We start from the raw sequence: 229,293 nt of genomic DNA, 5'->3' as shown, positions 1-229,293 counted from the left end.
ATTTTCGCGCCGCATGGTGGTATTGACGTGCAGCAGCACGAGAAAGACGGCCATGGTGGCGGCAAAGCTTTTTTGCAGCAGGCCCGGTGCCGCACTGTCGCGCCCAGCCTGCCAGCGCAGCAACTGGCGGTCGGCCAGCAACAGCGCCGCCGTCACGAGCACAAACCAGCCCGCCGATTGCGCCAGGGCAATGCTGTTGTGCAGGAAAAATTCTCCCGTTTCGGCTTGATCTGTCGCAAACATGGCCTGTAACACTGCATTCGGATTCGGCCGCATGCCAAAATAGCCACGCAAAAACCCTTTGATGGCGGCGTCGAGGTAAAACACGGGCACCACGATGCGCAGCAGGACGGTGACCGCGCTGGCGCTGCAGCGCCAGGCGTAGAGCACGCCGCCCACGCCCAGCAGGAGCGCCGCCAGCAAGACGCACAATTTCAGGCATTCGTTTGCACTTAACTGATCGAAGAGGAAGAAAAGCAGCAGGCCAGCAATGCTGAACAGGACGCGGCAAAACAGAATCAGCATGGAGGCGATAGAGAGTAAACAATGAACTGGGACAGGCCCGCGCGGACGGGCCAGCGATTGTAGCGTAGTCCCTTGCAAGGTGTGGCAACATTTCACGCGTGCTCCTGACAGAAATTGTCAGTACTTTTTATTATGCTTTCGGCACCAGCAGGCCAGCCAGCCTGTATTAATATTGATATCTCCACCTGCGACAGGACTTTTCCATGACACGTGCCATCACCATACTGACCGAGAACTTTGCCGATTGGGAAACTGCCCTGATCAATTCCACGGCGCGCTTGTATTACGGCTTTTATACGCAGTTCGCCACGCCGGGCGGCCTGCCCGTCACGTCGTCCGGTGGCATGCAGGTCACGCCGCAACTGGCGCTGGAAGAGATTGTGCTCGAGGAACTCGACTTGCTGATGGTGTGTGGCGGCAGCCACTGGCAAAGCGGCAAGGCGCCCGACCTGGGACCGTTGCTGCGCGCCGCCCGCGACAAGGGCGTGTTGCTGGCCGGCATTTGCGACGGCACCCGCGTGCTGGCGCAGGCAGGCGTGCTCGACAACGTGCGCCACACCTCCAATTGCGCCGACAACCTGACGGATGTCGGCTATGCGGGCGCCGCCCTGTACCAGGATGTGCCGTGGGCCGTGGCCGACCAGCGCATCATCACGGCGCCCGGCACGGCGCCTGTCACCTTCACGCAAGAAGTCTTGCGCGCCCTGGGCATCGATGACGACAACCTGGCCGGCTATCTGGCCTTGCATGGGGCCGAGCACGGCAAGGCCACGGCAGCCCAGGCGGAGCGCTAATCGGCAGCCAGCACGCGCAAGCGCGCCACGGCGTGCGTGTTGCCCGGATCCAGTTGCAGCGAACGGCGGTAATGCGTGACGGCCAGCGCCTTCACGCCATCGGCCTCGTACGCTTCGGCCAGACTGTCGTGGGCATTCGCCCCTTGCGGGTAGAGTTGCACGCCCAGCTGGAAAACGGCGACCGCCTGTTTCGGCTGCTGCCGGCCCAGCAAGCGGTAGCCCCAGGCATTCAAGTCGTCTTCGGTGGGATCAGACAGCCCATGCTGGCGCCGGATGGCCGCCAGTTTCTTGTCCAGCCCGTCATATCCCGCTCTGGCCGCGGCCTTGCGCAGCAGGTGCGCGGCATACGCGCCGCCGCGTTGCTGGCGCAGGGCGGGAATGTAGAAGCCGGCGACGGTATCGATCAGCTGTTCCGGCTGGCCGCCGGCCAGGTTGCTGAGGATAATGACGGCCAGGCCATCGTCCGGATACACATAAAAGGCTGAGCGGGCCCCGCCGATGCCGGCCACGGCGCGGTGGCCATCGCGGCCGATGGTGGGCCAGCCCAGCGCCCACGGCGCCGGCTTGCCGTCATTCAAGCTGGTCGGCTGCCACAGCCGTGCCACGCTGGCGGGCGCCAGCAAGCGTCCCGACTGCAGTGCGATGAGCCAGTTCGCCAGTTCACCCGCATTGCTGTTGATGCCGGCCCCGGCGCGCATGAACACGGGGAAATCCTCGTTCACGTTGCGGTAACCGTTGCCCCCCCTGTCCAGCATGTAGGAACTGGCCTTGCCCACGACCACGTCCTTCGCGTCGCCAAAGCCGCTGTGCGGCATGCCCGCCACGTCAAACTGCTGACGCTGGATGAAGGAAACAAAGGGCTGGCCGCTTTGCCGCTCGATCAATTGCGCCAGCAACACGTAATTGGTCTGGTTGTAACGGTAGCGTTCGCCTGGTTTGGCTTCCACCGGCAGTGCCTGTACGGCTTTCCACGCCGCATCGGCGTCGTCCGGCTGCGGCCCCACCAGCTTGCCGCTGCGCTGGTCCAGCACATCGGGCAAACCCGATGTATGGTTGAGCAGTTGGGTCACCGTCACGGCTTGCCAGGCTGAAGGCAAGCCCGTCAGATACTGGCCGATGGGCGCCGCCAGATCGATCTTGCCCTGCTGCACCAGTTGCATCACGGCCACGCCCGCAAACGCCTTCGTCGCCGAATTGATGGAAAACAGGCTGGCGTCCGTCACCGGCACCTGGTATTGCAGGCTGGCCAGGCCGAAATTGCGCGCCAGCACGACCTTGCCACGCTGTATCACTGCCAGTTGCAGTCCTGGAATCTGGCGCTCCTGCATTTCACTGCGCACAAAGGCGGCGATGTCCTGTTCCGCGCGCAATGCCTGCAGCCCGCTGGCGGGCGCGGCAGTGGCGGTGACGGGAGAGGCAACGACGGCAAGCGCCATGACCAGCAGGACAGACGGGAGGTGTGGCTTCAAGATGCGGCTTTCGGCAAGAGAAAACGGAACAGCAGCATCCCATACCTATTTATCAACGTCAACGACAATCTTGCATGTCAGAAAGTCACTCTTCCAGCCACACGTCTTCATAGCCGTCGCGGTCGAGAATGAATTTGGCGCCGCTGGGCAAGGCCAGGTAATCGAGCACTTGCGGCAGCATCTCGTGCAGGTGTTTCGCATGCAGGGGCTGGTAAAAGCCGCTGGCGTCGTCGTGTTCGCCGCAATGGATGAACCAGCTGATGGTGCCGTTTTCCGGCAGCACGATGCGCGTGCCGTAGATGGGTGATTGGTCCAGACTGCCGATGGCCAGTGCCACCATGGGTTCGGGCGCCTGCGCCGGCAAGCCGAATTTGTCGCAGATGCGCTGTTGTGTTTCGCTGATCAGTTTAGTCATGGTGCTCTCAGGATCCGATGTAGTGGTAATGCAGGCGCAGCGCGCCATCGTGGCCGGACATTTCCAGGTGCAAGGTCGCCTCGCCCGGCTTGCCATCGGCCAGCAACAGGCATTCCATACCCAGCGGGCCGGCGTCGGTGGCATACACATCGACGGCGGGACGGCCGCCCTTGCCCGGCACAAAGGCCTGCGCCAGCGGCGTCAGCGACAGGGCCTGGTTCGCCGAAAAATAGCTGTCTAGCATCTCGACGATCTCCTCGGTCACGCCCGGCGACAGGGACCACTCGCGCTGCAGCGCAACACGATCGCGCCGGTCGAGCGTGCGCACGAAGGCTGCCGCCTGCGCATACGCCTGTTGCCGCAAGCTGTCAGTCATGCTCATTTTCATACTGCAACTCCTGTCCCGTCCATTCAACAGCTGTCATTATAGGGTGTGACCTGGTGCATGCCGCTCTCTCGCCATGCCGACAGTTGCATGACAGTCCTGCAACCCTGTACAGTGGGCCACGATGAAAAAAACCTACCATGGCAGTTGCCACTGCGGTGCCGTGCGCTTCGCGGCCGAGATCGACCTGGCGGCCCCCAGTCTGCGCTGCAACTGTTCGTTCTGCCTGAAAGTGCGCTGCTGGGCCAGCCAGGTGCCGCCCACGGCCTTCCACCTGCTGGCCGGAGAAGCGGACTTGAGCGAATACCGCTTCGGCGCTGGCCGCGAACGCCACTATTTTTGCCGTCATTGCGGCGTGCGCCCGTTTGGCCAAGGAGATTCGGCACGCAGCGGTCCGTTTATCGGCATCAGCGTCAGTTGCCTCGATGACGCGTCGGTGGCTGCACTGGCCCAGGTGCCAATCACCTTCATCGATGGCAGGCATGACGAGTGGGACGCGCCGCCGCAGGAAACACGGCATCTGTAAAAATGCAATGCAGAAATGGTTGTCACGCACCACGGAGTTTTCCTACGTGGCGACAGGTAGTGTCCCTATGGTTAAGCCAGCGTCCGGCAGCGAAAATGGCCTCAACGGTGCTGCACGGCGCCGGAGGCCAGGCAGGAGCATCCTTAATCCATTCTCACGCCATCCTTGGTGCGGATGATGGGGCAGACTAACCATAGGGGTAACGATCATGACTTCAAACAGCAACGACAAAAGCGGTAAGCAGTCGAGCAAACAGCCATCGGGCAACCAACAGTCGGACAAACAGCAATCGGCCAACCAACAGTCGGACAAACAGTCCGGCAGCCGCCAGTCATCCGGTGGTACTCAGGGCGGCAAGCAGGAGCAGCATGTCGAGGCGGGCCGCCAACGCCATAAGAATGACGGCGACAAGCAATCCGGTTCGCAACAAATGGGGCCAGGCAGGAGCGCCAGCGAACAAGCGGCTTCCGGCGCCGGTTCGCGCGGTGGCGCGCATGAGCAGCATGTGGAAACGGGCCGGGAAACGGGACGTCAAAGCCACAAGAATGATGACAAATCCTGAGTGCCGGGTCGTCTGATTGCCGACTAATCTGCCGGCGCTCCGCTACAGCATGGGCCGGTGCGGCAGTGCCGTGCCGGCCCATGGGTACCGTAGGGCCAGGCCCACCATTTCATGGACGGTCCGACGGTTGACGTGCGAAAGGCCGTTGTCTGGATCGACATTCTGGGCGATAATTACGCCCATGAACGATACCACCACCTTACCCCCATTGCCCGATCGCCTGTCGATCGACCCTAGCAGCCCTTACCACGTTGCAGCCGTGTTCGAGAACGATGTCGGCATCCGCTTCAACGACAAGGAACGTCTTGACGTGGAAGAATATTGCATCAGCGAACGCTGGATCAAGGTCGCTTCCACCAAGTCGCTGGACCGCCGCGGCCGTCCGCTGCAGATCAAGCTGAAGGGCAAAGTCGAAGCGTTTTACCGCTAAGTAACACATTCAGTTCTCATCGAGGCCGATTTCCATCGGCCTTTTTTACGTCTGCAGGTATTGCTCAGCCGCGTACCATCAAGCGGCCGGCGGTGGCTGGAAGGCGCAAAAGCCCGGCCACTGGTCACGACTGTCGCATACTTTCAGGCATCCCTTGCCATCCTTGAAGGTGGCGCTGACCTGGATAGGGAAACCAAATTTGGGCGTGATGGCATTGAAAGCGGAGGGACAGCTTTTTTCGTTGCTGAAACGGAAAGTGATCTCTTCGCGGCGGCCCTTGCGCTCAAAGCTCAGCATGAAGGTTTCATTGCTGTTCCATTGTGCTTTTCCCGGCACGCGGAAGCGGTAGCGCGGGCTGCCTTGCTGCTGGCCACCGACTTGACGACCATCAACTTGCTGGCCGAAGACGCGGCTGCTGGCCGTGGCCGTCTCGACTTTGGCAACCGGATACGCCACGGCGAACATGTAAGTGCCGGCGAAACCCTGGTCGAAACCGAGGCCCTTCTGGTAGAACGGCACCACGATATGCGGCGCGCCCGCGTATTCCACGCTGTTGTAGGCCGTCATGCGCGACGTCAGCTTGTCATCGGGCGTTTGTGCAAAGACGACGTCCAGTTCCAGCAAGGCTTGTTGCTTGTCAATGTCCTGCGTCAGGTAATCCTTGGGGAATAGCTCGCCATGCACGCAGCCGGCCAGGAGGGCTGCGGCAAGGCAGGCGCCGATGATGTTGTGGTGTTGTGTCATGGCTGTTTTCCCTCCGGCGGCGCGGTAGCGAGGCCCAGCCCCGTCACCTGCCAGCCGTTCTTGCCTTGTTTCCATTGAAATTGCTGGCCGAACCAGGCCAGTTCCAGCTCGCGCTGGATGCGGTTTGAATCCGTGCGGCCCTGGCCCGCCTTGATGGCGACGCGCGCCTGCTCGGATGCCATCTCCGAGAGTGGTTTCAGCCAGCGTTGATAGCTGTCTGGCGGCAAGGCCAGCACGCCGGCCACGCCGTCGTCGCGCGTGGCGACGATGACTTGCAGCTTGGTCAGTTTCCTGGCGAGATAGGCGCCGCGCTGGCGGTCGGGCGAAACGGAAACCAGCATGGGGGATGCATAATCTCCCGTGACGATACCTTGCACGTCAAACCACAGCAGTTCGCCCGTGCCCGTGTCGAGCGCGCGGCCGTCGCGGGCAAACAGCAGCACCTCGCTGCGGCCCGGCTGCGGCACGCCCCATTCGGGGTCGCGCTCCGTGCGTACTATGCTGTCGCGCTGCATGGGACTGATGGGGCGCATCAGCGGTTCGCCATTTTGCACGCCGATGAGGATGGTGCCCTGGCCCGTATAGCCCTTGGTAAACGCCAGCAGCATGGGCTGGCCTTCGCGCGTGGCCTTGATGGGACGCACTTCCACCACTTCGCGCGCGCCGCCGGGCCAATAGCCGTGCTGGCGGAAAGAAAAGGTGACGAGCGGATCGTGGCGGTCGTTGGTGACGACGAAGTCGCCGTACTGTTTGACCACCGGCACGTATGGCGTTTGCGCCTGCGCGGCAGGCAGGACGGCGGCAAGCAGGCTGGCCGCAGCCGCCAGGCGGCGCAGGGGGAAAGAAAGGGACAGCATGGCATCCTGTAAAGGTCGCACGGGGCGAAGGATGCACATCATAGACGATTCCTCGTCAGCAACACTGCCCAATTGGAAACATCAGTGGCGCTGGATTTCGATCAGCTCGATCTCGAACAGCTTGGGCCACAGTTTGCCTGTGACAAACAAGCGCTTGCCGCGCGCATCCCAGGCGATGCCGTTGAGCACGGCGTCGGGATTGGCCGTGCCCCGCTGCGCGGGTGGCAGCAAGCCCGTCAGGTCGATCCAGCCCACGACCTTGCCGCTGGCCGGGTCGATGCGGGCGATCACGTCCGCGCCCCACACATTGGCGTACAGTTCGCCATCGACCATTTCCAGCTCATTCAAGCGCTCGATGGCGCGGCCCTCGGCTTTTACTTCGAAGCGGCGCACCTCGGCCAGGGTTTTCGGATTGAGCACGCGGATGGCGGCAGTGCCGTCGCTCATGTAGACGAATTTGCCATCGCTGGCCAGGCCCCAGCCTTCGCCCTGGTAGCTGAAAGTGCGTTTCAATTTGAAGGTTTTCTGGTCGAACACATAACCGGTCTGCGAAATCCACGTCAGGCCCAGGATCTCATCGCCCACGTCAGTGATGCCTTCGCCGAACACTTTTTTGTCGAGCATGCTTTTCTGTAGCACCTTGCCCGTCGTCAATTCCACCTTGCGCAAGGAGGACTGGCCATTCTGGCCCGTGCTTTCATACAGGTGGCCATCCTTGAACAGCAAGCCCTGGGTGAAGGCCTGGGGGTCGTGTGGATAGGTATTCTTGACGAAATAGCCATACACGGGTAGCGCGGCCTGGGCGTAACCCATTTCGCTCATCAGACCCACGGTGCATAATAATCCCAGCAGCAGCGAGCAGGCGGTGCGTTTGATTTTGGCTGTAGCCTTGGCGTTGACGTTGATGTTCATCTGGTCGGGCGGAAGTTGGCGTACGCCTATTGTAAACGTGCCGCGTCCGCCATGCGCGCCCTGACGAGGTCCAGCCAGGCGCGCGCGGCGAACGACAGCCGCCCGCCACGGCGCCAGGCCAGCATCAGATTCCACTCCACGGGCGGGCCGTCCAGGGGAATCACGGCAAACTGCGCTTGATCCAGTGTGTCGCAATACATCTTCGGCAGCAAACAGATGCCCACGCCGAGCCGCACCAGCGAGGCAATAAAGTCCCACTGGCCGCTGCGGCCCGTGATGTGCGGCGCGAATCCGGCCCGCTGGCAGGCATCCTGCACAATGTCGTTCAGGGCAAACGCAGCACCATAGAAGATGAAGGGACTGTCAGCCAGCTCGGCCAGGGCCACCGAGGCGCGTCCCTGCCACGGCGAGCCGGGCGCGGCAAGCAGGCACAGCGGTGAGCGCACGAGGGGCAAGGCCTCGAAATCCTGCCAGGTGGCCGCATTGCCCGGGTAATCGAGCATGGTGCCCAGTTCCACCGTGCCGGTGCGCAAGTCGCGTTCGATCGCTTGCGTGCCGCTTTCATACATTTTCAGCTCGATCCCCGGATAGCGCTGGTGGTACTCGGCCAGCCATGGCGCCAGGGTGGAATGCGTTTGCGGCGACACGCCAACGCGCAGTTCTCCCCGCTCCAGATGTTGCAGGTCGCGCAATTCCACCTTCAGTTCCGCGTGCAGGGCCAGCAGTTCATGCGCGCGCGACAGCACCACCTTGCCCGCGTCCGTCAGGGTGAACCGCTTGCCGGCGCGGTCGAGCAAGGCCAGGTCCAGAGACTGTTCCAATTGCTGGACCATCTTGCTGACGGTGGGCTGCGTCACGTGCAGCCTGGCGGCCGCCCGCGTAAAGCTGTTTTGTTCGACCACTTCGACGAAGTAGCGCAGGGAACGGATATCCATGATGCATTCCAATATCGAATGATAATCATGATTTTAAGTCATTTTATCTTTTGATGTGGTGTCACTACAATGAAGACTTCCCCCAGCCGTTTGAAAGCCTGCCGTGAAAGCCTTGCACTGTTCCACCGCCGCCCTGCCCTCCGTCCCCGTCTGGCGCCAGCCCGCGCAGACCGTGTGGCAAGTGGGCGTACTGATCGCCGCCTGGTGGCTGGCCGACGAGGCCGCTTCCGCCCTGCACTTGCCGTTTTCCGGCGGCGTGGTGGGACTGTTCGTGCTGGTGGCCCTGCTGCTGTCGGGCTGGGTGCGGCCGGCCGCCATCGAACTGGGCGCGAATTGGCTGCTGGCCAACATGCTGCTGTTCTTCATTCCGCTGGTCGTCTCCGTAGTGCAATTTACGCAACTGTTGAAATCGCAAGGTCTGATGCTGTTCGTGAATATCGGCCTGGGCTTTGCCAGCGTGATGCTGGCCACGGCGTTGACGGTGGAATGGGTGTGCCGCTATGAACGCAAGTTGCGCCTGAATAAGCTGCTGCGCCAGCGCGCAGCCAGGGCGCAAGCATGAGCACCCTGCTCTTGTCCCTGCTGTTCCTGCTGCTGACCCTGGTCTTGTTCTACGCCAACCAGGCCGTGCACCGCCGCCATCCGCATTTTTTGCTCACGCCCGCCATCTGCACCTCGGCGATATTGATCGTCATCGTGCAGGCCACCTCGACGCCGTTCGCCACGTATTTCGGCGAGACGCGCTGGCTGCCGTGGCTGCTGGGGCCGGCCACCATCGCCTTCGCCCTGCCCATCTTCCAGGAGCGCAAGCTGATCCGCAAGCACTGGCTGGCCTTGTCGCTGGGCAGCTGCGCCGGCATCATCGCCTCCGTGGCCGCCACCCTGCTGCTGGACCGGGTATTTGGCGTGCACGGCGACATGGCGCGCAGCCTGCTGGCGCGATCCGTCTCGACGCCATTCGCGCTGGAAGCGTCGCGCCACATGGGCGGCTCAGCCCAGCTGACGGGCATCTTCGTGGTGATGACGGGCTTGTTTGGCTTGATGCTCGGTAAACCGCTGCTGAAACTGCTGCCCTTACGCATGCGCATTGCCCGTGGCGCCCCGTATGGCGCGGCCGCGCACGGCTTTGGCTTGTCCGTGGCGCGCCGCGTGGGCACGGAAGAAGGCGCCGTGGCCAGCCTGACGATGATTTTTTCCGGCATCGTCACGGTGCTGCTGGCGCCGCTGCTGGGGCATCTGCTGGGCTAAACCGCCACGCCAGTGACGTTTATCGGGGATAATACGCCTTTCCCTCTTGCCAGCACCCGCGCCCCGATGAAATACCCTGCAGTCCTGCCTTTCAGCGACATCCTGCCCCGCTTGCATGAGTTCGATGCCATCATCGACGTGCGCAGCCCGTCCGAGTTCGCGGAAGACCATTTGCCGGGCGCCATCAACCTGCCCGTGCTGGACGACGAACAGCGCGTGCGCGTCGGCACCTTATATAAACAGACGAGCGCCTTCGAAGCGAAGAAACTGGGCGCGGCGCTGATTGCGAAAAATATCGCGCGGCACATCGAAGACGGTTTTATCGCTCATCCCCACTCCTGGTCGCCGCTCGTCTACTGCTGGCGCGGCGGCAACCGCAGCGGCGCCATGGCGCACATCCTGGCGCGCATCGGCTGGCCCGTGACGCAACTCGAGGGCGGCTACAAGGATTACCGGCGCCACGTGAATGCCGAACTGGCCACCCTGCCCGAACGCTTCGATTTCATCAATGTGCTGTGCGGCCCCACGGGCAGCGGCAAGAGCCGTTTGCTGCAAGTACTGGACAGGCAAGGCGCGCAAGTGATCGACCTGGAGGATCTGGCGGCCCACCGCGGCTCCGTGCTGGGCGGCTTGCCCGAGGAAGATCAGCCAACGCAAAAAGCGTTTGAAAGCGCGCTGTGGCAGCAGTTGCGCCATTTCGACCCGACGCTGCCCGTCTTTATCGAATCGGAAAGCAAAAAAGTGGGCCGTTTGCGCGTGCCCGATGCGCTGATGGAAAAGATGCGCGCCGCCGCCTGCACGGGCGTGCAACTGGCCACGGAGCAGCGCGTGCAATTGCTGATGCAGGACTATGCGCATTTCGTCGGCGACCCGGCCCGCCTGAACGTGCAACTGGCCCTGTTGACGCAGCTGCATGGCAAGGAGAAAATTGCCCATTGGCAGCAGCTGGCCACGGCTGGCCACATGGCCGAGCTGGTGCAAGAGCTACTGGTACTGCACTACGACCCCGTCTACCGGCAATCGATCGCCCGCAACTTCAGCCGCTACGCCCAGGCGACGCCGCTGGTCTTGCCCGACATTTCAGAACATGCCTTTGAGCAAGCCGCGCGCGCATTATGTGCTATCGTCGGCGAACCCCGTACCGCCAGCGCCGCGTGATGCCTGGCTTGCCACCCAATCACTTATTTCAGCAGGATGACGATCATGTCCGATAGCGCAGCAACACCAGATACCCCCATCCGATTGACCGAATTTGCCCATGGCGGCGGCTGCGGCTGCAAGATTGCGCCCGGCGTGCTGGCCGACATCTTAAAAGGCAGCGGCGGCTTTCCCCTGCCGAAGGAATTGCTGGTCGGCATAGAAACCTCGGATGACGCGGCCGTCTACCAGCTCAACGACGAGCAGGCGCTGATCGCCACGACGGACTTCTTCATGCCCATCGTCGACGATCCGTTCGACTTTGGCCGCATCGCCGCCACCAACGCCATTTCCGACGTGTACGCCATGGGCGGCACGCCCATCATGGCGCTGGCCCTGGTTGGCATGCCGATCAACAAGCTGCCGGTGGAAACCATCGGCCTCATCTTGAAAGGCGGCGAAACCATCTGCGCCCAGGCCGGCATCCCCATCGCGGGCGGCCACACCATCGATTCCGTCGAGCCGATCTATGGCCTGGTCGTGCTGGGCCTGGTCCACCCGTCGCAGGTGAAACGCAACGCTGGCGCGCGCGCCGGCGATAAACTGGTGCTCGGCAAGCCTATCGGCGTGGGCATTTTGTCGGCCGCACTGAAGAAAAATGCGCTGGACGCAGATGGCTACGCCTCGCTGATCGATAACACCACCAAATTGAATACCCCGGGCAAGAAGCTGGCCCTGCTCGATGGCGTGCATGCGCTGACGGATGTGACGGGCTTCGGCTTGCTGGGCCACACACTGGAACTGGCGCGCGGCGCCAAGTTGCAGGCGCGCATCGCCATGGACGACGTGCCACTGCTGCCGCAAGTGCAGCAACTGGCGCAAAATGGCAACATCACGGGTGCGTCAAGCCGTAACTGGCAGGGATATGGCGCGCAAGTGGCGCTGGCCGACAGCCTCAGTGCCATCGACAAGGCGATCCTGACGGACCCGCAAACGGCCGGCCCCCTGCTGGTGGCCTGCGCGCCGGAAGCCGTCGAGCAAGTGCTGGCGATTTTCCGTGCCGAAGGCTTTGCCGACGCCGTCGTCATTGGCGAGATGCAGGAAGGCAGTACCGGGATTTCCGTATTTTAATGAATCAAACACAAGAGGTAATAGCATGAGTACATTCTCGAAATTCCCCGCCATCCTGGCCACCGTCGCCGCCACCCTGGCCATCCACAGCGGCCTGGCGCAGGCGCAGCAAGTGTTGCGCGTGTCCGCCATTCCAGATGAAGCGCCGACGGAATTGCAGCGCAAGTTCAAGCCGCTGGGCAGCTACCTGGAGAAAAAGCTGGGCATGAAGGTGGAATTTACGCCCGTCACCGATTACGCGGCGTCCGTGGAAGGCTTGATCAATAACAAGCTCGACATGGTCTGGTTCGGCGGTTTTACTTTCGTGCAAGCGAACGTGCGCAGCGGCGGGAAGATCGTGCCCCTGGTGCAGCGCGAGGAAGACACGAAGTTCCGCTCCGTGTTCGTCACCACCAGCAAGGACATCCATCAATTATCGGACCTGAAAGGCAAGAATTTCACGTTCGGTTCGGAATCGTCGACGTCCGGCCACTTGATGCCACGCTACTACTTGCTGGCCGCCAAGATCAATCCGGACACGGACATGAAGCGCATCGCGTTTTCCGGCGCACATGACGCCACCGTGGCGGCCGTGGCCGGCGGCAAGGTCGATGCGGGCACCTTGAACATTTCCGTGTGGGAAAAACTGGTCGAAACGAAAAAGGTCGACCCAAGCAAGGTACGCGTGTTCTACACGACACCCGGCTACTACGACTACAACTGGAGCGTGCGCGCCGACATGAATCCCGTCGTGCGCAAGAAGCTGACGGACGCCTTCCTGGCGCTGGACGCTTCCACGCCGGAAGGCAAGGAAATCCTCGAGTTGCAGCGCGCCACCAAATTCATCCCCACCAAGGCGGAGAATTACAAGGATATCGAAGCGGCTGCGCGCGATGCGAAGCTGTTGAAGTAACTGCTGAAACTTGTCGGATGACGTCCTGCGGACGCATCCGACACACTCCCCCTCACCGAAACATCGCATGACATTCCAACTTCACAAGATCTGCGTCCACCACGCGGGCGCCGCCGGCAATGCGCTGGCCCTGCGCGAGCTGGACCTGGACGTGGCCCAGGGTGAACAGATCGCCCTGATCGGTCCTTCCGGCGCCGGCAAGACCAGCTTGCTCCATACGCTGGCCTGCGCGCTGCGCCCCGCATCGGGCACCTTGAGCATCCTTGGCATTTCCCCGTGGCAGAGCGGCAGCACCGAACGCCACGCCTTGCGCGCGCGCCTGTTCCTGGCGCCGCAAACGCCGCCGCTGCCGCCGCGCCAGCGCGTCGTCAACGCCGTGCTGGCGGGCCGTTTGCCGCAATGGAGCTTGTGGACAGCCATCCGTTCGCTGGTCGCGCCCGTCGACCCGCGCGCCGCGTGGGAGGCCCTGGGCAAATTCAATCTGCAGGATAAATTGTATGCGCGTGTCGACCGCCTGTCCGGCGGCGAGCGCCAGCGCTGCGGCATGGCCCGCGCGCTCGTATCGAATGCACAAGTCTTCCTCGTCGACGAACCGCTGTCCGCGCTCGACCCTACACTCGCTTTGCAGACGATCCATGTGCTGCAGGCGGAAGCGACGGCGCGCAACGCCACCCTGATCTGCAGCCTGCACCAGGTGGAAATCGCCCGCGCCTGTTTTACGCGCATCGTCGCCCTGCGCGACGGCAAGATCGTCTTCGACTTGCCTGGCACCGAGGTCAGCGACGCCATGATCGCCGAGCTGTACCGCAACAAGGCCGATCCCTCGCCCCTGATCGAGGTGTTGGAAACGCAGCTGGACGCCGCGAGGCCCCTTTGCTGAAATCCACCAACGCCGCCATGCCGCGCGACCCCGCCTGGCGCGGCCGCCTGACCACCGTTGCCGTCGTGCTGCTGGTGCTGTGGCCGATGCTGGTGCAAGCCGAATTCAAGCCATGGATTTTATTCGATGCGCAAAGCCTGGCGGCCACCTGGCAATTCCTTGCCAGCTTCGTGCCGCCCGCCCACTCGCTGGAATTCCTGCAACTGGTGGCCGTTTCCAGCTGGGAAACCATCGCCATGGCCACGGCCGGCATGGCGCTGGCCATGCTGGGCGCCATTCCCCTGACCTTGCTGGTGACGGAGCGCTTGTCGCTTTCGCGCATCGGCTCTGGCAAAGTGTCACCTCTGGCCGCCGCCCTGCGCCATTGCGTGCGCGCACTGCTGGTGCTGCTGCGCAGCGTGCCGGAACTGGTCTGGGCATTATTGCTGGTGCGCATAGTCGGCCTGGGCCCGACGGCCGGCGTGATCGCCATCGCCCTCACGTATTGCGGCATGTTGGGCAAGGTGTATGCGGAAATCCTCGAATCATCGGACGCTGCCGCCTGCAACGCCCTGCTCCACAACGGCAGCGGCCGCTTGAAAGCCTTGCTGTACGGCGCCTTGCCCGAATCGGCCGCCGAACTGGTCTCTTACACGATTTACCGCTGGGAATGCGCGATCCGCGGCTCCGTCGTCATGGGTTTTGTCGGCGCGGGCGGCCTGGGCCAGCGCATGGATGAATCGATGAAAATGATGGCGGGCAGTGAACTGGCCACCATGCTGATGGTGTTCGTGCTGCTGGTGGCGGGCGCCGATGCCGTGTCCGCCATGCTGCGCCGGAGGCTGGCATGAAGGGCGACACATCCATGCTGCCAGTTTCCCCTCCCGTGCGCTGGTCCACGTGGGCCTTGCTGGCCGGTTTGTTGCTGCTGGTCATCGCCAGCTTCGCCACCCTGCCCCTGAAATGGGGCGAGTTCTTCAGTGCCGACGCCGTGCGCACCAGCGCCGACTTCCTGCACGGCTTCGCGCCGCCCGAACTGGCGCCCGCGTTTCTCACCAAGGTCGGCATGGCCACCTTTGAGACGCTGGCCATGTCGGCCATCGGCACGGTGATTGCGGCCGTTTTGGGCGCGCTGCTGGCCCTGCCCGCCAGCGGCCGTTTTGGCCCCTTGGCGCGCAATGCCACGCGCGCAATCCTGAACGTGCTGCGCTCGATACCCGAATTGGTGTGGGCCTCGATTTTGCTGATCGCCGCCGGCCTGGGCCCGTTCGCGGGCACCCTGGCGCTGGCGCTGCACACGGTCGGCGTGCTGGGCCGATTGTTTGCCGATGCCTTCGAGAATTGCCCGCCCTTGCCGGCCGCCACCTTGCGCATGAATGGCGTGCACCCCGCCGTGGCTTTCCTGTACGCCACCTTGCCGCAATGCAGCCCGCAAATGATGTCGTATACCTTGTACCGCTGGGAAAACAATATCCGCGCCGCCGCCATCCTCGGCGTGGTGGGTGCAGGCGGCCTGGGGCAGATGCTGAAATACCATCTGTCGCTGTTCCAGATGCAGAACGCTGCCACCGTCATCGTCGCCATGCTGCTGATGGTGGCCGCCGTCGATGGCCTCAGCTACCTGCTGCGCCGCGCCATGACCCGCTGATTCGTTTAACTATTTATAAGGAATGCCCATGTCAGGCTGGTGGACCATTATCTCGACAGAAACTCCGGAACAGATGGCCGACCTGACCAAGGTCAATAAAGACGCCATCCTGGCCACCTGGGAAGCGGGCCTGTTCGGCGCGGACTGGATCGCGCAACTGTGCGCACAAGGCAAGGCGACCCAGCTGGCGTTCAACGGCTTTCCCAACCGCTATACGGCCCCGGCTGACATCATCGCGCCCATGCTGCAGGCAGGCATTGCCGAGGCGCACGATGGCGACTTTCCGCAAGATAAACTCACGGGCTGGCCCGGCAGCATCACCGTGCATCCGGAGCGCATCGCCGCGTGCCTGCCAGGACAGTTGCTCAGCATCGAAGTGTGGGACCAGTCATAAGTTGCACGCGACAAACACGAACTGGGAGCTGGAATGGCAGCAATACTGTTAATATTGCCAAATACATCAACGACTGACCTTGTCGCCCAAGGAATCCTGAAGATTTGAACAACATTGTCATCCGCCCCACCACCGCCAGCGACTGGCCATCGCTGAAAGCCACGCGCCTGGCCGCCCTGCTCGACGCCCCCACGGCTTTCGGCGCCAGCCACGCCAGCGCGGCCGGTTTTTCCGATGCCGACTGGCGGCAGCGCGCCGTCAGCACACCGCAGCGCACGTTTTTCCTTGCCTTCGATGGTGAGCAAGCCATCGGCCTGGCCGCGCAAGTGGTGGCCGGCAATGGCGAGTGCCATCTGATCGCCATGTGGGTACAGTCCGACTATCGGGGCATGAGCGTGGCGCAGGGCCTGGTCGATGCCGTGAAGCAATGTGCCGTGAACAACGGCCATGCGCGGCTGGTGCTCGATGTCGCGCCCGAAAATGCCCGCGCGGCCGCCTTTTACCAGAAACAGGGCTTTGTCTTTTTACCGGAATGGGAAGCGCTGGAAAGTCATCCGCATATCCAGGTGCAGAAGATGGAATGGCTGACGGTGGCATGAGCTCAATCCATTGGCACACCCCGAGGATGCACTGTGCTTGACTGGATTTTTGACGGCATCGTCTGGAGCGTTCGCCTGTTGATGTATGGCCTGCTAGGAACAGTCGTCGAAAAGCTGTTCTATTGGCCGGGCTGGGCAATGCTACGGCTGCTCACGCTGGGCCACTACCCTCCGGCGAGGGGGCTTCCTCACAATCGCTTCGCCGTCGCGCTATTTGCTGCAGCAGTCATGGCTTCTGGTTTGCTGATGGCATTGACATAAGTACAAATGCGGATAATGTAGAAAACAGCGCTTTCAAGCACTCCATTCATCGCGATTCGCATCCTGTCTTAAAAACCTGCTCGTATCTCTGTTTTTTTCTACACTCACGTTTTCATTCATGAATAGAAAGATGGATATGCGTGCAATCGCTGGTCTTCTGCTGTGTTTATGCGGCGCTGCGGTGCAGGCCGAGGCGGACACGGCGCAAACCGTGGAGCAAGCCGGCCAGGAGCCTCCGTCCGTCAATGTCAAAGGTATCCGTGACCCGGACTGGAAGCCCTACAGTGCCATGCTCAAGGGCGTCAAACGGTTTGAGGAAAAACATGCTCTGGCGCCTGGCGCGGAGTTGAAATTCATCCTGGAGCCACGCCGTGCCGATGTCGACATGCACGCCATCGCGCTCAGGCTGAAAAGCGATGAGGCGGGCATGCCGATACCGCTGGGGGAGCGCAATATCTTCAGCCTACCCGTCGAGCAGGGGCCGCTGTATGAAAAGGCCGAGCTGACCGTGAACCGCAAGGCGGGGTCGGTCAGGTGGATTCCCTACGTCAGAAGTGCGTCGGCCAGCGACACCATCCGCCGCCTGGGCGACCTGCGACTGGCTTGCGAAGTGCATTGGGCCATCGACAAGGAAACCTTGCCTTTCGCCATGCGCACCACGATGAGCGCACTGGGTGGCCCCTGCAATTTCGTGTTGCAAAAAGGCACCTACAGTTTTTCCGAACCGCAGCGCATCACGGCTGCGACGATCAGTTTCAACGGGAAAAGTGCGCGCGTGCCCTTCAGTGGCACGTCGTTCACGCCACCGTTGCGGGAGCAGGACTGGAGCGACGACAGCGTGCTCGAGCTGACATTCGACAACGATTAGACCGCACTGTAGCTATCGCAGTGCCTATTTCACCCGCTGCTTTTCCAGCTTGCGCGCCAGCGTGCGCCGGTGCATGCCCAGCCTTCTCGCCGTTTCCGAGATATTGAAATCCGTCTCGGCCAGCATTTCGTGGATGCGTTCCCATTCCAGGGTCTTGATGTTGGTGGCGCGGTTGCTCAGTTCGATGTCGGCGCTGCCGGCCACGTGGCCGAAGGCCGCTTCGATGTCGTCCGTGTTGGACGGTTTCGCCAGGTACTGGCAAGCGCCCAGCTTGATCGCTTCGACGGCCGTGCCGATGCTGGCGTAGCCCGTCAGCACGACGATCAGCATGTCCGGGTCGTGCTGGTGCAGCATCTGCACGCAAGCCAGGCCGGACGTATTGCCATTGAGTTTCAGGTCGACGACGGCATAGTCGGGGCAATGCTGCTCGATCAAGGCGCTCGCTTCATCGAAATTGGTGGCCAGGATGACCTGGTAGCCGCGCCGCTCGAACGAGCGGCCCAGCGTGCGGGCAAACGCGGCGTCGTCTTCGATGATCAGTAACAGACGGTCATCCTGCATGGTGGTCGCTTTCTCTTTCCAGTTTGATGGCCGCCAGCGGCAAGGCCAGGTGCACCACCGCCCCACCCTGCACCCGGTTGCGCGCCGTCACCGTACCTCCCAGGGTCCGCGCAACATTCACCACCAGGAACAGGCCCAGGCCGCCGCCGGGTTTACCCTTGCTGCTTTGATACGGCTTGCCCAGGTGCGTCAGCATCGACGGCTCGAAACCGGGGCCCGCATCGGTAATGACCAGGTGCAAGGCATCCGCTTCGCGCGTCGCTTCGAAGCGCAGCCAGTCGGGCGACGCTTCCAGCGCATTGTCGAGCACATTGCAAATGGTTTGTTTCAGGGTCGAATCGAAGACCACGGGCACGTCGTGCTCGATGCGGTTATCGTACTCGAAACCCTGGATCGGGCGGCTGACGCGCCATTCATCAACCAGGTCGTTGAGGAAGGTATTGATCGTCGTTTTCACGGACGATTCGCCGCGCGCCTCGCCCGCCGACAACAAAATGCCGCTGACGATGCTCTTGCAGCGCCGCAACTGCGCCTGCATTTCCGTGATTTCTTCCAGCAACTCGCTATTCTTGCTCAATTCCGGCATGCGGCGCCAGTCGCCGAGGATGACGGACAGCGTCGCCAGCGGAGTACCCAGCTCGTGCGCGGCGCCCGAGGCAAGCAAGCCCATGCGAACGATGTGCTCCTCTTCCGCCGCGCGCTGGCGCAAGTCGGCCACCTTGGCGTCGCCGGCGCGCTGATTGCGGTTGATGCGCGTGATGAACACCACCAGCAAGGCGGCGTTCAGGATAAAACAGATCAGCAAGCCTTGCACGTACAGGCTGGCAAAGCCCCGCTCGGGGTCGATCGGCAGAATCAGGGGGCCGGGCAGCACGGCCAGGCCGGCCAGGCACAGGCTGGTAATGGCCACCATGATCCAGGTCGACCATACTTCCAACAGCACGGCGCTGAGGATGACTTGCAATAAGTACAGGAAGGCAAACGGGTTGCTGATGCCGCCGCTCAGGTAGAGCTGGGCCGTCAGCACGGTGACGTCGACCAGCAGAGCGAGGAACAGGGCCGTGTTGGAAACGGGCTGGCGTTCGTGCCAGCGCAAGAGGCTGGCCAAGTTGAAAGCGATGAGGCACGACAGCACTTCGAGCATGTAGGGCACGGGCAAGGCGATGCCCAACCCTACGCCCACGCCGAAGATCGTGCTGATCTGGCCAATCACGGCCAGCCAGCGCAACTGGATCAGCAGCTTCATGTTCTGGTGGCCGGCCGGATGTTCCATCTCGGCCGCCACCGCACCGCGTTCTAAGACTTCGCGGTTAGGCAGGATCTCAATCCTGCCCGGCATGGTCGCTTTCCTGGCGCTGGGCGCCACGGGCGCGGCGGCGCTTGTCTTCGCGCACAATCCACCAGCTGATGCCGGCCACCATCAAGGCCAGCGCAAACCACGTCAAGGCGTACACGAGGTGGTTGTTGTGGAAGGAAATCACGGTCAGGCCGCCGACGGGAGCGTCAACGGCCGTTTCCGATTTTTCCTTCGCATCGACAAAATATGGCGCCACATTGGTCAGCATGTGCGAGGCGCCGATGGCGGCCACGTCGCGCGAATACCAGTGCTGGGTGGCAGGACTGTTTTCGCGCAGGAAACCGCCGCCCGTCTCGCTGACGCGCAGCAAGCCTTCGACGTTGACGATGCCGGCCGGTGTGCTGGCGGCGATGCTGGCGCGTTTCGGCACGAAGCCGCGGTTGACCAGCACGGTGCTGCCATCGGTCAGGCGCAAGGGCGTCATTAACCAATAGCCGCTGCCCAGTGCCGTCGTTGCCTGCACCAGGGTATTAAAAATGGGGAGATACGTACCGGAGAGTCGCACATGGCGGTATTCATCCGTTTGTGGCGTAATGCTGGCCCAGGCTGCGGGTCCAGGTGCGTCCGTTGCGGGCGCATGTACGCGTTGTTCGACGCGCTCGATCAGGTCAAGCTTCCAGAACAGGCGCTTGACTTGCCAGGTGCCCAGGGCACAGAAACCGGCAAACAAGATCCCCGCCAGCAAGGCTAATGCAATTTTCGAATAGTGCACAGCCATGCCGCGTGGGCCTGGCGCGGCATCTTGCGATGCGGCGCCAGGGGCGCGCCCGGTGTTGCTTGGGCGCTGTTGACTCATCATGGAGCCGTTTTCGTATGCATGTACTCAGGCATCAGATCCGGCATCATGTTGTGGTTCATGTGGTACATGACCCACAGGGAACCGGCCATGGCAATGCCCACGATCATGATGGTGAAGATCAGTGCCATCATGTTCCAGCCGCCTTCGGACTTGGTGTTCATGTGCAGGAAGTACACCATGTGCACCACCACTTGCACCGCCGCGAACGCCAGCAGGACCAGGCCCATGGTACCCGAGTTGGTGATGACTTTCGCCATCACCAGCCAGAAAGGAATGGCCGTCAGGATCACCGACAGGATGAAGCCGATGGTGTAGCTTTTCAGGCTGCCATGATCATGCTGGTCATGGTGGTGGCTATCGCCGTGTGTGTGGTGGTCGCTCATGGCAGCACTCCCATCAGGTAGACAAAGGTGAAGACGCCGATCCAGATGACGTCCAGGAAGTGCCAGAACAGCGACAAACACATCATGCGACGGCCGTTTTCCGGGGTCAGGCCATGCTTGTTCAACTGGAACATCAGGGTCACGAGCCAGATCACGCCGAACGTCACGTGCAAGCCGTGGGTGCCGACCAGGGCGAAGAACGACGACAGGAACGCGCTGCGCTGCGGACCGGCGCCTTCGTGGATCAGATGAATGAATTCATACATTTCCAGCGACAGGAAGGCCAGGCCGAACAGGCCCGTGATGCCCAGCCAGACCAGGGTGCTGCGCAATTGCTTGCGCTGCATGGCCAGCATGGCGAAGCCGTAGGTGATCGACGACAGCAGCAGCATGGCCGTGTTGACGGCCACCAGCGGCAGGTCGAACAGCGCGGCGCCCGTAGGGCCGTCCGCGTAGTTGCGGCCCACCACGGCGTACGTGGCGAACAGACAGGCGAAGATCAGGCAATCGCTCATCAGGTAGAGCCAGAAACCCAGCAGGCTGCCGTTTTCCGGGTGGTGCTCGCGCACAAAGTAGCTGCGCGTGCTTGGTGCGGCGCCAGCGGCGCCGGTGTTATGGGCGATGGTATCAGACATGGCTGCTCAGCAATTTAGTGTAAGCGTCTTCGGTACGGACCACTTCTTCCGCAGGAATGTAGTAATCGCGCTTGTAGTTAAAGGTATGGACGATGATGGCAATCATCATGATCACGAAGCCGATGCTGGCGACGAGCCACATTTGCCAGATCAGGCCAAAACCGACCAGTGCGGACAGTGCGGCGATCACGAAACCAGCCCAGGTGTTCTTCGGCATGTGGATCTTCGTGAAACCGGACGTCGGACGCTGGTAACCGTGTTTCTTCATGTCAGTCCATGCATCGAGTTCGTGCACTTGTGGCGTGAAGGCGAAATTATAGTCTGGCGGAGGCGACGACGTCGACCATTCCAGCGTACGGCCACCCCATGGGTCACCGGTGACGTCGCGCAGGGCGTGACGGTTGCGGTAGCTGACGACGAACTGGATCAGCATGGAGGCAATACCGAGTGCGATCGAGACGGCGCCAAACCAGGCGATGATAGTCCAGATTTGCAAGGATGGATCTTCAAAGTGGTTGACACGACGGGTCACACCCATCAGGCCCAGCACGTACAGCGGCATGAAGGCCAGGTAGAAGCCGACGAACCAGAACCAGAACGAGCACTTGCCCCAGAACGCGTCGAGCTTGTAGCCGAAGGCTTTCGGGTACCAGTAGTTGATCGCAGCGAACACGCCGAACACCACGCCGCCGATAATCACGTTATGGAAGTGGGCAATCAGGAACAGGCTGTTGTGCAACACGAAGTCAGCTGGTGGTACGGCCAGCAATACGCCGGTCATGCCGCCGATGGTGAAGGTGACCATGAAGCCGATCGTCCACAGCATGGGCAACTCAAAACGGATACGGCCGCGGTACATGGTAAACAGCCAGTTGAAGATCTTCGCGCCCGTCGGGATCGAGATGATCATCGTCGTGATGCCGAAGAAGGAGTTGACGCTGGCGCCCGAACCCATGGTGAAGAAGTGATGCAGCCATACCAGGTACGACAGAATCATGATGACGCAGGTGGCGTACACCATCGAGGCGTAGCCGAACAGGCGCTTGCTGCTGAACGTGGCGACGACTTCCGAGAACACGCCGAACAGTGGCAGGATCAGGATGTACACCTCCGGGTGGCCCCAGATCCAGATCAGGTTGACGTACATCATGGCGTTGCCGCCCAGTTCCGTCGTGAAGAAGTTAAAGCCTGCAACGCGGTCCAGCGACAGCATGGCCAGCACCGCCGTCAGTACCGGGAAAGCGGCGACGATCAGGATGTTGGTGCACAGTGCGGTCCATGTGAAGACGGGCATTTTCATCCAGGTCATGCCTGGCGCGCGCATCTTGACGATGGTGGCGATCAGGTTGACACCGGACAATAGCGTCCCGACCCCGGCAATCTGCAAGGACCAGATGTAATAGTCTACCCCCACGTCCGGACTGCCGACGATGCCCGACAGCGGTGGATACGCCAGCCAGCCCGTGCGGGCGAATTCGCCGACGAACAGCGAAGCCATGACCAGGGCGGCGCCCATGGTGGTCATCCAGAAGCTGAAGTTGTTAAGGAAAGGGAAAGCCACGTCGCGCGCGCCGATTTGCAGCGGCACCACGTAGTTCATCAGACCCGTCACGAAAGGCATCGCGACGAAGAAGATCATGATCACGCCGTGAGCGGTGAAAATCTGGTCGTAATGATCGGGTGGAAGGAAGCCGGCATTGTCGCCAAAGGCGATCGCCTGCTGGGTACGCATCATGAGCGCGTCGGCAAAGCCGCGCAGCAGCATGACCAGGCCCAGGATCATGTACATGATACCGATTTTTTTATGGTCGATACTGGTGATCCAGTCGCGCCACAGGGGACCCCAGAGGCGGAAATACGTCAGTGCCGCAACGAGTGCGATACCGCCCAGGGCAACCATCGCAAAGGTCGCCAGCAGGATAGGTTCGTGAAGTGGAATTGCACTCCAATTCAGACGGCCGAAGATAAGCTTCGTCAGATCAATATGGTCTAGCATTGTTACTCTCAGAGAAAAAAGGGAGGCGCCAGGCAAACGGCGCCAGTATCTGCAGCGCAATGCGCTGCAGGATTCATGCAGTCGTTACTTGGCTTGAACACCCTTTTCAACCACTGCATCGCTAGCAACTACTGCCGTTACGGCTGCTACCGGGCTATTTTCCATCGTCAACTTGTATGGCTCGACCGGCGTCACGCACAGGGCGTCGGAAACGATGGTGCGGTTCAGGATTGCCTTGTACAGATCGGTCGGCACATTGCTGTAGCGGCGCACCGGATCGCGCTCGCTAGGCTGGGCCAGCGACAGGTAGTCGTCGCGGTTCAGCGCGCCGCCACCGGCACGTGCCGATGCCACCCATTTGTCAAAGTCCGCATCATTCACGCCGTGGAACTTGAAGCGCATGCCCGAGAAACCGGCACCGCTGTAGTTGGCGGAGAAGCCCTTGTAGACACCAGGCTTGTTGATGACGGCATTCAACTGCGTTTCCATGCCCGGCATGGCATAGATCTGACCTGCCAGTGCGGGGATGAAGAACGAGTTCATGACGGACGAGGCGGTGATCTTGAAGCGGATCGGACGGTCGACTGGCGCATACAGTTCATTCACGGAAGCGATACCTTGCTCCGGGTAGATGAACAGCCATTTCCAGTCCAGCGCCACGACTTCGACGATCATCGGCTTGTGGCTGGCAGGAATCGGACGGTTGGCGTCGATACGGCTCAGCGGACGATACGGATCGAGGGTGTGGGTGCTGATCCAGGTCAGCAGGCCCAGCACGATGATGATCAGCAGGGGCGCGCCCCAGATAATCAGCTCGAGGCGAGTCGAGTGGTCCCAGTCCGGCTCGTATTTGGCCGCGGTGTTGTTTTTTCTATAGCGCCATGCAAACAGCAGGGTCAGGGCGATTACCGGAACGATAATCAACAGCATCAGCAATGTCGAGATGATAATCAGATTGCCTTGCTGAACTGCGATGTCACCGGACGCATTCAGTACTACCGTATTGCAACCAGCCAACAATGCGAGAGGTAAGAGAAGCAGTCCGCGACGAACTTTTAATGAAAACATACAGGAAAGTCCAGTACAGGGGATGAAGATATGGTACTGTATTCTCACTGGAGCGCGTTGGCAATTGGACGTTTTGTCCTACCCCTTGCTCGGACTTTCACTGCGTAGGCGCGGAGTTTTCCTACGACTACCTGATGAATAGTCCTACTCCGGGCGTGAGACACCCGGAGTATGTTACGCGTTGGCCGAACTCGAAACTATATTGGAGACGATCATCATGTCCAGCACGCGCATACCCAGCGGGGATGTACCCGCCGACTTTTCCCCCCACTCCCTGCGTGACGCACGCGGGGCCGGCACGGTCGAATCGCATATCGACCCAGCTGAAATCGCCGTCGGCGTGATCATCGGCCGCGCTTCCGAATACTTTGACTTCTTTGTGTACGCCATCGCTTCGGTGCTGGTATTTCCGCGCGTCTTCTTCCCGTTTGAAGAACGCCTCGAGGGCACATTATATGCCTTCCTGATCTTCTCGTTTGCCTTCATCGCCCGTCCGTTCGGCACCGTGATCTTCATGGAGATCCAGCGCCGCATGGGGCGCAGCGCCAAGCTGACGATCGCCCTCTTCCTGCTGGGCGTGTCGACGGCCGGCATCGCCTTCCTGCCGACCTACTCGCACCTGGGCTTTGCCGCCATCATCTGGCTGTCCGTGCTGCGCATCGGCCAGGGCGTGGCGCTGGGCGGTTCGTGGGATGGCTTGCCATCGCTGCTGGCCTTGAACGCGCCGGAAAACAAGCGCGGCTGGTACGCCATGCTGGGCCAGCTGGGCGCGCCGTTCGGCTTCCTGCTCGCCGCCGGCCTGTTCTGGTTCATGCTGACCACCCTGACGGATGAAGACTTCCTCGACTGGGGCTGGCGCTATCCGTTCTATGTGGCCTTCGCCATCAACGTGGTCGCCCTGTTTGCCCGCCTGCGCCTGGTGTCGACGAATGAATATGCGCGCCTGCTGGACGAACGCGAACTGCAGCCCGTGAGCGTGTTTGAAATGAGCCGCGGCCAGGGCCGCAACGTGCTGATCGGCGCCCTCGCCGCGCTGGCCAGCTACGCCCTGTTCCACCTGGTGACCGTGTTCCCGCTGTCGTGGATTTCCGTCTACCAGACGCGTTCCGCTTCGGACTTCCTGCAAGTGCAGATGCTGGGCGCCGTGCTGGCCGCCGTCGGCGTGGTGATTTCCGGCTTGCTGGCCGATAAGGTGGGCCGCCGCACCACCCTGGGCGTGCTGGCCGTGCTGATTGCCATCTTCAGCGCCTTCGTGCCGACCCTGATGGGCGGCGGCAATGCGGGCCAGGACATCTTCATCCTCGTGGGCTTCAGCCTGCTGGGCCTGTCCTACGGCCAGGCAGCCGGCGCCGTGACGGCCAACTTCCCTGCCCGCTTCCGCTACACGGGCGCGGCCCTGACATCCGACCTGGCCTGGCTGGTGGGTGCCGGCTTCGCCCCGCTGGTAGCGCTGGGCCTGTCCGCCAACTTCGGCCTCGCCTATGTCAGCTTCTACCTGCTGTCGGGCGCCGTCGCCTCACTGGCCGCCCTGAGCTTGAACCGGGCGCTGGAAATCCGCGACTGACATATATATAGTGCGCAGCGCGCACTGCACGGAAAAAACGCCGGCACCGTCCGGCGTTTTTTTATGCCGTCCCCGCATCACTGTATCGCCAATTGCCGCCCGCCCGTGCCCTCCTTCTTCGGCAAGTCCAGCAGCAGCACACCATTCTGGTAGCGCGCCTGCGCACTGGCCTCATCCACCTCATGCGGCAACACGAAGCTGCGGTACTGCTGGCCGTACTCGCGTTCGCTGCGCATGACCTTGCCGCCGCCGTCGCGCGTCACTCTTTCATCCTTGAGCTCGGCGTTGATGGAGACGCGGTTGCCGTCGATGGAGACCTTGATATCGTCCTTGTTGACGCCGGGAATGTCCGCCTGCACCCGATAGGCTTGTTCGGTTTCGGAAATATCGAGGCGCATGCGTGACGAACCGCCATCGCGCAGGCGCAGGGCCGGTGCGAAAAAGTCGTGCATGAATTCTTCCATATCGCTGAACGGGTCGAAACGTGCCAGCGGGTTTTGCGGATCGCGACGGATCAGTTGATTAGCCATGATGTCCTCCTGCATGGGCTGGTTTGCACACGGCGGCCGTCCGCTTGGACGCCACCACCTCCTGCATCTTAGGATGTCGGCAACCAATCTCTTTGACCTGCCTCAATCGTGGGCAGCTTGATTTTTCGGCTACTTTGATCTGTGCATTGCCTCGCTTTGCACGGACTCGCGAGTCGGCAATTGAGCGCAAGGCTGTTATGCTAGCGCACGCTTTGCTTGAGCACCAGAAAACTTGCATTTCAATTAAAATTGTTTTTTCGCGACAGCCTACCACGGACATGATGAATACCAAGACCCCGATCGATTCCTTCAGCTTTCGCCGCATCCTCGCCCGCAACGTGACCTTGCCGCTGGTCATCGGGGTCGCTACAGCCCTCGTGTTTGTCGGCCTGATCGCCTACTTGCTCTCGGCCCTGCGCTCGGTCGAGCATTCAGAACGGGTAATCGGCAATGCAAACGAAGTCATGAAGCTGTCTGTCGACCTGGAAACGGGCATGCGCGGCTACTTGCTGACGGGCGACGAAACGTTTTTGGCGCCGTATAAATCGGGCAAGGCCAAGATCGCCGTGGAAATGACTACCCTGCTGGACCTCGTGTCCGACAGTACCATTCAGACGGACCGCCTGCGCCGCATCCGCGCGCTGCAAGGCCAGTGGATGGAGTATGCGGAAGGCGTGATCGCGCAGCGCCGCAGCAACCAGGAATTCCTCGCGCGCGTGCGCCAGGGTGAAGGCAAGCTGGAATTTGACGAAATCCGCCGCGAATTCCTCGCCTTCCTGTCCATGGAACAACGGCTGCGCCAGGAACGGGCCGACACGGCCGAGGGCCGTACCATACTGGCCGTGGTGGTGTTCCTCATCCTCAGCCTGGGCATGTCCGGATTGCTGGCCTACCTGGGCCGGCGCGAACTGCTGCGCCTGTCCGATATCTACAACGATGCGCTCGAGCAGCGCGGCAAGGATAACGAGGTGCTGCAGGAGCAAGCCTGGCTGCGCACGGGGCAAACGGAGCTGGCGGCCCACACCAGCGGCCAGCTGGGCCTGCCGCAGCTGGGCCGGCACGTGCTGGACTTCCTCGCCCACCGCCTCGACGTGGCCGTGGCCACCCTGTACGTCGTCGACGAGGATGGCAGCCTGCGCCGCACGGCCGTGTACGGCTTCAACGAACAGGGCGTGAAAGAAAAACAGGTCTTCAAGCTGGGCGAAGGCCTGGTGGGCGAAACGGCGCGCGAAAAGCGCCTCAAGCATGTACAGCAAGTGCCCGACAATTATCTGACCGTAACGTCGAGCCTGGGCCGCGGCGCGCCGCTGGAACTGGTCTTGACGCCCGTCAACAATGAAGGCGTCGTCAACGGTGTCATCGAACTGGGCTTTACGCATCCCGTCAGCGCCCGCGCCAAGGAATGGTTGAACTTGATTGCGGCGAATATCGGCACTTCGCTGGAAGCGGCCTTGTACCGCCAGCGCCTGCAAAACGTGCTGGAAGAAACCCAGCAATTGAATGAAGAGCTGGAAGTGCAGCAGGAAGAATTGCGCACGGCCAATGAAGAGCTGGGCGAGCAGTCGCGCGTGCTGGAACAGTCGCAAGCCCATCTGGAAGAGCAAAAGGCGGCGCTGGAGCAGTCGAACGAGCAGCTGGCCGTGCAAGCGCTGTCGCTGGACCAGAAAAACATGGCCATCGGCGAGGCGCACTCCCAGCTGGAAGCGCGCGCCGAAGAACTGCAGCGGGCCAGCCGCTACAAGTCCGAATTCCTGGCGAACATGTCGCATGAGCTGCGCACGCCGTTGAACAGCTCGCTCATCCTGTCCAAGCTGCTGTCGGATAACAGCAGCGGCAACCTGACGCAGGAACAGGTGACGTTTGCGCAAACCATTTACTCGGCCGGCAACGATTTATTGACCCTCATTAACGATATCCTCGACATTTCCAAGGTCGAGGCGGGCAAGCTGGAATTGACGCCGGACGCCGTGCCCTTCGACGAACTGCTCAGCAGCATGAAGATGCTGTTTGGTGCCCAGGCGCAGCAAAAAAAACTCGTCTTTGACGTCAAGGTGGCGCCGGACACCCCGCCGTCCTTCGTCAGCGACCGCCAGCGCCTCGAGCAAATCCTGAAAAACCTGCTGTCGAACGCCATCAAGTTTACCGATGCGGGCACGGTGTCGCTGCACGTGAGCACGGATGCGGCCGGCCAGGTGCGCTTCCGGGTGCAGGATACCGGCATCGGCATCGCCGGCGACCAGCAACAGAAGGTGTTCGACGCCTTCCACCAAGCCGACGGCACCACCAGCCGCCGCTATGGCGGCACGGGCCTGGGCCTGTCGATTTCGCGCGACCTGGCCGCCTTGCTGGGCGGCAGCATCGACCTGGCCAGCACGCCCGGCCAGGGCAGCACGTTTACATTGGTGCTGCCGGCTGTCATGCCGGCACGCGCGGTGGAAGTCACAACGGCACCGGCTGCAGCGCCACGAGCGCCCGCCGCCTCCGCCGCGCCCAAGACGGCGCCCGCCGCCAAGCCCGTGCCGCTGCCCACCTTCCAGGATGACAGGAACAGCGTGCCGGCCGGCAAGACCGGCCAGCGTTCCGTGCTGGTGATCGAGGATGAGCCCTCATTTGCCGGCATCCTGTTCGACCTCGCGCATGAAATGCAATACCGCTGCCTGGTGGCGCACGGCGCCGACGAAGGCTTGCGCCTGGCGGAAGAATTCCTGCCCGACGCCATCCTGCTCGACATGGGCTTGCCGGACCGCCCGGGCTTGCTGGTCTTGCAGCAGCTCAAGGAAAACCCGCTGACGCGCCACATTCCCGTGCACATCGTGTCCGGCAACGACCAGATGCAGGAAGCCATGCAGCTGGGCGCCATCGGCTACGCCACCAAGCCGCGCACGCGCGAGCAGCTGAAGGACGTGTTCCGCAAGCTCGAGTCAAAATTCACGCAAAAAATGAAGCGCATCTTGCTGGTCGAAGACGACGCACGCCAGCGCGAAAGCGTGGTCCACCTGATCAGCGACGACGACGTGGAAATCACGGCCGTGGCGCTGGGCGAACAGGCGCTGGAATTGCTGAAAACGCAGATTTTCGATTGCATGATCATCGACTTGAAGCTGCCCGATATCCAGGGCAACGAATTGCTCGAACGCATGGAACATGAAGAACTGTGCTCGTTCCCGCCCGTCATCGTCTACACGGGCCGCAACCTGAGCCGCGAGGAAGAAGCGGATCTGATGAAGTATTCGCGCTCGATCATCATCAAGGGCGCCCGTTCGCCAGAGCGCCTGCTCGACGAAGTGACCTTGTTCCTGCACAAGGTGGAATCGGAACTGTCGAGCGAGCGCCAGGGCATGCTGCAGCAGGTGCGCAGCCGCGAACGCGTCTTCGAAGGGCGCAAGATTTTGCTGGTGGACGACGACGTGCGCAATATCTTTGCCCTGACGAATGCGCTGGAACAAAAAGGCGTGATGGTGGAAATCGGCCGCAATGGCTTCGAAGCCATCAGCAAGCTCAACAGCGTTGAGGATATCGACCTGGTGTTGATGGATGTGATGATGCCGGGCATGGATGGCCTGGAAGCGACGCGTTTGATCCGCGCCGATGGCCGCTACAACAAGCTGCCCATCATCGCCATTACCGCCAAGGCCATGAAAAATGACCAGGAAGAATGCCTGCAAGCGGGCGCGTCAGACTACTTGGCCAAGCCGATCGACCTGGACCGTCTGTATTCGCTGCTGCGTGTGTGGATGCCGAAGATGGAACGCATGTGATGTCCCAGCGCACCACGGACGCGCAGCTGCATGCGCTGATGGACGCGATCTGTCAGCGCTACAGCTATGATTTTCGCGACTATTCCCTGCCCTCGCAGCGTCGCCGCCTGCATCAGGCGCTCGAACGCTTCCACTGCGCCGACTTGCCCGCCTTGCAGCAGCTGGTGTTGGACGACGCGGCCGCCTTTGGCAAGCTGCTGCAGATTTTGACCGTGCCCGTCACGCAAATGTTCCGCGACCCGGCGTTTTTCCGCGCCTTGCGCGAACAGGTAGTGCCCGTGCTGAAAACCTATCCGTCGCCGACGATCTGGGTCGCCGGCTGCTGCACGGGCGAAGAGGCGCTGTCGATGGCCATCGTGCTGCACGAGGAAGGCTTGCTCGAGCGCAGCACGATTTACGCCACCGACATCAACCCGCAAGCGCTGGCCACGGCCGCGCGCGGCGTATATCCGCTGCACCGCATGGCCGACTACGGCGACAACTACCTGGCCGCAGGCGGCCTGGGCCAGCTGGCCGAGTACTACACGGTCGAACATGCCACCGCGCATTTCCAGCAGCGCCTGCTCGACAGGATCAACTTTGCCGACCACAGCCTGTCCACGGACAGCGTTTTCATTGAAACGCAATTGATTTTGTGCCGTAACGTGCTGATTTACTTCAATAAAACCTTGCAGGAGCGGGCCCTGGGCCTGTTCCACGACTCGCTGTGCCACCGGGGTTTCCTGGGCCTGGGCAGCAAGGAAAGTACGCATTTCACGCGCTTTGCCGCCGACTTCGAGCCATTGCCCGGTCCCGAAAAGCTCTACCGCAAGCGTGCACCGTCGCACGCCGCTTCCCACTACGCTGGACGGCACATGCCAGGAATAAAACATGATGAATGAAACAAGCACCAAATTGCTGATCGTCGACGACTTGCCGGAGAACTTGCGCGCGCTCAATGCGCTGATCCGCGAGAGCGACCGCAGCGTCTACCAGGCGTCGTCGGGCGAAGAAGCGCTGGCCCTGTTGCTGGAACACGATTTCGCGCTGGCCATCCTCGATGTGCAAATGCCGGAAATGGATGGTTTTGAGCTGGCGCAATTGATGCGCGGCACGGAAAAGACGCGCCACATCCCCATCGTCTTCGTTACGGCGGCCGGCAAGGAAATGAATTTCGCCTTCCAGGGCTATGAAAGCGGCGCCGTCGATTTCCTGCATAAGCCGCTCGACATCAATGCCGTGCAAAGCAAGGTCAACGTCTTCGTCGCCCTGCACCAGCAGCGCAGCGAAACGCGGCGCCAGGTGCAGGCGCTCGAGCACAGCCGCCAGCAGCAGGAAGCGCTATTGAAAGAATTACGTGCCACGCAAGCTGAGCTGCAGCGTTCGCTGCGCCTGCGCGACGAATTCATGTCCATGGTGGCGCACGAACTGCGCACGCCCCTGAACACGCTGTTCCTGGAAACGCAGATGCGCACCGTCAACCTGGAGCGGGGCAACCTGGCCGCCTTCGAACCGGATAAGCTGAACAAGATGGTGGCGCGCGACGGGCGGCAAATCCGCAGCATGGTGCGCCTGATCGACGACATGCTCGATGTCTCGCGCATCACCAGCGGCAAGCTGTCGATCCGCCGCGAAGCCGTCGACCTGACCAGCCTGGTGCGCAGGGTGGCCGACGACCTGGGACCGTATGCAGCCGCCACGGGCAGCGTGCTGGAAGTGCTGGCCTTCGAACCCATCCAGGGTTTCTGGGATGCCTTCCGCGTCGAGCAGATCGTTGTCAACCTGATCAGCAATGCCGTGCGCTACGGCCAGGGCCAGCCCGTGGAAATCAGCCTGGCGCACACGCAAAACAGCGCCGTCATCGAAGTGCGCGACCATGGTATCGGCATCAATGCACGCGACCAGGAACGCATCTTCGACGCCTTCGAGCGCGTCATGCACCAGGACCGCACGGGCGGCCTGGGCCTGGGCCTGTTCATCACCAAGCAGCTGGTCGACGCGCATGGCGGCGCCATCACCCTGCAAAGCCAGCCCGGCAATGGCGCCCTGTTCAGCGTCACCCTGCCGCTGGCCGGCAGCTGAGGCCCGCATGAGCAGCCCCCCTGCCCCACGCAGCCAGGCCGGCACCAGCGGCGTGGCCTTTCTGCTGCAACTGGAACGCCGGCTGCGGCTGCTGCAAGACACGGGCGAGATTCTCTCGCTGTCGGCGCAGCTGCTGGGCCAGCGCCTGGGCGCCCAGCAAGTGGCCTGTTTCGATATCGACCAGACCTTGCAATGCCCCACCCTGCAGCATGCGTGGAGCGATGGCCTGGCGCCCGGCGCCGCCGGCGAATATTTCCTCGGCGACTATGCTGCCCGCCTGGCCGATGCGCTGGCCGCAGGCCAGGTGCTGGCTGTCAGCGATGTGGCCAGCGACCCGCGCACGGCCACGCCGGCCGCGCTGGCCACGTTTGCGCGCCTGGGCATCCGCGCCTTCCTGAACATTCCCATTGCCAAGGAGGGCCGGCTGGCGGCCCTGTTCGTCGTGCACAGCCGCGCGGCGCGCCTGTGGCATGCCGACGAGATCGAACTGGCCGTGCAAGTGTCGGAACGGGTCTGGTCGACCATACTGCGGGCACAGGCGGAATCGCGCTTGCGCGCGCTCAGTGCCAGCATGGAAATGCAGGTGGCCGAGCGCACGCGCGAATTTGGCCGTACCTGGAACGTCAGCCCCGATTTGCTGGGCGTGCTCAACCTCGACGGTTACTTCGAACACTCGAACCCCGCCTGGCACGCCACCCTGGGCTGGTCGGTGGAGGAAATCCGCACGACGCGCTTCATGGAACTGGTTCACCCGGACGACTTGCCGCGCACGCATGCGGCCTGGGATGCGGCTCAGCAAGGCCAGCCGGCGCTGCGCTTCGAAAACCGCTACCGCCACAAGCTGGGCGGCTGGCACTGGCTGTCGTGGGTGGCCGTGCCCGAGGGCGAGAAGGTGTATTGCAGCGCGCGCGACATCACCGTGGAAAAGAAACTGGAAGCGGAGCTGGCCGCGCGCAACAGCGAGCGCGAACGGCTGTGGCGCAGCGCGCAAGACTTGATGGTGGCCATCGATGCCGAAGGCTGCTTTGCCGCCGTCAACCCGGCCTCGGCCGCCATTCTGGGCTGGCTGCCCGAGGAATTGCTGGGCCGCAGCCTGTTCGACTTCGTGCTGCCCGAGGATGCCGCCGCCACGCGCCAGGCCTTGCTGCAAGTCGGCAAGGAAGCCATGCCCAGCTTTGAAAACCGCTACCGGCACCGCGAGGGTGGCCACCGCTGGCTGTCCTGGGTGGCAGCAATCGAAGGCGACCTGATTTTTGCCACCGGGCGCCATGTCACGCTGGAAAAGGAAGCGGAAAGCACCTTGCGCGGCATGCAGGAATCGCTGCGCCACAGCGAGATGGCCCTGCTGCAATCGCAAAAACTGGAAGCGCTGGGCAAGCTGACGGGCGGCGTGGCCCATGATTTCAACAATGTGCTGCAAATTATCTCCGGCAATCTGCAGCTACTGCAGCTGACCCTGGACGACGACCCGCTGGCCGCCAAGCGCATCGCCAGCGCCTCGGCCGCCGTGGAACGGGGCGCCAAGCTGTCGGCCCAGCTGCTGGCCTTTGCGCGGCGTCAGCCATTGAAACCGCTGGTAACGGACCTGGCGCATCTGTTGCGCTCAACGGAAGAGCTGCTGCGGCGCGCCACGGGTGAAAGCATCGAGACACGTTTGCTGCTGGCCGACGACTGCTGGCGCGCCCTGGTCGACCCGCACCAGCTGGAAAACGTCATCCTCAACCTGGCCATCAACGCGCGCGACGCCATGGATGGCCAGGGCCAGCTGACCATTAAACTGAGCAACAGCGTGCTGGGCAGCGACTATGCGGCGCGCCAGGCGGACGTGGCGCCCGGCGACTACGTGCAACTGGCCGTCTCCGATACAGGCACGGGCATTCCTGCCGAATTGCTGGACAAGATTTTCGAACCGTTCTTCACGACGAAGAAGGAAGGCGAAGGCACTGGCCTGGGCCTGTCCATGGCGTACGGCTTCCTGCGCCAGAGCGGCGGCCACCTGACGGTGGACAGCCTGCCCGGCCATGGCAGCACCTTCCGCATCTACCTGCCACGCTCGCTCGAAGCGGAAACGGAACTGCCGCTGCAGTTGAATGGCCCCGTGCTCGGTGGCAAGGAAACCATTCTCGTTGTGGAAGATGACGTGCAGGTGCAGACGACGGTGGTGGACATGCTGCGTGGCCTCGGCTATGGCGTGCTGCGCGCCAGCGATGGCGAAAGCGCGCTGGCCATCGTCGGCAGCGGCGTCCCCATCGACCTGCTGTTTACGGATGTGGTGATGCCGGGCAAGGTCGCCAGCACGGAACTGGCGCGCCAGGCCAGGCTGCTGCTGCCGCAGCTGGCCGTATTGTTTACCTCGGGCTATACGCAGGACGCCATCATGCAGGGCGGCCGCCTGGAACCGGGCGTGGAGTTGTTGAGCAAGCCGTACCGGCGCGAAGACCTGGCGCGGCGCATCCGCCACTTGCTGGCGAATGGCCGCCACGTGACGGCGCTGCACCAGTACCGCGCGCAGCTGGCGCCGCAACCTGCGCCGGCGCTGCCGGCAGGACGCCATATCCTTCTGGTGGAAGACAACACCGACGCGCGCGCCATGACGAGCGAACTGCTGGCCATGCTGGGACACACGGTGCTGGCCGTGGGCACGGCCGAGGAAGCCTTGCCCCTGCTGGGCACGCCGGGACTGGAACTGTTGCTGACCGATATCAGCCTGCCGCAGATGTCGGGCGTCGAGCTGGCCGAGCAGGCGGCCCGCGAGCAGCCGCAGCTGGAAGTGGTGTTTTCCACGGGCCATGCACCCGCCAATTCCGGCGTGCTGGACCCGGCCGCGCGCTTCCTCGTGAAACCATTTACCATCGAGCAATTGCAGCACGCCTTGCTGCCGCCAGTTTAGTAGACGTCGAGCCGGCGCGCCTTCAGTGCGCCGGCCAGCTCTTCCAGGCCAAACGGTTTGCGCAGGAAGCGCGCGCTGGCGTCCTGCATCAGGCTGGCGCCCCAGTCGTGCCCGGAAGCAAACACCACGTCCAGCTGCGGCCAGTGTGCGCGCGCATGGCGCGCCAGTTCCAGGCCGGACATGGTGGGCAGGCTGATGTCCGTCACCAGCACGTCCAGGCCCGGCATGGCCAGCAGGGGCAAGGCTGCCTCGGCGCTGGCCACGCCATGCACGGTATGCCCCAGCATATTCAGCATTTCCGTCGTCATTTCGCGCGCATCGTCATTGTCTTCCACCAGCAGGATGCGCCGCCCGGACGGATCGGGTGCGCCCACCAGGCGGCGGTCGGCCAGCAGGTGGCGGATGCGCCGCGCCAGGTCTTCGCGCTGGTAAGGCTTGCTCAACAGTTCCACGCCCGGGTCCAACCGCCCGCCCTGCATGATGGCATTGTGCGTGTAGCCCGAGGTAAACAGCACGGCCAGTTCCGGCAGCAGCAGCCGGGCTTGCTGCGCCAGCTCCTTGCTGCTGACGGGACCCGGCATGACCACGTCCGTAAACAGCAGGTCGATGGCCACGCCCGTGCCCAGCAGGGCCAGCGCCGAGGCGCCGTCGTCCGCATGCAGCACGTCGTAGCCCAGGCCGCGCAGCATGTCGACCACCGTATGTTGCACAGGAGCGTCGTCTTCCACCACGAGGATGGTCTCGCCGCCGCCCAGCACGGGGCCCGTCAGGCCCGCTGGCGGTTCGGCCAGCTTTTCCAGCGAACGGGGCAGGTAAATTTTAAACGTCGTGCCGGCACCGGGCGCGCTGTGCACCTTGATGTGGCCCGCGCTCTGGCGGATGAAGCCGTAGGCCATGGACAGGCCCAGGCCCGTGCCCTCGCCTTCGCGCTTGGTGGTGAAGAACGGTTCGAAAATCTGGTCAATCACGTCGCGCTCCATGCCATGGCCCGTGTCGCTGATGGTCAGCAGCACGTATTGCCCCTCCAGCACGTCGGCATGCAGGCTGGCGTAGGCGGCATCGAGCGTGACATTGCTCAAGCTGAACGTCAGGCGACCGCCCCCTTCCATCGCGTCGCGCGCATTGATGGCCATGTTCAGCAGCACGTTTTCCATCTGGTTCGGGTCGACCAGGGTATGCCACAAGCCGTCGCTGATGAAGGTTTCCTCGGAAATAGCTTCGCCCAGGGCGCGGCGGATCAGCTCATGCATGCGGCGCAGCAAGCGGCCCAGGTCCGTCACCAGCGGCTTCAACGGTTGACGCCGCGCAAAGGCCAGCAGTTGCGACGACAGCTTGGCGCCCCGCTCGACGGCCGAGGCAGCAGAATCGAGGCGTCTGGCCGCCTGCGGATTATCGGCCACCGTCAGTTTCAGCAACTGCAAGTTGCCGGAAATGATTTGCAGCACATTATTGAAATCGTGGGCCACGCCGCCCGTCAGCTTGCCGATCGATTCCAGCTTTTGCGCCTGCAATAACGCTTGCTCGCTGCGCACCAGCGCCAGCCGCGCCTCTTTTTCATCGGTGACGTCGCGGCCGATGGCGTGGATCAGCTTTTGCGCCGGTACGGCCGTCCAGGAAATCCAGCGGTAGCCGCCATCGCGGCGCCGGTAGCGGTTTTCCATGCGCAAGGTGGGCGCGCCATGGGCCAGGCGCGACAAATCCTGCAAGGCCGCCATGCGGTCGTCCGGATGCACGAGGCTGATGAAATCCATGCCCAGCGATTCGATTTCCGGCCGCTCCAGGATCTTGCTCCAGGCGGGATTGACGGCGATGATCATGCCGGCCAGGTCCGCCACCAGCATGATGTCGGTCGACAGGCGCCACATGCGGTCGCGGTCGGCCGTGCGGTTGGCCATTTCCACTTCCAGCGAGGAATTCAGGTAGGCCATCTTTTCCAGCACGTTCTTCTGTTCCTGCACGTCAGTATTCGTGCCCACCCAGCGCAGCACCGTGCCCGCCTCGTCGAACAGGGGCAAGGCGCGCGCCAGGAACCAGCGGTAGGCGCCGTCGCTGGCGCGGCGCATGCGGAACTCGTGCTCGTAGGCGCTGGCCGTGGCGACGGCCCGCTCCCAGCTATTCTGCGTGGCCTGCACGTCGTCCGGATGCACGCAGTGGCGAAAGCCGCTGGTGACCAGCGACTTCAGCGATTGCCCCGTGTATTCACACACCTGTTCGTTGACCCAGTAGGTGGCGCCGCTGCCATGCGCCAGCCAGGCCTGGTTGGGCATGGTCGAGGCGAGCGAACGGAACTGCGCTTCGCTGTCGAGCAAGGCATTGCGCGCCTGCCAGTGCTCGTCGATGTCTTCGCACGAGCCATACCATTTCACGGGTCGGCCCCGCTCGTCGAGCCGGCAATACGCGCGCGAGTGCACCCAGCGGTAGCGGCCGTCCTGGCGGCGCACGCGCATTTCCGCATCGAAAGGCTGGCCGCTGCCCAGCGCTTCGCTCCACGCCGCCAGGGAATGGGGCACGTCATCGGGGTGGATGGCTTCCAGCCAATTGCTGCCCAGGCCGCTGCAGCCCGTCCATTCGCGCCAGCGCTGGGCCACATAGTCGAGCTTGCCGTCGATGTCGGCCGTCCACAGCACTTGCGTGTTCAGTTCGATGGCGTAATGAAAGTGTTCGCGGCTGTCGTGCAGGGCTTTTTCCAGCTGGCCCCGCTCGATGACGTGCGCGGCCACGCGCGCTGCCAGCGCCAGCAGTTCGATTTCGGGTTGCGTGGGATGGCATGGCGACTGGAAAAACAGGCCCTGTACGCCCAGGATATGCCCCTTGGCGCCGAAGACGGGGGCGACCCAGCAGGCGCGGTAGCCGTGCAGCATGGCTTCCTTGCGTCCCGCGCTCCAGTGTACGTCGCGCGTGATGTCGCCGCAATACACGGGCGCGCCGGAAAAGGCGGCCGTGCCGAACGGGGAAGGCTGTTCGCCGCCATGCCGCAAGGCCAGACACAGGTCTTGCGGCAGGCTGGGCCCGGACAAGCCGCAAAAACGGTCGGCCTCGTCGATCAGCACCAGGCAGGCATGCGCGCCGCCCTCGGCCAGGTCTTGCAGCGCCAGCAACAAATGCTCCAATGCATGGGCCAAGTCGGCGCCTGCCGCGATACTGCCCAGCGCACTATGCTCGGCGTCCAGCAAGGAAAGAATGTTGTTTGCGTGCACCGTGTCGATAAGGGGAAAACTGATGCCCGAAATATACCATGGGGCACCCCTCTTCTAGGGGAAAACAGCGCGCCGCTTGATCTCTGCGACTGCGCGGCCCTATGCTACAGTGTTGCTCCCTTCTCAAGCGAAACCCAGCATGCCGACATCCTTGCCATCCTCCCTGATCGCCACTGCCCTGCTCGCCTCCGTCCACGGCGCCGTCGCCGCCCCCATGAACCTGGACGACTACCTGGCCCTGAATGGCCCCGCCCCCACGGCGCAGATCGCGTACGGCCCCGCGCCGTCGCAATACGCGCAGTTGTTCCGCCCCGAAGGCAGCGGACCGTTCCCCGTCGTCGTGCTCGTGCATGGTGGCTGCTGGACGGTAGCCTTCGGCGGCATCGGGCAGATGCGCAACGTGGCCGGCGCCCTGGTGGCGCAAGGCATCGCCGTATGGAATGTCGAGTACCGCAGGGTCGACGAGCCGGGTGGTGGTTATCCCGGCACGTATGAAGACATGCACGCGGCGCTCGGCAGCCTGCAACAGCACGCGCCCCAATACCAGCTCGACACCAGCCGCATCGTGGCCATGGGCCATTCGGCCGGCGGCCAGCTGGTGCAATGGATCGCGGGCAGGGAAAAGCTGCCCAAGACCAGCCCCCTGTACCGCGACAAGTTCCTGCCAGTGAAAAACATTGTCAGCCTGGGCGGCCTGGCCGACCTGCGCCATGAAAAGGACTTGATCAAGACCAGCTGCGAACGTGATATCGCGCAACTGGCAGGCAGCGCCAGCACTGAGCGCCCCGACATCTATAGCGACACCAACGCGGCCGACCTGATGCCCAACGGCAGCCGCACCGTGCTGGCCACGGGCGAGCTCGACACCATCTCCCCGCCCAGAGTCGCGCACGACTATGCGGCCAGGGCCCTCAAGGCCGGCGACCATGCGGAAGTGCTGATCTTGCCCGGCGCCAGCCATTACGACGAGATCGCGGCGACGTCGAATGCGTGGCGGATGATTTTGCCGGTGATCAAACAGATGCTGGCAATGGAGGCGAAATGAAACGCACCATCGCCTTCACCCTGCTTGCCGCCTGCTCGGCCATGGCGTTCGCCGCCGATACCCTTTCACTCGAAAGCGGCTTGCTGCATGCCATGCAGCTCAAAAAGGGCACGACCGAACGCACGGGCACGTCCGGCCAAGCCATCCGCGCCTACCAGCACGCCGGCCTGGTCAGCAAAACGCCCCGCCAGCGCGCCGACTACACCGACTACTACCTGCTGGACAAGCCCGTGCCCTTCATGGGCCACGAACTGGTGCTGATCGAAGAAGAATACATCGACAAATACATAGGCTGCTGCGTCAGCCCCGGCGTCGGGATCACGCTGAAAGTCCATGGCAGCCTCAAGAATCTGCGACAGTTCGCCCGCGCCAACCGCTGCACCCTGACCGACCATGTTGATTTTGCAGATGCACTGCGCGAAGTGGCGATCAAGAACAAGGTGCCCAAGGCGCACTATGCGTCCCTGAGCTGCCGCGAGCGCGATGCCGAGCGCGATGAGACATGACAGCTCCCCGCAAGACAAGCCTCTCTGTACAGATAGAACACTACGTTGAGTTTCAGGGACAACAGTGTTTAACGTACTGGCAGCGCAAGTCAGCAATAGGTGATTACGGAGGGCTATCGCCTGCGGAGTCAACCAGTCAACGTGACAGTTGTTGAGGTTTGAAAAATGGGAATTCAATCCAGGAAGGAAACCAATGTCAGCGAAGACGGAACTCAAGAAGGCTCTCTGTGCAATTGATGATGCGGCGACTGCATTGATGAGAGCGCGTAACGATGCAAATCCAGATGCTGAGTCCCAAATTCGCAAAGCGCTTAGCGAACTTGATGATGCCGAGCGTGATATTAAGCGTGCAATCAGAGAAATTCCTGATGTTTGAGCGCGTGCTGTTGAACGGGCGAAATCGGCCAAGAGCGAACGGCCCTTGGCACGGAATGCATCTGTACTGATGATGGAATCATTGAAATGCAACATAAAATTCGAATTGCAGCCGCTGGAAACACGCTCGCTCCTGCGTTGGGAATCTTGCAAAAACTTGGCTATGCGGTGACTCGAGACAAGTCGGCTGAACAACAATATCAAGCGGACGATGACACTTGTATTTTTGTCGCTGACGACCCATTGACTCTACTGGGCCTAGTAAAGATTTACGAGGAACGTGGCGCTGACTGGCAGCCTAGTGACGAAGAAGTGCAGCGCTTGCTTTTGCTCGACGAATGTGAGGAATGACGGCCAACTTCGGCCACAAGCCGACATTGGCGAGCGCAAGACACATTGCAAGACTAGTGCAAATAAGGCAAACTTAGTAAATCTTTGCGCTTCATGTTTATTTGCTTCAATTGGTTGCCGCGCGAACGTCCCTTCTATCCAATCCCGTGGAACCCGATGAAGAAAATACTGCTGTCCATTGCACTACTGTTCTTTTCCTGCGCCGGCAACACCCAAGAACCTCGTCCTTTGACGATCGGTTTTACCCAAACGATTCCCTCCGCCATCCTGAAGGCCGAGCGCACGATATGGGTTCATCTACCCGAAGGCTACAAGGCCGATGGCGCCGAACGTTATCCGGTGATTTATGTGCTGGATGGGAAGGATCAATTTCAAGCACTGGTAGCGGTGATCGAACACTTGAGCGGCGAAAACCTGATGCCCAAGATGATTGTCGTTGGCATCCTGCAGGACGACAGGCTGGCGGAGCTTACCTTCGGCAAGGATATGGAATTTCCGGACTCCGAAGGCAAGGGGGAGAAATTTCTCGACTATATAGAGAAAGAGCTGATCCCCCATATTGACGCGAAGTTCCGTAGTGCACCGTATCGCACATTTGTCGGGCACTCCGTGGGCGGTTTGACTGTGGTGCATACTCTGGTGCATCGTCCGCAGCTGTTTAACAGCTATATCTCGCTGGAAGGCGCGCTCTGGTGGAACAAACATCATGTTGTTAAAGAGGCAAAAAACGTGCTGGGCCAACCGTCCTACGAAGGCAAGATCCTGTTCATTGCCATGGCCAATCATCTGGAAACCAAACCCAGTCTCCAGCAGGTGCGCAAGGATAAAAGCAGCGACACCGAGCTGATTCGGGCCAATCTCGAACTGATCGATGATTTTGCCAAACACAAAGGCACGGCTTTGCGCCTGGGGCAACAGTATTATCCGGACGATTCACACAGTTCCCTGACGCTACAGGCGGAGTATGATGCGTTGCGATTCATTTTCGACAACTACCGCTTGAAATTCTATAGAAGCCAGGTAGACAATCCTGGCTTTGACGTGGTACAGCGCCACACCGCGCATTATCAGGCGCTGGCGAAAAAGATGGGCTATCGCATCCAACCGAACAGTGCTGAGCTGGTCAAGAACGGATATGCTTTCTTGAATCGCAAACAATATGAGCGAGCCGCCTACTTTTTCCAGCAGCTGGAGCAATACTATCCGAATGATCCCAATACCTATGACTGCCTGGGCGATCTATATTCCGCCATGGGCGACAAGCCAAAAGCCGTTGAAAGCTTCAGGAAAGGGCTGAGCCTGGGTGACATGAAGGAAACTCGGGACAAGCTCGGCGCGCTGCTGAGCGGGAAATAATCGTTTGAGGCGGCATGCCCCCAACAACGTTGATCTGGGGTTGGCAGAGTAACGTGGCCGACTTCGGCCACAAGCGGACCTTCGGGCCATCGCCGGAAAGCGGCCGTTCGTGGCCCCATTTCTCGGGTAACCGTCGCCCGGCCCAGGAAACAATTTAAAAGTGTTCGGCATATTGGAGCGTTATAATGACAGAAATAATTCCAAGTGACTGACAGTCATGGACAAAGAACAGCTTTCCTCGCCTCATCAATATCATCTGTTACACGGACCCCAAGGGCCCTTTAAGCACTGCTGGGCTTTCTGACAAGGAAGTTGGGCCATGACTTCTCGAAGAAAATTCGTTGGTACCGCGCTGGCCGCCGCCGGCGCAATGGCAGGCTTGTCGTCCTGCTCGTCGGGATCCAGTGCAGACAGTTACGAAAGTGTGACGGCTCGCACTTGGCGTCACGGCAAGGTTGCCGTCGGCGACAAGGCCGCTCTTCAACATGAACTTGTGCGCTACGCGACTTTGGCGCCGTCAAGCCATAACACTCAGTGCTGGAAATTCCGCCTTGACGATGGCGCCATTTCGATACTGCCCGACCTGTCGCGCCGGTGCCCCGCGGTCGACCCGGATGATCACCACCTTTTCGTCTCCCTCGGGTGCGCCGCCGAGAACCTGTATCAGGCAGCTTTGGCCAATGGGCTGATGGGACACTCTGGCTTCGACGCCGCAGCGGGCAATGCACTGCGTGTGGCTTTTGAGCCGACAAAACCCGTCGCATCATCGCTGTTTCAGGCGATCCCCGAGCGCCAGAGCACACGCGGCGAGTATGACGGGCACCCCCTCGACCGGTATGAACTTGAGCTGCTGGAGCAGGCAGGTACCGGCAATGGCGTTCAGGTGATTGTCCTGACCGAACGCAAAGCCATGGAGACGGTCCTTGAGTATGTCGTTCAAGGCAACACAGTCCAGATGAACGATCCCGCCTTCGTCGATGAATTGAAGAAATGGATACGCTTCAACGGCGACGAGGCGGTTCGAGCCGGAGATGGGCTATATGCCGCATCATCCGGTAACCCGTCTGCGCCAACATGGCTGGGCAGCCTGCTTTTCAGCTTGTTCTTTAGCCCGAAGAACGAAAACGACAAGTACGCGAAATACGTGCGAAGTTCGGCCGGCATCGCGATATTCGTCTCGGACACCGCAGTTCCTGCCCAGTGGGTTGAAGTGGGACGTTGCTACGAACGTTTCGCGCTGCAGTCGGCTGCGTTGGGTATTCGCAATGCGATGCTTAATCAACCCGTGGAGGTATCGACGCTGCGGCCGCAGTTTGCCGATTTTCTGGGTATCGGAAAGCGCAGGCCCGATCTTGTCGTCAGGTTCGGCCGAGGCCCCAAACTACCGTCGTCACTGCGACGACCGGTACAGGCGGTACTGGTTTGAATTCGCACCGCCCAGCTACCGATGATTGATTGATGGACAATACAATCAAGGCCGGCATCACCTGCTTCGCACTGGTGTTCGGTGCGGGCTTTGCGCTGGGAATGATCCGTGTGCCATTTCTGGTGCCGCGCCTTGGCGAACGTGTCGCGGAACTCATCGAAATGCCGTTCATGTTTGTAGCGATAGTGGTGTCGGCTCGACTCATCATCAGGCGTTTCAGTCTGCCCGCCAATGCCTTGGCTCGCTTGGTGGCTGGATTTCTTGCGCTGAGTCTGCTGGTCGCCGCCGAAGTCTTGTTTGCCGTCGCACTTCAGGATCTGACGTTTGGCGAGTATGTCGCCAGCCGCGATCCAATATCCGGCATTTTCTATCTGGCAATGCTGGCACTATTTGCAGTAATGCCGCTCGTTCTCGCGCGCGCCACATCGGCTCCCCATGGGTAAGCCCAATCTGGCGCTCAACCTCGCTCCCTTCGGTAGCTGTTAGGTGACGTGTTAAGGCTTAGCTCAAGATCACATGGAACCTGAATCGAAGCTGCGTGCCATCAAGGCGATACACACCTTGGTGTGGGCGGTATTTGCGGGCTCCATCGTCGCAATCCCGGTCTATACCTCGGGCGGAAACGTGAAGGTGGCGTGGGGGCTGATCGGGTTCGTCTTCCTTGAGGTTGCCGTCCTCCTGCTCAACCGGATGAAGTGTCCCTTAACCGCCGTGGCTGGCCGCTACGCATCCGAGCGCCAGGACAACTTCGACATCTATTTGCCGCTCTGGCTGGCCCGCCATAACAAGGTGGTCTTTGGTGGGCTCTACGTTGCAGGTATCGTCTACACCGTATGGGGGTCGGTTCACGCCGCTACCTAATCCTTGGCTGCAGGCGCGACGACACTGACTGGACGCGGCCTGAGCTCAAACTTTGAAGGTCCGCTTTTCTAACGTCTGAACTTCCGCTCAGGGGCGCGAGCAGACGTCCCTCAAACGCGAACCGGCAACGACAGCAAGAACACGCCCGCGCCTCAAACCCAGGCTCGCGGCTCTGGCCCGCCGTTCTTAATAGCCAGCGATCAACACAACTCTACTGAACACGCGCCAGGTACTGTGCCAGCTGGGCGAAAGTCGCCTTAAACCCCTGCTTCATCGACTCATGCCCTTCCAGGAAAGTCCGATGCTGCTCATCGGTGGCCTTGTGCGGCGTGGAGCGCAAGGTCATCGTCGTCTTGCCGTTTTCCTCCGTGAGGGTCATGGTATTGAACGATTCCAGCGGCCAAGTGGCGCTGACGGGGTGCTGCACGGCATTGCCCTGCTTGTCGGCAAACGACAGGATCGAGACGATCCTTTCCGGCGCGTCAATGGACTGGTAGGTAAACTTGCCCCACATCTCGTAGCCATTGTCGGCACGCATGCCGTAGTGGAAAACGCCGCCCGGCTGCAAGTCCAGCGCCAGCACGCTCAATTCGAAGCCGACAGGCCCCCACCATTGGGCCAGCCGTTCCGGCTCCACCCACGACTGGAACACCAGTTCGCGCGGCGCGTCGAAGGTTTGCGTGATGACAAAGTCGCTGCTGTCGCGGTGCTGTCCTTCCTGCTTCTGTTTTTCCGTCGTCATGCTGTCTCCCTGTGTTGATGAGGTCAAATTGCAGCGGCAACTGGCGGCAGCCACCAATTTGGTCCATTGAGCCTACTTCGCCTTTCCCGCCGCCACCAGGTCGAGTATATGCTTGGGCACGGCCGCATAGTGCTTGAACTCCATCGTATAGGTGGCCCTGCCCTGGGTCAGCGAACGCAAAGTGGTGGAATAGCCGAACATTTCGGCCAGCGGCACCAGGGCCTTGACGATGCGCCCCGCGCCGCCGGGGATGTCGTCAACACCCTGCACCATGCCCCGGCGCGCCGTCAAATCGCCCATGACGTTGCCCATGAATTCTTCCGGCGTTTCCGCCTCCACCTGCATCATCGGTTCGAGCAACACAGGGTGGGCTTTGCGCATGCCATCCTTGAAGGCGATGGAACCGGCCATGCGAAACGCGTTTTCATTCGAATCGACGTCGTGGTAGGAGCCGAAGGTGAGCGTAGCCTTCACGTCCACCACAGGGTAGCCAGCCAGCACGCCGGCCTTTAACGTTTCGACGATGCCCTTGTCGACGGCGGGAATGAATTCGCGCGGTACCACGCCGCCCTTGACGGCGTCGACGAACTGGTAGCCCGTGCCCGGCGGCAGGGGTTCGAGCTTGAGCACCACGTGGCCATACTGACCCCGTCCGCCCGACTGCTTGACGAACTTGCCCTCGATATCTTCCACCGTGCGCGTGATGGTTTCGCGATACGCCACTTGCGGCTTGCCCACGTTCGCTTCCACGCCAAATTCACGGCGCATGCGGTCGACTAAAATTTCCAGGTGCAACTCGCCCATGCCCGACATGATGGTCTGGCCCGATTCCTCGTCCGTATGCACCTTGAAGGACGGATCTTCCTGCGCCAGGCGGTTCAGGGCGATGCCCATCTTTTCCTGGTCGGGCTTGGTCTTCGGTTCGACCGCCTGCGAAATCACGGGTTCCGGGAAAACCATCTTTTCCAGCACGATGATGTGGTCGATGGCGCACAGGGTGTCGCCCGTGGTCACGGCTTTCAAGCCCACGGCGGCGGCGATGTCGCCCGCATACACTTCCTTGATTTCCTTGCGCTCGTTCGCATGCATCTGCAAGATGCGTCCCAGGCGCTCGCGCGCGCTCTTGGTGGGGTTGTACACCATGTCGCCGGAGTTCACCACGCCCGAATACACGCGGAAGAACGTCAACTGCCCCACGAACGGGTCCGTCATGATCTTGAAGGCCAGCGCGGCAAAGTGCTCCTCGTCCGTCGGGTGGCGCTCTACCTCGTTGTCATGCTCGTCGTGACCCATGATGGGCGGCACTTCCATGGGCGACGGCAGGTATTCGATGACGGCGTCCAGCATCGCCTGCACGCCCTTGTTCTTGAACGCGCTGCCGCACAGCATGGGCACGATTTCATTGCGGATGGTGCGCGCGCGCAAGGCCTGCTTGAGCTCCGCTTCCGTGAACGTGTCGCCATTCAGATAGCGTTCCGTCATGTCGAGGCTGGCTTCGGCCGCGTGCTCGACCATGTGCTCGTGCCACTCCTGCGCCTGTTCCCGCAGTTCGGCGGGAATCTCGCCATAGCTGAACTGCACGCCCTGGCTGGCGTCGTCCCAGGTGATGGCGCGCATTTTCAGCAAGTCGATGACGCCCGTAAAATGCTCTTCGGCGCCGATGGGCAGCTGGATGGGCACGGCCACGCCTTTCAGGCGGGCGGCGATCTGCTTACGCACGCGCAAGAAATCCGCGCCCACCCGGTCCATCTTGTTGATGAAGGCGATGCGCGGCACGTGGTATTTGTTGGCTTGCCGCCAGACGGTTTCCGATTGCGGCTGCACGCCGCCGACGGCATCGTAGACCATCACGGCACCGTCGAGCACGCGCATCGAGCGCTCCACCTCGATCGTGAAGTCCACGTGGCCGGGCGTATCGATGATGTTGATGCGGTGTTCGGGGAAGTTGCCGGCCATGCCTTTCCAGAAGGCGGTGGTAGCAGCCGAGGTGATGGTGATGCCCCGTTCCTGCTCCTGCTCCATCCAGTCCATGGTGGCGGCGCCATTGTGCACTTCGCCGATCTTGTGATTGACCCCCGTATAAAACAGGATGCGCTCGGTAGTGGTGGTCTTGCCGGCGTCGATATGGGCGCTGATGCCGATATTGCGGTAGCGCTCGATAGGTGTTTTGCGGGTCATCACAATCTCCTTGGCTAGCCCCGGCACCCGGTTTTCCAGTGTAGCAGACATCGATTTGGGTGGCACGGCAGCTGGCCGTTTACCAAGCGCACAACACTGTCCGCCGCACACACGTCTGGGACAGAGAATAAACAAGGTATTCCGCTATACTTCCACCTCCATTAATCCAGTAAAGATTAATCAGAATCAAGACGCACGGTAATTTATCGTGCAAGGCGACGCCGCAGGCATGCAGCCCAGGTGCGCACCGAACGAATGCCCCACACAGACTATGACTATCCAACTAAGAAAAATAATCCTCTCCTCCCTGCTGGCGTCGCCAGCGCTGGCCATGGCCGGCGAACTGGAACAGCAAATGCAGCGTTGCGCCGTGCTTGGCGATGCCAGCGCCCGCCTGGGCTGCTTCGACACCCTGGCCAAGGCAGCGGAAAAGGCCACCTTCGCCGCCGGCGGTGATTCCGCCACGGCGGCAGTGACCCTGGCAGCGGCAGCCGAGGCCGCTCCCCTCACGCCAGTCAGCCCGCCGGGCGTGGCCACGCCCGACGCGGTCAACGCCGCCATTCCCGCCATCGCGCAGGCTGGCGCCGCGCCACCGGAAACGCCGATTTCGCGCACGCAACAATCGTGGGAACTCAACGATGCCTCGAAGCGCGGCCTGTTCAACTTCCGCCCGCACCGCGATACCTATCTGCTGCTGGCCAACTACAGCAGCGCCTCGAACGACGAGCCGTTCCAGGATTTCACGCCTGGCGGCGTCAAGAGCCAGCACGTGGAACTGACATTCCAGCTGAGCTTCAAGATGAAGTTGCTGGAAGACATAGCCGGCACGCCCATCGACATGTGGTTCGGCTACACGCAGCAAAGTTTCTGGCAAGCGTATAACCGCAAGGCATCGAGCCCGTTCCGCGAGACCAACTATCAGCCAGAATTGATGCTGGTCTTACCGATCAACAAGCATTTCGCGGGCGTGGAATTCAATTACCTGAACTTCGGCCTGGTGCACCAGTCGAATGGCCAGACGTCGACCCTGTCGCGCAGCTGGAATCGCGTGTATGCCGAGCTGGGCGTGGAAAAAGACAACCTGGCCGTCACGACGCGCATCTGGCACCGCCTCGACAATGGCAAGACGGACAATGACAATATCGACATCACCGATTACATGGGGCATGGCGACTTGCGCGTGAGCTACCGCAACAAGGGGCACGAGTATGCCGTGACGGCCCGCCGCAATTTCAGCAAGAAGCATGGCTCCATGCAGGCAAGCTGGGCTTTCCCATTGAAGGCCAACCTGAAAGGCTATCTGCAACTGTTCTCCGGCTATGGCCAGAGCTTGATCGACTACAACTATTCGCAGAAATCGATCGGTGCCGGTTTCATGGTCGACCTGTAAGCAGTACAGTGACAGAAATGAAAATGGCGCCGAGGGCGCCATTTTTTTATGGGAAACATAGTTTTAGCGCCGGCCGCCACCCAGCACGCGCGCCGGCAGCATGACGATGGCGCGCAGCAGTTCGAACACGCCTTCCACGCCAATGCCGATCAGGCGCAATGGCAGCAACAGCAGCCAGACCAGCGGATACAGCACGAGCGCCAGCAAGGCCAGGGGCCAGCACACCAGCAAGAGCAGCAGCCACAGCACGAATCCCAGCATCGCGTTCCCCTCGAATGAAATGTGCGGAGCAAGCCGTGCTTGCCCCGCTACCGTGACAGCACTATATAAAAGCGCTATCTGGAAGGCAACGGCCATGCGATGAACTGCGTGCTACGGGGATGAACGGTGTAAAAACGGGGATGAACGGGGGCTTATTGGCCGACGCAAATCACTTTCGTGATGTATTCATGCGCGTTCGGCTTCTTGTTGGTGGCCCATTTGATGGCCTGGTTGGCATCTTCGATGGTCATGACGGTGGCCTTTTCCTTCGATTTGATGAAGGACACGCCTTCAAACACGCCTTCCTTGCTGCGCATTACCTTGGCAAACACGGGCGGCTTGGTCTCGCCATCGCTGATTTTGTTCTGTTGCACGAGGTAACGCTGATCGATCTGTTCCATGATAGTAAAGCTGTCCAGTGGGTAAAAGACGAAATATACCCTGAATGGACAAACGCCGCAGGACGAAATGCCTGCGGCGTTGCCTTTACATTAATGAAGCTTACGCGTAGACGGCGTTCTGGGCCACCGGTTGCAGGTTGACATCGTAGATGACTTGCGCGCGGATCGACGCTTCCAGCGAAGGAATCGAGCCGCCCGCGCGGTACTGGAAGCTCACTTGCAGCACGTCGCCCGCCTTCACGGCCACCGGCGTGGCCAACGGCAAACACATGTAGTGGTTCAGCCAGTCGATGGTGCTCGAGCGCTCGGGCACCACGGCCAGGATGTTCTTGGTGACGAAACGCAAGGCATTCAGCGTGCCGCTGCGCTCGACGACAAACTTGCCGTCAAAGCCGAATACGCTGTCCGTCGGCTGGCTGAAGTCGATGATGCTATAGACGGACGGCGGCGCCAGTTCCTGCACGCCCGGGTGGATGGCCGTGGTTTCCTGAAATTGCACGATGGGCGCATGAAAGCCCTCAAAGTCGTATTCCTGCTGCATCGGCTGCACGGCCATGATGACGGCTTCGGGCAGGAAGATGGGCAGCGGGCCGCCAAAACGGGCCAGGTAGCGGCGCTTGAACGATTCGATCACTTCCACCTGCTTTTCGCGCAGCATGCCCACATGGATCATTTCGCAAATGACCACATCGACGGGCTCCGGCGGCAGATATTCGAAGGCGTCCGCGTGCACGACTTCAACTTTTTCACCGTTGGGATTGAGCACCAGCATCTTGCGCGCTTCCTTGACCATGTCCGGATTGAACTCCACGCACCACACCTTGTCGGCGCGCGCGGCTGCAAACCACGACAGCACGCCCGTGCCGCCACCCAGTTCCAGCACCTTCATGCCGGGTTTCACCGCGTAATCGATCGCCGACTTGAAACCGTGCATGCGGTTCTGGTCCATCAACATATTGTGATGGTAATGGACGGGGATAAATTGCCCCAGGTAACAACTCTCGATTTCTCGTTCATTCAGCATGTCTGTCCTCTTGGAGTCTGGCTCCGATGGCCGATCGGTTTTGTCATTCCAGAAAGCAGTGATGTCGCACGGGCTGCGCGCGGGGCGGCGACAGTACAACCGGCGCCTGACGGTGGTGTGATTGCCCATGCGAAAGATCTCCTGATTAATGCGACATGATCATTATCGTTAATCGGCAGGGAGAACAAAGGGCTGAGGTGAGAGGCAATTCCATGCCAGTTTCGACGCTGGCATGGAAAATATTACTAAAAAGATCACTTGCGGGCGGCACGTGCCTTCTGGGCAGCTTCGATGATGGCCACCACGCCCGGCTTGTCACCGGCCTGCGCGAACTGCACGGCCGTCCAGCCATGGTCGCTTTTCAGGCTGGCGTCCGCGCCCCAGGACAGCAGCAGCTTGACGGCGCCTTCCTGCCCTTCGCGGGCGGCAAACATCAGCGGCGTGACGTTGGCGGGGGCGCGCGCATCGACCACGGCATCGCGGTCGAGAAAAATCTTCATGATGGGCAAGTCGCCCGCCGAAGCCGCATAGTGCAGCGCCGTCCAGCCGCTCTGGTTGACCTTGGCGCCCTTGGCCAGCAAGGCTTGCACGGCGTCCTGCTTGTGCTTGTAGGCCGCCATCATCAGTGCCGTGTTGCCATTGGCCGAGCGCGCTTCGATGTCGATGCCGGGCGCATCGAGCAGCAGCTTGAACACCTTGTCCGCATCGTCGCGCAGGGCCAGCACGAGGGGAATGTCACCCCGCTGCGTATCAGGCTGGTTCGGATTCATGCCGTCAAGCAGCATGCTGCGCACGCCGCTGGCGTTGTTGACGGATACGGCGCGGAAGAAGCTGTCCGGATCCGGCGCCGCGTGGCTGGCGGTGGACCAGCACAGCAGCATCGCCAGGGCGAATTTTCTCATCATGTTCGACCTTAAGAAGTTATGGCAACTGATTGAATAACTTGAAGAAATTTTCCGTCGTCTGGCGCGCCACCTGCTCCAGAGGGATGCCCTTCAGGGTCGACAGATACTCGGCCACGTGGGCCACATAGCCAGGCTCGTTCATGCGGCCACGGAACGGCACGGGCGCCAGATACGGCGAATCCGTCTCGATGAGGATGCGCTCGAGCGGCACTTCCAGGGCCACGGCTTGCAAATCTTTTGCACTCTTGAACGTGACGATGCCGGAAAAGGAAATATAGAAGCCCATGTCGATGGCGGCGCGCGCCACTTCCAGCGATTCCGTAAAGCAATGCATGACGCCGGCCACGCCACCGTCGGCGACGCCGGCGCCCTCTTCTCGCATGATGCGTATCGTGTCTGCACTGGCCGCTCTTGTGTGAATAATCAAGGGCTTGCGGGTGATTCTTGACGCTTTGATGTGCGTCCTGAAACGCTCGCGCTGCCACTCGAGGTCGCCCGTCAGGCGGAAATAGTCGAGGCCCGTCTCGCCAATGGCGATGATCTTCGGATGGTCGGCCAGGCGCACCAGGTCTTCCACGGATGGTTCAGGCGTGTCCTCGTAGTCGGGATGCACGCCGACGGAAGCAAAAATATGCGGATACTGCTCGGCCAAGGCCAGCACCTGGGGAAAGTCCGGCAAGTCGACGGACACGCACAGGGCGTGCGTCACCTTGTTCTCGGCCATCTTGGCGAGGATCTCGGGCATGCGAGCAGCCAGCTCGGGAAAATTGATATGGCAATGGGAATCGATATACATAAGGCGGAATTGTACCGGAGGGAGCAAAAACTGGCAGGGGAAGCGCTGGGCGCAGCCCCCCCTGCCGCGGCGGTTCAGATGCTTGCAGCCGATTACAACTGAGAGGACGGGTGTTCGGCGAGCGGAACGAAGTTGCCGGTCGACTCGTCGAGCGCGTCGAGGGAACCGTTCTCGATGTCATACACCCAGCCGTGCAGGGTCAGCCGGTTTTGCGCCATGGCCAGCGCCACCGAGGGATGGGTGCGCAGGTTATTCAATTGCGCCACCACGTTGGCGCGCACCATGCCGTCGATGCGCGACTGTTCCGTCGGATGCGCGACCGACTCGTTGATCATGCGCGCCGCATCGGCATGGTGCAGCCAGGTGCGCACGGCCGGCATGTGGTCCAGGCAGGCACAGGTGGCAATCGCCTTCATCGCGCCGCAATCGGAATGGCCGCAAATGACGATGTCGCTCACGTTCAAGGCCGACACGGCAAATTCGACCGTGGCGCTCACGCCGCCCGGTTCGGGACCATACGACGGCACGATGTTGCCCGCGTTGCGGATCACGAAGAGCTCGCCCGGTTCGCGCTGCGTCACCAGTTCCGGCACCATGCGGCTGTCCGAGCAGGAAATGAACAGTGCCTTGGGGGTTTGCCCCGTGGCCAAGGTCTTGAACAACTCGCGGCGGGTGGGGAAAACCTCTTTTTGGAAGCGTAGAAATCCAGCAATAATGTCGCGCATAAATAAATGGAATGGTTAGCTGAGCCGATATTATCGCTGATCTGGCGCCTGTCCTGCCTATTGCCCTGCTGGTGGCTGCCACAGCTCCACCTTGTTGCCCTCGGGATCGATGACCCAGCCGAACTGGCCATATTCCGAATCGGGCGCCTTGTCCAGCACCGTGCAGCCTTCGTCGCGCAGGGCTTGCAGCAGCGCATCGAGGTCGTCGACCCGGTAATTGATCATGAAGGTAGCCTTGCCGGGCGCGAATTGCTCGCTATCCCGTGCTGCCACGGACCAGATGGTGGTGCCGCCGGTGGGCTGGCCATCGCCGTCCGTCCACGTGAAGGCAGCCCCGCCCCAGGGCTGCACGTCCAGGCCCAGGTGGCGCTGGTACCAGGCACGCAACGTGGCCGGGTCTTGCGCGTGGAAGAAGATGCCGCCGATGCCAGTGACCCGTTTCATGCGCGCCTCCGTTGCTGTCCAGTGCGTCGACTGTAACATCGGGCCCCGGGCGTGGCAAACGGCCATGGCGCTAGGCAAAAATGTTATCAAGATGTATAGTGGAACACCGGTGTGCAGCCAGGCGGTTGCGCGCGGAAACGTGGAGAGTGTTCATGCTGAAAATTGCCAGCCCTTTGATACTGCTGGCCTGCCTGGCCCTGACAGCGCATGCACAAGACAAGCGCGACGCGCCCAAGCCCCCCCCGGAAGCGGGCCTGTGCGCGTCCGTGTGCGCATCGGCACGCCAGGATTGCCGCGCGCAAGTGCAGCAAGCCACGGAAGACGATAGCAGCCCCATCTTGTCGATGAAGCCCAGCAGCAATCCCTACGCTGCCGCGAGCCGGGAAACGGGACCCCAGTCGCAGCAGCTGCAGCCGACGCAAGCCCAGGCCTTCCGCGCCCGGCGCGCCGAACGCTTGCAATCTTGTGAAGTGCACTACCGCAGCTGCACGCGCGCCTGCGGCTAAGTCATTCCAATCGCGCCAAGCATCAAACAATCTGGATTAAATGGACATGGCAAGTGCTTGATTTCATTGACAACTTGACGAGTAGTCGAGCAGCATGTCTTCGAGGAACAGCTTGGGCGACAATGGGTGTTCGGCAATCGCCCGGCGTTCGTTGGCGGCCTTGATGGCGGCCATCAAACGGCTGACGTTGATGCGTGCGGCCAGCGCTTCGAGCTCGCGCCGGTGGCGCGGGTAATAGCGGATGGTGCCCGCCAGCTTGACGGAAAACACGTCGTACAGCCAGCGCTGCAAGGACGCCACCAGCGGCGCCAGCGGCGCCTTCTGCAATTTATCCGCCGCCTTCAGGGCCGCTTCCACGCCGGGATTGGCCAGCACTTGCAGCAACTGTTCCGTTTCTTCGCGGCCACCCGATTCGGACTGGGCCAGCGCGGCCAGCGGCGCGCCGCCCTGCTCGCGCAGCCAACTGTCCGCATCGTTCAAGCCTTGTTGCTTGAGCCAGGTCAAGGCTTGCTCGTGGCTGGGCATGGGCAAGGCAAATTTCCTGCAGCGCGACAGGATCGTCGGCAGCAGCCGGTCCAGGCTGTTCGATGCCAGCAGGAACAAGGTGCCCGGCGGCGGCTCTTCCAGGGTCTTCAGCAAGGCGTTCGAGGCGGGCGTGTTGAGCGCCTCGGCCGGATACAGCACCACCACGCGCAAGCCCTGGCGGTGCGTGGAAATGTTCATGAAGTCCGCCAGATTGCGGATCTGCTCGATCTTGATGTCTTTCGACGGCGTCTTGGTCTTGGCGCTTTTCTTCGCGCCGTCACCGTCTTCGCCATCGTCGGCTACCTCGTCTTCCAGCGCTTCCGGACGGACCCGGCGGTAATCGGGGTGGTTGCCCTGGCTAAACCATCCGCACGAGGCGCACGCGCCGCACGCGTGGCCGTCGGCGCGCACGTCTTCGCACAGCAAGGCCTGCGCAAAATGCTCGATGAAGTCGGCCTTGCCGATGCCTTGCGCGCCATGGAACAGAATGGCGTGCGGCATGCGCGGGCGCAAGGCTTGCAATTGCTGCCAGGCGTCCTGTTGCCACGGATAGAGAGAACTGGTCATTTTATTCTTTGTAAATCAGCGATTTGCGACGCTTTGTTCGAGCAACACATCAAGTAGTTGCGCAAGCTGCACCTGGATATCGGCAATACTTTGCGTGGCATCGATGATGCGGAAACGCTCCGGGAACTGGGCCGCACGGCGCAGATACTCGTTGCGCGTGGCGGCAAAGAAGTCTGCCTGCTCCTGCTCGAACTTGTCGAGCGCGCGCGTGGCGTCCAGGCGGGCTCTGGCCACGGCCAGCGGCACGTCGAACAGGAACGTCAGGTCCGGCTGCAAATGCGGGTGCACCCATGCCTCCAGCGCTTCCATCTTGCGCAAGTCCATGCCGCGGCCGCCGCCCTGGTAGGCGAAACTGGCATCGCTGAAGCGGTCGGAAATGACCCACTCGCCCCGCGCCAGAGCGGGTGCGATGACTTGCGCGATGTGTTCGCGGCGGCTGGCGAACATCAGCAAGGCTTCCGTTTCCAGGTGCATTTTTTCATGCAGCAGCAGTTCGCGCAGCTTTTCACCCAGGCTGGTGCCGCCCGGTTCACGCGACGACACGAGGCTTACGCCCCGCTGCTGCAGATAGTCGGTGACAAAGCCGATATGCGTCGACTTGCCCGCGCCATCGATACCTTCGAAGGTGATGAAACGGGGTTGATAGTGTTGTGTCATGAAACTCTTAATCTGGTGATGATGAATGCTGGCAATTACCGCTGATATTGATTCACGGCGCGGTTATGGTCTGGCAAGTTGGCCGAGAACTGGCTGGTGCCGTCGCCGCGCGCGACGAAATACAGCGCTTGCGTGCGGGCCGGCGCCAGCGCCGCCGTCAGCGATTGCGCGCCAGCCAGGGCGATCGGCGTGGGCGGCAAGCCGCCGCGCGTGTAGGTATTGTAAGGGGTGTCCGCTTCCAGGTCGCGTTTGCGGATCTTGCCCTGGTAGTTGTCTCCCATGCCATAGATCACGGTCGGGTCTGTCTGCAACAGCATGCCGGTTTTCAGGCGGTTGACGAAGACGCCGGCAATCATGGCGCGCTCAGACTTTTGCCCCGTTTCCTTTTCCACGATGGAAGCCATGATCAGCGCCTCGTACGGGTTTTTATAGGGCAGGGCCGGATCGCGCTTGTCCCACGCTTCGGACAGACGGCCTATCATGGCCGTGTGCGCCTGCTTGAAAATCTGCATTTCGCTGGCGCCCTTGGCGAACAGATAGGTATCCGGGAAGAACAGGCCTTCCGGATGCACATATTCAGGGCTGATTTTCGCCATCAGTTCCTTGTCGGACAGGCCTACGGTATCGTGCTTGAGGCCAGCATGGTTGGCCATGGCCAGGCGCATCTGCTTGAAAGTCCAGCCTTCGATGATGGTCAGCGACTCTTGCGCGAATTCACCGCGTGCCAGTTGCGTGATCAGGCGCTGCGGCGTGGTGCCCGGTTTCAACTCGTAGGAACCGGCCTTGATCTTCGAGGTCTTGCCTTCGATGCGCGCCAGCAGGTTGAACAGGATGGGCACGATGGGCACGCCCGCGTCCGCAATCTGCTGGCCGGCCGCATGCGCGCCGCTGCCCGGCGTGATCGTAAACGGGATCGCTTCGCCTTCCGTGGTGATGGGCTGCTGCGCCCAGTACACAAAAGTACCACCGACGCCGATGGCGGCGATGACTGAGCTGACTACAAGTTTTTTAAAGAAAGCCATTGTTCCGATTCTTGTGATGCGGATGCTGGCGGGCAGCACGCGCTTGTTATGATCGTTCATTTGTGAAGCAAGTGCGCGCAAAGCGGCGCCAGCACTGGCAATCTTGCCGCTGCCGACGCGATCTGCGCGACATCACTATAATGAACCCGTAATGATAATGCTTAATCGCTGATCTAATGGAAATTATGAATAACTGGAATCAATTTTTAACAGCACAAGGCGCCCGTCCCGTTGCCACCGGTGGCGCGCCTGACAGCACCGCCCCCATCGCCGCCGCCACTATCCACGATTTCGGCCAGTCCCTGACAGTGTCCCAGCTGCAAGAAGGTTTTGTCGCGGCCATCACGGACCAGGGCTTGATCGGCTTGAATGGCGACGAGGCAGCCAGTTTCCTGCACGGCCAGCTGACCAACGACGTGGAACACCTGGAGCAGCAGCAAGTGCGCCTGGCCGGCTACTGCACGCCGAAAGGCCGGCTGCTGGCCAGTTTCCTGATGTGGCGCAATGCCACCACCATTTATCTGCAATTGCCGCGCACCATACAGCCGGCCATCCAGAAGCGCTTGCAGATGTTCGTGCTGCGCGCCAAGGCCAAGCTGCACGATGCGTCCGTTGATGAGGCCAATCAAGTCATCCTGGGCCTCGGCGGCAAGCAAGCCAGCGCCGCCCTGGCCGCCTGGTTCCCCACCCTGCCTGCCGCGCCGTTCAGCAAGGTCGAGCATGTGCTGGGTACCCTGCTGCGCGTGGCCGATGCGTTCGGCAGCGCCCGCTATGAATGGCTGACCTCCGCCGCCACGGCGCGCGACGTGTGGCCGCCATTGACGCAACAGCTGGCCAAGGGCGGCAACGACGCCTGGCAATTGTCGGAAATCCATGCAGGCATCCCGCAGATCACGGCTACCACGCAAGAACAATTCGTGCCGCAAATGGTCAACTTCGAGCTGCTGGGCGGCGTCAATTTCAAGAAAGGCTGCTACCCAGGCCAGGAAATCGTCGCGCGCAGCCAGTATTTGGGCAAGCTCAAGCGCCGCACCACCCTCGTCAGCATCGCCGATCCTTCGGTAGTGGCCGGCGGCGAACTGTTCGCCGTCAGCGACCCGGACCAGCCTTGCGGCATGGTCGTCAACGCCGCGCCCAACGGCGTGGGCGGCATCGACGCCCTCGTTGAAATGAAGCTGGGGGCGATAGCAGAAGGTTCAAGCGTCGCCGGCACCGTGCGCTACGGCTCGAGCCAGGGCGTTCACGTGCAGTTCCTGCCCATGCCTTACGTGCTCGACGCACTCGACTTGTGAGAATGCCATGAAAGATTTATACATTTACTATCAAGTGAAGGAAGAGCACGCCCAGGCGCTGGAAGCGCGCGTGCGCGCCATGCAAGCGAAACTGGCGGCTGCCTCCGGCGTGGCGCCACAACTGAAGCGCCGCCCGGAAATGAAGGATGGCTTGCAGACGTGGATGGAAATCTATCCCGTCGTCGGCGAAGGCTTTGCCGAACAGCTGGCCGCTGCCGCCGACGAGGCGGGCTTGCTGGCCCTGACGGCCGGCGCGCGGCAAACGGAAGTGTTCATGGATTTGCCTCCATGTGCCTGATCGTTTTTGCCTGGAAAGTCAATCCGCACATCCCGCTGATTGCCGCCGCCAACCGCGACGAATTCTATGAGCGCGCCAGCGCCCCTGCCGGTGCCTGGCCCGAACACCCGCAAGTATATGCGGGCCGCGACCTGCAGGCAGGCGGCAGCTGGATGGGCATCACGCAGGCCGGCAGCGGCAGTTCGCGCTTTGCCGCCATCACGAATATCCGCAGCCCGCAAGACCGCAACCCGGACGCCCCCTCGCGCGGCGCCCTGGTTGCCGACTATCTGGCCGGCAACATGTCGCCACAAGACTACATCGCGCAAATCCGCTCCGGCTGCAAAGCCTACAACGGTTTTAATCTGGTGCTGGGCGATGCGCATACGCTGATCTGGTTTTCCAACCGGGGCGATGGCGATGCGCGCAATGGCCAGCCTCTGGAACCGGGCATCTACGGCTTGTCGAACGCCCTGCTGGACGCGCCGTGGCCGAAAGTCTTGAAGACCAAGGCCCAGTTCGCCAGCCTGCTGTGCCAGGGCGCGCCCGACGATGCCTATTTCGACATGCTGGCCGACACCACGCGCGCGCCCGACTTCCGCTTGCCGGACACGGGCGTGCCGCTCGACCTCGAGCGCGTGCTGTCCGCCGTCTGCATCGAAACGCCGGGCTACGGCACGCGCACGTCCACCGTCGTGAAACTGTTCCCGGACTCGCCCGGCGAACTGCATGAGCTGCTGATACAGTAGGTCGGGTTAGCGCGCAACGCGCAACCCGACAACACCACCACACTCAACCAACATCACCGCCGTCCCCGATGTCGGATTACGCGCGCCTCTGGCGCGCTAATCCGACCTACGCAAGCTCCTCCAATCCTCATCGAAAAACCACCAGCCAGCCATGCGCACAAAAAAGAAAGCGCTTGCGCAAGCGCTTTCTTTTGTTTACGATAGATTCAAACGCGGCGACACAGCCGTACCCAATCGCAGCACATAATAAAAAAAATCATCAGGAGACACCATGGCCACCATGGAAGATGTAGCGCGGGCGGCGGACGTATCGCTGTCGACCGTTTCGCACGTAGTCAACGGCACGCGCAAGGTCAGCCCGAAAACCGTCGCCGCCGTCAATGCGGCCATGCAGCAGATCGGCTATGTGCCGAACATGCTGGCGCGCGCCCTGGCCGGCTCGTCGTCGGGCACCATCGGCGTGGCCATTTCCGCCTTCACCAATCATTACTTCAGCGAAACCGTGCGCGCCATCGAGGCGGCCTGCACGCGCCACGGCTTGATGATGCTGTTTTCCGATACGCATGACGACCCCGAACAGGAACTCAAAGTGGTGCAGAACTTGCACCAGCGACGCGTCGATGGCATCGTACTGGCGCCCTCGGGCGATCCGCACAACCGCGCTCTCGACTATTTGACCAGCAACAAGATCGCTTCCGTGCTGGTGGACCGCATGTCACCGCAACCATTCGACCAGGTGGGCGTGGAAAACACCGAGGCGACGGCGCAACTGGTCAGCCATTTGATCGCGACGCACGGCCACCGCCGCATCGGCTTCATCGCCGGCGCGCCCGGCCTGTCCACGACGCATGAGCGCATCGCAGGCTACCGCCTGGCCTTACAGCGCGCCAACATCGTTTTTGACCCCGAACTGCTGCGCTCGGGCGACTCCAAACTGGAGCGCAGCGGCGCGGCCACGCGTGAATTGCTGGCGCTGGCGCCCGGACAACGTCCGACGGCCATCGTGGCCGGCAATAACCTGATGACCATCGGCACCATGCATGCCTTGCGCGACGCGCACATTGCGGTACCGCAAGATGTGGCGCTGGCAGGCTTCGATGATTTCGACTGGGCCGATTACTTCAGCCCCCGCCTGACCGTGATGGCCCAGCCGCTCGAGGAGCTGGGCGCCAGGGCCGTCGACCTGTTGATCGAACGTATCGCCAACCCGGACCGCACCCAGCATGTGCAGCGCTTGTCGCCAACCTTGCGCGTGCGCAATTCCTGCGGCTGTCCCTGACCTTTTACAGTAAAACAATATGCATCCAGCGATTTCCCTCGGTATCGACCTCGGTACCTCCGAACTGAAAACCGTGCTGATGGACAGTACTGGCAAGGTGCGCGGCCAGGCTTCCGTGCGCCTGGATGTGAGCCGCCCGCAGCCGGGCTGGTCCGAACAGTCGCCGCAGGACTGGTGGGCCGCCTGCGTCAACGCACTGGGCCAGCTGCGCGCCGCCTGGCCGCAGGACTACGCGCAGATCGCCTGCATCGGCCTGTCTGGCCAGATGCATGGTGCCGTGCTGCTCGACGCCAACGATACTGTGATCCGTCCCGCCATCCTGTGGAACGATGCGCGCGCCGAGGCCGAAGCGGCTGCACTGGCGCGCGACTATCCCGCGTATGCGGACGTGACGGGCAGCTTGCCCATGGCAGGCCTGACGGCGCCGAAACTGCTGTGGCTGAAAAAGCATGAGCCTGATGCCTTTGCCGCCATCGCCTGCCTGCTGTCGCCGAAAGACTATCTGCGCCTGCGCTTGACGGGGATCAAACTGACGGACATGTCCGACGCGGCCGGCACCCTGTGGCTCGACGAGGCCAGGCGCGCCTGGTACGCCCCCATGCTGGTCGCCTGCGGCCTGGCACCGGAACAGATGCCGGCACTGGCCGAAGGCGATGCGGCCACGGGCACCGTGCTGGCCGCTATCACCGACCAGCTGGGCTTGCCCATGGACGTGGTAGTGGCGGGCGGCGGCGGCGACAACCCCGTCTCGGCCGTGGGCATCGGCGCCGTCAATGGCGGCGACAGTTTTATTTCGCTGGGCACCAGCGCCGCCATCGTTTCCGTCACCGAAGCGCCTTTGGGCAACCCGGCCGGCGGCGTCCACAGCTTTTGTCACGCCCTGCCCGGGCGCTGGTATGCGATGGGCGCGATTTTGTCGGGCGCCAGCTGCTTGCGCTGGGCGACTGGCGTGCTGGGCCAGCCCGACGAAGCGGCACTGCTGGCGCTGGTGGAAGCGCGCTTGCCGCTCGATGCGCCCATCGCGCCCTCGGCGCCCCTGTTCCTGCCGTATTTGTCGGGCGAGCGCACGCCGCATAACGACCCGCAAGTGCGCGGCGCGTTCTTGCAGCTGGGCCACGACAGCACGCCGGCGCAGCTCGGCTACGCCGTACTCGAAGGCGTGGCCTTCGCCTTGCGCGACGCCATGGCGGCCGTCACCTCAACCGGTGCAGTGGTGCCCCACTGCATGCTGGTGGGCGGCGGCGCGCGCAGCCAATACTGGGCGCAGTTGCTGGCCAATGTGCTGGGACGCGAAATGCGCACCCTGCACAACAGCGAACTGTCGGCCAGCCTGGGCGCAGCCAAGCTGGGCTTTGCCGCTATCGGCGACACCAGCCTGCTGACGCAGGGCTTGCCCATCAAAAACACTTTCCTGCCCGATGCCGCGCACAGCGCAGCCTTGAGCATTCGTTACGGTCGGTACCGTAGCCTGTTTCCCGCCGTGCAAGCCTTGCACCAACTCAGTGATAAGGAATAGTAATGAATCAGTTGCAACAATTAAAACAGCACAGCACCGTCGTCGCCGACACGGGTGACTTCTTGCAACTGGCGCGCTTCGCGCCGCAAGACGCCACCACCAACCCGTCACTGATCCTGAAGGCCGTGCTGCAGCCCGATTACGCGCCCTTGCTGGAAAGCACCGTCGCCGCGCACAAAACCGCGTCGCTGGACGACATCGTCGATGAAGTACTGGTGCGCTTCGGCCTGGAAATTTTGAAGGTCGTGCCGGGCCGCGTGTCGACGGAGGTCGATGCCCGCTTGAGCTTTGACCGCGCCGCCACCGTGGCCCGGGCGCGCCGTTTGATCGCCCTTTACGAGCAAGCAGGCATAGCCCGTGAGCGCGTGCTGATCAAGATCGCCGCCACCTGGGAGGGCATTCAGGCGGCGCGCGAACTGGAAGCCGATGGCATCTTTTGCAACCTGACCCTGCTGTTCGCGTTTTGCCAGGCCGTCGCCTGCGCCGATGCCAAAGTACGCCTGATTTCGCCGTTTGTGGGCCGCATCTACGACTGGCACAAGAAGTCCTTGGGCGCGGCATGGGACGAAGCGGCGCGCAGCCTGTCCAATGATCCAGGTGTACAGTCCGTGACACGCATCTTCAATTACTACAAACAACATGGCATCGCCACGCAAGTGATGGGCGCCAGCTTCCGCAACGTGGGACAGATCACGGCCCTGTCAGGTTGCGACTTGCTGACCATCAGCCCCGACTTGCTGGCGAAGCTGGAAGCATCCAACGCACCATTCGAGCGCGCCCTGGGCGCCGATTTGGGCGCGGCGCAGCCGGCCATCACGTATGACGAGGCCGCTTTCCGCTACGCCTTGAACGACGATGCGATGGCGACCGAAAAGCTGGCCGAAGGCATACGCGGCTTTGCCATCGATGCGGGCAAGCTGGACGCCATGATCGAGCAATTACGCAAGCGCTAGGTTTGCACGCAGTTTTCACCCGTAGCACCGTTTGTTTTTACAATAAAAACCCTTGGAGATCCTCATGAAAAAAGTCATTACCGCCACCCTGCTGCTGTCCGCCGCCTGCGGCGCCTTTGCCGCCGACAAACCGCTGAAATCGATCGGCGTGAGCGTGGGCGACCTGGCCAACCCCTTCTTCGTGGCGATTGGCCGCGGCGCGGAAGAAAGCGCGAAAAAGCTCGGCGGCCCTGGCGTGAAAGTCACCACGGTGTCCAGCAAGTATGACCTGAACACCCAGGTAGACCAGATTGAAAACTTCATCGCCAACAAGACCGACATCATCATCCTGAACGCCGTCGATTCCAAGGGCATCGCACCGGCCATCAAGAAAGCGCGCAATGCGGGCGTGGTCGTGATCGCCGTCGATGTGGGCGCCGTAGGAGCTTCCGCCACCGTAATGTCCGACAACACCATGGCGGGAGACGTTTCGTGCGCCTACCTGGCCAAGCAAATCGGCGGCAAGGGCAATGTGGTGATCCTCAACGGCCCACCGGTCACGTCCGTGATCGACCGCGTGAATGGCTGCAAGAAAACCCTGGCTGCCTTCAAGGATATCAAGATCCTGTCCGACAACCAGAACGCGGGCGGCAGCCGCGACGGCGGCATGACCGTGATGTCGAACTTGCTGACGGCCTATCCGAAGATCGACGCCGTATTCGCCATCAATGACCCGACCGGCATCGGCGCCGAACTGGCGATCAAGCAGTCGAAGCGCACCGATGTGAAACTGATCACGGCCGTCGATGGCGCACCCGATGGCCAGAACGCCCTGAAAAACAAGGCTGGCCTGTTTGCCGCCACCTCGGCGCAAAACCCGTACCGCATGGCCACCGACGCCGTACAGATGGGCTACGACATCATGAATGGCCGTACGCCGAAACAGACCATGGTGCTGTTGCCGACCCCGGCCATCACCAAGGAAAACGTCGCCACCTACACGGGCTGGGTAAAGAACTGATCTGCCTGACCTGAACCACGTGGCGCCGCCGGCCAGTTCGCAGGCGGCGCCAGTTTCACCCGCAAGGAAGGACAGTCATGAGCGACGAAATTATTTTTGAAATGCGCGGCATCGAGAAGCGCTTTGGCGCCACGCGCGCGCTGCGCGGTGTGCACCTGACGGTGCGCAGCGGCGAAATCCATGCCGTGATGGGCGAAAACGGCGCCGGCAAGAGCACCCTGATGAAAATCCTCTCGGGCGTGTACACCCCCGATGCGGGCGAAATCATTCTCGACGGAAAACCGATCAAGATCCGCAACCCGGGCGAGGCGCGCGCGCTGGGCATCAACCTGATTTACCAGGAACTGAGCGTGGCCAAGAACATGACGGTGGCGCAGAACGTCTTCATGGGCAGCGAGCCGCAGGGACCATTCTGGACCGTCAAGGGCGGCGAAATGCGCGCGCGCACCAACGCCATCCTGGACGACCTCGGTTCCCGCTTCGACGCGGACACCATGGTGTCCAGCCTGTCGATCGCCGAGCAGCAGCAGGTGGAAATCGCCCGCGCCCTCGTGCACGAAAGCCGCATCCTGATCATGGACGAGCCCACTGCCGCCCTGTCCGACCGGGAAACCGAACAATTGTTCCGCATCATCGAAGAACAGCGCGACAAGGGCCTGGCCGTGCTGTACATCAGCCACCGCATGGCCGAGGTGGAGCGCCTTGCGCGCCGCATCACGGTGCTGCGCGACGGCGCCTATGTGGGTGAGCTGGGCAAGGATGAACTGGATCAAAAGAAAGTCGTGCAAATGATGGTGGGCCGCCCCGCCGACGACTTTTATGCGCACCAGCGGCGCACCACGCGCGGCGCCGAGCGCCTGCGCGTGGAAAACGTGGGCGGTGGCAAGGTCAAGCCTGCCTCGTTCGCGCTGCATGCGGGCGAAGTCACGGGCCTGGCCGGCCTGGTCGGCGCGGGCCGCACGGAACTGGCGCGGCTGATCTTTGGCGCCGACAAGAAGCAATCGGGGAAAGTGTGGCTCGATGGCCAGGAAGTACATATCCACCGGCCACTGGCGGCCATCCGCCACGGCATCGGCTATTTGCCCGAAGACCGCAAGAGCTTGGGCTTGTTCATGCAATTGTCGGCCATGGAAAACATGTCGATGAATATCCTGTCCAGGCATTCCACGGCGGGCGTGGTCAACCGTGGCGCCCTGACGCAGCTGACGCGTGAGGCGATAGCCAACCTCAACGTCAAGGTCTCGGGGCCGGATGGCATCGTCGGCGGACTCTCTGGCGGCAACCAGCAGAAAGTCTTGCTGGCGCGCTGGCTGGCCATCGCGCCCAAGGTCCTCATCCTCGACGAACCGACGCGGGGCGTGGACGTGGGCGCGAAGAGTGAAATTTACAAGATCATCCACCAGTTGGCGGATGCGGGCACGGCCGTGCTGTGCATTTCCAGCGAACTGGCCGAGCTGGTCGGCATCTGCGACCGCGTGATGGTGATGTGCGAAGGACGCCTGACGGGCGAAGTGACGGGCGACGACATCACGCAGGAAAACATCCTCGCCTATGCCACCCATCTGGACGCCGCTTAAAAAATCAATACAGGGAGAACTATCATGACTACCACTACCACCGGCGGCGCCGCAAGCGCGAGCCAACCCTTCAATGCCTCGAACCTGATGCGCCGCCTGGGCATGCTGCCCGTGCTGGTGGTGCTGTACCTGGCCATGTACGGCCTGACCGTGTATTTCTCGGCCGACGGCACGTCGACCTTCATGACCAGCAATAACACCATGAATATCTTCCGCCAGGTGTCGATCAACATCGTGCTGGCCTCGGGCATGACCTTCGTCATTCTGACCAGCGGCATCGATTTATCCGTCGGTTCCGTGCTGGCCGTCTCGGCCGTGGCGGGAATGCTGATGTCGCTGTCGGCCCAATTCGCCGGCTTCTCGATTCCCACCTTCCTCATCGTCGGCCTGCTGCTGGGCGCATTGAACGGCGTGCTGGTCGCCCTCGTCGGCCTGAACCCGTTCGTCGTCACCCTGGGCACCATGACGGCCCTGCGCGGCGCAGCCTACCTGTTCGCCGACGGCACCAGCGTGCTGAACACGGAAATCCCCAGCTTCGAATGGATGGGCAACGGCAGCTTCCTGGCCATTCCCTGGCTGATCTGGCTGGCCGCGGCCGTCGTCGTGCTGACGTGGTTTATTTTGCGCAAGACGACCCTGGGTCTGCATATCTACGCTGTCGGCGGCAATATCCAGGCGGCCCGTTTGACGGGTATCAAGGTCGGCCTCGTGTTGATGTTTGTCTACACCATCAGCGGCCTGTTCGCGGGTCTGGGCGGCGCCATGTCGGCCAGCCGTTTGTATGCGGCCAACGGCAACTGGGGCACCGGCTATGAACTGGACGCCATCGCCGCCGTCGTGTTGGGCGGCACCAGCCTGATGGGCGGCGTCGGTTCCGTCTGGGGCACCGTCATCGGCGCGCTGATCATCGGCGTGATGAACAATGGCTTGACGATCCTGGGACTGTCATCGTTCTGGCAGTATGTGGCCAAGGGTGTCGTCATCGTGCTGGCGGTGATCCTGGATAAATGGCGCCAGAGCCACGCGCAAAATTAAAATCCGGGGTCAGACCCTCAACTCCGCTAACGCAAAGCTCTGTGCCAACGTTAGGGGGGGTCTGACCCCAGCAGTTAAAACTGCAGCCGCATCTCCACATGCGCAATCCCCGCCTCTTCAAATTGTTCCCCCTGCTGCACGAAACCGTGGCGCGCATAGAATGGCGCGGCCACGGTTTGCGCGTTCAGCACCACCGCTGCATCGCCGCGTGCGCGCGCCTTGTCCATCAGCAAGGTCAAGATGGCGCCGCCCACGCCCGTGCCGCGGCCCGGCTGGCGCACAGCCATGCGGCCGATATGGCCGTCCGGCAATAATCGGCCCGTGCCGATGGCGGCACCAAAGTCGTCATAGGCGACGGCGTGCAGGCAGACCGCGTCCATGTCGTCGAGTTCGATCTCGGCCGGCACTTTCTGTTCATCGACGAAAACTTCAAAACGGATGGCGGTGGCGTCAGGGCCCAGGGTGGCCCAGTCGCCGAGGCGGATGGTGTGCTTGGTCATGGTAGATGGTAGTAAGAGACGGGCCGCAATTGTCGCACGGCCCGCCTTTCATAGGGGGCTAGCCCAGCTTCACCAATTGCTTGCCGAAGTTGCGGCCTTTCAGCAGACCGATGAAGGCTTCCGGTGCGCTGGCCAGGCCGTCGGCCACGGATTCGCGAAATTTCAGCTTGCCCGTCGCCACCAGGGTAGCCAGTTCCGCCAGGCCTTGCGGCCAGAATTCCGGCTGCTCCGAGACGATGAAGCCGCGCACGGTCAGGCGGTTGGTGAGGATGAAGCGCGCATTGTCGAGCGGCGTCGCTTCGCCGTTGTAGCCGGCGATCCAGCCGCACACCGCGACGCGGCCAAACGCATTGGTGCGCGCCAGGGCTGCGTCGAAGATGGCGCCACCCACGTTTTCAAAGATGGCGTCGATGCCGTCCGGCGTGGCCGCTGCCAGGTCGGCCGCCAGGTTGCCCGCCTTGTAATCGACGCAGGCATCGAAACCCAGTTCCTTGACGACATACGCGCATTTCTCGGCGCCGCCGGCGATGCCGACGACACGGCAGCCTTTCAATTTCGCCAACTGGCCCACGACGCTGCCCACGGCGCCGCTGGCGGCCGACACGACCACCGTTTCGCCCGCTTTCGGCGCCATGATCTGGTTCAAGCCATACCACGCCGTCATGCCCGGCATGCCGACGGCACCCAGATAGGCCGAGGCGGGGATGTGCGTCGTGTCGACCTTGCGCAGCATCGTACCGTCCGAGACAGCCACTTCCGTCCAGCCCAACGTCCCCACGACCGTGTCGCCCACGGCGAACTTCGGATGCTTCGATTCCAGCACCACGCCCACCGTGCCGCCGATCATGGTTTCGTCGAGCGCCTGCGGCGCCGCATAGCTTTTACCCGCACTCATGCGCCCGCGCATGTAGGGGTCCAAGGACAGATACTGGTTGCGTACCAGCAATTGACCATCCGTGATGGAGGGAATGTCTTTCGTTTCCAGGCGGAAGTTATCTGGCTGCACTTCGGCCGTGGGACGCGAGGCGAGGACGATGCGTTGGTAGGTGGTCATGATGCTCCTGTCAATAAAGTTGATAGCTTACATTGATATTCACGACACCGAACAAAACCGTAGCGAGCGGAAGGGAGAGGTGGCCGAGAAGCGCAACCGTACTGTAGTACGGTGAGCATCGCAGTCCACCTATACCGACGCGCAGTAGGTTTGGTTCGGTGTCACTACACTTCGTAGTCCATGCATTGCCGTGCTTCCCGCACAGCCCCAAAAAACGGCTTGATTTTCACGTGCTCGGGGTGGTTCTGGTAGGCATCGAGCGCTGCGCGGCTGGCGAACTCGCTGTACAGCACGATGTCGTAGGTCGCTTCCAGGCCAGGCTGGGCCACGGCCGCCTCGAATTTCAGTATGCCGGGCACCAAATCCGAACAGGAATCGAGCAAGGCTTTCAGTTTCAAGGCGTTCGTGGCGCGGTCGGCGCCTTCGGCGTGGTCTAACAGTTTCCAGAAAACAATGTGCTTGATCATGGTGGCAGGCTGCTTGTTTATTAATGAAGCATGACTGTACCCGCTATCGGCGTGTTTTGCAGAGCGCACCGGTGGAATGCAAACGGGCGGCCTGGAAGCCGCCCGCAGACTGAGGTCAATCTACGTCACAGCACCTCGAACAGGCCGGCCGCGCCCTGGCCGCCGCCGATGCACATGGTCACCACCACATATTTGACGCCGCGGCGCTTGCCTTCAATCAAGGCGTGGCCCGTCAGGCGCGCGCCCGACACGCCGTACGGGTGGCCGACGGCAATCGCCCCGCCATTGACGTTCAGGCGCTCCATGGGGATGCCCAGGGTGTCGGCGCAATACAGCACTTGTACGGCGAACGCTTCGTTGAGTTCCCACAGGCCGATGTCGGCCACCGTCAAGCCCGCTTTTTTCAGCAGTTTCGGAATCGCGTAGACCGGGCCGATGCCCATTTCATCGGGTTCGCAGCCGGCCACGGCAAAGCCGCGGAAGATGCCCAGCGGCTGCAAGCCTTTCGCTTCGGCCACTTTCGCGTTCATCACGATGGCCATCGCCGCGCCATCGGAAAACTGGCTGGCATTGCCAGCGCTGATGACGCCGCCCGGCATGGCCGGGCGGATCTTGGCCACGCCGTCATAGGTCGTGTCGGCACGGATGCCTTCATCGGCAGAGATTGTCACTTCGCGCGACACCAGCATGCCGCTGGCCTTGTCGGCCACGCCCATGATGGTGGTCATCGGCACGATTTCCGCATCGAACAGGCCGGCAGCCAGGGCGGCGGCGGCACGCTGCTGGCTTTGCGCGCCATAGGCATCCTGGCGCTCGCGCGAAATCTGGTAGCGCTTGGCCACGGTTTCGGCCGTCTGCAGCATGGGCCAGTACACTTCCGGCTTGTGCTGCTGCAGCCAGACGTCGCGATACATATGCGTATTCATTTCGTTTTGCACGCAGGAAATCGATTCCACGCCGCCCGCCGCATAGATATCGCCTTCGCCGGCGATGATGCGCTGCGCCGCCAGGGCGATCGCCTGCAAGCCCGACGAGCAAAAACGGTTGACGGTCATGCCGGCAGTCGTGACGGGGCAGCCGCTGCGCAAGGCGACCTGGCGCGCGAGATTGCCGCCCGTGGCGCCTTCGGGAAAGGCGCAGCCGACCAGCACGTCTTCCACTTCTTCCGCCTCGATGCGCGCGCGCTCGATGGCGGCCGCCAGCACGTGGCCGCCCAGGGTGGCGCCGTGCGTCATGTTGAACGCGCCCTTCCAGGACTTGGCCAGGCCCGTGCGGGCGGTCGATACGATGACGGCTTCATTCATGCTGTGTCTCCTTGTGGGAATGTTATATGGTGGTGCCTCGGAAGCAGAATAGCACATTTAAGTACGGTCGTTCGCAAAGTTTTGGCAAGCACAACTAGTAAGCTTCATGTAAGTTTCAAGCAAGCATGACGTAAGGTTTAGAGAACACACTCGCCTCCAAGCTGTTGCAAGAATGGTCAAAAAGACCGCGGCAATAGTTCACTATAAAACATAGGGAGACAAACCATGGCAACACCATCCGGCTCGGCCGACGTACGGAAATTTTCCACCAAGGGAACGCCGATCACGCCCGAAGAACGCAAGGTCATTTTTGCGTCTTCACTCGGCACCGTCTTTGAATGGTACGATTTTTACCTGTACGGTTCGCTCGCTTCCATCATCGCCAAGCAATTCTTCATCGGCGACCCCACCACCACCTTCATCTTCGCGCTGCTGGCCTTTGCCGCCGGCTTCATCGTGCGTCCGTTCGGCGCTCTGGTCTTCGGCCGCCTGGGCGACATGATCGGCCGCAAGTACACCTTCCTGATCACCATCCTGATCATGGGCGGCTCCACCTTCATCGTCGGCTTGCTGCCGGGCCATGCCTCCATCGGCATCGCCGCACCGATCATCCTCGTCTTTCTGCGCATCCTGCAAGGCCTGGCGCTGGGCGGCGAATACGGCGGCGCAGCCACCTACGTGGCCGAGCACGCGCCTGAAGGCAAGCGCGGCGCGTTCACGGCGTGGATACAAACCACGGCTACCCTGGGCTTCTTCCTGTCGCTGATGGTCATCTTGGGCACCCGCCTGGCGACCGGCGAAAAAGATTTCGAAGCATGGGGCTGGCGCATTCCCTTCCTGGTCTCCGTCATCCTGCTGGGTATTTCCGTGTGGATCCGCCTGGCCATGAATGAATCGCCAGCGTTTGCCAAGATGAAAGCCGAGGGCAAGACCTCGAAAGCGCCGCTGACGGAAGCATTCGGCAAATGGAAAAACCTGAAGATCGTCATCCTGGCCCTGATCGGCCTGACCGCCGGCCAGGCCGTCGTGTGGTACACGGGCCAGTTCTACGCCCTGTTCTTCATGATCCAGACCCTGAAAGTCGACCTGGCAACGGCCAACGTGCTGATCGCCATCGCCCTGCTGCTGGCCACGCCGTTCTTCCTCTTCTTCGGCAGCCTGTCCGACCGCATCGGCCGCAAGTACATCATCCTCGGCGGCTGCCTGATCGCCGCGGCGACCTACTTTCCGATCTTCAACGGCCTGACCCACTTCGCCAATCCGCAGCTGGAAGCGGCACTGAAGAATTCGCCTGTGGTGGTGGTGGCGGATCCGGCCTCCTGCCACTTCCAGTTCAACCTGACGGGCCAGAAGAAATTCCCATCGTCGTGCGACATCGCCACGGCTTTCCTGTCGAACAGCTCGGTGAACTACACGAAGGAAGACGCGCCCGCCGGCAGCGTGGCAAAAGTGCGCATAGGCGCTAAGGAATTAACCTCGTTTAACGCCGTCATGACGGCCGACGGCTTGAATTTCGATGCGGACAGCAAAGCCAAGGAAGCCGCGTTCAAGAAAGAAATCGGCGCCGGCATCAAGGAAGCGGGCTACCCGGCCAAAGCCGATCCGGAGCAGATCAACAAGCCGATGGTCGTCTTGTTGCTGTTCATCCTGGTACTGTATGTGACCATGGTGTATGGCCCGATCGCCGCCATGCTGGTGGAAATGTTCCCGACGCGTATCCGTTACACCTCGATGTCCCTGCCCTACCACATCGGTAACGGCTGGTTCGGCGGCTTGCTGCCGACCACGGCCTTCGCGCTAGTGGCCTTCAAGGGCGATATCTATTACGGCCTGTGGTATCCGATCGTCATCGCCCTGGCGACTGTCGTGATCGGCACCCTGTTCGTCAAGGAAACCAAGGATAACAATATCTACGCCGACGATTGATCCAACGCCAGCCCCGGCCACAATGCCGGGGTCCGCAAAGCAAAACGCCGCTGACTGCTCAGCGGCGTTTGTTTTTTATACGGCGTATGCGGCGGCGAGCTTACTTGTCGCTCTTGCTCTTTGTCAGCTGGTCGCGCTGCTGCACGTATTCCTGGTAGCTGGTCTGGTTGCGCTTGCGGCAGGCATTGCGGTCGTCAAAATTATTGAGGCTGTTGCAATACTCACCGATCTTGTCCCGGTTCGCGTCATACAAGACTTCACAGCCAGTCATGGCCAGCAAGAAGGGAACGATCAGATATTTCATTGCTACTCTCATGGATAGGGACGAAATTGCGCGTAAAAACACCAGATTGCCCGCTGGATAAGCGGGCAGCTTTATCTTAACGCGATCTTGCCGAAAAGTACAAGCGCTCGGTATTACTGAATGGAAAGGATTCGCCTGCGCACGCGCCCCGCTGCATGCTATGGTGGAAGTTTCTCCTACCAGACTCGTTTCAAACATGCCGACCATTGCACCCGCTCCCTGCGGCCCATTGCAGCCCCATTTCGACGCCTTGCTGCACGACGTCTGCGCCAGCCTGGTTGCGCAAGCCGGTCACTTGCTGGACGGCATATACCTGTACGGCAGCGTTGCCCGCGGCGACGCCACGCCGGGCATATCCGACCTCGACGTGACCCTGGTGCTGCGCCAGCCGCCCACGCCGCCGCTGCGGGAAACGCTGGAAACGCTGCGCCTGGCCTTGCAGGCGCGCCACCGGGAGGTGATCAAGATCGATTTCGATATCGGGTACCGCGCCCAGGCGCTGGCACCCGAGCACCTGTACAGCTGGGGCTATTGGCTCAAGCACCAGTGCCGCTGTCTGTGGGGAGATGACCTGGCGCCGCACTTTGCGCCGTTCGCGCCCTCGCGCGCCATCGCCCTGGCCGTCAATGGCGACTTTGCCCGCGTGCTGGATGACTATGCGCGGCGCCTCGATGACGAGCGCGACCCTGCCGCCATCGTCCGCCTGCAGCGCGAGGCGTCGCGCAAGCTGATACGTTCCTGCAACCTCCTGCGCCAGGATGGCGATCCCGGCTGGCCCGTCAGCCTGGACGAGCATGCCGCGCTATTGCTGCGCCGCTATCCCGCCATGCAGGCGCAAATCGCGTATTTCCTTGCCCAGGCCAGGCCAGGCGCCGTGCCAGCCAGCGGTTTTACGCCGGCGCTGCGCCAATTTACGCGTTGGCTGGCGCAACAACAGGCGAGCTAGACGCCCGACTCCTCGTTCAACAGCGGATTGCCCGCCGCAAACGCCACCAGGTGCTCGGGCAGCATCGTGGCGCGGCTCGCCAGCCGCCATTAACCGGCAGTTGGCCGCCGGCAGTGTCACTCGGTCACTTCGGCCCACGACCGTCCTGATCCGGGCTATGCTATGGCCGTCCTTGTTTTTACAGTGGAATGCCCATGCTTGATCACGTTTCTCTCACCGTTGCCGACCTGGAACGCGCCGAGCGCTTCTACGACGCTATCTTCGCCGCGCTGGAGGTGCCCAAGGTGGGCAGCGACCATGCCAACGCCTGGGTAGGCTACGGCGAGCGCAGCGATGCCGAGCACCCGGAACGCAGCTATTTTTCCGTGCGCCTGGGCCCCAGGCCCGACGACGCGCCGCGCCGCCACTGCTGCTTCAATGCCGCCTCGCGCGCGGCCGTGGAAGCGTTCTGGCACGCCGGGCTGGCGCACGGCGGCATCGACCTGGGCGCGCCCGGCCTGCGCCACTATCACGCCAGCTATTACGCGGCCTTTTTGTTCGATCCGGACGGCAACCGCATCGAAGCCGTCTGCCATCGCACCGAGGCCGGCTGACAGGACGGGAAATCCCGTTCTGTTCAGCATTTTCACTTTCCCATGATTTGCCTATAATGGCTGGCACGCCATACCGGTCCCCGGTCCCTGCACCAAGAAGGAAATTCATGCATCATCTATTCGTCGGCCGCCCCGCGCGCACCATGCTTCTCTCCAGCGCCGGCTTGCTGCTGGCAGGCTGTTTTTCCGGCTGCTCTCTGTTGCCCTCTGCCCCGGTCACGCCGGGCGTGCCCGCCACGGCCGCCCTGCCCGACGCCAGCATCGCCTATACCTTGAGCGGCCAGAGCGGCTTGCCCGTGGTGTTCCAGTCCGCCATGGGCGACGGCAAGGATGTGTGGGCCAAGGTGGTGCCCGAAGTGGCCAGGCAGCACCGCGTGCTCGTCTACGACCGCCCCGGCTACGGCGACAGCAAAAAAACTACCACGCCGCGCGACCCCTGCACCATTGCCGCCCAGCAGCGCGCCCTGCTGGCGCAAGCGGGCTTGAAGCCGCCATATGTGCTGGTCGGCCATGGCTTGGGCGGGCTGTACCAGTATGTATATGCCAGGCTGTACCCGCAGGACGTGGCCGGCCTGGTCTTGCTCGACCCCACGCACCCGCAGCAATGGAACCGGATGCAGGCGGACGCGCCCACCTACGCCATGCTCGTGAAGACACGGCGCAAACTCATGTTCAACAGTACGGAATCGGCCGAATTCGATGCCCAGACGCAATGCCTGCAGCATGTCGACATGCGCAGCGCCCTGCGCGTGCCCGCCATGCTGCTGGTGCGCGACAAGTTCGGCATCGAGGAAATGGGCTCGTTTGAAAACGTGGTGCGGGCCCAGGAAAAGGATTGGCAGCGCCTGTCCGGCGCACCGGCCATCGAGCGCATCACGGGCGCCGGCTACTACATCCAGAAAGACAACCCCGTCATCGTCAACGAGGCGGTCAAGATGGTGGCGAAGAAGAAGTAATACGTATCGCTGGCATTTAACCACAGCAGCAAAATCTGGGGTCGGACCCTGAGGGACTAGGCGTCCCCGTCCGACCCCGGTCTCTGCCGTTGGGTTTTCTAGCTATTAAATCCCTTGCCTTCGCCCGCCAGCTTCACCAGCAGGGGCGCCGGTGTCCACGCCTCGCCGTGGCGGCTTTTCGCGTAACCGGCAATCGTATCGAGCACGTTCGGCAAGCCCACCGTATCGGCATAGAACATGGGGCCGCCACGGAACAGGGGGAAGCCGTAACCCGTCAGATACACCATATCGATATCCGAGGCGCGCAGGGCGATGCCCTCTTCGAGGATGCGCGCGCCTTCATTGACCAGTGCATACACGAGCCTTTCGACGATTTCCTGGTCGCCGATCTTGCGCCGCGCCACGCCGATGTCGGCGCAGTGCTGGATAATCATGGCGTTCACCTGTTCCGACGGATACGCCTTGCGGTCGCCCGCCTTGTAGTCATACCAGCCGGCGCCCGTCTTCTGGCCATAGCGACCCAGTTCGCACAGCAAATCGGCCGTCTTTGAATACGTCACTTCCGGTTTTTCCACAGCGCGGCGCTTGCGGATGGCCCAGCCGATGTCGTTGCCGGCCAGGTCGCCCATGCGGAACGGGCCCATGGCGAAGCCGAATTTCTCCACCGCCTTGTCGACCTGCTCCGGCAAGCAGCCTTCTTCCAGCAGGAAACCGGCCTGGCGGCTGTATTGCTCGATCATGCGGTTGCCGATGAAACCGTCGCACACGCCCGAGACGACGCCCGTCTTTTTCAGCTTTTTCGACAACGCCAGCGCCGTGGCCAGCACATCCTTGCCCGTTTCCTTGCCGCGGACGATTTCCAGCAGCTTCATGACATTCGCGGGGCTGAAGAAATGCGTACCGATCACGTCTTGCGGGCGCTGGGTGAACGCGGCGATCTTGTCCAGGTCCAAAGTGGACGTGTTCGAGGCGAGGATGGCACCCGGTTTCATGACGGCATCGAGCTGCTTGAAGACCGTTTCCTTGACGCCCAGCTCCTCGAAGACGGCTTCGATGACGATGTCGGCTTGTGCGATATCGGCATACGCCAGCGTGCCGGACACGAGCGCGATGCGCTGCTCGGCCCTCTCTTGCGTCAGCTTGCCCTTTTTCACCGTATTTTCGTAATTCTTGCGGATGGTGGCCAAGCCCTTGTCCAGCGCTTCCTGTTTTGTTTCCAGCAGCATCACGGGAATGCCCGCGTTGGCGAAATTCATGGCGATGCCGCCGCCCATGGTGCCGGCGCCCACGATGGCGGCGCTGGCGATGCTGCGCACGGGGGTATCGGCCGGCACGTCGGGCACCTTGCTGGCGATGCGTTCGGCAAAGAAGGCGTGGCGCAAGGCTTTCGATTCGGGCGACTGCACCAGTTGCATGAACAGTTCGCGCTCGTACTTCAAGCCATCGTCAAACTTCATCGTCACGGCGGCCGCCACGGCATCGACGCATTTCAGCGGTGCGGGGAACGGGCCGGACATGGCTTTGACCGTATTGCGCGAAAACTGCAGGAACGCTTCATGGTTCGGGTAATCGACCTTGCGCTCGCGCACCTTCGGCAGCGGGCGCACATCGGCCACTTTCGTGGCGAGGGCCACGGCGGCTTGCAACAAGTCGGCGCCGGGGGCGATGACTTCGTCGAACAGGGCCGTGCCGGCCAACTTTTCAGACGCCACGGGCGTGCCCGAGACGATCATGTTGAGGGCCATTTCCAGACCCAGCACGCGCGGCAGGCGCTGCGTGCCGCCCGCGCCCGGCAAGATGCCGAGTTTGACTTCCGGCAAGGCCATCTGCGCGCCCGGCGCGGCCACGCGGTAGTTGCAGCCCAGCGCCAGCTCCAGGCCGCCGCCCATGCACACGCTGTGGATGGCCGCCACCACCGGTTTGGTGGATTGCTCGACGACATTGATCAGGGTGTGCAGGGTCGGTTCCGTGAGCGCCTTGGGCGAATTGAATTCCTTGATATCGGCGCCGCCCGAAAAGGCCTTGCCGGCGCCCGTGATGACGATGGCTTTGACGGCCTCGTCCGCCAGCGCCTGACGGATGCCGGCCACGGCGGCCGTGCGTGTCGCCAGACCCAGGCCATTGACGGGCGGATTGGCGAGGGTAATGACGGCAACGGCACCGTTCACTTGATATTCAGCACTCATGTCTCTTCCTTACTGGTGTATTGGTTTTTACTTGGCGATGAAGTGGATGCAAGGGATGAAGCTTCACTATACCGCATAAAAGAACGCTCGTATTATTCTTGTCGCGGCGCGCGCAGCGCCGGTGCCGGCCATCATGGTACAACACCGCTCCATCCTTGCGCGCCGCCTCGATTACATGCCGGGCAACCGGTGGCCCTTGAACTGCTCGCGCAGTTTGTTCTTCTGGATCTTCCCCGTCGCGCCCATGGGCAAGGCGTCGATGAACAGCACGTCGTCCGGCGTCCACCACTTGGCGATCTTGCCTTCAAAAAATTGCAGCAAGGCTTCGCGCGTGACCGTCATGCCGGGGCGCAACACCACCACCAGCACGGGCCGCTCATCCCATTTCGGGTGGAACACGCCGATGCAAGCCGCCTGCAGCACGGCCGGATGCGCCATGGCCAGGTTTTCCAGGTCGATGGTGCCGATCCACTCGCCGCCCGACTTGATCACGTCCTTGCTGCGGTCGGTGATCTGCATGTAGCCATCGGCGTCGATGGTGGCCACGTCGCCCGTGGGGAACCAGCCATCCTGCAGCACGTCGCCACCCTCGTTCTTGTAATACGACGAGATGATCCACGGCCCTTTCACCAGCAAATGGCCGTAGGCGACGCCATCCCACGGCAATTCCTTGCCGTCGTCGTCGACAATCTTCATATCCACGCCATAGATGGCATGGCCCTGCTTTTGCAGTATCTTGCGCTGCTCGGCCTTCGGCAAGTCCAGGTGCTTGGTCTGCAAGCCGCCCGCCGTGCCCAGCGGCGACATTTCCGTCATGCCCCAGGCGTGGATGACTTCGATGTCGAACTTGTCGATCAGGGTATCCATCATGGCCGGCGGGCACGCCGCGCCGCCGATCACCGTGCGGCGGAAAGTGGAAAATTTCAGGTTATTCTGCAAGGCGTGATTCAGCAGCCCCAGCCAGACGGTGGGCACGCCGGCCGAGAACGTCACTTTTTCCGCCTCGAACAGTTCATACAGCGACTTGCCATCGAGCGCCGCGCCAGGAAACACCATGCGCGCGCCGGACAGGGGCACGGAATACGGCAAACCCCAGGCATTCACGTGGAACATCGGCACCACGGGCAGCACCGTGTCGGAGGCGCGCACGTTCAGGGCGCTGGGCATGGCCGACGCATACGCGTGCAGCACGGTCGAGCGGTGCGAATACAGGGCGCCCTTGGGGTTGCCCGTCGTGCCCGAGGTGTAGCACAGGGTAGCGGCCGCATTCTCGTCGAACAGGGGCCAGGTGTACTCGTCGGAATGCGTGGCGATCAAGTCTTCATAGCACAGCAGGTCGGGGATCGTGCTGCTGGCGGGCATGCGCTCGCGGTCGCACATCAGCACGAAATGACGCACAAACGTGCAGTCGGCGGCGATTTTTTCCACCACGGGCAAAAAGGTCAGGTCAAACAGCAAGACCTGATCTTCCGCGTGATTCGAGATGTAGGCGATCTGGTCGGGAAACAGGCGCGGATTGATGGTGTGCAGCACGGCACCCGAGCCGGACACGGCATAATAAGCTTCCAGGTGGCGGTAGCCATTCCAGGCCAGCGTGGCAACCCGGTCGCCCATACCGACCCCGAGGCCATGCAGGGCATTGGCCAGGCGGCGCGCGCGCTGGTGGCAATCGCGGTAGGTGTAGCGGTGCATGTCTCCCTCCACCCGCCGCGAAATGATTTCGCTGCCCCCGTAATGACGCGCTGCAAACTCGATAATGCTGGAAATCAGCAGGGGCTGATTCATCATCTGGCCCATCACTGGACTCAAGGGGAATGCCGACATCGTGTCTCCTGGGTTGGATACTCGGTTATTGTAGGAAGCTAAAGATTTTTCCTAGTTTCGTACGGTCGTGCGGAAATCGTCAACGCATTTCGATATTGCATTGCAGCATGGAATTTTTGATTCCGTTTTTTAGCCGCCCGGACATCCGCCACGCGCCTTGGCGCTGTGCGGTAAAATCGCATTCCAGGCTGGCGCACCTCGCCGCTACATCTTATTTGAATGGAATTGCCATCACCGCTCCTACCTTACCACTGGATAACGCCTTTGCGGCCTTGCCGCCCGCGTTCTATACGCGGCTGATGCCCACGCCCCTGCCCGCCCCGTATTTCGTGGCCGCCAGCGCGCCGGCGGCAAGCCTGGTCGGCCTCGATGCGGCGCGCCTGGCCGAAGCTGATTACGTGGCGCTGCTGAGCGGCAATACGGTTGCCGAGCGTTCGCTGCCCCTGTCGGCCGTGTATTCAGGCCACCAATTCGGCGTCTGGGCCGGCCAGCTGGGTGATGGCCGCGCCATTTTGCTCGGTGATATCGCCACCGAACACGGTCCGATGGAACTGCAGCTGAAAGGCGCCGGCGCCACGCCGTATTCTCGCATGGGCGACGGGCGCGCCGTGCTGCGCTCGTCCATCCGGGAATTCCTGTGCTCGGAAGCCATGGCGGCGCTGGGAATTCCCACCTCGCGCGCGCTGTCCATCATGGGGTCGCAGCAAGGCATCATGCGCGAAACAGTCGAGACTGCGGCTGTCGTCACGCGCATGGCGCCCAGTTTCGTGCGCTTCGGCTCGTTCGAGCACTGGTTCTACCGCAAGCAGCCGGACGAACTGAAAATCCTTGCCGACTACGTCATTGACGGTTTTTATCCCCATTTGCGCGCCGCATCCAATCCGTATCAAGCCTTGCTGGCCGAAGTGTGCGTGCGCACGGCGCACATGATTGCGCACTGGCAAGCCGTGGGTTTCATGCATGGCGTGATGAACACGGACAATATGTCGATTTTGGGCTTGACGCTCGATTACGGCCCCTTCGGCTTCATGGAAGCGTTCGATGCCGAGCACATCTGCAACCATACGGACCAGCAGGGCCGCTATTCCTACGCCAACCAGCCGCAGGTGGGCCACTGGAACTGCTACGCGCTGGGCCAGGCGCTGCTGCCGCTGATCGGCGAAGTGGAACTGGCGCAGGCGGCGCTGGACACGTATCAGAGCGCCTTTGCGGAGAAGATGAATGCCTTGCTGCGCGCCAAGCTGGGCTTGCACACGCAACACGCCGACGATACGGCGCTGTTCGACAGCATGTTTGCGCTGATGCAAGCCAATCACGTGGATTTCACCAACTTTTTCCGCGCCCTGGCGACACTGCAGGTGGCCGCCCCCGAGCATGATACGGCGCTGCGCGACCTGTTCATCGACCGCTCCGCCTTCGATACGTGGGCGGCACAATACCGTGCGCGCCTTTCGCAGGAGCACAGCGTCGATGCCGAGCGGCAAGCGGCCATGAACGGCGTCAACCCGAAATACGTGCTGCGCAACTATCTGGCGCAAGTGGCCATCGAGAAAGCCCAGCAGCAGGACTACACGGAAGTGGCGAAATTGCTGGAAATACTGCAAAAGCCATTTGACGAACAGCCCGAACACCAGCACTATGCGGCCCTGCCGCCCGACTGGGCCAGCCACCTTGAAGTCAGTTGCTCATCCTGAGGAGTCATTATGACCACGAATAAAGTCAAGAAAACCGACGCCGAATGGCGCGCCATGCTCGACTCGATGCAATACGAAGTCACGCGCCATGCGGCCACGGAACGTGCCTTCACGGGCAAGTTCTGGGACCACCATGAACACGGCATCTACACCTGCGTCTGCTGCAACACGCCGCTGTTCGCCTCGGACACCAAGTTCGACTCGGGCTGCGGCTGGCCCAGCTATTTCCAGGCCCTCGACCCGGCGAACGTGACGGAGATCGTCGACCGCAGCCACGGCATGCAGCGCACGGAAATCGTCTGCGCCGTCTGCGATGCCCACCTGGGCCACGTCTTCCCGGACGGCCCGCCGCCGACCGGCTTGCGCTATTGCATCAATTCGGCCTCGTTGCGCTTCGATCCGCAGCCTTGATGCCACAGGAATGACCATGGAACACGAATATTGCTCCTAAGTCATTCCTAAGATGTTTACACCACGATCATAGTAAAGTCTCGCCATGAAATTTCTATTCGACCTATTCCCCCTGATCGCCTTCTTCGCCGCCTTCAAACTGGGCGGCATGTATGAAGCGGCCACGCACGATTTCGTGCAGCAATATTTGTCCGGCTTCGTGTCCGGCGGCCTCATCAAGGCCGACCAGGCACCATGGATACTTGCCACGCTGGTCGGCATCGTCGCCACCGCCTGCCAGGTCAGCTATCTGCTGCTGCGCGGGCGCAAGGTCGACGGCATGCTGTGGCTGTCGCTGTTCATCTTTGTCGTGTTCGGCGGTGCCAGCATTTATCTGCATGACGATTTCTTCCTGAAATGGAAGCCGACCCTGATCTACTGGCTGTCCGGCCTGGCCCTCTTGATTGCCTATGTGGGGTTCAAGAAAAACCTGATCCGCAAGACCATGGAAGCGCAAGTGCAATTGCCTGATGCGGTCTGGAACCAGTTGCTGGCGGCGTGGATCATCTTCTTTGGCGTCATCGGCGCGCTGAATTTGTTCGTCGCCTTCGTGCTGTACAAGGGCGACATGGCCGCCTGGGTCAGTTTCAAGGCGTTTGGCGCGACGGGCATTTTCTTTGCCTTCATCGTGGCGCAAACCCTGTTCCTGGCCAAACATATCAAGGAAGACGCATGATGAGCTCCACCACCGAAAACACCTCGCCTGAAACGCGCATGCAGCGCATTCGTAGCCGCCTGGAAACGGCACTTTCCCCTCTGGAATGCGTGCTGGAAGACGACTCGGCGCGCCACCGTGGCCATGCGGGCGCCGCCTCGGGCGGAAGTCATTACAATCTACGCATTATTTCTAGTCAATTTGAGGGGCTCAGGCTCGTCATGCGCCATCGACTGGTGTATGATTCCGTGCACGATATGATGCATAATGAGATCCATGCATTGGCGATTGTGGCCCTGGCGCCGTCCGAAGTAGTGTAAGGATGGCGTTTTGGCGTACCCGAGCCATGTTATCAATTTCTTTCCATGCGTTTTTTACGAAACTTTCCCTAACAGGATTTAATAATGACTTTTAAGCCAGCCCGCTTGCTGATCGCACTACTCGCCGTTGTCGCGGTACCTGTTTTTGCGCAAAATATTGCCGTTGTTAATGGCAAGCCTATCCCATCGTCGCGCGTTGATGCAGTCGTCAAGCAAGTCGTCGCCCAAGGCCAGCAACCGGATTCGCCGCAACTGCGCGAAATGATCAAGAAGGACTTGATCGGCCGTGAAGTGCTGATGCAAGAAGCGGAAAACAAAGGTTTCGGTAAAGATGCAGCCGTCAAGCAGCAAATCGAGAACGCGCGCCAGGCCATCGTCATCAATGCCCTGGTCGGCGACTACCTGAAAAAGAACCCTGTCAACGACGCTGAAATCAAGGCGGAATACGACAAGTTCGTAGCCCAGACCGGCGACAAGGAATACCACGTGCGCCACATCCTGGTGGCCACCGAAGCCGAAGCGAAAGACATCATCGCCAAGCTGAAAGGCGGCGCCAAGTTCGAAGACCTGGCCAAGCAATCGAAAGATGCCGGTTCGGCCGACAATGGCGGCGACCTGGACTGGGCAGCGCCATCGTCCTTCCCGAAAGTGTTCTCCGACGCCTTCGTGAAACTGCAAAAAGGCCAAGTCACCGATACCCCGGTGCAAACGCCTAACGGTTTCCACGTGATCAAGCTGGACGACACCCGCGCGGCCAAGCTGCCGACCCTGGAAGAAGTCAAGCCACAGATCGCCGAAGCGCTGCAGCAAAAGAAATTGCAAGCGTATCAGGAAGAAATGATCAAAAAAGCAAAAGTTCAGTAAGAACTGACCTCCCCGGCGCCCCTTTCGGCGCCGGTCGTGTATTCTGCGCCTGAATGCGCACTGCGCGACAGTCGCGCGTATCGATTTTTAGTATACTTATTAGGAATGAACATGATTTTGAAGCCAGCCCGCCTGATCTTAGCCCTGGTCGCCGTTGTCGCGATCCCTGCATTCGCGCAAAACGTGGCCACCGTGAATGGCAAGGCCATCCCATCGTCGCGCGTCGACCAGGTCGTCAAGCAAGTCGTCGCCCAAGGCAAGCAAGCCGATTCGCCGCAATTGCGCGAAGCCATCAAGAAAGACCTGATCGGCCGTGAAGTGCTGATCCAGGAAGCCGACAAGCAAGGCTACGGCACGCGTCCGGAAGTCAAGTCGCAGATCGACAATGCCCGTCAAAGCATCATCATCAACGCCCTGTTGGCCGACTACGTCAAGAAAAACCCTGTCAAGGACGCTGAGATCAAGGCCGAGTACGACAAGTTCAAGGCGCAGGCCGGCGACAAGGAATACCATGCACGCCACATTCTGGTAGCCACCGAAGCGGAAGCGAAAGACATCATCGCCAAGCTGAAAGGCGGCGCCAAGTTCGAAGAACTGGCGAAAGTATCGAAAGACGGTTCCGCAGCCAATGGCGGCGACCTGGACTGGGCTAGCCCGGCTTCGTACGTGAAGCCATTCTCCGACGCCATGGTGGCCCTGAAACCAGGCCAGGTCACGCAAACGCCGGTGCAATCGCAATTCGGCTTCCACGTGATCAAGCTGGAAGAAACCCGTCCGACGAAACTGCCGGCACTGGAAGAAGTCAAGGGCCAGGTGGCTGAATCGCTGCAACAGAAGAAACTCGCCGCCTACCGCGACGAGTTGATGAAGAAAGCAAAAATCCAGTAATATTGGATGAAGATGAAAAGGCGCTCCACGGAGCGCCTTTTTTACGCCTGGAAAAAGCGAGATGCGATGAATCTACATGAAGAATTAAGGATAGCACTCGAAACAGTCGCCGACCCCACCCGTGCGGCGCCCATGCAAGCCTATATGCGCGACCAGTTCGTGTTCCTGGGCGTGGCGGCACCGCAGCGGCGCCTGGCCGCCAGGGACTTGCTGGCGGGCTTGAAGGGCATCGATGCCGGAACGCTGCTGGAACATGCGCAACTGCTGTGGCAGCAGCCGCAGCGCGAATACCAGCACGTGGCGCTCGACATGCTGGCCCTGCACCGGGGCCAGCTGTGCGTCGAACACCTCCCCTCCCTGCTCGGCCTGGCGCGCCAGCGCGCCTGGTGGGACAGCGTCGACGGCATGGCGGGCATCGTGGGCGACGTGCTGCAGGCGGAACTGCGGCGCGGCGGCGATGGCCATGCGCACATGGACGCGTCCTTGCAGCATGAAGATTTCTGGCTGCGCCGCATCGCCATGCTGCACCAGCTGGGCTGGCGCGGCGACACGGATGCCGCCTGGCTATTCGACGCGGCCCTGGCGCTGGCCCCCGAAGACGAGTTTTTCATCCGCAAGGCCATCGGCTGGGCCCTGCGCGATTACGCGCGCCATGCGCCGGCAGAGGTGCTAGCTTTTGCTACGCAGCACCGCCAGCAACTAACGCCGCTCAGCTACCGCGAAGCGCTGAAACACCAGCCACCTTGAACGACTGGCCGCCCAGCAATTGCAGCGCCGCGTCGATGCGGGAAGCGGCATCCCAGGCGGGCACGGGCGCCAGCAAGCCCAGCGCCATCTGCCGCAGCGGCTCGGCGATCACCATGGCCAGCAGCAAGCCTGCCAGTTCCTGCCCATCCTGCAGCACCAGATGGCCGCGCGCCGCCTGGCGTCCCAGCCACTCGGCCAGCAAGGCCGTGCCCCGCTCGATGCCGTTACGCTGATACACGGCCAGCAAGTCCGTGCGTGCGGGAAACTCCGTGCACAGCAAACGGAACAGGCCCACGGCGTCCTCCGTCAGCACGCGCGCCGCCATTGCCTGCAAGATCTCTTTCAATAAGGGCAGCACTTCGCCAGGCGCGGTCGCCTCGTGCGCCATGGCCGGCAGGAAGGCATCCGTCCAGCCGCGCACCACCAGGGCCACCAGTTCCTCGCGGTTGGCCGCATATTGATACAGCGACTTTTTTGCCATGCCCGCGTGGCGCGCCACCGCTTCCATGGTCGTGGCCGCATAACCTTCGTTCAGCAGCAGCCAGGTGGCCGCCTGCACGGCCGCCTCGCGCGCTTCCTCGGGCGGACGCGCTGGACGGCCCCGTCCACGTACAGCCTTGCTCTCTGTATTGCTCTCTGTATTGCTCTCTTCTTCCTGCATGCCGGCTCCAGGCTTGATCGATGGGCAATTCTACACTGAAACATATTTTGGAAACGTTTTACGTTTCTTTAATATATAATTGTCTCACCCCAACAAAGGAGAACGACATGACGCAGCCTCTTGAATTCCCATGGAATATCACCAACACGGGCGACTTGCTCGACCCGTTTCCCCTGCACCTGGAAACGGGCGTCACGCGCCTGGACGACGGTTGCCTGCTGGTGGCGGCGCGCACGGAACTGCACGGCTGCAGTGGCCGCATGCTGGACTGGTGGTTTACGTTTTTCGAGACGACGCAGCACATCAAGTGGTGGCACCCGCACGACCACGTGGCCCATCACGGCTGGAACAGCGCATGGAAAAAGGGAGAGAGCTATTACGGCGCTTCGATCGAGGCGGTGGAATCCTTGGGCGACATTCCACCCGTGAAAGCCAAGCTGAAGTTCCATGATCCGAAGGAAGTATTTGACCCGGCGCAACTGCAACAGGCCAAGGACAGCGGTGCCCTGTCGGCCGCCATCTGCGCGCGCATCGGCTTTGGCGAGCACGTGCAACTGGACCCGCAGGGCGACCCGCTCGACGGCGAAATGCTGCACCTGACACGCGACACGCCCACGGGTTGCGTGCTGCGCAGCCGCTTCCTGCTGGGACGCAACAGCCTCGATCCCGTGCGCGACGTGCCCGACGTGCTGGGCCTCAATTTGCTGCGCCATTGCTACAGCGAATTTACCTATCTGTCGCGTTTCCTGCCGTCCTTGTACTACGGCGAGCATGCCAATGGAGAGCCGGCGCCGTTGCCCTGGTAAACAGCCTTACAGCCGCTTGTGCATGCGCGCCAGCGGCAGTTTGATGTCATCGGGCAAGTCGAGGTGAAAATCTTCCGTGACGGCAAAACCGCTGGCCAGGTACAGCGGCACGCCGGGCAAGGTGGCAGCCAGTTCCAGTGCCGTAAAACCCGCGGCCAGCGCCTGGCGTTCGCAATGGCGCATCAGCATGCTGCCCAGGCCCTGGCGCGCGGCTGCGGGTTCCACAAAGAAGGCGCGGATGCGTCCCGGCTGGCTGGCCGGGTCAAGCAGCGGGTCCGGTCCGCTCTTGGCGCGGTCGGCGCCATACAGGGTGGCGCGCTGGCTCCAGCCGCCGCACGCCAGCATGACGCCATCGCGTTCGATGACGAAATACGTCCGGTCGGCAACGAGCTGCGTATCGACGCCGAACACGTGGCGCGTCACGGCTGCGGCTTGCTCGGGTGTATAAAACCCCGCGCTCAGTGCCACGCCGGAACGGGCGATCAACGCATTCATTTGCGGCACATCGGCCGGCAGCGCCACGCGCAGGCGCGTCAGGGCGCCAAAGCTGAACCAGGCACGCGCGATGCGCCCCTGTTCCACCTCATAGGTCGCCACCAGTTCCTGCGCCGATACGCCATCATCCGTGTCGCCATGCACGATCTCGTGGTCGATCACCAGCTTGCCGCAAGCGATGCGGTTGAGCAACTGCGCCTGCGGCCGGCTGGCGGCGAAACGCGCCGTGAAACGGGGGCCGATCTGCGCGCCGCCCGTGGCCAGCAAGGTAGCGGGATGCTGGAACTGCTGCGCATCATCGGCGTAGATGGCCAGCAAGGCCGGCACGTCGTGTGCGTTGTAGGCGTCCAGTTGGGCCTGGACGATGGCGGCGGGCGTGGCGTGCAGAAGGTCGGTCATGGCGCGGTTCCGTGGAAGATGGCTGATTTTATAACGTTTTCTTTGCCTCCTGCATTTTCGTCCCACAACGCGCTTGTGTGCGCGTTAGAACGGAAGAGTCTGCGGAGTAGCGCCAGAATGGCCTTTTATAGCGATGAGGCCGGCCCATGTCCCGACAACAATCGTCCGCCGCTCCCCTGGCCGGCCATGTCAGCGTGCGCGGCGCGCGCGAACACAACCTCAAGAACGTGGACGTGGACATCCCGCGCGACGCGCTGGTGGTGTTTACGGGCGTGTCCGGCTCGGGCAAGTCCTCGCTGGCCTTCGGCACGCTGTATGCGGAAGCGCAGCGGCGCTACCTGGAATCGGTCTCGCCATACGCGCGCCGCCTGTTCCACCAGATGGCCGTGCCCGAGGTGGACCGCATCGACGGCTTGCCGCCCGCCGTGGCCTTGCAGCAGCAGCGCGGCGCGCCCAGCACGCGCTCGTCGGTCGGCAGCGTCACCACGGTGTCCAACCTGCTGCGCATGCTGTATTCGCGCGCAGGCGACTATCCGAAGGGTCAGGCGCTGCTGTACGCGGAATCGTTCTCGCCCAATACGGCGGAGGGGGCCTGTCCCGCCTGCCACGGACTGGGCCGCGTGTATGCCGTCACGGAACGCTCGATGGTGCCGGACGACAGCTTGAGCATCCGCGAGCGAGCCGTCGCCGCCTGGCCCACGGCCTGGCATGGCCAGAATTTGCGCGACATCCTCACCTCACTGGGCCATGACGTCGATACGCCATGGCGCGCGCTGCCGCGGCAACTGCGCGACTGGATCCTGTTTACGGACGAGCAGCCGGTGGTGCCCGTGTATGCGGGCCTGACGCCGCAGGAAACCCGCGCGGCGCTCAAGGCCAAGCTGCCGCCCAGCTACATGGGCACGTTCACCGGCGCGCGCAAGTACGTGCTGCAGACGTTCGCCAGCAGCCCCAGCGAGCAAATGAAAAAACGGGTGGCGCGCTACATGCTGGGCGCCGACTGTTCCCTGTGCCACGGCAAGCGCCTGCGCCCTGAGTCGCTGAGCGTGCGGTTCGCCGGCCTCAATATCGCGGACATGTCGCGCCTCAGCCTGGCAGAGCTGGCGGCCCTGATGGCGCCCTACGCGGACGGCAAGGCCAGGCTGCGCGATGGCAAGCGGCACCCGGAAAAGGCCATCGTCGCACAGCGCATCGCGCAAGACCTGGGTGCCCGCCTGGAGGTGCTGCTGGACCTGGGCCTGGGCTACCTGAGCCTCGAGCGCGGCACGCCCACGCTGTCGCCGGGGGAATTGCAGCGCCTGCGGCTGGCCACGCAGGTGCGCTCCAGCCTGTTTGGCGTCGTCTACGTGCTCGACGAGCCGTCGGCGGGCCTGCACCCGGCCGATACGCAGGCGCTGCTGCGCGCGCTGGCGCGCCTGAAGGCGGCCGGCAACTCGCTGTTTGTCGTCGAACACGACCTGGACGTCATCGCCAAAGCGGACTGGATCGTCGACGTGGGCCCGCATGCAGGCGAGCATGGCGGGAAAATCCTCTACAGCGGAGTGCCCGCAGGCTTGCGCGCCGTGGCGCAGTCGCAGACGCGGCGCTACCTGTTCGAGCAGGAAGCGCCGCCGCGACGCACGCCCCGCGCGCCCGCCGGCTGGCTGGAGGTCGCCGGCGTGACGCGCAACAACCTGCGCGGCCTCGATGCGCGCTTTCCCCTGGGCGTGCTGTGCAGCGTCTCGGGCATGTCCGGCTCGGGCAAGTCCACGCTCGTCAGCCAGGCGCTGGTGGAACTGGTGAGCGCCGCCCTGGGCCAGGGCACGGCAACGGACGAGATCGACGAGGCGCCGCTGGCGCAGATGGCGGCGCCCACGGGCGGGCGCATCGCCGGCGGCCTGGAAGCCATCGGCCGCCTCGTGACGGTGGACCAGAAAGCCATCGGCCGCACGCCCCGCTCCAACCTGGCGACCTACACGGGCTTGTTCGACCACGTGCGCAAGCTGTTTGCCGCCACGCCGGCCGCAAGGCGCCGGCATTTCGACGCGGGGCGCTTTTCCTTCAACCTCGGCAAGGGCCGCTGCGCCAACTGCGAAGGCGAAGGACAAGTCATGGTGGAACTGCTGTTCCTGCCCAGCGTCTATACGCCCTGCCCCGTGTGCCACGGCACGCGCTATAACGCGGAAACGTTAACCGTCGATTACCGGGGCAAGGATATCGCGCAAGTGCTGCGACTGACGGTCGACGATGCGCTGGCCTTCTTCGCGGGCGAGGCGGCCCTGGAGCGCCCCTTGTCCGTGCTGGCCGACGTGGGCCTGGGCTATTTGCGGCTGGGCCAGTCGGCCACGGAACTGTCGGGCGGCGAAGCGCAGCGGGTCAAGCTGGCCACGGAGCTGCAGCGCCCCCAGCGGGGCGACACCCTGTACATCCTCGACGAGCCCACGACGGGCCTGCACCCGGCCGACATCGACCGCCTCCTGGCCCAGCTCGATACCCTGGTGGCTGGCGGCAACACCGTCATCACCGTCGAGCACGACATGCGCGTGCTGGCGGCCAGCGACTGGATCATCGACATCGGCCCCGGTGCTGGCGACGACGGCGGCGTCATCGTGGCCAGCGGCACGCCGGCGCAGGTGGCGAAAACACGGGCCAGCCGCACGGCGCCCTTCCTGAAAATAGCCCTGCGATAAGCCTGTGCGCAGCCACGTTTGCTGAGATAATCACGACACATAGTTACAAAAACAGCCGCAGCGTCTTATGCGGCATCAATAAAAATCATTGCAGCAGGAGTAAAGATCATGAAATGGGAAGGCAATCGCGAAAGCGATAATGTGGAAGACCACCGCGGCGAAGGAGGCAGTGGTGGTAGCGGCGGTGGCGGCTTCGGTTTTGGCGGGCGCTCGATCGGCATCGGCACCATCGTCATCGCCCTCGTCGGCTCATATGTGCTGGGCGTCAATCCGCTGACCTTGCTCAATCTGCTCAGCGGTGGCGGCGGCCAGGTCAGCACCCAGCAAAGCCAGTCGCCAGCGCGCCAGCCGCCCGAATCGGACGACATGGCCCGCTTCGTGAAAACCGTGCTGGCCGATACGGAAGACACGTGGGGCGCCCTGTTCAAGGCCGAAGGTGGCACCTATGTGCGACCCAAGTTGGCGCTGTTTTCCGGCAGCATCCCCACAGCCTGCGGCACGGGCCAGAGCGCCAGCGGCCCCTTTTATTGCCCCGGCGACCAGAAAGTCTACCTGGACCTCGACTTTTTCAAGCTGATGCAGCAGCGCTTCAAGGTCTCGGGCGAATTTGCCGAAGCCTACGTGATCGCCCATGAAGTGGGCCACCACGTGCAGAACCTGATGGGCTTGTCCGAGAAGGTCGACAAGGCGCGCCGCACGCAATCGGAACGCCAGGCCAACGCCATGTCCGTGCGCCTGGAATTGCAGGCCGACTGCTTTGCCGGCGTGTGGGCGTATCACGCGAACCAGGATCGCAAGATCCTGGAACAGGGCGACGTGGAAGCGGCCCTGAAAGCGGCCACGGCCATCGGCGACGATGCGCTGCAGCGCCAGTCGCAAGGCCATGTCGTGCCGGACTCGTTTACGCACGGCACCTCGGAACAGCGCGTGCGCTGGTTCAGCAAGGGCATCGAGAGTGGCCAGATTGCACAATGCAATACGTTTGAGGCGCGCCAGCTGTAAATGGAACCACGTATGCCGTCCTGCGGGCCGGCATGCGCATCGATCAAGGCACGCCGACGTCGTAGCGCTTGCCCAGCCTTTTCAGTTCGCCCGTCTCGATCAGGCTATTCAGCTCCTGGTCGAACTGCAGGCGCAGCTTGTCGAAGGCGGGCGAGCGGGGAAAGGCGAAATAGCCGTTTTGTATGTCGATGACTTTGGGCAAGGGTTTTACCTGGCGCCCATAGCCGAGGCGGGCAATCACCGGGTCGGTATTGCGGCGGTTGCTGACGAACACATCGACGTGGTTGTGCGCCAGCATCTTCAAGCCATTTTCCACATTGTTGGCCACGCTGACCTGCAAGCCGGGCCGCATACGTTCCCATTCCGCGCCATACGCCCAGCCATTGAGCAGCACCACCCTGCGGTTCTTCAGCACCGCGTAGTCGCCATCCCAGCCGAAGCTGGCGTCCTGGCGCGTATAAAAGACCATCTGGTCCTGATAAAATGGCTTGTCGGAAAACGCCATGCTGGCGATGCGCTCGGGCGTCTTGTAGGGGCCGATCAAGATATCGGCCTGGCCCTGCACCAGCATGGCTTGCGCGCGCGCCCACGGCACCATGCGAAAACGCACGGTATGGCCCGTGCGCGCCGCCATCAAGCGCAGCAGTTCCGCGCCCAGGCCGCCATACTCACCACTGTTCTGGTACTCGAACACACGCTCGAACTGCGCGCCCACGGCCAGCAACTCGCGCGCCTGCACCGGCACGGCAAACGCTGGCCACAGCAGCGCCAGGGCCAGCAGGCGCCGCCCTGCTCTGCTCATCAGCCGACGATGCGCAGAGAGTAATCGGTGGCCCGCACATCCTTGGTCAGGCTACCGATCGAGATGCGGTCCACGCCTGTTTCGGCAATGGCGCGCACGCTGTCGACATTGATGCCGCCCGACGCTTCCAGCAAGGCGCGGCCATGGGTCAATGCCACGGCTGCGCGCAGCATGTCGTTGCTGAAGTTATCGAGCAGTACCGAGACGGCGCCCGCGTCCAGCGCTTCCTGCAATTGCGCCAGGGTTTCCACCTCGATTTGCACAGGCACGCCCGCGTCGAGGTTGCGCGCATTTTCCAGGGCCTGGCTGACGCCGCCAGCGGCCGCGATATGGTTTTCCTTGATCAGGATGCCGTCGTACAGGGCCAGGCGCTGGTTCTTGCCGCCGCCGACGCGCACCGCATACTTTTGCGCCAGGCGCAGGCCAGGCAAGGTCTTGCGCGTGTCCAGGATGGCTGCCTTGGTGCCGGCGATCACATCGACATACTGGCGCGTGGCCGTGGCGACCGCCGACAGCAGTTGCAGGAAATTGAGGGCGCTGCGCTCGGCAGTGAGCAAGGCGCGCGCTGGCGCCTGAATCGTGCACACGACGCTGTCGGCCGTCATCCTGTCGCCTTCGGCGTAATGCCAGGCAATATCGATGCTGCGGTCCAGGCTTTTCATGATGCCTTCGAACCACGGTGCGCCGCACAGCACGGCTGCTTCGCGCACGATGACGCGGGCCGTGACGATGTAGTCGGGCGGCACCAGTTCGCCCGTCAGGTCGCACTGGCCCACGTCTTCCAGCAAGGCGGCCAGCAGATTACCCTCGAAGGCGCGCGCCAGGGCTGCATCAAAAGGGGCGAAAGAATTAACGAGGGTACTCATGCTGGACCGATTCCTTGGAACAATGTGGTTTCTTTTGCCAGGTCCGCGCCCGGCTTGAGGCCCGCCTTCTTGGCGGCGGCGAAGTCGAGCATGCGCTTGATCGAGCGCACGGCCAGCTGGCCGACGGCAGGATCGACGTGGATTTCGTTATGCATGTTTTCCAGCGTTTGCGCCAGGTTCAGCAAGCCGTTCATGGCCATCCACGGACAGTGCGCGCAGCTCTTGCAGGTGGCGCTGTTGCCGGCCGTGGGCGCTTCAATGAAACGCTTGCCCGGCGCGGCCGCGCGCATCTTGTGCAGGATGCCGTTATCGGTGGCGACGATGAAGGTGTCCGTGTCCATGGTTTGCGCTGCCGCAATCATTTGCGACGTCGAGCCCACCATATCGGCCAGCGCCACCACGTTCGCGGGCGACTCCGGATGCACGAGTACCTTGGCTTGCGGATACTCTTCCTTGAGCAAATCGAGTTCGATGCCCTTGAATTCGTCGTGCACCAGGCAGCTACCCTGCCACAGCAGCATGTCGGCGCCCGTTTGCTTCTGGATGTACGAGCCCAGGTGCTTGTCGGGTGCCCAGAGGATTTTCTTGCCCTGCGCATGCAGGTGGGCAACGATGTCGAGACCAATGGAAGACGTGACCATCCAGTCGGCACGCGCCTTGACGGCGGCGCTGGTGTTGGCGTAGACCACCACCGTGCGGTCCGGATGGGCATCACAGAAGGCCGTGAATTCGTCCACCGGGCAACCGAGGTCGAGCGAACAGGTCGCGTCGAGGTCGGGCATCAGCACGGTTTTCTCGGGACTGAGGATCTTCGCCGTTTCGCCCATGAAGCGCACCCCGGCCACGACCAGGGTCTTGGCCGGATGGTCGCGCCCGAAGCGGGCCATTTCCAGGGAATCGGAGACGCAGCCACCCGTGGCTTCGGCCAGGTCTTGCAGGTCGGCATCAACGTAATAGTGGGCAACGAGCACGGCTTCGCGCTCGATAAGCAGGCGCTTGATGCGCGTGATCAGTTCGGCTTTTTCAGCCGGAGATGGCGTCGCTGGCGTGCGTGCCCAGGCGTGGGCAGTGCAGCTGGCTCCGTCTTGTGGATGTTCATACTCGACGGATTTGATGGCTAAAGTTTGCATGGCTGTGTCAAACAAAAACGGGATAGACCGGCACGAACGCAATGAAGCTGGTGCGCCGGAACGAAAGGACCGCGGCGCGTCGGTATGGTGCTGGGTGGCTGGCGGTTGGCAACGCTGGCTTGCAGTGTCGGATTACGCTACGCCTCGGCGGCCCCGCTAATCCGACCTGCGCGACCTACGCGACCAATCCGGGCAACTCACCCTGACGTAGGTCGGATTAGCGCATAGCGCGTAATCCGACGCAACGTTAGCACACAAATTAATCGATACCCTGGCTCTTCAGGTAGTCTTCATAGTTGCCACGGTAATCGACCACTTCATCTTCCTTGATCTCGATGATGCGGTTGGCCAGCGAGGACACGAATTCGCGGTCATGCGAGACGAAGATCAGGGTGCCCGCGTATTTTTCCAGCGCGATGTTCAGCGATTCGATCGATTCCATGTCCATGTGGTTGGTCGGTTCATCGAGCATCAGCACGTTGTGGCGGCCCAGCATCAGCTTGCCGTACATCATGCGGCCCTTTTCACCACCGGACAGTACCTTGACAGCCTTCTTGACGTCGTCGCCGCCGAACAGCAAGCGACCCAGGATGGAACGCACGGCCTGGTCATCGTCGCCCTCTTTCGTCCACTGGCCGATCCAGTCGGTCAGGTTCGTGTCCTTGGCAAAATCTTCCGTCGGGTCTTGCGGCATGTAGCCGACGTTGGCGTTTTCCGCCCACTTCACGCGGCCCTGATCCGGCTGCAGGCCGGCGATGTCGCCCGCGATGCAACGCAGCATGGTGGTTTTGCCGGCGCCGTTGGCGCCGATGATGGCGATGCGCTCGCCCGCTTCGACCATGATGCTGAAATTCTTGAACAGCTGGCGGTCGAAACCTTTCGAGATATTCTCGACTTCCACGGCCAGGCGGTGCAATTTCTTTTCGCCGTCGAAACGCACGAACGGATAGGCGCGCGACGATGGTTTGATGTCGTCGACCTTGATCTTTTCGATCTGCTTGGCGCGCGATGTGGCCTGGCGGGCCTTGGATTTGTTGGCGGCGAAGCGGCGCACGAATTCCTGCAGCTCGGCAACCTTGTCTTTCGCTTTCGCGTTGTTGGCCAGCTGCTGGTTGCGCGCCTGGGTCGAGGCGAACATGTATTCGTCGTAGTTGCCCGGGTAAATCTTCAGGGTGCCGTAATCCATGTCGGCCACGTGGGTGCAGACCTGGTTCAGGAAGTGGCGATCATGGGAAATGATGATCATGGTGGAATTGCGCTCGTTGAGCACGTCTTCCAGCCAGCGAATCGTGTTGATGTCCAGGTTATTCGTCGGCTCGTCGAGCAGCAGGATGTCCGGGTTCGAGAACAGCGCCTGCGCCAGCAGCACGCGCAGCTTCCAGCCTGGCGAGACATTGCTCATCGGGCCTTGATGCAGCTCAATGGCAACACCGGCGCCCAGCAGCAGTTCGCCCGCGCGCGATTCGGCCGTGTAGCCGTCGTATTCGGACACTTTGCCTTCCAGATCGGCCGCCTGCATGTAGTCGTCGTCGGTCGCTTCCGGGTTCGCGTAGATCGCGTCGCGTTGCTGGATGGCGGCCCACATTTCCGTATGGCCCATCATGACCACGTCGAGCACGCGCATGTCTTCAAACGCGAATTGGTCCTGGCGCAGCTTGCCCAGGCGCTCGTTGGTATCGAGCATGACGTTGCCGCCCGACGGTTCCAGGTCGCCGCCCAGGATCTTCATGAACGTCGACTTGCCGCAGCCGTTCGCGCCGATCAAGCCATAGCGGTTGCCGTCGCCGAACTTGACGGAGATATTCTCAAACAATGGCTTGGCGCCAAACTGCATCGTAATGTTTGCTGTAGATAGCATGTGATATTGGGTCTTTATTCAGTTAAAACAGCTAGTTAAGTACTTTTCTCCCATTATACAGCACCCACCCTATTCCCTCTATAGTGGCCCGGCAAGCGCAGCTGGAGCCAACGCGCAGAAATACAGCACAAAAATAATGACAAGAAAATATGATTGCCGTATTCCCTTTTAGCAGCTACGCTGCGTGGCAATCGTTTTCCACCCTCCACCTCACAGGCTTCACTTGAAAAAAATCACCATCGCGGCCGCTGTGGCCGCCATTGCCATCGCCGCCACCGCCTATGCGTCGCCGTATTACGCCTTGCGCCAGATCAAGGCCGCCTTGGCCGAGCGCGACGCCGACGCGCTGGCCGGGCATGTGGACTTCCCCGCCCTGCGCGCCAGCGTCAAGGCGCAGCTGGAAGCGAGCATGGCCCGCAGCATCGAGGCGACTGCCGGCAGCGGCAACCCGCTGGCCGCCCTGGGCCAGTCGATCGCCAGCGCCATGCTGGGAAAAATGGTCGACACCATGGTCTCGCCCGCCGGCGTGGTGGCACTGGTCAACAAGAGCGCCGTCAGCCCGCAGGCGGGAGCAGAAGGTAATGCGGATGCGCCTGCCGATGGTGCAGCGAAAAAAGCCCGGTATTCCGCAGGCTATGCCGACGTGAACACCTTCGTTGTGCGGGCGCAGGACGGCAATCGCCAGGACGGCGCGCTGGTCCTGCAACGCCACGGCGTGTGGAGCTGGAAGCTGAGTTCGATCGAGATTGCCTCGGCGATGGCTGGCCGCTAGCAACGCGGCAGCGGCAGCCTGCTGGGGCTGCCTTGCCCACCGCCCGCAATCAAAAGGTCATCGGCAACCTGACCGATATGGAAACATCCGGCGTATCGCGCGTCAGACCGGCGCCCACCGACACGTTCAAGCTCCTGTCCTTACCAAGACGATACGAAAAACCCATCAGCAAGGTACCGAGCTGCGTGCGCACGGAACCGGGCACGGTCACGCCATTCTGACGCGTGCGTCCGACGCTGCTGTGATCGTAGCCCAGGCTGAGCGACGCCTTTTCATTCAACGCCAGGCCGATGCCGAAATTCACGCCGAAGATTTTCCCCGGCTCGATGGTGCCCAGCGGTTCGCGCGCGCCATCGAGCACCAGGCGGCTGACGTCGGTGCGCTTGAAGCTGTGCAGGTAGCTGATGCTGCCAAATAACACGGCTGGATCGGAGGGAAACAGCCAGGTCAGGCTGGGCTGCAGGGAATAGAAACCGGAACCGGTGGGCAAGTCCAGCGGCAAGCCCGTACCAGTCGCATTCTCGCCCACGCAACGCTGCGTACAGTCGGTGATGACCTGGAATGGATCGCGTCCGGTGCGCGACTTGAAGCGCAGGCCAGCCACGTAGTATGGTTTGTCGGCGCCGCCATCGTTCAGCTGGTAGCGGGCGGCCAACTCGACATCGCCCAAGGCGCGCCCGCTGGTGTCGAATACCCGCTCCGAGGCCGTGCCAGTAAACAGTTCGCGGCTGACGGTGGCATCCGAGCGATACACATAAGGCACCCTGGCTTCGACTTCCAGACGATTGGTCAAACCCGTACGCACGGCCAGCGCACCGGTCAGGGTATTGCGCTTGACTTCGCGCACATCGATCAGGCCGATCAGCAAGGCGGGAATAATGGTGTAGCCGACCAGCGCCACCCGGTTGCTCGACGAGTAACCGAATTGCATCGACGGTTCCAGCACGTATTTCCCCTTGGGAGTGAGCACGCCAGGCTGCTCGAACAGGGGTGCCACTTCAGGCGGCCGGACGGGACGACTGGGAGCTTGCCCCACCGGCTGGGAAGTCGATGGCGCCGGTGTCTCCGGAGCGGGCGCGCCGTCCTGCAGCTCCGCCAGCGACAGATAAGCACTGCGCAAACCCGTGCCCCGTTGCCTGGCCAAGCGGTTATTGTCGACAGGTTCATTGCCCTGCAGCACATCGATGCGGCGCTGCTGCTCATGCATCGATGCGCGTAGCGCCTCCAGCAGGTGCCGCTGCTCGGCCAGTTGCGCCTTCAAGCTTTCCAGCTGCGCCGCCAGATCGTCCTGCCTGGCGCCGGGCGCTTGCTGGGCCTGAACGGCAGTACACAGCAGCAAAGCCGATACACCCGCCGTACCGAATCGCAATAAGTAAAGATGCCGCATAGTCTCTCCCGATGACAAGCCCTGCCTGTCAGTAGCAGGCCCGGGCATCCCAACAGCAATGGCCCGGCGCTACTGCACCATGCCGCCCAGGAAATCCGGGCGGCTTGCTAACAACTCTATTTGGCACCTGCAACCGTGCCTAGCGCATTTTGCAAGGTGTCCTGGAAGTTCGCCAACTTCAGCAATGCAAGACTATTCACGCTGCTACTAATGATTGTCTGGGTACGCAAGACCTGGTCATTCAAGCTGTTCTGGATCACGGTGGCGGCCATCGTTTGCGCCATCGGGCCTGGCGAAAATACATTGCCAGCGCCATTTTGCAAGACATTCATCGACGCGATAGCCGTACGCGCGAGGCTCGCTTCCTCGACGCTCAGGTGCGTCACGTCGGCAATCGTGAACGCAACGCTCGAGACCACATTGCCATTGATGCTGACCAGGCGCTCTATTCCCAAAGACAGGCTCAAGCCGCCTGGCATGTCGAAGCCGCCCCTTGCCTGCTCCAGCGTTTCCTCGCTGACCGCCGTCCATCCCACTTCCGGCAGGACGGCACCCGCATTTTGCGTGGCAACGAGCAGACACGCCAGGCTGGCGGCGGCCAACCGCGCTCTCTTGTACATATATCCTCCAGCGTGGCGTTTGCCCGCCATTAGAAATTTCCACCGTCATTCTTCGGCATGGTGAGCTGATCGAGGCCGCTGCGGCTGATCGCCAGTCCCAGTGGCGCTTGCGGCGCCGCGCGCCAATCATCGGCATCATTGAAGCGGGCCGCCTGCATTGCCATGTCAGCCACAGGGCCCGGTGCGGACGGCGTCGCACGTCCATGGATAACAAACAGCAAGCGACCCTGCCAGATCGCCTCGAAACCGGCGCGCGGCATGGCCCGCGTGCCGCCGGCAGGATCGCCGATCAACACGCGACTATGGCTCAGCCCCTTGACCACGACAAAATGCCGATAGCCTTTTTCGGCCACCAGCACGATGGCGGGAAAACCCGCCTCAGCCAACTTATCCAACGGCAACTGAAACCCGTCGGCCAGAAAGCCACGGGCGGCAAGAAAATGCTTGATATCGAGCAAGGAGAATCCCTCCTTGCGTATCTTTTGCTGATCACCTTGCTGGTACATTTGCTCAAAAACAAACGCTTCCGTCACAGGGTCGGCGTAATGATGGGTCAGCAAGGTGGCCACCGCGGCGGAGCCACAACTGAAGTCGTATTGCTGATGCAAAGTGCGCTGGAAACGCGCCTCGCGCATGCTGACCAGCGGCACATCAAAGCGCGCGCTGCCGAAGGCTCCGATATCGGCTGCGCCAGCGCCTGGCGATGCCAGGCCGCCAAGCAAAGGCAGGCACAGCATGAGCGGCGTGAATGCGCTAGGCGTGGCCATGCTTAGCGCAACTGCAAATTGATGATGGTGGCGTTCTGGATCAGCACATTGGCGCCCGAATTCTGAATGACGATAGGGATGCCGGAAGCGTTGGCAAACGCGGCACCATCGATCGTGTTGGCCCCCGTACTGACGTAGCTGGCCGAGTTGCCAGTGACAAAGCCACTCAGGCGCGCTTCATTGGTAATCGTGTCGGTGCCGCCACGCGCCTGATCCAGCGCGGATTCTCCAGCGGCCCGGCCAAGCCCCCCGGCGAAGGTCCCATTCGCCGTCAGCGGTATCGGCACGGTCAGCGACCTGGGCGGAGCAGCAACAATCGGCAGACTCAACTCTGGCCCGGCAAGCAAGGGCAGCGCCATTGCTTCCTGTGCAGCCATGGCACCTGTGGCAACACAGGCCAGACTGGCACAGCATATCGAATGAAAAAAAAGGCGCATGCTCATCCCCTTATTCATGTCCTGTGATGCTCCGCCGCAGCATTGCCACGGCGGAGCCTGACACCTAGCAAGCGCTAGCCTACTGTCCCACTGCCAGATTGGCCTGCACCGTGACACTTTGCTGTATCAGCGAAGAAATGCCGCTGTTCTGGCTGATAACCAGCAAGCCTGCCGCCGACTGCGCGGTACCGCTCATGGTGTTGGACATGTCGAACGTGCCGGCATTGACGGCCAGCGCACCGCCGGCACCGCCAGCGCCGCCAGCGCCGGCACCGCCAGTTGCCGCGCCGCCCGTGTTGGTGCCACCGCTACCGGCGGCGCCGCCGGTATTGCTGCCGCCGCCGGCACCGCCAGCGCCGCCAGCACCGGCAATGGCACTGCCGTTCGAAGGCGAGCCGTTTGTCGCGCTACCATTGCTCGAACTGCCGCCAGCCGCACCGGCGCCCCCGGTGTTTTGTGCCATCCCGCTGCTGCCGCCACTGCCGCCAGTCGCACCAGCGGCGCCGCTGCCGCCGGTGCTGGTGCCACCCGCACCGGCGCCACCAGCACCACCGCTACCGCCAGTTGCAGCAGCCCCGGCGCCAGCCGTACTCGTCAATGCAGCGCCAGCACCACCGGCACCGGAGCCACTCGCCCCGCCTGCGGCACCTGCACCCGCCGTATTGGTGCCACCGGCGCCACCGGCGCCGCCCGTCGCGGTACCACCGGTCGAGGTGGACGAGCCGCCCCCCCCATTCCTGGCCATGCTGCCGGCACTACCTCTGCCGCCCGCCCCGCCAGCGGCGCTGCGGCTGTTGCCACCGTCGCCACCAGCACCGCCGATGGATTGGCCGGCATCACCGCCATTGCCGCCTGCCGTGCGGCCAGTATCGCCGCCAGCGCCGCCCGTGGCACTGCCTGCCAAGCCACCCCTGCCGCCGTTGCCGCCAGACACATCGCCACCGGCCGCGCCACGGCCACCTGCGCCGCCTGCTCCGCCAGCACCGCCATCGCCGCTATTGGCATTCTTGGCCAGGCCGCCCGCACCACCTGCCCCGGCCGTGCTGTCCCCCACCATCGCTGCGCCATTGGTGGCGCTGCCATTCCTGGCGCTTCCCCCGCTCGCACCCGATGCGCCAGCGCCGCCGGTGGCAGCACCACCCGCGCCGCCCCTGCCGTTGGCATCGCCACTCTGTGCTCTGCCGCCGACGCCCCCCATGCCTGTGCCACCACTGGTACTACCATTATTGGTGGCGACATTGCCGATGTTACTGACCGTGTTGCCCGACACCGCACCACTCAGGGTGCTCGCCGCAGTTGCCGTCGAGGTATTGAAGGCATTTGCCGCGCTACTGGTGCTGGTGCCGCCATTGTTTGCCGCGGATGCGCCCAGCGCACTGGCATTCGCGTTGCCGCTGCTATTGTTTTGTCCTGTGCTCTTGTCGTTATTCTGGTCCGAGTTATTGTCTTGCGTAGCGGTGGAGTTCGCGTTCGCCCCGGGCCCGGAGCCGGACAGTGTCGTGGTGTTGCTCGCCGTCTGGGTATTGTTACCCGTGACGTCATCGACCCTGGTCGAGCCATTGTTCTGGGCATGGGCGCTGAAGCCGAAGGCCAGCGCTACCGCTGCCGCGATGAGAGTTTTTTTCATTGCAGTTTCCTCTTTAAAAGTTGATCAGGATGCTGGCACCAGACTGACTCGTCGGGTACACAGCTTCACAGCAAATTTGGTGCCAGCGATAAAGAACTCGGCCAAGCCATTGAATTACAAAGCCTTATTCAATGACCTTGGGTTTGCGTGGCATTCCCTTCGGAAACTTGGCAAACAAAACACGGGAAACTGTCACAACAATGCGCCACCCGTTTTTCAGCCACGGCTTGCAAAAGTAGCGATATCGACGCAGAATCAAGCACTTGCAAGACGCCATGCCCGTCCTGCGACTGTCTCAATTCTGTTACAGCGTTACAGCTGCGACTATCCGCATGCAGGGCAAAGGACTTCCCCCGGGACACCAGGTTCAACATTCAATATTGAGCTTTTTGATCATCCGGTACAGCGTCATGCGCGACACGCCCAGGTTGCGTGCGGCCTTGCTGACATTGCTGCCGGCACTGGTCAGGCAGGCCTGCACGGCGTCACGGTCCGCGCGCCAGCGAATACTGCCGAGTTCAACATCGGCGCCTGGCGCGTCCGCAATGGACAAGCCCAGGTCCTGCGGCAGTATCGCCCTGCCTTCCGCCATCACCATGGCACGCCGCACCCGGTTGATCAATTCGCGCACATTGCCAGGCCAGCTATGGTTGCAGATCGCCTCGACGGCGGCGTTGCTGAAGCCGCGCACCAGCGGCGCCCGCTCCGATACATAGGTAGCAAAAAAATGGTTTGCCAGCAACATCAAGTCTTCCTTCCTGTCGCGCAAAGGAGGGACATCGAGCGCCAGCACGTTGAGACGGTAATACAAATCCTCGCGAAATCTCCCCTGCTGCACTGCCTCCAGCAAATTGACATGCGAGGCAGCAACGACGCGCGCGTCAACGGCAGTGCTGTGCGTAGCGCCGACACGGTAAATTGTTTTTTCCTGCAGAAAGCGCAGCAAATTGGTTTGCAAGGAGAGCGGCAAGTCGCCTATCTCGTCGAGAAGTACCGTGCCTCCGGCCGCCGATTCGATCAAGCCCCGCTTGTCGCTGGTGGCCCCCGTGAAAGCGCCCCGTTGATGGCCGAACAGCTCGGATTGCGCCAGACCAGCTGGAATCGCGCCACAATTGATGGGCACGAAGGGACCTGCCGCGCGTGCGGAATGGGCGTGTATGGCTCGCGCCGTCAGTTCCTTGCCACTGCCCGATTCGCCCCAGATCAGCACCGGCGCGTTGGCACCGGCGACCTTGAGGATCTGGCGCCGCAAGCGGCAAATGGCGACGCCACTGCCCATTAGCGACATATCAGGCTGCTCCAGCGCACACAGTGGCGCGTCCGGCATCTCGCGCAAAGTGGCGTAGCCATAAGCATGGCCCAGGGTATGCCGCAGGCGCAGCATGTCGACAGGCAAGGTGTGATAATCATAGCAATGGTCGCGTACCAGGCGCCGGCATGCAGCAGTCTGCAAAGCGCGTGATGGAAAGATGCCCACCCATTGCATATCCCAATGCTGATGCAAGAAACTGTCGATTTCGCCCAGCCCGTCGAGCGGGGAAATCAGTACGCCAACCGGAAACGTCTGCGTGCGCAGCGCACGTGCCGCAGCCGCCAAGCCTGTCACGGTGCAGACTTGCCAGCCATCCCAGGCCACACCAAACTGCTGCATGCCTGCCTCATGCCGCAAACCATTGCCACTCAAATCGATACACAATAACTGTCGTTTCAACATCCAGCCTCCCAATGGACTGTAATCAAAAGATCATATTGCGCCGCTGCGTCCCGCAAGAAGAAGCGCGCTGCGGGGCAGTGAATGAAGCCTTAACAATCAATGACTTAAATAAGGACTGGCAAAGAAACACCGGCGATGGAACAGCTCTCTGGCAGGGTAGCGAGATTTGTGTATATGTGTGACAATCTTCTTGATGTATATCACTGTGGTACAAAAAAATACTTTTCTTTTATAGCGAGTTTGTATTTTCTGCCACACTACGTTTTCCATCGCCATGAAAGGTGCGGGCCAGCCGTTCGACATCTTTTTCTTCACGGAAGACGCAACGCCAGAGATCCCATGCTGACAAAACATGTTTTTACGCTGGCCATCACCGCCTGCCTCGCCAACACGGCCCTGGCGACTGGCCCGATTCATGCAGAACAAGCCGAGCGCAGCCACTCCGTCGCCTCGCGCATGCAGGCGGAAATGTCGAAGGCCACCGATCCCGACACCCCCGCGCTGCTGCCCGTGCCCAGCGACATTTCGCTGGCCGAGCTGGAGCGCCGCTGGGCGCTGGGACAGGCGCAAGCGGCCGAAAAGCACTTTAGCAGCGCGCTCGACCCGGCCGCGCTGACGGCCCTGGCGCAGCAGATGGAGTGCGACGATATCGTCGGCGTGCAAGCGTATGGCTTCCCGCTGGATCGGGCGCATCCTACCGTCCTGAACGGCGCGCACCTGCTGGCGCGCTGCCCGGACAGGGCCTATCTGACGATCACGGCGATGTCGATGGCGGGCAAGACGGGCAAGCGCGTCACGATTTCGCCGCAGTCATTCAACCAGACCGTGGATGGCAGGCCGGCGCGGCGGCTGTATTACAAGGCGCCCAACGGCCGCCAGAAGGAAACGCTGACCATCGTCGACGGCGACTATGTGTATGCGCTTGAATACTGGTCGCTCGATGACAGCCAGCAGAGCGGCATGGTCGGCATGCGCCGCATGGAAACATTGACGTTACCATAACAACAGGGGAAGTTATCTGGCAGGGACGAGCCCGGAGCAAAGCCTTGTCGGCTGTAAACGGCAGTGGCCGGCGGCAAACATGCCGCCGGCCACGTTCAGACACCGCTGCTTACATGCCCAGGGACTTGAGCAAGTCGGCGTTGTCGTCGTCTTCCGGCTCCGCTGCCGGCGCGGGAGCAGCATCGCGTTCGCGGTTCGCGTATTCCGTATCCATCAGCGAGTCGGCATCGACTTCGCGCGAATCGAAATCGTGCAACTTGATGAACTCGGTACGGTCGATCGCCAGTTCCAGATAGAAAATATTGTTCTTTTCCGTGTAGAAGGTGACGCGGCGCATTTCCGGGCGGTCCAGCGGCGTGTCGACGCTGAGCATCACCTGCTTGTTCAGCACCAGCATCTTCGGCTGGCTCTGGGTGATATTCGTTTGCAGTTCGCGCCGCACCTTGCCCGTGAAGTCGCCCACGATCTGGTTCATCAGCTCGCCCATGATGTTCGACACTTCGTCCGACGTGTAGAAATTGGCCAGTTCCGACTTCGGCATGCCCATGTGCAACATGTAGCGCTCGTAGATTTCCATCGCCGTATCGGCAGCGAAATTGAGCACCACCAGGCCCGTGAAGCCACCATCAAACATCACGAAGCAACCAATGTCCGGCTTCAGGCCGGTCTTCGTGATGCGCTGCACCATGCCTGAATAATTGACTCTACTTTGCGTTGCAACGTTGAGCACCCGAACCACCGAGTTGCACAAACTCATCAACAAATCTTCTGTACCGTACACAACATCCTTTTCTGCATCCATGAGCAACCTCTCCTACTATTTTAAAGATGACAGCACTGTTTCCCTGCCCGTCGCGAGCCGAAACACGATAGTTTCGCTCAGCAAGCGGACGACTTCACCTTTGCATGCCTGACCTTGCCTGGCCGTGCAAGCCGCGTTGCCGCTGACACGAACCGCCCTCTTACTTTTTCTGTATAGAAATAAGTACCAGATGCGCAGAATACCCAGATGTAACATTTCCGTCCAGCCATACCTGCATTTACTTGACGATCTGTGCGGAAATGCCATACGTCGCCGTCTGCGGTGCCACAGTGCCGGAGGCTAAGCACCCATGGTCAAGGCCAGGGGCCGCCGCGCGGCAGGCCGTGGTGCGCCGGCCGTCGTGGCCGGCGGCGCATCCTTCAGGCGAAACACTTGCACGGTGTGCGACAGCTGCGCCGCCTGCTCCTGCATGGCATTGGCCGCGGCCGCCGCTTCCTCGACCAGGGCCGCATTTTGCTGCGTCACCTGATCCATCTGGCTGATGGCTTCATTCACCTGCTCGATGCCGAGGCGCTGTTCTTCGCTAGCATCCGTGATGTCGCCGATGATGGCGCTCAGGCGCTGCACACTGTCGACCACCTCCTGCATGGTGGCGCCGGCCTGGTCGACCAGCTTGCTGCCCGCGCCCACCTTGTCGACGGAATCATCGATCAAGCCCTTGATTTCCCTGGCTGCGCTGGCCGAACGCTGGGCCAGGTTGCGCACTTCCGTGGCCACCACGGCAAAACCGCGTCCCTGTTCGCCCGCGCGGGCAGCTTCCACGGCGGCATTCAGGGCCAGGATATTGGTCTGGAAGGCGATGCCGTCGATCACGCCGATGATGTCGGCAATCTTGCGCGAGGAATCATTGATCGAACCCATGGTCTGCACCACTTCGGACACCACCGCTCCGCCCTTGACGGCCACGGCGGACGCCGCCGATGCCAGCGAGCGCGCCGCCAGCGCATTGTCCGCGTTCTGCTGGACGGCCGCCGTCAGCTCTTCCATCGACGACGCCGTCTCTTCCAGCGAACTGGCCTGCTGTTCCGTGCGCGACGACAAGTCCATATTGCCCGCCGCAATCTGGTTCGACGCCGTGGCGATCGTCTCCGTACCGCCGCGCACCTCGCCCACGATGCGCACCAGCGCGGCATTCATGTCGCGCAGGGCGGTCATCAATTCCCCCGTTTCATCCTGCGAACGCACGACGATGTCGCTGCTCAGGTCGCCCTTCGCCACGCGCTGGGCCAGCGCCACGGCTTCTGCCAGCGGCACGGTGATATTCCGCGTCAGCAAGATGGCCAGGACCGCCGCCAGCACGACGGCGGCAGCGCCCCCGCCCAGCAGCACCGCGTTGGTGCGCCATTTCAGCGCAGCCGCCTCGTCGGCACGCTGCGTCAGCAGCATACTTTCCGCCTTGCCTATGTCCGCCAGCAAGATGCGCATCGCATCCATGGCCGCCTTGCCCTTGCCAGTCTGCTCGGCCGCGACGACCGCATCGAGGCTGCCATCGGCCGCCGCCGCGCGGCGCAGGGCGATGACGGGGTCGATGGCGCTCGCTTGCCATTGCCGCTGGGTATGTTCCAGCGCCGCCAGGCGCTCCTGCTGCGCCGGATTATCCGCCGTCAGGGCGCGGATCTTCTGCAAGTGTTCACCAAAACTGCGCTGGCCCAAGGCCATCGGCTCGAGCGAGCCATCCTTGCCCGTCAGGGCAAAGCCGCGCTGGCCCGTCTCGATATTGATCAGGCTTTCCAGCAGGCCACTTGCTTCTCCCAGCACCTCGTAGGTATGCACGTTCAAACCATTGGCGACGCCGAGCCGCGACAAATTCGTCTGTGCGGAGGCGACCAGGATTGCCAGCACGGCGACGACGGCGCCGAAAGCCATGTACAGGCGGGTGCCGATCTTTAAGTTGGACAATGCCATAGTGATTCTCCATTCAGGTGGCGCGAGATGAAAATGCTGTCCAGGACAAACATCGGGACATCATCATAGCGATAAAAATGGAAACATTTGTTGCTTTTAGTCTACAATTTATATCTTTTCGTCTATTTGTTGCCCTATGGATCGTCTGTCTGCCCTGTTGATGCGCCTGGACTTTTCTGCCGACACCTTCTTCGAGGGAGCGTTTTGCGGCCGCAGCCACTTCCCGGCCCAGCCCGGAATTGGCCACTTGCACCTCGTGCGGCAGGGACCGGCAGCCTTCACGCATGACGACGGCACGCGGCTGCAAGTCGAGCAGCCCGCGCTGATTTTCTACCCGCGCCCGCTGGCGCATGGACTGGACACGAGCGCTGGCACGGCGCGGCTGTTGTGCGCCACCGTCCGCCTGGCCGGCGACGACGCCGTGATCGACAGCCTGCCGTCCTGCCTGCACGTCCCGCTGGCGCAGGCGCCGGCCATGGATGGCGTGCTCGGGCTGCTGTTCGACGAAGCGCAGTATGGCGGCATGGGGCAGAAACTGGTGCTCAACCGCCTGTGTGACGTGCTAATCGTCCAGCTGCTGCGCCATGCGCTGGCCGGCAAGCTGATTTCGGCGGCGCGCCTGTTCGGCCTGTCCGAGCCCGCGCTCGCCAAGGCCCTGGCGGCCATGCACGACCATCCCGGGCGCCCCTGGGCGGTGGCGTCGCTGGCGACCCTGTGCGGCATGTCGCGCAGCCGCTTCGCGCGCCAGTTCCACGCGGTCATCGGTTGCCCGCCGGCCGAATACCTGACGGGCCAACGCATGCTGCGCGCCCAGGCGCTGCTCCGGCAAGGCCGGCTGGTGCAGGATGTCGCGCTGGAAGTGGGCTATGGCAGCCAGCCGGCCTTCACCCGTGCCTTCCGCGCCTGCACCAGACTGTCACCGCGCGACTGGCTGGCACAGGCAGGCCCGGCCGGCCCCGTTGGTGGGCGGCTGGCACAAGGCGACAGCTAAGTAACCCCCAATAAATTATTGTGATTTCTGACTTCCATAACCGGCGCTCTGCGCCGTTGCTCACTGCTAGCAGTGCTCGCACTGCGTCGCAGCGAGCGCCTTGCATAGCATCCGGTTCTGTTCGGCATAAATTCACACTGATTTCCCGAGGATTACTTAGAAGTCGAGCGCACGCAAGACCACGCCGCTGACCAGCAGATCGCGGCTCAGGTAAGCGAAGGCGCGCTGGCCGATGCGCAGCCGGTGGGCGTCGAAGATGGCCAGCAAGTCGCCGCCCTGACTCTGGTCCAGGCTGCGCAATGCCGTCACGGTAACGCGGCAAGACTTTTCCACCCCGAAAACGGTCAGGTGGAAACGGATGGCGTCGCCTGCCGGCTCGAGCGCAATGCTGTCGCGCAGGATGTCATAGGGCATGGCCGCCCCGCCCTCTCATGCGCCCAGCGTGGCGACAGCAGCGGCATGCCGGGGCAAGTCGATGATGAAGACGCAGCCATGGCCAGGCACGCTTTCCACGCTCAAGGTGCCCGCATTCGCTTCCACGCTGCGCCGGGCAATCGACAGGCCCGAGCCCTGGCCCGTCTTGTTGGCACCCCCTTGCGTAAAGGGCAAAAACAAGTCATCTGCAGCCTGCGGCGACAGGCCGGCGCCGTTGTCTTCCACTTCGATCATGATCCGCTCGCCGTTCGCATACGCGCGCAGCACCACCGTGCCATTCGGCGCGCCAAACTTGAAGGCATTCTGCAGCAGGTTCCCCACGGCACAGAGCAGCAAATCCTGGTCCGCATCGAGCTGCAGCAAGGGAGCGACCTCTTCCACGATCAAGGTGCAATGCAGCAAGTCCGCTTCCAGTTTGGCCGAATAACTGAGTTCACTGATGAAGCTGTTCAGGAAGAAAACCGAACGCTGCAAGGTCAGGCCCGCCTCCACCCGCACTTCCGCCAGTGAGCGGTCGATCAGGGTCCGCAAACCCACGAGGCTGCGGTCGAGCACGGCGCCAGTCGCACCTGCCACGCCCATGCCGCCTTGTTTGAGCGCGGCGACGGCCAGGCCGGCCGTGCCCAGGTGATTGCGCAATTCGTGGGCAAAGTAGCCGATGCGCTGGCTCAATGCCAGTGCCTGCTCATTTGCAATGAGCACGTCACGCCGCTGGGTAAATTCGGAAACGGCTTCGGCAATGCCGTTGTCGAGGCAACGGTTCAGCGTCCTGAATTCCTCGACGGCGAATTCCTCACCCCGCTCCAGCGCCAGGTCGCTGACGGCCTGGCACAGGTCGCCATAATCGTGTACCACCTGGCTGACGGAATACCCTAGCGCCAGCAACTGCCCGCCGTGCGTGGTGGCGCTGTCGGCCAGTTCCGATGCCGCCTGCGCATTGCCATCGGCGGGACCGGAAATGGCCAGGCTCTTCGCCATCTGCCCCCCCTCCTCCGCCGTCAGGGTGCGGATCAACTGATCCAGGAAGATGGGTATGCCATGTTGCAACTGTTGATCGGTCGGCAAACGCAACGGCCTCTTGGCGACTTTATCTCGGCAACGGCGCTCCAGCTCGGCGCGATTTTCGGCTAGGAATATATGCATCATGGCGTTTCCAGCAATCTCAATGATTAAGAATAAGCAAGCCTAGCGTGGTGCGCTGTCAAGTACCGTCTGCTACCGAACATAGCTGCGTGCACGCCCGTCTGGCGCCGTGCAGCGCACGCGCCAGCCATCTCCCTGTGCTATTGTCGTCAGATACATAACCAAGCAGGTGCCACGCATGCAAAACATCGTTACCAGCGTTTCGTTCCGCTACATCGATCCGCGCCATAAGGAACCGGGCCCGAGCAGGGAATTCATCAACCAGAACATTCTGCTACCGCCGGGCGCCCATTTGCCGCGCATAGGCGAAGCCATCGAACTGATGCACTGGGACTTGAACCGCGACATGAAGTCCGGCGTGTATTCGGTCCTGTTTGTCCACACGCGCATCGCCTTGTTCGATGGCAACGACAAGCCTTCCGGCTGGCATACCACGATCACCGTAGGACCGCAGTCCGATGACATCGATGTGCGCTTCCTCACGGCCCCTTCCTGACCACTGTACGGCCCTTGTTGCGGCCAGGCCCGAACACCTAAAATAGTGCTTTATATCAAACATGACCGTGACGGCAGCCGGTGGCACTGTCACGCGCACGACAGGGAAAGACGACGATACTGATGAGCACACTTGTAGAAATGGCAACACAAGAAATGACGGCGGCCATCCACGCCTGGTTCGATGAGCGCCTGCAGCGCACGGACCTGGAGCAAGCCGTCAAGCGCACGACCTTGCAAGCAGGCATCTTTAATGACTTCATGCTCGATTACAAACCGGGCCGCACCACCGCCGACGATCTCGACCTGGGTTTCGATGACGGCGAAGAGCGCCCCAGGACGCCGGCGCGCCTGGACGATGCGCAAGTGCGCGACTTGATTGCGCCGCAACTGACGGCGCTGGTGCAAGCCCGCCTGGCGCCGCTGGTGGACACGCCGATGATCGACTACCGCTTCACCTTTCGCGGCAAGTTCCAGACGGCGCAGGGCAAGCTGCACCTGACGTTGCTGGAATACGTCAACGACGCCAAGCGCCAGGCCTTGCTGGAAAACATCCACGCGTACATCGGGCAGCAGCTCACGCAGGGCAGCGATCCGACGCAGCAGCTGGAAACGTTCTTCCTGGCACGCCACCTGCTCGACAAACAGCTGTTCCCGCAACCCGACGTGGCCTGGATCATCGCGCAATATGATCGCATCCAGGCCCTGAACAAGGCGCGCCCGGACGCGCTGGCCGAGCACCGCCACGACATTATCCGCGCCATCACGCAATGGGCGGAAAATATCTTTCTGCCGCAATACTATGACCGCGCGCAATCCGCCTACCGCGCCACGGAATATGCCTTGAAAGCGGGCGCCTTGCCCGATGCGCAGGCGCTGCAACCGATCGACCTGCTGCTGTATGGCGCCGTGATGATCTTGCGCCACGAACCGAGCTACGCCAAGTCGAAAGGCCTCAAATTCCTGGAAATCGCGCGCGAACTGGGCAGCGAACGGGCCGTGCGCATGCTGGCAGAAGGCAGCGGCAGCTTCCCCGATGCCGACATCCACCTGAAAAATGCGCTGCTGGAATGCCGCGCCAACGATGTGTTTGCCACCATCAGCATCAGCATCGTCCGGGAAGAGGAAGGTGCGTATGCGCAGGCGCTGGCATTCATCACGCATTTGCTGAACAACGGTTTTCCGAAAAGCTACCAGATCAAGCTCAAATCGAAGGTCAAGCAATATCTGCCAATCAAGGGACTGGCGAAATCCGACACGCACCGCTTCTTTGCCAACGCCCTCGCCTGGCCCGCCCTGCAACCGCAGCTGGAAGCATATGCGCGCGCCGCCATCGAGCAATTCGAATTCTATGCCGACACGGAAGGGGAAAAGAATTGCATGCCCGGCAGCTATGCCACGTTCGGCCTCGGATTGCTCGATGCACGCTACTTCACCCTGGTGCAGCACTACATGGAGAACGTCGACGAGGAACACCAGTGCGTGCAGGACCAGTTCACGGCCGCCTTCGCCGAACAACATGGCGTCACGCCCGACTCCGCTCCCGTGCTGGCGGCGTGCCTGCGCGCGTGCACGGATAACGCAAAAGTCAGGATCCAGGCGGAACTGGATGAGGTGGAGAAACTGGAACTGTTCTGCCAGCAACTGCAAGGGCTGGAAGGCTATCTGGTCGAGCACATGCTGTATCCGGTCTGGGGCAAGCTGGAAAAGCTGGCGGCCCTGGCGCGCAAGGCGCAGGGTCGGCGCAAGGAGCTGCTGCTGGCCTTGCTTGAAAGGGCCAGCAAGGCGGATGCCTAAAGTGCGCAACGTTATGACTTTCACCATCTATAATGCGCGCGCCAGAATTGCCACTAGGCATCTTTTGGCGCCTGACATCGAATCGTGGAGAAATTACATGCATCAAACCCAAGAAACATCGCGCACTGCCCTGCTGGCAGCATGCTTTGCGGCGGCCGTGGCGCTGGCCCAACCCGCCATCGCCGCCGAAACAGCCGTGGAGCTGGCGCCGCTGGCCGTCGCCGACCTGTACATCAAGACCATCATCAACCAGGATGAAGCCAGCGTCGCCAAGCTTAACGCCTATCTGCGCCCCACCCGCCTGGCGGGCCACCAGAGCGCGGAATATGCGTCGTACAGCGCCCTGAAGGAAGCGGACGCCAAGTTCCCGACGGAAACAGGCAAGCTGATCGCCGACCTGTTCCCGGCCGCCATGCGCGCGGCCGTGACGCCGGCCGCCGAACTGCTGGCCGCGAATGTCATCGCCGCCAAGAATGGCGCCGCATGCCAGGCCACCAAGGCGGACCCGGTGACGGTGGAAAACGGCATGCAGACGGCCGCCGTCAGCTTCGAATGCCAGCTCGTCAAGGTGCCAGTGGCGTGGGCCAGTGCCGCCCAGCAACTGGCAAAGAGCGGTTGCAAGGTCGAGCAATGCACGGCTGGTCTGCAAAGGATCGCCGCGACCTACACCAGCGCACCGAAGCAGACCTGGCGCGCCGTGTTTGCCGTCAGCCGCGAAAAGGATTCGGAAGCCTGGCGCAATGATTTCGCGCGCGAAACCTTCGATGAAATCTGGGAATACCTGTAATCCTTTACTCATCTATAAACTGCCGGTGGATAAACCCAAACTGACGCCAGTCGCCCAGCCAGCAGGCCTGGCCTTGCTGCGCCTGCTCGACCCCGACCATCTGGAAGGCGCGCTGGTCCAGCAAGCGCTGGCGCAAGACTTGCCTGCCCTGCACGGCAGGCAATTGCTGGCGCTGCTGCGCCGGCTGCGCGCCGCCCAATCCAACCAGCAGCACTATGCGGGCGCCAGCGTCGAACAGGCCGAACAGCTGTTTGGCGCCGCCATCGCCGCCGTCAAGGCGGAGCTGGCCACGCGCCCGCACCTGCCCAACAAGCAGGAAGCGAAGGCCTTGCGCCAGGCGGCGGCCAAAAAACGCTGAACGGGGCTGCGGTGCGCGGGCGGGCCCGGCCCTCCTTCTATAATCGGTGACGATACATTGTTTCCCGCACTCAAAGGACTCCCCATGCCCACACGCTTTTCCCGCCATGTAGCCGGCTGCGCCGTACTTGCTTTCTCCGCTCTGGCCACCATGCAGGCGGCCCATGCCCAATCCCAGCCGGCAGGCCCCGTCGATGCGCGGGCCGTGTGGCAGGAACGCTCATTGTCGGCCTGCCGCAGCGAAGAGTCGTCCACCGCACCCGACGTCTGCCTTCTGCGCACCATGCAGCGCTCCGGCGCGCGCCCGCAAGCCATCGCCGCCGCCAGGATGCTGGTCAAGGCGAACAAGGCGGGCTTCATCTCCGCCTGGCGCCCGCTGGGCAATGTAGCCCTGGCCACCGTCACCTATCCTTTCCGCGCCAACACGAATGAAGGCAGCTTGCTGATCGGCAGCGATGGCGCGGCCATCGACGTCGACGAGGACGCCTTGCGCGAGGAAGACCGCGCCACACCGGCCTGGCAAGCGTTTGCCGCCGCCCACCCGGACGCCGTGCCGTTTGCGCCCGCCGACTTTGTTGGCAGTACGTCAACGGAAAACGGCGGCCAGCACCTGCTGTTTTCCACTCCCCTGAAGAGCTGCCATGCCTGCGCCGGCGATGGCGCGCTGCTGGTCGCCTATACGGTGGACAAGACGGGCGTCGTGCTCGAACGGGAACTCTTGACGATCAAGTAATACTGCATCAAAGATAAAATAGATAAGATAGAATTGCTTGATGGCATGTCTATACAAGTACATTCCATCGATCCACTACTTATCACGAGAAAACATGCGCCGCTCTTGCCTTGCACTGCACTTCACCGCCGCCCTGCTGCTGTCCAACCCCTTCCAGTTTGCCCATGCCGAACCGACCGCTACCGCCAGCGCGGCCACGCCGCTGGTCATCGGCGAAAGCTTTGTCATCGATTCGCAGGCGCTGCAGGAAAAGCGCCACATCAATGTGTACATGGCGCGCGCCTGGGATACGCCGCCCGATGCGCCCTTGCCCGTGCTGTACATGCCGGACGGCGGCGTGGCGGAAGATTTCCTGCACGTGGCCGGCTTGCTGCAAGTGTCGGTAGCGAATGGCACGATGCGCCCCTTCATGCTGGTCGGCATGCAAAACACGCAGCGCCGGCGCGATCTGACGGGACCGACGGACAATGCCGAAGACCGCAAGATCGCCCCCGTGGTGGGCGGCGCGTCCGCTTACCGGGCGTTCATCCGCGATGAACTGATGCCGGAAGTCAAACGGCGCTACCGCACGATGGGCGAGACGGCCATCGTCGGCGAATCGCTGGCGGGCCTGTTCGTGGTGGAAACATACCTGCTGGAACCGCAGCTGTTCGACCATTACCTGGCATTCGACCCCAGCCTGTGGTGGAGCCATGGCGCCCTGCCGCGCCAGGCGGCAGCCCTGCTGGCGAAAGGCGCGCCAGGCAAGCACAGCCTGTATCTGGCATCCAGCAGCGAAGCGGGCATCGCCGTCGAAGTGCAGCGCCTGTCCGAGGTGCTGGAAAAACAGGCGCCGCCCGGCTTGCAATGGCATCTGGAAAAGATGCCGGAAGAAAGCCATGGCACGATCTATCACCCGGCCGCCTTGAAGGCGTTCCGCGCCTTGTTCAAGCCGCAGTTGCCGGTCAGCCAATAAAACATGGACAAACTGTAATCTGGTGCGGGATGTGCCCACAGCATCGGGCGGGTAAAATCGGCGGCCCATCTTCCCCCGCCTGTGTCCAGAGTCCCATGAGCTTTTTGCAATTATTGATCCTTTCCATCGTCCAGGGCTTCGCCGAACTACTGCCCGTGTCCAGCTCCGCCCACGTCATCATGGCGGAAAAATGGATGGGCCTGGATCCCACCTCGCCGGAACTGACCATGCTGCTGGTGATGCTGCACACCGGCACCATGTTCGCCGTCATCGTGTATTTCTGGGCATCCTGGCGCGCCACGTATTTCAGTTCGAGCGCCGCCTTGCGCAGCAATGTGCTGCTGCTCGTGGCCGCCACAGCGCTGACGGGCATCGTCGGCTTCGGCTTACTGAAGGGAATTACGCACATCATGAGCAAGGATGCGCCCGGCTTTGAAATCGAGCACCTGTTCGGCAACGCCAAACTGATGGCCGCCGCGCTGGCCGCCGCTGGCGTACTGATCATCGTGTCGTCGCGCCAGCAAGCACGCCAGCATGGCACCTTGTCCATCGGCAAGGCGATGGTGATCGGTGCAGTCCAAGGCCTGTGCCTGCCCTTCCGGGGCTTTTCCCGCTCGGGCGCCACCATATCCGCCGGTATCGCCATGGGCGTGCCGCAGCGCCGGGCGGAAGAATTCAGCTTTGCCCTGGCCGTGGTGCTGACGCCCGCCGTGCTGGCAAAGGAAGGCTGGCGCTTTTACCAGGCTATGGCAAATGGCAGCCTGGACCATCTGGAACACGGCAACAGCCTGCTGCACCTGCTGGGACCCAGCCTGCTGGGCATGCTGCTATCCTTCCTGGCAGGCTTGCTGGCCCTGCGCTGGCTGTCGCGCTGGCTGGAACAGGGGCGCTGGCATTTCTTTGGCGCGTATTGCCTGGCCGCTTCCATCGTCGTGCTGTACGTAGGGTAGAATCGCCGGGTTTCTAGTTTATACACACATCCCAGCCAGGTTTTACAGAAAGCCAACGATGAACTTCGCCGCCACCGCCGCCCTCTCCCTTGCCATGTCCACCGATGCCTTCGCGGCCGCCGTGGGCAAAGGCGCCGCCCTGCACAAGCCGCAATGGCGCGAGGCGCTGCGCACGGGCCTGATTTTCGGCGTCATCGAAGCCATCACGCCCATTATCGGCTGGGCCCTGGGCAGCGTGGCAGCGCCCTACGTGGAAGCATGGGATCACTGGATCGCCTTCAGCCTGCTGGGCATCATCGGCCTGTTGATGATACGCAATGCCCTGTCTGACGCCGACGAGGCAGAAGCGCCGGCGCAATCGCACTCGTTCTGGGTGCTGGCCGTCACCGGGCTGGCCACCAGCATCGACGCCATGGTGGTGGGCGCGGGCCTGGCATTGCTGGGTGCCGACATCGTCGTCACGGCTGCCGCCATCGGCTTTTCCACCTTCGTCATGGTCACCCTGGGCGTGATGCTGGGCCGCGTACTGGGCACGGTGGCGGGCCAGCGAGCCGAACTGGTGGGCGGCCTAGTGCTGATCATCATCGGCTGCGTGATCCTGTACGAGCATATCGGCCATCCGGCCTGAAACCGGGCAAGGCCTGCGCACGCCACGGCATGCAGCGTGGAGCACTATCCACTTTGTGCTACATTCCGTACTCTGCATTCCTGTCTTGCAAGGTAACCATCATGGAAACTCTTGAGCTACTCTTTGCCTCGCTGGTGCGCGAAACGGCCGAGTCGATACGCGACCACCACGTCCCTTTTGCCATCAAACACGACGAGCGCGCCTATTTCGAGTGGATGGACGGGCATCCGGTCAATGGTTATATCCAGGAAGCGTATCGGGAGATCGAGGAAACGGCCCAGCAAATCCGCGCCATTCGCGCGGGGTGAGGACGCTTGCAGCAAGCGTCGAGACGTTAGTTGAATCGACGTTAGTTGAATCGTGGCTTGAAATGGCGGTCTTGATGCAGATCAAACACTCTGCTGTTCGATATGCGTAAAACGGTACGACATTCAGGTCTGGAGGCGGGAGAACATGGATCAGGAACAAAAACACCAGATCAGGGGTTATGAATTTCATGTGGCGGGGGCGCTGGAGAAGGATGGGCGCTACCGGGGCCTGATCTTGCTCAGCAAGCGTGGCGATACGCTGCAGGTGTACGCCAAGCCCGTGCTGATTGAAACGTCGAGCAGTTTCAAGTCCGCGCATGCGGCCTTGATCGAGGCGTCGGCGTATGCCCAGGAACTCATCTATAACGGCGCCATCAAGGCGCTGCTGCCGGCCGATGCGCCGGCCGTCGGCAAGCAAGTGCCACAGCCGCCTGACCTCGTCGGCAATTGAAGTGACGCACGCAGAGGCGCGTATAATCGCTTTCCCCTTGCCAAGAGTACGTCACCATGGAATATGTGAATTTACCGCTGATCTTCCTGATCGGCTGCGCCCTGATTGCCTTGCTGGCCAAAAAGAATGGCTACTCGTGGTACCTGTTCTTCTTTGCCATTGCCGTACCGGCCCCACTGTTACTGCTGGCCTTGCCGCACCTGCTGGGTGTGGAGACGGCTTCGCTGAACGGCGTACGCCTGGCCGCCAGCCTGCTCTTCCCTGTGGCAGGCTTGCTGCTGGCCTTGCGGCACAAAAGCTGACGCAGCACGCAGCTTAACGTGCCTGCATGCCATCGGCCAGGCGCCAGCCGACGGACAGCGCCAGTTGCTGCGCCTCTTTTTCATTGCTGCAATCATCGTAATCGCAGGTATCGGCATATGCGCCGCACGCCTGGTTCTGGCTGACATACGAACCGACCCAACGGCCATCGCGGCGCTGGCTGGCCGTGGCGCTGATGATGAATCCTTTGTGGATGGTGGGATTTTCAAAAGACATATTTCCTCCGATGCAAGAAGCGTTAGCCAACTGATTAGGCTCCACTGTGCGCCATATCCCGATTGCAGTCTGTACGTTTGACCACACACAGAAAGTACACACGCGCCTGTCCTGGCGGCGCCGGGCGATAGGGTATCATTTCGCCATGTGTGGACGATTCGATCAAAATGACACGGCGCGCGCTCTGGCGTCATCCTTCGGCTGGACCGACGCGGTGTTCGACAGCGAGGCCGAGCCGCACCTGAACGTCTCGCCCGGAACCTACCGGCCCGTGCTGCATATCGAGGATGGCGTGCACCGTGTCGACGACGTCTTCTGGGGCTACCGCCCCGCCTGGGCCGCGCAAGCCGTGCCCGCCCCCGGCAAGAAAAAAATCCCCATCGCCATCAATGCGCGCCTGGAAAAACTCGCCGGCGCCTATTGGAAGTCTTTGCTGCGCGCGGGGCGCGGCATCGTCTGCGTCGATGGCTGGTATGAATGGACAGGTGAAAAAGGTAGCAAGCAGCCGTGGCACATCCACCGCCGCGACCGCGCGCGCCTGTTCCTGCTGGTGCTGGCCCAGTTTGCCCCCTACAAGCACAACCGCGAGGAAGCGGGCTTCGTACTGGTGACGGCCGACAGCCTGGGCGGCATGGTCGACATCCACGACCGCCGCCCCGTGGCCGTCAGCCTGGAAGACGCGCACCACTGGCTGGACCCCGCGCTATCGCCCGAAGCGGCGCTGCACCTGACGCGTACCTGCATCCTCGACGTGGAACTGTTCGAGTGGCATGCCGTGGATAATCCGCTGGTGCCCACGGCCAGGGCCAAGGCGCCGCCGCCAGCATCGCCACAAGGCGCGTTTGACTGGGGAACGGATTAAGGCAGCCGCGCCAGCCGGCGCCACAGCGCTTCCATTGGCCCCTGGCGGAAGTAACGCAGCCAGTTGCGGCTGAGTATCACCTGCCCCGCCATGATCGCTACGGCCAGGCCCAGCATCTCGGCGGGACGCAGCCTGGCGCCCCAGCCCAGGCCCGGCCCCTGCAGCAGCCAGGTACCGATCAGCGATTGCAACAGATAATTGCTCAGCGCCATGCGTCCCACGGGCGCCAGCCATGGGCCCAGCCAGCGCAGCATGAAGGGCCCGGCCAGCATCAGCGCGGCTACATAACCGGCCGCCAGCACGGGGCCGCCGGCGAACAGGCCCACTTCGAACAAGGCCGTATCGAACACGGTTTGATACGGATCAGCCACCTGCCACGCGATGGCGCCCGCCGCCAGCAGGTTGAATGGCAAGCCCACGCCCAGTCCCACGGCACGCACACGGCGCCACAGGCGCTGGTGGCGCTGCGGCTGCGTCAGCCAGCCACAGCGCACGGAGACCATGCCCAGCAGGAACAGCACGATGATATGCGGCAGCATGACAGCGGCGGACAGCAGAGAGACGAGGAAATCGTTGGCGCGCAGCTTGGCTACGGCCCACGCGCTACCCTGCGTGTAAATCGCGTAACGCTCTGCAAAACTATGCAGATCGCGCGCGATGTCCGGTGCGCCGCCCTGCTGGCCTACGGGAATGAGCAAACACATGAACAGTAAAAAGCCGCCCGCCACCAGCCAGGCGCGGTTGCGCACGCGGCTAAGCCTGGCGGCTGCCAGCGGCAGGATCAGCATGCCGGCGAGCGCATACGAGGTCAGCACGTCGCCGCTCCAGATGAAGAAGCCGTGCAGCAGGCCGAACATCAGCAGCCAGCGCAAACGGCGCCGGTAGGCGGCTTGCGCGGCTTCCCAGCTGCCCAGCTGGCGTTTCAGGGAACGTGTCTGCAGGGCAAAACCGGCGCCAAACAGAAAGGCGAAGATGGGATAGAACTTGAATTGCGCCAGCGCCGCCACACCGAATATGACGAACTGGTCCAGTGCGGGCGGTTGCGCCGGCAAGGTGCCGTAGCGCAAGGACAGGCTGCCCCAGGCGAACGACCAGATATTCACCAGCAAGATGCCAAACACGGAGATGCCGCGCAGCACATCGAGCTGCAGCAGACGTCCGGGTTTGGCGCTCACGGTGTTCAGGGCTGCGACAAGGTGGGATAGTCGCCCACCTGCAGGCTGAAGCCGGAGGCATCCGATTGCAGGCGCGCCTGGCCGCCGAACGGCAAGGTGACACGCCGGCGGATGTGGCCGAATTCGAGTCCCGTCAGCACGGGCACGGGCAGACGCTCGCGCACATACGCCAGCATGGCGTCAACATCGTAGCCCTTGTCCATCGGGCTCAGTTTATAGCCGGAAAAGTCACCGAGCACGACCGCCTGCTGGCGTTGGAGCACGCCCGCGTGCAGCAATTGCAGCAGCATGCGCTCGACACGGTACGGGTGTTCGTTGACGTCTTCCAGGAACAAAATACCGCCGTCAATCTGCGGGAAATACGGCGTACCCAACAAGTGCACCAGCATCGCCAGGTTGCCGCCCCACAATGTGCCCACTGCATCAACCGGCGGATTGCCCGCTGCCGTGCCCGTGACCGTGTGCGTGGGGCCGGCCAGGCAAGACCACAGTTGATCGAGCGTAAATTGCTCGGGCTCGTCGCGGGTGAAATCGTCGCAGATCATGGGACCGGCAAAGCTGGCGCGGCCCGTTTTCGCCAGCAAGCCCATGTGGAAAGCCGTGAAATCGCTATAGCCGACAAACAGCTTGCGGCTGGCGGCCATGACGGTAAAGTCGATGTCGGGCAGGATGCGGCTGATGCCGTAACTGCCGCGCAAGGCGATCACCACCTGCACGTCCGGGTCGGCGGCCGCCGCGTTCAGCTGCGCCAGGCGCCCCGCATCCGTCCCGCCGAAGCGCTGGAATGTGTGCTCGGGGTCGTAATAGTTATGGACAGTGGCGCCTTGCGCCTGCAAGCGGGCGATGCCGCGCGCCACGGCCGCTTCATCGGGCGCGCAACCGCCCGGCGCCACGATGGCGATGCCAATTTCAGGTGTCTTCAAAATATGCCCGCACGTAGATAAGAATGGGCGCGCCTGGCTTTTAAGCCGGCTGGGAGCGCATCTGGGGCGCCATCTTACCTTGCAGATGCACATCGATCAAGGCGAGCAGGCGCTCGATCAGCTGGGGCGGCATATCGTGCCCCATGCCTTCGATCACCTCGAGCCGGGCGCCCGGGATCAGCGCCGCCGTATCGATGCCGCAGGCGACGGGAATCAGAGGGTCGGCCGCGCCATGGATCACCAATGCGGGGCAGCTAATGCTCGGCAGCAAGGCCGTGCGCTCGCCCGAGGCGGCAATCGCCACCATTTGCCGCGCCACGCCTTCAGGGCAACTGCCCCGCTGCAACGCCGCTTCGATGCGCTGGTACAGCAGTTTTTCCGAGACGGGATAGGCGGGGCTGCCGATGACGCGTACGGTGGCAGCCATGTGCGCCATCAGTTCGGCGCGGCTGGCATTGCGTTTCGGACGTTGCAATAACGCATTGCGCGCCGCCCGCGTGGGGCCGGGCAAACCGCGCCGGCCGCTGCTCGACATGATGGAGGTCAGACTGAGCACCTGCTGCTGCGCCCGCGCCGCCATCACTTGCGCGATCATGCCGCCCATCGAGACGCCGATCACGTGCGCCTGGGCAATGCGCAGGGCCGCCAGCAAGCCCAGCGCATCGTCCGCCATGTCATTCAGGGTGTAGGAAGTTTTCAGGGGCCAGCCGACGAGATTTTTCACGTAGGCCAGCGGCAAATATGGCTTGCCCGCCAACGCCATCTTGCTCGACAGGCCACTGTCGCGGTTGTCGAAACGCACAACCCGGAAGCCTTGTTCGACGATGCCTTCGACGAAGTCCGCCGGCCAGGCGATCAGTTGCATGCCCAGGCCCATGACCAGCAGCACACACGGATCGTCCGGGTTGCCGTGGCTTTCATAAGCTATGTTGAGGCCGTTCGCCATGATGGTTGCCATGATTGCCTCTCTTACAGGAACCAGCACGCAGGCACGATCGCTGCGGCCTTGGAATCAGCATACCACTATTGTGATAGTGCGATCACGACTCATGTGTAAGCCGAACTGAAGTGTTGCCGCGCCGGTACGCCGGGCGGCAACGGTGCAGCCTCGACGGTGCTGCTTACCTGGCTTTTGGCAAAGAATCAGCCAGGTCCACCCACGCTTGCGGCTGCGGCTTGCCCCGCTCGCGCACGCCGAAGAAGGAGACCACTTGCGTGCCATCGCTATCGAAGAACTCGACCGAAGTGACGCCGCCGCGCTTGACGAGCCAGCCGCTGCGCAGGGCCGTGTCGCGGATGTGCAGGTTGAAGTCCGGGTCCAGCACATTGAAGAAGCCGCCGGCGGCCATGGTTTTCTCGATCTTGCCGCTGTAGATCTGCGTCAAGCCGTCATTGCCCAGAAACACCATGATGGCGACCTTGTCCTTGGCCGCGTTTTCCAGCAAGGTGCGCAGCGCTGCGGGCGTCACGCGCTCGACCACGCCGGCTGGCGCCAGGCGCAGCGCCTGTTCGCGCGTCAAATGGAATTCACGCATGATTTGCGCGAACTGGTGCACGTCCGTCATGTCTTTCCAGGCCAGCTGGAATTCCTTGACGTCGATCTCGGCATCGGGCTTTTCCGCCGCTTTTGGTGCCACGGCCAGCACGTTCAGCTCGGCGCTTTGCTGGGGCAGACGGAACGTTGCCACCAATTTATCGTAGACGGCCACGCCCGCATCGCTGCGCACATAAATCTTGTGCACGGCCGTGCCGTTGGCGTCAAAAAACTGCAGGCTGCGCGTCGGCTTGCCGTCGCGGCCTGGCTGTTCCACGGCAAATGCGTATTTCCAGTTTTCAAAGTGAAAACGCAGGTCGATCTGGCCGCCCAGGTAGCCGCCCGCGATATTGCGCTGGCGCGCTTGCGTTTCCGGGTCCTTGGCATCGGCCTGCTCGGATTTATCGCCCGCCTGCTTGAATTTGCTGGCGACGCCTGTCGTTTCGATGACGCCATTTTCATTGCGCGTGATCGCTTGCACGAGGCCCAGGTCCAGCGCCGCGCGCATGATTTCGCGCGGCCCGTTGCCGTCGGCCTGCAATCGCGTCACGCCCTTGCCGATATTGGTGGCCAGCAATTGCGCTTCGGACACACCCAGTGCGCGCGCCGCGTCGCGGATCTGCAGCTTCGGCTGTTCCGTGCGCAAGGTGGACCAGCGTTCCGCCAAGGTGGCTGGGGCCGCATATGCGTTTGCAATCAGCAGGCTGCCTAGCAGGGATAGAACGAGTTTGGATAACTTCATAGAGAGACCATTCAATCAAACATGGAAAAAAAGAGGGGCAAGCACCCCTCCCCGGTAAAAATCAGAAATTGACGCTGAGGCTGGCGGCGACGTTGCGGCCCGGCTTGGCGTAGCGCTCGATCTCGGCGCGGCTGGCGGCCGTGGTGCCGGCAGACAGGCTGCGCGCGGCGGCGTAGTCCCAGTACTTGCGATCCGTCAAGTTGTACACGCCGACGATGATCTTGGCGTTCTTGTGCACGTTCCAGTAGGTCGACAAGTCGAAGATGGTGTACGACGGCACCTTGAAGCGCGGCGCGGTCGTGCCCATCAACAAGTCGTTCGGCGCCTGTTTCTCGCCCGCATGCACGGCCGTCAGGGCCAGGCCGAACAGCTCGTTTGCATGGTCGTAGCCGAAGGTCAGCGCCGTCTTGGCGGGCGCCACCGAGGCCAGTCCACCGCTCTCGCCCGTCAGGGTATTGAAGGAGCGGCCCTTGGCCACGCCCGTGGCCAGGTCGACGCGGTAGCCCTGCATGGCCGGCAGCCAGGTGCCCAGCTCCGCGCGAAGGGTCAGCTCGGCGCCCCAGGTGCGCGCATTACCGATGTTTTCGGGACGGTACAAGCCCTGGGTGATGGTGGGGTAGTTCACCGGATCATCTTCCTGCATCAGATACTCGATCATGCCCTTGTATTCCGTCTGGTAGACGGAGGCATGCATGCTCAAGCCCTTGGCGACATCGCCCTTCACGCCCAGTTCATACGCCTTGCTGGTTTCCTTGCGTAAATTGGCATTGCCCAGGATGGCATAGCCATTCGTGCTCGTGTAGCTGAAGGAATCGTAGGTGCCCGTGCGTTCGGCCGCCGTCGGCAAGCGCGTGCCGCGCGTCACGGTGGCGTAGGCGTTCATTTGCGGCACGACTTCCACGGACAGGCTCAGGCTCGGCGTGAAATAGCTGTCGCTTTCCTTGCGCACTTCCTTGGCCGCATTCGGCACGGCGGTCACATAGTTTTGCAGGTTTTTCGGCTCATTCTTGCGGTAGTCGGCGCGCAGGCCCGGCGTCAGGACCGCCTTCTTGCCGGCCACATTGAAACTGTAGTCGTCGCGCACATACAGCGCCAGCTTGGTGCTGTCCATGTCGGCCATGCGGTTCTTGCGCGTGATCTCGTGCGCGCCCGTGGCGATGACGGTGCGGTCTTCCATCCAGGGGCGGCGCGATTTTGCCTGTTCCAGCTGCACGCCATACAGCAGCGCATTGTCGGCGTTGAGCTGCTTGAACGCTTCCGAGGTCAGGCCGATGCTGTCATTCTTGAAGCTGGTGTCGATGGCGCGCAGGGAGTTGCCGCGGTAGGTATAGCGTCCCTTGCTCTTGTCCTCGATCTTCGCGTTCTGCAGATAGACTTTCGAGGTCAGGCGGTCGAACAGGGCGAAATCCTTGAGCGCCACATCGTGGCCCAGGCTGACGCGGGTACGCTTGGTGGTGGAATCCTGCTGCACGCCGTCCGGGTACATGGCGCTGACTTTATTGTTGAGGTCTCGCTTGTTCTTGCGTTCGAACATGTCGACCGTCAAGTCCAGCTTTTGTTCGCCCGGCAAGGCCCATACCAGCTTCGACAGCAAGGCGTTCGAATGCCAGTCGTCCGGGTTGACGGGCGCGCTGCCACGACTATCGAGCTGTTCGCCATCGCGGTGCACGTACACGGCCAGGCTTTGCAGACTGGCGCCGATCCTGGCGGCGCCCGTCAGGGTGTGCGCATTGCTGCGGTCGACCGTGGCGCGGCCGTATTTATACGCCACGTAATGGTCCTGTCCTTCGCCCAGGTAGTCCTCGGGCGACTTGGTGATGAAGGCCACGCCGCCGCCCAGGCCAGGATTGGCGCCGCTGACGGAGGTCGTGCCCGAATCGATGCGCACTTCGCGGAAAGTTTCAGGATCGAAATAATCGCGGCCCATGCCAAAGGCGTTGAGGGTAGTGCTGTCCGGCTTGGGTGCGGCATCCGGCAGGGAAATGCCGTCGACATCGAGGCTGACCCGGTTGCCTTCCAGGCCACGGATGTTGTAACCCGTGTTGCCCGCGCCATCCCAGATGCCGCCGCCGCCCGAGGCCGCCATTGGCGTGCTGATCAACGGCTGATAGCGCACGACACCGGCCATGTCCGTCACGTTGCGGCGCTCCAGGTCGTCGCTGCGGATCACCGTCCTGGTGCCGGCGCGGCGCTCGTAATCCTGTTTGGCATTGACGACGATTTCCGGAAACACGGGCAGCTTGGCCGGTTCCTGGGCGGCCGTGCCCGCATTGATGGCGGCCGTTTGCGCGAAGGCAGGCAGCATCGGCGCGGCGAACAGGCTCAGCAAGGCGGCGCGCAGCACCAGGTTGTGGTGGCGAGCGGGAAGTGGCGCGAGGGATACGACGGGTGCAGCGGTGCGCTGCGGAAGCACAGTAGTCATGATGATCCGGTCTAAGAGTAAAGGCTGGCTCTTGAACCCGGATCGATAACGATGCGCAAGGGAAGTTTGCTGGCGAAAACAATACTGTAACACGAATCATTCTCATTTGAGAATGCCGAAGTGGTCTAGACAGATGTTATTTCGCAACAGTTGCAAAAATGCCAGCCGGGATGGCTGGCAAGGTTGGCATGGTGGGCCGATGTCAGGCCAGCGGATTGGCCAGCTTGCGCGCTTGCGCCTGGGCGCGGCGGCGTTCGGCAAAGAAGCGCTTGAGGAAAGCGCCGCACTCGTCGGCCAGCACGCCGCCAACGATCGCCGTCTGGTGATTCAGCGCCGGCTGCTCGAACAGGTTCAACACGGAACCGCAGGCGCCCGTCTTCGGGTCGCCCGCACCGTACACCACGCGCGCCAGGCGCGCATGCAGCATGGCGCCCGAGCACATGACGCACGGCTCCAGGGTCACGTACAGCTCGCAGCCGGGCAGCCGGTAGTTGCCCAGCTTTTCGGCGGCCGCGCGCAGCGCCATCACTTCCGCGTGCGCCGTGGGGTCGTGGCGGCCGATGGGCTGGTTGTAGCCCACGGCGATGACTTCCCCCTCCTTGACGACGACGGCACCGACGGGCACTTCGCCCAAGTCCCACGCATGCTGGGCTTGCTCCAGGGCCAGTTGCATGTAGCGCGCGTCCTGCGCGCTATCGTGCACTTCAGTCATCGCTCACTTCTGCCCAGCAATTCGGCGTTTCGTGCAACACCAGCTTATGCAAGTGCAAGCCCGTGCCGAAATGGTCGGTAAACGCCGCTTTCAAGATCTCGAAGGCGATGCGCGCCAGGTTTTCCACGGTCGGGATGCGGTCGATGACGACGGTTTTATGGTCGGGCAGGCTGGCCAGGAAGTCGCGCACGGCCACATCTTTTTCGTAAACCAGGAAGGCGTGGTCCCACACATCGACCAGGTGCTGCTTGGCCAGGGTTTTCACGTCGGAAAAGTCCATGATCATGCCATTGTCGGAATTGCCTTCCGCTTCGATGACCTTGCCGACCAGGGTGATTTCCACCGTGTAGCGGTGGCCGTGCAAGTTGCGGCACTGGCTTTTATGGTCGGGAATGCGGTGGCCCGCGTCGAATTCGAGCTTGCGTGTGATAGTCAGCATATTATTTGAATTAAGGGATTTGCAGGAGTTTATGGGTTTGCAGGCTCAGCTTCCACTTCGGGTTGCTTTTGCACGTTTCGATAGCCAGCTGCATGTTGTGTGCGGCCAGGGGGCCATCCATCGCCTGCACGAAGAAGTTCTCGAAGTCGAGCCCTTCATAGGCGGCCAGGTCTTGCTGGAACTGGGGAATGACGACCTTGATTTCGTTGCCTTTGTGTACGACCAAGGTGGAACCCATCTTCGGGCTGACACAAATCCAGTCCACGCCGGCCGGCACGGGCAAGGTGCCGTTCGTTTCGATGGCGATGGTAAAGCCCACTGCATGCATGGCGGCTATCAGGGCCGTATCCAGTTGCAGCAGCGGCTCGCCGCCCGTAAACACCACGTATTTGCTGGGCGCATAGCTGGCTGGCCACAGGCTATCGATCAGGGCGGCCAGTTCCTGCGGCGTCTTGAACTTGCCGCCCAGTTCGCCGTCCGTGCCGACGAAATCCGTGTCGCAAAACTGGCACACGGCCGTGGCGCGGTCGCTTTCGCGCCCCGTCCACAGGTTGCAGCCGGAAAAGCGGCAAAACACGGCCGGACGGCCCGCGTGCGCGCCTTCGCCCTGCAGGGTGTAAAAAATCTCTTTGATGCTATAAGTCACTGAATTTCCTAAGAGCTGGCTGGCGTACTCGCACAGGGCGACCGCAGCGATCCCCGCGCACAGCGCCGGAACCGCAAAAGCCGATTGACAACCCTCTATTATATGTCGCCGCGACACTTCCCGTGCAAATGCCGTGGCCGCCACCTGGCACCGCTGCCTCAACGGACAAGAAAGCCACAGCGGCAAGCATAACTGCGTAGCTTTTGCGTTTAGACAATATAAATAGCCCAAAGTTAATATATTTTCTGTAAGAACATTGCCCGCTGGAAAACATTTAGGGAGCAAGGACATGCTGCAACGCTGGATACGCCTGCCGTACCGCCGGAGCATTCTGGCCTGCCTGACGGCCGGCACACTCGCGTTCCTGTATGCCGGTCATGCCGCCGGGCCACTGGCGCAAGCCAGCCTGCCCTGGTCCCTGATGACGGCCTGCGCCCTCCTGCCGGGCGCAGTGGCGCTGCTGCTGTGGCGCCAGCACCGGCTGGCGCTGCGCCTGCAGGCGCTGGAACAACTGCGCGCGGACGCAGAGCGGACGCGCCTGGCCAGCGCACAGCGCAAGGCGCGCGAGCAAGAACGCCTGCGCATCGGGCGCGACATCCACGACGACCTGGGCCAGCATTTGCTGACCCTGAAAATCGACCTGTCCATGCTGCAGGCCAGCACGCATGGCGCGACGCCCCAGCTGGCGCGGCAACTGGCCGTGATGGCGCGCAATGTCGACCTCAGCATCGCGGCGCTGCGCCGCGTCATCCACGACCTGCGCCCGCCCACCCTTGATGCCGGCCTGCAAGCGGCGTGCGACGGCTTGCTGGCGGACTTCCAGCGCAGTACGGGCATCGACTGCAGCTGCGATTACCGGCTCGACGCCGCCGCCGGCAGCGCGCACGGTCCACTGCTATACCACGCGCTGCAGGAAGCGCTGGCCAATATCGCCCGCCATGCGCGCGCCACGCATGTCCAGCTATCCCTGCAACAAGCGGGCGAGACCCTCGCCTGCCGCATCAGCGACGACGGTGTCGGGCTGTCGGGTTCGCCGCCGCGCCTCGGTTGCGGCCTGTCCGGCATGCACGAGCGCGTGGCTGCCGCCGGCGGCAGCCTGCACATCGACAGCCACAGCGGCGCCGGCACCACCTTGCACCTGTCGCTGCCCCTGCCGAGCTGCCGCCACGATGAAGCGATGGCCCATCGCTGAAAATATTGCTCTACATCAACACCATCGTTACTCCACGCTGCATCATGGCCAAGGAGCCCGCCCCACCCATTCACGCCCAAGAAGGATGCTTTCATGCCGGATAGCCACGCACATGCCAGCGCATCGCCGTATGGTGAAGCCCAGGGTTTCGCCGTCAAGATGATGGAATTGCTGGTGGTGCCCACCTTTGTCCTCGATGTGCATGGACGTGTGATGATCTGGAACCGCGCCTGCGAGCAGCTGACGGGCGTGCCGGCCAGCGAAGTACTGGGCACGCATGAGCCGGGCCGCTGCTTTTACAACGACGAGCGCCCCACGCTGGCCGACCTGCTACTGGCCGGACGCGGCGGCGACATGCGCGCGCTGCATGTGCAGCAGCAATACCGCAGCAGCACCGGCAGCAATCTGTGCGCGAAAAACTGGTGCGACATGCCGCGCACGGGGCGGCGCCGCTACCTGGCCGTCGATGCCAGCCCCATCTACGGCAATGACGACGAACTGCTCGCCGTAGTCGAAACCCTGCGCGACATGACCGATGAAAAGCGCGCGCAGGTGGAACTGCAACGCCTGGCCACGCGCGATGGCCTGACGGGGCTGGCAAACCGGCGCTGCTTCGACGACACCATCCTGGCCGAGTGGCAGCGCGCTCAGCGGCAAGGCCAGCCCCTGTCGCTGCTGATGGTCGATGTCGACAATTTCAAGGAGTACAACGACAGCCACGGCCACCAGGGCGGCGACCTGTGCCTGCGCAAGGTGGCCGGCGCCGTGGCCAGCGAAATGCGCGCGAACGACATGGTGGCCCGCTATGGCGGCGAAGAGTTTGCCGTCATCCTGCCGAACCAGTCGCTCAAGGGCGCGGCCATCGTGGCCGAACGCATCCGCCAGCGCGTGGAACGGCTGCAATTGCCGCGCAAGCGCCCCGACGGGGCCTGCGTCACCGTCAGCATCGGCGCCGCCACGGCCCTGCCCGGCCCCGGCACGGAACCGGGGCAGCTGATCCACACGGCCGACTGCGCCCTGTACCGCGCCAAGCACCTGGGCCGCAACCGCATCAGCCTGCCGGAAACCACGCTCACGTAAGCAACAAAGAAACACGACCAAATTTGGTGTATATTTAGTCCTGTCCTACTATTTCAATCGCGGAGCCGCCATGGACTTCAAGGAACGCATCAAGCCGATTTCCTACCTCAAGGCCAATACCACGGAAATCGTCAACGGCTTCGATGCAGGCCAGGACGAGCCTATCATCATCACGCAAAATGGCGAAGCGAAGATGGTGGTGCTGTCCATGCACGCGTATCAGGAAGGCAAGCGGCAAGCGCGGCAGATGCAGGAACAGCACGCGTTCATGAAGCTGGTCGCCCTGGGCAACCAGGAAATCGCGCGCGGCGCGGTGGTGTCCGAAGAAGACTTCCTGTCCAGCCTCGACCAGGCTTGAGATGACGCGCATCGTCGTGCTGAACAGCGCCGCAGCCGATTTCAGGGAATTGCGCAGCGACTTCCAGACGCGCCATGCGGCAGCCGCCCAAGCGCAGTTCCTCCTGGCTTTCCGGCAATTATTCGCTGACCTGAAAGCCTTTCCCGACAGCGGCGCGCCCATCGAGGCTGCCCGCGAAGTCGGCATGGATGTGCGACAACGCCTGTGCGAAGAAATCCGCGTCGTCTACCACCATGAGCGCGCGCACGGCATCGTCTACATCCGCATGTTCCTGCCGACCCGGCGCGACTTTCTGACCCATCTCACCACGCGCATCCTGCGGCCCGACTTTTAGAACCCCTATGCAGGGCGGCACGAATATTCTATGCTGCGGCGTTGCACTTTCATAACATCCAAAAAGAAGGAGCCCTCGTGTCAAGAGTCCTGCCCGCATTGCTACCCACATTCATCCCCGCTTTCGCCCTGGCCCTGTCGGCCATGGCCTCGTCGAACCTGGCCGCCGCACCCGTCAAACCGGTTGCCGCCCATAGCGCTGCCGCCACCAGCAAGGCCGATTTACTGCCATTCAAGGCCACGGAAAAGACCCTGGCCAATGGATTAAAGATCATCATCGTGCCGACCGGCTTCCCGAACTTGGTCTCGCTGCAGATTCCCGTGCAGACGGGTTCGCGCAATGAAGTCGAGCCGGGCAAGTCCGGTTTCGCGCATTTTTTTGAACACATGATGTTCCGCGGCACCAAGGCCTATCCGCCCGAGAAATACCAGGAAGTCATCACCCGCGCCGGCGCGCGCCAGAACGCCTATACCAGCGACGACCTGACCAACTACCACACGACGTTTGCCAAGCAAGACCTGGAAACCGTGCTGAAGGTGGAGGCGGACCGCTTCCAGCACCTCGATTACGCGGAAGACGCGTTCAAGACGGAATCGCGGGCCGTGCTGGGCGAATACAACAAGAACAGCGCCAATCCCGTCTCGAAACTGTTCGAAGTGATGCGCGACAGCGCCTACACCACGCATACCTACAAGCACACGACGATGGGTTTCATCCAGGACATCGAAGACATGCCGAACCAGTACGCGTATTCGAAGCTCTTCTTCGACCGCTGGTACCGTCCCGAGCGCACCACCATCATCATCGCCGGCGACGTGGAGCCGCAGCAAGCCATCGCGCTGGTGGAAAAATACTGGAGCGGCTGGCAACGCGGCAAGCAGCAGGCCGCCGTGCCCGTGGAACCCGCGCCGCATGGCCCCGTCTACAAGCACGTGGCTTGGCCCACGCCGACCCTGCCATGGGTGGCCGTGGGCTTCCACGCGCCCGCGTTTTCCGTGAAGGACAAGGACCAGGCCGCGCTGGCAACCCTGCTGTCGCTGTCGTTCGGTCGCACCTCGCCGCTGTATAAGCGCTTGGTGCAAAACGAACAAAAGGTCGACCAGTTGTTCGACATGACGCCGGACCGGGTCGACCCGACCCTGGCCGTGCTGGGCGCGCGCGTGAAAAACGTCAATGACGCCGTCTACGTGCGCGACGCGATATTGGCCACCGCGGCGCAGCTGCGCGATACGCCAGTGAGCGAGAAAGACCTGGCGGACGCCAAGTCGGCCGAAAAATACGGTTTGATCCGCTCGCTCGACAACACGGAGCAGATCGCCGGCACCCTGGCTTCCTTCGTGCATTTCGACCGCTCGTACGCCACCATCAATCAGTACTACCGCTTGATCGATACGCTCACGCCGGCCGACCTGCAGGCGGCCGCGCGCAAATACCTGACGGACGACGGCCTGGTGGTGACCACCCTGTCGCACCAGCCGATGGCGGCCGCCATCGCCACCACGCCGACACTGGCCAGCCTGCTGCCGGCAGCCACGAACGCGAAATTTGACGTCTTGGTGCAAAAGTCCGCGCTGCCGCAAATCCGCTACAAGCTGCTGTTTACGGCCGGTTCCGCGCAAGACCCGCAAGGCAAGGAAGGCCTGGCCGCGCTGACGGCCGCCATGGTGGCGTCCGGCGGCTCGTCCGAACGCAAGATCGACGAAGTCAACCAGGCCCTGTTCCCGCTGGCCGGCAGTTTCAGCCAGCAGACGGACAAGGAAATGACGACGTTTACGGGCTCCATCCACAAGGATAACTGGGCGCAGTTCAACGCCATCGCCCTGCCCCTGCTGCTCTCGCCCGGTTTTCGCGAAGACGACTTCCGCCGCCTGAAGGATGCGCAAAAGAACGCGCTGCTGCTGGACCTGAAGGACAATAACGAAGAGGAATTCGCCAAGGAGCGCTTGCAAACCAATGTGTATGCAGGCACGCCGTATGGCCACCCGGTACTTGGTACGGTGGCCGGCATCGATGCCATCACCCTCGACGATGTGAAACAGTTCTGGAAGAGCGCGTATGCGCAAGGCGCCGTCAAGGTGGGCATTTCCGGCGACGTCTCCGACGCCATGACGGCCTCGCTGACGCAGGCACTCGGCAAACTGCCGGCCGGTCCCGGCTTGCCGGCCACCGTGAAACCCGCGGGCCGCAAGGCGCAGGGACTGGAAGTAGAAATCATCGAGAAGAACACGCGCGCCACGGCGATTTCCTTCGGCCTGCCTTTGGAAGTGACGCGCACGCACCCGGACTTCCCTGCCCTGTGGCTGGCGAAGACCTGGCTGGGCGAGCACCGCGCCTCGAATTCCTATCTATACCAGCGCATCCGTGAACTCCGCGGCATGAACTATGGCGATTACGCGTACATCGAAGCCTTCCCGCGCGGCATGGTTCAGTTCTTCCCGAACCCGAACCTGGGCCGCAAGGCGCAACTGTTCGAAATCTGGATACGCCCCGTGGCGCCAGACAACGCCCACTTCGCCCTGCGCGTGGCCTTGACGGAACTGGGCAAGCTCATCGACAACGGCTTGACGCAGGACGATTTCGCCACTACGCGCGACTACCTGATGAAAAACGTCTTCGTCATGACGTCGACGCAGGACCAGCAACTCGGTTATGCGCTCGATTCGCAATGGTATGGCACGCCCGAGTTTAGCAAGCTGATGCGTGATGGCTTGTCGAAGCTGACGCTGGCGGACGTCAACCGCGCCATCAAACAGCATCTGTCGGCAAAGAACCTGTCCGTGGTGATGGTCGCCAAGGATGCGGCCGGCTTGAAGGAAAAGCTCGTCAGCGACGCATTTTCGCCCATCAAGTACGACGGTAACAAGCCGCAAGCGCTGCTCGATGAAGACAAGGTCATCGGCGCGATGAAGCTGAATATCCAGCCGGCAGCCGTCACCGTGACGCCAGCGGCGCAGGCGTTCGCCAAGTAAGTTTGTGCCAGATCAACCTCGTCCGATGCAGCTTGCCGGACGAGGTTGACCTGGTATTCGGCATGTCCAAACGCGCCTTCAAGCCGAAAATCCCCGCCTTGATCGCAAAGCATCATCTTGGCAATCCGCTTATCCCCATACTGTTTTTCGACTCTTCCCGAGTGAAAACCATGACAAGGATATCCATGCATCTGCTCCCTCCCCACCTTTACGCCAGTTGCGTCCTCGCCGTTGCCGCGCTGCCTGGCACCCTGTACGCCCAAACACCTGCCCTTGCCGGGCACTGGCAATTCCAGACGGCGACGGGCACGACAACGACGAATGGCGTCGAAGTCGACCTGATCGACACGGGCATACTCGACATCACCGAAGACCAGGGTAGCTTGCGCGCGACCATATCCTGGCTCGACGAACGGGGCCAGCTTACGTCGCCGCGCACGGTCAACGGCACGTCCGACCCCGCCGGCACCGTCTTCAGGCATGGCGGCAAGCGCGTCAGCACGGGGAGAAGCGGCAAGGAAGTGAGCACCGAGGTAACGATCCGCTGGACCTTGCTGGCCAAAGGCGACCTGCTGAGTGGTGCACGCCTGGTGGAAACCGACGAGAACGAACCCAAGCCTGTGAGCGGCAGGCGGCTCCAGGCGCGCTATGTGCCACCGGCGCTGCCGCCCGCACCGGCAACAGCAGGCGGCGCCGCGCGTGGCCCGTCCACCCCGGCCGAGCGTGCGCGCGTGCTGCTGATAGCGAAAGAGGCGCAGGGCGATCCCCTGGCCGTGCAACAGCGCGACGGCGCTTGGCTGGGCGCATGGATCGAGGAGATTCCCGACTTCATGCTACCGGCCAGTGCGCTGGAAAGCTGGCTCTCCGTCGCCAGCCAGACGGCCATCCGCGAGGCGATGGTGTTTCAGTACCTGGCCAGCGTGATGGCCTTCCAGATCGACCACCCGGACCAGGCGGGGCAGCAAAGCGCCAGCGACCTGGCGGGCATGCAGGGCGTGCTGCACGCCTATGAAACCCTGCTGCGACAGGATCAGCTGCACCGTTCCGCAAAGCTGGACGCAGCGCTGGTGGCGCGCCAGCAAAACAGGCTGCCCGCCTTCCTGGCCACGTTGTCCGGCAGGGATGCCGACATCGAGGCCACGCCATCACCATCTGGCGACGCCACGGCGCGCCGGATTGTGGCGCTGGGCACCAGCGAGCCGCGCGCCATGGACTGGCTCGACATCCTGAGCAACCGCTTTGGCGGCCGCATGGCCGGCAGCGATGCCTATACGCATGCGGCGCAATGGGCGCGCATGCAACTGCAGCAATGGGGCGTGCAGGCCGAACTGGAAGAGGTTGGTGACATGCCCGTCGGCTTCAACCGCGGCCCCTGGTCGGGCAAGATGGTCGCGCCCCAGGAACAGCCCTTGCGCATGGCGACGCCCGCCTACACGGCCGGCACGCGTGGCGTGCAGCAGGGGCTGGCAATCATGGGGCCGGCCACCCTGGAAGAGGCGCAGCAGCGCGCTGCGCAGTTCAAGGGCAAATGGGTATTGATCGGCGGCGAAAACAGCGGTGGCGGGCGCGATGGCAAGGCCATCCACAAGCCCAGGGCCATCACCCAGGTACTGATGGAAGCCGGGGCTCTGGGCACCATCCAGTCTGGCGAAGAACCCCTGTATACCGCCAGCGCGGCGCCCACCACCTGGGCGGCGCTGCCGACCTTGCCTGACATCAAGCTAGCCGCGCCACAATACGCCGACATCCGCCAGCGCCTGGCGCGCAGCGAGTCCGTCACCCTGGAATTTGACATCCGCAACTGGTTCTATCCGGGCCCGGTGACGTATCACAACGTCGTCGCCCGCATTCCCGGCACGGAAAAGCCGGAGGAAATCGTGCTGATCGGCGCCCACCTCGACAGTTTCGATGGCGGCACGGGCGCGGCCGACAATGGCGGCGGCGTGGCCACGATGCTGGAAGCGATGCGCCTGCTGGCACTATCCGAAGCGAAGCCGCGCCGCAGCATCATGCTGGTCGCCTTCGGCGCAGAGGAAATCGGCCGCAAGGGTTCGTTCGCGTTCGCCGAGCGGCATGCGGGCGAATTGAACAATATCGTTATGATGCTCAACCGCGATGGCCGGCCCGGCGCCATCGACGGCATCGCGATTCCCACGGCGTGGAAGAACGTGTTTGGCCGCGTCGAACGGGCCCTGCAAGACATCCACCCCGTGTTCGGTTTCGCCACGAGCATCCATGATGCGCCGCGCGATGCCAGCAAGGCGATGAACGCGCGGGCAGGCAGCGATGACGCCGTCTTCAGCCTGCATGGCGTGCCGACGCCGAAATTTACCGTGCTCGGCGATTTCGACTATGCCCGCGTGCATCACACGGTGCGCGACACGTACGAGAACGTGCTGCCATTCCGTTCAGCGCAGCAATATGCCGCCATCGCCATCGCCCTGACCGCGTATGAAGTCGCGAATGCTCCGGAAGAGATCAGCCGGAACGGCTACTATCGCGCCGCCAGTCCGGCAAAATAGGCGCTGGCGCCACCGTCACTCGAAGGGATTGGCCACCGACGCCACCTCAGGCGGCGGCAGCTGGTCGGGTAGTTCCTGCTTTTCCAGCTGCGCCACCACGTCGCCCAGCAGTTTGTGCAGCTGTTTCGCCAGTGCCAGGCCCGGCTTGTCCAGGGTCAGGTCGATGTCGCCGCTGATGCTGACGCGGTCGATGCGGTTTTCGATGGTCAGGCCGCCGATCTCCAGCACATCGCTTTCATTGGCATACGGGACGAATTTCTTTGCGCACATGGGATTTCCTTTTCGACGGTCTTGTTATTTCTTGGACTTGCTATTGATCTTCGGCAAACTCAGCATGCGCAGTTTTTGCTGGCGCGTCAGCGACGGTAACAGATCGATGCCGATCCTGTCTTCCAGTTGCGCAATGCTCAGCATTTCATACGCCTTGGTATCGGCGTTTGCTATGAAGTAGGCGGCGCCGGCGCGCTGGCGGGGGCTGTACACGGCCTTGTACAGGTGGCTGGGCACAATGACTCTTCCCACCTTGCGCAGGTTGCCGCCAATGAAAGCCGGCCCCGTAATCACATACAAGTCGCCCTCTTTCTTGGCCATCTTGCGCACGGCGCCTTCGATGCCGGCCCACACATAGCGGTTGTTGCGCGCATCCTGCGGCACCATGTTGGCCAGGGTAAAGCTGTCGCGCTGGCTCTGGCGGTCCGGCATGTCGCCGTTGGGCGCCATGTGGCCACGGTCGAAGCCGCTACGCGCATAATCGGCCAGTTCCGCGCGCTGGGCGGCGGGCAGCTTGCGTTCGGCATGGAAGGAGTTTTCGCGCGACAAGTCCTGCGCCGCTTCCAGGTTGTTCGCCGTCAAGTGTTCAGCCGACCACAGCGGCGTGCGGGTGATACCCGAGTGCATCACGCCAAACACGTTGTAGCACAGCTCTTTCGTCGCCACGTCCAGCTTGGGGTTGGTGATTTCCGGCTTGCGGCCATCGACGTAATGGGCGGAACAGGCATCGGCATGCGCCAGGTTCGCGGCAAAGGCGGACGCCAGCAAGCCGCACGCCAGGGTCAGCCTGGCGATCGATCGTTGAATCATATTTCCCTAAGTGAAATCGTTGCAGGCCAGCATTCTAGCGGACGCCGGCCCTCACCACCAACTTGCACACACCTGGCGTGCGCGGGTGCGCGCGGCGGCGAACGAGCGTGCCGGCGGCCCTGCGCAAAGCTGGCGCAAATAAAGGCCAACAGGCTGCGCACAGCCATTCATATCTGCTAAGATTGCCTGGATTCGTTCGCATCGACCATTCAAGATTTGGAGAGCATATGATCAAAAAAACCCTGCTGCTGATCGTTGTCGTCGTCGCCGCCATCCTCGGCTATGCCACCACCAAACCCGACACCTTCAGTGTCCAGCGCGAAATCACCATCAAAGCCCCGCCCGAAAAAATTGCCGCCCTGATTACGGATTTCCATTACTGGGCTGCCTGGTCGCCATGGGAAAAGCTCGATCCGGCCATGCGCCGCACCTTTGCGGGCCCGGCCAATGGCCTGGGCGCGCAGTATGCGTGGCAAGGCAATGACAAGGTGGGCGCCGGCCGCATGGAAATCACGGAAGCGGCCCAGCCGGAGCGCACCGTCATCAAGCTGGACTTTCTCAAGCCGTTCGAAAGCCACAACACCACCACGTTTTCCATGACACAAGAGGGCGACAGCACCAAGGTGAACTGGACCATGACAGGCCCCAGCCCTTACGTCAGCAAGGTCATGACGGTGTTTGTCAGCATGGACAGAATGATCGGCAAGGATTTTGAAAAGGGTTTGAACAACCTGAAGGCGGCCGCGGAGCGCTAAGCCCGCTCGCAGCAAGCACAAACAGGGCCCGCGCGGCCCTGTTTCAGTGAGTGCCCCGTCAGAACTGCTCGATCCAGGCGGCCAGGTGGTCCGGCGTGAGCGCCGGTTCAGCCTGCACCACCTTGCCTTGCAAGCCTTGTTCCGTCTTGCTCAGCTGCAAGGACCAGCCGCGCCGCGCCAGCCACAGCAAGCTGGCCAGCCAGAATGCGTGGATGGACGAGACGGGCGTGGTGGTCGGCGTTTCCAGGAATTCCGTCAGCAGGCGTCCATCGAGGAACAGCGCCGTGCCGCCCTGCTTTTGCAGCGCCACGCCAAACACGGGCAGCAGCATGTCGATCGCTTGCTCCACGCCACGCCCCGGATACTCGCGCTCGAGCTTGTCGAGCTGCTGGCGCACGGCGGCCGCAAAGGCGGTGCCGCGGAAGGCTTCCGAACTGACCAGGTCGGCATAATCCATCAGCAGCCAGTCCGGCTCGGGCGGCGTGACGCCGGCCGTCAGGGCCGCCGACAGATACGCTTCCACGGGCAGCTGCTGTTCCGGACCGGCCAGGCTCGCGCACAGGGCGTACAGGGTGCCGATGCGGTTGGCGACGGCTTGCCGCTGGCGCACCATCAGCTTTTCGCGCAGCAACTGGGCGTGTTCATTGCGCAGCCGCGCCAGCTCCAGCGCCTGCTTCAATTCCATGCGCAGCGCCGCGATATCCCACGGCTTCTGGATGTAGCGGTGGATCTGCCCCTGGTTGACGGCTTCCACCGTGTGCTCCAGTTCGGAATACGCGGTGGTCAGAATGCGCACGATGTGCGGATGGCGGTCCCAGGCGTATGACAGCAGCTCGTTGCCGTAAGCACCCGGCATGCGCTGGTCCGACACCAGCACGGAGATACGGTCGGCCTGTTCGTCGAGGATGCGCTTGCCCTCCTCGACCGAGGTGGCCGTCAGCACGTCGGCCAACGGAGCGATGGCGCGCTGGAAATATTTGAGGGCGTTGGCCTCGTCATCGACATAGAGTATCGTCGGCAAGCCTTGCGCCGGCTCACGCTGAGCCGGCAAACGCAGATTGGCGTCAATCATGCTAGTTCCTTATATGTACTGGAAAATTCAGGGTTACCGTGGTGGAACTGCCAAACTCGGTGGCGATATCGAGGTTGCCGCCGAACGACTGCATCATGCGGTGGCAAAACACCATGCCCCAGCCCTTGCCTTCGTCGCCGCTGGCACTGACGGGGTCAATCAACAGCTGCGCGACAATCTCGGGGGCGATGCCGGCGCCATTGTCACGCACCGTGATGCGGCCGGCATCGATGCGGATGCCGATCGCAGGATGGGCTTGCTCACCGGCAGAGCGCAAGGCATTCGCCAGCACGGACGACAGAATCAGCGCGACACAGTTGGGCGACTCGGCAATGGCGAAATCCTCGCCCTGCTCGACCGTGATGGCGGCGCGCTGCGCCGTGCTCAAGGGGTAACTATCAAGCAAGGCGGCCAGCAACTGGCGCGCGCTGCCAGCGCTGCGTCCGCCCTGCATGCCCGGCCCGGCACTGGCCAGACGCACCGTGTCGACAAAGCTGGCCAGCACGGACAAACAATAGCGCGCATTATCGTGCATCAAGGTGGCCGCTTCGCCGATCTCGGCCTGCGGTGCGGCTTCCGCCTGCGCGCGCCGCGCGATGCCGCGCGCAAAATTGGCGATGGCCGCCAGCGGCGTATTCAATTCATGCGCGAGGAAGGCCAGCGACTCTTCCATCGCCACCAGCCCCTGACGGCGCGCGGCGCGCTCGCGTCCCGTCTGCACGGCCAGTTGCAGCGCCGTTTGCATGGCGGGCAAGTCGAGCGGCTTTTCCAGCAGGCGGAACAGCGAACCGCCGTTGATCAGTTCCAGCAGCACGTCCTTGTCCGCATACGCTGTCACCAGCATGCAGACGATGTGTGGATAGTGCTGCGCCACTTCTTGCAGCAGCTCGCTGCCCAGGCGGTCCGGCATGCGGTAGTCGGTAACGAGCACATCGATCTGGGCGCCATTGTCTTCCAGCAAGGCGAGCGCCGCATCGACGCTCTGTGCCGTCAGCACGCGGTAGCGCGCACCGACGCCGCGCTCGAAGTACTTGCAAGCCAGCGCTTCGTCATCCACATACAGCACGCTGGCGCGGCTATCGTTGTCCATTAACGGCCCTCCCAGTCGGAGCGCTGCAGGTCGAAATTCATGCTGGCCCATTGGCCCAGTTCGCTTTCGGCGGAGAGGGTGCCACCGTGGCGCTCGATCACGCCATAGCTGATGCTCAGGCCCAGGCCCAGGCCCTGCCCCACTTCGCGCGTGGTGAAGAACGGCTCGAACACGCGTGCCAGGTTTTCCGGGGCGATGCCGGGGCCATTGTCGCGCACGCTGATGCGCAGGCGATTTTCATCCCAGCGGGCCGTGATGCGGATCGCGAACGGCGGCGCATTGCCCTTGCGCATGGACAGCACGGCATTGCCCAGCAAGTTGATCAGCACGCCCACGATGGCCGCCTCGTCGCCGCGCACCAGGGTGTCGACCGGCAAGTCGTGGCTGATGCTGACATTCTTCGTTTCATGCCCCACCAGGCGGATGGCCGCGTCGAGCGCACTGCGAAACTGGAAGTGCCCCGTTTCCAGCTGGTTGCCGCTCTTGCGGTAGGCAAAGGTCTTCAAGTCGGAAACGATGTGCTGTACGCGCAGCATGCCCTGCTTGGCGTCGGCCAGGCATTCGCTGACCAGCGCGCTTTGCCTGGCGGCCGGGTCTTCGATGGCCACCTCGATGGCCATCATGCAGAAATTCACGGGGTTGTTCACTTCATGCAACATGCCGGCGGCCAGGGTGCCGAGAGCAGCCATTTTCTCTTGCTGCAGCATCTGCCCCTTGATATCGGCCAGGCTTTTGTTGGTTTCTTCCAGCTGCGTGTTCTTTTGCGCCACTTCCGCCTTCAGCTGGAACAGCATGAAGCGGGCGCGCTCGTTGAAATAGGTAAACACGGCGCTGATGCTGGCCGACATGATGAGGAACAGACAGTTGACGACAAACGTACCCGGCAAGTCGAAGCCGTCCGCATGCCAGGCACACGCGGCTATGTACAGCACGCAGGAGATGGCGCCAAAGACCATGTTTTGCCACAGGCCGAAGGCCAGCACGATGCCCGACGAATAGATGGCCAAAGTCATGCCCACGTAATAGATCGAGGTGGCGCCTTCCGTGACGGCGATCATCCAGGCGATCATGATTTGCGGCAGGATCAACCACACAAACGTCAGTGCCTGGATGCGGTCTTGCGCCCAGCGCGTGCGCATGGCCAGCACGACGCAAAAGATCAGCACCGACACGAGGATGCGCGCGCTGGTAAACGCCGACTGCTTGTCCGGATACAGGGCCGAATCGAGGCCCACGCCCAGCAGGATCAGCACGATGCCCGTGTAGGCCCCGCCGCGACTGAATTCCAGGCGGAAGTCGCGCAAAACAGCCGTGTAGCCGGCGTGCAAGCCTGGAGTATCCATCAAGGAATGCTCACTTCCGCGAACACATTCACGCCCGTGGCGTCGACATAGATTTTCGGCGCCATCGCATGTTCGGGCAGCAAGGCCGACAAGCTCGCTTCATTGCGATAGATCAAATGCCACTCCAGCAAATGCTCCATGCCGAACTTGCCCGGATTGTCGGCGTGCACATTGGTGACGAGCAAACGTCCGCCCGGCCCCACGCGCGAGGCGAAGTGCAGCAGCAGGCGCGCACACACCTTGTCGGACAGATAATCGAACAGGCCGGCGCAATACACGGCGTCAAAACTGCCGGGCAAGCCCGCGGCGCCAGAGCCGTGGCGGCGCTTGAGCAGGTTGTGCACGGAATCGTGCACATAATCGATCTCCACCACGCGTCCCGTGCGCTGCATGATGGAGGTCAGGCGCGCGCGTGTCCAGTCCAGCGTCTCGCCGCTGAAGTCGACCAGTTCGAAGGCCAGCCATTGCGCATCCGGGCAAGTCTCGAGGAAACGCTGCACCTCGATGGCCGGGCCGCAACCCACGTTGAGCACCTTGAAGACACGCCCGGCAACACGCGCCGTGGCCGCCTTTTGCGCCAGAAATTGCGTCAGGATATCGATGCGGTTGCGGTGCGCCGTCGCCACGGCCGCCTGCAAAAATGCCGCATTGACGATCTGAAAATAGGTGCTCGGGCCCTGGCGTGGGTCGTCCAGCAACTGGTTGACCATCTGGTAGTCGCCCGCATAGCCGAGCGGCTTGGTAAACGTGCGGAAGACGAACGGCGCGCGCAGGATCAGCGGGTGCAGCGCCGTCTGGGCGAAGGCGCGGTGGGCCGGCGCCCGTTCTTCCTCGACGAGCGAGGCTTCCACCTCGAGCTGGCGCAAGTACAGCTGGGTTTGCTCCATCAGCGGCAAGGCCAGCTCGTCGAAGATGTCGGCGCGCAGGCGGCCGTTTTCCTTCGGTAGCGAGTCCGACAAGTCGACCTGCTCGACCCAGCGCGCCACTTCCGACAAAAAGGCGCGCATTTCGTTGACGACGATCTGGTAGTCGCGGCGGATGCGGAAGCGCTCGCCCCAGCCGGCGACAAAGGCGCTGGACTCTTTCGCCACGGCGCCCTTGACCACCACCACGTCGCTCAGTTCGCGCCACTCGTCGATCAGGGTCACGGAAACGATGGCGGTCAGGCCCGTGTTGACGCTGCTGATGACGACGGCCTTGCCCACATAGGCGTTCTTCGCCCCCATGCGCACCGTCAGCTCATTGAGCACCTCGCTGACCTGCACAATCGAGTAGGGATTGTAGATTTCCATGACCAGCGAATTGCGCTGCAAGTTGAAAATCGTGCCACGCACCGCCTCACCCTGGGTGTTACGGAAACTGACGACTGGATCGATCTGCGATTGTGAATACACGATTGAGCATTATCAAGTTGCCCGGTTTCCGGCGCACTACGCTGGGTGCACCAGTTTCCAGGCTGGGTTAAGGCACGGCACACCGGTCGTCTGCCGCCGGCCCGCCATCGAAATGGTGATGCGCGGCGTCGCGTGACGCCATGCCGGAGCGCCTCAAAGCGCATCTGTTCGCTCTCTTATCGAGTGTACTATGGATGTAGCAGAACGGGCAATTGTTCCCGATGGAACGACCACCCGCGGCGCTGGCGCGCAACGCCATCGGTCAACCAGCGACGAACAGGGCCAGAGCGTGACGCAATAGCTGCGGCGTTTGCCCCGTCCAGCGCTTGAACGAGCGGCGGAAGTTGGTGGCATCATGAAAGCCGAGGTAGGCGGCCACGGCATCGTTGTCGTAGCCATGCGCCTGAAACAGGTAGATGGCCTTGTGCGCGCGCACCTGGTCCAGCTCGGCCTGGAAATGCGTGCCATGGCGCGCCAGGTGGCGTTTCAAGGTGGCGGGACTGACGCCAAACTCCTGCGCCGTGCGCTCCAGGGTGGGCGCACAGCGGATATTGGCCAGCAGATAGTCGTACAGCGCACCGAGCAGGCTGGCGGCCGGCACGGGCGCCAGGGCGGCCGCCCGCAAGGCCAACGCGACCGCTGTGGCATTGCCGCGCGGCCAGGGCTTGTCGAGCCAACTGGAATCGATGAGCATGGCGTCGACCTGGCAATCGAAACGCAACGCCTGCCCCAGGTGCACTTCATGCTGCTCGACGTGACGGGGCCGCGCGCGGTTGAAGCAGAAGCGCCACGGCAGCGCTTCGCCGGCCAGCCAGCGGCACATGGCGGCCAGCGCCGTCATGTGCATTTCCACCAAAAAAGGCAGCTGGCTGGGCGCGCCGAACGCGTCCGTCCAGTACAGCACCTGCATGTCACCCGCCACGCGCAAGCGGGGCTGTAACAGCGGACACAGCAAGGTGTGAAAGTCACACAGTATGGTCAAGGCCTGGCGCAAATTCTGCGCCTGCAGCAAGGCATGGCTGGCGGCGCCGTAATGGCCGGGCAGCATTTGCTGGCCCAGCATGAAGCTGGTGTCGGCACTGTCCAGGCCGCGCGCCACGTTGGCCAGCAATTGCAGGTATTGCGCGGCGCTGACCTGGCTTTCCGCAGATGGCAGCGCGCCGCCATCGAGGCCCGTACCCTTGAGCAGCGGCGCCACGGCCAGCTCGCGGCTGCGCGCATAATCGAGCACCAGCGCCGGCTGGTGATGGGCCGCGATACTGGGGTCGCCTTGCTGGTTCAGCAGCATCAGGCCGGTGCGACGGAACTGATCCCGGCAGCGGAGCGCGGCGTTTCCACGGCACGGCTCAGCTCGGCCAACACCACTTCCGGCACGCCATCGGTAAGCGAGCAGGCATGCCGCAGGCTCAAACGGATTTCGCGGTTGTCGTTGGCATGGTGGCGCATCTGCCCCACCATGGCGCACAGGTGGCGCGCCTTCACGGCCGCCTCCTCGCGCGACACGCCCGGCATCAGCACGGCGAAGCGGTCGCCCGCATAGCGGCACAGCAAATCGTCATTACGCAAGTTCAACAGCAGCATGTGGCCCACGGCTTGCAGCACGCGGTCGCCTTCGCGGTGGCCGTATTCGCGGTTGATCAGGTGAAAGCTGTCAATATCGAGCAAGACCAGCGCGCAATCGAGGCCGGGCCGGCGTTCCTGTTCCAGGCGCATCTGCGTGCGCAGATAGCTGGCGTCGGCCAGCTGCGTGATGCGGTCGAAGGCGCGGTGGTCGCGGAACAGGCGTTCGCGCTTGTGCAGGTGTTCGTTCAGGCGGAACTGTTCCTGGCGCCAGTAATACATGCCGATCGTCAGCACCAGCATGCCAAACGGAATCAGCGCTTCCAGCCAGTTGTCCCACACGGCACTCTTATCGACGGCAAAGAATTCATCGAGGCAATCGGCCCAGGAACCCAGCATGATGGCGCACAGGCCGCCGGCGATCAGACTCGTCACCCGGCCGCGCGGACGGCTGCTGAGGGTAAACAAGAACCAGATGCCCGCCATGACGGCCGTGCCGCCTTCGCAGACGATATCCATCCACTTCCAGATGGCAAACGGTTTAAGGTGCCCCAGTGTGGCGTACAGGAACAAGAACAGGGGCAAGGCCAGCGCGGCGGCAATCAGGCTGTTACGGTGCAACGGCAGCATGTGGGAAACCTTTAAAAGTGGTGCTGTCGCCACGATAGCGCCCGCCCATGACGGCACGATGACATGCCGCGCGCCCGTGCGGCAGGTGCAAACGGCTCAGCATTACTAGTGACCATCGTGCAAATACGGCATGCCACGCCCCATGCGCCCGGCGATGGCAGGTCATTTCAGCTCACCACGGTTCATTTCCGGCCGGAAAGCGTTCGCATGCCGTTGTTTTCAGGGTGACAAGCCCTTGCCTGTCACGCAACCGTCATATTTGCTGCCTAGAATCCGCCCGGTTCCCTCCTCCCTAACCGAGCTCTTCATGAAAACCATGCACACTTCCTTCCCCTCCCCGCTGCGCCTGACAGCCCTGTCCCTCGGGATCATGGCCATCTTCAGCGGTCAAAGCCATGCGCAAGCGCAAGATGCGGACGGCCAGACGGCCGCCACCGTGGTCGTCAGCGGCCAGCGCGCCAGCCTGCGCAACGCCATCGCCGCGCAAGAGAAAGCCGACAACATCATCAGCGTCATCAGCAGCGACGACATCGGCGGCTTGCCGGACAAAAATGCGGCCGAGGCGCTGGCCCGCTTGCCGGGCGTGTCCGTGCAGCGCGACCAGGGCGAAGGCCGCTACATCACCGTGCGCGGCCTGGGCCCGGACCTGAATGCCGTCACCATCAACGGCGCGCTGGTGCCGTCGCCGGAAGCGGGCCGCCGCGCCGTGGCGCTCGACATCCTGCCTGCCGGCCTGATCCGTACGCTGGAAGTCTCGAAGACCTTGCTCCCGGAAATGGACGCCAACTCGCTGGGCGCCACCATCGAAGTCAAATCGCTGTCCGCCTTCGACTTGCCGGGCAAGCTGCTGTCGGCCAACGTGGGCGCCAGCCATGATGAAAAGACGGGCAAGACCAGCCCCAGCGGCGGCGCCCTGTGGGCCCAGCGCTTCCTCGATGGCAAGCTGGGCGTGGCAGCCGGCCTGAGCGCGGAAAAGCGCTCGTTCGGTTCCGATGACGTGGAAACGGGCGGCGCCTGGAGCAAGGGTAAATTATCTAGCCTGGAATTGCGCGACTACCTGCCCGTGCGCAAGCGCGGCGCGCTGGCCGTCAACCTCGATTACCGCCCGGAAGCGGGCAACAGCTGGTTTTTGCGCTCGTTCGTCAGCGAATTTTCCGACGATGAAGTGCGCGACCGCCTGACCATCAGCAATATCGCGGGCGGCAGCCTGGCCGAAGGAGCCACGGCCAGCGCGCGCGCCGAGCGCCGCATCCGCCAGCGCAAGTACACGCAGCAAGTGCGCTCGCTCGTGCTGGGCACGCAACAGAAATCGGGCGACTGGACGCTGGACGTCAAAGGCGGCATGAGCCGTGCCACGGAAGACACGCCAGAGTCCTTGAACGACGGCCGTTTCCGCGGCACCAGCAATTTCGCCGGCATCCGTTTCACGGATACGCAGGAGCCGACATTGAGCGGCCCCGCCTCGCTGTACGCTCCAGCCAATTACGCGCTGAACGCCATCACCCTGCAAAAACGTTACTCGAAGGACAATGAGCACCACGCGCGCATCGACCTGGCGCGCAAGTTCGACATCGCCACCCTGAAATTCGGCGCCAAAATCAGCCGCCGCGAAAAAACCAATGACACGGATCAATGGGCGTATAACAGCAGCAAGGCCACCAGCGGTAATTACTGGGGCGCCGGTTCCACGTCGATGAGCAACTTCGTGCAAGGCCATAATCTCGACTACGACCTGGGCAACATCGGCGTGGCGCTGGATCCCGCCCTGATCCGCGCCCGCGTGGCGGGACTGAACCGCGACAAGGCGCGCCTGGCGACCGAGTCCATCATCAACGATTACCGCATGCATGAAGACATCAACGCCATGTATGTGCAAAACAGCTATGACTTCGACGCCTGGCACATCCTCGGCGGCGTGCGCGCCGAACGCACCAGCTTTGAAGCGGCCGGCTCGCAAGTGGACAGCGCAGGGGTGGCCACGCCCTTGACGCGCGAACGTTCGTACACCAACTGGCTGCCCAACCTGCAAACCCGTTATGACGTCGATCAAAAGACCAGCGTGCGAGCTGCCTGGACGCAAGCCGTGGTGCGCGCCAACTTCAGCCAGCTGGCGCCCGGCATCAGCCTGGCCAGCAATACGGAAGCCGTGATCGGCAACCCGGACTTGAAACCCTTGAAAGCGAACAACCTGGACCTCGGCATCGAAAGAGTGCTGGGCAACGACGGCGTAATGTCGGCCTACGGTTTCTACAAGGACATCAACAATTTTACGTACACGACCAACCTGGCTGGCACGGGTCAGTGGGCCAATTACACCTCGGCCACCTCGTATGCGAACGGCGATGCGGCCAAGGTGAAAGGTATCGAACTGGCTTACCTGCAGCCGCTGCGCATGCTGCCGGCGCCATTCAACAAGTTCCTCGTCGGCGTGAATGGCACCCTGAGCACCTCGAGCGCGCAAATCGGCCGCTACGACAAGGCCAGCAAGCAGCAGATGCACCGCGATATTCGCCTGCCGGGCCAGTCGAACCAGGTGATGAACTTGATGCTGGGCTATGAAACTGGGCCGTTGAGCGCCCGCCTGGCTCTCAACTACAAGTCGCCCTACCTGCTGGAAATGGGCAACGATATCCTCGATCAAAGCCAGGACCACATCGTCGACAGCCAGAAGCAGCTCGATTTCTCGCTGTCCTACCAGATCAGCAAGCAGTTCCAGGTAACGTTTGAAGCGGCTAACCTGAACAACGAGAAATACTATGTCTACCAGGGCACGAAGCAATACAACGTGCAGAACGAACAATACGGCCGCACTTTCAAAGTGAGCCTGAAAGCCAGCGCCTTCTGATGATGTCAAATACCATGAAAAAGACCGTACTCTGCAGTGCTTTGCTGGCTGCCTTTTGCCTCTCGGCTAAAGCGCAAGCCGCGCCTGTCCAAGCTGTTCCTTCCTTCGCGCAGGAAGCGGAAGAACTGGCGCGCCTGCCCGGCGGCGGCTGGCTGACGTTGGACAAGCACGGCTTGCGTTTGTTCGACGCGGCCGGCCAGGAGCAGGACCGCATCGCCGTACGCGCCAAGCAGCTCGACACGCGCCTTGACGGTAATCAAGTGCTGGCCGTGTTCCTGGAAGCGGACACGCAGCGCCCGCTGCCCGTGACGGTCGATGTGCAGGCGGGGAAACTACGCAAACTGCCCCCCTTCCCCGTCCCAACTTTTTCCGTGGAAGCGTCCTGTCTGTACCGCGACGCCCAGCAACTCGATCATCTGTTCTTGATCGGCAAGGATGGGCAGGCGGAACAATGGGTGATGCAGGGCGAACAGCGCAGCCTGGTACGCAAACTGGCCTTGCCGCCGCACGCAAAACATTGCCGCGTCGACGATGGCGCCCAGCGCCTGCTGGTGAGCGAGTCCAACATGGGCGTATGGGCGTATGACGCCGAGTCCGAAGGCGTGGGCAAGCGCGAAGTGGTGGCCCTGCGCAAACCGTATGGCCAGCTGGACGGCGGCGCCGGTGCGCTGGCCGTGCTGCCGGGCGGCGTGGCTGTGCTCGACGGCAAGGCGGAAAAGCTGCATCTGTTCGCCTATCAGGCGAATAAATGGACCGCCCTGCCGCCGCAAGCTGTCGCCTTGAACGTACGCAAAGGCGACAGCCAGCTGGCACTGGACAAGGACTCCATGCTGCTGCGCGGCAAAAATGGCTGGCAAGCGCGCCCCTTGAAATGGGCTGGCCAAGCGAAAGCGGTGCCTGCGGTGGCCATCATCGCCCCACAGGCGCAGACGGCGCCGATGGCGCGCCAGGGCGATGCGGCTGACGATCCGGCCATCTGGCTATCCCGCAACCCTGCCGATGCGCGCATCCTGGGCACCAACAAGAAACAGGGTTTATTGGTCTATGACCTGCGAGGAAAGCAGACCCAGCTGCTGGAAGTGGGCCGCCTGAACAACGTCGACGTGCGCCAGAACATCCAGTTGGACGGCAGCAAGGTCGACCTGGCCGTGGCTACCCAGCGCGACGACAACAGCATGATGTTGTTCACGATCAATGCCAGCGGAGAAGTGGCGGAAGCGGGCCGTTTTCCGACCGGGCTGAAAAGCATCTATGGCATGTGCCTGTATCAACCGGCCAGCGGCGGCGTGGAAGCGTTCCTCAACGACAAGGATGGCACTTTCCAGCAGTACAAGATCGAAATGAGCGGCTTGAGCGGCGGCAAGTTCAGCGCCACCCTCTTGCGCAGCTTCAAGGTCGCCACCCAACCGGAAGGCTGCGTGGCCGACGACGCCAACGCCCGCCTCTTCCTGGGCGAGGAAACGCGCGGCATCTGGACCACCTCGGCCGACGCCGCCAAACCGGATGCCCTCACCATGGTCTTGCCGGTCGGCCAGCACCTGACGGCCGACGTAGAAGGCATGGCCATCTACCGCAAGCCGGGTGGCGCACCCAACACCGGCTACCTGATCGTCTCCAGCCAGGGCGACAGCAGCTACGTGGTGCTCGACGCGCAAGCCCCCTACAAGGTGCGCGGCCGCTTCACAGTCGGCTTTAACTTGCCGGCCGGCATAGACGGCACCTCGGAGACGGATGGCCTCGACGTCACCTCCGCCAACCTGGGCGGCGCGTATGCGCAAGGCATGCTGGTAATCCAGGACGGCTACAAGCGCCTGCCCGATGGGCCGCAGAACTTCAAGTATGTGGCCTGGGGGGAGGTGGCGAAGGCGCTGGGATTGGAATAAGGAAGGCCACGAGCGGGGGGGGGCTTGCCATCACGGCTGGCGCGACATGGCATTGTGCGGCATCGCGCCAGCCATCCGCTGGCGGCGAAACCCTGGGTGCGCGCTCCGGCAAGTTCGCTCGCGGTCACCGCCGACTCGTCGGCGAAAATCGCTGTCAACAGGCCTTCTCGATCTAGCGTGCGCCAGTTGCGCAAGCCGTACGTTCAATCGTGGTTCAACAAACTACCGTTAGCAGGTAAAGCCGCCGTCGACGGTGATGCTTTGTCCTGTGATGAATGCCGAATCGTCGGACAGCAGGAAACGCACCACGCCGACCACGTCGGCGACGGTGCCGAACCGGCCCATCGGCGTGAGACCGATGATCTTCTGCTTCTCCACTTCCGAGGTCGCGTCTGCCATCTCGGTGGCGATCAAGCCTGGCGCGACCACGTTGACGCGCACCATGCGTTCGCCCAGCTCGCGCGCAAGGCAGCGGCTGAAGCCGTCGAGCGCGCTCTTGGTCGCGCCGTAGATCGACATGCCGGAAAAGCCGCGCTTGCCGGAAATCGAGCCAATGTTGACGATGCTGCCGCCATCCTCCCTGAGCAAATAGGGCGCCACGAAATGCGTGATCCGGATCAAGGCCGTGAGGTTGGTGCTCAACAGCTTTTGCAGCAGTTCCTCGTTCATCATCGTCAGTAGCTGGCCGTCGCTGTAGCCGGCGTTGTTGACCAAACCCGAAATGGCGCCGTAGCGGCGTGCCACCTCCTTGACGAATTTCTTGGTCTCGGCGCCGTTGGTGATGTCGAGCGCGCGCCAGCAGAAGCGGTTCTCGTCCGGATCGGCCGCGCGCAGTTCGCGGATGAACGCCGTCTCGTTGCGGCTGCAGGTGGCCACGATGTGGCCGCATGCCAGCGCGTCGCGCACAAAGGCCTGGCCCAGGCCGCGGCTGCCGCCGGTGATGATGATTGCACCAAGTTTTCGCATGAGGACTCCTTAATCGGTTTTCCAGGTGTAGTTGCTGGCACGCCGGTGCGTACCGATGGCGTAGACGCGGCGCGCCATCAACATGATCAAGCGGCCCAGCATGTGCGCCGGCTGCGGCATCGGCCGCAACACGTCCACGATCAGCACGACCCGCACTTCCTTGGCGTCGTTGATGATTTCGTGGTCCCAGCTGTCATCGAACAGCACTGCTTCGCCTTCCTTCCAGGTGTACTTGGTGTCGTGCAGCAGCAGCGACGGCGGATTGTGCTTTGGCACTTTCAGGCCGAGGTGGTAGCGCAGGTAATAGCGCGAGGGGCTGGTGTGGCGCGGGATCGACTTGCCCGGGTCCAGGATCGAGAAGAATCCCTGGCACAGGTACGGTATCGCGTCGAGCAGTTCGCAGGTCCTCGGGCACTGCTTGCGGTTGAATTCCGGCTTCTCGCCGTAGCAGAACAGCATGAACACGTTCCAGCGCTTTTCACGGTTGTAGCGGCCCGAGGCATATAACAGGTCGATGTCGATGTCGTGGTAGCGCGGCATTTCGTGCTGGTGCGGCAACACGACGTCAAGCTCGGCCCGAATCGCATCATAGTTCTGCTCGAACAGGCGCAAGGCGGGATAGGTCTGGTCGATGTCGAAGTACATCGGCCGCTTGTCGCCCCCGATCACCCGGTTGAAGAAGGGGTTGAACACGCTGACGATCTTGTAGTTGAGCAGGCGCGTCCTGGCGATGAAGTAGAGTTTTTTCAGCAGCATCATGGTTCCTCGTCGTGGCGCCCGACTGCCAGCACGCCGTTGAGTCCGCCAAAGGCGAACGAATTGCACAGCGCATGGCGCTTGGCATGCCCGATGGCCGCCCCATGGACGATGTTGAGCCTGCAGGCGGGGTCGGGAATGTGCAGCGCGCCGATCGGCGCAACCTCCCCGTGCTCGAGCGCCAGCAGCGCGCTGATACATTCAAGCGCACCGGTGGCGCCCAGAGCGTGCCCGTGGATCGCCTTGCCGCCCGATACAGGCACACTGGCGCCGTAGCGGCCGAACACCGCATGGATGGCCTCGGTCTCGGCCGCGTCGTTGAGCAAGGTGCCGGTGCCGTGCGCGATCACGAAGCCGACCTGCTCGACGTCGAGCCCGGCATTCTTGAGGGCCCGTCCGATGCAGCGCGCCATGCTGGCGCTGTCGGGGCGGGTCCAGTCTGCGGCCGAGGCGTTCATCGCGAAACCGCAGATTTCGCCGAGGATGGTGGCGCCGCGCGCGCGCGCCGAGGCCAGCGTCTCGAGCACCAGCACGCCGGCGCCCTCGCCCAGCACCATGCCGTTGCGGTCGGCCCCGAAGGGCCGGCAGGCATCCGGCGAAAGCACGCGCATCTGGCGCCACGCGCTGTACAGGCTGTACGACGGCAACTGTTCGCTGCCGCCGGCCAGCATCACGTCGGCCAGGCCGGCCCGGATCATCTGGTAAGCCTGTCCAATGGCGTGCGTGGCCGAGGCGCAGGCGCTCACCACCGAGTGGCTCGGCCCTTGCAGGCCGAAAGCCATCGAGACGGTGCTCGCGCCGGCGTTGGCCATGGCGCGAATCAGGGTTTGTGGTGCCGGCGGACGCCGCTTGACATACACCCGGAAGCCGGCCACGTTGCGCGCATCCTCGCCGCCCATCGCCGTGCCCAGCACCACGCCGACCTCTTCCCTGTTCGCCATCAGGTAGTCGAAGCCGGCCTGGCGCATCGCCTGCCCGGCCGCGTGCAGGGCGAAGCGCGCGAAATCGTCGATGCTTTCGGGCGATATATTGGTCGCCACTGCACGCGCGACGGGCAGGCTGACCTGGGCGCCGATCAGGCGTTCCGGTTCCTGCGCCGTCGCGCACCACTGCTCGCCCTCGCGGCTGAGCGCGGCCACGCCGCTGCGCCCGCGGCGCAAATTGTCCCAGTAACTGGCCAGGTCGTTGCCGGCGGCCGAGACCACGCCCATTCCTGTGACCACCACGCGCCGTTGGGTGGCCAGGTGAGCGCGCGTCATGACGGGCAACGCTTGATGGCCAGCACCGAATTCATGCCGCCCAGGCCGAAGGAATTGGACAAGGCGGCGTCGATCCGCTTTTCGCGCACTTCATTGGGCACCATGTCGATGTCGCACAGCGGATCGCGTTCGAGGAAATTGGCGGTCGGCGGGATCAGGCCGTGCTTGAGCGCGAGGGTGGCAGCGATCAACTCGAAGCCGCCGGTCGCGCCCAGCGCGTGCCCGTGTACCGCCTTGGTCGACGACACGGCTACCGCATCGCGCGCGCCGAACACGCTGCGGATCGCCTCGCTTTCGACCAGGTCGTTCGATTCGGTGCCGCTGCCGTGGGCGTTGATGTAGCCGATCTGGTCGGGACGCAGGCCTGCCGAGCGCATCGCCTTGTTCATGGCCGCAGCCGAGCCCTGCGCGACCGGGTTGACTGGGTCGCCCGCGTCCGAAGTGATGCCGACCCCAGCCAGTTCGGCGTACACGACGGCGCCGCGCGCGCGCGCCGAGGCCAGCGTTTCGAGCGCCACCACGCCGGCGCCCTCGCCCAGCGCCAGACCGCTGCGCCCGGTCGAAAACGGGCGGCAAGTGTCGGTGGCCAGCACGCCCATGGCCTGGAAGGCGAGCAGGGTCGAATAGATGACGCTGGCCTCGCTGCCGCCGCTGATGGCGTAGCCGGCGTAGCCGTGGCGCAGCATCAGGAAGGCCTGCGCGATCGCATGCGTGCCCGAGGCGCAGCCGCTATGGACCACGAAGGCCGGCCCGGTGAAGCCGAATTCCATCGAGATGCAGCTGACCGACGCCTGATGGTTGGTGCGCACCACCAGCGCCGGATTGCAGCTCTTTTTGCCGAGGTGGAACAGGCGGATCGCCTCCGCCTCGCGCGAGGCCTCGCCGCCGCTGGTGGTGCCCAGGATCACGGCCACCTGGTCGCCCGGGACCTGGCTGCGGTTCCAGCCAGCGTCGGCGATCGCCTCCTGGGCCGCCACCAGCGCGTACTGCGAGAACGGGTCGAGCAACGCTTGCTGGCTGGTGCGTATGTGCTGCTGCAACTGGAAGCCTTCGACTACGGCGGCCGGCGCCGTGATCGTATGGCCCACCTGGGCCCGGGTGACGGGCCGGATCGCCGATTTCGCGTGGATCAGCGCGTCCCAGAACGGCGCCACCCCGATCCCGATCGCCGACACGCACCCCATGCCGGTGATGACCACCCTTTGCTCGTCGCTCAGCTCATGCATCGGCGACCGCCGTCCCGACCGCACCGCCCTTGCGGCGCTCCTGGTCGACGTGGACGCAGGCGTCCTCGATGGTGTCCAGCGTCATCAAGGTGTAGAGTTCGATCTCAATGTCGAAGGCGTCGTTGATCTCGAACACGATCATCGCCATTTCCAGCGACGCAATGTCGAACTTGTCGAAGCGGGTCGCGGGGGTGAGCTCGGTTTCGATCAGCGAGGGCTTGACCTTGCGGATGGCTTCGTAAATGACACGTTCAGATTCTCGCATAGCATTGCTCCATTTGGCAGGGTTGAATAATTACGACGGGTTCACTACGACACTGAGGGAACTGGTCACGACGTTGCCGTTGACGTCGCTGACGCTGAGCACATAATCGGTCGTGACGGCCGGGTTGACGACGACGCTGCCCTTGGCCACCTGGTCGCTGGCGATGGCGCGGCTCACGCCGTTCACGCCAAGGGTGGCCGCCAGCGCCAGCCTGGTTTGCCATTGCAAAGTCACCGCAGTGCCGGCGGCCACGCTGTAGGCGCTGGCGAGGAACACCTGCACCTGCAGCGAAGGGTAGTCGCCCAGGAATTGAATCACCGGCCCGTACGGGCCGCTCGCCGTGAGTCGGAAATAACCGGGAAACTGGTCGACCTGCGAAATGCCGTTGGTCACGCCGGCCTGGTAGGCGTTGGTCACGCCGAAGGCCGGATAGCGGAAGTAATCGACCGTCACCGGATTGAACGGGATGTCGATCTGCGCCAGCACCGGCTGGCCAAGCCCGGTCGCGCGCAAAGTGTAGATGGCCGAATTGCCTTGCAACATGGTGTAGGGCTGCACGGCCATGCTGCCGGAGCTGGCCACCTGCACCACGCCCTTGTTCGTAGTCAGTTGCACCGTTTGGGCGTAGTCGACATTCCAGCTCAAGGTGACGGTGTCGTAATAGTTGATGGCCGGGCTGTTCTGGGGTGCGAAACTGTCCACCACCGGCACGCTGATCGTCACCACCACGATGTCGCGCGCGAACTCCTGCGACGGCGTCCACGCGTAGAAAGTGTAGGCGACCTGCACCGCGCCCGGGGCCACGTCGTTCGACGGAATTCTGACCAGTTGGTCGATGGTCTTGTATTGGTTCGGCAGCGGCGAAATCGTCACGTAGGCGGCCTTGGCCGCCGTCCATTTCAGGGTCGTGCTCTGGCCCAGACCGACGATCTGCGGGACCGCCTGTGCCACGATGCTGAGCACGGCCACGCTTTTTGATACCGGAAAGCTGATCTTGGCCTCGCCGGCGCCGATGAACTCATCGAGCAGCACGGACACGTTGCCCTGCTCCAGATTGATGACCACCGCATTGAATTCGAAGGCCAGGAAGGCGCCCGCGGCGAGCGTGACGTTCTGGCTCGGCGAAATCAGGAAATTGTACGGGGCGGCCGAGGCGTTCTTGCTGCAGCGCCAGTTGGCAGGCGCCCCGGTGTTGACCGTGCTCAAGTCCGCCGTCAAGTCGGTGGCGCCGGTGCCCACCGGCAGGCAGATGTAGATTTCATCGTTCGGTGTCAGCTGCAAGGGTGTGGCGCCGCCGTTGCTGGCCACGAGTGTGAAATTGACGCGGCTGTTGGCGACGGCCGCGGCCGGGGAGAAAACATAAGTGAGGACTGTCGCGCTCATCGCATCTTTCTTCTAGCGGGGTAAGTGAAAAAATCAAGCCTGTTCGCTGCCCTGAGCGCCGCTCAGCTTGAGCCAGCCTTCGCTCAGGATCGGCCGCGTGGCCGGCAGCGCCGCCACGGCGGCGGCGGCGGCGCTGGTGAGCGCGTCGCTCTCGCTCCAGGTGGTCACGCCGGAGCGCTCGACCCAAGTCCATTCGCCTTTCACGCTGGCCGGCAGCGGCAACTGGATCTGCGGCGTCTCGAGCAATACCGGGCCGGTGCGGAAGGTCGTGAACATGTTGTTGAGCGCACTGTTAACCGGCCCGGCCGGCAACGACAGCCATTGCACCGGCAGGTAGCCGGAAACGGCCGGCATCCAGCCGCGCGGGTCGACCAGCATCGTCACGCTGTGGGTGGTCACGCCGTCGGCCACGGTAGTGAAGCCGGGGTCGGCCACCAGATAGGAGTTCGGGTTGGCCGCGCCGGGCGCACCGCTGGCGGCCAGGTCGCTGGCCATGCGCGCGAGTTTGTCGCGCGGCGCCAGGCTGCGGTCGGCCATCACCCGACGCGGGATGGCGAGCCGGTCGTCGTAGCCGTAGAAGGGATAGAAGCAGCTGAAGTCATCGTCGAGGAAATAACCCATCACGCCGTTGTTGCTCAAGCCAATGTCGCCGATGCGCAGCGGCAGCGCCACCGAGGTGAAGTCCTCGGTGACGTCCATGCCGGTGTCGGCCCACGACTGGTCGTTGGCGTCCGAGCCGCTCACGCCGAGCGTGACGAGGGCGCGCACCATCGCGATGGGACGGCCCAGCAGGATCGCCAGGTTGCCCTGGATAGGCTGGCCCAGGGGGTCGACTTTCCACAGGCTCGAATCTATCACGTCGAGCAACTCCTGCAGGGCCGGACATCCCTCCGAGCCGCGCAGCAGGAGGCCATCGACGAAGCCGTTCAGGTGCCGCATGGCTGGGCCGAAGTCGGGCGGGCTGCCCAGCACCGAATTGCTGCCGGGGACGGCGTCCCAGCGCAAGCCGGAGCCGACATCGAGCGTGTTGTTGCCGTAGTCGATGAGCAGCACCTCGCCCAGGTTGTTGCCGGCCGGGTCGAACACAACCAGGCTATGGTTGATATGGTTCGGGATCACCCAGCCACAGATGGCGCTGGTGAGGTCCGACGAATTGCTGCGCACGCTGTCATCGTCCGCCTTCACCATGCGGAAGTCCAGCCGCAGCGGCTGCGTCACGCGCGGGGTCAGTTGCATGTATTTGGTGTTGCCCTCGCCCAAGGTCACCAGGCTGGCGCTGCGGATCGGCTCGAGGTTGTCGCTCAGTTGCGAGCCGCGCAGGATCTGGCCGTAGGCGTCCACCACTTGCAGCTTCGGAATGCGGAAATGGCCGGCGTGGATAGGAAAGAACAGGTCGGCACCGGCATCCGGCAGGTAGCTGGCCACGTCGGTGAGCAGTTCGGCGATCTCGGTCTTTTGGACGGAGCTGAGCTTGCTCATTTCCAGCTGTTGCATGATCAGTTGCTGGATGATGCCGGACATCGATTGGGCCAGCACGTCGAATTGGCCGATGGTGCTGGCCATGTCGCGCAATTCGTCGATCTGGTATTGCGGCAGCAGGGCCATGTTCGGATCGCTATTGAGGAAGTCGTTGAGCTTGTCCTGCAGGCCGACCGCGCTTTGCCCGTTCAGGATGCTGCGCCCGGTGTAGGTGGCGGCGGCGGCCGTAACCGTGGTGCCGCTCCATTCGAAATCGAGTTCGTCGAGCTGCCAGGCGGCCAGCATCGCTTGCGGGGTGGCGGCGCTCGGATGCCATTCGATTTCCCAATCGAGGTAGATCGGCGCCCACGGCGGGGTCCAGGCGGCAACCGACAGCTTGGCCGGCGGCAGGCCCTTCAGGCCGGCGGTCTCGGCGATCGTGCGCACATCGACCACCTGGGCGGCCGGCCCGTTCCAGGCCAGCGTTTGCTGGCGCGCGATTTGCGCGCTCAGGTCGGCCAGCTGGGTCGCGCTCGGGACAATGTCCGCCTTTTGGAACGCGCGCGCGGCGATCAATTGGGCGTTGTTGGTGTCGAGCAGGAAGGTCTCGAACCAATAGTCCTGCATTTCCTTCGGGATCATGACGCCGGCCGGCCACACGATGGCCGGGAAATCGCCCACCGCCAGCGTCACGTCGAGCGGCACCGAGGCGTAGACGACGTCGATCGCGTAGATGGTCTGGCCGGTGAAGCGGGTGAACAACTGACCGTCGTCGGCGCCGTCGCTCGGCGCGCCGAATTTGGTGTCCTGGCTGGCGCCAGCGAGCACAATCACCGGGTCCTGGCGGTAGTTGAAGCGCGCCTGGTTGATCGTGTTCATCGTCAGGTTCAGCGGCGCGACCAACGTCTGCAGCGCCGTCTTGTCCTGCTCCAGGGTGAGCGTGAGCGCGGCGATCTGGTCTTGCAGCGCGCCGATCTGCGGCGTCAGGGCATCGATCTGCGCCTGCGCCTTGGCGCCGTAACCGGGGTTGGTGCGCGGATAGTTTTCCAGTTTCCAGTAGGCCGCGTACAACTGCCACTTCAAGCTGGCCAGCAAGGTGGTGGCGCTGTCGAGCCGGTACTGGTCGCTGTTGAGCTTGGTCAAGGCCGCAGTTGCGGCCGTATCGAGCGGCACCGAATAGGCGCCCGATGGGATCTGCGTCGGCGACGAGGTTTGCCCGTCCTGGAAAACGACCCATTGCTTGCCCCCGCCCTGGGTGGCGAAACGCGCCGCCTGCGACTGGACCAGGAACACGCTGCGATTGTCGACGTAGTCGTACACCATGTCCTGCTGGAACGCGAGCAGCAATCCCTCGGCCTCGACGCTGCCGATTTCGTTGGCCAGCCAGGCAGACAGCGCCTCCTCGGCGTTGGCGCCGATCGCCACCGTGGGCGGATTGGTGCCGTCCAGAATCGGGTTGATCGGGTAGAACTGGTCGCTCCCCTTCCATTGCAGGCCATACACAAAGCCGTGGCACATGTTCTGCGCCGGCCACTGGCCCTGGGCGGTGGTCAGGGGCGGGCCGCCGCTGACCGGGTTGGCCGCCAGCCAGTCCTGCCAGTCCTGCTCGGCGGCGGCCAGGTCGGCGTCGTTACCGACGCTCCACTGCATGGTGTCCATGATGGCTCTCCACTGCTCTTCGGTGGTAAAGCCGGCCGGCATGTCGACCGTCTTGCCGTAGAGCAGATCGTCGTCCGGCGTGGCGTACCAGCCGCAGCTGCTGTAGCTGTACACGCCATCGGCCGCGCCCGCCATGTCGTCGTGGAAGGCGAGCACGTTGGTCATGTTGTCGTACACCGCGACATAGGTCGGGTCGCCCGGGCCCATCGCCTGCAGGAAGGCCTTGTCATAGGTCGAGGTGGTGCCGTCCCAGGCGCTCAGGTCAAAGCGCCGGCCGATGTAGTACAAGGTGCTGCCGCCGCTGGGGTCGGGAAACACGTGGGTGCCTTCGGGCGCAGGGCCGAGGTAATCGCTCTCGAGCACCCAGGCCGTCAGTTGCGGCACGTCGCCGGGCTGGGCGATGAAGCTGCGTGTGACGATCCAGCGGTTCGGCAGCGAGGGGAAGGTGACGCCGCCGAGCGCGTCCACCTGGCCGTGGCGCAGCGCGCTGGGCACGGTCCAGATCAGGTGGATGCCGGGCGCGGGGGGGATCGACGCTATCTCGAAAGCACTCGGCTGCGGCTGCCCGAGGCGCAGGCCGAGCTGGTCGTACTGCACCGCGACGGCGGCCCAGTCGCCGGTCTGGTTTCTGGTGCCCACCATCAGGGCGTCGAGGTAGATCGGGGTCAGCAGGACCGGCCCGGCCCAGATTGGATTGACGATAGGCGTGCTCATGCGTTCACCAGATTTCCGTTGCACATTTTTCCAGTCGCGGGTTCGAATTGCTGCAAGCCCGCCCCCTTGACCATCTCGACCGCGAATTGCGACGAAGTCAATGCAGCGCCGGCTTGCCAGGCGCCGAGGCCGACCAGCGTGCCCACCATGGTGTCCTTGCATTTGACGATGTCGAGCACGCCGCTGGCGCGGTCGTCGTCGCGAAACGAGATCGACGAGGTGCAGGCATTGCCGTGGCTATCGTTGATCTGCTTGCCGGTCGGGAAGGCGCCACCCAAGCCGCGCAGAGCGATCTGATATGCCCCCGGCTCGGCCGGCACGCCGATGACGCCGAAATGCAAGCCTTCCGGCGGTTCCGAGAAGTTCACCAGCTGCGGCACGCCGTTGAACAGGGCCAGTAGCACGTTGTCGGACAGACGGTCCAGGCGCAGCAGGGGAATCGGCGCAGTGCCCAGGACGTCGAAGAAGGCGTTCACCTCCATACCCGGCCAGCCCTTGACAGCGGCCGAGCGCAGCAGCACGCCGGTCACCGTGCCGCCCACCTGCGCCGTGGCCGCGAGCGGCTTGCGGCGCAGCTTGGGGCGCACGTTGCCGACGGCGAGCGCGGTCTGCTGGGCCAGGCGCTCGAAGGTGCTCAGCACTTGCACGTAATCCTGCGACGAGCCGAGCGCGATATTGACGGCGCCGTTGACGGCGCAATCGGTCCAGTTCTGGTCCAGGTAAAAGAAGCGGATCGATTCAGGCGGCAGCATGGCCGCGTCCGGTACCAGGTATTCGAACGGCACGCCGTACAGCAGACACAGCTCGGCCAGCCAGGCGACAATGTCGTCGGGAATGTCGAGCAGGCCATTTCCCTTGTTCCCATCGGTCCTGGCCAGCGCCTGCTTGTACACCTTGAGCAACTCGCTCGCGCCGCTATGGCTGCTTGTGGTCATGTGAACTTCCTCGTTTAGTTTGGCTTGCGCACGTGCTGGTGCAACAGGTGCAACGCGTCCTCGCCGGCGGCGATGCGCTCCTCCCAGTGCGGCACCACACCGGGCAACTTGTCCTCGTCGCGCCGGTCGTGCGCCTTGAGCGGAGCGATGGAGGCGGCCTGCCCGGCCACCTTGGAGAGTACCTTCAGCAGCACCGGCGTGACGCCGGTGCGCGGCTGCTGGAGCTGGTCGGCCAGGCCGTGCAGGTGGTCCGAGGCGACGGCGGACAGGTTCGCCTGGTAGCTGTTGATGCGCCACTGGAACAGCGAACCGGCGAAGGCCGCGTCTGACAAGCCGAGCAACTGGCCTATTTGCCAGGCGCTGGCGTAAGACATGTTGAACAAGCCGTTGGCCGGGTCGTAGCGGATCGCGCGGTCGCTGAAGAAATACGGCCCCAGCGGGTCGACCGTGGTGGGCACCGGCGTCAGCGGGCCGCGGTACCAGGAGGTCGTCACTTCTCCGCTGCGGGTCACGTTTTGCAGCGGAATGTAGCCGATCTGGAGTGCCTCCCTGGCCGTTTTCTCGGCCCCGCTCAAGACGGCGGGGAACGGTCTGTGGGTCGGCTGCATCAGGTCGACCCCGCCCTGCCCGCACAGGTTCTGCATGTAGTCGAGAAAGCTGCCGCGCGCGCCGGCGGCGGTGAACTTCCAGGTCGCCAGGCAAACCAGGCGGATCGTCGTGTATTGGGCCGCGATGGCCGGGCCGCCGTGCAGATGGTCTTGCTGGCCTTCGAGCGAGACCAGGAAACAGCTGTTGTCGCAGCCGCTCTTGGGCAGGCGGTTGCCGACCGCGACCGAGAACCAGCCGTCCTCGACCATGCCCAGCACCTCTTTCTGGTCGGTGTTGACTTCGCGCACGTGGGCCAGCAGCGGCAGTTCGGCCAGCGACGGCGCGAGCGCGAGGAAGGCGGCCAGATCGAGGTCAATGGCCAGCAGTTGCGAGGCCAGTTCGCCGGCACTGAGGGTGCCCGCGTCGATCAGGCTCGGCCCCAGGATGGACGGGTCGCCCGGGTCGATCAGCTGCGCCACCGTGATCACCTTCGGGGTGGCGCCTTTGAGCTCGTCCGGATACAGCGTCAGCAGGCCGATCCAGGGCGGCGTGGTGCCGTCGTTGTCGCCCGCGTTGTTGGTGTTGCCGTCGATCGACCTGACCCACGGCAAGGTGCGGGTGCGCAGCACCACGTGTGGCAGGGATTCTTCGTAGTTGCCGACCATATTGGCCGGCGGATAGACCAGTTGCAAGTCCTGGGACGGCAGCTGGAAGCGCGGCCCGCTCACCAGGAACGGGGTTTGCACGCCGAAACTGTTGCCTGTCACATCGGCCTTGAGCCCGTCGACCGTCTGCTGCGCCTGCAAGCAGTAGGAACCGGCCTGGAGCGGGGGTTCGGCGGCGCAATAGAAGCGGATCTGTCCCGCTGCGAGCGGCACGTCCTCGTCGGCGATGGCGATATCGTTCATGGACTTGTCCTTACGCTATTTGAAGTTGGCAAGACGGCGGCGCGGTATCGAGCGGCGCCCCCGCGGCACACTGCATGAGGCCGCTCAAGCCGCGCGATTTCAGGGTCGCCGCGTCGGCGCAAAAGCCGAACACGCCCTGCACGCTGGCCGACGCCGACGAGCGGTAACAGGCGGTGTCGCGCCCGTGCACCAGCAACGCCAGGTCAAGCTTGACGTCGAGGCAAGCGGGCACCTGGTATACATAGGCCTGGAGCGCGCCAACCTGGAGAACGAATTGCGGCTCGAGGTCGTCATCCCTGGCATAAGCCGGGTTGGCCGGATCGTCGGTCCAGCGCGCCTGCACGCGCGGCCGGACCGACCCGCCGACCAGCACGGCCACCGTCGACACGTGCTCGAAGAACAGGGTTTCGAGCCACCCCTGCCCCAGGCTGCCGTCGGCCTGGCGCACCTGGTTGCCCTTGAGGACGTCGCTGGCCAGGATCTGGCCGCGCTGCAGTTTTTTCAGCACCGGCGCCGCTTCCGGGCGCAGCAGGCAGCCGTCGGCCTGGAAGTAGTAGTGGTTCAGGCGCGTCCAGTCGCTGTCGTGGTACCAGCCGGCGACACCGTCCGGGCTGGCGTCGGCGGCGATCACCACCAGCTCGCTGGTGGCGGCCGGCAGCTCGTGGTGCGCGCTGCACGCCGGATCGGCGATGCGCAGCTGCAGCGGCTCGTCGTAACGGTTGAAGGCGAGCAGGCGCAGCGCCAGGTTGCCGCGCAGCTGCACGCTGCGCCTGGCGGCGTCGCCGAGGCGGACGATGCTGGTCGCTCCCGGCGCCAACGTCAGATGCAGCTGGCCGGCCACCTTGGCAGCGAACTGGCCGAGGCCGGCCACCCATTTTGCGCGGCTGCGGTAGCGCATCACTTGCAAGGCGGTGGCGCCCTTGCCCAGCGCGTACTGGGGGCCGCCGGCCCGATAGCGCCGGCTGTGGCCGATCACGCGGCTGGCGTTCACGGCGGCGGGCGCTTCCGCGGCCACCCGCGGCGCCGCTTGCGCCATCGCGGTCGGGGCAGTTACCACCGGCGCGAGGTCCATGCCGAGCGGCGCGATGCTGGGCGGCGACTGGAAGATGTTGCCAACGTTGTGTTGCAGCACCGACAAGTTGGGCGCCTCCAGCGCCGGCTGGCCGAACAGGCGCAGCGCGGCCAGGATGTCGTTGCGCAGCAGCTCGACCACCGGGTCCATGATGGTCGAAGCGATCACCCGGGCGCGGTCGGTCTGGAGCGGCGCCGCTTGCGCCGGATAGTTCGGGGTCCAGGCGAACGGCAGCGGCAGCGGGCCCAGGGTGACGAAGGCCAGCGTGGTCAGTGCCATTGGGCCGACCGGCGCATACCGCAACACTTGCGAGCCCTGCAAGCTGGCGCCCAGGATGGTGCCGGGAATCGACTTCGCCTGCGGGATGCCATCCGGATTGAAGGCGTTCTTGGACCACAGCGCTTCGGGCGAGCTGCTTTGCTGCATGCCCACGTCGATCAGGCGCGCGTCCAGGTTGATCGCTTCCCAGGCGTTGTCCTTGACGGACCAGCCCAGCAAGGTCAAGCTCAACGGAGTCGTCACGGTGACCTGCGCCATCGGCTGGATGCCGATGGCCGGACCGCTGAAGCTGGCGGCGGCGCCCGCGAAGCGCAAGGTGGTCGCCGGAACGACGGTGCCGACGGTGAGCGTGAACGGACTCTGGATCACCCAGCCGACATCCGGGTAGTCCTCGATCAGGCCGAGCGTCACTTGCGCCTTGAGCACGGCGTAGGCCTGGGTCAGCGCCGGGGTCGGCGCCTGCTGCGCCAGCGCCATCAGCTTGGCCGGGGCTGCTTTGGCGCCCAGCGGCGACGTGCCGATGCTCAGCGCGGGCAGGAAGCTGAGCTGGAAGGCGGCCCAGTCGAGCGGATTGGTGCCGGGCTGCGCCTGCTTGCTGTCGCCGAACGGTATCGTGAACGAAATCACGTACCAGTCGACCCCGACCTCGCCGGCGATCGGAGGGCCCCACAGGACCAGGCGGGCGCCGATCTGGGCCGTCAGCGACAGCTTGACGCCAGCCACCTCGGTCTCGAATCCGGCACCGACGGTGATGTAGGCGTCGAGCCTGAAATAGAAGGGTTGCCACTGGATCAGGAAATCAACGCCGGCGGCGAACCAGGCGCGCAGCGGGCCGCTTTCGAACAACACTTTCAGGTAGCCGCCGGCCATGATGGCCGACGGAGTCAGCGCGAAATAGGCGCCGCCGTTGATGTTGAGCGAACCGATCGGCATGAGCATCGGCCAGTTGAAGCCCAGGCGCGGCACGGTCGGATAGTTCTCGGGCACGCTGAAGGCCGGGTTGTAGCCGCCCAGGGTGATGACGAAGTCGCCCGCGTAGATGCCGTCGTACCAGACGATGGCCGCGAAGCCGCCCGTCAACTGGCAATCCTTGGACAGCACGAAGGAGTTCGGCGTCAGTTGAGCGCGCACCGACACCACGCCGTCGCTCGGGCGGAACGATACCAGCAAGCCCAGTTCCACGTAGGCGAGCGCGTTGGCCGGCTTGGCCTTGGGCGGGAACGAGGCCGAGCTGATGCCGATCAGGTCGATCGAGAACTCGCGCCCGAACTTGACGATCAACAGCGCGAACGAGTTGAGCATCTGGAAGCTGGTGAACTGGATGCCGCCTGCGGCCCAGTATTGCCCGATTTCAGGATAAACCACCTTGGAGAGCACGCTCAGGGCCGAATCCGGCGTCGCGCCCGAGCCGAACACGCGACTGTCGGTCGCGCCTTGCACCAGCGGGAATTCGGCGATGCCGTCCACGTCCGGGATACGCAGGTTGCGGTTGTAGCCGAAACCGGCGGCCAGGCCGTTGATGAAGAAGGCCGGGGTGGGCCCGAGCGGGATGTTCAGATTGACGAAGATGAACAGCGAGGCGGCCGTCGGGCCGTCCGGCTTGGCCGGGTCGAGCGGCACCAGCGCGTACGAACCGAGCGCCATCAGGCCGAAGGAGCCGGCCTTGACGGTGGCGTAGCCGTCGTAGCTGACCGGGTTGTCCTGCTTGAGGAAGCCGCCGGCGATTTCCACGCCACCGCCGGTGAACTGGATGTCGATCCCGGCCAGGTCCATGGTGTAGGCGCTCGAGTCGAGCGGGGTCTTGACGGGCACGCCGACGGACAGCGAATCGAGGCCGATGAACAGGCCCGCCATGCTGACGTTGCCGTCGAACAGCATGTCGAGCAGATACTTATCCTGTTCCCAGCCGACCCCGATCTGGTTGGCATACAAGGGGCCGAAGCTGCGCTGCACCGGGAACCACACCTGGCTGCCCTGGCTGCCGTCGCCGCTGAACAGCTCGACGTACAAATCGTTGACGTAGGAGGTGCGTACCGAGAAACCCGGATTGGCGACCGGGTTGGCCGACTGCGGCGAGGCCTCGTTGCCGGAGCCGAGCAGGTTTTCCGCCACCGGATTGGCCTTCGGCCCCGGCACGGCCACGTTGGGCGAAAGCGAAATGCCTATATTACTGAGCATCACGCCCCCGCCAAACGACTTGACCCGGTTGGCGGTGTTGGCGAAGTCGAAGGTGATCAAGCCGCGCGGCGCGACCGCGCCCAGGCTGAAGCGGCTCATCAGCACCAGATTCTGGCCTTCCTTGCCGTGGAAATCCATGCCGATGTTGACCAGTTCGAGCAGCAATTTTCTGAATTCCGGCGAGTCCGCGCTGATCGGCACGTACAGCGAGACGCCGCCCTTCAGGTCGGGGTCGCCACCGGCCTTGGCGATCCATTCGGTGTCTTCGTCGCCCAGCTGCAAGGTCACATAGGGCACGGCGGCCAGTTCCAGGCCCGGCACCATCACGCGCAGGCCGAAGTAGTCGCTGCCGACGGTGCGCGGACCGAGCCAGATGCCGCCGGTGCTGCCGATACTGACCAGCTGGAACTGCTCGGCCAGCATGGCGCGCAGGAAACGGGCCAGGAATTGCTCGATGGTCAGGCTTTCCAGTGCGGACAGACTGTTCAGCATGTACAGCTTGTCTTCCTGGATCATCAATTGCGAGGCCAGCAAAATGTTGGCGGCGCTCGGGCCCTTGTCCGACGAGAACAGCGGTTGCGCCATCCACTTGCTGACGGCGGCCTGGTTCAGCACCAGGATCGACAGGTAGCGCGGCACGATGTTGAGCAGGATCGATTCGAGCCAGTCAAGGACATCCTTGCTCCATTGGGAGCGGTCGGGTTGGCCGAAGAAGGTCGGCAGCAATTCGCGATAGTAGCTGCTGTCGGCCAGCGCGGTGCCGGCCGGGTCGACGCCGAGCAGGAATTTGCCGCTGAGCATGTTGAACTGCATCGACAGTTTCGGTCCGCACTCGTCCTGCAGGGGCGCCAGGATGGCCAGCGCGAAGTGCAGCTGCGGCTTGACCGGGCTGACCGGCGTGCCGTCGGCCAGCACCGGAATGCCGATACCGGTGGGCGCAATCTCGAGCACGATGCTGTCGCCGGTGGGCAGGTACAGTTCGACCCACAGGCCGACCTGCAAGGTGCCCGACAGGGTTTGCACGCCCGTCACCAGGGTGACCGGCAGGCTGGCCGATGGCTTGTAGCGCAACAGGCCCGCATCGGTCTCGATGCTGGCGAAATACGGCTTGAGCAGGCCGGCCACGGCTTGCACGGTGGCCGGCGCGTTGGCGCTCGACAGCCGTCCAGACAGCCACGCGAGCGCCGCGCTGCCGACGGCGTCCGCGCCCTCGTCGCTGACCGCGATCAGTTGGTTGACCAGCTGCGCCACCTGCAGCTCGTCCGAGGCGCTGCGCAGGCTGGCCACGAAGGCGCCCGCGCCGCCTGCGGCCAGTTCGTCGAGCAGCACGGTGGTCAGTTGCTTGAGCAAGGCTTGCGCGGCTTGCTGCGCGGCCTCGACCACCAGCGTTTGCCATCCGGGGAACGGCAGTATCTGGAAATTCTGCCCGCTCTCGAGCTGCCTGGCCGACAGGTGGAACACCTTGTCGTAAGCGGCCTGGAGCACCAGCGTAGTGTCGCCCGTGACCTTGCCGCTGAGCGAGACATTGCCGGCCAGGCCGGGTTGGAAGTTCGGGCCCAGCGAGAGCGAGAACGCCAGCGTCAGCAACTCCACGCCGTCGGCCAGCGCCAGCGTCTTGCCAGCCGCAAGGCCGGGCGTGATGATGAATTTCTGCGCGGCGACGTCGGCCACCAGTTCGATTTGCTGGCTGTACGGCAAACCGAAAATGCACAGGCCGCCCGTGATCGGCTTGACGCCGACGCCGTTGGAGGCCTGCGAGGCGACCGTGATGGTGGAGAACACGCGCGCCAGGGCGGCGATGTTGAGGTGACCGTTGGCGCCGAGCACGGCGTCGCCCAGCAGCCAGCCAAGCGGATCGCCGAACAGACCGAGGGGCGACTTGGTGAACCACAGGCCGGTGGCGCTGTCCTGGAATGCCAGCCCGAGCGCCGACATGGCGGTGCGCGCGACCGGGTAGGCGTTGAGCAGCTGGGCGTCGACCACTTGCCCGAAAAAGGTCGAGAGCGCGAAGTTGGGCGCCAGTGCGATGGTTTGCTCGAGGAACACGGCGGCGTCGAAGGGGTACAGGGTCAGCGGCAGCGGCATTGGCTGGGCACCGTCGCCCCAGCACAGTTCGACCGCGAACGCGGCCTTGGACGCTGCGGCGACCGTGACGGCCAGCTTGGAGCGCAGTTCGAGCTGCACTTGCGCGCAGTACAGCCTCAGTTCGGCGCTCAATTCACTGCTGCGCAGGTCGAAACCCATCGCCCCGCTGATCTGCAGGAAGTTGCCCCACATCGGCAGCGCGTCGGCCAGCAGGCTGACCTGGAACAGCGCGCCCTCCGACACCGACAATTGCACCGGTCCCAAGGTCACCGGCTCGATCTGCGAGCACAGTTCGGCGCTCAGCCGGGCCACTCGCAGCGGGTCGGCCATCAGGGCGGCGAAACGGCTTTCCAGCTGCGCGGCCGGATTGGCGGCCAGCGCCACCCAGTCGTACAGGCAGGGCGCGAAGCCGCTGTCCTGGTCCTTCACCAGTTGCAGCGCGTGCAGCAGTTGCAGCATTGGCAGCGGCACCGCCGGGATCGTGATGCCGGTGATGGATTCGAGCAGCGCCACCGCCTGGGCCCTGCTGGCGGCATCCTCGAACAGGGCGATGCCGCGTTCGATGAAGTAATTGAGCGGATCGGCCAGCATCGCGGTCCAGCCGGCCGAATCGACGCCGGCCAGCGCGTCGCCCTTGGGCAGCGGGATGACCAGGTTCATCAGGTCCATCACCTGGTAGGCGTTGCTGATGGCGGCGTTGCCCAGCAACGGGGTGACGAACTGGCCCACGCCGATGTTGAGCAGGCCGTAAAACACGGCCACCCATTCGCTGCTCTGGAACGGCAACTGGGCCAGGTCGTAGACCAGCGTGTCGGCCCCGCTTTGCATGGTCAGCACCACTTGCGGCTGCAGCACGAGGCTGCCCTGGTCGAGCGCCATGTCGATCCCGAGCCGCATCGACACGAGCGTCTTGATGGTGCCGTCGGTGCTCGGCACCACGACCGGCGCCTGCGGCGTGAGCAGGGTCTGCAGGCGCAAGCCTGGCAGGTAGTTGCTCTGCGGCGCGGCGTCCGTCAGGGACACTTCGACGAAGCGCAGCAGCAAGTCGGTGCTGGCGTCGATACCGAGGGCGCTGAAGCTGAAGCGGCGCTGCAAGCCCAGGCCGAGGCTCTGGCCAAGCGCCGAAGTCCACACGGCCAGGTCCAGCTCGCCCGGCAGGTCGACTGCCACCGCGAACGGCGCGGCGTAGCTGCCGCTGCCCGACACCGTCGGGATGGGCGCATCGTCGCTGACGGCCCAGCCCAGCAAGGCCATGGCCGCCTCGGTGTAGTCCGCCTGCGCCAGCAGCGCCGAGACTTGGCACTTGACGTCGCCGACCGGGTCGGTGAAGCCGTCCGGCTTCATCACCGGCATCGTGGCCGGCCAGTTCAGGCCGGCGGGCACGAAGGGGCCCAGGTTCGGCAGCAAGCCGAGCAAGGCATTCAGCGCGAGGCCGGGACGGTTGCCAGTGCGGTACACGGCCACGCCGGACAGGGCGGTGACGATGGGCGCGAAGGTCTGTCCCTGCCTGGTGACGAGTTCATCGAGCGAATCGGCATCCGAGAACACCATGTCTTGCCCGACCGGCATCGAGGTGCCGTCGACGATGATGGCCGGCTGGCCGACCGCGACGTTCCAGTGCCAGCTGTCGTAGGGCGACCAGCTGCCGGTGAAGGAGGCGCCGTCGACGCTGACGGCGGCGCCGGCGACGGCCGGCGTGACGAGGGTTTGCGACAGTGCGATGCGCGCGGCGATGCCCGGGAATAGGCACGCCTGCACCGGCGCGCCGTTACCGAACTGCATGCTCAGCGCATACACGTCGATGCCGATGTCCAGCGTTTGCAGGCTGGCGTAACTGATGTCCGGGCTCAGTTGCAGGCCCATGGTGAGGCGGTTGGCGCCGCCGGTCTGGGTTTCCACATAGGCCAGCAGGGAGGCCGGCAGGCTGGCGTCCGTTAGCGAAAACAGCCACGGGTCGGCCGCCTGTCCCTTGCCGGTCACGCTGGCCTTGACGCCGGCCTGGTCGAACAAGGCGCCGGCCGCCTGCAGCAGCCAGTACACGGGCAACTGCCCATCGACCAGGGTGCCGCCTTGCAGCAGCGCGCTGTAATACGTGCTGAACGCGGCCACCGGGTTCTGGAACGACGTGACCATTTGCGCGGCGCTGAATGGCGGCGCCAAAGCGGCCGGCCAGCTCACACCCGCGCCCAGGTCCGGCGCAATCACGCCGAGCAGGATGGCGGCCTGGTGCCCATAGGCGGATCCGGCGGCCAGGCCGAACACGCCCTGCAGGGCAGCGTCGACCAGGGTGTACAACTCCGTGATCGCCTGCTCGACCAGGGTACCCGGCTGTGTCAGGTCGATCTGCGCGTACTGCCCATTCGGCGTGGATACATTGACCAGCTGGAACGCGGGCACCACCTTCATCGCCGCGGTGCTGCTTTGCAAGACCGAGACCCCGCCGGCCAGGCTGCCGAAGCTGTACTGTTCGCCGCCCACGCTGCCGGCGAACAGCGGCTTGCCGGTGTCGGTGTTGGTCAGCGCAATGCCGACATTGAGGTTGAGGAAACTGGTGCTCACGCCGAGCTGGCCGGTGGTGGCCAGCGAGAACTGGGCCAGGTCGAGCTGGGCCTGGACCAGGACTTGCGCCGGGGCCGTCCCCAGTTGCTGGCCCTTGCCGCGGAAATTGAGGCCCGGCAGCAGGTAACGGATGCCGAGGGCGTCGACCTGGGTGACCATGGTCAGCGCCAGAGCGCCGTAGGCCGGGTCGCTCAGCAACGGCACCATGAACGGCGCGGCCACGCTGCCGTCGCCGGCCACCTCGGGCGCGGCCACGCCGAGCAAGGCGCCGATCGCGCCCATCCAGGCCGGGAACGCGGCCTCGTCGGCCAACAAGCTGTTGAACCAGGCGACGAAGGGCGCGCCCAGCGAAGCGCCCGCGTTCGCTTGCGACAGCAGCGTATCCCAGCGCAGCAGCGGCAGGCGTACCGCCGAACCGGGGACGATGGGCGACAGGCCCAGGATCGGCAACAGGTTGCTGGCGCGGTTGTCCTGGCCGAGCACCTGCTGCAAGGCCGACACGAACAGGGTCGACACCGTGCTCAGCCATTCCTGCGGCGTGATCTGGGCGATCTGGCTCAGGTTGCGGTCGGCCGGTAGCAGTTCGGTCGGCAATTGCAGTTGCATCACCACCACCGACAGGTCGACCGAAGGCGCGCCCAGGTCGATCTGGGCGCTGAACTTGACGCCGTTGAACGACAGACCGTTGCTGCTGATGATATGTTGACCGCCCGCAGCGGCGAACTGCACGCCCATGTTAAGCGGGAAGTCGCTGCTCCCCAGCACCATGTTCATGCCGCCCTGCCCGATTTTCAACACCGGCAGCAAGCCCCAGGCGCTGACCTCGATGTCGCTGATACCGTCGGCCACGCCCTGGGCCGCGAAATTCCACTGGTGCAGCACGCCGATGCCGAAAACCTGGTCGCTGTTGACGAGGTCCGGATCGACTGCGTAATTGACGAGGTAAAAACCGGTCGCCGTCAGGCTGCCCGGATACGGGATCGGATTCCACACGCCCATGCTGCCCAGGTCCTGGGCCGGCAAGCCGAGCGCGCTTGCCGAGACTTCGCCGAGCAACTCGGCGAACAGTGCGGCGATCATCGCGCCGTTGGTCGACAGATTGTCCCCGGTCAAATTCATGGGGTTCTGGAACCAGTCCGGATTGAGCTCGTAGCTGTTGGCCTGGCCCTGGACCGCACGCAGAATGCCGATCGCGATGCCCAGCTTGAGCAAGGTGGGTGCCAGCTGCGAGGCGTCGAAGGTGCTTGGGCTACCCACGATGGACCTCACAAGAGAACGTGTTGATGAACATCATTTACTCCCGTTGCATGAGCTTCAAGGACTGTTTCCGTCAAACCAACTTCACTTCCACCACCCCGGACGTGCCGGCCGAACCGGGATTGCCGGGCAGACCGGGCTGGCCGAAGGCCCCGTCCGGGTGGCCCCGCCCGGGAATGCCGGGCGCGCCGCCGGCGCCGGCCGCGCTGCCCGGTATCTGGCCGGCACGGGTGGTGAAGCTCGCGCCTGCATCGATCGCCTCGATCCAGACCCGCATGCACCCGCCGTTGCCGCCGGACCCGGCATGGCCGCCTGGACCGCCGGCAGCGCCAGCGCCGCCCGCCGCCATCTTCCTGGTGGCAGGATCGATCCCGCCCATGCCGCCCTGGCCGCCCTTGCCGCCGGCGCCGCCATCGCCGCCCTTGCCCGCGCTTACTTCGAACAGCGTGTCGCCGCCCAGGCGCGCGATGGTGATGAGCGCGTCGGGGCTGTCGAAGCCGCGGCTGCCGTTCGAGCCGGCCCCGCCAAAGGTGCCGGGGCCGCCCGGCGTATTGCTGTCAACGCCGTTTGCACCCGTTGCACCCCGCACTCCGGGCAAGCCGGCCTGGCCGTCGGGGGCGCTCAGCAAGACCACCCTGGTCCCGCCCGGCGCCGCGCCGGGGCACCATTGATCGACCACGAGGTCGGTGTTGGCCGTCAAGACCAGGCACGCGTCGTCCGCCATCGACAGCGATGCGAGCACCAGGACCACGCGCTGCTCGGCCTTGGCGCTCACCAGCAAGCGTTGCCCCGGCCCGAGGGTGAGCTCGCTCAACGCGAACACGGCCGCCTGCCTGGGGCCGACCCGTTGGGGCGCCAGGTCGGACTGCTCGGGGTCCCCGCTCAGGACCAGGCCGGCATGCACCGGCCCGGCCAGCGCGGTCGGATCGACCCCGTAGTACTCCAGCTGGCGCAGAAAATACGGCGACATCGCGCGTCGCGTCACAGCGTCCATCGTTCAGCTCCCTGGATTGAGAAGGTCGATATAGTTGTACAAGCCGTGGAAGGTGCTGCCGTTGTAGCTGTCGAAATCGCCTCCCGACAACTGCACCGGCGTGCCCAAGGTTTGCAGTGAGCTGAGCAGTTGCAAGCCGGGCATGATGTCGAGCGTTCTGGCTACCTGGAAATTGCAACTGCCCAGGCGGCTCGAGCCGTAGCTGCGCGCGAACGTGAGATCGGCCGCCGGTTCAGTGCCGAAGGTGTAGACCGACGCCACCGTGCGATTGCCGGCCAGCGGATTGGCCAGGATGTCGACCGCCATCAGGTTGGCCAGAGCGCCGCCGCAATCGTGCCCGGTCAAGATCACAGGCTTGTTGCTCAGCACGTTGAGCGCGGCGCGCAGGCAGTCGCGGCCGCTGGCATACAGGTCGACCAGGGGCTGGGCATATTTCCCGTAATTACCGCTGAGCCAGGCTGGCGAGGACGGGACGGCGTTGCTCACGAGGGTGATCAGTTCGAGCCACGTGAAAGTGCCGCGCAGCGCGATGACGAGCGTGTCGGGCCCCTCGAACAGGGTGGCCCAGACCGTCGCGCCGAAGCTCAGGTTTTGCTGCAGCACGTAGGGGCTGTAAGTGAAGGCCAGGGTGCTGCCCGGATGCTGGGCCATCTGGTAGGGGATGGCCGACAGCTTGGCCATCGCGAAGGCGAGCAGCGGATCGAATCCGGGCACCACGGCCGTTGTGCCCGCGCCGTCATTGAAGGGGGCCACCCCGGTCAGCAATTGCTGGTAGTACGGACCGTCGCGCTCGACCCAGGGCGAATCGTAGGTCGGGATCGCCATGGCCAGGTTGTGCTGCGCGCCGGCCTGGACGTAGCCGCTGGCCGGCAGCGGCTGCGACGCGAACAGGTCGGCCGGCGCCTGCACCCGGTAGGCCGCCGGCACCATGCTGGCGAACGAGGTGGCGAAGGCGGTGTCGACGAAGGGCGGACAGGAATACACGTAGGACTGCAAGCTGGTCACCGGCGACGGCGACAGGGTCTTGTTGGGCCGCAGGTCGAGCGACGCTAGTTGCGCCACTGGCGCGCCCGGCCCGAGGCCGACCACCACCAGCGGCAAGTTGCTGGTGAAGGCGGGAATGGTGCGCTGGATCTTGGCCAGGTCGGCCCATAGAGAGCTGCGGATGGACTGGTACATGGTTTCGAAGCCGCCGTCGGCCGAGATCGCCGCGGTGGTGCCGACAACGCTGCTCGGCACCAGGAACAAATAATGGTTGTCGGGCGTGTAGAACGCGATGAAATCGCTCCACAGCGCGCCGAGCACCAGCACGCACATGGTTGGCGAGGAAGCTGGGCTGACCGCCAGGAAGTACTGGCAACTGCCCATCGAGGCGGACCCGGTGTGGCTGTATGCCAGGCCCCAGTCGGACGGCAGGTACAGGTTCGCCAGCGACGCGTTGGCCAGCGTGGCCAGCGGCACCAATTTGGCCGCCAGCGCGGCGTCGTAGGTCCCGGTGGTGGCGGCGGCCATCATCCCGCCACCGCCGCTTGACTCTGCAGGATGCACACCTCGCCGGTGGCGCCGGCCGAGCCGGGGCTGCCGGCCGTGCCGACCGCTCCGGCGCTGCCGCTGGCCGCGTTGCTCGGCTCGCTGCTGCTCGAGGCGACTTCGTTGGCGCCGCCCGCGCCGCCGGCACCGCCCAGGCCGCCCGGTCCGCCGGGACCGGCCCTCCCGCCGGTCGATATCGCCAGGATCGGTGTGCTCATGGTGGTGTAGGTGACAGTGACGCCACCACCGCTGCCGCCGGACCCGGCATTGCCGCCGATGCCGCCATTGCCGCCGGTTCCGCCGATGCCGCCGGCCGCCGTGCTGCACTCGGGCGACTTGCTGCCGTACGCCTCCAGGCAACTCGTTTCGGCCGAAGCCGTCATTTGCCCGGCCGCGCCGCCGAGCCCGCCGAGCCCGCCCGCGCCGCCAGCGCCGCCAGCGGCGCCGGCACCGCCGGTCGAGGCGATCGTCAGCAAGCCCTCGACGCTGCCGACGACCAGCGTGAAGGTGGGAGCCGGCCAGCCCGGCCCGCCGGGCGAACCATTATTACCGAAGCCGCCAGGTCCGCCAGCGCTCCCGTTGCTCGAACAGTTGCAGCATTTTCCAGACGTCAAGCTGCCCGCCGCGCCTGCGGCCCCCGCCGTGCCGGTAGCGCCGCCGGCGGCGGCCGGGACCGGGTTCGCGTCCAGGCCGACCAGGCGTATCACTGCATCGCTGCTATCAAAAGTAGTCATCTCTTCTCCCCTTCAAGACCCCGCGCTGGCCTGCACGGGGAGGTCACCCACACTACCGAAGCTGCCCTTACGCCGGTTGCAAACGCGTCGTGAGCGTGCCCGGAGAACCGGTGATGCCGGGCGCGCCGGCCGTGCCGGGGGTCCCGGCCGTGCCGCCGCCGGTGCCGCCGGTGCCGGCCGCGCCGCCGGCGCCCGCCGCGCCGCCCGAGCCGGCGGCGATCGACGAGGTGTCGATCGAAAACGTGGTGTCGGAGGTGATCGAGGTGTAATAGATCGTCACGTTCGGCCCGTTGGCGCCGTTGCCGCCGTTGCCGCCGTTGCCGCCATTGGCGCCATTGCCGGACGGGGTGCCGGCATATGAGTTATTGCACGGCGAAGCCGCCGCCCCAGCCGCGTTGCCGCCATTGCCGCCGGAGCCGCCGGCCATCCCGGCGCCGCCGTTGCCGCCCACGCCGCCGACGTAGGTCACCTGGATCGGGCCGGAGATCGCGCCCAACGAAAACACCGAGTTGCCGGAAATGGAACCGTCTGCGCCCCGGGTGCCGGAGCTGCCCGCAGTGCCGTTGCCGCTGGCCGTGGCGGCCACCGGCGAAGGATTGTTGCAATCGCAGTTATTGCTGCTCGGCGAACCTTGTTTGGCATTGCCGCCGTTGCCGCCGTTGGTGCCAGCCGTGCCGTCGGTGCCGTTGCTGCCGTTGGCGCCCTTGAAGTTAATGGTCGGAACGACGCTGGCGGTGGCCGTGCCGTCCGCGTTAGCGCGCATCGCGGTCTGGCCGTTGAATACCTGCGAATCCATCTGGGCGGCGGTGAGGACCTGGATGCTGCCGCCCGGCTCGACCGTCACGACGCCGAAATTGTACAAACCGATCTGGTCGGAATTGAGCACCAGCGGATTGGCGGCGGTGATCGTGATGTCCTGGGCCGCGTAGACCGCCAGCGACATCGGGAAATGGATCGCGTTGATGATCGGCTCGTAATCCTTCACCTTGTTCGAATTGCCCACCAGGTAGGCGTGCAAGGCTTGCACCACCGTCTCCTTCTGGGCCTCGGTCATAAAGTTCTCGATCAAAGTGAGGTCGCTCCCGTAGGACGACAGCAGCGGCAGTTCCAAATCCGCGACCGGCTGGGGATACTTGACGTGGGCATCGCTTTCCAGCCCGCGCACATAATCCTCGTCATTGCAGGCGCTCAGGGCCTTCAATTGCGCCACATTGTCGAGCTTGAGGATGTTCGCGGGAGGAAAAGTCGAATTGGCGCCGGGATGCCCGCAGTGCAAGCCGCCCTCGGCTCCGGCGGTCGTCACGCTGCCCTGGATCTTGCTCGGGTCCACGCCGAGCTGGGCGCAGCGCGCATTGAATTTCGCCACTTGCTCGCTGCTCAGATCTTTAAACTGTTTTGCCATCGTCTCACTCCTTCAGATTGGATAAAAATCCGTCAAGTCATCAACCATATTATGGGAATGGAGCCATTCGTTAATATTCGCGATCTCGACACGAAACATCAACTGCTGTTGATATTAAAAATATAACGTTATAATTACGATATTCTCGGTGACGAGATCAGGAAACGATCGTCATGGTTTGCACATTCATTTGTAATGTGGACTGCGCTTCGATATAGCCGCCCGGCTGCACCGTGACCGTCCCGAATATCAGGCTGGTGGGCGAAGTCGAATAGGCGACCAGCAATGGATTGGCTGCCGTGATCTCCAGGTCGGCAACTGCGTAGACAGCCATTTGCAGCGGAAAGTGCAGCTTGTTGATGTAGTCCTCATAGTCCGCGACCCGGCTTGAATCACCCAGCAGGTAGGCGTTCATGGCGTCGGAAACGGCCTGGAATTGCGGGCGCGTGAGGCTATTGCGCAGCTTGACGGTCTGCCCCTCAAATGCGGCCAGGTCCGGCATCGCCATCTCGGCCAGCGGCGTGGGATAGCGGACCGCAGCCGCACCGGTAGCGCCGAGGACATCGTCCGCGCCTTCACCGCGGCCCAGGGCTTTCAACTGCTTTACGCTGTCGACCTGGACGATATTATCGGGCGGGAAAGCGGAACTGGCCGCCGGATGGCCGCACAATACGCCCTTGCCCATATTATCGGTTGATAATGTCGCCCGAACGGTATTTGGATCGATGCCGTGGCGCCGGCATGTGGCCTTGAATTGCTCTTGTTGATTACAGGACAAGTCATTAAACAGTATTGTCATCATCGCACCCTTCAAAAATGAACTGGGAAAATCCCTGCTGGAAGTGCGTGAAACTGTCGAATGACCGTGAATAAAGCACTTCGCTCATTTCCGCCATGCCAATGGACAATATAATGATAAAAAAATGCCAAAAACACTCGCATTGTCACAATTGCAAATATATTTTTAAACCATCCCGACGCGGCGCAGTTGGCGCATGGATGAGACCGACATCAAGGTCCAGGACATCTGGAAATATCGTTACCGCGCCATCGACAAGCGGGGCAAGACAGTCGATTTCCTGCTGACGGCGAAGCGCGACATGGCTGGCGCGAAGCGCTTCTTCAAAAGGCGATAGCATCGAACGGCGATCCGGACAAGATCACGATGGACAAGAATGGCGCGAACAAGGCCGCCATCGATACGATCAATGCCGGCCGCGACGTGTCGATCCTGGTGCGCCGGGTTCAGGAAAACGACGCCAATTCAAGGATAGGTCGTGTCCGGTTATACAGGGGGCAAGATCAGCATTGGCGTCAGCCGCCGCCGCGCTGGTCCGCCGGGGCAGGCATCCACCGTCATGGAGAGCGATTACCCTGCGTCGCGGGGCGCCGGTTTTTTTGTTTCGATCGGGATAAACAAACGTGTCGCACCACGTTGTATCAACAGCGCCACCGCACCGTCTCCCTCGCCCACTTCCGCAGCGAGCTCCTCGATCGTTCCCACGGTTCGACCGTTCACCGCCAGTATCACATCCGCAGCTTTTACGCCGGCGCGCAAGGCCGCGGCGTTCAGCCGTTGCACCAGCAAGCCACCGTCTATGCGCAACACCAATTGTTCCTGCGGCAGCAACGGCCGGACGACCAGTCCCAACGGCGCCTGCATGTCAGGCCTGGCCGCCGGCGGGCGCGATGCGTCTGCGCGATCGGGCATCACGATCAGCGTCAGCGCCGCGCGATCACGCCAGACTGTCAACGCCACTTCTTCTCCCGGCACGGCATCGGCAATGAATATCAAGGCGTCGGCCGACTGGATCACGTCGTGCTGATTGACGCGCAAGATGACGTCGCCTGATTTCACACCGGCGCGGTCCGCCGCAGCGCCCCGCTCCACAAAACCGACCAGCGCGCCAGCCGGACGCGACAAGTGAAACGATTCCGCCAAGGCCTGATTCACTTCCTGGACCGTCATGCCCAGTCGGCCTCGCGTTACGGCGCCGGTGGTTTGCAACTGCTCCTTGATCCGCATTGCCGCGTCGATGGGAATCGCAAACGATAGTCCCTGATAGCCGCCGCTATTGCTGTAAATACGCGAATTGATGCCGATGACTTCGCCGCGCCGGTTGAACAACGGTCCGCCTGAATTGCCAGGATTGACTGGCACGTCAGTTTGCAGGAATGGCGTGTAATCGGCGCCAGGCAAAATCCGCCGTGTGGCACTGATGATGCCGGCCGTGGCGGAATTGCTGAAACCAAAAGGAGAGCCTATCGCCAAGACCCAATCACCGACATCCACTATACTCGGATCGCCGATACGGACCGTAGGCAAGCCGCGCGCGTCGATCTTCAGCAAGGCCACGTCGGCGACGCGATCCGTCCCTATCAGGCGCGCCTTGAATTCACGCCGGTCGGTTAGCTTGACGCTGATCTGGCTACCGCGTGCCACCACATGGGCATTGGTCAGGATATAGCCATCCTCGCTGACGATGAAGCCGGAGCCCAGACTGTCTTCCTGCACGCCATTTTGCACCGGGGCCGCACTGTCGGCACGTTGCGGCGCCGGGTCGCGGACAACGCCGACATTGACGACTGCCGGCCCATATTTTTTGGCCAGCGCGGAAAAATCGGGGGCATTCCACGACCAGGAACTTTGCATGGAACCGCAGGCACCGAGCGTCATGGAAAGTAGCAAAGTCAATGCCATCGCCAGCATCTTGCTGTATCGAAACTTCATGCCATCCTGCGTGACGTGCGGCATTGCCGTTACCTCCAGGTTTTTCCCGCGCCGGCAGCAAGCAAGCACCATGATTTAATGGGCTTCACTTTGATTCAGGGTCAATTCAAGCATCATCGGTTGGCGCATGTCTGGCGGAGGCACCTCAGGCAAGACCCGCGCAGTCATCAGCGCACGCAAGTCCGCATCGGCCTGCGCCTGGCCAAGCGATGCGAACTCGACACGCTGAACCTGGCCCGATGGCGCCACCCACACCCGTACGATCAACGGCGGGGGCACGAACTGCCCGCCTTGCGCGCTGCGCTCCTGCATCCAGGCATGCAAGCTCGCCGCAGTATCGCTGGCAGGGTCACTGAGCCACGCCTCAAATTGCGTTCCTGCCATCTGCGCATAACCGATCCATTGCTGCGGAATAGTCTGCGCAGACGCGGCCGGTAGTTGTGCTGCCACTACCGTCAGGCCTATACCAAGGGTGGCCAGCATGTTCAACATGCGCTCTATGCCGCGTTGAACGATGCCGGGCAGAACGGTGGATACGGTTTTTTTCTGGTCGCCTGAATGCTGCATGCTCTTCCTAGTCAAAATAATGCGTCGGTCGTCCTTGGCGACGTCAGCCGCGGACGATGCCATGCTCACCCCCGCCAAACCGGCAGCATCGCCATGTTTCCATGTTTATCAGCGGGACTATGATACAGACGAGATTTGCCGCCCGCGTATGCCGTTTGTCACGAAAATGTCATGCGCCCGCCTATTTCTTGATCTGACGCTGCTCGGCCGGCGTCAAGCGCGCAAGCTGCGCAGGAGTCAGATCGCCCTGCCCAAGTACCTGAAATGCGCTATTCGTATCGTAGCGGGCGCCGCCCTGCACCGAGCCATGCGATGGCGCCGCGTCAACATTGCCGTTCGCCGGCAATAGCTCATTCCCGAAGCCCAGCACGCGCACAGAAAAGATCGACGGCAGGTTTCTGCGGGCATCGTTGCGCTCGCGCTGCAGCACGTCCTGCGCCGCCGCCGTGGCCTGCGATGCTGCCGCGCTGGCATTGCTCAAGGCGCCGACGTTCACCGAGGCCGCCGCTGGCAAGCCTTTGGCTTCCCCCTTGACCTTGATGTTGTCTGCATTGAGCACCTGCAAAGCCATGATGTTGAGGTTGCCGGCAACACGGATACCGGCATCCCCAGCATTGATGACGCCTTCCGGTGCGACCAGGTCGACGTCGCCGTCGCCAACGGTACCGATACCACTGCCACTCATGTCCGATTTTTCGCGAACAATGGTGTGACCGTCGACATTGGTGACGACCTCCGGTGCCGATGGTACCCGCACCGTCTTCGAGCCGCGACCGGCATCGATGCCGCCCCGGCTGGACCAAATGATCTGGTCGCTGCCACGCAGCGTCGCTTCCGGGACGAAAGACAGAATACGCGACTGATTGACGACGACATCGTCCTTGGCAAACACATTGATGTGGCCGGAGCCCAGCGTCACCAGGCCGTAGCCGGCCGGCACGGCGGCTCCCAGCGAGGCGACTTGCACACCGCCGCCTGGCGTGAGGACGTTGATGTCGCCACAGGACATGGTGCGTAGCATCATGTTATTGGCTGAAACATTGCCTTTCCATCCATCGCCCGGGAACAAGGTGGCGATCGCCTGGTAGCCGCGGTTGTAGCCGCCGTTGCGCGGCACGCCATCGACGCCGGGCTCACCTTGATCGCGGCCAGCCTCGCGCAACTCCAGCAAGTAGACCTGGCGCAGGAACTGCTGTTGCGCCAACTGGGGCAAGGACTGGAAGCGCGTCCAGGCGTCAACTGGAGCCAGGTCTTGTCCTGTCATGTCCTTCATGTAGGAAACCAGGCCGCGGCGGGTGACTTTCTGCTGCCCGTCGACCCGCGTTTCGATACTGTCGGTAAGGTAGATCGGCAGCATGCCGCCATCGGGCGCTGCGGCTTTGAGATACTCCGGCATGGTGGCGACCCTGGCTGGATCGAGGTAGGCGCTGGCAAAGACGTCGTAGCCGGTTGCGCTGTGCATGCCCGCCATCAGCGTGATCGACGCGCCCTGGGATGGCAAGCCATTGATCTGCGTTTCTGCCATCGGCCGATTGTCCGCATCGGTGTAGCGCTGGTTCGCCAGGGTTTGAATTTTCAAGTTATCCGCATAGATGTCGCGCCCGGCGGACAAGGTCAGGGCGCCGGGTCCCTGCACGGCGATGCTGCCGGTATCGCTGACCTGATTGCTGATCGCGGCACGGACATTCGTCATCGCGAGGATATCGTTGCCGGCTTCCAGCAACGTCACATCGCTCGGCCGTATATTGCGCGCATTGAGCCGCATCCCGCGGATATCCAGGCCCGCGCGTATCCAGGTCTGTTCATTCGCCGTCAAGTCCAGTCCCAGGATGGAACCCGCTCCCGCGTAAATACGGCTAGGCGCAAAATCACGCGCCAGGGGCAAGACATCTGGATTGCTCATGGCACGCATGTAGGGATCGCTGAAATACGATGCGCCCGGCCTGTCGATCTGATTCGCCAGCAAGGCATCCATGGCAATCTGACTCACGCTGCCTGGCATGAAAGGGGAAGGCATCATGCCAGGTGTCGCATATGGCATGACCACTTGTGCCTCGACATCGCCATATAGACGCAATTCTCTCAGTTCGTCGCGATTTTGCGTCGCAAAACGTATGTCGTCTTGCGCGATCAATTGCACATCATTCGTGGAGCCGGCCATGCCCCTCAGCGGCCCTTGTATTTCCAGACTGCCATTGAGCGCAAACGCTGCCAGGCGGGCGGGGAAGCGATTGCCCCCATGACCAATCAAATTATTCTGAGCAGTATGGGCAGGCTTCAAGGACACGTCGTGAAACACAAAATCGGCCTGATTGACGAAGGTGATATCACCCCCGGTGGAAACCAGTTTGAGCGCAGTGCGATCGGTATAGCCGCTCATGTAGGCGGCGTAATCCATCCTCGCCAGCGTCCCCGTACCATCGTCGCCATAACGGACAAGCAGCGGATCGATCACGGTTTGCAGGCGCAGATCGCCGGCTGTGCGTACATTCAGCGTGGCGTCGCCGAGCGCCAGTATGGGTGCGACGGAAAATGTAAAGACGCGGCGATCAGGCTCATCATCATTCCAGACGACGGAAACGCTATTGCCAACAGCGGTTTCACCGGCCTTGATATCGCCCGTGCCCCGCGCAATGTAATACTGGCCGCCACGGATAGCGCCGCCGGCTTCGACGTTCATGCTGCCGCCATTGCGCGTTTCCATCGTCATCGCTTCGCTGGCGGCAAGACCGCCGCGCATGCGCATCGTCGTCGGCAGCACCACCACCAGATTGTTCAGGTCGCCACCGGCGTTGACGGTGACATTGCCGCCCCCGAGGGCGCCCACGCCTTGCTGGAAAGCAGCATAATTGACCCACCAGCTCGATTGTTCAGCCGGCAACATCAAAAGCCCATAGCTGCCATCTGGCCGCCAGCCATAGACATTACTCTCGTACTCGCCAAAGTAACGCTGTTTGTTCAAGGTCCCCTGCCGGTTCAGCCACTCCGTGAAGCGTTGCCCGGCAGGCTGCGCCGTCATGCTGCCCTGCGCACCGATATCGAGATTGCCGCCTTCGATACCGTATGCTGCACCCGCATTCGCCGTCGTGAAGTCGCCCCACGTCGTCATGTCCTTGCGACCTGCCGTATAAATCACGGATTCCTTGTGCGCCAGCGTCAAATCCCTGCCTGCCCGCACTTCCAGATCACCGCTACCGGTGCGTATCAGTTTCCCCGCGCCATTGTCGATCGCGGCATCGGGATTGCTGTCGGCAGTACCGATGATGATGCTGCCGCTCCCCATGGCTTGTGCTGCCAGCGGTTTCACTGCCAGTGTATTGGCCGAGTCCAGGTCGGCACCTGCGACGAGGCGCAGATTCCACGAAGCACCTTCCTGCAATTTGCCGCTACGGTCGGCACGGTCGAATCCATCGCTCAAATGACCTTTGACGCTCAGGTTGCCGCCTGCCCGCAAGGTGAGCGACCCTTGGCGCGCGGTCGCAAAGTCGTCACGCAAATTCCAGTCGCCGTTCATGCTCAGGTCGCCTGCACTTTCGATGACAATGCCGGACGTGATGGCAACATGGCTGCCGAGCCGGTTGGCGATGGCAGGCGCAGCAGCGTTGAACTGGGCAGCATCGGCGACTGCGGCCGCCTTGACGGAATCGACCGTGCTGCCGTCGTAGTCGGCCACGTTGTAGGTGGCGACGCCTTCGAGGACCGCAGACCGGGCGCCGACGATGCCAGTGTTCAGTGGCGTGGCGTCGAGATCATTGTGTGCGGCATTCTGTTGCGCACGCAACCTGACTTTGCCGCCTTCGTTACCGGCGACATCAATGCTGCCGCCTTGCAGGTTCAGCTGACCGCCCGTCGCTTCGACGGTGACGCGGCCACTGCCGAAATCACCGGTGGCGCCTGCCAGCAATTGCGCGCCGGGGCCCAGCGTCACGCCGTCACCGCCGGTGATGCGAATCGCGCCGCCATACGCAGCCCGGGCGTCAATGGTGCCGCTGACGCTGATACTGCCTTGATCGGCGCTGAGACCGAAGTTTTCCACCGTGGTCGTGCCATCGAGCCGGATGTCGCCCTGGCGGATGCGGAACTGGCGTGAACGATTCATGCCGGCTTCATTGAGGCGTTGGCTGAAGCCGGCGAAATCGCTCAATTCAGCAATATCGAGCGAGAAAGAACCCGCTTTGCCAGCAGCGCCGCCACTGCCGCCTGCCTGGGCGCGTATGCTGCCATCGAGCACAACGGTGCCGCCATTGGCTGCGGCGATATGCAGGGCGCCCGCATTGCCACCAAGCTTGTGCGCCGCCAGATTGAGATTGCTGCCGCGCTTCAGGCGTACATCGCCGCCCACCGCCGACAGTTTGATGTTGCCGGCATCGGCATATTCGGCCACGTCGAAGAATTGCTTGGCATAGCCGCCGACATCGACTTGTGCGGTATCGGCAAGAATCAGATCACCGCCGGTGGCCGTCATGTCGATACTGCCGCCAAGCGCAACGGCGCGACCGCCGAACAGGACGCTGGCGCCGGACAGGCTCAGGCGGGAGCCCAGGCTGTCCTGCAGATGCTGTTGTGCCGGATTGCCCCCGGCCGTTGCCAGCACCTGCAATGCGCCGCTGGTGCTGATGCTTTGCGCGGCACCGTCGCGGCCAGTCAGCAAAGGCGTGTTCAAGGTCAGGGCGATGGCGCCGGTATCGATGCCGCCTTTCGCGGCACCGACGATCTGCTCGCGGCCACCCAGGGCGATGGCATTGAATCCGGCAAAGCTCTTCTGGCCTGCGCCAAGGATCAGGGTGCCGGCGTCGAGTTTCAGTGTGCCGCTGCCATTGCCTGTCGCGACCAGATTGGCGCCACTGTTTTCCAGCGCGATGGCGTCGCCCTTGACGGTGATGTCACCGCCATGGCCGGCAAACGCCGCGCCATCGAATGTCAGCGCAGCGAGGCCTGCCGCGCCGAGGTCGAGCGATTCATGGAAATCAAAGCTGGAGTAGCTGCGAAAGGTCAGGTGCCTGGAATTGCTCAGTTGTGCCAGCGCTGCGGTGTCGAGCACCAGGCCGCTGCCGCCGCCAAACCCGATGCGGCCGGCCGCGACCGACAGATGGACGCCGGACAGGCGGGCAGAGGCGGCAAGATCGGTTTCACGCGTGGCGTCAAGCAGCAAGGCGCCGCCACCATTGAGTACCGCACCGGCGCCGACAGTCACCCGACCGCCGCGCGTGGTATCGACGTTCTGGCGCATCACTTTGATCGCCTCGCCATTGGCGACGCGCACCAGTGCGCCCCAGTCTTGGGCCGGCGTGGTCAGCACGTCATCCTTGGCATCCTGCGCATCGACCACCCCATCGTAGTTATCGTCGAGATTGCCGTCCGGGTCCGTATACACCGCAGCTTGCATGGGCTTGACGATGAGATCGCCACTGCTGCTGGCGCTGCCTTTGGAACTGACGACACTGCCAGCATCAATGGCGACCTGCTCGCTGGCGGCCAGGATGATTTCCGGGCCATGCAGTTCCGAACCGGCGCCATTGCGCACGACGATATTGCTGGCGGTGACATTGACCTGCGTGCCCAGCAGATCACCTTTGCGCGTACCGCCTATGAGCAAGCTGCCGGCGCCGAAATTCGACAGGCCTGCGGCATCGATGACGAGGTAGCCCTCCGCCTGCAGCGTGCCGGCATCCTGCCCGCCCCCCACGATGGCGATCTTCTTGCCGGCGATATCGACCAGGCCGCCCCGTCCGCCCTTGTCTGCCTGCGACAGCAAGCTGCCATTGAGCGTCAGCCGATTGCTGGCATCAAAGACGACGCCGCCGCCGTCGCGCGCCAGGCGCGGCGTCACGATGTCCTGGCCAGTCAGGCGGTATTGCGTGAGCTTGAACGCGTCCGACGAAAAAAAATTATTGGCAAAGGCATCGTTGTATTCGGTGTATTTGCGCAGCGTGCTGCCGGACATGACGCGCCATGCCGATGCTTGTCTGTCCTCGCTCCCGCCATACACATTGCCGCTCTTGCCTTGCATGATGAGGTGCCCCTCCGGCGTGGCAAAGCCCGGTGCGACCGGGCCGGCCCATGCATTGCCTGTCGACTGGACCGCAAAAGCGCCCGGCAGCAAGGCGTAGCGTGCCGGCAGCAAGGCGTACCAGCCGGCTGCCAGGCCGGGACCACCGGCGAGCCAGATGCGCTTGCCCGATGCTACGCCGGCAACAGGTGCGCTTGCCGGCTGGCCCGGCATCACGGCGTACATGCCGGGCATGTTGAGGATATCGTGGGAACCACCTGGGCCGGGAACGAACTCCCAGGCATACAGATCGCCGCCACCGCGAATGTCGACGACCGCGCCCTGGGCCAGGTCGATATTCGGTGACGTCATGCTGATGCGCTTCTCGGGCGGCGATGTGAGCGAACCTGTCGCCGGATTGCTGCCATCGGCCGGCCTGGCGGGGTCCTGCCAGTGCTCGTTGTTGGACAAGGTGCCATACGGCACCATCAACCCGGCACCGGAGACGGAGGTGATGCTGCCGGCACCGAGTGTCAGTTGATTGCTGGCGATCAATTCGATCTGGCCGAAGGGGGCACGCAATACCCCATTCTGTTCAATGACGGGCGCTTCCAGTCGCAATGTGCCTCCCGCCGACAATGGCAAGCCCGATGCGGTGCCCAGGCGCTCCACGGCTATCGCTTCAGCGGACACGATTTTGGCATTCACCGCCACGGACGGATAGATCTGTCCCGCGGCGATGCTCAGCGCGCCATCGACGTCCAGCACGGCAGTGCTGGCACTGGCATCGATCGGGGCGCTCGCGGCGCTGAAACGCAACTCCGGTGCATGCAATGCCGTCCGGGCAAAGCCACGAATACTCACCGGCCCGGCGATGCCGGCAGCGCCGCTCTGGCCACCGACGACATCGATAACGTCCGCGTTCAATGTCAAGCTGCCCGTGCGCAGTGCGCTTGCGGCCGGGACGGCGGCGGCGGCGGTCTGTTTGAGTCCGAGATACGCCGCTGTCAGGCTGGCATGGCCCGACTCCCCGACAGCATGACGCAGCGTGCCGTCGAGCGTGATGCTCGTGGCCGCGGCAAGCTGCACGTCACCCAATTCCACCGCGCCGGCAGAGGCCAGTCCGAGATTGGCAAAGCCGCCCCGGGAAAACGATGCCGGCCGCACCACCATGAGCGAATTGACCGGCGTCAAGGACCGCAAATCCAGGCCGACATAGTCGCGGAACAAGTCCAGCACGGTATCGTTCATGCCAAATGCCGCGTAATCGATGGCAGTACCCTGCCCTCCGCCCGCCGCGCCAGTAGCCGTCACGGCAAGGGCAAGCCTGGATGCCGAGCCTAAATACTCGTACAGCTCTTTACTGATGACCAGGGGGGGCAAACTCGGGTCCACCATCGTGGCAAAATCGAAGCCGATGATTTTATCGGCGCTACATAAACCGGCGGCCATGCAAAAATAGCCACGTACGCGCTCCGCCAGATTGGCGCCAGTCGCCGACGATGCATGCGCAATCGCCAGGGTGCCGCCCTGGGCGCCAGCGCCACCGGCCTGGCCTGCCAGCGTGCCGGCCATCAGCCCTGCGCCACGCACGCGTATCGAACCGCCATCACTCGCCAGCCCGCGTCTGGCATAACCGAGCTCTCCCAGCGCCTTGCCTGCCTCGGCCTGCTCGATCTCCCCATGGGCGCCCGACACGTCAAGCAGCGAACCGGCTGCCAGTGTCACCTCCGCGCCGCGGATATCGATCACGCCGCCAGCCCTGACCTCGCCCTGCAAATGCCCGGACTTGTCCGTATGGATCGATGCCACGCCACGCGCCAGCAATTGCGCATCCGCGCCCAGTGCGACGCTGGCGCCACTGAGTTCGATACTGCCCGCCGGGGCTTCCAGGCGGCCCAGCACCTCCAGCGCACCGCTGACGCCACCAGCGCCGAGCTGCAACCGTCCACCGTTATCGGCAATGATCGCCGCGTCCTTGCCCACGCTGATGGCGCCGTTTTCCGTCGATAACGCCAGGCCGCCCGGCTTGCGCTGCAGCCGCTCTTCCTGGCGCAGCACCGTGAGCGGCGCCACCTCGGCCAGGCTGCGGCCGGTCGCGACGTCGCGGTAGGCGAACGAAGTCAAGTCGATGCTGGCTGCCTGCTGCGCCACCGTCACGCCATCCGGCACCGCAATATTGCCGGAGCCGCGCGTGGTGACAGAGACATTGCCGAAACCGCGATCACCATACAGGCTGGCCGGCAGCAGCACGACGTTCGGCACGTCCGCCGCTCCGCCCAGTTGCACCGAGGAAGACGTTTCGATGAACAGGCTGCCGGATGAACCGGCTGCATACGCACGCAGATTCAGTGCCGCCAGGTCCATATCCGGCGTCACGCCGGCCAAGGTGACGGAGCCGGCATTTCCCACGCGCAAAGTCGGCAAGCCATTCTTGCCAGCGTCTGCACGGCCGCCGCCGGAGACATCGAGTACCGCCTCCCCTTTCGCCGTCATTTTGCCGACATTGAGCTTGATGGCGCCGCCATCGATGGCCCATGGACCTGCCGGCATGCCGTCCCGCCATGCATTGAGCCATTGCCCGGAAACATCCAGTCCGCCCTGGGCACCGATGACCAGTTGTCCGTTGGCGGAATCGAGACCGATGGAGCCGTTGGCGGAACGGATCATGCCGTTGATGCCGATATTGCCCGTCGATCCATCGGCGCCGGAAACATATAGCGCGGTGCCGGGCATGAATGCCAGATTGGCACCGCTGGCCAATTCAAAGTCGCCGCGAATGATGTTGAAATTGAGCTGCCCCATGCCTGAACTGCTCAACATGGCGTCGGCGAGCAGGGTCAATTTTTTTGATTGTGGCCTGGCCGGGTCGACGGGAATATAAAAGTCCGAACCGAGCACCGTAGTGGCGTTGAATGCACTGCCGAGGCGTTGCGGATCATGGCTGACGATGATGGTGCCCGGCGACCAGGGGCGGTCTTCCACGCTGCCGCCGCCCAATTCCAGCTTGCCGCCCGTGTTGCCGCCAGGTGCCTGCCGCTGGCGCTCGCCCACCACCACGCCACCCCACACATCGCCTTCGAGCACCATGGCATCGCCGGCAAAGATCTGTACCTCGCCGGCCTTGCGCCCCTCCGTATAGCCGGCTTCCAGCCGGTTGCCACCAATCAAGGGATTACGCCAGGTCTCCGCTTGCCCCCAGCGCGCGCTCTTGCGCGTGAAATTGCCGGCGATACCTACGTAGTCGATATCGGGCATGGCTTGATCCATCGCATACAGACGGCCATCGGCTCCCTGGAGCCTGGTGGCGTTGTTGACGCCGTCGGCATAACGGATCGAGCCACCCGATACGTCGATCATCGAACCGCCGCGCGTAATGACGGCGCCACCTGCACGCAACATGATTTTTCCGGCATCCGCCGACAGTTCATTCAGATCGGTCTTGCCAACACCAACCCAGCCTGCCATGTCGCCCAGCGGCGTGCCTACCCATGCGCCGGGCAGGTACACCAATTGACCATTCGCATCCTTTTTCTGGACCCACTTCACGCCGGCCATCGGCACATTGTCGAACACGCCGTGTGCGCGGCGGTCGACAATCACTTTTTTACCGCGTAGCCAGGAGTCCAGCAACAGTGGCGAATCACGCAGTTCATTTGTCCGCAACTCCGCTTCGATGAAGTTGCGCGACATCGCCACCAGCATGTCTTGCAAGCCAGCCACGCTCAGGAATGCATCGCCGTCGAAATAGATACGACTGGCGTCGCCCACACTCCCTTTGCGCCAGGCCTGCTGGGTAAAGATCGGATTGACAGCCGATTCCATGTTGATCTTGCCGGCAGGAACAACGACGCCTGCCTGCGATTTGAGGTCGATCAGTTGACCGTACATGCCGACCCAGCCTGGCTGGTAGCGCGTGGCAAGGGCCGACGCTTCGATTTCACTCTTGTCCGAGCTGTCCGGCAAAATTTGGGTCACACTGCCGCTGCCCAGCGTCAACGTGCCGGCCGACCAGTTGTACAGATCGTCAATGCCATCGGCGTACATATGCGTGCCCTGGCCCCAGGCGCGCAACAGGATGGAACCATTGCGGTTGTTCAATGCGGTGCTCGACATCAGCACACCGTCCTGGCGCACGTCTTGCGCTTGCAGCGTAACGTTGCCGCGATCGGCCCGCACCGTGCCGGTATTGCTTACTTCATAAGCGACCGCCTTGGCGCGCGCGGCCATTTCAGGCAAGACAACGTCGCGGATACCTGCGACGTAATTGAAATCCGCATACGCGGTTTCCAAACCCAGCGCAGCCTGCATCTGTCCACCAGTAAATACCCACCCAGGAACCGCCGATACGGCGACATCGAGGCCACGCACGGCATTCGGGTCCAGCGCCGAAGGTGTCTTCAGATAAACGTTTTCGCCGGCTGCCAGGATGACCTGGCCATCGGGCGCCGAGATATAACCGGCATTCCTGACCTTGGGCGCGAACAGCATGACCTTGCTGCCATTATCGACTTCAATGCGCGCACCTGCCTCCACCCTGACCTCTCCAGGTGGCGTGCCGGGGTCGAATCGGTCCACCAGGCCCAGCGTGTCCGGCACGGCGCCGTTACCGGCAACATAGCCTGACGCACCGTATATCGATGGTTTCTGGGTGGTAAATTCTCCGAACTGTGGAACCGGGAAATCATTGCCCTGATTGGCCAAGGTCTGCGCATTGTTAATACCGAGCTTGAATTGCTGGTCGGTCAGGCGCAGGGTACTGGCCACCAAGGTACGCGTATTCACCTGGCTATTGCCGTTAAAGATGATGCCGTTGCGGTTGATGATGTACACCGAACCGTCGGCCTTGATCTGCCCCGCGATCTCGCTGGGCTTGCCACTGGGATCGTTGACGCGGTTCAGGGCGATCCAATTGTTGCTGCCGTCCGCCTTGCTGCCGCCCTTCTGGTTGAAATTGACGATGGTGTTTTTGCCGACATTGAACGTTTCCCAGTTCAGGATTGCCTTGTCCTCCGTCTGCTTGATATCGACGACGGTCTTGCCGCCAGTTGCTGTTTGCGTCGGAGCGTTTGCATGGAGCCAGCCGGCCGTGAGACTGTTGGCGTCGACCTTCAGGCCACCTTCAGCCAATCCATCCGGCCTTGCGCCGGCGCTGGCGGCGGCAAGACGCGCGGCGGCTTGCGCCGCCTGTTGCGCGGCGACATTGCGTGCTGCCAAGGTAAGATTGGCGAACGCACGTTGCTGTTGCTGATGCGTTCCCTGTGGCTGCGGCGCGGCGCCGTTCAGGGACGTGACCGCCATGCCATTCGGCAATTTTCCGGTGGCCTGCGCGGCGCTGCGTATCGCCCCTTTCTGCGCCATCCAGGCCGCACTGAAGGCTTGCTGCGAATACGCGTTGCTCATTGCACCGCCCGTCGCCAGCATCAAGGTGATGGCTCGCGCCAATGGCTTGATGCGCCACGCCAGTTTCTCGGTGCGATCTCGACGTTGCGACAAAGCTGGGAGCATCGGTGCAAAAAAAATGGACGGCATGGGGGTTCTTTCAGTGATGGATCGTGATGGAAAGATGATTGCGGAAGAAAGATTTTCGACCGCTCTTGCACCTAGACGAATACCAATACGGAAAGCTGTACACCAATTTTGAGGGCGGCGCGATAGCCTCCTCCCGTCGCTATCCTGCCTTACTTGAGAATGACTACGCCACCCGGCAAGGACGTGGCGCCCAGGCTGAACAGACGTTGAATTTGTGCGACGGCCTTGTCCAGGTGGCGAATATTGAAACGCCCATTGACCGGCCGATCACTCATCTTTTTTGCCAGCAGCACGACACGCCCCGGACGATACCGGTTGATTTCCGCGACCACCTGGGAAAGCGCTGTTTGTTGAAAACTCAGCACACCATCACGCCAGGCCGAGACGTCGGCCAGACTGACCTGCTGGACTGGTCCGATGGCATTTTTGTCATAGACCACCTGCTGTGCCGCCACGAGCATGATGCTTCTGCCTGCCGCCTCGACGTTGACAGAACCGGCAACACAGGTTACGCACACTTCATCATCGAGATAGCGCAATTCGAAGCGCGCATCACGGCCCGCCGTGCGACCACCTGCGGCGCCGACAGTAAAATCGCGCTCGCGCCGCGTGACATCGACCGCAACCTCGCCGCCCATGACATCAATACCGACTGTTTCGCCGCCTGCCGCCCGCAATGCAATACTGCTGCGCGTATTCATCTCGACCTGAACACCATCGGCAAGTGCCAGGCCACGTTGCTCACCGGTCGCCGTACGATAATCCGACTGCCAGGCATCCGCAGCAGAGGGCCACAAATCGAGCGGGGGTCGAACCAATGCCACACCGGCGACGGCCACGGCGGCGACCGCGCCGCCGAGGAAGGCACGGCGTGACATAGGGACAATTTTCTTGCTGTGCACGGACGTACGCACCTGCGCCAGCTGCGCATCGTGCATGCCCGCCAGCGCCGCGGCCGGTAACAAGTCATGCCACATGCGCTGGGCATTCTTGAATGCCTGCGCATGTTGCTCGCTGAGCGCGCACCAGCGCACCACCGCTTGCGCATCGGCGACCCGCGCATTGCCGGACTTGAGTAGTCTCAACCATGCGTGCGCCCGCAACTCCAGCGCATCGGGACGGCGGCCGGTACTGGGCGTCTCGTCACGCACTGGGAAGTGCTCCGGCAGATAAGTTAAGCAGCATGGGGGGCTCGAAAAAGGGACCGTCTACCGATAAGACGTCTTTCAAGAACGAAAACTGCACTCTATTCTTCATATTCATTGCATCTGTTCAATAATATACTCATGTGCGCGCTTCAATTCGCGATCCACCAGACTCAATGAAACACCGAGACGGTCTGCGACCTCCTGCCTTGGCATTTCATCCACGCGTATCAGAATCAGGATATGCCGCCGGCGTAGCGGCATTTTCTGGATCACCAGTGCCAGGCGTTCCGCTTCCGAACGGGCCTCGGCAGTTTGCGCCGGGCCTGGCATCGGATCGGCCAGTGTATTCAAGACCTGATCCACTTCATCGCCGCTCAGATAACGTTTTTCGGCACGAAGGCGATCCAGCGCAGAATTGATTGCCATGCGCATCAGGTAGCTCAATGGATACTGTATCGGCTCGTGGGATTCTTTGCCACTTTCCAGACGCAACCAGGTGTCCTGCAAAGCATCGCCGGCCAGGTCGGCACTGCCGAGATGTAAAGTGAGGCGTCGCTTCAAGTCATCGTAGCGGCGCGCCAGGAACTCGCGCAGTGAAAGGAAGTCGGATTTGTTCATCGTTTTCTGACTTTAATGAACAGCGCAGGCGCGGGCAGCTGTCAGTGCCTGCGGCAGTATCAGCATGAAAAACGGCTTTGACAGATCGGCAGGTCCATATCCGACATCGACACGCTGCAACGCGGCGAGGATAGCCTTGTCGCGCGCGCTATCGCCTGTAGAATCGAGCAACAGCGGTCGCAATATCCGCCCCCTGGCATCCAGATGAAATCGCAAGGCGATCCGGTAGCCGCCGCCAGCAGTCAAAGGATCGCGGCAAAATATTTCCCTCACCTGCGCCTGCAATGGCCCGTCATAGCTAACGTCGCGTTCGGCAGCGACAGACGATGGCGCCGTCGCAGGCTCCAGGACGAATGCATCCATGGCGGTAAAGTAGGCTGCAAGCCCGGTACCTTCCAGCATCACGTTCAGCGCCGCCCTCGGTGTGTAATTGCCCGACACCAGAACCGATATGCGGCCCGAGGTCGATGCCGAACCGTACAAGCCAGAAAAACCAGTCTGATTGCCAAACGTAGTCAATGCAGATTGCAAGGGTTGCGCCGGAATGTCAAACACCCTGCTCTCATGGGCAAGGCGCTGCAGCGGCTGCGCCGTACTTGCGCCGGCATGCGGGTGGCGCAAGGAGTGCGATTGCCCGGCAGCATCCAGCGTCAGCAGTGACATGCCGGCCACCAATGCAGACATGGCGATGGGCACGACCGTTCTTGGCATAACAATTTAAGTGAGGTGTACATGCATGGAATGTGGAATCGGAGCGGGCGCCGAATTGTCAGTCTTTCCATGTTATCGAAGAAATATGACGTTGCCATGACAAACAGGCAGGCAATACCAATGCTGGCCTGGCACGGATACCGGGCATGGAAGGTTCAGCGATGGCGGCAGATCGCGCTTGCCGTGCCGGGCGCGGGCCGAAGACAGCCGGACTTGCGGCTCCCGCGGCATCCAGACGCGCCGGACAGCGCCGCCAGTGGCGCTGCGGACACTCGCGCCAGGAACAGCACACAAAGTGCTCAGCTGATGCTACTCCTGGCAGCCAGACGCGACGCCATGGCGCGGACCTGTCTTGGTTTAAGCTGGCGCATTTTGTTGAATATCAACATCATGGCTCCTTAAAAACCTGCGTTCAGTTCGATTTGCAGGGCGTCGAACGACGGCGCCGAAGCGAACACTTCGCGGCTCGACGTCCAGCGGCCGTTCAAGCAGGTATTCTTCTCGCGCGCATACGCGCCGCCAAGGTGGGAGGTGGAAGGTGGAATCGTTGCAGGCATCAGGCAAGGCATCCGGTTCGATGCGCTTGTAGCCAAGTAAAACGTTCCAGTCGCCACGCGCTTGCGTGTTCGCCTTGCCCGGGGTCGCCTGCACCGAATACATCGTCGGCGTCTGCAATTGCAAACACATCAATTCAGTATTAGGCAATTTGCCGCCCACCGTCCACGAACGGCAAATGGCAGCACGTGAACCTATCATTGTGTCCGAAATCAGTTGACCAACGCAGTGCCGCTGGATAAATTGCCGCCCGTTGCAGATCTGCCAGCGACTGGCAGCCTGTGGCGTATTAAAATACCGCCCCATGACCTCCCCCGCCTCGACCTCCTCCCGCCCCGACAGCATCCTGCTCCCTTCCCTGGCCGTATTGGGAGGGCAGATTTCTGTCAATCTGGGAGCGGCGATTGCGAAGAATCTGTTTCCTGTCATCGGCGTCGAGGGCATTACGGCGTACCGGGTGGGGTTTTCGGCGCTGATACTGCTGGCCATCTTCCGGCCGTGGCGTTTCCGGTTGACGCGCAAGGATGTGCTCAATTTGCTGGTCTACGGTTCCGTGCTGGGATTGATGAACTTGCTGATTTACCGGGCGTTTGCGCTGATACCGATCGGTATTGCGGTGGCCATCGAGGTGACGGGGCCGCTGGCCGTGGCGATGCTGTCGTCGCGCCGGCCGCGCGATTTGCTGGCCGTGGCGTGCGCCGTGTTCGGCCTGTATTTATTGCTGCCGCTGCAGGGCAGCCCGGGCAGCCTGGACCCGGTCGGCGTGGCGTATGCGCTGGGGGCGGCGCTGTGCTGGGCGCTGTACATCATCTTCGGCAAGCGCGCCTCGACCTTGCAGGGTGGGCAAGCCGTGGCCTGGGGCATGACGGTGGCAGCGATGGTGACGGTGCCCATCGGTATCACGTATGCGGGCACTGCCCTGCTGGCGCCATCGATTGCGCTGATGGGCCTGGCCATCGCCATGCTGTCCAGCGCACTGCCGTATTCGCTGGAAATCTTTGCCCTGCGCCGTTTGCCGCAAGGCGTGTTCGGCATGTTCAGCAGCGCGGCGCCCGCCGTCAGCGCGCTGGCTGCCATGGCGGTGCTGGGAGAACTGCTGAGCCTGACCCAGTGGCTGGCCATCGCCTGCATCGTGTTCGCCTCGGCCATGGCGGCGCTGGGTGCCCAAGGCGGCAAGCGCTAGCGGTACTCAGTCCATCCTGTACGACTGCCTGCGCCGCATCCTGGCATTGCTGCGCAGCTGGCGGGCAGGTTTTGATGTGCACCTGTAAAATGCGTCATCGCTTACCACGCATTGCATGCCCGCCTTTCCGATGACATCCCCCTTTCTTTTTCGCTATCTCTTCTCTCTTGCCTCCGCAGGTCTGCTGCTGACGCACGCTGCCATCACGCACGCCGCCGCTCCCGCCGCCCTCACCGGCAACGCCGAAGCAGGCAAGGCCGCGTTTCGCAAGTGCGCCTCCTGCCACCAGGTAGGGCCATCGGCGCGTGGCGGCTTCGGTCCCAAGCTGACGGGCGTGATTGGCCGCAAGGCCGGTGCCACCACCGACTTTAAATATTCGGCTGCCATGAAAAATGCGAACATTGTCTGGACCGAGCAAAACCTGGCTGGCTTTCTCAAGGCACCGAGCGATTTCATTCCTGGAAACAACATGCGCTTCTGGGGTATCGGCAATGCGCAGCAAGTGGCCGATTTGCTGGCCTACCTGCGCACGCAGTAAGCAAGCAGGTCACACACTGGCCTGCCCGCGCGCACGCGGACAGGCAGACACGGCCCATCAAGCCATGACAGCAGCTCAAGCCTCCAGCGCTTGCAGCAAGCCCTTACGCTTCTTGTACACCGCCCGGTTAACGCCCTTGCTGCTTGAAGTCCCGTTGCAGCTGCTTGAATTCGCGTTCGCGCCGGGGATGGGCACCGACAGGCACAGCTTCCCTTAGGGCTTGGCCGGCAGCTTGCGCACGCACAAGTAAATGGAATACAGCGCCGCCAGCCCCACCAGCACATACACGCCGCGCGAAGCCGTCGTCATGGCACCGAGGATGCGGGCCACGATGTCGATGTCGAACAAGCCCACCAGCGCCCAGTTCAAGCCGCCCACGATCAGCAGGATCATGGAGATCCAGTCGACCACGTTCAGGCGCTTTGCCTTCATTTCCTCGTTTGCAGCACCGTCCGATCCTGCCTGGATATTCGCCATCTCAGCCTCCTGTAAGAAGAAAGGACCCGCCGCCGGGTCTGTGCAAGGAACAGTGTAGGCGCCGCACCGGCACATGCCAGTCGGACGATGCCGGGGTTCGAGGTAGGACGAGTCTGTAATACGGCGGGTGATTTTATCTGGCAACAAACCAGGCGCCGGCAACAGGCAAGACGGCTATGCGTTTCGTTAATAGTTATCGGAGTTGCCGGCTGTTGCTAAACAAGCAGTGACCAATTCCAATATGGAAATATTTATAGATTACTTAGTATTGCACTGCTACACTCATTTCACCCCGGCAACGTCAGGGGCAACAGCGCCGCGCCGTGCCGCCCGCATGGGGTGCGGCCACCATGGGACAACAGCTGAGGGGACATGAATATTTCAAACATACGCATCGGTGTACGCCTGACCACGGGTTTTCTGCTGGCATCGCTGCTGCTGGCGCTGGTCGTCAGCATCAGCACGTGGCAGCTGGCCACGGTGAGCGGGGAAATCGATAGCAGCGTGAACCAGCGCTATGCGCGCATCGAGCAATTGCAAGCCACACGCAACAGCACGCAAGAGCAGCCCGCCCTGCGCGACATCGACCAGCAGATCGCCATGCAATCAACGCAGATGCGCGCGGCGGCCCAGGCGGCCATTGCCCGTGCGCACAACACCAGCGTGCTGATCATCGCGCTGGGCTTGATCGGCGGCGTGCTGAGCCTGGCCACGGCCTGGTTCATCAGCAGCGGTATCGTGCGGCCCCTGCGGCACGCCGTCAAGGTGGCGCGCAAGGTGGCCCGCGGCGACCTGAGCGGCAATATCCGCGTCGAATCTGGCGACGAGGTAGGCCAGTTGCTGCAGGCACTGAAAGACATGAATGCCAGCTTGATCCATATCGTGGGCGAGGTGCGCGGCGGCACGCAAGACATCGCAGGCGCCTCGGGCGAAATCGCCGCCGGCAACCTGGACTTGTCGCAGCGCACGCAGGCGCAAGCCAGTTCGCTGGAGCAGACGGCCGCCTCGATGGAAGCGCTGACTGGCACCGTCAAGCAAAATGCGGATAACGCGCGGCAAGCCAACCAGCTGGCGCTATCGGCCGCCGACGTGGCCGGCAAAGGGGGCAAGGTGGTGGCACAAGTGGTCGATACCATGAGCTCGATCAACGCCTCGTCGAAAAAGATCGTTGACATCATCGGCGTGATCGACGCCATCGCCTTCCAGACGAATATCCTGGCCCTGAATGCGGCCGTGGAAGCGGCGCGCGCAGGCGAACAGGGACGCGGCTTTGCCGTCGTGGCCGCCGAAGTGCGCACCCTGGCGCAGCGTTCGGCCGGCGCGGCCAAGGAAATCAAGCAGCTGATCGGCGACTCCGTCGAACGGGTCGACGCGGGCGCGCGCCTGGTCGATACGGCGGGCGCCACCATGCACGAAATTGTTGCCAGCGTACACCGCGTGACGGACATCATGGGCGAGATCAGCATGGCTAGCGGCGAGCAATTATCCGGCATCGAGCAAGTCAATGCCGCCATCGTGCAGATGGAACAGGTGACGCAACAAAACGCGGCGCTGGTGGAACAGGCGTCGACGGCGGCGGCGAGCATGCAACAGCGCGCCCAGCAGCTATCGGGCACGGTGGGCATCTTCAGCTTGGGCAATGAGGTGGCCCCCCTGCACGCGGCACCGGCCATCAGCCTTGTCGCGGCGCAATACGCAACGCATGGCAAGGCGCCCCCCGCCCTGGCACGCTCACGCGCCCCTGCCGTTAGAGCGCGCCTGAAAGCCTGAGTTCCCCGCCTGAGTTCCCCGCTATAGCTGCTTGTACATGATGGTGGTGGCGTCCAGCCGGTCGCCGGCCGGCGCCAGCGCATAAGCAGGGATGCTGCCCGCCACTACATAGCCCAGCGACAAGTACAGCCCTTGCGCATGGTCGCTGCTGCGCGTATCCAGGGTCAACAGGCTGCGCGACAGCTGGCGCGCCTGCTCTTCCAGCGCCTGCATCAGCAAACGGGCGATCCCGCTCCGACGGAAAGCGGGCGCGACCAGCAGCTTGCGTACTTCGGCCCGGTGCGCCTGGTTGGGATTGGTGTCCCAGTCCAGCTGCACGGCGCCCGCCACCTTCCCTTCCACCTCGGCCACCAGCAGCAGGCGCACGCCGCGCGTCAAGGCGGGCAGCACATTGTCCATCCAGAACGCCTGGCTGGCCGCCGAGTCGAAGGGCAAGATAAAGCCGATGCTGGCGCCGTCGTGCACGCATTCTTGCAGCAAGGCGCCCAGTTCCGGCAGGCGGGCAAGGATATCGGCGGGTGTAAAACTGCGCAGCAATGCGGGCATGATGACCTCAGACAAGAAAGAGAAAGTAGCGGGCGCCGCTGTCGGCTGGTGTGACAAAGGTGCTGGCGCCCTGCAACTGGTAGCGCAGGCAATCACCAGGCATTAAATCGTGGGAGCGGCCGTCGACGGTCACGGTCAGCTGGCCTTCCTGCAGCAACAGATGATGTTCCATGCCGGGCCGGGGCGAGGCGGCATAGGCAATCGTCACGCCAGCGCCGAGTTCACATTCGAGCGCTTCGCCGGCCAGCGCGCGCGACGGCGGAGAGACGCAGCGGCGCCGGAAACCGGTCTCCGGGTCCGTCCATACGCTTTGCTGAGCCTGCCGCAGCAGCGGTGGAAAATCGTCCTCGACCATGCGCAGCAGGCGCGACATGGCCAGGCCATACGCGGCGCACAGCTTGCCCAGCACGACCGTGGTCGGGCTGACTTCGCCATTTTCCAGGCGAGATAATGTCGCGCGGCTGACCTGGCTTGCACTGGCCAGCTGGTCCAGCGACCAGCCCCGCTCCACGCGCAACTGCTTTAAACGTGCCGCCAGCCGCTGCTCCGTATCGTTATCACTCAGCATCACGTTTTCCATATATGGAAATATATCCCAGAAAAGGGAATCTGACAATCTGCCGCTGCACAGTTGCGCAACGCACAGACCAGTGGCCGCTGCTCAAGCAAGATGGCGTCATCACCTCAAGGAGAAGCCATGTCCGCCACTCCCCCCACTCCCCAGCCGCGCCAGGGCCAGGCGCCCGCGCCGCTGGGCAGGGTCGAATTTCATTTGCAATTCATCCGCTCGTTTGCCGACCCCACGTTCGACGCCGTGCGCGGCGCCCTGGTGCAGGTGGAAGAAGTGGCGTGGAAGAATTACCAGGATGGCCGCAAGGCGCCCGTCACGCAAAAGGCCGGACCGGGTTTTGCCGACCCCGACTATGAGCTGTCGGTGGAATGGCTGGCCACGCGCGAGCGCCTGCTGGCCGCCGAGGCGCGCCAGAAAGATCCGGCCACGCCGTCGCGCGTGCTGCTGATCTGCGGCGCGGCGCGCAATGGCGGTTCTTGTCCTGGTGAAATATCAAAGACCTGGCGCATGACGCAATGGGCCAGGGAAGAGCTGCAGGCCGAGCACATCGAAGCGGACGTGCTGGACCTGAGCTTGCTGACGTCCTCGTATGACTTGCACATTCACCCATGCAAGGGCTGTGTCTCGACGGCCATGCCCCTGTGCCACTGGCCCTGCAGCTGCTACCCCAACCATGGCGAACGCCAGACGAATGACTGGATGGCGGACATTTACGAGCGCTGGACGGCCGCCCATGCCGTCATCATCCTCACGCCCGTGTACTGGTACCAGACGCCCGGCGTGCTGAAACTGATGATAGACCGGCTCGTCTGCGCCGATGGCGGCAACCTGGATCCCACATCCACGCACGGTAAGAAAGCCGTGGAAGCGAAGGCCCTGGAGTTACAAGGCTGGAATTATCCTAAACACCTGGCCGGGCGGGCGTATGGCCTGGTCGTGCATGGCGACGTGGCCGGCATCGAAGGGGTGCGGCGGGGCCTGTCGGACTGGCTCGACTGGATGGGTCTGGTCGATGCGGGCACCAAGTCGCGGCTGGACCGCTACATCGGCTATTACGACAGCTATGCGCAAAGCCATGAGGCGCTGGACCGCGATACCCATATGCAGGAAGAAGTGCGCAACGTGGCGCGTGCCGTGGCCGAAGCCGTCCAACGGCTGCGCGCGGGCACACTGGCGCCGCCCGATGCAGCATTACAAGCTCCGCGGCCAAAATGAAACTGTGCCTACCTACCCCGCCATGCGTGACGCGTGGCGGCACAGTTCCAGAAAACCCGTCAAACGGGGCGAGAGGATCTTCTTGGATTGGCGGATCAGGTAAAAGTTGCGCGCCAATGGCGGCAGCATGGTCTCCAGTTCCACCAGTTGCCCGCTGGCCAGCAGATCAGCCACCACGACGCTGGACAGGCAGGCGATACCGAGACCGGCCGCCGCGCCATACTTGATGGCTTCCGAGTTGCTGAACTCGCCTGCGGGGCGCAGATAGTGCAGATACGGCACCAAGGCTTGCTCCACCGCTTCGCGCGTGCCCGAACCCGCTTCTCGCAGCAGCCAGCCTGCCTGGTTCAGTTCCGCAAAACTGAGCAGATGGCGCAGCTGCGCCAGCGGATGGGTGGGTGCGGCCACGATCAGCATCTGGTCCGTCAGCCACGGCTCCACCAGCAAGCCCGCTTCGTGGCACGGCCCTTCGATCAGGCCGATATCGACACGGAACTCCGCCACGGCGGCGGCGATGTCGGCCGTGTTGGCAATCGTCACTTGCGGGATGCTGCGCCCGTACTGCTGCGCCGCCTGCGCCAGGATCTGCGGCAGCAGATAAATGCCGATGGTGGTGCTGGCGCCGATTTGCAGGCTGACGGGCACGGCAGGATCGGCGCCCGCGAACTGGCGCTCGATGCTGGCGGCCCCGTCGCGCATCTGCCGCGCCTGCGGCAACAGCAAACGGCCATTGTCGTTGAGCAGCAATCGCTTGCCCACCCGGTCGAACAGGTGTGCACCGAGCAAGGTTTCCAGTTCATTCAGTGCCGCGCTGGTGGCCGATTGCGACAGCGCAATCAACTCGCCGGCCGCGCTGGTGCTGCCCGTGTCCGCCACGGCGAGAAAAATCTGCAGTTGCCGCAAAGTTAAGGCCATCAAATCTACCTATTGAATCTGTTAAACATACAAGAACAATCCGTTTTACCATTTAATCGACGAACTGTACAGTCATGCCATATGAACCAGACACCATGGAGTACGGCATGTCATCCCTCTCAACAAGCAACACAACAAGTTCCAGCGACCGCTATGGCCGCCTTCTGCCGGGCCTGCTGCTCAGCGGCGCAATCGCCTGGGGCGCCATCGCGCTGGGCAAGCTGGCATGGATGCAAAGCCACGGCATGAGCGCGCTGACCCTGGCCATCATGCTGGGCATTGTGCTCGGCAACAGCGTGTATGGCCGCCTGGCGCCCACCTGCGGTGCGGGCGTGGCCTTTTCCAAGCAGACTTTATTGCGCTTGGGCATCATCCTGTACGGCTTCCGCCTGACCTTCCAGGATATCGGCCAGGTGGGCCTGGCCGGCATCGCCATCGACGCGCTGGTGCTGGCGTCCACGTTTGGCCTGGCCATGTTCCTCGGCACCAAGGTGTTCAAGCTGGAACGCAACAGCGCCATTTTGATCGGCGCGGGCAGTTCCATCTGCGGCGCGGCGGCCGTGATGGCCACGGAACCCGTCGTCAAGGGACGCAGCGAGGATGTCACCGTGGCCGTCTCCACCGTCGTCGTTTTCGGTACCATCGCCATCTTTCTGTATCCCTTGCTGTACCAGTTAAACCTGGGCTGGCATGTGCTGGGCGCCACGCCCACGGCGTTTGGCGTGTACATCGGTTCGACCGTACATGAAGTGGCGCAAGTGGTGGCAGCCGGCAAGTCGATCGGGCAGGAAGCGGCGAATGCGGCCGTGATCGCCAAGATGGTGCGCGTGATGATGCTGGCGCCCTTCCTCGTCATCCTGTCGGCGGTGCTGGCACGCGGCACGGCCAGGACCGGTGGCCACGACAAGGCGGCCAAGCTGGCCATTCCCTGGTTCGCCTTCATTTTTATTGCCATGGTGGCATTCAATTCGCTGGGCCTGCTGCCAGTAAGCGCAGTAGCCACTATCACCGAGTTCGACACGGCCTTGCTGGCCATGTCCATGGCGGCCCTGGGCTTGACGACGCACATGTCAGCCATCCGCCGCGCCGGCATCAGGCCGCTGCTGCTGGCCGGCCTGCTGTTCTGCTGGCTGATCGCCGGTGGCGCGGCCATCAACCATGTGGTCGCCAGCCTGTTTGGCTGAAGCTGAGCCTGATTCAAGCCGGGGCCGCTGACGCGGGAGTCGAAAACTTCGTACAATATAGGTGTTTTGACACTCAATCCGGCTTCGGCCCCACCCAGGAACACCCATGCATCTCTCGAACTGGCTGCTTTTTTGCAGCGTCGCCCTGCTCGTCACGTTTTCTCCCGGCCCGGCCGTCCTGCTGGCCATCTCGAATGCCATCGCCGTCGGCCCGCGCCGCGCGATGATCAGCAGCATGGGCAATGGCTTCGGTTTGTTCATCATTTCCGGCGTGGCCATGGCCGGCATGGGCGTCGTACTGGCCACCTCGGCCACGGCCTTCATGCTGCTGAAACTGGCTGGCGCCCTGTATCTGGTGTACCTGGGCATCAAGCAATGGCGCAGCAAGACCAGCATCGTGGCCGATGCCCCTGTGGCACTTGGCGCGGCCAATCCTAACTCGTTCTGGAAACTTTTCCGCCAGGGCTTGACGGTGGCGCTGACCAATCCGAAGGCCATCCTGTTCTTTTCGGCCCTGTTCCCGCAATTTATCACGCCGGGCGAACCCGTGGCCATCCAGTTCACCGTGCTGACGACGTCGTTTGTCGCCTGCGCCATGCTGGCCCACTTGTTCTACGCCAACCTGGCGCGCCTGCTGAAAACCCAGCTGGCCGCGCCGGGCCGCGCCAGGCTGTTCAACCGCATTTCGGGCGGCGCCTTCGTGCTGCTGGGCCTGAGCCTGCTGCGCCTGCGCGCCAAGGCGGCGTAACGTTACTTCACTGATAAAAATGCCTCGATGCTGGCCGCCAGGGCCAGCGGCGTTTCATTCATTGGATAGTGTCCCGCATTGGCCAGCACTTCCAGCCTGGCCTGCGGGTACCACGCCAGATATGTGCGGCGCATCAGGGCCGCATCGAAACGGGGGTCGTGCTCTCCCACCAGCGCCAGCAAGGGCAATGCCACGCGCGCCGCCTTGACTTCTTCACTGAAATCCGTCCCGCTCCACGCAAGGAAATAATTGGCGAACGCGGCCTGATCCGAACTTTCCCACGAATATTGCGCCTTCCAGTCCAGCCAGGTGGCGGGCAAGCGCCCGCCCGTGCTGCGGGCTATGATGGCGCGCCGCGCTTGCTGGTTGCCGCTGGCGTCGAGAAATAGCGCGCGCGCCGGCGCATCAAGCGCCACGCCGCAGCTGGGCACGGGCGCCACGGCCACCAGTTTGCGCAAGCGCAAGGGCGCCAACAAGGCCAGCCGTTCCAGCGCGATGCCGCCCATGGAATGGCCCACCACGCTGAACGTGGCAAAGCCCAGCGCGTCAGCCAGCGCCAACGCGTCCGTGGCCACTTCGTCCATCGAATAATCGCCGGGCACGCCACGCATGCCGCCGTAGCCACGATTGTCCATGAAGACATAGCTGAAAGCGCCGCCATCGAGGGCCGCTTCCATCGGCGCGAACGCGTGCGCGTCGCCAAACCAGCCGTGCAGAACGATGACGGCGTGAGGGCCATGGCCCACGCGATGATAGCTATTGTGCATACACACTCCTGAAAAAGAGTGGATGGTAAGGGCAGATCAAGCGGCCCGCCTTCGATAGCAGGTCAAATACTGTAGAGTATGGGCCATGGATGATTTTTATACGGAAGTGCCGCGCGCCTTGATCGCCACCGCGCGCGACCATGCTCCCGGCGCCATTTTTCCCAGCCACAACCATGCACGCGGGCAATTCGCCTATGCGGCGCGCGGCGTCATCAGCGTGCACACCCCCCACGGCAACTGGCTGGTGCCGCCGCAACGGGCCTGCTGGGTACCAGCACGGCTAACGCACGGCATGCGCATGCAGGGCGCCGTGACCATGCACAATGTCTTCATTGACGAGGCAGCCATCGCCAGGATGGGCTTGCCATCCGATTGCCAGGTGCTCGATGCCTCGCCGCTGCTACGCCAGCTGCTGGCCGAGGCCGTGAGCGTGGACGCCTTGTATACGGAAGCGTCGCGCGCCGGACGGTTGATGGCCTTGCTGCTCGATGAGATTGCCGCAGCCACACCCCTGCCGCTCAATGCGCCCCTGCCGCAAGATGCCAGGCTGGCGCAGCTTTGCACGCAACTGTTGCAACAACCGAGCCTGCACAGCAAGCTGGACACAATGGCGGCGCAGGCAGGCATGAGCCGGCGCACCTTTACGCGCCAGTTCCGTACCCAGACGGGGCTGGGCTTTGCCCAATGGCGCCAGCAAGCATGTTTGCTGGCAGCCATCACCCGGCTGGCCGAGGGGCAAACCGTCACCCGCGTCGCGCTGGACCTCGGTTATGCCAGCCCCAGCGCCTTCACGGCCGCCTTTCGCCGCATGCTGGGCCAGGCGCCCAGCAACTATCTGTCGAACTAGGCAATGATGGCGGCGATGCGCTCGTCAAGGGCCTGCGCCAGTTTCTGCACATGGTAGCCGTCGACAAAGCCATGGTGCGCCTGCGCGGAAAACGGCACCCGCATGCGGCCATCCGGCTGCGCGGGGCCGAACTTGCCCCAGGTAAAGGTCGGGATATCGGCGTCGCGGTGGCGGTAGATCGGGTGTTCGATGGCCGCCAGATCCAGCCATGGCAGGCAGGTGATGAAAACATTGTTGCGCTGCTCGCGCTCGCTCTCGCCCTCGCCTGTATTGATCAGCGCGGAGCTGGCTTCGGCGAGGCGCTTGGCTTCCAGGCTGCGTTCGATGAATACATCGAGCTGGTCCGTCATCATGAAACGCGTGTAGTTGAGGTTGTCGTCGCCATTGATGACGGTGTACGAGGCAGGAAAATCGTCGATCCTGATCACTTCGCCCTGGTAGATGCGGTACATGAAGTTGTCGATCTCCCTGACCGTATTGAGCAGGCAAAACAGGAAAAAGTGGAACACGGGGATTTTCCGTTCCTTGCACCAGGGCCGGAAGTCCGGCACGTCGAGCTGGAAGTTGATGTTGACGAGGGGATTGTCAAACGCGCGGAACAAGTCATAGCGGTCGCGCCGCTTTGCAAAATTTTTCATGCGGCGAGTGTAGACGATGGGGTGCTGGCGGGCAAGTCACGCCGCATGGGCAGCGCTGCCTGCCCAAAATTGCCAGGGCCACCTCGGCCACGCCTTCCTCCAGCTCGGCAACCGTTGGCGCCAGAGTAATGCGTGTCAATTCCCCGTTCACGGTGTCAGCCAGCCCGGGGGAATGGGGGGCTTGCGCATGCTGCGTATCGTGTTTGTCGCACGGCAATGGCAGCCTCATGCGAGCCATCCTGTCAGGTGGTGCCACCGTGCGCCATGCCCCGCTGCACCTTCCACGCCAGCGGCAAGGTCAGCAGCAATACGGCCGCCAGCGCCAGCAGGGCCGTGTTCACGCTCGTATGGTCGCCCAGCGCGCCGAACAGCACGGGCGACAGCGCCCCGCCGCCGATGCTGCCCGTGTAGAACAGGGCGAACGCGTGCTCGCGCTTGCCTGGCTCGGCCAGTTCCGGCACCGCGCCGTACAGCACGGACGAGGTGCCGTTCAGCGCCAGCCCCAGCAAGGGCAACATGGCCATGATGCCGGCCAGCGGCAGCCACAGGGCCGCGACAATAAGTACGGACGTCATCGATTCTGTCAGCCACACGGTCTTCATCATGCCGATGCGCGCGCCCAGATAGCCGCACAGCAGCTTGCCGAAGGCGCCGCCCACGAACAGCAGAGACAGGGCCACGCCGATGCCGGCCGTGCCCGCGCCCTTGCTTTTCAGCAAGAATGGCAAGAAGGTCAAAAAGCCCATGCGCACGGCACTGTCCAGCGTGCCCGTGGCCAGCAGCGCGCGAAAACTCCCCTTCGAGCCGCTGCCCACGATACTCTTGCCCGCCTTCCTGGTGCCAGCCTGCAACTCGCCCCCTTTCGGCAATAGCCACCACAGCAAGCCGGCCGCCGCCAGGCCAAGCAGTCCCAGCAGCGAGACGCTGGCTTGCCAGCTGCACACCAGCAACAGCAATCCCACCAGGGCGGGAATCAGGGTCTTGCCGATATCGCCGGCAAAGTTGTAGTGCGACAACGCTTCCTTCACGCCGCCACCCGCCTCGTGCGTGTCGGTGACGATGGACGAGGCCAGCGGATGCTGCGTGCTGGCGCCCAGGCCGCCCAGCAGCAAGGCAAACAGCAGCACGGCCAGGCCGCCCGCCTGCCCCGCAATCAGGTAAGCGACCCCGGCCAGCGCCGTGCCGCCCACCAGCATGCGTTCGCGTCCCCAGCGCCTGGCCAGGCGGCTGGCCAGCAACTGGAATCCGGCCATCATGCCCGAGTACGATCCGCGCATCAGGCCCACCATGGCGTAGCTGATGGCAAACTGCGCCTGCCAGATGGGCAGCAGCACGTAGATCACGTCCGTCAAGCCGTCATGCACGGCATGCGCGCTGCAGGCGGCGAACAGCGAGCGGCGGCGGATCGATTTACCGGAGAGGGAAGAAACGGTGGAAGGTACGGCGGCGGACGGTTCGGTCATGACTGTGCATGCAGGAAATCAGGAGGCGACCAGCTTACTACAAAGTGCGTGGACATCTCGGGCGCCTTGCTGCTTCCTTTCTCACCCGGACATAGTCCTCCGTCTATCTTTGTGCACCAGAAATAGCGTTCCACCGGCGGCAGGGCGTGGTATAACTGCTGTATAAAACTCGTACATTTTTCATCAGAAGCTAGCGCGACCATGACCTCATCCAGCGACACCTCAGGCCAAGCGGGGAAAAAAGCAGGCTGCAGCCAGTGCCAGCAAGCCGGGCCACTGGACTTCGACTTCACCTTTGCCTACCAACCGATCGTCGAACTGTCCACGCGCTCGATCTTTGCCCATGAAGCACTGGTGCGTGGTCCCAACGGAGAATCGGCATACTCGATCCTGTCCCAGGTCAATGACGAAAACCGCTATGTCTTCGACCAGGCCTGCCGCGTGCGCGCCATCCAGGGCGCAGCCCGGCTGGGCATCGAGGAATATCTGTCCATCAATTTTCTGCCGAATGCCGTGTACCGTCCCGAGGCGTGCATCCAGGCCACTTTAGCCGCGGCGCGCGAATACAATTTCCCCATCCGCCGCATCATCTTCGAGGTGACCGAGGGCGAAGAAGTGCGCGACCGGCCCCACCTCGTCAACATCTTCCATGAGTATCGCCGCTTCGGCTTTCAGACGGCCATCGACGATTTCGGCGCCGGCTACGCGGGACTGAGCCTGCTGGCGGAATATCAGCCGCACATCATCAAGATCGACATGGAACTGGTGCGCGGCATCGAGGCAAGCGCACCCAAGCAGGCGATCGTCAGGGGTATCATCGCCATTTGCAAGGAACTCCACATTACAGTCCTGGCAGAGGGCATCGAAACGGCCGCCGAACGCGATTGCTTGAAGGAGATGGGCATCGACCTGATGCAGGGATATTTATTTTGCAAACCGGCGCTGATGGCGATAGGCGTGATCGATCCCGCAGCGTGGTGACAGGCAGCCAGCACGCCCTGGCCAAGAGTCAATCCGTTTTCTCCCGTCGGTCGTATAAGTCAGGCAGCCTGCAGTTTTTTGGACTTGTCTGTCAACGCGAACAAAAGGCGGCAAGAAAGTCCCGATTCCGCTGCTCATCAACGGCGGCACCATCGACAGCGCCACCCCGCCCGGCCTGACCGTGCGCGAAACCTGCAGCGTCCAAGGATGACCTGGCGCGGAAAAACGTCACGGCCATCGAAATGGAAGTGCCGACCGCCTGCCTGACGACCGGCAGCGACCCTGTCATCGGCGGCTGGAGCACGGCTTGAAGGGGGCTTTTTATGACGTGCTGAAAGTCGTCACGGCTTTTACGCTCGCCCACTCCATCCCCTTGAGCCTGGCCAGCCTGTCGCTCATTTCCCTGCCCTCGCGCTGGGTGGAATCGGCGGTTGCCGCTTCCGTGACCCTGGCAGCGCTGAACAATCTGCCGCCGCTGTTCCGCAGCAAGCGGCCCGTGGCCGCCTTTGCCTTCGGCCTGATTCACGGCTTCGGCTTTGCCAGCGTGCTGCGCGACCTGGGCTTGCCTCAGGGTTCCTTGCTGGCCAGCCTGCTGGGCTTCAACGTGGGTGTGGAAATCGGCCAGTTGGCCATCGCCGTGGTGGCTGGCGTGTGGCTGGTGGAGAGAGTGACCGATATCAAGCTGTTTTCAGCCTGATGGCGTTGCTGGCCCGCCACTGCCGGGCCACAAGTCCAGGCAATCGGGCTACAATACGAACAATTCTCAATCGCATCAAGGCCACGCTGTCCCGCGGACCATGGCATGGAAAGGTTGCATGCTACGCCCCGAATTGAAACTGCACCGGCAAATCGAAGTGCTCTACAGCGACCACCATGGCTGGCTGCAGGGCTGGCTGCGCCGCAAGCTGGGCAACGCCTTCGACGCAGCCGACCTGGCGCACGACACGTATCTGCGCATCCTCGCGCGGGGCCGCGCACCCGAACCGGCGGAATCGCGCCAGCACCTGGCGCAGATCGCCAATGGGCTGGTGGTGGACCTGTTCCGCCGCCGGCATATCGAGGCGGCCTACGCGGACGCCATCGCGACGCAGCCGGAAGCGGCCGTGCCGACGCCCGAAACGCGCGCGCTGATCGTCGAAGCGCTGCTGGAGATCGACGCCATCCTGGCCAGCCTGCCGGCCAAGGTGCGCGACGCCTTTTTGCTGTGCAAACTGGAAGGCATGGGCTACGCCGATATCGCCGCGCGCCTCGAGGTTTCCGTCTCGTCCGTGGAAAAATACATCGCCCGCGCCCTGCTGGCCTGCTGCGCGGCGCAATGCGCATGAGTGCCCAGTTGGACAGCGCTCCCATCGCCCCCGCCGTGCTGCAGCGCGCCGCCGAGTGGATGGCGCGGCTGTGGGCGGAAGACGCCAGCGCCGCCGATGCCGACGCCTGCGCCGCCTGGCGCGCCGCCCACCCCGAACACGAACGGGCCTGGGCCCGGCTGCAGCGTTTCGCCCGGCAATTCGAGGCTTTGCCCCGGGACGTTGCGCGCGGCGCCCTGGCGCCAGCGCCGCACCGTGCCTCCGGACGCCGCCGCGCGCTGCAGCTGCTGGGCTTGATCGCGGCGGGCGGCGGCACCGCCCTGCTGGCGCACGAGTCGAGCCAGTCCAGCCTGTGGCAGCGCGCCGCCAGCGACTACCGCACGTTTGTTGGCGCGACGCGCGCCATCACGCTGGCCGACGGCACGCAAGTGGTGCTGGACACGGCCAGCGCCATCGACGTGCACTACAGCGCCAATGAAAGGCGCATCGTGCTACGCGCGGGCGCCATCCTCGTCACCAGCGGGTATGAAACGTCGCCTGTCTACCGTCCGCTGCTGGTGGCAACGCCGCACGGCACGGCCACGGCGCTGGGCACGCGCTTTAGTGTGCGCATCGATGATGGCGAGAGCCGTGTCGCCGTGTTCCAGGGCGCCGTGGCGCTGCGGCCGCTGCTGCTGCTGCGGGATGGCGCACCCTCGCTGCACCTGCAGGCGGGCCAGCAGGCTGGCTACACGCGCCACGCCGTGCAAGACATCGGCAAGGTGGAAGACAGCGCCGCCGCCTGGGCCGATGGCAGCCTGGTGGCCGAGCGCATGCGCCTGGACGAGCTGCTGGCCGAGCTGGGGCGCTACCGCCACGGCGTGCTGCGCTGCGACGAGTCCATCGCCGGCTTGCGCGTGACAGGCGTGTACTCGCTGCGCGACACGGACCGCTCGCTGGCCAATCTGGCCCTGAGCCTGCCCGTGCAACTGAGCTACCGCACGCGCTACTGGGTCAGCGTGGGGCCGCGCCAGGCCTCCTGAAAAATACATGCAAAATAAGTGAAAAAACGTTGAGGGTTTTGGCTTGTCGTTCGGAATACGGGAAGAACCGATTTTTTTCCTGCCACTTTCCAAGGATTTGCACCATGCCCCATCGCCTGCACGCGCCCGCCCGCCATCCGCGCCCGTTTCCCCTTGCCGCCGCTATCCAGGCCCTGTTCCTGGCCGGTGCCGCGGTGAGTACCCTGGCCATCACGGCGCCGAACGCCCGCGCCCAGACGGCGGACAATGCGCAAGCCAAGCGCCAGTTCGCGGTCCCCGCCGGTTCGCTGGAGCGGGCCTTGACCACGTTCGCCAGCGCGGCCGGGGTGGAACTGTCAGCCGATGCGGCCCTGTTGCAAGGCAAGCACAGCGGCGGCCTGGCGGGCAGCTACACCGTGCGCCAGGGTTTCGAGGAACTGCTGCGCGGCCAGGGCGTGCGCGTGGTGACGGGCGCCAGCGGCGCGTATGCGCTGCGGGCAGAAACGCCGACAACGCCGGCAGGTGTACAGGCGCAGGCCAGCGCAACCCTGCCCGCCATCACCATCAATGCCAGCAGCGAACGCGAAACGGCCACAGGCCACGTGCGCGGATATGTGGCGCGGCGCGCCGCCTCGGCCACCAAGACGGATACGGCCCTGAATGAAAACCCGCAATCCATGTCCGTCGTCACGGCAGATGAAATCAGCGACCGCAATGCCGAATCGCTCGATGAAACCCTGCGCTACACGGCTGGCGTGACGCCGAACCAGCGCCCGCTGGGCAGCGACGATTCCTCGCTGCTGCGCGGCTTCACCATCGAGACGAACGGCATCTTGCAGGATGGCTTGCGCAATTCGGGCCGCACCTTTGGCGCCTCGATCGAACCGTATGGACTGGAACGCCTGGAAGTGCTGCGCGGTCCCGCCTCCGTGCTGTACGGGCAGATTCCGCCGGGCGGCATGGTCAACGCCGTCAGCAAGCGCCCCAGCGCGGACGCCGTGCGCGAAGTGGGCGTGGAAGTCGGCAGCTACCAGCGCCGCCAGCTGAAAGCCGACGTGGGCGGCACGCTGGACGCCCCAGGCGCCTGGACGTACCGGGTCGTGATGCTGGGCCGCGAAGCGAATACGCGGCTGTCGCGCGACCACGACAACCGCCTGTACTTCGCCCCCTCGCTGACCTGGCAGGCGGGCCCCGCCACGCGCTTGACTTTGCTGGCCCGCTACGAGCAGGACAACCAGCAGTACGCGTTTCCCAACCAGTTGCTGCAACCGGGCCCGCGCGGACAGGTCGATCCGGGTGTCAATCTGATGGGCGACGATAACCGATTCAAGCGCCGCAACACCATGCTGGGCTACGAGTTCGAGCACAGATTTGACGACACCTGGTCGCTGCGCCAGAACCTGCGCTACACGCACCTGAAAAACGACCGCACGGACATGTTCCCCCTGGGCTTGAATGACGATGGCACGGTGGAGCGCTATTTCATGCCCGTCGATACGGCGTCGAAAAGCCTGTTCGCCGATACGCAGCTGCAGGCGCGCTTCGCCACGGGCGGCCTGACGCACCAGGTACTGCTGGGCGTGGACTACGCGAATATCCGCAATACGGACGACTACCGCCACCAGAAAGGCTTTATCGAGCCGCTCGACCTGTACCAGCCTGTGTATGGCAAGCAGCCCCTGGTTGCAGCCAAGGCGCCCACGCGCGCGGACGCACCGTCGCGCCAGCTGGGCCTGTATGCGCAGGATCAATTGAAATGGGACCGCTGGGTGGTGACGGCGGGCCTGCGTCGCGACAAGGCCACGCAGTCGCGCGACGTCACCGACCTCCATAGCGGTGCCGTCAAACCCGACTACCACCAGTCGCCATCGGCCACCACGGGCCGCGTGGGCGCCGTCTACCTGTTCGATGGCGGCTGGGCGCCGTATGTCAGCTACGCCACCTCGTTCTCGCCCGAACTGGGCATCACGGCAAACGGCGATGCCTTGAAACCGTCGCGCGGCAAGCAGTTCGAAGCGGGCGTGCGCTACGAACCCGTGGGCCAGCGCGCCAGCTACACGGCGGCCGTCTTCGACCTGGTGCGCGACAACGTCACCACATCCGACATCGGCAATCCTGGCCGCCTGCAGCAAACGGGCGAGGTGGGTTCGCGCGGCCTGGAACTGGAAGCGCGCACGGAGTTCGCCAGCCGTCTGAGCCTGATCGCGCAATACACCTACCTGGATACGGAGGTCAGAAAGAGCAATAACGGCGATCTGGGCTTGCAACAATCGGGCGCGCCGCGCCACAGCGCCTCGGCATGGGCGCGCCAGTTCTTCAACGTGGGCGCGGCCCTGCCCGCGTATGCCGCGCTGGGCATGCGTTTCCTCGGCGCCATGCGCTCAAACTCCGACGGCAACAACCTGAACATCCGCAACGGCGGCCTGACGCAGTGGGATGCGGCGCTGGGCGTGTCGCGCGGGCCGTGGCAGTTTTCCCTCAACGTCAACAATGTGCTCAACAAGCAGACCTTGTATGACTGCGGCTACCTGCCTGGCCTGTGCTACCGCAACGCCGAACGCACGGCCAACGTCAGCGCCATGTATCGTTTCTGATGCGCCCCGCTTTAGCGGCCCTGCACCGCTACGCAGGCCTGCTGATGGCCGGCTTCCTCATCGTGGCCGGCGTCACGGGCAGCCTGCTCGCGTGGAAGGATGAACTGGAGGCTGCCATGCTGCCCGCCGTCTTCCGCGTGGCGCCGCCAACGCCGGACGCACTGCCGCTCGACGCCCTGCTGCTACGCGAGAGGATTGCTGCGCGCTTCCCCCGGGCGCAGGTAAGCTACGCGCCGCTGTCGGCGCCGCCCGGCCACAGCATGGTGTTTTACCTGCGCCAGTCTGGCGCCGCTCCCCTGGCCAGCGACGAAGTGTTTGTCGATCCCTACACGGGCGCGATACTTGGCCAGCGCCGCTGGGGCGAGATAAGCCAGGGCGCCATCAACCTGCTGCCCTTCATCGAGCGCCTGCATTACGCATTGGCGCTGGGCGACACGGGCTTGCTGATTTTCGGCCTGATCGCCATCGTGTGGACGGTCGACTGCTTCATCGGCGCCGCCCTGACCTTCCCCGCACGCCTGAAAAAACGCTCGCCGGGCAGCAGGCCGTGGCTGCAGCGCTGGCGCCCGTCCTGGCTGCTGCGCCGGCATGGCGGCAGCTATAAACTGGTATTCGACCTGCACCGCGCGGGCGGCCTGTGGCTGTGGGCCATGCTGCTGGTGTTTGCCTGGAGCGGCGTCGCCTTCAACCTGTATGGCGCGTATGCGGCCGTGATGCATCCCCTGTTTGCGCACCAGGGGACAGAGGAAATCGTCGTGCGCCACACGCTGTCTTCCGCGCCGCACCTGGACTGGCCGGCCGCGCGCGCGCAGGGCCGCCTGCTGATGGCGCAGCTGGCGCGCCAGCACGCCTTTGCCATCCTCGAGGAAAACGCGCTGGCGTATGAACGCGAGCTGGGCGTGTACCGCTACATGGTGCGCAGCAGCCGCGACGTGCGCGCCCACAAGGGCCTCACCACCGTCTTTTTCGACGCGGCCAGTGGCCGGCAGCTGGCCACCTGGCTGCCCACGGGCGCGGCCAGCGGCGACACCATCCGCAGCTGGATCAGCGCCCTGCACATGGCCTCGATGTGGGGCTGGCCCTTCAAGCTGCTCATTTGCGCCATGGGCATGCTGGTGGCGGGCTTGAGCGTGACAGGCGTGCTGATCTGGCGCCGCAAGCGCCAGGGCCAGGCCAGGGCCAGGACCCTCCTTCATTAATCAGGGAAAGCCGATAAATCCCGCCGACACGGCTTCCGCCAGCCACACGCCATTATCCGACACACAAAAACACGTGGCCCTGAGCAACTGGCCGATGTCGGCCCAGCCGTTTGTATCGAGCGCGAGGCCGATTTTTTCGGGGGCGTGGCCCAATATGAGGGAAAGAGATTGGCTGGTATTTACTAAATGATCCGTCATGCCCCAGTTTACCGTTATCAAAACGCATATGACAAGGTCAGGCGCGCGGAACGCGGTTCCACCGGATGAAAATGCCGGTCGTTCACCCAGTCCGCCGCCTCGCCGGGCAAGCGCGAGGCATAGTAATAGTCGATGTCGCTGGCGCGCTTGTTGAACACGTCGAGCGCGATGCGCGCTGCATCGGCGACGCTGGCAGTGTCAGCCGGCGCCGCCGCCTGGCGCCCCACGCTTAACAATACCAGTGCACAAGTTGCCAGCAGTTTGCGTTTTCTCAATCGCATCGCGCCTCCCCTTTTTATGCTGTCAGTACGGGCCCCTACGGAATATATACGCGACAGACTGGCCGCCTGGATTCAGCCTTTTCAAGGAAAGACCGTGGACCTGAACGACCGCGCCAGCAAGGCAACCACCACCGCCACCGTACGCAAGCGCGATGCACTGCCGTATATCCTGCTGTTCATCTTGCTGGCGGGGCTGCTCGCGGTGCTGGCCGGCGCCCTGCTGCCGCCCTACTACCATGCCGTGCCGGCACTGCTGTGGAGCCTGGGCTTATGCGTCAGCGGCATGCTGCTGGGATTCCTGTTCGGCATACCGCGCAGCCTGCCATCGGGCACCGTCAACGCCGCGCCACCCGACGAGCGGGCCAATGGCAAGGGACACCCCACGGACGAACCGCCCGCAGCAAACGCCGATACGGCGGCCGGCACCCCCAGCAATACCCTGTTTTTGGGCACGCCCACGCCCATGGAAATCAATTCAAATCTGGTGGAAGTGTCGGACTGGCTGACGAAAATCATCGTCGGCGTGGGCTTGATCGAGCTCAAAAGCCTGCCCGGCAGCGCGCGCAGCATGGCCGCCTTCATTGCGCCCAGCCTGGCCACGGATACACCCACGGCCATGGCGGTGGTGGGCGGCATCATGCTGTTTTTTTCCGTGCATGGTTTCCTGATCGGCTACCTGCTCACGCGCATTTACCTGTCCATCATGATCAAGCGCGCCGACAGCCTCGTCAAAAATGACTCCGTGCGCCTGGAAAGCGGCAAGGAAATCGAAGTGACGGAACTGAGCCGTTTGCAGCAAAAGTCGCTCGAGGACATGCAGGAAGCCGTCACGCAGCTGCTGCTGGCCCACCCGCCCGATGGCGGCGCCGCCGTCACGGCCCTGGCCGGCGTGCCGGCGGAGAAAAAGCCCGCCACCCTGGTGCTGTGGCTGGATGACCATCCACGCAACAATACCTTGCTGGTGGAGCAACTGGAACGGGAAAACATCAAGGTCGACCAGGCGGTCTCGACGCGGCAGGCGCTGGCCATGCTGCAACAGAAGCCCTACGCACTGCTGATCACGGACATGGCACGGGTGGAAAACGGCCGCCGCATCAAGGATGCGGGCGTGCGCACGGTGCGCGAAGTGCGGCAGGCCCAGCCCGCGTTGCCCATCATCGTGTATTGCAGCAAGGATACGGTCGCCAGTTACGGCACGCAAGCCGAAGCGGCGGGCGCCCGTTTCATCACCACGTCGGGCACCAGCCTGCTGGCGGCCGTCAACAAACTATTGCACGAAGAGCGCCAGGACGGCGATCAATCCACCCGGTAACGGTAACTGCCCACGTAATGGAGCGAACTGCGCTGCGGGTGCGCCAGTTGATTCGGCGCAAATACGCACACACTCGTATCGGCCAGCACGCCCTGCGCTTCAGCGTCCGCGCACGCCTGTGCCAGCCAGCTGTCGCCATACGACACGCCATCGAGCAATTGCGCCAGCGGCGCCGGAGACGCCAGCATAGCGCTTTCCACACACGCTGGCTCGTACTGCGTGAGACCCGTTTCCAGGAAGAATGGCGATGGCACGGCATCGCCATCCTCCGTGTACGTGGGCGCCAAATATGCCTGCAGCGCTTCCCAGCCGGGAAAGCGCCCGCTGCAGGCAAACACGTGGACAATGTACAAAATTACAGCTTCTCCATCTTTTGCCGCACGGCCGGGGCCGTCGAGGCCGTCGGCGCCAGTTCCAGGTAGGTTTTGTACGCGGCCTTGGCCTTGGCGGCATTGCCAGCCCTGGCATACGCGTCGCCCAGGTTCAGATAGGCGATGGCGCGCGACGGATCCATCCTGACCGTGTTTTCAAACCAGCGGGCCGCTTCGCGGTATTTTTCCTGCTTGTAAAAGACAAAGCCGAGGTTGTTGGCCGCCAGCGCGAAATCGGGGCGCAATTTCAGCGCTTCCGTAAATTGCGCTTCCGCCGCCGCATACTGTTTCTCCTTGTACAACTGCAAGCCACGGTCGTTGGCCCGCTGCGCCAGTTGCCGCGTGGAGGTCGGCACGGCGCCCGGCGTGACGATCTTCTGTTCGCCGCCCTGCAAGTCCTTCACCGTCACGCTGGCCGCTTGCGGCTTGGCATCGAGCTTGCTGTTCAGGGCGATGGCTTCCGTCGACAATTGCGTCGTGTTCGGGCTGAGGAATTCCATCTCGCCCGGCAATTCGAAGACGAAATCGCCGCCTTCCGAGCCGGGCAGGCTGCCGAACGCGGGCGTCTGGTTCGAGACGCTGGACACGGCCGGCGCCACGTAGGCCGCCAGTTCCGTCGCCGTGATCAAGCCATCGCCGTTCAGGTCACCCTTGCCCGCCAAGCCTTGCAGCAGGGTCCACGTGAACACGGAGTGGCCGTTCGGCCCGCCATCGGCCACCAGTTGGTCGCCGCCGCCGGCCGTCAGCATTTGCCGGCCGATGCGCTTGGCGTTGTCGCGCAAAAATGAGCTGGAACCGGCGCCGCGGGTCAGGCCCAGGCCGCTGTAACAGGCGTCCATGACGAAGAACGCGTGCTTGGCCGTCAGCGATTCCGCGATATTCTGGATTTCCGTCATCGGGATCGCATCCGTGGCGAACTGCGCCGGATCGGAATCGACGGGCACGATATAGCCGAGGTCGCGTCCGGAGCTGAGCTTGCGTGTGGCGCCGTGGCCGGCGAAGAAGACGAAGATGCGGTCATTCTTTTGCACGCCGCCATGGGCCAGCTTGTCGTGGAAAGCGGCCAGGATGTTGTTGCGCGTCGCTTCGCCATTTTTCAAGGTCACGACACGCTCGGGCGCAAAGGCAAACTTTTCAATCAGCGTTTCGCGGATGCCTTGCGCGTCACGCACCGCATATTGCAATTTAGGCCACTTGGCGTAATCATCGATGCCGATCACCACGGCCCAGGAATTGGCGTAACCGGTGGTCACAGGCACTTTTTCCGGCGCGGGCGCCGTGCTTTTCGCTACCTGGAAGCTCGTGCCATCCCAGCCGGCGAATTGATAGCCTTCGGCGATCAACTTGTCGAGCACGGCCGGCAAGGCTTTCACCGTGCGTTCGTGGATGTCGTGGAACAGGACGATGCCGCGTCCCGCCTTGTCGACGGACGCCAGCACGCGGTTCGTGATCGAGCTGGGCACGGGATCGGCCCAGTCCAGCGAATCGATATTCCACATCACGGATTTCAACTGCGCATCGGCCAGCGCGGCCATGCCTTCGCTATTGCGCGCGCCATACGGAAAGCGGAACAGCGCAGCCCGCTCGGGGCTGATGGCTTTCAATAAAGTGTCCGTGCCGAGGATTTCGCCTTTCAGCTTGTCGCCCGTCTGTTTCGACAACTGGGCGTGACTGAAACTGTGGTTGCCCACGGCATAGCCTTCCTTCATCAGCTTGCGGCTCACTTCCGCGCCCGCGTTCAGCTTGGCATGGCCTTCCGCATCCAGGCTGCCCAGGTTGCGGCCCACGTTGAAGAACACGGCCGGCACGCCATACTGTTTCAAAATGGCACTGATTTCTTCCGTGTAACGGCGGTGCGGGCCGTCGTCAAAGGTCAGCACGATGGTTTTCTTCGGCAAACCGAGGCCAAAGATTTCCGCCTCATCTTTTTTTGGCACGGGCTTGGCTTCGGGCATCGAACCAACTGGCGGAACAGCATACGGCACGACAATGCCGTTTTCCTTGAGGATCTGCTCGCGGCTGTACAGTTTTTTCAGCTGCGCCACGTAATCGTCCCAGCGCTCGCGCTTGAGTTCGATGGCACGCTGGCCCAGGTTGCCGAAGATTTGCCGGATTTCCTTCTCGTAATTGCGCTCGATCTCGCCCAGCGCATCGAGGTCTTCGGAAATGCGCTTGTGCAGTTTGATGGCCGGCAAGGAGGAATCCTTGGCCACGTCGGCCAGCATGCTTTGCAGCAGTTCGCGGAAAGCGAGGCGGTCCGCGTCGTACAGGCCGGGATCGGATTCGATATACGTCAATAAACTGTCGAGCGCCTCGAAGCGGCCCGGATTGGTGGGCGCAGTCAACTGATCCAGCGCAAGATCAAGCTTGGCGATGCGTTCCTGATTTTCATGGAACAGGGCCTGCCCCACCTTTCTCGCTTCGTCGCGCGCCCCTTCCGGCAAGCTTTGCTCGTCGGCCAGCAGCACGATGATCTTGCGGAAATTGGCCAGCAAGTCGCGGAATTGGGCGGCCACGGCGGCCGTGTCGACGGTCGGTTGGGTTGAGGCGGCCGCGCTGCCCGAGGACGGGGCGCCCGGCGTGGCAGTGGCGGCGGGACGGGTATAGGCATAAATGCCGGCCCCAGCGGCGAGTGCCACGACGACGGTGGCGGCAATCTTGATCGGCTTGGAAGTCACAGACTAATTTTTCCCTTCAACTACGGAGTAAGGCGGCGCACGTGCGCCGACAGTTTCTTATTCCATAATTGTAGAGCACGCTTGGCAATATGGGCCGTACGATTATTGCCAGGCAGCCAAAGGGTCACAGCGGGTCCGGATCAAAATGCTTGCGCAAGCCTTGCCAGCACGCGAAATAATCGTTTTGCAGCAGGCCGCCGTCCAGCGCGAACGGCGTGGGCTTGAGGATGGTGCGCGTCTCGAACATGAAGGCCATGGTGTCGCCCACCTTGACGGGCGCGGACGTGTCGCTGCGCGACGCTTTTTCGAACGTCTGCGCATCGGGACCGTGGCCGGACATGCAGTTGTGCAGGCTGGCGCCGCCCGGCACGAAACCGGCCGCCTTGGCGTCGTACACGCCATGGATCAAGCCCATGAATTCGCTGGCCACGTTGCGGTGGAACCAGGGTGGGCGGAACGTGTGTTCGGCGGCCAGCCAGCGCGGCGGGAAGATGGCGAAGTCGATGGCGCCGAATAAAGGATTTTCGCTGGGCGCCTGCAGCACGAGGAAGATCGACGGGTCGGGATGGTCGTAGCTGATCGAGCCGATGGTGTTAAAACGGCGCAAATCGTATTTGTAGGGCGCGTAATTGCCATGCCAGGCCACGACATCCAGCGGCGAATGGTCGAGGGTCGTGCGCCACAGGTGCCCGCCAAACTTGGCCACCAGTTCGCACTCGCCATCGATATCTTCATAGGCCGCATGCGGCGTCAAAAAATCGCGGCTGTTGGCCAGGCCGTTCGAACCGATGGGCCCCATGTCCGGCAAACGAAAAGCCGTGCCGAAGTTTTCGCACACATAGCCGCGCGCCTTGCCGTCCGGCAGGGTCACGCGAAAGCGCACGCCGCGGGGAATCACGGCGATTTCCTGTGGCTCCAGCTCGAGCAAGCCCAGTTCCGTGGCAATCGCCAGCCGGCCCTCTTGCGGCACGACCAGCAGTTCGCCATCGGCCGAATAAAAGAAGCGCTGCATGGCGCGGTTGGCCGCGTACACGTGGATGGCGCAGCCGCTCATCGCTTCGGCACTGCCATTGCCAGCCATCGTTTGCCAGCCGTCGATGAAGTCCAGCGGCGCGGCGCTGTCGGGCAGCGGCAGCGGGTCCCAGCGCAGCTGGTTCGGCGGCGTGGGGGGCATGGCGTGGAAATCGCTGACGATGCGGGTGTTGGCAAGCAAAGTGAATGGCGGATGCTGGCTGGCGGGACGGATGCGGTAAAGCCAGGAACGCCGGTTCTGCGCACGCGGTGCCGTGAAGGCCGTACCCGACAATTGTTCCGCATACAGGCCTAGGGGCGCTTGCTGCGGCGAATTCTGCCCTTGCGGCAAGGCGCCGGCGATGGCTTCCGTGGCAAATTCGTTGCCGAAGCCGCTTTGGTAGCCGGCGCCTATCATGCGCGCTCCCCCAGGCCGTCGGCCGCGTCGCGCAGCAAGCCCTGCACCACGTCGGCCTTGCCGATGGCGCCGATGGCCAGCAAGGCGAAGCGTGCCAGGAACAGGGGCGAGCGCTGTTCGCCCAGGCCGCCCATGGTGTGGCACAGTTCGGTGTATAAATTATCCAGTTCGATGTCGGTCATGCTGCCTCCTTAATAACTTTTAATAACCCGCTGCGCAAACTACTAAGGTCAGACCCGCCGGGGGTGCACGCCCCAATGGGGCGCGTACCGCTCCCGAAGGGACTGACCCCGGCTTTTGCCAGCGCTTCGAGCACCTGCCCCGCCTGCACCTGCCGCCAGCGCCCCAGCACGTGCCCGTCCGGGCGCACGAGGTAAAACGTGCCGGGCCGGGCATCAAACAGCAAGAATACCTGCGCCGTGTGATCCCAGGCGCACCCTTGCACTGCGCTGCGGGTGATCGCCACGGTCGTCAACGGCAAGATGTCGCCCAGCGCCAGCAGTTCGCCGGGCACGCAGCCATCCTCGCTGAAGTACATTCCCATCAAATCGCCATCGGCGCGCTGTACCAGATCGGTAATATACCCCGCTTTTTGTCCGCCGTTGTGCGGCAGCGCCAGCGGACATTCGGGCAAGACCGTGCCCGGCGCGGGACCGGCGGCAAACGCCTCGCCATCCGGCGTATTCAGCGGTGACTGCGCATACGCGATGGCGCTGGTCTGGCGCGGGTTGATCAGCGAGCGCACATGCGCATGCTTGCCCGCCAGTCCCAGCACGGCCGTGCGCATCAGTTCGAAGGCGAAGGTGGGCGGCGCCATGAATTCCGTGCTTTTCGTGCCGTGGCGCAGGTTTTCATGGGCGGCGAACACGCGCTCGTCCGAATAGCTGTCCAGCAAGGCCTGTGGCGCCTGCCCCTTGACCACATACGCGAGCTTCCAGGCAAGATTATCCGCATCGTCGATGCCCGAGTTCGCTCCGCGCACGCCGAAGATGGGCACCAGGTGGGCCGCATCGCCCGCAAACAGCACGGGGCCATGCCGGTATTTGTCCAGGGTCAAGGCATTGGCCTTATAAATGGTGATCCACACGGGATGCCACGGCTGTGTCTCCCCCATCATGGCCAGCAGGCTGTCCACGCGCGGTGCCACGTTTTCCAGCAGCACGGCCGCCTGCGCATCCTCGTCGTCGCGCAGCTGGTAATCGATGCGCCAGATATCGTCGGGCTGCTTGTGCACCAGCACGGTCGAACCGGGATTCGATGGCGGGTCGAAATACGCGAGGCGCTCCGTCGGGCGGTCGCTCTTCAGGTGGATATCGACGATCACATAGCGCCCTTCATAGCTGGTGCCCTGCAATTTGAGGCCCAGCGCGTCGCGCACGGCGCTGCGCCCGCCATCGGCCGCCACCAGCCAGTCCGTGTCGATTTGATAGGTTTCATCGGGCGTGGCGACGGTGACGCTGGCACCGTCGGCGCGCTGGTCCACGCCAGTGACCCGCGTTTGCCAGCGGATATCGATCAGCTCCGGCTGGCGTTCAGCCGCTTCGAGCAGGAATTGCTCGATATGGTATTGCGCCAGGTTGACCATGGGCGGCAATTTCTGGTTCGCATCTTGCGGCATCGTGAAGTGCAGCACTTCCTCGTCGCGGTAAAAGCTGCGTCCGCCCGCCCAGGGCAAGCCCTTGGCCAGAAAGCCCTCGAGCGCACCCAGGCGGGCTATGATTTCCAGGCTGCGCCGCGAGATGCAGATGGCGCGGCTGCCCGTGCAGACGCCATCGTCCGCTTCGATCAGCACCGAACGCACGCCGTGGCGGGCCAGGCCCAGGGCCGTGGCCAGGCCCACGGGGCCGCCGCCGACGATCAGCACCGGGACGTGCTGCGTCGATGTGCCCGCCGGTTTGCCGGGCGGATACACCTTCGGCACATGGGGGTAAGGGTGAAACGTGTCGCTCATGATGGCTTCCTCTTCAAGAATGTGTTTTACCACTGCGCGCGATAGGCAGGGTCAGCACGATGGCCGCGCCCGCCACCAGCAGCACGCTGGCGTACAGCAAGCCCGTGGCAAAACTGTGCGTCAAATCCTTCAGCCAGCCCACCACGACGGGGTTCAGGGCCGAACCGATATTGCCCGTGGCATTGATGACGGCGATGCCGATGGCGCGCGCCCCCAGGCTCAGGGCCCGGTCCGGTGTGGTCCAGAAGACCGACATGGCCGTGTAAGCGCCCGTCGAGGCCAGGCACACGCCCAGCAGTTGCAGCACGGGGTTGCCCGAATACGCGGTCAACAGCCAGCCAGCGGCCGACAGCAGCATGGGCCAGACGATGTGCCAGCGGCGCTCCTGCAAGCGGTCCGAACGGCGGCCCCAGGCAATCATGCCGATGACGGTGCATACCTGTGGGATGGCGGCCAGTAAACCAATTTGCGTGTTGCTGGCGTTGCCATTGAAACTTTTTACGATCAGCGGCGTCCACACGGCCACCATCGCCAAAGTATTTACCAGGCAAAAATAGGCGATGCCGAATTTCAGCACGGTGGGAGACAGCATTTCCGCCAGCACGGAGACTTTTTGCTGCGGTGCCACCGGTTTATGCTCGGCCGCCAGCATGCGCGCCAGCACCTGCTGTTCCAGCTTGCCCAGCCAATTCGCCTTGTTGGGAGAATCGTCCAGGTAGCCGTACACGGCCAGGCCCAGCAACACGGATGGCATGCCTTCGAGCAAGAACAACCATTGCCAGCCCTTCAAGCCCCAGTGGCCATCCAGCCCCAGAATCAGGCCCGACAAGGCCGAACCGATGGCGGCCGTGACGGGCATGGCGATCATGAACAGGGCATTGGCGCGTGCCCGGTAGGCGCTGGGAAACCAGTAGGTCAGGTACAGCAGCATGCCGGGCAAGAAGCCCGCCTCCGTCACGCCGACGAGAAAGCGCAGCGCATACAGGCTGGCCGGACCGCTGGCGAACAGGGTCGCCGTCGAAGCCAGGCCCCAGGCGATCATCATGCTGCCGATCCACTTGCGCGCGCCGATGCGCGCCAGCACGATGTTGCTTGGAATGCTGCAAGCGATGTAGGCGATGTAGAACAGGGTGGTGGCAAAGCCGAACTGGGTGCCGGACAGGCCCAGGTCTTGCATCATGGTCAGGCCGGCGAAGCCGATATTGATGCGGTCGAGAAAGGAAAACACAAACAGCAGGAACAAAAATCCCAGCAGATGGCGCGAAACCTTGCGCATCACCTGCTGTTCCAGCTGGAGGGTGGCCGCGTCGAGGACGGGCGAGGGGGTGGCGGGGGTGGCCGCTGGGGCGATGGTCATACATGTCTCCATAAGGTGTCACCCTCCCCTTGTTGATTTTTTTGGGTGAGAGCTGCCGGATGATCCCGGCTTGAAACACAGTATGCAGACGACGATGTCGGCGACTGTCCCTATTTTGGGGACATTTCGCGGGTAAACCAGTCAAAAAGACGGAGACATCCCTACGCCGAAGGGACTAAGGTGCGGGCGCCATGCACAGCGCGAACAACTGGCGCTGGCAGGAAATGCCCAGGCGTTTATAGGCGCGTTTCTGGTACGTCGTCACGCTGGACGGTTGCACGCCCATGGTCTCGGCGATTTCCACGGCCGTGAGGCCTTCGAGCACGCAGCGCAGCACGTCCAGTTCGCGCTTGCTCAAGGCGGGACAATGCTGGCGCAACCTTGCCAGCATCATCGGCGCGACGCCTTGCGTCGCCTGTCCATTCAAGCTGTAGTGATGCTTGACGGCATGGGCAAACAGCGGTGACAGGGTTTCGATGCCGGCCACTTCGCCGGGCAGGAACTTGCCCTGGCTGCTGTCGCGGTAGAAATTGACGGACAGCCAGATGTCACCGGCCGGCTGCAGCAACAGGGACAAACGGTCCGACACATTCGGTTTTTGATAACAGGTGGCGCGGTAGCCGGGATGCTCGATCTCGTCGCTGGCCTGCTGGTGCAGCACGAAGGCAGGATCGATTTTCCGCCCCGGCGCCGGCGCTATCACGCGCTGGTTGCCATCGAGCGCATAATAATGGCGCGCATAGCTCTCGGCAATATCTTGCAGGAATCGTCCGCCGCGCCGGTCGGCCACGGCCACCGTTCGGGGGCGGTTGCCGAATTCATAGGCAAAGATCGTGCACTGGGCAATGGGCGCGACCGTGCTGACCGTCTTCAGGATGACCCCTGCGACGGCATTCACGTCGGCATGGCCGATGGCAGCCATCAGCTCCAGGGTACGCCCGAAGTCCAGCTGCCCTTCCGCCTGACGCCGCTCGACGCGCCAATAACGCATGCCCGGTTCCGCTACTGCGCGCGTTGCGGCAAGACCCAGTCCGGCCGGATGAAATGGCAGGTATAGCCGTGCGGCAAGCGCTGCAGATAATCCTGGTGCTCCGCTTCCGCCTCCCAGAACGGGCCGGCCGGCGCCACTTCCGTCACCACCTTGCCGGGCCACAGGCCGGAAGCGTCGACGTCGCGGATGGTGTCTTCGGCCACCCGTTTTTGCTCTTCGCTGGTGTAAAAGATGGCCGAGCGGTAGCTCGTGCCACGGTCGTTGCCCTGGCGGTCTTGCGTGCTGGGGTCGTGGATCTGGAAGAAAAATTCCAGGATCTTGCGGTAGCTGATGGTGTTCGGGTCGAAGATGATCTCGATGGCTTCCGCGTGCGTGCCGTGGTTGCGGTAGGTGGCGTTGGCCACGTCGCCGCCGCTATAGCCCACGCGCGTGGCAAGCACGCCCGGATAACGGCGCAGCAAGTCTTGCACGCCCCAGAAGCAGCCGCCGGCCAGGATCGCGGTTTCGTTGTCTTGTGTCATGTTGTTCATTCCTTGATCTGAGAACCTTATCTTACCCTGTCGCGGCGTTTTCTTCAGCGGGCCAGCAAGCGCTTCAGCTGCGCCGCCTGGTAGGCGCCGATGGCGTCGTTGAACAGGCAGCGGATCAAGGGGTCGTCAACGATGTCGGCCTCTTCCAGTCCGGCCCGCGTGGCCGCATCGAAAGGGCCATCGTTGATGCGCATGTACATCGAGGTCAGCGATTCACCCAGCGCCAGCGCCGCATGGCATTTCGCCAGCGGCACCTCGGTGGTCCAGCCCGGCGCCTCGCCCGTGTCCGGCACGAGGTCGACCAAGTCGCCATGCGTGCGGTAATGCAGGACGGTGGCGGCGCCGTCGTGGCCATACAGCGACAAGCGCCACAGGCGCGGCGCTTGGAAATAGCTGTCGTCGGACAGTTCCATGTCGCGGTAGCGTTCGAGCAAGCCGTTCCGGCAAAAATCGAGCACCAGCGCCGCATCAGCGTCGCTCAAGGGGGCGAAACGCCGGGCGATGTCCGCCGTGGCAGGCGGCGGCGCGTCGGGCCGGTAGTCGAAATCGACGTGCTGCGGCCCCACGGGGATGACCCAGGGCAGCGGCGCGGCCGGCGTCAAGCCCTGCGCATCGAGCAGCACCGACATGGAAGGATCGAGACGGAAGATGTGCGCGTGCGGCAGCGCGGCGCCGATCTCCCGCGCAAACTGGCGGTAGGTAATCGGGAACATCGCATGGTTGTACCAGGACCAGTCTTCCTGCACGAACTGGCAAGAACTGGGCACGATGTAACGTGGCGCCAGGGCGCGCAGCTGCGGCACCCAGTCGTCGGGAAGTTCGACTGGGCCAGGCTGCGCTTGCGACGGCGCGATGACGGCAATCTCGCGCATGGTCTGGAATGGCCACAAGACCATGTCCCAGGGCGCAAACGCGGCCAGCTGCGCCAGGGTTTCGGGGCCGATCCAGGAATCGACGACGTTCAAGACGTTCAGGCCGGCGGCGCGCACCTGGAACAGCGAGTCGACATCGTCGTCGAGCGCCCGGCGCGGGATCACCTCGATGGCGCCCACCCGCACGGGCACGTCCACGTGCAGCCGCTCGACGGCGGTAAAACCCAGCGCGCGCAGCATCGCGAACAGCTCCTCGAAGACGCAGTACAGGTAGATGGGCGTGGCGCGGTCGAGCACATCGAGGCTGTCGAGCGAGCAGTGGTCGTCGTGGAAGTGCGAGATGAAGACGGCATCCCAGCGCAGCCGCCGCACGGCATCGAGGTCGAAACGCACGGACGGGAACGCGTGGCAATTGCGGCTGAACGGGTTTTCGACGATGGGATCGAAGGCGATGGCCGTGCCTTCGCATTCGAAGACATAGCCGGCGTGCAGGATGCGGGAGATTTTCAGGGGCATGGGGAAAGCTGAATAAACCCAACGGCAAGTGCCGGGGTCAGACCCTGAGGGTCTGACCCCGGAATTTGCTTTTGGGTTGAAAAAGGGGCGCTAACGGTGCGCCAGGGACAAGCCTCAATAAGGATTATTCAGCACATCCATCGCGAAGTAAGTAAAAATCATGTCCGCGCCCGCGCGCTTGATGGCGCCCAGGGTTTCCTGCACCACGCGGCGCTCGTCGATGGCGCCCGCCTGTGCGGCGAACTTGATCATCGCGTACTCGCCGCTGACCTGGTAGGCGCCAATCGGCAAACGCGTCACTTCACGCAGGTCGCGGATGATGTCCAAATACGCCCCGGCCGGTTTCACCATCAGCGCGTCGGCGCCTTCGGCTTCATCGATCAAGGACTCGCGGATGGCTTCGCGGCGGTTCATCGGGTCCATCTGGTAAGTCTTGCGGTCGCCCTTCAGGGTGCTGCCGGCCGCGTCGCGGAACGGGCCATACAGGCCCGAGGCGAACTTGGTGGAATACGCCATCACGGGCGTGTCGTGGAATCCGGCCGCATCTAACGCGCTGCGGATCGCCGCCACCTGGCCATCCATGGCCGCCGAAGGGGCGATGATGTCGGCGCCCGCCTGGGCCGCGATGACGGCTTGCTTGCCCAGATTCAGCACCGTGCCGTCGTTGTCGACCGTGTCGCCATGCAGGATGCCGCAATGGCCGTGGTCCGTGTATTCGCAGAAGCAGGTGTCGGACATGACTACCATTTCCGGCACGGCGTCCTTGATGATGCGCGACATGCGCGCCACCAGGCCGTCCGGGTTCAGGCTGTCCGTGCCGTGGCTATCCTTGTGGTGCGAAATGCCGAAGGTCATGACGGAGCGCAAACCGGCGCGCGCATAACGCTCGACTTCCTGCGCCAGCTTCGCTTCGGGAATGCGGCGCACGCCGGGCATGGACTTGATGTCGATGAAATCGCTGCTGCCTTCGTCAACGAAGATCGGCAGGACCAGGTCACGTGGATTGATCTCGGTCTCGCGAAACAGCTCGCGCAGTTGCGGGGTTGCGCGCAGGCGGCGCATGCGCGAAGTGGGGAATTGTGCTGGCATGGGGTGACTGGCTTCAGGTTGAGAACGTCTACAAGTATACGCCGATCACGCCGATTGCGCCGGGCCGCGCGGCAAAAAAGCCGCGCAGGTCAAAAAATGCCGTCGGGTGCAACGAAGGGGCTTACAAGTTGGTAATGTACCGTTTAGCCGCGCTAGCGCAGCAGGCGCAGGCGCAAGCGCAAGCCCGGCGCCGCATCCTCGATTTCCAGGCTGCCGCCATGCAGGGCGGCGATGGCCGCGACGATGGACAGGCCCAGGCCATTGCCGGGCAGGTGGCGGCTCTTGTCGAGCCGGTAAAAACGCTGCGTCAGTTTCGGCAGTTCTTCCGTCGGCACGCCGGGGCCGTTGTCGCGCACGGCCACCCAGCTGCCCTGTTCATCACTGCCGGCCGACACTTCCACCGTGGCGCCAGGACCCGCATATTTGATGGCGTTGTCGACCAGGCTGGCCAGCGCGCTGCCCAGCAGGTTGCGGTCACCGCGCGCCGGCACGCTGTCGCCATATATCTGCACCAGCAGCACGCCCTGCTCGTCGGCCGTCGCCTCATACATTTCCACGATGTCGGCGCCGATCTGCTGCAGGTCGATGTCGTCGAAATTCTCGGGACGCATGCCCGATTCGGCCGCCGCGATCTGCAGCAGCTTGTCAAACACGCGCGTCAGGTCGTCGATGTCGTCGATGGCCGCCTGCGCCGCACTCTCGTAGCCGGCCACGCCCGGCTGCTGGCGCAAGGCGCCATCGAGCTTGTTGCGGATGCGGCCCAGCGGCGTGCGCAAGTCGTGCGCAATGGCGTTCGAGACGTGGCGCACGCCTTCCATCAGGTGTTCGATGCGGTCGAGCATGCGGTTGATGTCGCGGCTCAGCAAGCCGAATTCATCCTCGCTGGCGACAGGAATGCGCCGGCTCAGGTCGCCTGCCTCGATTTCCCCCGCCGTGCGGCGGATTTGCCCGATGCGCGCCTCGAGCTGGCGGCGGAACAGCCAGGCACCCGCCACCACCAGCAAGATGGCCATGCCGCCACCATAGGCCAGTGAACGCAGCACCAGGGTGCGGATCGACTTGCCCTCTTCCATGTCGCGTCCGACGAACAGGCGCGCGCCGCCCTCCAGGTCGCGGATCAGCATGCGCGCGGGCACCCTGCGCCCTTCGCGCGTGACGTCGCGGTGCAGCAGGCGGCCCACGGGACTGCCAAGCTCGGGCCAGGACGACAGATTGCCGGCCACGCGTTGGCCATCGGCGTCCACCAGCAAGAAGATCTCCGTATCGCTGTCGGTGCGGTCGGTGAGCAGATGGGCGATTTCCGCCGTCGTGCGGCTGCTGCCACCTTGCTGGTACAGCGCGGCGAGGCGCTCCGAGAGCAAGGTCAGCTTGCGATCCACGCTGCGGTCAAGCACGCCGATGGTGCCGAAATAGAAGACGGCGCACACGATGCTGATCGACACGATCACCAGCACGCCATAACCGAGCGCCAGGCGCGCCGCGATCGAGCGGTGCCAGTTACGCACTATCGATCACGCCCAGGGTGTAGCCGACGCCGCGCACCGTGTGGATCAGCGGCGGCGAAAATTCCTTGTCCACCTTGGTGCGCAAGCGGCTCACCTGCACGTCGATGACGTTCGTCTGCGGGTCGAAATGGTAGTCCCACACGGCTTCGAGCAGCATGGCGCGCGTGACGGACTGGCCCTGATGGCGCATCAGGTATTCCAGCAGGCGAAATTCGCGCGGCTGCAGGACGATTTGCCGGTTGGCGCGCGTCACGCGCATGGTGCGCATGTCGAGCACTAGGTCGGCCACCTGCAACTGCGTCGCTTCGGGCACGGGTGCGGCGCGCCGCAGCAGCGCCTCGATGCGCGCCAGCAGTTCGGCGATGGCGAACGGCTTTGACAGGTAATCGTCGCCGCCGCTGCGCAGGCCGCGCACGCGCTCGTCGACGCTGGACAGGGCCGACAGCACCAGCACGGGCGTGTTGCGGCCCATGCCGCGCAGCCGCGCGACGATGGCCAGGCCGTCGATCTCGCCGGGCAGCAGGCGGTCGAGCACCAGCGCATCCCAGTCTTCGCCGCAGGCCAGGCGCATGCCGTCGATGCCATTGTCGCAGGCGGTGACGTCGTAGCCCGCCTCGCGCAGGCCGGCACAAATATAGCGGGAAGTTTCGGCTTCGTCTTCGATGACCAGGCAGCGCACGGGGAATTCCTTGTAAAGATCGGGACAGCAAACATGCGCAGCATACGCCAGGCGCGCGCCACTTGCCAGCCCCGTCGCGTGCGGCAAACGATGACAGGGTCGGGTACAATACAGCCTCGACAATGTTTGGCCGCGCCCGCGCGCGCATGTTCCATGCGCAGCCCGGATTGCCGCGACCCGCATAGCCACCACTGCCACTAACGAACAGCAGGCACGCCCGGCGCGCGCCATACACAAATACAGCCATGAAATCGACCCACTCTCTCGCACTGGCGCTGGCTATGGCCATCACCTGCGGCAGCGCCGCCGCCGCAGACGCCAAACAAACCATCCTGTTCGATGAAATTCCCATCGGCAGCTGGAGCACCTCCGCCGAATTGGGCGCCATCACCACCTCGGGCAATACGGTCGGCACCTCGGTGACGGGCAAGATCGACGCGCGCCAGGAACTCGATGACTGGAGCAACCAGTACATCTTCAGCGGCTACTTCAAGGAAGATGAAACGACCAACGACGATGGCGAGAAGGTGCGCGAGCGCTCGGCCGAGCGCTTTTCTGCTTCCGCCAAGGCCGCCTACAAGCTGATGGGGGACCATGAAAAACTGTTCGTGCTGGCTTCGCACGTGAACGACAAGTTCGGCGCCTACACCAAGTACTCGACCCTGGCCGTCGGTCATGGCTCGCGCTGGTATCGGTCGAGCGACAAAAGCGTCGACGTGGAATTCGGTCCGGGCTATTTCAGCGGCACCAACGACACGGGCGAATCGGAACACGGTTTGACGGTGCGCGGCGCGGCCGCCATGAAGTGGAAGATCAGCCAGTCGGCGATGTTTTCACAGACGCTCAGCGTCGAACGCGGTACGTCGAACACCCACTCCATCGCCGAAACGTCCCTCAGCACGAAGATCAACGGCACCATGCAGATGAAGGCCGCCTTCAGCGCCCGCAACGACACGCGCGTGCCCGACGACAAGAAGAACACGGATACGCAAACGTCGCTGACCCTGGTCTACTCGTTCTGAGATGCCGGCCACGCTGATGCGGCGACTGCGCCTGGGCGCCCTCCTGTGCGCTGCGGCGCTGCTAAGCGGCTGCGCCGCCGTCACCGTCAGCGCGATCTCCCCGGCCGACTACCTGCAGCAGCGGCGCGGCGACATCCTTACCACGGGCAAACTCAGTGCCTCGGCCAGCGAAGTGCTGCGCATTATCGGCAGCGACATCGCCGCCTGCGAAACCAATACGGGCAGCTGCCGCGCCGACCTGGCCCGCTCCGATCTGCTCAGCGACGAGCAGCGCCTGGCGACGCTCTCCGAATTGTGGCTGGAAAGCGCCCTGGCAGAAGAGAAGCAAGGTGGCCATGCCAGCGCCGAATTGCTGGCCGCCTGGCTGGAATCGGCCCGCTACGCGTATGCCTACCTGTTCTACACGACGCGCACGCCGGGCCAGCGCGCCTTCGAGGAACGCCAGACGCAAATCCGCGACTACTATAACTACGCCGTGCAGAAAGCCGTTGGCAACCTGTTCCGCCACCGCGGCGAGTACCGCCCCGACGGCCATGTGATCCGCGTCGCAGGCTGGCAGATCGACAGCGAATTGTCGGCCCTGCGCCTGCCCGAAGACGGCACCCTGCCAGAAGAACTGCTGCCGGCCACCTCGCTGTCGTTTTCCGGCCTGCGCAATGTGTATCGGCGCGACGGCTTCGGCGCGGACCTGGTCGCCGTCATGCCCCAGCCAGGCGCATCGAAAGGCGAGTATGTGCCGTACCAGGAAACCCGCTTCCCCGTTGTCACGGCGCTGATCCGCTTCGACGGCAACAGCCTGCAAGAGGTATTGGCCACGCAGCAGTTGATGGTGA

At 63.0% G+C, this 229,293-nt stretch carries 206 protein-coding genes and 3 pseudogenes (2 of these 209 running past the window's edge); 96 read left to right on the top strand and 113 right to left on the bottom strand.

The genetic code is table 11. The features are described 5' to 3' along the window. Nucleotides 1–525, bottom strand: the 5' portion of a protein-coding gene (locus tag ACQ4WL_RS11695; protein ID WP_436509891.1) for a phosphoethanolamine transferase. The gene continues 1,134 nt to the left of window position 1, outside the view; the window shows 525 of its 1,659 coding nt (coding positions 1–525); its start codon is at nt 523–525; its stop codon lies beyond the left edge, outside the window. Nucleotides 526–728: 203 nt separating this feature from the next. Here ACQ4WL_RS11695 and ACQ4WL_RS11690 point away from each other — a divergent pair, with 203 nt between their 5' ends. Then, the gene (locus ACQ4WL_RS11690) at nt 729–1,319 is read left to right on the top strand and encodes a type 1 glutamine amidotransferase family protein (RefSeq protein WP_436509890.1); all 591 of its coding nucleotides are present in this window, start codon (nt 729–731) and stop codon (nt 1,317–1,319) included. Here the strand turns inward: ACQ4WL_RS11690 and ACQ4WL_RS11685 are convergent. The 3 genes from ACQ4WL_RS11685 to ACQ4WL_RS11675 form a co-directional block, all read right to left on the bottom strand. Further along, nucleotides 1,316–2,788: a serine hydrolase domain-containing protein gene (locus ACQ4WL_RS11685; RefSeq protein ID WP_436509889.1), complete on the bottom strand. Its 1,473-nt coding sequence runs from the start codon at nt 2,786–2,788 to the stop codon at nt 1,316–1,318. The two genes, ACQ4WL_RS11690 and ACQ4WL_RS11685, sit on opposite strands and share 4 nt — an antisense overlap. Nucleotides 2,789–2,873: 85 nt before the next feature. Further along, nucleotides 2,874–3,203, bottom strand: coding sequence for an immunity protein Imm33 domain-containing protein (locus ACQ4WL_RS11680; protein ID WP_436509888.1), 330 nt, complete (start codon nt 3,201–3,203; stop codon nt 2,874–2,876). Nucleotides 3,204–3,210: 7 nt separating this feature from the next. Then, the gene (locus tag ACQ4WL_RS11675; RefSeq protein WP_436509887.1) at nt 3,211–3,579 is read right to left on the bottom strand and encodes a hypothetical protein; all 369 of its coding nucleotides are present in this window, start codon (nt 3,577–3,579) and stop codon (nt 3,211–3,213) included. 133 nt (nt 3,580–3,712) lie between these two features. On the opposite strand from ACQ4WL_RS11675, the gene ACQ4WL_RS11670 reads away from it, so the two are divergent. From ACQ4WL_RS11670 to ACQ4WL_RS11660, 3 genes are all read left to right on the top strand, one after another. Beyond that, nucleotides 3,713–4,114, top strand: coding sequence for a GFA family protein (locus tag ACQ4WL_RS11670; RefSeq protein WP_436509886.1), 402 nt, complete (start codon nt 3,713–3,715; stop codon nt 4,112–4,114). Between the two features lie 208 nt (nt 4,115–4,322). Further along, nucleotides 4,323–4,676 (top strand): hypothetical protein, encoded by a 354-nt coding sequence (locus tag ACQ4WL_RS11665; protein ID WP_436509885.1) that lies wholly within the window; start codon nt 4,323–4,325, stop codon nt 4,674–4,676. Nucleotides 4,677–4,857: 181 nt separating this feature from the next. Continuing rightward, on the top strand, nt 4,858–5,106 hold the full coding sequence (locus ACQ4WL_RS11660) for a DUF3297 family protein (RefSeq protein ID WP_010398340.1): 249 nt from the start codon (nt 4,858–4,860) through the stop codon (nt 5,104–5,106). A 78-nt stretch (nt 5,107–5,184) separates the two neighbouring features. Here ACQ4WL_RS11660 and ACQ4WL_RS11655 read toward each other — a convergent pair whose 3' ends face one another. From ACQ4WL_RS11655 to ACQ4WL_RS11640, 4 genes are read right to left on the bottom strand one after another with little or no spacing between them, the layout of a single operon-like run. Beyond that, on the bottom strand, nt 5,185–5,850 hold the full coding sequence (locus ACQ4WL_RS11655; protein ID WP_436509884.1) for a hypothetical protein: 666 nt from the start codon (nt 5,848–5,850) through the stop codon (nt 5,185–5,187). Further along, nucleotides 5,847–6,749: a hypothetical protein gene (locus ACQ4WL_RS11650; protein ID WP_436509883.1), complete on the bottom strand. Its 903-nt coding sequence runs from the start codon at nt 6,747–6,749 to the stop codon at nt 5,847–5,849. The genes ACQ4WL_RS11655 and ACQ4WL_RS11650 overlap by 4 nt, the downstream gene beginning before the upstream one ends. 39 nt (nt 6,750–6,788) lie before the next feature. After that, nucleotides 6,789–7,619 (bottom strand): glutaminyl-peptide cyclotransferase, encoded by an 831-nt coding sequence (locus tag ACQ4WL_RS11645; RefSeq protein ID WP_436509882.1) that lies wholly within the window; start codon nt 7,617–7,619, stop codon nt 6,789–6,791. A gap of 26 nt (nt 7,620–7,645) precedes the next feature. After that, nucleotides 7,646–8,554: a LysR family transcriptional regulator gene (locus ACQ4WL_RS11640; protein WP_436509881.1), complete on the bottom strand. Its 909-nt coding sequence runs from the start codon at nt 8,552–8,554 to the stop codon at nt 7,646–7,648. Between the two features lie 103 nt (nt 8,555–8,657). Here ACQ4WL_RS11640 and ACQ4WL_RS11635 point away from each other — a divergent pair, with 103 nt between their 5' ends. The 12 genes from ACQ4WL_RS11635 to ACQ4WL_RS11580 all read left to right on the top strand — a co-directional run bounded on the left by ACQ4WL_RS11635 (nt 8,658) and on the right by ACQ4WL_RS11580 (nt 17,591). After that, nucleotides 8,658–9,116, top strand: coding sequence for a CidA/LrgA family protein (locus ACQ4WL_RS11635; RefSeq protein WP_436509880.1), 459 nt, complete (start codon nt 8,658–8,660; stop codon nt 9,114–9,116). Further along, the gene (locus tag ACQ4WL_RS11630; RefSeq protein ID WP_436509879.1) at nt 9,113–9,802 is read left to right on the top strand and encodes an LrgB family protein; all 690 of its coding nucleotides are present in this window, start codon (nt 9,113–9,115) and stop codon (nt 9,800–9,802) included. The genes ACQ4WL_RS11635 and ACQ4WL_RS11630 overlap by 4 nt, the downstream gene beginning before the upstream one ends. 66 nt (nt 9,803–9,868) lie before the next feature. Further along, nucleotides 9,869–10,960 (top strand): tRNA 2-selenouridine(34) synthase MnmH, encoded by a 1,092-nt coding sequence (gene mnmH / locus ACQ4WL_RS11625; protein WP_436509878.1) that lies wholly within the window; start codon nt 9,869–9,871, stop codon nt 10,958–10,960. Between the two features lie 45 nt (nt 10,961–11,005). Then, the gene (gene selD / locus ACQ4WL_RS11620; protein WP_436509877.1) at nt 11,006–12,070 is read left to right on the top strand and encodes a selenide, water dikinase SelD; all 1,065 of its coding nucleotides are present in this window, start codon (nt 11,006–11,008) and stop codon (nt 12,068–12,070) included. Between the two features lie 25 nt (nt 12,071–12,095). Further along, nucleotides 12,096–12,962, top strand: a complete 867-nt coding sequence (locus tag ACQ4WL_RS11615; protein ID WP_436509876.1) for a putative selenate ABC transporter substrate-binding protein — start codon at nt 12,096–12,098, stop codon at nt 12,960–12,962. 67 nt (nt 12,963–13,029) lie between these two features. Beyond that, nucleotides 13,030–13,842, top strand: coding sequence for a phosphonate ABC transporter ATP-binding protein (locus tag ACQ4WL_RS11610; protein WP_436509875.1), 813 nt, complete (start codon nt 13,030–13,032; stop codon nt 13,840–13,842). A 17-nt stretch (nt 13,843–13,859) separates the two neighbouring features. Beyond that, the gene (locus ACQ4WL_RS11605) at nt 13,860–14,672 is read left to right on the top strand and encodes a PhnE/PtxC family ABC transporter permease (RefSeq protein WP_436510073.1); all 813 of its coding nucleotides are present in this window, start codon (nt 13,860–13,862) and stop codon (nt 14,670–14,672) included. Beyond that, nucleotides 14,669–15,469, top strand: a complete 801-nt coding sequence (gene phnE, locus ACQ4WL_RS11600; RefSeq protein ID WP_436509874.1) for a phosphonate ABC transporter, permease protein PhnE — start codon at nt 14,669–14,671, stop codon at nt 15,467–15,469. Before ACQ4WL_RS11605 ends, phnE begins: the two co-directional genes overlap by 4 nt. Before the next feature lie 28 nt (nt 15,470–15,497). Then, a complete protein-coding gene (locus tag ACQ4WL_RS11595; RefSeq protein WP_436509873.1) occupies nt 15,498–15,863 on the top strand; it encodes a hypothetical protein in 366 nt (121 codons plus the stop codon). Between the two features lie 104 nt (nt 15,864–15,967). Continuing rightward, complete coding sequence (locus tag ACQ4WL_RS11590) at nt 15,968–16,462, top strand: GNAT family N-acetyltransferase (protein ID WP_436509872.1); 495 nt, start codon at nt 15,968–15,970, stop codon at nt 16,460–16,462. 33 nt (nt 16,463–16,495) lie between these two features. Continuing rightward, a complete protein-coding gene (locus tag ACQ4WL_RS11585; protein ID WP_436509871.1) occupies nt 16,496–16,723 on the top strand; it encodes a hypothetical protein in 228 nt (75 codons plus the stop codon). A gap of 130 nt (nt 16,724–16,853) precedes the next feature. Further along, on the top strand, nt 16,854–17,591 hold the full coding sequence (locus ACQ4WL_RS11580) for a hypothetical protein (RefSeq protein ID WP_436509870.1): 738 nt from the start codon (nt 16,854–16,856) through the stop codon (nt 17,589–17,591). 24 nt (nt 17,592–17,615) lie between these two features. On the opposite strand, the gene ACQ4WL_RS11575 is transcribed toward ACQ4WL_RS11580, so the two are convergent. The 7 genes from ACQ4WL_RS11575 to cyoA all read right to left on the bottom strand — a co-directional run bounded on the left by ACQ4WL_RS11575 (nt 17,616) and on the right by cyoA (nt 24,390). Continuing rightward, nucleotides 17,616–18,152: a response regulator transcription factor gene (locus ACQ4WL_RS11575; RefSeq protein ID WP_436509869.1), complete on the bottom strand. Its 537-nt coding sequence runs from the start codon at nt 18,150–18,152 to the stop codon at nt 17,616–17,618. Continuing rightward, entirely contained in the window at nt 18,142–19,491 is a 1,350-nt protein-coding gene (locus ACQ4WL_RS11570) for an ATP-binding protein (protein WP_436509868.1), read from the bottom strand. The genes ACQ4WL_RS11575 and ACQ4WL_RS11570 overlap by 11 nt, the downstream gene beginning before the upstream one ends. Further along, nucleotides 19,475–20,308, bottom strand: a complete 834-nt coding sequence (locus tag ACQ4WL_RS11565; protein WP_436509867.1) for an SURF1 family protein — start codon at nt 20,306–20,308, stop codon at nt 19,475–19,477. The genes ACQ4WL_RS11570 and ACQ4WL_RS11565 overlap by 17 nt, the downstream gene beginning before the upstream one ends. Next, nucleotides 20,305–20,691, bottom strand: coding sequence for a cytochrome o ubiquinol oxidase subunit IV (gene cyoD, locus ACQ4WL_RS11560; protein ID WP_071077270.1), 387 nt, complete (start codon nt 20,689–20,691; stop codon nt 20,305–20,307). The genes ACQ4WL_RS11565 and cyoD overlap by 4 nt, the downstream gene beginning before the upstream one ends. Next, complete coding sequence (gene cyoC, locus ACQ4WL_RS11555; protein WP_071077269.1) at nt 20,688–21,326, bottom strand: cytochrome o ubiquinol oxidase subunit III; 639 nt, start codon at nt 21,324–21,326, stop codon at nt 20,688–20,690. Before cyoC ends, cyoD begins: the two co-directional genes overlap by 4 nt. Then, nucleotides 21,319–23,322, bottom strand: a complete 2,004-nt coding sequence (gene cyoB, locus ACQ4WL_RS11550; RefSeq protein WP_436509866.1) for a cytochrome o ubiquinol oxidase subunit I — start codon at nt 23,320–23,322, stop codon at nt 21,319–21,321. The genes cyoC and cyoB overlap by 8 nt, the downstream gene beginning before the upstream one ends. Before the next feature lie 84 nt (nt 23,323–23,406). Further along, a complete protein-coding gene (cyoA, locus tag ACQ4WL_RS11545) occupies nt 23,407–24,390 on the bottom strand; it encodes a ubiquinol oxidase subunit II (RefSeq protein WP_436509865.1) in 984 nt (327 codons plus the stop codon). Nucleotides 24,391–24,607: 217 nt separating this feature from the next. Here cyoA and ACQ4WL_RS11540 point away from each other — a divergent pair, with 217 nt between their 5' ends. Then, nucleotides 24,608–25,954 carry an MFS transporter gene (locus ACQ4WL_RS11540; protein WP_436509864.1) on the top strand — a complete coding sequence of 449 codons (1,347 nt, stop codon included), beginning with the start codon at nt 24,608–24,610 and terminating at the stop codon, nt 25,952–25,954. A gap of 77 nt (nt 25,955–26,031) precedes the next feature. Here the strand turns inward: ACQ4WL_RS11540 and ACQ4WL_RS11535 are convergent, their stop codons facing one another. Beyond that, a complete protein-coding gene (locus tag ACQ4WL_RS11535; RefSeq protein ID WP_436509863.1) occupies nt 26,032–26,484 on the bottom strand; it encodes an Hsp20/alpha crystallin family protein in 453 nt (150 codons plus the stop codon). A 281-nt stretch (nt 26,485–26,765) separates the two neighbouring features. On the opposite strand from ACQ4WL_RS11535, the gene ACQ4WL_RS11530 reads away from it, so the two are divergent. From ACQ4WL_RS11530 to ACQ4WL_RS11515, 4 genes are read left to right on the top strand one after another with little or no spacing between them, the layout of a single operon-like run. Beyond that, complete coding sequence (locus tag ACQ4WL_RS11530; protein WP_436509862.1) at nt 26,766–30,242, top strand: response regulator; 3,477 nt, start codon at nt 26,766–26,768, stop codon at nt 30,240–30,242. Next, nucleotides 30,242–31,123 carry a CheR family methyltransferase gene (locus tag ACQ4WL_RS11525; protein ID WP_436509861.1) on the top strand — a complete coding sequence of 294 codons (882 nt, stop codon included), beginning with the start codon at nt 30,242–30,244 and terminating at the stop codon, nt 31,121–31,123. The genes ACQ4WL_RS11530 and ACQ4WL_RS11525 overlap by 1 nt, the downstream gene beginning before the upstream one ends. Then, the gene (locus tag ACQ4WL_RS11520) at nt 31,113–32,303 is read left to right on the top strand and encodes a hybrid sensor histidine kinase/response regulator (protein ID WP_436509860.1); all 1,191 of its coding nucleotides are present in this window, start codon (nt 31,113–31,115) and stop codon (nt 32,301–32,303) included. Before ACQ4WL_RS11525 ends, ACQ4WL_RS11520 begins: the two co-directional genes overlap by 11 nt. A 7-nt stretch (nt 32,304–32,310) precedes the next feature. Next, nucleotides 32,311–35,193, top strand: coding sequence for a hybrid sensor histidine kinase/response regulator (locus tag ACQ4WL_RS11515; RefSeq protein ID WP_436509859.1), 2,883 nt, complete (start codon nt 32,311–32,313; stop codon nt 35,191–35,193). Here the strand turns inward: ACQ4WL_RS11515 and ACQ4WL_RS11510 are convergent. Further along, a complete protein-coding gene (locus ACQ4WL_RS11510) occupies nt 35,190–38,390 on the bottom strand; it encodes a PAS domain-containing protein (protein WP_436509858.1) in 3,201 nt (1,066 codons plus the stop codon). The two genes, ACQ4WL_RS11515 and ACQ4WL_RS11510, sit on opposite strands and share 4 nt — an antisense overlap. Before the next feature lie 139 nt (nt 38,391–38,529). Here ACQ4WL_RS11510 and ACQ4WL_RS11505 point away from each other — a divergent pair, with 139 nt between their 5' ends. The 8 genes from ACQ4WL_RS11505 to ACQ4WL_RS11470 all read left to right on the top strand — a co-directional run bounded on the left by ACQ4WL_RS11505 (nt 38,530) and on the right by ACQ4WL_RS11470 (nt 44,310). Beyond that, complete coding sequence (locus ACQ4WL_RS11505; RefSeq protein WP_436509857.1) at nt 38,530–39,435, top strand: alpha/beta hydrolase; 906 nt, start codon at nt 38,530–38,532, stop codon at nt 39,433–39,435. Beyond that, nucleotides 39,432–39,941 carry a hypothetical protein gene (locus ACQ4WL_RS11500; protein WP_436509856.1) on the top strand — a complete coding sequence of 170 codons (510 nt, stop codon included), beginning with the start codon at nt 39,432–39,434 and terminating at the stop codon, nt 39,939–39,941. Before ACQ4WL_RS11505 ends, ACQ4WL_RS11500 begins: the two co-directional genes overlap by 4 nt. 193 nt (nt 39,942–40,134) lie before the next feature. Beyond that, nucleotides 40,135–40,317: a hypothetical protein gene (locus tag ACQ4WL_RS11495; protein WP_436509855.1), complete on the top strand. Its 183-nt coding sequence runs from the start codon at nt 40,135–40,137 to the stop codon at nt 40,315–40,317. Nucleotides 40,318–40,403: 86 nt separating this feature from the next. Next, on the top strand, nt 40,404–40,667 hold the full coding sequence (locus ACQ4WL_RS11490; RefSeq protein ID WP_436509854.1) for a hypothetical protein: 264 nt from the start codon (nt 40,404–40,406) through the stop codon (nt 40,665–40,667). A 156-nt stretch (nt 40,668–40,823) separates the two neighbouring features. Beyond that, nucleotides 40,824–42,023, top strand: coding sequence for an alpha/beta hydrolase-fold protein (locus ACQ4WL_RS11485; RefSeq protein WP_436509853.1), 1,200 nt, complete (start codon nt 40,824–40,826; stop codon nt 42,021–42,023). 319 nt (nt 42,024–42,342) lie between these two features. Continuing rightward, nucleotides 42,343–43,449 (top strand): Acg family FMN-binding oxidoreductase, encoded by a 1,107-nt coding sequence (locus ACQ4WL_RS11480; protein ID WP_436509852.1) that lies wholly within the window; start codon nt 42,343–42,345, stop codon nt 43,447–43,449. A gap of 32 nt (nt 43,450–43,481) precedes the next feature. After that, on the top strand, nt 43,482–43,892 hold the full coding sequence (locus ACQ4WL_RS11475; protein WP_436509851.1) for a hypothetical protein: 411 nt from the start codon (nt 43,482–43,484) through the stop codon (nt 43,890–43,892). Between the two features lie 73 nt (nt 43,893–43,965). Next, nucleotides 43,966–44,310: a hypothetical protein gene (locus ACQ4WL_RS11470; RefSeq protein ID WP_436509850.1), complete on the top strand. Its 345-nt coding sequence runs from the start codon at nt 43,966–43,968 to the stop codon at nt 44,308–44,310. A gap of 211 nt (nt 44,311–44,521) precedes the next feature. On the opposite strand, the gene ACQ4WL_RS11465 is transcribed toward ACQ4WL_RS11470, so the two are convergent. Beyond that, complete coding sequence (locus tag ACQ4WL_RS11465; protein WP_436509849.1) at nt 44,522–45,052, bottom strand: SRPBCC family protein; 531 nt, start codon at nt 45,050–45,052, stop codon at nt 44,522–44,524. A gap of 72 nt (nt 45,053–45,124) precedes the next feature. After that, nucleotides 45,125–47,230, bottom strand: a complete 2,106-nt coding sequence (fusA, locus tag ACQ4WL_RS11460) for an elongation factor G (protein ID WP_436509848.1) — start codon at nt 47,228–47,230, stop codon at nt 45,125–45,127. A 271-nt stretch (nt 47,231–47,501) separates the two neighbouring features. Between fusA and ACQ4WL_RS11455 the strand changes: the two genes are divergently transcribed. After that, nucleotides 47,502–48,620: a phospholipase A gene (locus ACQ4WL_RS11455; protein WP_436509847.1), complete on the top strand. Its 1,119-nt coding sequence runs from the start codon at nt 47,502–47,504 to the stop codon at nt 48,618–48,620. A 63-nt stretch (nt 48,621–48,683) separates the two neighbouring features. On the opposite strand, the gene ACQ4WL_RS11450 is transcribed toward ACQ4WL_RS11455, so the two are convergent. The 7 genes from ACQ4WL_RS11450 to ACQ4WL_RS11420 all read right to left on the bottom strand — a co-directional run bounded on the left by ACQ4WL_RS11450 (nt 48,684) and on the right by ACQ4WL_RS11420 (nt 53,176). Continuing rightward, nucleotides 48,684–48,881 (bottom strand): hypothetical protein, encoded by a 198-nt coding sequence (locus ACQ4WL_RS11450; RefSeq protein ID WP_436509846.1) that lies wholly within the window; start codon nt 48,879–48,881, stop codon nt 48,684–48,686. 152 nt (nt 48,882–49,033) lie between these two features. Then, nucleotides 49,034–49,282 carry a hypothetical protein gene (locus ACQ4WL_RS11445; protein WP_436509845.1) on the bottom strand — a complete coding sequence of 83 codons (249 nt, stop codon included), beginning with the start codon at nt 49,280–49,282 and terminating at the stop codon, nt 49,034–49,036. 100 nt (nt 49,283–49,382) lie between these two features. Further along, a complete protein-coding gene (locus ACQ4WL_RS11440; RefSeq protein ID WP_436509844.1) occupies nt 49,383–50,306 on the bottom strand; it encodes a class I SAM-dependent methyltransferase in 924 nt (307 codons plus the stop codon). A gap of 254 nt (nt 50,307–50,560) precedes the next feature. After that, nucleotides 50,561–51,211 carry an ankyrin repeat domain-containing protein gene (locus tag ACQ4WL_RS11435; protein WP_436509843.1) on the bottom strand — a complete coding sequence of 217 codons (651 nt, stop codon included), beginning with the start codon at nt 51,209–51,211 and terminating at the stop codon, nt 50,561–50,563. A 16-nt stretch (nt 51,212–51,227) separates the two neighbouring features. Continuing rightward, nucleotides 51,228–52,007, bottom strand: coding sequence for a TatD family hydrolase (locus ACQ4WL_RS11430; protein ID WP_436509842.1), 780 nt, complete (start codon nt 52,005–52,007; stop codon nt 51,228–51,230). 92 nt (nt 52,008–52,099) lie between these two features. Then, on the bottom strand, nt 52,100–52,732 hold the full coding sequence (locus ACQ4WL_RS11425) for a carbonic anhydrase (RefSeq protein WP_436509841.1): 633 nt from the start codon (nt 52,730–52,732) through the stop codon (nt 52,100–52,102). 57 nt (nt 52,733–52,789) lie between these two features. Next, nucleotides 52,790–53,176, bottom strand: a complete 387-nt coding sequence (locus ACQ4WL_RS11420) for a VOC family protein (RefSeq protein ID WP_436509840.1) — start codon at nt 53,174–53,176, stop codon at nt 52,790–52,792. A 152-nt stretch (nt 53,177–53,328) separates the two neighbouring features. Here ACQ4WL_RS11420 and ACQ4WL_RS11415 point away from each other — a divergent pair, with 152 nt between their 5' ends. Further along, complete coding sequence (locus tag ACQ4WL_RS11415; protein ID WP_436509839.1) at nt 53,329–53,682, top strand: hypothetical protein; 354 nt, start codon at nt 53,329–53,331, stop codon at nt 53,680–53,682. 63 nt (nt 53,683–53,745) lie between these two features. On the opposite strand, the gene ACQ4WL_RS11410 is transcribed toward ACQ4WL_RS11415, so the two are convergent. The 3 genes from ACQ4WL_RS11410 to mltG are packed head-to-tail and all read right to left on the bottom strand — an operon-like array spanning nt 53,746 to nt 56,453. Then, entirely contained in the window at nt 53,746–54,774 is a 1,029-nt protein-coding gene (locus tag ACQ4WL_RS11410) for a DNA polymerase III subunit delta' (protein WP_436509838.1), read from the bottom strand. Nucleotides 54,775–54,789: 15 nt separating this feature from the next. Continuing rightward, nucleotides 54,790–55,431, bottom strand: coding sequence for a dTMP kinase (gene tmk / locus ACQ4WL_RS11405; protein ID WP_436509837.1), 642 nt, complete (start codon nt 55,429–55,431; stop codon nt 54,790–54,792). A gap of 35 nt (nt 55,432–55,466) precedes the next feature. Beyond that, a complete protein-coding gene (gene mltG / locus ACQ4WL_RS11400) occupies nt 55,467–56,453 on the bottom strand; it encodes an endolytic transglycosylase MltG (RefSeq protein ID WP_436509836.1) in 987 nt (328 codons plus the stop codon). 176 nt (nt 56,454–56,629) lie between these two features. On the opposite strand from mltG, the gene ygfZ reads away from it, so the two are divergent. From ygfZ to ACQ4WL_RS11355, 9 genes are all read left to right on the top strand, one after another. Beyond that, nucleotides 56,630–57,745 carry a CAF17-like 4Fe-4S cluster assembly/insertion protein YgfZ gene (gene ygfZ, locus ACQ4WL_RS11395; protein ID WP_436509835.1) on the top strand — a complete coding sequence of 372 codons (1,116 nt, stop codon included), beginning with the start codon at nt 56,630–56,632 and terminating at the stop codon, nt 57,743–57,745. A 7-nt stretch (nt 57,746–57,752) separates the two neighbouring features. Further along, nucleotides 57,753–58,043 (top strand): DUF4936 family protein, encoded by a 291-nt coding sequence (locus ACQ4WL_RS11390; RefSeq protein WP_436509834.1) that lies wholly within the window; start codon nt 57,753–57,755, stop codon nt 58,041–58,043. Next, on the top strand, nt 58,034–58,771 hold the full coding sequence (locus ACQ4WL_RS11385) for an NRDE family protein (protein ID WP_436509833.1): 738 nt from the start codon (nt 58,034–58,036) through the stop codon (nt 58,769–58,771). The genes ACQ4WL_RS11390 and ACQ4WL_RS11385 overlap by 10 nt, the downstream gene beginning before the upstream one ends. Nucleotides 58,772–59,042: 271 nt before the next feature. Further along, on the top strand, nt 59,043–60,050 hold the full coding sequence (locus ACQ4WL_RS11380) for a LacI family DNA-binding transcriptional regulator (protein ID WP_436509832.1): 1,008 nt from the start codon (nt 59,043–59,045) through the stop codon (nt 60,048–60,050). 31 nt (nt 60,051–60,081) lie between these two features. Further along, nucleotides 60,082–61,566 (top strand): xylulokinase, encoded by a 1,485-nt coding sequence (xylB, locus tag ACQ4WL_RS11375; protein WP_436510071.1) that lies wholly within the window; start codon nt 60,082–60,084, stop codon nt 61,564–61,566. 2 nt (nt 61,567–61,568) lie between these two features. Continuing rightward, nucleotides 61,569–62,519: a transaldolase gene (gene tal, locus ACQ4WL_RS11370; protein WP_436509831.1), complete on the top strand. Its 951-nt coding sequence runs from the start codon at nt 61,569–61,571 to the stop codon at nt 62,517–62,519. A gap of 64 nt (nt 62,520–62,583) precedes the next feature. Continuing rightward, nucleotides 62,584–63,519 carry an ABC transporter substrate-binding protein gene (locus tag ACQ4WL_RS11365; RefSeq protein ID WP_096235540.1) on the top strand — a complete coding sequence of 312 codons (936 nt, stop codon included), beginning with the start codon at nt 62,584–62,586 and terminating at the stop codon, nt 63,517–63,519. 77 nt (nt 63,520–63,596) lie between these two features. After that, nucleotides 63,597–65,096: a sugar ABC transporter ATP-binding protein gene (locus ACQ4WL_RS11360; RefSeq protein WP_436509830.1), complete on the top strand. Its 1,500-nt coding sequence runs from the start codon at nt 63,597–63,599 to the stop codon at nt 65,094–65,096. Between the two features lie 24 nt (nt 65,097–65,120). After that, nucleotides 65,121–66,131 (top strand): ABC transporter permease subunit, encoded by a 1,011-nt coding sequence (locus ACQ4WL_RS11355; RefSeq protein WP_436509829.1) that lies wholly within the window; start codon nt 65,121–65,123, stop codon nt 66,129–66,131. 74 nt (nt 66,132–66,205) lie between these two features. On the opposite strand, the gene ACQ4WL_RS11350 is transcribed toward ACQ4WL_RS11355, so the two are convergent. The 4 genes from ACQ4WL_RS11350 to ACQ4WL_RS11335 all read right to left on the bottom strand — a co-directional run bounded on the left by ACQ4WL_RS11350 (nt 66,206) and on the right by ACQ4WL_RS11335 (nt 69,456). Next, complete coding sequence (locus ACQ4WL_RS11350; protein WP_436509828.1) at nt 66,206–66,631, bottom strand: GNAT family N-acetyltransferase; 426 nt, start codon at nt 66,629–66,631, stop codon at nt 66,206–66,208. Between the two features lie 58 nt (nt 66,632–66,689). After that, on the bottom strand, nt 66,690–67,685 hold the full coding sequence (locus ACQ4WL_RS11345) for an NADP-dependent oxidoreductase (RefSeq protein WP_436509827.1): 996 nt from the start codon (nt 67,683–67,685) through the stop codon (nt 66,690–66,692). 164 nt (nt 67,686–67,849) lie between these two features. Then, nucleotides 67,850–68,152, bottom strand: a complete 303-nt coding sequence (locus ACQ4WL_RS11340) for a Dabb family protein (RefSeq protein ID WP_436509826.1) — start codon at nt 68,150–68,152, stop codon at nt 67,850–67,852. A gap of 125 nt (nt 68,153–68,277) precedes the next feature. Beyond that, on the bottom strand, nt 68,278–69,456 hold the full coding sequence (locus tag ACQ4WL_RS11335; protein WP_436509825.1) for an acetyl-CoA C-acyltransferase: 1,179 nt from the start codon (nt 69,454–69,456) through the stop codon (nt 68,278–68,280). 225 nt (nt 69,457–69,681) lie between these two features. Here ACQ4WL_RS11335 and ACQ4WL_RS11330 point away from each other — a divergent pair, with 225 nt between their 5' ends. Further along, nucleotides 69,682–71,382 (top strand): MFS transporter, encoded by a 1,701-nt coding sequence (locus ACQ4WL_RS11330; RefSeq protein ID WP_436509824.1) that lies wholly within the window; start codon nt 69,682–69,684, stop codon nt 71,380–71,382. A gap of 100 nt (nt 71,383–71,482) precedes the next feature. Here the strand turns inward: ACQ4WL_RS11330 and ACQ4WL_RS11325 are convergent, their stop codons facing one another. Further along, nucleotides 71,483–71,686 carry a hypothetical protein gene (locus ACQ4WL_RS11325; RefSeq protein ID WP_436509823.1) on the bottom strand — a complete coding sequence of 68 codons (204 nt, stop codon included), beginning with the start codon at nt 71,684–71,686 and terminating at the stop codon, nt 71,483–71,485. A 196-nt stretch (nt 71,687–71,882) separates the two neighbouring features. Between ACQ4WL_RS11325 and ACQ4WL_RS11320 the strand changes: the two genes are divergently transcribed. The 3 genes from ACQ4WL_RS11320 (at nt 71,883) to ACQ4WL_RS11310 (ending at nt 74,181) form a co-directional block, all read left to right on the top strand. Then, on the top strand, nt 71,883–72,632 hold the full coding sequence (locus tag ACQ4WL_RS11320) for a nucleotidyltransferase domain-containing protein (RefSeq protein WP_436509822.1): 750 nt from the start codon (nt 71,883–71,885) through the stop codon (nt 72,630–72,632). Between the two features lie 188 nt (nt 72,633–72,820). After that, nucleotides 72,821–73,225, top strand: coding sequence for a VOC family protein (locus ACQ4WL_RS11315; protein WP_436509821.1), 405 nt, complete (start codon nt 72,821–72,823; stop codon nt 73,223–73,225). Between the two features lie 107 nt (nt 73,226–73,332). Further along, nucleotides 73,333–74,181: an alpha/beta fold hydrolase gene (locus ACQ4WL_RS11310; RefSeq protein ID WP_436509820.1), complete on the top strand. Its 849-nt coding sequence runs from the start codon at nt 73,333–73,335 to the stop codon at nt 74,179–74,181. Between the two features lie 98 nt (nt 74,182–74,279). Here ACQ4WL_RS11310 and ACQ4WL_RS11305 read toward each other — a convergent pair whose 3' ends face one another. Together ACQ4WL_RS11305 and ACQ4WL_RS11300 are read right to left on the bottom strand one after the other, a co-directional pair. Beyond that, a complete protein-coding gene (locus tag ACQ4WL_RS11305) occupies nt 74,280–76,367 on the bottom strand; it encodes a 3-hydroxyacyl-CoA dehydrogenase NAD-binding domain-containing protein (protein ID WP_436509819.1) in 2,088 nt (695 codons plus the stop codon). 171 nt (nt 76,368–76,538) lie between these two features. Next, nucleotides 76,539–78,191 (bottom strand): 3-(methylthio)propionyl-CoA ligase, encoded by a 1,653-nt coding sequence (locus ACQ4WL_RS11300; RefSeq protein ID WP_436509818.1) that lies wholly within the window; start codon nt 78,189–78,191, stop codon nt 76,539–76,541. Nucleotides 78,192–78,298: 107 nt separating this feature from the next. Between ACQ4WL_RS11300 and ACQ4WL_RS11295 the strand changes: the two genes are divergently transcribed. The 7 genes from ACQ4WL_RS11295 (at nt 78,299) to ACQ4WL_RS11265 (ending at nt 83,809) form a co-directional block, all read left to right on the top strand. Continuing rightward, nucleotides 78,299–79,885, top strand: coding sequence for a protein adenylyltransferase SelO (locus tag ACQ4WL_RS11295; RefSeq protein ID WP_436509817.1), 1,587 nt, complete (start codon nt 78,299–78,301; stop codon nt 79,883–79,885). A 9-nt stretch (nt 79,886–79,894) separates the two neighbouring features. Continuing rightward, nucleotides 79,895–80,296 (top strand): peptide-methionine (R)-S-oxide reductase MsrB, encoded by a 402-nt coding sequence (gene msrB / locus ACQ4WL_RS11290; protein WP_436509816.1) that lies wholly within the window; start codon nt 79,895–79,897, stop codon nt 80,294–80,296. Nucleotides 80,297–80,381: 85 nt separating this feature from the next. Then, entirely contained in the window at nt 80,382–81,011 is a 630-nt protein-coding gene (locus ACQ4WL_RS11285; protein ID WP_436509815.1) for a septation protein A, read from the top strand. Then, nucleotides 81,008–81,310: a BolA family protein gene (locus ACQ4WL_RS11280; protein WP_436509814.1), complete on the top strand. Its 303-nt coding sequence runs from the start codon at nt 81,008–81,010 to the stop codon at nt 81,308–81,310. The genes ACQ4WL_RS11285 and ACQ4WL_RS11280 overlap by 4 nt, the downstream gene beginning before the upstream one ends. An 84-nt stretch (nt 81,311–81,394) precedes the next feature. After that, a complete protein-coding gene (locus tag ACQ4WL_RS11275; protein WP_096235564.1) occupies nt 81,395–82,174 on the top strand; it encodes a peptidylprolyl isomerase in 780 nt (259 codons plus the stop codon). Between the two features lie 111 nt (nt 82,175–82,285). After that, nucleotides 82,286–83,062: a peptidylprolyl isomerase gene (locus ACQ4WL_RS11270; protein ID WP_034756072.1), complete on the top strand. Its 777-nt coding sequence runs from the start codon at nt 82,286–82,288 to the stop codon at nt 83,060–83,062. Between the two features lie 66 nt (nt 83,063–83,128). Next, nucleotides 83,129–83,809, top strand: coding sequence for a DNA alkylation repair protein (locus tag ACQ4WL_RS11265; protein ID WP_436509813.1), 681 nt, complete (start codon nt 83,129–83,131; stop codon nt 83,807–83,809). Here ACQ4WL_RS11265 and ACQ4WL_RS11260 read toward each other — a convergent pair. Then, nucleotides 83,772–84,470 (bottom strand): TetR/AcrR family transcriptional regulator, encoded by a 699-nt coding sequence (locus ACQ4WL_RS11260; protein WP_436509812.1) that lies wholly within the window; start codon nt 84,468–84,470, stop codon nt 83,772–83,774. The two genes, ACQ4WL_RS11265 and ACQ4WL_RS11260, sit on opposite strands and share 38 nt — an antisense overlap. A 107-nt stretch (nt 84,471–84,577) precedes the next feature. Here ACQ4WL_RS11260 and ACQ4WL_RS11255 point away from each other — a divergent pair, with 107 nt between their 5' ends. After that, on the top strand, nt 84,578–85,276 hold the full coding sequence (locus tag ACQ4WL_RS11255; RefSeq protein ID WP_436509811.1) for a DAPG hydrolase family protein: 699 nt from the start codon (nt 84,578–84,580) through the stop codon (nt 85,274–85,276). Nucleotides 85,277–85,282: 6 nt separating this feature from the next. Here the strand turns inward: ACQ4WL_RS11255 and ACQ4WL_RS11250 are convergent, their stop codons facing one another. Then, complete coding sequence (locus tag ACQ4WL_RS11250; RefSeq protein ID WP_436509810.1) at nt 85,283–86,170, bottom strand: GNAT family N-acetyltransferase; 888 nt, start codon at nt 86,168–86,170, stop codon at nt 85,283–85,285. Between the two features lie 146 nt (nt 86,171–86,316). Here ACQ4WL_RS11250 and ACQ4WL_RS11245 point away from each other — a divergent pair, with 146 nt between their 5' ends. Together ACQ4WL_RS11245 and ypfJ are read left to right on the top strand one after the other, a co-directional pair. Next, nucleotides 86,317–88,839, top strand: a complete 2,523-nt coding sequence (locus ACQ4WL_RS11245; RefSeq protein ID WP_436509809.1) for an excinuclease ABC subunit UvrA — start codon at nt 86,317–86,319, stop codon at nt 88,837–88,839. 108 nt (nt 88,840–88,947) lie between these two features. Beyond that, a complete protein-coding gene (gene ypfJ / locus ACQ4WL_RS11240; RefSeq protein WP_436509808.1) occupies nt 88,948–89,841 on the top strand; it encodes a KPN_02809 family neutral zinc metallopeptidase in 894 nt (297 codons plus the stop codon). A gap of 43 nt (nt 89,842–89,884) precedes the next feature. On the opposite strand, the gene ACQ4WL_RS11235 is transcribed toward ypfJ, so the two are convergent. From ACQ4WL_RS11235 to ACQ4WL_RS11220, 4 genes are all read right to left on the bottom strand, one after another. Continuing rightward, nucleotides 89,885–90,643, bottom strand: coding sequence for a substrate-binding periplasmic protein (locus ACQ4WL_RS11235; protein ID WP_436509807.1), 759 nt, complete (start codon nt 90,641–90,643; stop codon nt 89,885–89,887). Beyond that, on the bottom strand, nt 90,643–91,509 hold the full coding sequence (gene nadC, locus ACQ4WL_RS11230) for a carboxylating nicotinate-nucleotide diphosphorylase (RefSeq protein WP_436509806.1): 867 nt from the start codon (nt 91,507–91,509) through the stop codon (nt 90,643–90,645). Before nadC ends, ACQ4WL_RS11235 begins: the two co-directional genes overlap by 1 nt. Continuing rightward, nucleotides 91,506–92,639 (bottom strand): quinolinate synthase NadA, encoded by a 1,134-nt coding sequence (gene nadA, locus ACQ4WL_RS11225; RefSeq protein WP_436474399.1) that lies wholly within the window; start codon nt 92,637–92,639, stop codon nt 91,506–91,508. The genes nadC and nadA overlap by 4 nt, the downstream gene beginning before the upstream one ends. A gap of 259 nt (nt 92,640–92,898) precedes the next feature. Further along, complete coding sequence (locus ACQ4WL_RS11220; protein WP_436509805.1) at nt 92,899–94,497, bottom strand: ABC-F family ATPase; 1,599 nt, start codon at nt 94,495–94,497, stop codon at nt 92,899–92,901. Nucleotides 94,498–94,720: 223 nt separating this feature from the next. On the opposite strand from ACQ4WL_RS11220, the gene ACQ4WL_RS11215 reads away from it, so the two are divergent. Beyond that, nucleotides 94,721–95,269, top strand: a complete 549-nt coding sequence (locus tag ACQ4WL_RS11215) for a DUF2939 domain-containing protein (protein ID WP_436509804.1) — start codon at nt 94,721–94,723, stop codon at nt 95,267–95,269. 49 nt (nt 95,270–95,318) lie between these two features. Here the strand turns inward: ACQ4WL_RS11215 and ACQ4WL_RS11210 are convergent, their stop codons facing one another. From ACQ4WL_RS11210 to ACQ4WL_RS11185, 6 genes are all read right to left on the bottom strand, one after another. Then, nucleotides 95,319–96,656, bottom strand: coding sequence for an acetate kinase (locus ACQ4WL_RS11210; protein WP_436509803.1), 1,338 nt, complete (start codon nt 96,654–96,656; stop codon nt 95,319–95,321). A 116-nt stretch (nt 96,657–96,772) separates the two neighbouring features. Beyond that, nucleotides 96,773–97,276: a hypothetical protein gene (locus ACQ4WL_RS11205; RefSeq protein ID WP_436509802.1), complete on the bottom strand. Its 504-nt coding sequence runs from the start codon at nt 97,274–97,276 to the stop codon at nt 96,773–96,775. Between the two features lie 29 nt (nt 97,277–97,305). Then, the gene (locus ACQ4WL_RS11200; protein ID WP_436509801.1) at nt 97,306–98,043 is read right to left on the bottom strand and encodes a C39 family peptidase; all 738 of its coding nucleotides are present in this window, start codon (nt 98,041–98,043) and stop codon (nt 97,306–97,308) included. 2 nt (nt 98,044–98,045) lie between these two features. Further along, nucleotides 98,046–98,486 (bottom strand): hypothetical protein, encoded by a 441-nt coding sequence (locus tag ACQ4WL_RS11195; RefSeq protein ID WP_436509800.1) that lies wholly within the window; start codon nt 98,484–98,486, stop codon nt 98,046–98,048. A gap of 73 nt (nt 98,487–98,559) precedes the next feature. Then, on the bottom strand, nt 98,560–100,107 hold the full coding sequence (locus ACQ4WL_RS11190) for a hypothetical protein (RefSeq protein ID WP_436509799.1): 1,548 nt from the start codon (nt 100,105–100,107) through the stop codon (nt 98,560–98,562). 367 nt (nt 100,108–100,474) lie between these two features. Next, on the bottom strand, nt 100,475–101,758 hold the full coding sequence (locus ACQ4WL_RS11185; protein ID WP_436509798.1) for a sigma-54 interaction domain-containing protein: 1,284 nt from the start codon (nt 101,756–101,758) through the stop codon (nt 100,475–100,477). A 402-nt stretch (nt 101,759–102,160) separates the two neighbouring features. Here ACQ4WL_RS11185 and ACQ4WL_RS11180 point away from each other — a divergent pair, with 402 nt between their 5' ends. Then, nucleotides 102,161–102,823 (top strand): hypothetical protein, encoded by a 663-nt coding sequence (locus ACQ4WL_RS11180; protein ID WP_436509797.1) that lies wholly within the window; start codon nt 102,161–102,163, stop codon nt 102,821–102,823. Nucleotides 102,824–102,932: 109 nt separating this feature from the next. Here the strand turns inward: ACQ4WL_RS11180 and ACQ4WL_RS11175 are convergent, their stop codons facing one another. Beyond that, the gene (locus tag ACQ4WL_RS11175; protein ID WP_436509796.1) at nt 102,933–103,625 is read right to left on the bottom strand and encodes a DUF3334 family protein; all 693 of its coding nucleotides are present in this window, start codon (nt 103,623–103,625) and stop codon (nt 102,933–102,935) included. Nucleotides 103,626–103,925: 300 nt separating this feature from the next. Continuing rightward, complete coding sequence (locus ACQ4WL_RS11170) at nt 103,926–105,551, bottom strand: methyl-accepting chemotaxis protein (RefSeq protein WP_436509795.1); 1,626 nt, start codon at nt 105,549–105,551, stop codon at nt 103,926–103,928. Nucleotides 105,552–105,687: 136 nt separating this feature from the next. Here ACQ4WL_RS11170 and ACQ4WL_RS11165 point away from each other — a divergent pair, with 136 nt between their 5' ends. Next, nucleotides 105,688–106,542 carry an AraC family transcriptional regulator gene (locus tag ACQ4WL_RS11165; protein ID WP_436509794.1) on the top strand — a complete coding sequence of 285 codons (855 nt, stop codon included), beginning with the start codon at nt 105,688–105,690 and terminating at the stop codon, nt 106,540–106,542. A gap of 156 nt (nt 106,543–106,698) precedes the next feature. Here the strand turns inward: ACQ4WL_RS11165 and ACQ4WL_RS11160 are convergent, their stop codons facing one another. Next, nucleotides 106,699–106,956, bottom strand: a complete 258-nt coding sequence (locus ACQ4WL_RS11160) for a DUF1488 family protein (protein WP_436509793.1) — start codon at nt 106,954–106,956, stop codon at nt 106,699–106,701. A 15-nt stretch (nt 106,957–106,971) separates the two neighbouring features. Continuing rightward, on the bottom strand, nt 106,972–108,123 hold the full coding sequence (locus tag ACQ4WL_RS11155) for a sensor histidine kinase (RefSeq protein ID WP_436509792.1): 1,152 nt from the start codon (nt 108,121–108,123) through the stop codon (nt 106,972–106,974). A gap of 175 nt (nt 108,124–108,298) precedes the next feature. On the opposite strand from ACQ4WL_RS11155, the gene ACQ4WL_RS11150 reads away from it, so the two are divergent. From ACQ4WL_RS11150 to ACQ4WL_RS11100, 11 genes are all read left to right on the top strand, one after another. Then, the gene (locus ACQ4WL_RS11150; RefSeq protein ID WP_436509791.1) at nt 108,299–108,616 is read left to right on the top strand and encodes a hypothetical protein; all 318 of its coding nucleotides are present in this window, start codon (nt 108,299–108,301) and stop codon (nt 108,614–108,616) included. Between the two features lie 122 nt (nt 108,617–108,738). Beyond that, nucleotides 108,739–110,412: a DUF6138 family protein gene (locus ACQ4WL_RS11145; protein ID WP_436509790.1), complete on the top strand. Its 1,674-nt coding sequence runs from the start codon at nt 108,739–108,741 to the stop codon at nt 110,410–110,412. 97 nt (nt 110,413–110,509) lie between these two features. Further along, nucleotides 110,510–111,199 carry a hypothetical protein gene (locus tag ACQ4WL_RS11140; protein ID WP_436509789.1) on the top strand — a complete coding sequence of 230 codons (690 nt, stop codon included), beginning with the start codon at nt 110,510–110,512 and terminating at the stop codon, nt 111,197–111,199. A gap of 25 nt (nt 111,200–111,224) precedes the next feature. Beyond that, nucleotides 111,225–111,557 carry a hypothetical protein gene (locus ACQ4WL_RS11135; protein ID WP_436509788.1) on the top strand — a complete coding sequence of 111 codons (333 nt, stop codon included), beginning with the start codon at nt 111,225–111,227 and terminating at the stop codon, nt 111,555–111,557. A gap of 84 nt (nt 111,558–111,641) precedes the next feature. Continuing rightward, nucleotides 111,642–112,289 carry a hypothetical protein gene (locus ACQ4WL_RS11130; RefSeq protein ID WP_436509787.1) on the top strand — a complete coding sequence of 216 codons (648 nt, stop codon included), beginning with the start codon at nt 111,642–111,644 and terminating at the stop codon, nt 112,287–112,289. A 94-nt stretch (nt 112,290–112,383) separates the two neighbouring features. Then, a complete protein-coding gene (locus tag ACQ4WL_RS11125; protein ID WP_436509786.1) occupies nt 112,384–113,244 on the top strand; it encodes an alpha/beta hydrolase in 861 nt (286 codons plus the stop codon). 95 nt (nt 113,245–113,339) lie between these two features. After that, nucleotides 113,340–114,194 (top strand): undecaprenyl-diphosphate phosphatase, encoded by an 855-nt coding sequence (locus ACQ4WL_RS11120; RefSeq protein ID WP_436509785.1) that lies wholly within the window; start codon nt 113,340–113,342, stop codon nt 114,192–114,194. 58 nt (nt 114,195–114,252) lie between these two features. Continuing rightward, complete coding sequence (locus ACQ4WL_RS11115) at nt 114,253–114,822, top strand: manganese efflux pump MntP (RefSeq protein ID WP_436509784.1); 570 nt, start codon at nt 114,253–114,255, stop codon at nt 114,820–114,822. Nucleotides 114,823–114,923: 101 nt separating this feature from the next. Then, nucleotides 114,924–115,130, top strand: coding sequence for a hypothetical protein (locus ACQ4WL_RS11110; protein WP_436509783.1), 207 nt, complete (start codon nt 114,924–114,926; stop codon nt 115,128–115,130). Between the two features lie 145 nt (nt 115,131–115,275). Then, nucleotides 115,276–115,581 carry a hypothetical protein gene (locus tag ACQ4WL_RS11105; RefSeq protein WP_436509782.1) on the top strand — a complete coding sequence of 102 codons (306 nt, stop codon included), beginning with the start codon at nt 115,276–115,278 and terminating at the stop codon, nt 115,579–115,581. A 56-nt stretch (nt 115,582–115,637) separates the two neighbouring features. Beyond that, nucleotides 115,638–115,883 carry a hypothetical protein gene (locus ACQ4WL_RS11100; RefSeq protein ID WP_436509781.1) on the top strand — a complete coding sequence of 82 codons (246 nt, stop codon included), beginning with the start codon at nt 115,638–115,640 and terminating at the stop codon, nt 115,881–115,883. Between the two features lie 13 nt (nt 115,884–115,896). On the opposite strand, the gene ACQ4WL_RS11095 is transcribed toward ACQ4WL_RS11100, so the two are convergent. Beyond that, on the bottom strand, nt 115,897–116,118 hold the full coding sequence (locus tag ACQ4WL_RS11095) for a hypothetical protein (RefSeq protein WP_436509780.1): 222 nt from the start codon (nt 116,116–116,118) through the stop codon (nt 115,897–115,899). 145 nt (nt 116,119–116,263) lie between these two features. On the opposite strand from ACQ4WL_RS11095, the gene ACQ4WL_RS11090 reads away from it, so the two are divergent. Continuing rightward, entirely contained in the window at nt 116,264–116,980 is a 717-nt protein-coding gene (locus ACQ4WL_RS11090) for an SOS response-associated peptidase (protein WP_436509779.1), read from the top strand. Here ACQ4WL_RS11090 and ACQ4WL_RS11085 read toward each other — a convergent pair. The 8 genes from ACQ4WL_RS11085 to queE all read right to left on the bottom strand — a co-directional run bounded on the left by ACQ4WL_RS11085 (nt 116,977) and on the right by queE (nt 125,573). After that, nucleotides 116,977–118,155, bottom strand: a complete 1,179-nt coding sequence (locus ACQ4WL_RS11085; protein WP_436509778.1) for a DUF418 domain-containing protein — start codon at nt 118,153–118,155, stop codon at nt 116,977–116,979. The two genes, ACQ4WL_RS11090 and ACQ4WL_RS11085, sit on opposite strands and share 4 nt — an antisense overlap. A 5-nt stretch (nt 118,156–118,160) precedes the next feature. Next, nucleotides 118,161–119,078, bottom strand: a complete 918-nt coding sequence (gene ldcA / locus ACQ4WL_RS11080) for a muramoyltetrapeptide carboxypeptidase (protein ID WP_436509777.1) — start codon at nt 119,076–119,078, stop codon at nt 118,161–118,163. Nucleotides 119,079–119,118: 40 nt separating this feature from the next. Continuing rightward, the gene (locus ACQ4WL_RS11075; protein WP_436509776.1) at nt 119,119–120,036 is read right to left on the bottom strand and encodes an alpha/beta fold hydrolase; all 918 of its coding nucleotides are present in this window, start codon (nt 120,034–120,036) and stop codon (nt 119,119–119,121) included. 163 nt (nt 120,037–120,199) lie between these two features. Then, nucleotides 120,200–121,354 carry a hemin-degrading factor gene (locus ACQ4WL_RS11070; RefSeq protein ID WP_436509775.1) on the bottom strand — a complete coding sequence of 385 codons (1,155 nt, stop codon included), beginning with the start codon at nt 121,352–121,354 and terminating at the stop codon, nt 120,200–120,202. A gap of 61 nt (nt 121,355–121,415) precedes the next feature. Further along, complete coding sequence (locus tag ACQ4WL_RS11065) at nt 121,416–123,776, bottom strand: TonB-dependent hemoglobin/transferrin/lactoferrin family receptor (RefSeq protein WP_436509774.1); 2,361 nt, start codon at nt 123,774–123,776, stop codon at nt 121,416–121,418. 202 nt (nt 123,777–123,978) lie between these two features. Then, nucleotides 123,979–124,488 (bottom strand): tRNA adenosine(34) deaminase TadA, encoded by a 510-nt coding sequence (gene tadA, locus ACQ4WL_RS11060; protein WP_436509773.1) that lies wholly within the window; start codon nt 124,486–124,488, stop codon nt 123,979–123,981. Next, on the bottom strand, nt 124,481–124,927 hold the full coding sequence (gene queD, locus ACQ4WL_RS11055) for a 6-carboxytetrahydropterin synthase QueD (protein ID WP_436509772.1): 447 nt from the start codon (nt 124,925–124,927) through the stop codon (nt 124,481–124,483). The genes tadA and queD overlap by 8 nt, the downstream gene beginning before the upstream one ends. 10 nt (nt 124,928–124,937) lie before the next feature. Continuing rightward, the gene (gene queE / locus ACQ4WL_RS11050; RefSeq protein WP_426071268.1) at nt 124,938–125,573 is read right to left on the bottom strand and encodes a 7-carboxy-7-deazaguanine synthase; all 636 of its coding nucleotides are present in this window, start codon (nt 125,571–125,573) and stop codon (nt 124,938–124,940) included. 289 nt (nt 125,574–125,862) lie between these two features. Between queE and ACQ4WL_RS11045 the strand changes: the two genes are divergently transcribed. From ACQ4WL_RS11045 to ACQ4WL_RS11020, 6 genes are all read left to right on the top strand, one after another. Then, nucleotides 125,863–126,765 carry a sensor histidine kinase gene (locus tag ACQ4WL_RS11045; protein ID WP_436509771.1) on the top strand — a complete coding sequence of 301 codons (903 nt, stop codon included), beginning with the start codon at nt 125,863–125,865 and terminating at the stop codon, nt 126,763–126,765. 93 nt (nt 126,766–126,858) lie between these two features. After that, nucleotides 126,859–127,845 (top strand): sensor domain-containing diguanylate cyclase, encoded by a 987-nt coding sequence (locus tag ACQ4WL_RS11040; protein WP_436509770.1) that lies wholly within the window; start codon nt 126,859–126,861, stop codon nt 127,843–127,845. A 70-nt stretch (nt 127,846–127,915) separates the two neighbouring features. After that, complete coding sequence (locus ACQ4WL_RS11035; RefSeq protein ID WP_436509769.1) at nt 127,916–128,203, top strand: type II toxin-antitoxin system Phd/YefM family antitoxin; 288 nt, start codon at nt 127,916–127,918, stop codon at nt 128,201–128,203. Between the two features lies 1 nt (nt 128,204). Beyond that, on the top strand, nt 128,205–128,537 hold the full coding sequence (locus tag ACQ4WL_RS11030; protein ID WP_436509768.1) for a type II toxin-antitoxin system RelE/ParE family toxin: 333 nt from the start codon (nt 128,205–128,207) through the stop codon (nt 128,535–128,537). A gap of 77 nt (nt 128,538–128,614) precedes the next feature. After that, on the top strand, nt 128,615–131,506 hold the full coding sequence (locus ACQ4WL_RS11025) for a M16 family metallopeptidase (RefSeq protein ID WP_436509767.1): 2,892 nt from the start codon (nt 128,615–128,617) through the stop codon (nt 131,504–131,506). Between the two features lie 185 nt (nt 131,507–131,691). Then, the gene (locus tag ACQ4WL_RS11020; RefSeq protein WP_436509766.1) at nt 131,692–134,028 is read left to right on the top strand and encodes a M28 family metallopeptidase; all 2,337 of its coding nucleotides are present in this window, start codon (nt 131,692–131,694) and stop codon (nt 134,026–134,028) included. 15 nt (nt 134,029–134,043) lie between these two features. Here the strand turns inward: ACQ4WL_RS11020 and ACQ4WL_RS11015 are convergent, their stop codons facing one another. After that, on the bottom strand, nt 134,044–134,298 hold the full coding sequence (locus ACQ4WL_RS11015; protein ID WP_436509765.1) for a hypothetical protein: 255 nt from the start codon (nt 134,296–134,298) through the stop codon (nt 134,044–134,046). 24 nt (nt 134,299–134,322) lie between these two features. Continuing rightward, complete coding sequence (locus ACQ4WL_RS11010; RefSeq protein ID WP_436509764.1) at nt 134,323–135,108, bottom strand: DNA/RNA non-specific endonuclease; 786 nt, start codon at nt 135,106–135,108, stop codon at nt 134,323–134,325. A 227-nt stretch (nt 135,109–135,335) separates the two neighbouring features. Here ACQ4WL_RS11010 and ACQ4WL_RS11005 point away from each other — a divergent pair, with 227 nt between their 5' ends. After that, nucleotides 135,336–135,863, top strand: coding sequence for an SRPBCC family protein (locus ACQ4WL_RS11005; protein ID WP_436509763.1), 528 nt, complete (start codon nt 135,336–135,338; stop codon nt 135,861–135,863). A gap of 58 nt (nt 135,864–135,921) precedes the next feature. On the opposite strand, the gene ACQ4WL_RS11000 is transcribed toward ACQ4WL_RS11005, so the two are convergent. The 6 genes from ACQ4WL_RS11000 to ACQ4WL_RS10975 form a co-directional block, all read right to left on the bottom strand. Next, nucleotides 135,922–136,935: a response regulator gene (locus tag ACQ4WL_RS11000; RefSeq protein WP_436509762.1), complete on the bottom strand. Its 1,014-nt coding sequence runs from the start codon at nt 136,933–136,935 to the stop codon at nt 135,922–135,924. A gap of 1 nt (nt 136,936) precedes the next feature. Next, on the bottom strand, nt 136,937–138,025 hold the full coding sequence (locus ACQ4WL_RS10995) for a hybrid sensor histidine kinase/response regulator (RefSeq protein ID WP_436509761.1): 1,089 nt from the start codon (nt 138,023–138,025) through the stop codon (nt 136,937–136,939). Then, complete coding sequence (locus ACQ4WL_RS10990) at nt 138,025–139,368, bottom strand: sensor histidine kinase (protein WP_436509760.1); 1,344 nt, start codon at nt 139,366–139,368, stop codon at nt 138,025–138,027. Before ACQ4WL_RS10990 ends, ACQ4WL_RS10995 begins: the two co-directional genes overlap by 1 nt. Next, a complete protein-coding gene (locus tag ACQ4WL_RS10985) occupies nt 139,368–140,762 on the bottom strand; it encodes a class I SAM-dependent methyltransferase (protein ID WP_436509759.1) in 1,395 nt (464 codons plus the stop codon). The genes ACQ4WL_RS10990 and ACQ4WL_RS10985 overlap by 1 nt, the downstream gene beginning before the upstream one ends. Nucleotides 140,763–141,024: 262 nt before the next feature. Continuing rightward, nucleotides 141,025–142,050 carry an AraC family transcriptional regulator gene (locus ACQ4WL_RS10980; protein ID WP_436509758.1) on the bottom strand — a complete coding sequence of 342 codons (1,026 nt, stop codon included), beginning with the start codon at nt 142,048–142,050 and terminating at the stop codon, nt 141,025–141,027. Further along, complete coding sequence (locus ACQ4WL_RS10975) at nt 142,050–142,952, bottom strand: GGDEF domain-containing protein (RefSeq protein WP_436509757.1); 903 nt, start codon at nt 142,950–142,952, stop codon at nt 142,050–142,052. The genes ACQ4WL_RS10980 and ACQ4WL_RS10975 overlap by 1 nt, the downstream gene beginning before the upstream one ends. A gap of 307 nt (nt 142,953–143,259) precedes the next feature. On the opposite strand from ACQ4WL_RS10975, the gene ACQ4WL_RS10970 reads away from it, so the two are divergent. Together ACQ4WL_RS10970 and ACQ4WL_RS10965 are read left to right on the top strand one after the other, a co-directional pair. Further along, nucleotides 143,260–145,797, top strand: coding sequence for a TonB-dependent receptor (locus ACQ4WL_RS10970; protein WP_436509756.1), 2,538 nt, complete (start codon nt 143,260–143,262; stop codon nt 145,795–145,797). Between the two features lie 14 nt (nt 145,798–145,811). After that, the gene (locus ACQ4WL_RS10965) at nt 145,812–147,680 is read left to right on the top strand and encodes a phytase (RefSeq protein ID WP_436509755.1); all 1,869 of its coding nucleotides are present in this window, start codon (nt 145,812–145,814) and stop codon (nt 147,678–147,680) included. Between the two features lie 228 nt (nt 147,681–147,908). Here the strand turns inward: ACQ4WL_RS10965 and ACQ4WL_RS10960 are convergent, their stop codons facing one another. The 15 genes from ACQ4WL_RS10960 to ACQ4WL_RS10890 all read right to left on the bottom strand — a co-directional run bounded on the left by ACQ4WL_RS10960 (nt 147,909) and on the right by ACQ4WL_RS10890 (nt 174,701). After that, complete coding sequence (locus ACQ4WL_RS10960; RefSeq protein WP_436509754.1) at nt 147,909–148,646, bottom strand: SDR family NAD(P)-dependent oxidoreductase; 738 nt, start codon at nt 148,644–148,646, stop codon at nt 147,909–147,911. 9 nt (nt 148,647–148,655) lie between these two features. Then, complete coding sequence (locus tag ACQ4WL_RS10955) at nt 148,656–149,405, bottom strand: aspartyl/asparaginyl beta-hydroxylase domain-containing protein (protein WP_436509753.1); 750 nt, start codon at nt 149,403–149,405, stop codon at nt 148,656–148,658. Then, nucleotides 149,402–150,661, bottom strand: a complete 1,260-nt coding sequence (locus tag ACQ4WL_RS10950; protein WP_436509752.1) for a beta-ketoacyl-[acyl-carrier-protein] synthase family protein — start codon at nt 150,659–150,661, stop codon at nt 149,402–149,404. The genes ACQ4WL_RS10955 and ACQ4WL_RS10950 overlap by 4 nt, the downstream gene beginning before the upstream one ends. Next, nucleotides 150,658–151,887, bottom strand: coding sequence for a beta-ketoacyl-[acyl-carrier-protein] synthase family protein (locus ACQ4WL_RS10945; protein WP_436509751.1), 1,230 nt, complete (start codon nt 151,885–151,887; stop codon nt 150,658–150,660). Before ACQ4WL_RS10945 ends, ACQ4WL_RS10950 begins: the two co-directional genes overlap by 4 nt. Continuing rightward, nucleotides 151,880–152,152 (bottom strand): phosphopantetheine-binding protein, encoded by a 273-nt coding sequence (locus tag ACQ4WL_RS10940; RefSeq protein ID WP_436509750.1) that lies wholly within the window; start codon nt 152,150–152,152, stop codon nt 151,880–151,882. Before ACQ4WL_RS10940 ends, ACQ4WL_RS10945 begins: the two co-directional genes overlap by 8 nt. 30 nt (nt 152,153–152,182) lie before the next feature. After that, entirely contained in the window at nt 152,183–153,535 is a 1,353-nt protein-coding gene (locus ACQ4WL_RS10935) for a hypothetical protein (protein ID WP_436509749.1), read from the bottom strand. Between the two features lie 33 nt (nt 153,536–153,568). Further along, nucleotides 153,569–157,366 carry a hypothetical protein gene (locus tag ACQ4WL_RS10930; protein WP_436509748.1) on the bottom strand — a complete coding sequence of 1,266 codons (3,798 nt, stop codon included), beginning with the start codon at nt 157,364–157,366 and terminating at the stop codon, nt 153,569–153,571. Next, nucleotides 157,363–158,301, bottom strand: a complete 939-nt coding sequence (locus ACQ4WL_RS10925; protein WP_436509747.1) for a hypothetical protein — start codon at nt 158,299–158,301, stop codon at nt 157,363–157,365. Before ACQ4WL_RS10925 ends, ACQ4WL_RS10930 begins: the two co-directional genes overlap by 4 nt. 14 nt (nt 158,302–158,315) lie before the next feature. Further along, nucleotides 158,316–159,656 carry a hypothetical protein gene (locus ACQ4WL_RS10920; protein ID WP_436509746.1) on the bottom strand — a complete coding sequence of 447 codons (1,341 nt, stop codon included), beginning with the start codon at nt 159,654–159,656 and terminating at the stop codon, nt 158,316–158,318. A gap of 151 nt (nt 159,657–159,807) precedes the next feature. Then, nucleotides 159,808–169,227 (bottom strand): DUF6603 domain-containing protein, encoded by a 9,420-nt coding sequence (locus ACQ4WL_RS10915; protein ID WP_436509745.1) that lies wholly within the window; start codon nt 169,225–169,227, stop codon nt 159,808–159,810. A gap of 73 nt (nt 169,228–169,300) precedes the next feature. Continuing rightward, on the bottom strand, nt 169,301–170,221 hold the full coding sequence (locus tag ACQ4WL_RS10910) for a hypothetical protein (RefSeq protein ID WP_436509744.1): 921 nt from the start codon (nt 170,219–170,221) through the stop codon (nt 169,301–169,303). Between the two features lie 3 nt (nt 170,222–170,224). After that, nucleotides 170,225–171,769, bottom strand: coding sequence for a lipase family protein (locus tag ACQ4WL_RS10905; RefSeq protein WP_436509743.1), 1,545 nt, complete (start codon nt 171,767–171,769; stop codon nt 170,225–170,227). Beyond that, entirely contained in the window at nt 171,733–172,485 is a 753-nt protein-coding gene (locus ACQ4WL_RS10900; RefSeq protein WP_436509742.1) for a hypothetical protein, read from the bottom strand. Before ACQ4WL_RS10900 ends, ACQ4WL_RS10905 begins: the two co-directional genes overlap by 37 nt. A gap of 67 nt (nt 172,486–172,552) precedes the next feature. Further along, the gene (locus tag ACQ4WL_RS10895; protein ID WP_436509741.1) at nt 172,553–173,887 is read right to left on the bottom strand and encodes a hypothetical protein; all 1,335 of its coding nucleotides are present in this window, start codon (nt 173,885–173,887) and stop codon (nt 172,553–172,555) included. 157 nt (nt 173,888–174,044) lie between these two features. Then, nucleotides 174,045–174,701, bottom strand: a complete 657-nt coding sequence (locus ACQ4WL_RS10890; RefSeq protein WP_436509740.1) for a hypothetical protein — start codon at nt 174,699–174,701, stop codon at nt 174,045–174,047. Between the two features lie 172 nt (nt 174,702–174,873). Here ACQ4WL_RS10890 and ACQ4WL_RS10885 point away from each other — a divergent pair. Beyond that, nucleotides 174,874–175,017 (top strand): annotated as a pseudogene (locus ACQ4WL_RS10885) (DDE-type integrase/transposase/recombinase); the annotation flags it as partial. 239 nt (nt 175,018–175,256) lie between these two features. Here the strand turns inward: ACQ4WL_RS10885 and ACQ4WL_RS10880 are convergent. From ACQ4WL_RS10880 to ACQ4WL_RS10845, 8 genes and pseudogenes are all read right to left on the bottom strand, one after another. Then, nucleotides 175,257–176,642, bottom strand: a complete 1,386-nt coding sequence (locus ACQ4WL_RS10880) for a trypsin-like peptidase domain-containing protein (protein WP_436509739.1) — start codon at nt 176,640–176,642, stop codon at nt 175,257–175,259. A gap of 51 nt (nt 176,643–176,693) precedes the next feature. Continuing rightward, on the bottom strand, nt 176,694–177,248 hold the full coding sequence (locus ACQ4WL_RS10875; protein ID WP_436509738.1) for a YbaB/EbfC family DNA-binding protein: 555 nt from the start codon (nt 177,246–177,248) through the stop codon (nt 176,694–176,696). 118 nt (nt 177,249–177,366) lie between these two features. Further along, complete coding sequence (locus tag ACQ4WL_RS10870) at nt 177,367–188,670, bottom strand: filamentous hemagglutinin family protein (protein ID WP_436509737.1); 11,304 nt, start codon at nt 188,668–188,670, stop codon at nt 177,367–177,369. A gap of 185 nt (nt 188,671–188,855) precedes the next feature. Next, on the bottom strand, nt 188,856–189,857 hold the full coding sequence (locus ACQ4WL_RS10865) for a FecR family protein (RefSeq protein ID WP_436509736.1): 1,002 nt from the start codon (nt 189,855–189,857) through the stop codon (nt 188,856–188,858). 108 nt (nt 189,858–189,965) lie between these two features. Next, entirely contained in the window at nt 189,966–190,472 is a 507-nt protein-coding gene (locus tag ACQ4WL_RS10860; RefSeq protein ID WP_436509735.1) for an RNA polymerase sigma factor, read from the bottom strand. Nucleotides 190,473–190,484: 12 nt separating this feature from the next. Continuing rightward, nucleotides 190,485–191,168 carry a hypothetical protein gene (locus tag ACQ4WL_RS10855; protein WP_436509734.1) on the bottom strand — a complete coding sequence of 228 codons (684 nt, stop codon included), beginning with the start codon at nt 191,166–191,168 and terminating at the stop codon, nt 190,485–190,487. A gap of 413 nt (nt 191,169–191,581) precedes the next feature. Further along, complete coding sequence (locus ACQ4WL_RS10850; RefSeq protein ID WP_436509733.1) at nt 191,582–191,740, bottom strand: putative porin; 159 nt, start codon at nt 191,738–191,740, stop codon at nt 191,582–191,584. Nucleotides 191,741–191,771: 31 nt separating this feature from the next. Beyond that, nucleotides 191,772–191,843, bottom strand: a pseudogene (locus ACQ4WL_RS10845) (hypothetical protein); the annotation flags it as partial. Between the two features lie 199 nt (nt 191,844–192,042). Between ACQ4WL_RS10845 and ACQ4WL_RS10840 the strand changes: the two are divergent. Together ACQ4WL_RS10840 and ACQ4WL_RS10835 are read left to right on the top strand one after the other, a co-directional pair. Then, complete coding sequence (locus tag ACQ4WL_RS10840; RefSeq protein WP_436509732.1) at nt 192,043–192,921, top strand: EamA family transporter; 879 nt, start codon at nt 192,043–192,045, stop codon at nt 192,919–192,921. Nucleotides 192,922–193,036: 115 nt separating this feature from the next. After that, nucleotides 193,037–193,459, top strand: a complete 423-nt coding sequence (locus ACQ4WL_RS10835; RefSeq protein ID WP_436509731.1) for a c-type cytochrome — start codon at nt 193,037–193,039, stop codon at nt 193,457–193,459. Nucleotides 193,460–193,672: 213 nt separating this feature from the next. Here ACQ4WL_RS10835 and ACQ4WL_RS10830 read toward each other — a convergent pair whose 3' ends face one another. After that, entirely contained in the window at nt 193,673–193,936 is a 264-nt protein-coding gene (locus ACQ4WL_RS10830; protein WP_436509730.1) for a DUF378 domain-containing protein, read from the bottom strand. Nucleotides 193,937–194,308: 372 nt separating this feature from the next. On the opposite strand from ACQ4WL_RS10830, the gene ACQ4WL_RS10825 reads away from it, so the two are divergent. After that, nucleotides 194,309–195,706 carry a methyl-accepting chemotaxis protein gene (locus ACQ4WL_RS10825; RefSeq protein WP_436509729.1) on the top strand — a complete coding sequence of 466 codons (1,398 nt, stop codon included), beginning with the start codon at nt 194,309–194,311 and terminating at the stop codon, nt 195,704–195,706. Between the two features lie 21 nt (nt 195,707–195,727). On the opposite strand, the gene ACQ4WL_RS10820 is transcribed toward ACQ4WL_RS10825, so the two are convergent. Beyond that, a complete protein-coding gene (locus ACQ4WL_RS10820; protein WP_436509728.1) occupies nt 195,728–196,252 on the bottom strand; it encodes a GNAT family N-acetyltransferase in 525 nt (174 codons plus the stop codon). 7 nt (nt 196,253–196,259) lie between these two features. After that, nucleotides 196,260–196,820, bottom strand: a complete 561-nt coding sequence (locus ACQ4WL_RS10815) for a helix-turn-helix domain-containing protein (RefSeq protein WP_436509727.1) — start codon at nt 196,818–196,820, stop codon at nt 196,260–196,262. Nucleotides 196,821–196,949: 129 nt separating this feature from the next. Here ACQ4WL_RS10815 and ACQ4WL_RS10810 point away from each other — a divergent pair, with 129 nt between their 5' ends. Then, entirely contained in the window at nt 196,950–198,038 is a 1,089-nt protein-coding gene (locus ACQ4WL_RS10810) for a flavodoxin family protein (protein WP_436509726.1), read from the top strand. 12 nt (nt 198,039–198,050) lie between these two features. On the opposite strand, the gene ACQ4WL_RS10805 is transcribed toward ACQ4WL_RS10810, so the two are convergent. Next, nucleotides 198,051–198,953 (bottom strand): LysR family transcriptional regulator, encoded by a 903-nt coding sequence (locus tag ACQ4WL_RS10805; RefSeq protein WP_436509725.1) that lies wholly within the window; start codon nt 198,951–198,953, stop codon nt 198,051–198,053. 107 nt (nt 198,954–199,060) lie between these two features. Between ACQ4WL_RS10805 and ACQ4WL_RS10800 the strand changes: the two genes are divergently transcribed. Beyond that, complete coding sequence (locus tag ACQ4WL_RS10800) at nt 199,061–200,137, top strand: YeiH family protein (RefSeq protein ID WP_436509724.1); 1,077 nt, start codon at nt 199,061–199,063, stop codon at nt 200,135–200,137. Between the two features lie 106 nt (nt 200,138–200,243). Then, nucleotides 200,244–200,885 (top strand): LysE family translocator, encoded by a 642-nt coding sequence (locus tag ACQ4WL_RS10795; protein WP_436509723.1) that lies wholly within the window; start codon nt 200,244–200,246, stop codon nt 200,883–200,885. 2 nt (nt 200,886–200,887) lie between these two features. Here the strand turns inward: ACQ4WL_RS10795 and ACQ4WL_RS10790 are convergent, their stop codons facing one another. Beyond that, a complete protein-coding gene (locus tag ACQ4WL_RS10790) occupies nt 200,888–201,652 on the bottom strand; it encodes an alpha/beta fold hydrolase (protein WP_436509722.1) in 765 nt (254 codons plus the stop codon). A gap of 85 nt (nt 201,653–201,737) precedes the next feature. On the opposite strand from ACQ4WL_RS10790, the gene ACQ4WL_RS10785 reads away from it, so the two are divergent. Next, entirely contained in the window at nt 201,738–202,499 is a 762-nt protein-coding gene (locus ACQ4WL_RS10785) for an AraC family transcriptional regulator (RefSeq protein ID WP_436509721.1), read from the top strand. Here ACQ4WL_RS10785 and ACQ4WL_RS10780 read toward each other — a convergent pair. Further along, nucleotides 202,496–203,137 carry a CatA-like O-acetyltransferase gene (locus ACQ4WL_RS10780; RefSeq protein ID WP_436509720.1) on the bottom strand — a complete coding sequence of 214 codons (642 nt, stop codon included), beginning with the start codon at nt 203,135–203,137 and terminating at the stop codon, nt 202,496–202,498. The two genes, ACQ4WL_RS10785 and ACQ4WL_RS10780, sit on opposite strands and share 4 nt — an antisense overlap. Nucleotides 203,138–203,379: 242 nt before the next feature. Next, nucleotides 203,380–204,600 carry an MFS transporter gene (locus ACQ4WL_RS10775; RefSeq protein ID WP_436509719.1) on the bottom strand — a complete coding sequence of 407 codons (1,221 nt, stop codon included), beginning with the start codon at nt 204,598–204,600 and terminating at the stop codon, nt 203,380–203,382. Between the two features lie 201 nt (nt 204,601–204,801). On the opposite strand from ACQ4WL_RS10775, the gene ACQ4WL_RS10770 reads away from it, so the two are divergent. The 7 genes and pseudogenes from ACQ4WL_RS10770 to ACQ4WL_RS10740 all read left to right on the top strand — a co-directional run bounded on the left by ACQ4WL_RS10770 (nt 204,802) and on the right by ACQ4WL_RS10740 (nt 211,679). Further along, nucleotides 204,802–205,581 carry an EAL domain-containing protein gene (locus tag ACQ4WL_RS10770; RefSeq protein WP_436509718.1) on the top strand — a complete coding sequence of 260 codons (780 nt, stop codon included), beginning with the start codon at nt 204,802–204,804 and terminating at the stop codon, nt 205,579–205,581. A gap of 242 nt (nt 205,582–205,823) precedes the next feature. Then, nucleotides 205,824–205,892 (top strand): hypothetical protein, encoded by a 69-nt coding sequence (locus ACQ4WL_RS10765; RefSeq protein WP_436510070.1) that lies wholly within the window; start codon nt 205,824–205,826, stop codon nt 205,890–205,892. Beyond that, nucleotides 205,889–206,278, top strand: a pseudogene (locus tag ACQ4WL_RS10760) (HupE/UreJ family protein); the annotation flags it as partial. The gene ACQ4WL_RS10765 and the pseudogene ACQ4WL_RS10760, both read left to right, overlap by 4 nt. Before the next feature lie 118 nt (nt 206,279–206,396). Then, a complete protein-coding gene (locus ACQ4WL_RS10755) occupies nt 206,397–206,906 on the top strand; it encodes a sigma-70 family RNA polymerase sigma factor (protein ID WP_436509717.1) in 510 nt (169 codons plus the stop codon). Next, on the top strand, nt 206,903–207,907 hold the full coding sequence (locus ACQ4WL_RS10750; RefSeq protein ID WP_436509716.1) for a FecR domain-containing protein: 1,005 nt from the start codon (nt 206,903–206,905) through the stop codon (nt 207,905–207,907). The genes ACQ4WL_RS10755 and ACQ4WL_RS10750 overlap by 4 nt, the downstream gene beginning before the upstream one ends. Before the next feature lie 104 nt (nt 207,908–208,011). Continuing rightward, a complete protein-coding gene (locus ACQ4WL_RS10745) occupies nt 208,012–210,480 on the top strand; it encodes a TonB-dependent siderophore receptor (protein ID WP_436509715.1) in 2,469 nt (822 codons plus the stop codon). Further along, nucleotides 210,480–211,679, top strand: coding sequence for a PepSY-associated TM helix domain-containing protein (locus ACQ4WL_RS10740; RefSeq protein WP_436509714.1), 1,200 nt, complete (start codon nt 210,480–210,482; stop codon nt 211,677–211,679). Before ACQ4WL_RS10745 ends, ACQ4WL_RS10740 begins: the two co-directional genes overlap by 1 nt. On the opposite strand, the gene ACQ4WL_RS10735 is transcribed toward ACQ4WL_RS10740, so the two are convergent. Together ACQ4WL_RS10735 and ACQ4WL_RS10730 are read right to left on the bottom strand one after the other, a co-directional pair. Next, on the bottom strand, nt 211,680–211,877 hold the full coding sequence (locus ACQ4WL_RS10735; protein WP_436509713.1) for an RNA 2'-phosphotransferase: 198 nt from the start codon (nt 211,875–211,877) through the stop codon (nt 211,680–211,682). It abuts the gene before it with no gap. 17 nt (nt 211,878–211,894) lie between these two features. Then, nucleotides 211,895–212,158: a hypothetical protein gene (locus ACQ4WL_RS10730; RefSeq protein ID WP_436509712.1), complete on the bottom strand. Its 264-nt coding sequence runs from the start codon at nt 212,156–212,158 to the stop codon at nt 211,895–211,897. A gap of 94 nt (nt 212,159–212,252) precedes the next feature. Here ACQ4WL_RS10730 and ACQ4WL_RS10725 point away from each other — a divergent pair, with 94 nt between their 5' ends. Further along, nucleotides 212,253–213,470 (top strand): response regulator, encoded by a 1,218-nt coding sequence (locus ACQ4WL_RS10725; RefSeq protein ID WP_436509711.1) that lies wholly within the window; start codon nt 212,253–212,255, stop codon nt 213,468–213,470. On the opposite strand, the gene ACQ4WL_RS10720 is transcribed toward ACQ4WL_RS10725, so the two are convergent. The 12 genes from ACQ4WL_RS10720 to ACQ4WL_RS10665 form a co-directional block, all read right to left on the bottom strand. After that, nucleotides 213,455–213,823, bottom strand: a complete 369-nt coding sequence (locus ACQ4WL_RS10720) for an immunity 22 family protein (RefSeq protein ID WP_436509710.1) — start codon at nt 213,821–213,823, stop codon at nt 213,455–213,457. The two genes, ACQ4WL_RS10725 and ACQ4WL_RS10720, sit on opposite strands and share 16 nt — an antisense overlap. 2 nt (nt 213,824–213,825) lie before the next feature. Beyond that, nucleotides 213,826–216,519 carry a polysaccharide deacetylase family protein gene (locus ACQ4WL_RS10715; RefSeq protein WP_436509709.1) on the bottom strand — a complete coding sequence of 898 codons (2,694 nt, stop codon included), beginning with the start codon at nt 216,517–216,519 and terminating at the stop codon, nt 213,826–213,828. 124 nt (nt 216,520–216,643) lie between these two features. After that, nucleotides 216,644–217,948 (bottom strand): homogentisate 1,2-dioxygenase, encoded by a 1,305-nt coding sequence (gene hmgA / locus ACQ4WL_RS10710; protein WP_436509708.1) that lies wholly within the window; start codon nt 217,946–217,948, stop codon nt 216,644–216,646. Beyond that, entirely contained in the window at nt 217,945–218,130 is a 186-nt protein-coding gene (locus ACQ4WL_RS10705) for a hypothetical protein (protein ID WP_436509707.1), read from the bottom strand. The genes hmgA and ACQ4WL_RS10705 overlap by 4 nt, the downstream gene beginning before the upstream one ends. Next, nucleotides 218,127–219,899 carry an FAD-dependent oxidoreductase gene (locus ACQ4WL_RS10700; RefSeq protein WP_436509706.1) on the bottom strand — a complete coding sequence of 591 codons (1,773 nt, stop codon included), beginning with the start codon at nt 219,897–219,899 and terminating at the stop codon, nt 218,127–218,129. The genes ACQ4WL_RS10705 and ACQ4WL_RS10700 overlap by 4 nt, the downstream gene beginning before the upstream one ends. Before the next feature lie 13 nt (nt 219,900–219,912). After that, complete coding sequence (locus ACQ4WL_RS10695) at nt 219,913–221,256, bottom strand: MFS transporter (RefSeq protein WP_436509705.1); 1,344 nt, start codon at nt 221,254–221,256, stop codon at nt 219,913–219,915. 175 nt (nt 221,257–221,431) lie between these two features. Next, nucleotides 221,432–222,247, bottom strand: coding sequence for a helix-turn-helix domain-containing protein (locus ACQ4WL_RS10690; protein WP_436509704.1), 816 nt, complete (start codon nt 222,245–222,247; stop codon nt 221,432–221,434). A gap of 11 nt (nt 222,248–222,258) precedes the next feature. Further along, a complete protein-coding gene (gene msrA, locus ACQ4WL_RS10685; protein WP_436509703.1) occupies nt 222,259–222,768 on the bottom strand; it encodes a peptide-methionine (S)-S-oxide reductase MsrA in 510 nt (169 codons plus the stop codon). A gap of 53 nt (nt 222,769–222,821) precedes the next feature. Further along, nucleotides 222,822–224,165, bottom strand: a complete 1,344-nt coding sequence (locus ACQ4WL_RS10680) for an MBL fold metallo-hydrolase (RefSeq protein WP_436509702.1) — start codon at nt 224,163–224,165, stop codon at nt 222,822–222,824. Between the two features lie 114 nt (nt 224,166–224,279). Further along, nucleotides 224,280–225,254 carry a porphobilinogen synthase gene (gene hemB, locus ACQ4WL_RS10675; protein ID WP_426071326.1) on the bottom strand — a complete coding sequence of 325 codons (975 nt, stop codon included), beginning with the start codon at nt 225,252–225,254 and terminating at the stop codon, nt 224,280–224,282. A 152-nt stretch (nt 225,255–225,406) separates the two neighbouring features. Then, a complete protein-coding gene (locus ACQ4WL_RS10670) occupies nt 225,407–226,759 on the bottom strand; it encodes a sensor histidine kinase (protein WP_436509701.1) in 1,353 nt (450 codons plus the stop codon). Further along, nucleotides 226,752–227,438 carry a winged helix-turn-helix domain-containing protein gene (locus tag ACQ4WL_RS10665; protein ID WP_436509700.1) on the bottom strand — a complete coding sequence of 229 codons (687 nt, stop codon included), beginning with the start codon at nt 227,436–227,438 and terminating at the stop codon, nt 226,752–226,754. The genes ACQ4WL_RS10670 and ACQ4WL_RS10665 overlap by 8 nt, the downstream gene beginning before the upstream one ends. 245 nt (nt 227,439–227,683) lie before the next feature. Here ACQ4WL_RS10665 and ACQ4WL_RS10660 point away from each other — a divergent pair, with 245 nt between their 5' ends. Both ACQ4WL_RS10660 and ACQ4WL_RS10655 read left to right on the top strand, forming a co-directional pair. Next, nucleotides 227,684–228,460, top strand: coding sequence for a DUF481 domain-containing protein (locus tag ACQ4WL_RS10660; protein WP_436509699.1), 777 nt, complete (start codon nt 227,684–227,686; stop codon nt 228,458–228,460). Nucleotides 228,461–228,476: 16 nt separating this feature from the next. Next, nucleotides 228,477–229,293: the 5' portion of an esterase/lipase family protein gene (locus ACQ4WL_RS10655; RefSeq protein ID WP_436509698.1), read on the top strand. Its footprint extends 1,043 nt past the window's final position; only the first 817 of its 1,860 coding nucleotides appear in the window; it begins with the start codon at nt 228,477–228,479; its stop codon lies beyond the right edge, outside the window.

Origin of the sequence: Janthinobacterium kochi, from assembly GCF_051380715.1 — a bacterium.
Taxonomy (GTDB): domain Bacteria; phylum Pseudomonadota; class Gammaproteobacteria; order Burkholderiales; family Burkholderiaceae_D; genus Janthinobacterium.
This window is presented reverse-complemented; position numbering and strand designations above follow the sequence as displayed.

Coding starts and splice junctions, on each gene's coding strand:
- ACQ4WL_RS11480 (WP_436509852.1), top strand. CDS start 42,343: ATGACTTCTCGAAGAAAATTCGTTGGTACCGCGCTGGCCGCCGCCGGC.
- ACQ4WL_RS10790 (WP_436509722.1), bottom strand. CDS start 201,652: ATGCACAATAGCTATCATCGCGTGGGCCATGGCCCTCACGCCGTCATC.
- ACQ4WL_RS11515 (WP_436509859.1), top strand. CDS start 32,311: ATGAGCAGCCCCCCTGCCCCACGCAGCCAGGCCGGCACCAGCGGCGTG.
- ACQ4WL_RS11530 (WP_436509862.1), top strand. CDS start 26,766: ATGAATACCAAGACCCCGATCGATTCCTTCAGCTTTCGCCGCATCCTC.
- queD (WP_436509772.1), bottom strand. CDS start 124,927: ATGCTGACTATCACACGCAAGCTCGAATTCGACGCGGGCCACCGCATT.
- ACQ4WL_RS10660 (WP_436509699.1), top strand. CDS start 227,684: ATGAAATCGACCCACTCTCTCGCACTGGCGCTGGCTATGGCCATCACC.
- ACQ4WL_RS10690 (WP_436509704.1), bottom strand. CDS start 222,247: ATGCGTTATTGGCGCGTCGAGCGGCGTCAGGCGGAAGGGCAGCTGGAC.
- ACQ4WL_RS11275 (WP_096235564.1), top strand. CDS start 81,395: ATGACTTTTAAGCCAGCCCGCTTGCTGATCGCACTACTCGCCGTTGTC.
- ACQ4WL_RS11310 (WP_436509820.1), top strand. CDS start 73,333: ATGCATCATCTATTCGTCGGCCGCCCCGCGCGCACCATGCTTCTCTCC.
- ACQ4WL_RS10950 (WP_436509752.1), bottom strand. CDS start 150,661: ATGACGCGCGCTCACCTGGCCACCCAACGGCGCGTGGTGGTCACAGGA.
- ACQ4WL_RS11580 (WP_436509870.1), top strand. CDS start 16,854: ATGGATATGCGTGCAATCGCTGGTCTTCTGCTGTGTTTATGCGGCGCT.
- ACQ4WL_RS11095 (WP_436509780.1), bottom strand. CDS start 116,118: ATGTCTTTTGAAAATCCCACCATCCACAAAGGATTCATCATCAGCGCC.
- ACQ4WL_RS11425 (WP_436509841.1), bottom strand. CDS start 52,732: ATGCGCGACATTATTGCTGGATTTCTACGCTTCCAAAAAGAGGTTTTC.
- ACQ4WL_RS11010 (WP_436509764.1), bottom strand. CDS start 135,108: ATGATTCAACGATCGATCGCCAGGCTGACCCTGGCGTGCGGCTTGCTG.
- ACQ4WL_RS11130 (WP_436509787.1), top strand. CDS start 111,642: ATGCCCACACGCTTTTCCCGCCATGTAGCCGGCTGCGCCGTACTTGCT.
- ACQ4WL_RS11665 (WP_436509885.1), top strand. CDS start 4,323: ATGACTTCAAACAGCAACGACAAAAGCGGTAAGCAGTCGAGCAAACAG.
- ACQ4WL_RS11005 (WP_436509763.1), top strand. CDS start 135,336: ATGATCAAAAAAACCCTGCTGCTGATCGTTGTCGTCGTCGCCGCCATC.
- ACQ4WL_RS11575 (WP_436509869.1), bottom strand. CDS start 18,152: ATGCAGGATGACCGTCTGTTACTGATCATCGAAGACGACGCCGCGTTT.
- ACQ4WL_RS11180 (WP_436509797.1), top strand. CDS start 102,161: ATGCTGACAAAACATGTTTTTACGCTGGCCATCACCGCCTGCCTCGCC.
- ACQ4WL_RS11015 (WP_436509765.1), bottom strand. CDS start 134,298: ATGTGCGCAAAGAAATTCGTCCCGTATGCCAATGAAAGCGATGTGCTG.
- ACQ4WL_RS10860 (WP_436509735.1), bottom strand. CDS start 190,472: ATGAACAAATCCGACTTCCTTTCACTGCGCGAGTTCCTGGCGCGCCGC.
- ACQ4WL_RS11690 (WP_436509890.1), top strand. CDS start 729: ATGACACGTGCCATCACCATACTGACCGAGAACTTTGCCGATTGGGAA.
- ACQ4WL_RS11000 (WP_436509762.1), bottom strand. CDS start 136,935: ATGATTGACGCCAATCTGCGTTTGCCGGCTCAGCGTGAGCCGGCGCAA.
- ACQ4WL_RS10755 (WP_436509717.1), top strand. CDS start 206,397: ATGCTACGCCCCGAATTGAAACTGCACCGGCAAATCGAAGTGCTCTAC.
- ACQ4WL_RS11470 (WP_436509850.1), top strand. CDS start 43,966: ATGGAACCTGAATCGAAGCTGCGTGCCATCAAGGCGATACACACCTTG.
- ACQ4WL_RS11155 (WP_436509792.1), bottom strand. CDS start 108,123: ATGATGCATATATTCCTAGCCGAAAATCGCGCCGAGCTGGAGCGCCGT.
- ACQ4WL_RS10820 (WP_436509728.1), bottom strand. CDS start 196,252: ATGCCCGCATTGCTGCGCAGTTTTACACCCGCCGATATCCTTGCCCGC.
- ACQ4WL_RS11325 (WP_436509823.1), bottom strand. CDS start 71,686: ATGAAATATCTGATCGTTCCCTTCTTGCTGGCCATGACTGGCTGTGAA.
- ACQ4WL_RS11565 (WP_436509867.1), bottom strand. CDS start 20,308: ATGATGAGTCAACAGCGCCCAAGCAACACCGGGCGCGCCCCTGGCGCC.
- ACQ4WL_RS10770 (WP_436509718.1), top strand. CDS start 204,802: ATGACCTCATCCAGCGACACCTCAGGCCAAGCGGGGAAAAAAGCAGGC.
- ACQ4WL_RS10810 (WP_436509726.1), top strand. CDS start 196,950: ATGTCCGCCACTCCCCCCACTCCCCAGCCGCGCCAGGGCCAGGCGCCC.
- ACQ4WL_RS11170 (WP_436509795.1), bottom strand. CDS start 105,551: ATGGCATTGTCCAACTTAAAGATCGGCACCCGCCTGTACATGGCTTTC.
- ACQ4WL_RS11535 (WP_436509863.1), bottom strand. CDS start 26,484: ATGGCTAATCAACTGATCCGTCGCGATCCGCAAAACCCGCTGGCACGT.
- ACQ4WL_RS11360 (WP_436509830.1), top strand. CDS start 63,597: ATGAGCGACGAAATTATTTTTGAAATGCGCGGCATCGAGAAGCGCTTT.
- ACQ4WL_RS11185 (WP_436509798.1), bottom strand. CDS start 101,758: ATGCAGCAGTTTGGTGTGGCCTGGGATGGCTGGCAAGTCTGCACCGTG.
- msrA (WP_436509703.1), bottom strand. CDS start 222,768: ATGACACAAGACAACGAAACCGCGATCCTGGCCGGCGGCTGCTTCTGG.
- ACQ4WL_RS11120 (WP_436509785.1), top strand. CDS start 113,340: ATGAGCTTTTTGCAATTATTGATCCTTTCCATCGTCCAGGGCTTCGCC.
- ACQ4WL_RS10960 (WP_436509754.1), bottom strand. CDS start 148,646: ATGCGAAAACTTGGTGCAATCATCATCACCGGCGGCAGCCGCGGCCTG.
- ACQ4WL_RS11455 (WP_436509847.1), top strand. CDS start 47,502: ATGACTATCCAACTAAGAAAAATAATCCTCTCCTCCCTGCTGGCGTCG.
- ACQ4WL_RS10730 (WP_436509712.1), bottom strand. CDS start 212,158: ATGCGATTGAGAAAACGCAAACTGCTGGCAACTTGTGCACTGGTATTG.
- ACQ4WL_RS11285 (WP_436509815.1), top strand. CDS start 80,382: ATGAAATTTCTATTCGACCTATTCCCCCTGATCGCCTTCTTCGCCGCC.
- ACQ4WL_RS11270 (WP_034756072.1), top strand. CDS start 82,286: ATGATTTTGAAGCCAGCCCGCCTGATCTTAGCCCTGGTCGCCGTTGTC.
- ACQ4WL_RS11105 (WP_436509782.1), top strand. CDS start 115,276: ATGGATCAGGAACAAAAACACCAGATCAGGGGTTATGAATTTCATGTG.
- ACQ4WL_RS10900 (WP_436509742.1), bottom strand. CDS start 172,485: ATGACTACTTTTGATAGCAGCGATGCAGTGATACGCCTGGTCGGCCTG.
- ACQ4WL_RS10815 (WP_436509727.1), bottom strand. CDS start 196,820: ATGCTGAGTGATAACGATACGGAGCAGCGGCTGGCGGCACGTTTAAAG.
- ACQ4WL_RS11300 (WP_436509818.1), bottom strand. CDS start 78,191: ATGTCGGCATTCCCCTTGAGTCCAGTGATGGGCCAGATGATGAATCAG.
- ACQ4WL_RS11670 (WP_436509886.1), top strand. CDS start 3,713: ATGAAAAAAACCTACCATGGCAGTTGCCACTGCGGTGCCGTGCGCTTC.
- ACQ4WL_RS11355 (WP_436509829.1), top strand. CDS start 65,121: ATGACTACCACTACCACCGGCGGCGCCGCAAGCGCGAGCCAACCCTTC.
- ACQ4WL_RS11065 (WP_436509774.1), bottom strand. CDS start 123,776: ATGACTACTGTGCTTCCGCAGCGCACCGCTGCACCCGTCGTATCCCTC.
- ACQ4WL_RS11380 (WP_436509832.1), top strand. CDS start 59,043: ATGGCCACCATGGAAGATGTAGCGCGGGCGGCGGACGTATCGCTGTCG.
- ACQ4WL_RS11040 (WP_436509770.1), top strand. CDS start 126,859: ATGCCGGATAGCCACGCACATGCCAGCGCATCGCCGTATGGTGAAGCC.
- ACQ4WL_RS11485 (WP_436509853.1), top strand. CDS start 40,824: ATGAAGAAAATACTGCTGTCCATTGCACTACTGTTCTTTTCCTGCGCC.
- ACQ4WL_RS11495 (WP_436509855.1), top strand. CDS start 40,135: ATGTCAGCGAAGACGGAACTCAAGAAGGCTCTCTGTGCAATTGATGAT.
- cyoC (WP_071077269.1), bottom strand. CDS start 21,326: ATGTCTGATACCATCGCCCATAACACCGGCGCCGCTGGCGCCGCACCA.
- ACQ4WL_RS11655 (WP_436509884.1), bottom strand. CDS start 5,850: ATGACACAACACCACAACATCATCGGCGCCTGCCTTGCCGCAGCCCTC.
- ACQ4WL_RS10930 (WP_436509748.1), bottom strand. CDS start 157,366: ATGAGCACGCCTATCGTCAATCCAATCTGGGCCGGGCCGGTCCTGCTG.
- cyoB (WP_436509866.1), bottom strand. CDS start 23,322: ATGCTAGACCATATTGATCTGACGAAGCTTATCTTCGGCCGTCTGAAT.
- selD (WP_436509877.1), top strand. CDS start 11,006: ATGTCCGATAGCGCAGCAACACCAGATACCCCCATCCGATTGACCGAA.
- msrB (WP_436509816.1), top strand. CDS start 79,895: ATGACCACGAATAAAGTCAAGAAAACCGACGCCGAATGGCGCGCCATG.
- ACQ4WL_RS10705 (WP_436509707.1), bottom strand. CDS start 218,130: ATGACCGACATCGAACTGGATAATTTATACACCGAACTGTGCCACACC.
- ACQ4WL_RS11245 (WP_436509809.1), top strand. CDS start 86,317: ATGTCCCGACAACAATCGTCCGCCGCTCCCCTGGCCGGCCATGTCAGC.
- ACQ4WL_RS11235 (WP_436509807.1), bottom strand. CDS start 90,643: ATGAGCAGAGCAGGGCGGCGCCTGCTGGCCCTGGCGCTGCTGTGGCCA.
- ACQ4WL_RS11640 (WP_436509881.1), bottom strand. CDS start 8,554: ATGGATATCCGTTCCCTGCGCTACTTCGTCGAAGTGGTCGAACAAAAC.
- ACQ4WL_RS11030 (WP_436509768.1), top strand. CDS start 128,205: ATGACGCGCATCGTCGTGCTGAACAGCGCCGCAGCCGATTTCAGGGAA.
- ACQ4WL_RS11020 (WP_436509766.1), top strand. CDS start 131,692: ATGCATCTGCTCCCTCCCCACCTTTACGCCAGTTGCGTCCTCGCCGTT.
- ACQ4WL_RS10935 (WP_436509749.1), bottom strand. CDS start 153,535: ATGAGCGCGACAGTCCTCACTTATGTTTTCTCCCCGGCCGCGGCCGTC.
- ACQ4WL_RS10825 (WP_436509729.1), top strand. CDS start 194,309: ATGAATATTTCAAACATACGCATCGGTGTACGCCTGACCACGGGTTTT.
- ACQ4WL_RS11650 (WP_436509883.1), bottom strand. CDS start 6,749: ATGATGTGCATCCTTCGCCCCGTGCGACCTTTACAGGATGCCATGCTG.
- ACQ4WL_RS11525 (WP_436509861.1), top strand. CDS start 30,242: ATGTCCCAGCGCACCACGGACGCGCAGCTGCATGCGCTGATGGACGCG.
- ACQ4WL_RS11175 (WP_436509796.1), bottom strand. CDS start 103,625: ATGGATGCAGAAAAGGATGTTGTGTACGGTACAGAAGATTTGTTGATG.
- ypfJ (WP_436509808.1), top strand. CDS start 88,948: ATGAAATGGGAAGGCAATCGCGAAAGCGATAATGTGGAAGACCACCGC.
- ACQ4WL_RS11500 (WP_436509856.1), top strand. CDS start 39,432: ATGAAACGCACCATCGCCTTCACCCTGCTTGCCGCCTGCTCGGCCATG.
- tal (WP_436509831.1), top strand. CDS start 61,569: ATGAATCAGTTGCAACAATTAAAACAGCACAGCACCGTCGTCGCCGAC.
- ACQ4WL_RS11610 (WP_436509875.1), top strand. CDS start 13,030: ATGACATTCCAACTTCACAAGATCTGCGTCCACCACGCGGGCGCCGCC.
- ACQ4WL_RS11390 (WP_436509834.1), top strand. CDS start 57,753: ATGAAAGATTTATACATTTACTATCAAGTGAAGGAAGAGCACGCCCAG.
- ACQ4WL_RS10830 (WP_436509730.1), bottom strand. CDS start 193,936: ATGGCGAATATCCAGGCAGGATCGGACGGTGCTGCAAACGAGGAAATG.
- ACQ4WL_RS11255 (WP_436509811.1), top strand. CDS start 84,578: ATGACGCAGCCTCTTGAATTCCCATGGAATATCACCAACACGGGCGAC.
- ACQ4WL_RS11595 (WP_436509873.1), top strand. CDS start 15,498: ATGTCAGGCTGGTGGACCATTATCTCGACAGAAACTCCGGAACAGATG.
- hmgA (WP_436509708.1), bottom strand. CDS start 217,948: ATGATAGGCGCCGGCTACCAAAGCGGCTTCGGCAACGAATTTGCCACG.
- ACQ4WL_RS11345 (WP_436509827.1), bottom strand. CDS start 67,685: ATGACCACCTACCAACGCATCGTCCTCGCCTCGCGTCCCACGGCCGAA.
- ACQ4WL_RS11100 (WP_436509781.1), top strand. CDS start 115,638: ATGGAATATGTGAATTTACCGCTGATCTTCCTGATCGGCTGCGCCCTG.
- ACQ4WL_RS11160 (WP_436509793.1), bottom strand. CDS start 106,956: ATGCCCTATGACATCCTGCGCGACAGCATTGCGCTCGAGCCGGCAGGC.
- ACQ4WL_RS10910 (WP_436509744.1), bottom strand. CDS start 170,221: ATGGACGCTGTGACGCGACGCGCGATGTCGCCGTATTTTCTGCGCCAG.
- ACQ4WL_RS10975 (WP_436509757.1), bottom strand. CDS start 142,952: ATGCTGCCGTTGCACCGTAACAGCCTGATTGCCGCCGCGCTGGCCTTG.
- ACQ4WL_RS10735 (WP_436509713.1), bottom strand. CDS start 211,877: ATGACGGATCATTTAGTAAATACCAGCCAATCTCTTTCCCTCATATTG.
- ACQ4WL_RS11115 (WP_436509784.1), top strand. CDS start 114,253: ATGAACTTCGCCGCCACCGCCGCCCTCTCCCTTGCCATGTCCACCGAT.
- ACQ4WL_RS11415 (WP_436509839.1), top strand. CDS start 53,329: ATGCTGAAAATTGCCAGCCCTTTGATACTGCTGGCCTGCCTGGCCCTG.
- fusA (WP_436509848.1), bottom strand. CDS start 47,230: ATGACCCGCAAAACACCTATCGAGCGCTACCGCAATATCGGCATCAGC.
- ACQ4WL_RS11430 (WP_436509842.1), bottom strand. CDS start 52,007: ATGTATATCGATTCCCATTGCCATATCAATTTTCCCGAGCTGGCTGCT.
- hemB (WP_426071326.1), bottom strand. CDS start 225,254: ATGCCAGCACAATTCCCCACTTCGCGCATGCGCCGCCTGCGCGCAACC.
- ACQ4WL_RS10940 (WP_436509750.1), bottom strand. CDS start 152,152: ATGCGAGAATCTGAACGTGTCATTTACGAAGCCATCCGCAAGGTCAAG.
- ACQ4WL_RS11540 (WP_436509864.1), top strand. CDS start 24,608: ATGTCCAGCACGCGCATACCCAGCGGGGATGTACCCGCCGACTTTTCC.
- ACQ4WL_RS10965 (WP_436509755.1), top strand. CDS start 145,812: ATGAAAAAGACCGTACTCTGCAGTGCTTTGCTGGCTGCCTTTTGCCTC.
- ACQ4WL_RS11220 (WP_436509805.1), bottom strand. CDS start 94,497: ATGCTATCTACAGCAAACATTACGATGCAGTTTGGCGCCAAGCCATTG.
- ACQ4WL_RS10800 (WP_436509724.1), top strand. CDS start 199,061: ATGTCATCCCTCTCAACAAGCAACACAACAAGTTCCAGCGACCGCTAT.
- ACQ4WL_RS10980 (WP_436509758.1), bottom strand. CDS start 142,050: ATGCTGCTGAACCAGCAAGGCGACCCCAGTATCGCGGCCCATCACCAG.
- ACQ4WL_RS11445 (WP_436509845.1), bottom strand. CDS start 49,282: ATGGAACAGATCGATCAGCGTTACCTCGTGCAACAGAACAAAATCAGC.
- ACQ4WL_RS11435 (WP_436509843.1), bottom strand. CDS start 51,211: ATGATGAGAAAATTCGCCCTGGCGATGCTGCTGTGCTGGTCCACCGCC.
- ACQ4WL_RS11330 (WP_436509824.1), top strand. CDS start 69,682: ATGGCAACACCATCCGGCTCGGCCGACGTACGGAAATTTTCCACCAAG.
- ACQ4WL_RS11075 (WP_436509776.1), bottom strand. CDS start 120,036: ATGGCAACCATCATGGCGAACGGCCTCAACATAGCTTATGAAAGCCAC.
- ACQ4WL_RS11340 (WP_436509826.1), bottom strand. CDS start 68,152: ATGATCAAGCACATTGTTTTCTGGAAACTGTTAGACCACGCCGAAGGC.
- ACQ4WL_RS11320 (WP_436509822.1), top strand. CDS start 71,883: ATGCCGACCATTGCACCCGCTCCCTGCGGCCCATTGCAGCCCCATTTC.
- ACQ4WL_RS11210 (WP_436509803.1), bottom strand. CDS start 96,656: ATGCGGCATCTTTACTTATTGCGATTCGGTACGGCGGGTGTATCGGCT.
- ACQ4WL_RS11630 (WP_436509879.1), top strand. CDS start 9,113: ATGAGCACCCTGCTCTTGTCCCTGCTGTTCCTGCTGCTGACCCTGGTC.
- ACQ4WL_RS10745 (WP_436509715.1), top strand. CDS start 208,012: ATGCCCCATCGCCTGCACGCGCCCGCCCGCCATCCGCGCCCGTTTCCC.
- ACQ4WL_RS11440 (WP_436509844.1), bottom strand. CDS start 50,306: ATGCTGAATGAACGAGAAATCGAGAGTTGTTACCTGGGGCAATTTATC.
- ACQ4WL_RS11520 (WP_436509860.1), top strand. CDS start 31,113: ATGATGAATGAAACAAGCACCAAATTGCTGATCGTCGACGACTTGCCG.
- ACQ4WL_RS10695 (WP_436509705.1), bottom strand. CDS start 221,256: ATGACCATCGCCCCAGCGGCCACCCCCGCCACCCCCTCGCCCGTCCTC.
- ACQ4WL_RS11675 (WP_436509887.1), bottom strand. CDS start 3,579: ATGACTGACAGCTTGCGGCAACAGGCGTATGCGCAGGCGGCAGCCTTC.
- ACQ4WL_RS11465 (WP_436509849.1), bottom strand. CDS start 45,052: ATGACGACGGAAAAACAGAAGCAGGAAGGACAGCACCGCGACAGCAGC.
- ACQ4WL_RS11605 (WP_436510073.1), top strand. CDS start 13,860: ATGCCGCGCGACCCCGCCTGGCGCGGCCGCCTGACCACCGTTGCCGTC.
- ACQ4WL_RS10895 (WP_436509741.1), bottom strand. CDS start 173,887: ATGGCAAAACAGTTTAAAGATCTGAGCAGCGAGCAAGTGGCGAAATTC.
- ACQ4WL_RS11260 (WP_436509812.1), bottom strand. CDS start 84,470: ATGCAGGAAGAAGAGAGCAATACAGAGAGCAATACAGAGAGCAAGGCT.
- ACQ4WL_RS10785 (WP_436509721.1), top strand. CDS start 201,738: ATGGATGATTTTTATACGGAAGTGCCGCGCGCCTTGATCGCCACCGCG.
- ACQ4WL_RS11410 (WP_436509838.1), bottom strand. CDS start 54,774: ATGACCAGTTCTCTCTATCCGTGGCAACAGGACGCCTGGCAGCAATTG.
- ACQ4WL_RS11660 (WP_010398340.1), top strand. CDS start 4,858: ATGAACGATACCACCACCTTACCCCCATTGCCCGATCGCCTGTCGATC.
- ACQ4WL_RS10875 (WP_436509738.1), bottom strand. CDS start 177,248: ATGGCATCGTCCGCGGCTGACGTCGCCAAGGACGACCGACGCATTATT.
- ACQ4WL_RS11505 (WP_436509857.1), top strand. CDS start 38,530: ATGCCGACATCCTTGCCATCCTCCCTGATCGCCACTGCCCTGCTCGCC.
- ACQ4WL_RS10740 (WP_436509714.1), top strand. CDS start 210,480: ATGCGCCCCGCTTTAGCGGCCCTGCACCGCTACGCAGGCCTGCTGATG.
- ACQ4WL_RS11475 (WP_436509851.1), top strand. CDS start 43,482: ATGGACAATACAATCAAGGCCGGCATCACCTGCTTCGCACTGGTGTTC.
- ACQ4WL_RS11315 (WP_436509821.1), top strand. CDS start 72,821: ATGCCCATGCTTGATCACGTTTCTCTCACCGTTGCCGACCTGGAACGC.
- ACQ4WL_RS11190 (WP_436509799.1), bottom strand. CDS start 100,107: ATGAAAAAAACTCTCATCGCGGCAGCGGTAGCGCTGGCCTTCGGCTTC.
- ACQ4WL_RS11145 (WP_436509790.1), top strand. CDS start 108,739: ATGAGCACACTTGTAGAAATGGCAACACAAGAAATGACGGCGGCCATC.
- ACQ4WL_RS10700 (WP_436509706.1), bottom strand. CDS start 219,899: ATGAGCGACACGTTTCACCCTTACCCCCATGTGCCGAAGGTGTATCCG.
- ACQ4WL_RS11680 (WP_436509888.1), bottom strand. CDS start 3,203: ATGACTAAACTGATCAGCGAAACACAACAGCGCATCTGCGACAAATTC.
- ACQ4WL_RS10970 (WP_436509756.1), top strand. CDS start 143,260: ATGAAAACCATGCACACTTCCTTCCCCTCCCCGCTGCGCCTGACAGCC.
- ACQ4WL_RS10880 (WP_436509739.1), bottom strand. CDS start 176,642: ATGCCGCACGTCACGCAGGATGGCATGAAGTTTCGATACAGCAAGATG.
- ACQ4WL_RS10850 (WP_436509733.1), bottom strand. CDS start 191,740: ATGCCTGCAACGATTCCACCTTCCACCTCCCACCTTGGCGGCGCGTAT.
- ACQ4WL_RS11615 (WP_436509876.1), top strand. CDS start 12,096: ATGAGTACATTCTCGAAATTCCCCGCCATCCTGGCCACCGTCGCCGCC.
- ygfZ (WP_436509835.1), top strand. CDS start 56,630: ATGGAAATTATGAATAACTGGAATCAATTTTTAACAGCACAAGGCGCC.
- ACQ4WL_RS10750 (WP_436509716.1), top strand. CDS start 206,903: ATGAGTGCCCAGTTGGACAGCGCTCCCATCGCCCCCGCCGTGCTGCAG.
- ACQ4WL_RS11645 (WP_436509882.1), bottom strand. CDS start 7,619: ATGAACATCAACGTCAACGCCAAGGCTACAGCCAAAATCAAACGCACC.
- ACQ4WL_RS11365 (WP_096235540.1), top strand. CDS start 62,584: ATGAAAAAAGTCATTACCGCCACCCTGCTGCTGTCCGCCGCCTGCGGC.
- nadA (WP_436474399.1), bottom strand. CDS start 92,639: ATGCAAACTTTAGCCATCAAATCCGTCGAGTATGAACATCCACAAGAC.
- cyoD (WP_071077270.1), bottom strand. CDS start 20,691: ATGAGCGACCACCACACACACGGCGATAGCCACCACCATGACCAGCAT.
- ACQ4WL_RS11305 (WP_436509819.1), bottom strand. CDS start 76,367: ATGAGTGCTGAATATCAAGTGAACGGTGCCGTTGCCGTCATTACCCTC.
- ACQ4WL_RS11070 (WP_436509775.1), bottom strand. CDS start 121,354: ATGAAGTTATCCAAACTCGTTCTATCCCTGCTAGGCAGCCTGCTGATT.
- mltG (WP_436509836.1), bottom strand. CDS start 56,453: ATGGCTTTCTTTAAAAAACTTGTAGTCAGCTCAGTCATCGCCGCCATC.
- ACQ4WL_RS11350 (WP_436509828.1), bottom strand. CDS start 66,631: ATGACCAAGCACACCATCCGCCTCGGCGACTGGGCCACCCTGGGCCCT.
- ACQ4WL_RS10925 (WP_436509747.1), bottom strand. CDS start 158,301: ATGACCACAAGCAGCCATAGCGGCGCGAGCGAGTTGCTCAAGGTGTAC.
- ACQ4WL_RS11195 (WP_436509800.1), bottom strand. CDS start 98,486: ATGAGCATGCGCCTTTTTTTTCATTCGATATGCTGTGCCAGTCTGGCC.
- mnmH (WP_436509878.1), top strand. CDS start 9,869: ATGAAATACCCTGCAGTCCTGCCTTTCAGCGACATCCTGCCCCGCTTG.
- ACQ4WL_RS10680 (WP_436509702.1), bottom strand. CDS start 224,165: ATGCCCCTGAAAATCTCCCGCATCCTGCACGCCGGCTATGTCTTCGAA.
- phnE (WP_436509874.1), top strand. CDS start 14,669: ATGAAGGGCGACACATCCATGCTGCCAGTTTCCCCTCCCGTGCGCTGG.
- ACQ4WL_RS10990 (WP_436509760.1), bottom strand. CDS start 139,368: ATGGATACTCCAGGCTTGCACGCCGGCTACACGGCTGTTTTGCGCGAC.
- ACQ4WL_RS10840 (WP_436509732.1), top strand. CDS start 192,043: ATGACCTCCCCCGCCTCGACCTCCTCCCGCCCCGACAGCATCCTGCTC.
- ACQ4WL_RS11450 (WP_436509846.1), bottom strand. CDS start 48,881: ATGCTGGGATTCGTGCTGTGGCTGCTGCTCTTGCTGGTGTGCTGGCCC.
- ACQ4WL_RS10945 (WP_436509751.1), bottom strand. CDS start 151,887: ATGCATGAGCTGAGCGACGAGCAAAGGGTGGTCATCACCGGCATGGGG.
- ACQ4WL_RS11045 (WP_436509771.1), top strand. CDS start 125,863: ATGCTGCAACGCTGGATACGCCTGCCGTACCGCCGGAGCATTCTGGCC.
- ACQ4WL_RS10775 (WP_436509719.1), bottom strand. CDS start 204,600: ATGACCGAACCGTCCGCCGCCGTACCTTCCACCGTTTCTTCCCTCTCC.
- ACQ4WL_RS10805 (WP_436509725.1), bottom strand. CDS start 198,953: ATGGCCTTAACTTTGCGGCAACTGCAGATTTTTCTCGCCGTGGCGGAC.
- ACQ4WL_RS11385 (WP_436509833.1), top strand. CDS start 58,034: ATGTGCCTGATCGTTTTTGCCTGGAAAGTCAATCCGCACATCCCGCTG.
- ACQ4WL_RS11150 (WP_436509791.1), top strand. CDS start 108,299: ATGCAAAACATCGTTACCAGCGTTTCGTTCCGCTACATCGATCCGCGC.
- ACQ4WL_RS11205 (WP_436509802.1), bottom strand. CDS start 97,276: ATGTACAAGAGAGCGCGGTTGGCCGCCGCCAGCCTGGCGTGTCTGCTC.
- ACQ4WL_RS10995 (WP_436509761.1), bottom strand. CDS start 138,025: ATGGACAACGATAGCCGCGCCAGCGTGCTGTATGTGGATGACGAAGCG.
- ACQ4WL_RS11280 (WP_436509814.1), top strand. CDS start 81,008: ATGATGAGCTCCACCACCGAAAACACCTCGCCTGAAACGCGCATGCAG.
- ACQ4WL_RS11140 (WP_436509789.1), top strand. CDS start 110,510: ATGCATCAAACCCAAGAAACATCGCGCACTGCCCTGCTGGCAGCATGC.
- ACQ4WL_RS11295 (WP_436509817.1), top strand. CDS start 78,299: ATGGAATTTTTGATTCCGTTTTTTAGCCGCCCGGACATCCGCCACGCG.
- ACQ4WL_RS11125 (WP_436509786.1), top strand. CDS start 112,384: ATGCGCCGCTCTTGCCTTGCACTGCACTTCACCGCCGCCCTGCTGCTG.
- ACQ4WL_RS10795 (WP_436509723.1), top strand. CDS start 200,244: ATGCATCTCTCGAACTGGCTGCTTTTTTGCAGCGTCGCCCTGCTCGTC.
- tadA (WP_436509773.1), bottom strand. CDS start 124,488: ATGACTGAAGTGCACGATAGCGCGCAGGACGCGCGCTACATGCAACTG.
- ACQ4WL_RS10955 (WP_436509753.1), bottom strand. CDS start 149,405: ATGATGCTGCTGAAAAAACTCTACTTCATCGCCAGGACGCGCCTGCTC.
- ACQ4WL_RS11200 (WP_436509801.1), bottom strand. CDS start 98,043: ATGGCCACGCCTAGCGCATTCACGCCGCTCATGCTGTGCCTGCCTTTG.
- ACQ4WL_RS10835 (WP_436509731.1), top strand. CDS start 193,037: ATGCCCGCCTTTCCGATGACATCCCCCTTTCTTTTTCGCTATCTCTTC.
- ACQ4WL_RS11090 (WP_436509779.1), top strand. CDS start 116,264: ATGTGTGGACGATTCGATCAAAATGACACGGCGCGCGCTCTGGCGTCA.
- ACQ4WL_RS11250 (WP_436509810.1), bottom strand. CDS start 86,170: ATGACCGACCTTCTGCACGCCACGCCCGCCGCCATCGTCCAGGCCCAA.
- ACQ4WL_RS11420 (WP_436509840.1), bottom strand. CDS start 53,176: ATGAAACGGGTCACTGGCATCGGCGGCATCTTCTTCCACGCGCAAGAC.
- nadC (WP_436509806.1), bottom strand. CDS start 91,509: ATGAGTACCCTCGTTAATTCTTTCGCCCCTTTTGATGCAGCCCTGGCG.
- ACQ4WL_RS11490 (WP_436509854.1), top strand. CDS start 40,404: ATGCAACATAAAATTCGAATTGCAGCCGCTGGAAACACGCTCGCTCCT.
- tmk (WP_436509837.1), bottom strand. CDS start 55,431: ATGACACAACACTATCAACCCCGTTTCATCACCTTCGAAGGTATCGAT.
- ACQ4WL_RS11035 (WP_436509769.1), top strand. CDS start 127,916: ATGGACTTCAAGGAACGCATCAAGCCGATTTCCTACCTCAAGGCCAAT.
- ACQ4WL_RS11110 (WP_436509783.1), top strand. CDS start 114,924: ATGGAAACTCTTGAGCTACTCTTTGCCTCGCTGGTGCGCGAAACGGCC.
- ACQ4WL_RS11335 (WP_436509825.1), bottom strand. CDS start 69,456: ATGAATGAAGCCGTCATCGTATCGACCGCCCGCACGGGCCTGGCCAAG.
- ACQ4WL_RS11570 (WP_436509868.1), bottom strand. CDS start 19,491: ATGCCGGGCAGGATTGAGATCCTGCCTAACCGCGAAGTCTTAGAACGC.
- ACQ4WL_RS11265 (WP_436509813.1), top strand. CDS start 83,129: ATGAATCTACATGAAGAATTAAGGATAGCACTCGAAACAGTCGCCGAC.
- cyoA (WP_436509865.1), bottom strand. CDS start 24,390: ATGTTTTCATTAAAAGTTCGTCGCGGACTGCTTCTCTTACCTCTCGCA.
- ACQ4WL_RS11165 (WP_436509794.1), top strand. CDS start 105,688: ATGGATCGTCTGTCTGCCCTGTTGATGCGCCTGGACTTTTCTGCCGAC.
- ACQ4WL_RS10780 (WP_436509720.1), bottom strand. CDS start 203,137: ATGAAAAATTTTGCAAAGCGGCGCGACCGCTATGACTTGTTCCGCGCG.